At 41.1% G+C, this 212,715-nt stretch carries 199 protein-coding genes, 2 tRNA genes and 1 pseudogene; 107 read left to right on the top strand and 95 right to left on the bottom strand.

What is annotated here, in order from left to right; translation table 11 throughout:
- Both G5B43_RS17360 and G5B43_RS17355 read left to right on the top strand, forming a co-directional pair.
- Positions 1-1,118: TlpA family protein disulfide reductase (locus tag G5B43_RS17360; protein ID WP_410528493.1), on the top strand; the 1,118-nt coding region annotated here is incomplete at its 5' end.
- Between the two features lie 95 nt (positions 1,119-1,213).
- Positions 1,214-1,903: a response regulator transcription factor gene (locus tag G5B43_RS17355; RefSeq protein WP_206367405.1), complete on the top strand. Its 690-nt coding sequence runs from the start codon at positions 1,214-1,216 to the stop codon at positions 1,901-1,903.
- A 7-nt stretch (positions 1,904-1,910) separates the two neighbouring features.
- On the opposite strand, the gene G5B43_RS17350 is transcribed toward G5B43_RS17355, so the two are convergent.
- The 4 genes from G5B43_RS17350 to G5B43_RS17335 all read right to left on the bottom strand — a co-directional run bounded on the left by G5B43_RS17350 (position 1,911) and on the right by G5B43_RS17335 (position 6,923).
- Positions 1,911-3,719 (bottom strand): glycoside hydrolase family 15 protein, encoded by a 1,809-nt coding sequence (locus G5B43_RS17350; RefSeq protein ID WP_165296062.1) that lies wholly within the window; start codon positions 3,717-3,719, stop codon positions 1,911-1,913.
- Complete coding sequence (locus G5B43_RS17345) at positions 3,716-5,950, bottom strand: bifunctional alpha,alpha-trehalose-phosphate synthase (UDP-forming)/trehalose-phosphatase (RefSeq protein WP_165296061.1); 2,235 nt, start codon at positions 5,948-5,950, stop codon at positions 3,716-3,718. Before G5B43_RS17345 ends, G5B43_RS17350 begins: the two co-directional genes overlap by 4 nt.
- Before the next feature lie 135 nt (positions 5,951-6,085).
- Positions 6,086-6,703 (bottom strand): hypothetical protein, encoded by a 618-nt coding sequence (locus tag G5B43_RS17340; RefSeq protein ID WP_165296060.1) that lies wholly within the window; start codon positions 6,701-6,703, stop codon positions 6,086-6,088.
- 138 nt (positions 6,704-6,841) lie between these two features.
- Positions 6,842-6,923, bottom strand: a tRNA-Leu gene (locus G5B43_RS17335).
- Positions 6,924-7,138: 215 nt separating this feature from the next.
- Between G5B43_RS17335 and G5B43_RS17330 the strand changes: the two genes are divergently transcribed.
- Positions 7,139-7,615 carry a hypothetical protein gene (locus G5B43_RS17330; protein WP_165296059.1) on the top strand — a complete coding sequence of 159 codons (477 nt, stop codon included), beginning with the start codon at positions 7,139-7,141 and terminating at the stop codon, positions 7,613-7,615.
- Positions 7,616-7,716: 101 nt separating this feature from the next.
- Here G5B43_RS17330 and G5B43_RS17325 read toward each other — a convergent pair whose 3' ends face one another.
- Entirely contained in the window at positions 7,717-8,301 is a 585-nt protein-coding gene (locus G5B43_RS17325; RefSeq protein ID WP_240904905.1) for an NUDIX hydrolase, read from the bottom strand.
- A 22-nt stretch (positions 8,302-8,323) separates the two neighbouring features.
- Here G5B43_RS17325 and pyrE point away from each other — a divergent pair, with 22 nt between their 5' ends.
- From pyrE to trxB, 4 genes are all read left to right on the top strand, one after another.
- The gene (gene pyrE, locus G5B43_RS17320; protein WP_165296057.1) at positions 8,324-8,968 is read left to right on the top strand and encodes an orotate phosphoribosyltransferase; all 645 of its coding nucleotides are present in this window, start codon (positions 8,324-8,326) and stop codon (positions 8,966-8,968) included.
- Between the two features lie 18 nt (positions 8,969-8,986).
- Entirely contained in the window at positions 8,987-9,385 is a 399-nt protein-coding gene (locus G5B43_RS17315) for an SRPBCC family protein (RefSeq protein ID WP_165296056.1), read from the top strand.
- A 155-nt stretch (positions 9,386-9,540) separates the two neighbouring features.
- Positions 9,541-10,470, top strand: coding sequence for a 3'-5' exonuclease (locus G5B43_RS17310; RefSeq protein ID WP_165296055.1), 930 nt, complete (start codon positions 9,541-9,543; stop codon positions 10,468-10,470).
- A gap of 21 nt (positions 10,471-10,491) precedes the next feature.
- A complete protein-coding gene (gene trxB, locus G5B43_RS17305) occupies positions 10,492-11,460 on the top strand; it encodes a thioredoxin-disulfide reductase (protein ID WP_165296054.1) in 969 nt (322 codons plus the stop codon).
- Positions 11,461-11,494: 34 nt separating this feature from the next.
- Here trxB and G5B43_RS17300 read toward each other — a convergent pair whose 3' ends face one another.
- Positions 11,495-12,283 (bottom strand): Cof-type HAD-IIB family hydrolase, encoded by a 789-nt coding sequence (locus G5B43_RS17300; RefSeq protein WP_165296053.1) that lies wholly within the window; start codon positions 12,281-12,283, stop codon positions 11,495-11,497.
- A gap of 42 nt (positions 12,284-12,325) precedes the next feature.
- Between G5B43_RS17300 and G5B43_RS17295 the strand changes: the two genes are divergently transcribed.
- The gene (locus G5B43_RS17295; protein ID WP_165296052.1) at positions 12,326-13,510 is read left to right on the top strand and encodes a class I SAM-dependent methyltransferase; all 1,185 of its coding nucleotides are present in this window, start codon (positions 12,326-12,328) and stop codon (positions 13,508-13,510) included.
- Positions 13,511-13,519: 9 nt separating this feature from the next.
- Here the strand turns inward: G5B43_RS17295 and G5B43_RS17290 are convergent, their stop codons facing one another.
- Genes G5B43_RS17290 through G5B43_RS17280 form a run of 3 tightly spaced genes read right to left on the bottom strand, consistent with a single transcriptional unit; the run spans position 13,520 to position 18,733 of the window.
- Positions 13,520-15,604, bottom strand: a complete 2,085-nt coding sequence (locus G5B43_RS17290; protein WP_165296051.1) for a TonB-dependent receptor — start codon at positions 15,602-15,604, stop codon at positions 13,520-13,522.
- 10 nt (positions 15,605-15,614) lie between these two features.
- The gene (locus G5B43_RS17285) at positions 15,615-16,910 is read right to left on the bottom strand and encodes a BamA/TamA family outer membrane protein (protein WP_165296050.1); all 1,296 of its coding nucleotides are present in this window, start codon (positions 16,908-16,910) and stop codon (positions 15,615-15,617) included.
- Positions 16,911-16,957: 47 nt separating this feature from the next.
- On the bottom strand, positions 16,958-18,733 hold the full coding sequence (locus G5B43_RS17280; RefSeq protein ID WP_165296049.1) for an ABC transporter ATP-binding protein: 1,776 nt from the start codon (positions 18,731-18,733) through the stop codon (positions 16,958-16,960).
- Between the two features lie 86 nt (positions 18,734-18,819).
- On the opposite strand from G5B43_RS17280, the gene G5B43_RS17275 reads away from it, so the two are divergent.
- The 7 genes from G5B43_RS17275 to G5B43_RS17245 all read left to right on the top strand — a co-directional run bounded on the left by G5B43_RS17275 (position 18,820) and on the right by G5B43_RS17245 (position 24,445).
- The gene (locus tag G5B43_RS17275; RefSeq protein WP_165296048.1) at positions 18,820-19,890 is read left to right on the top strand and encodes a Leu/Phe/Val dehydrogenase; all 1,071 of its coding nucleotides are present in this window, start codon (positions 18,820-18,822) and stop codon (positions 19,888-19,890) included.
- Positions 19,891-19,949: 59 nt separating this feature from the next.
- On the top strand, positions 19,950-20,897 hold the full coding sequence (gene nusB, locus G5B43_RS17270) for a transcription antitermination factor NusB (RefSeq protein WP_165296047.1): 948 nt from the start codon (positions 19,950-19,952) through the stop codon (positions 20,895-20,897).
- Positions 20,898-20,901: 4 nt separating this feature from the next.
- Positions 20,902-21,333 carry a DUF1573 domain-containing protein gene (locus G5B43_RS17265; RefSeq protein ID WP_165296046.1) on the top strand — a complete coding sequence of 144 codons (432 nt, stop codon included), beginning with the start codon at positions 20,902-20,904 and terminating at the stop codon, positions 21,331-21,333.
- A gap of 55 nt (positions 21,334-21,388) precedes the next feature.
- Entirely contained in the window at positions 21,389-21,709 is a 321-nt protein-coding gene (yajC, locus tag G5B43_RS17260; RefSeq protein WP_148920823.1) for a preprotein translocase subunit YajC, read from the top strand.
- 238 nt (positions 21,710-21,947) lie between these two features.
- A complete protein-coding gene (locus tag G5B43_RS17255; protein ID WP_165296045.1) occupies positions 21,948-22,895 on the top strand; it encodes a YbbR-like domain-containing protein in 948 nt (315 codons plus the stop codon).
- Between the two features lie 3 nt (positions 22,896-22,898).
- Positions 22,899-23,495 carry a dephospho-CoA kinase gene (gene coaE, locus G5B43_RS17250; RefSeq protein ID WP_165296044.1) on the top strand — a complete coding sequence of 199 codons (597 nt, stop codon included), beginning with the start codon at positions 22,899-22,901 and terminating at the stop codon, positions 23,493-23,495.
- Positions 23,492-24,445: an MBL fold metallo-hydrolase gene (locus G5B43_RS17245; protein WP_165296043.1), complete on the top strand. Its 954-nt coding sequence runs from the start codon at positions 23,492-23,494 to the stop codon at positions 24,443-24,445. The genes coaE and G5B43_RS17245 overlap by 4 nt, the downstream gene beginning before the upstream one ends.
- A gap of 39 nt (positions 24,446-24,484) precedes the next feature.
- Here G5B43_RS17245 and purH read toward each other — a convergent pair whose 3' ends face one another.
- The 6 genes from purH to G5B43_RS17215 form a co-directional block, all read right to left on the bottom strand.
- Positions 24,485-26,011, bottom strand: coding sequence for a bifunctional phosphoribosylaminoimidazolecarboxamide formyltransferase/IMP cyclohydrolase (gene purH / locus G5B43_RS17240; RefSeq protein ID WP_165296042.1), 1,527 nt, complete (start codon positions 26,009-26,011; stop codon positions 24,485-24,487).
- A gap of 127 nt (positions 26,012-26,138) precedes the next feature.
- Positions 26,139-26,714 carry a phosphoribosylglycinamide formyltransferase gene (gene purN, locus G5B43_RS17235; RefSeq protein WP_165296041.1) on the bottom strand — a complete coding sequence of 192 codons (576 nt, stop codon included), beginning with the start codon at positions 26,712-26,714 and terminating at the stop codon, positions 26,139-26,141.
- A 101-nt stretch (positions 26,715-26,815) separates the two neighbouring features.
- Positions 26,816-28,261, bottom strand: coding sequence for a serine hydrolase domain-containing protein (locus G5B43_RS17230; RefSeq protein ID WP_165296040.1), 1,446 nt, complete (start codon positions 28,259-28,261; stop codon positions 26,816-26,818).
- A gap of 113 nt (positions 28,262-28,374) precedes the next feature.
- Entirely contained in the window at positions 28,375-29,112 is a 738-nt protein-coding gene (locus G5B43_RS17225; RefSeq protein ID WP_165296039.1) for a LytR/AlgR family response regulator transcription factor, read from the bottom strand.
- Positions 29,105-30,142, bottom strand: a complete 1,038-nt coding sequence (locus tag G5B43_RS17220) for a sensor histidine kinase (RefSeq protein WP_165296038.1) — start codon at positions 30,140-30,142, stop codon at positions 29,105-29,107. The genes G5B43_RS17225 and G5B43_RS17220 overlap by 8 nt, the downstream gene beginning before the upstream one ends.
- A gap of 6 nt (positions 30,143-30,148) precedes the next feature.
- The gene (locus tag G5B43_RS17215) at positions 30,149-31,030 is read right to left on the bottom strand and encodes a cell wall-active antibiotics response protein (RefSeq protein WP_165296037.1); all 882 of its coding nucleotides are present in this window, start codon (positions 31,028-31,030) and stop codon (positions 30,149-30,151) included.
- 251 nt (positions 31,031-31,281) lie between these two features.
- Between G5B43_RS17215 and G5B43_RS17210 the strand changes: the two genes are divergently transcribed.
- The 9 genes from G5B43_RS17210 to G5B43_RS17170 all read left to right on the top strand — a co-directional run bounded on the left by G5B43_RS17210 (position 31,282) and on the right by G5B43_RS17170 (position 40,766).
- Complete coding sequence (locus G5B43_RS17210) at positions 31,282-31,605, top strand: DUF3276 family protein (RefSeq protein ID WP_165296036.1); 324 nt, start codon at positions 31,282-31,284, stop codon at positions 31,603-31,605.
- Positions 31,606-31,855: 250 nt separating this feature from the next.
- A complete protein-coding gene (locus tag G5B43_RS17205; protein ID WP_165296035.1) occupies positions 31,856-33,976 on the top strand; it encodes a DPP IV N-terminal domain-containing protein in 2,121 nt (706 codons plus the stop codon).
- A 143-nt stretch (positions 33,977-34,119) separates the two neighbouring features.
- Positions 34,120-34,863, top strand: a complete 744-nt coding sequence (locus G5B43_RS17200; RefSeq protein ID WP_165296034.1) for a beta-carotene 15,15'-monooxygenase — start codon at positions 34,120-34,122, stop codon at positions 34,861-34,863.
- 8 nt (positions 34,864-34,871) lie between these two features.
- The gene (dxr, locus tag G5B43_RS17195; protein WP_165296033.1) at positions 34,872-36,026 is read left to right on the top strand and encodes a 1-deoxy-D-xylulose-5-phosphate reductoisomerase; all 1,155 of its coding nucleotides are present in this window, start codon (positions 34,872-34,874) and stop codon (positions 36,024-36,026) included.
- 20 nt (positions 36,027-36,046) lie between these two features.
- Positions 36,047-37,369 (top strand): RIP metalloprotease RseP, encoded by a 1,323-nt coding sequence (gene rseP, locus G5B43_RS17190; RefSeq protein ID WP_165296032.1) that lies wholly within the window; start codon positions 36,047-36,049, stop codon positions 37,367-37,369.
- A gap of 16 nt (positions 37,370-37,385) precedes the next feature.
- Complete coding sequence (locus tag G5B43_RS17185) at positions 37,386-37,589, top strand: YwbE family protein (protein WP_165296031.1); 204 nt, start codon at positions 37,386-37,388, stop codon at positions 37,587-37,589.
- 218 nt (positions 37,590-37,807) lie between these two features.
- Positions 37,808-38,908: a glutamine-hydrolyzing carbamoyl-phosphate synthase small subunit gene (carA, locus tag G5B43_RS17180; protein WP_165296030.1), complete on the top strand. Its 1,101-nt coding sequence runs from the start codon at positions 37,808-37,810 to the stop codon at positions 38,906-38,908.
- A gap of 106 nt (positions 38,909-39,014) precedes the next feature.
- Entirely contained in the window at positions 39,015-40,310 is a 1,296-nt protein-coding gene (gene eno, locus G5B43_RS17175; RefSeq protein WP_165296029.1) for a phosphopyruvate hydratase, read from the top strand.
- Positions 40,311-40,466: 156 nt separating this feature from the next.
- Complete coding sequence (locus tag G5B43_RS17170; protein ID WP_165296028.1) at positions 40,467-40,766, top strand: FtsB family cell division protein; 300 nt, start codon at positions 40,467-40,469, stop codon at positions 40,764-40,766.
- 9 nt (positions 40,767-40,775) lie between these two features.
- Here G5B43_RS17170 and G5B43_RS17165 read toward each other — a convergent pair whose 3' ends face one another.
- The 4 genes from G5B43_RS17165 to G5B43_RS17150 form a co-directional block, all read right to left on the bottom strand.
- Positions 40,776-41,597: an AMP nucleosidase gene (locus G5B43_RS17165; RefSeq protein ID WP_165296027.1), complete on the bottom strand. Its 822-nt coding sequence runs from the start codon at positions 41,595-41,597 to the stop codon at positions 40,776-40,778.
- 107 nt (positions 41,598-41,704) lie between these two features.
- Positions 41,705-42,955, bottom strand: coding sequence for an ATP-dependent Clp protease ATP-binding subunit ClpX (gene clpX / locus G5B43_RS17160; RefSeq protein WP_165296026.1), 1,251 nt, complete (start codon positions 42,953-42,955; stop codon positions 41,705-41,707).
- A gap of 10 nt (positions 42,956-42,965) precedes the next feature.
- On the bottom strand, positions 42,966-43,664 hold the full coding sequence (gene clpP / locus G5B43_RS17155) for an ATP-dependent Clp endopeptidase proteolytic subunit ClpP (RefSeq protein ID WP_165296025.1): 699 nt from the start codon (positions 43,662-43,664) through the stop codon (positions 42,966-42,968).
- A gap of 57 nt (positions 43,665-43,721) precedes the next feature.
- Positions 43,722-44,189: a type I restriction enzyme HsdR N-terminal domain-containing protein gene (locus G5B43_RS17150; protein WP_165296024.1), complete on the bottom strand. Its 468-nt coding sequence runs from the start codon at positions 44,187-44,189 to the stop codon at positions 43,722-43,724.
- Between the two features lie 39 nt (positions 44,190-44,228).
- Between G5B43_RS17150 and holA the strand changes: the two genes are divergently transcribed.
- Positions 44,229-45,239, top strand: coding sequence for a DNA polymerase III subunit delta (gene holA, locus G5B43_RS17145; protein WP_165296023.1), 1,011 nt, complete (start codon positions 44,229-44,231; stop codon positions 45,237-45,239).
- Here holA and G5B43_RS17140 read toward each other — a convergent pair.
- Genes G5B43_RS17140 through G5B43_RS17130 form a run of 3 tightly spaced genes read right to left on the bottom strand, consistent with a single transcriptional unit; the run spans position 45,223 to position 48,452 of the window.
- Positions 45,223-46,488, bottom strand: a complete 1,266-nt coding sequence (locus G5B43_RS17140; protein WP_165296022.1) for an AI-2E family transporter — start codon at positions 46,486-46,488, stop codon at positions 45,223-45,225. The genes holA and G5B43_RS17140 overlap by 17 nt on opposite strands.
- A gap of 31 nt (positions 46,489-46,519) precedes the next feature.
- On the bottom strand, positions 46,520-47,704 hold the full coding sequence (locus G5B43_RS17135; RefSeq protein ID WP_165296021.1) for an MFS transporter: 1,185 nt from the start codon (positions 47,702-47,704) through the stop codon (positions 46,520-46,522).
- Entirely contained in the window at positions 47,697-48,452 is a 756-nt protein-coding gene (locus G5B43_RS17130; RefSeq protein WP_165296020.1) for a TrmH family RNA methyltransferase, read from the bottom strand. The genes G5B43_RS17135 and G5B43_RS17130 overlap by 8 nt, the downstream gene beginning before the upstream one ends.
- 6 nt (positions 48,453-48,458) lie before the next feature.
- On the opposite strand from G5B43_RS17130, the gene G5B43_RS17125 reads away from it, so the two are divergent.
- Positions 48,459-50,810: a BamA/TamA family outer membrane protein gene (locus G5B43_RS17125; RefSeq protein ID WP_165296019.1), complete on the top strand. Its 2,352-nt coding sequence runs from the start codon at positions 48,459-48,461 to the stop codon at positions 50,808-50,810.
- Here the strand turns inward: G5B43_RS17125 and G5B43_RS17120 are convergent.
- Positions 50,807-51,340: a hypothetical protein gene (locus G5B43_RS17120; RefSeq protein ID WP_165296018.1), complete on the bottom strand. Its 534-nt coding sequence runs from the start codon at positions 51,338-51,340 to the stop codon at positions 50,807-50,809. The two genes, G5B43_RS17125 and G5B43_RS17120, sit on opposite strands and share 4 nt — an antisense overlap.
- Before the next feature lie 75 nt (positions 51,341-51,415).
- On the opposite strand from G5B43_RS17120, the gene G5B43_RS17115 reads away from it, so the two are divergent.
- Entirely contained in the window at positions 51,416-51,676 is a 261-nt protein-coding gene (locus G5B43_RS17115; protein WP_165296017.1) for a hypothetical protein, read from the top strand.
- 60 nt (positions 51,677-51,736) lie between these two features.
- Here G5B43_RS17115 and G5B43_RS17110 read toward each other — a convergent pair whose 3' ends face one another.
- The 3 genes from G5B43_RS17110 to G5B43_RS17100 all read right to left on the bottom strand — a co-directional run bounded on the left by G5B43_RS17110 (position 51,737) and on the right by G5B43_RS17100 (position 54,589).
- On the bottom strand, positions 51,737-52,153 hold the full coding sequence (locus G5B43_RS17110) for a hypothetical protein (RefSeq protein WP_165296016.1): 417 nt from the start codon (positions 52,151-52,153) through the stop codon (positions 51,737-51,739).
- Between the two features lie 98 nt (positions 52,154-52,251).
- Positions 52,252-53,919 (bottom strand): M28 family metallopeptidase, encoded by a 1,668-nt coding sequence (locus G5B43_RS17105; protein WP_240904904.1) that lies wholly within the window; start codon positions 53,917-53,919, stop codon positions 52,252-52,254.
- A 37-nt stretch (positions 53,920-53,956) separates the two neighbouring features.
- Positions 53,957-54,589 (bottom strand): SprT-like domain-containing protein, encoded by a 633-nt coding sequence (locus tag G5B43_RS17100; RefSeq protein ID WP_165296015.1) that lies wholly within the window; start codon positions 54,587-54,589, stop codon positions 53,957-53,959.
- Between the two features lie 587 nt (positions 54,590-55,176).
- Here G5B43_RS17100 and recN point away from each other — a divergent pair.
- Positions 55,177-56,838 carry a DNA repair protein RecN gene (recN, locus tag G5B43_RS17095; RefSeq protein ID WP_165296014.1) on the top strand — a complete coding sequence of 554 codons (1,662 nt, stop codon included), beginning with the start codon at positions 55,177-55,179 and terminating at the stop codon, positions 56,836-56,838.
- Positions 56,839-57,089: 251 nt separating this feature from the next.
- The gene (locus G5B43_RS17090; RefSeq protein ID WP_206367404.1) at positions 57,090-59,726 is read left to right on the top strand and encodes a TonB-dependent receptor; all 2,637 of its coding nucleotides are present in this window, start codon (positions 57,090-57,092) and stop codon (positions 59,724-59,726) included.
- A 264-nt stretch (positions 59,727-59,990) separates the two neighbouring features.
- On the opposite strand, the gene G5B43_RS17085 is transcribed toward G5B43_RS17090, so the two are convergent.
- The 3 genes from G5B43_RS17085 to G5B43_RS17075 all read right to left on the bottom strand — a co-directional run bounded on the left by G5B43_RS17085 (position 59,991) and on the right by G5B43_RS17075 (position 62,365).
- Positions 59,991-60,944 (bottom strand): bifunctional metallophosphatase/5'-nucleotidase, encoded by a 954-nt coding sequence (locus G5B43_RS17085; RefSeq protein ID WP_165296013.1) that lies wholly within the window; start codon positions 60,942-60,944, stop codon positions 59,991-59,993.
- Positions 60,919-61,671 (bottom strand): 5'-nucleotidase C-terminal domain-containing protein, encoded by a 753-nt coding sequence (locus G5B43_RS17080; RefSeq protein ID WP_165296012.1) that lies wholly within the window; start codon positions 61,669-61,671, stop codon positions 60,919-60,921. Before G5B43_RS17080 ends, G5B43_RS17085 begins: the two co-directional genes overlap by 26 nt.
- A 133-nt stretch (positions 61,672-61,804) precedes the next feature.
- Positions 61,805-62,365, bottom strand: a complete 561-nt coding sequence (locus tag G5B43_RS17075) for a type 1 glutamine amidotransferase domain-containing protein (protein ID WP_165296011.1) — start codon at positions 62,363-62,365, stop codon at positions 61,805-61,807.
- Positions 62,366-62,623: 258 nt separating this feature from the next.
- On the opposite strand from G5B43_RS17075, the gene G5B43_RS17070 reads away from it, so the two are divergent.
- A complete protein-coding gene (locus tag G5B43_RS17070; protein WP_165296010.1) occupies positions 62,624-64,150 on the top strand; it encodes an FAD-dependent oxidoreductase in 1,527 nt (508 codons plus the stop codon).
- Positions 64,151-64,154: 4 nt separating this feature from the next.
- Here the strand turns inward: G5B43_RS17070 and G5B43_RS17065 are convergent, their stop codons facing one another.
- From G5B43_RS17065 to G5B43_RS17045, 5 genes are all read right to left on the bottom strand, one after another.
- Entirely contained in the window at positions 64,155-65,222 is a 1,068-nt protein-coding gene (locus tag G5B43_RS17065) for an AI-2E family transporter (RefSeq protein WP_165296009.1), read from the bottom strand.
- Between the two features lie 47 nt (positions 65,223-65,269).
- Positions 65,270-65,875: a hypothetical protein gene (locus tag G5B43_RS17060; protein WP_165296008.1), complete on the bottom strand. Its 606-nt coding sequence runs from the start codon at positions 65,873-65,875 to the stop codon at positions 65,270-65,272.
- Positions 65,876-65,898: 23 nt separating this feature from the next.
- The gene (locus G5B43_RS17055; protein WP_165296007.1) at positions 65,899-66,261 is read right to left on the bottom strand and encodes a hypothetical protein; all 363 of its coding nucleotides are present in this window, start codon (positions 66,259-66,261) and stop codon (positions 65,899-65,901) included.
- 106 nt (positions 66,262-66,367) lie between these two features.
- A complete protein-coding gene (locus G5B43_RS17050; RefSeq protein ID WP_165296006.1) occupies positions 66,368-66,622 on the bottom strand; it encodes a SemiSWEET transporter in 255 nt (84 codons plus the stop codon).
- A 367-nt stretch (positions 66,623-66,989) separates the two neighbouring features.
- Positions 66,990-67,889, bottom strand: a complete 900-nt coding sequence (locus tag G5B43_RS17045) for a diacylglycerol/lipid kinase family protein (RefSeq protein WP_165296005.1) — start codon at positions 67,887-67,889, stop codon at positions 66,990-66,992.
- Between the two features lie 72 nt (positions 67,890-67,961).
- Here G5B43_RS17045 and surE point away from each other — a divergent pair, with 72 nt between their 5' ends.
- Both surE and G5B43_RS17035 read left to right on the top strand, forming a co-directional pair.
- Positions 67,962-68,687, top strand: coding sequence for a 5'/3'-nucleotidase SurE (gene surE, locus G5B43_RS17040; RefSeq protein WP_165296004.1), 726 nt, complete (start codon positions 67,962-67,964; stop codon positions 68,685-68,687).
- 146 nt (positions 68,688-68,833) lie between these two features.
- Entirely contained in the window at positions 68,834-69,859 is a 1,026-nt protein-coding gene (locus G5B43_RS17035) for an aldo/keto reductase (protein WP_165296003.1), read from the top strand.
- A gap of 77 nt (positions 69,860-69,936) precedes the next feature.
- Here G5B43_RS17035 and G5B43_RS17030 read toward each other — a convergent pair whose 3' ends face one another.
- Positions 69,937-70,116: a spore protein gene (locus G5B43_RS17030; RefSeq protein WP_165296002.1), complete on the bottom strand. Its 180-nt coding sequence runs from the start codon at positions 70,114-70,116 to the stop codon at positions 69,937-69,939.
- Positions 70,117-70,144: 28 nt separating this feature from the next.
- A tRNA-Cys gene (locus G5B43_RS17025) sits at positions 70,145-70,215 on the bottom strand.
- A 195-nt stretch (positions 70,216-70,410) separates the two neighbouring features.
- Between G5B43_RS17025 and G5B43_RS17020 the strand changes: the two genes are divergently transcribed.
- Positions 70,411-71,037: a porin family protein gene (locus G5B43_RS17020; protein WP_165296001.1), complete on the top strand. Its 627-nt coding sequence runs from the start codon at positions 70,411-70,413 to the stop codon at positions 71,035-71,037.
- A gap of 69 nt (positions 71,038-71,106) precedes the next feature.
- Here G5B43_RS17020 and rpsJ read toward each other — a convergent pair whose 3' ends face one another.
- The 5 genes from rpsJ to G5B43_RS16995 form a co-directional block, all read right to left on the bottom strand.
- On the bottom strand, positions 71,107-71,412 hold the full coding sequence (rpsJ, locus tag G5B43_RS17015; RefSeq protein ID WP_002993539.1) for a 30S ribosomal protein S10: 306 nt from the start codon (positions 71,410-71,412) through the stop codon (positions 71,107-71,109).
- Positions 71,413-71,476: 64 nt separating this feature from the next.
- Entirely contained in the window at positions 71,477-73,600 is a 2,124-nt protein-coding gene (fusA, locus tag G5B43_RS17010; RefSeq protein ID WP_165296000.1) for an elongation factor G, read from the bottom strand.
- 103 nt (positions 73,601-73,703) lie between these two features.
- A complete protein-coding gene (rpsG, locus tag G5B43_RS17005; RefSeq protein ID WP_165295999.1) occupies positions 73,704-74,171 on the bottom strand; it encodes a 30S ribosomal protein S7 in 468 nt (155 codons plus the stop codon).
- Between the two features lie 19 nt (positions 74,172-74,190).
- On the bottom strand, positions 74,191-74,598 hold the full coding sequence (rpsL, locus tag G5B43_RS17000; RefSeq protein ID WP_130140989.1) for a 30S ribosomal protein S12: 408 nt from the start codon (positions 74,596-74,598) through the stop codon (positions 74,191-74,193).
- Positions 74,599-75,013: 415 nt separating this feature from the next.
- Positions 75,014-75,613: a nitroreductase family protein gene (locus G5B43_RS16995; protein WP_165295998.1), complete on the bottom strand. Its 600-nt coding sequence runs from the start codon at positions 75,611-75,613 to the stop codon at positions 75,014-75,016.
- 114 nt (positions 75,614-75,727) lie between these two features.
- Here G5B43_RS16995 and G5B43_RS16990 point away from each other — a divergent pair, with 114 nt between their 5' ends.
- Positions 75,728-76,207 carry a GNAT family N-acetyltransferase gene (locus G5B43_RS16990; RefSeq protein ID WP_165295997.1) on the top strand — a complete coding sequence of 160 codons (480 nt, stop codon included), beginning with the start codon at positions 75,728-75,730 and terminating at the stop codon, positions 76,205-76,207.
- 52 nt (positions 76,208-76,259) lie between these two features.
- Here G5B43_RS16990 and rnr read toward each other — a convergent pair whose 3' ends face one another.
- The 3 genes from rnr to fsa all read right to left on the bottom strand — a co-directional run bounded on the left by rnr (position 76,260) and on the right by fsa (position 80,285).
- The gene (gene rnr / locus G5B43_RS16985) at positions 76,260-78,389 is read right to left on the bottom strand and encodes a ribonuclease R (protein WP_165295996.1); all 2,130 of its coding nucleotides are present in this window, start codon (positions 78,387-78,389) and stop codon (positions 76,260-76,262) included.
- A gap of 525 nt (positions 78,390-78,914) precedes the next feature.
- Positions 78,915-79,361, bottom strand: coding sequence for a Fur family transcriptional regulator (locus tag G5B43_RS16980; RefSeq protein WP_165295995.1), 447 nt, complete (start codon positions 79,359-79,361; stop codon positions 78,915-78,917).
- Positions 79,362-79,625: 264 nt separating this feature from the next.
- Entirely contained in the window at positions 79,626-80,285 is a 660-nt protein-coding gene (gene fsa, locus G5B43_RS16975) for a fructose-6-phosphate aldolase (RefSeq protein WP_165295994.1), read from the bottom strand.
- A 120-nt stretch (positions 80,286-80,405) separates the two neighbouring features.
- Here fsa and G5B43_RS16970 point away from each other — a divergent pair, with 120 nt between their 5' ends.
- Positions 80,406-81,629: an MFS transporter gene (locus tag G5B43_RS16970; RefSeq protein WP_165295993.1), complete on the top strand. Its 1,224-nt coding sequence runs from the start codon at positions 80,406-80,408 to the stop codon at positions 81,627-81,629.
- 7 nt (positions 81,630-81,636) lie between these two features.
- Here the strand turns inward: G5B43_RS16970 and G5B43_RS16965 are convergent, their stop codons facing one another.
- The 5 genes from G5B43_RS16965 to G5B43_RS16945 all read right to left on the bottom strand — a co-directional run bounded on the left by G5B43_RS16965 (position 81,637) and on the right by G5B43_RS16945 (position 92,167).
- Positions 81,637-82,893, bottom strand: coding sequence for an acyloxyacyl hydrolase (locus G5B43_RS16965; RefSeq protein WP_165295992.1), 1,257 nt, complete (start codon positions 82,891-82,893; stop codon positions 81,637-81,639).
- Positions 82,894-82,901: 8 nt separating this feature from the next.
- Positions 82,902-83,363 carry a retropepsin-like aspartic protease gene (locus G5B43_RS16960; protein WP_240904903.1) on the bottom strand — a complete coding sequence of 154 codons (462 nt, stop codon included), beginning with the start codon at positions 83,361-83,363 and terminating at the stop codon, positions 82,902-82,904.
- Between the two features lie 118 nt (positions 83,364-83,481).
- Positions 83,482-84,420, bottom strand: coding sequence for a malate dehydrogenase (locus tag G5B43_RS16955; RefSeq protein WP_165295991.1), 939 nt, complete (start codon positions 84,418-84,420; stop codon positions 83,482-83,484).
- A 165-nt stretch (positions 84,421-84,585) separates the two neighbouring features.
- Positions 84,586-86,913: a BamA/TamA family outer membrane protein gene (locus G5B43_RS16950; protein WP_165295990.1), complete on the bottom strand. Its 2,328-nt coding sequence runs from the start codon at positions 86,911-86,913 to the stop codon at positions 84,586-84,588.
- A complete protein-coding gene (locus tag G5B43_RS16945) occupies positions 86,882-92,167 on the bottom strand; it encodes a translocation/assembly module TamB domain-containing protein (RefSeq protein ID WP_240904902.1) in 5,286 nt (1,761 codons plus the stop codon). Before G5B43_RS16945 ends, G5B43_RS16950 begins: the two co-directional genes overlap by 32 nt.
- A 361-nt stretch (positions 92,168-92,528) precedes the next feature.
- Here G5B43_RS16945 and G5B43_RS16940 point away from each other — a divergent pair, with 361 nt between their 5' ends.
- The 3 genes from G5B43_RS16940 to G5B43_RS16930 all read left to right on the top strand — a co-directional run bounded on the left by G5B43_RS16940 (position 92,529) and on the right by G5B43_RS16930 (position 95,004).
- Positions 92,529-93,200: a response regulator transcription factor gene (locus G5B43_RS16940; protein ID WP_165295988.1), complete on the top strand. Its 672-nt coding sequence runs from the start codon at positions 92,529-92,531 to the stop codon at positions 93,198-93,200.
- A gap of 4 nt (positions 93,201-93,204) precedes the next feature.
- Positions 93,205-94,488, top strand: a complete 1,284-nt coding sequence (locus G5B43_RS16935; RefSeq protein WP_165295987.1) for a sensor histidine kinase — start codon at positions 93,205-93,207, stop codon at positions 94,486-94,488.
- A gap of 72 nt (positions 94,489-94,560) precedes the next feature.
- On the top strand, positions 94,561-95,004 hold the full coding sequence (locus G5B43_RS16930; RefSeq protein ID WP_165295986.1) for a PepSY-like domain-containing protein: 444 nt from the start codon (positions 94,561-94,563) through the stop codon (positions 95,002-95,004).
- Between the two features lie 6 nt (positions 95,005-95,010).
- Here G5B43_RS16930 and G5B43_RS16925 read toward each other — a convergent pair whose 3' ends face one another.
- From G5B43_RS16925 to G5B43_RS16910, 4 genes are all read right to left on the bottom strand, one after another.
- A complete protein-coding gene (locus G5B43_RS16925) occupies positions 95,011-95,208 on the bottom strand; it encodes a YqaE/Pmp3 family membrane protein (protein ID WP_165295985.1) in 198 nt (65 codons plus the stop codon).
- 805 nt (positions 95,209-96,013) lie between these two features.
- Entirely contained in the window at positions 96,014-96,766 is a 753-nt protein-coding gene (locus G5B43_RS16920; protein ID WP_165295984.1) for an isocitrate lyase/phosphoenolpyruvate mutase family protein, read from the bottom strand.
- A gap of 51 nt (positions 96,767-96,817) precedes the next feature.
- Positions 96,818-97,234, bottom strand: a complete 417-nt coding sequence (locus G5B43_RS16915; RefSeq protein WP_240904901.1) for a DUF6157 family protein — start codon at positions 97,232-97,234, stop codon at positions 96,818-96,820.
- 16 nt (positions 97,235-97,250) lie between these two features.
- Complete coding sequence (locus G5B43_RS16910; RefSeq protein ID WP_165295983.1) at positions 97,251-99,869, bottom strand: valine--tRNA ligase; 2,619 nt, start codon at positions 99,867-99,869, stop codon at positions 97,251-97,253.
- A gap of 149 nt (positions 99,870-100,018) precedes the next feature.
- Here G5B43_RS16910 and G5B43_RS16905 point away from each other — a divergent pair, with 149 nt between their 5' ends.
- A complete protein-coding gene (locus G5B43_RS16905; RefSeq protein ID WP_165295982.1) occupies positions 100,019-101,950 on the top strand; it encodes an LTA synthase family protein in 1,932 nt (643 codons plus the stop codon).
- 7 nt (positions 101,951-101,957) lie between these two features.
- On the opposite strand, the gene G5B43_RS16900 is transcribed toward G5B43_RS16905, so the two are convergent.
- From G5B43_RS16900 to G5B43_RS16885, 4 genes are all read right to left on the bottom strand, one after another.
- Positions 101,958-102,968 (bottom strand): hypothetical protein, encoded by a 1,011-nt coding sequence (locus tag G5B43_RS16900; protein ID WP_165295981.1) that lies wholly within the window; start codon positions 102,966-102,968, stop codon positions 101,958-101,960.
- A gap of 93 nt (positions 102,969-103,061) precedes the next feature.
- Positions 103,062-104,300: a 2-oxoglutarate dehydrogenase complex dihydrolipoyllysine-residue succinyltransferase gene (odhB, locus tag G5B43_RS16895; RefSeq protein WP_165295980.1), complete on the bottom strand. Its 1,239-nt coding sequence runs from the start codon at positions 104,298-104,300 to the stop codon at positions 103,062-103,064.
- Between the two features lie 45 nt (positions 104,301-104,345).
- Complete coding sequence (locus G5B43_RS16890; RefSeq protein WP_165295979.1) at positions 104,346-107,075, bottom strand: 2-oxoglutarate dehydrogenase E1 component; 2,730 nt, start codon at positions 107,073-107,075, stop codon at positions 104,346-104,348.
- 126 nt (positions 107,076-107,201) lie between these two features.
- On the bottom strand, positions 107,202-108,437 hold the full coding sequence (locus G5B43_RS16885) for a deoxyribodipyrimidine photo-lyase (RefSeq protein ID WP_165295978.1): 1,236 nt from the start codon (positions 108,435-108,437) through the stop codon (positions 107,202-107,204).
- A gap of 210 nt (positions 108,438-108,647) precedes the next feature.
- On the opposite strand from G5B43_RS16885, the gene G5B43_RS16880 reads away from it, so the two are divergent.
- The 3 genes from G5B43_RS16880 to asnB all read left to right on the top strand — a co-directional run bounded on the left by G5B43_RS16880 (position 108,648) and on the right by asnB (position 113,262).
- Positions 108,648-109,505, top strand: a complete 858-nt coding sequence (locus G5B43_RS16880) for a hypothetical protein (protein WP_165295977.1) — start codon at positions 108,648-108,650, stop codon at positions 109,503-109,505.
- 68 nt (positions 109,506-109,573) lie between these two features.
- Positions 109,574-111,412, top strand: coding sequence for a UbiD family decarboxylase (locus G5B43_RS16875; RefSeq protein ID WP_165295976.1), 1,839 nt, complete (start codon positions 109,574-109,576; stop codon positions 111,410-111,412).
- 158 nt (positions 111,413-111,570) lie between these two features.
- Positions 111,571-113,262, top strand: a complete 1,692-nt coding sequence (gene asnB, locus G5B43_RS16870) for an asparagine synthase B (protein ID WP_165295975.1) — start codon at positions 111,571-111,573, stop codon at positions 113,260-113,262.
- A gap of 51 nt (positions 113,263-113,313) precedes the next feature.
- On the opposite strand, the gene G5B43_RS16865 is transcribed toward asnB, so the two are convergent.
- The gene (locus G5B43_RS16865; protein ID WP_165295974.1) at positions 113,314-114,048 is read right to left on the bottom strand and encodes a DUF1080 domain-containing protein; all 735 of its coding nucleotides are present in this window, start codon (positions 114,046-114,048) and stop codon (positions 113,314-113,316) included.
- Positions 114,049-114,141: 93 nt separating this feature from the next.
- Here G5B43_RS16865 and G5B43_RS16860 point away from each other — a divergent pair, with 93 nt between their 5' ends.
- The 4 genes from G5B43_RS16860 (at position 114,142) to G5B43_RS16845 (ending at position 117,235) form a co-directional block, all read left to right on the top strand.
- A complete protein-coding gene (locus G5B43_RS16860) occupies positions 114,142-114,507 on the top strand; it encodes a dihydroneopterin aldolase (protein WP_165295973.1) in 366 nt (121 codons plus the stop codon).
- 147 nt (positions 114,508-114,654) lie between these two features.
- Positions 114,655-115,098, top strand: coding sequence for an Hsp20/alpha crystallin family protein (locus tag G5B43_RS16855; protein ID WP_165295972.1), 444 nt, complete (start codon positions 114,655-114,657; stop codon positions 115,096-115,098).
- 382 nt (positions 115,099-115,480) lie between these two features.
- A complete protein-coding gene (locus G5B43_RS16850; RefSeq protein WP_165295971.1) occupies positions 115,481-116,704 on the top strand; it encodes an MFS transporter in 1,224 nt (407 codons plus the stop codon).
- A gap of 111 nt (positions 116,705-116,815) precedes the next feature.
- Positions 116,816-117,235, top strand: coding sequence for a DUF2721 domain-containing protein (locus tag G5B43_RS16845; protein WP_165295970.1), 420 nt, complete (start codon positions 116,816-116,818; stop codon positions 117,233-117,235).
- Between the two features lie 16 nt (positions 117,236-117,251).
- On the opposite strand, the gene G5B43_RS16840 is transcribed toward G5B43_RS16845, so the two are convergent.
- The 4 genes from G5B43_RS16840 to treY all read right to left on the bottom strand — a co-directional run bounded on the left by G5B43_RS16840 (position 117,252) and on the right by treY (position 125,904).
- Positions 117,252-117,770 (bottom strand): DUF421 domain-containing protein, encoded by a 519-nt coding sequence (locus G5B43_RS16840; protein WP_165295969.1) that lies wholly within the window; start codon positions 117,768-117,770, stop codon positions 117,252-117,254.
- Between the two features lie 15 nt (positions 117,771-117,785).
- Positions 117,786-119,630: a malto-oligosyltrehalose trehalohydrolase gene (gene treZ, locus G5B43_RS16835; RefSeq protein ID WP_165295968.1), complete on the bottom strand. Its 1,845-nt coding sequence runs from the start codon at positions 119,628-119,630 to the stop codon at positions 117,786-117,788.
- A 30-nt stretch (positions 119,631-119,660) separates the two neighbouring features.
- Positions 119,661-121,778: a glycogen debranching protein GlgX gene (gene glgX, locus G5B43_RS16830; protein ID WP_165295967.1), complete on the bottom strand. Its 2,118-nt coding sequence runs from the start codon at positions 121,776-121,778 to the stop codon at positions 119,661-119,663.
- 85 nt (positions 121,779-121,863) lie between these two features.
- Positions 121,864-125,904 carry a malto-oligosyltrehalose synthase gene (gene treY / locus G5B43_RS16825; RefSeq protein WP_165295966.1) on the bottom strand — a complete coding sequence of 1,347 codons (4,041 nt, stop codon included), beginning with the start codon at positions 125,902-125,904 and terminating at the stop codon, positions 121,864-121,866.
- Positions 125,905-126,311: 407 nt separating this feature from the next.
- Between treY and G5B43_RS16820 the strand changes: the two genes are divergently transcribed.
- From G5B43_RS16820 to G5B43_RS16810, 3 genes are read left to right on the top strand one after another with little or no spacing between them, the layout of a single operon-like run.
- On the top strand, positions 126,312-126,794 hold the full coding sequence (locus tag G5B43_RS16820) for an adenylyltransferase/cytidyltransferase family protein (RefSeq protein ID WP_240904900.1): 483 nt from the start codon (positions 126,312-126,314) through the stop codon (positions 126,792-126,794).
- Between the two features lie 48 nt (positions 126,795-126,842).
- On the top strand, positions 126,843-127,280 hold the full coding sequence (locus G5B43_RS16815; RefSeq protein ID WP_165295965.1) for an adenylyltransferase/cytidyltransferase family protein: 438 nt from the start codon (positions 126,843-126,845) through the stop codon (positions 127,278-127,280).
- 43 nt (positions 127,281-127,323) lie between these two features.
- Positions 127,324-128,211, top strand: a complete 888-nt coding sequence (locus tag G5B43_RS16810) for a copper resistance protein NlpE (protein ID WP_165295964.1) — start codon at positions 127,324-127,326, stop codon at positions 128,209-128,211.
- 46 nt (positions 128,212-128,257) lie between these two features.
- Here the strand turns inward: G5B43_RS16810 and G5B43_RS16805 are convergent, their stop codons facing one another.
- Positions 128,258-128,674: a hypothetical protein gene (locus G5B43_RS16805; protein WP_165295963.1), complete on the bottom strand. Its 417-nt coding sequence runs from the start codon at positions 128,672-128,674 to the stop codon at positions 128,258-128,260.
- A gap of 276 nt (positions 128,675-128,950) precedes the next feature.
- Here G5B43_RS16805 and G5B43_RS16800 point away from each other — a divergent pair, with 276 nt between their 5' ends.
- From G5B43_RS16800 to G5B43_RS16770, 7 genes are all read left to right on the top strand, one after another.
- A complete protein-coding gene (locus G5B43_RS16800; protein WP_165295962.1) occupies positions 128,951-129,307 on the top strand; it encodes a PleD family two-component system response regulator in 357 nt (118 codons plus the stop codon).
- A 143-nt stretch (positions 129,308-129,450) separates the two neighbouring features.
- Complete coding sequence (locus G5B43_RS16795; RefSeq protein WP_165295961.1) at positions 129,451-131,070, top strand: PAS domain S-box protein; 1,620 nt, start codon at positions 129,451-129,453, stop codon at positions 131,068-131,070.
- Between the two features lie 62 nt (positions 131,071-131,132).
- Entirely contained in the window at positions 131,133-132,254 is a 1,122-nt protein-coding gene (locus tag G5B43_RS16790) for a vWA domain-containing protein (protein WP_165295960.1), read from the top strand.
- 67 nt (positions 132,255-132,321) lie between these two features.
- Positions 132,322-133,785, top strand: coding sequence for a sigma 54-interacting transcriptional regulator (locus G5B43_RS16785; protein ID WP_165295959.1), 1,464 nt, complete (start codon positions 132,322-132,324; stop codon positions 133,783-133,785).
- Positions 133,786-133,798: 13 nt separating this feature from the next.
- Positions 133,799-135,007 (top strand): hypothetical protein, encoded by a 1,209-nt coding sequence (locus G5B43_RS16780; protein ID WP_165295958.1) that lies wholly within the window; start codon positions 133,799-133,801, stop codon positions 135,005-135,007.
- A gap of 9 nt (positions 135,008-135,016) precedes the next feature.
- The gene (locus G5B43_RS16775) at positions 135,017-135,886 is read left to right on the top strand and encodes a helix-turn-helix domain-containing protein (RefSeq protein WP_165295957.1); all 870 of its coding nucleotides are present in this window, start codon (positions 135,017-135,019) and stop codon (positions 135,884-135,886) included.
- Positions 135,887-136,029: 143 nt separating this feature from the next.
- Positions 136,030-137,532 carry an acyl-CoA dehydrogenase family protein gene (locus G5B43_RS16770; protein WP_165295956.1) on the top strand — a complete coding sequence of 501 codons (1,503 nt, stop codon included), beginning with the start codon at positions 136,030-136,032 and terminating at the stop codon, positions 137,530-137,532.
- Position 137,533: 1 nt separating this feature from the next.
- Here G5B43_RS16770 and G5B43_RS16765 read toward each other — a convergent pair whose 3' ends face one another.
- On the bottom strand, positions 137,534-137,983 hold the full coding sequence (locus G5B43_RS16765; RefSeq protein WP_240904899.1) for a GNAT family N-acetyltransferase: 450 nt from the start codon (positions 137,981-137,983) through the stop codon (positions 137,534-137,536).
- Between the two features lie 134 nt (positions 137,984-138,117).
- On the opposite strand from G5B43_RS16765, the gene G5B43_RS16760 reads away from it, so the two are divergent.
- The 5 genes from G5B43_RS16760 (at position 138,118) to G5B43_RS16740 (ending at position 142,048) form a co-directional block, all read left to right on the top strand.
- Positions 138,118-138,825, top strand: a complete 708-nt coding sequence (locus tag G5B43_RS16760) for a response regulator transcription factor (protein WP_165295955.1) — start codon at positions 138,118-138,120, stop codon at positions 138,823-138,825.
- Complete coding sequence (locus G5B43_RS16755) at positions 138,826-140,181, top strand: sensor histidine kinase (protein WP_165295954.1); 1,356 nt, start codon at positions 138,826-138,828, stop codon at positions 140,179-140,181.
- Positions 140,182-140,315: 134 nt separating this feature from the next.
- Complete coding sequence (locus G5B43_RS16750; RefSeq protein ID WP_165295953.1) at positions 140,316-140,828, top strand: hypothetical protein; 513 nt, start codon at positions 140,316-140,318, stop codon at positions 140,826-140,828.
- Complete coding sequence (locus tag G5B43_RS16745) at positions 140,821-141,309, top strand: hypothetical protein (RefSeq protein ID WP_165295952.1); 489 nt, start codon at positions 140,821-140,823, stop codon at positions 141,307-141,309. Before G5B43_RS16750 ends, G5B43_RS16745 begins: the two co-directional genes overlap by 8 nt.
- Entirely contained in the window at positions 141,293-142,048 is a 756-nt protein-coding gene (locus G5B43_RS16740) for a YoaK family protein (protein ID WP_165295951.1), read from the top strand. The genes G5B43_RS16745 and G5B43_RS16740 overlap by 17 nt, the downstream gene beginning before the upstream one ends.
- Before the next feature lie 24 nt (positions 142,049-142,072).
- On the opposite strand, the gene G5B43_RS16735 is transcribed toward G5B43_RS16740, so the two are convergent.
- Complete coding sequence (locus G5B43_RS16735) at positions 142,073-142,687, bottom strand: MCP four helix bundle domain-containing protein (protein ID WP_165295950.1); 615 nt, start codon at positions 142,685-142,687, stop codon at positions 142,073-142,075.
- A 304-nt stretch (positions 142,688-142,991) separates the two neighbouring features.
- Between G5B43_RS16735 and G5B43_RS16730 the strand changes: the two genes are divergently transcribed.
- Positions 142,992-143,555 carry an AAA family ATPase gene (locus G5B43_RS16730; RefSeq protein ID WP_165295949.1) on the top strand — a complete coding sequence of 188 codons (564 nt, stop codon included), beginning with the start codon at positions 142,992-142,994 and terminating at the stop codon, positions 143,553-143,555.
- A gap of 249 nt (positions 143,556-143,804) precedes the next feature.
- Positions 143,805-144,836 (top strand): L-glyceraldehyde 3-phosphate reductase, encoded by a 1,032-nt coding sequence (gene mgrA, locus G5B43_RS16725; RefSeq protein WP_165295948.1) that lies wholly within the window; start codon positions 143,805-143,807, stop codon positions 144,834-144,836.
- Between the two features lie 42 nt (positions 144,837-144,878).
- On the opposite strand, the gene G5B43_RS16720 is transcribed toward mgrA, so the two are convergent.
- The 3 genes from G5B43_RS16720 to G5B43_RS16710 all read right to left on the bottom strand — a co-directional run bounded on the left by G5B43_RS16720 (position 144,879) and on the right by G5B43_RS16710 (position 148,547).
- Positions 144,879-146,402, bottom strand: coding sequence for an FAD/NAD(P)-binding protein (locus G5B43_RS16720; protein WP_165295947.1), 1,524 nt, complete (start codon positions 146,400-146,402; stop codon positions 144,879-144,881).
- A 95-nt stretch (positions 146,403-146,497) separates the two neighbouring features.
- Positions 146,498-146,770, bottom strand: a complete 273-nt coding sequence (locus G5B43_RS16715) for a hypothetical protein (protein ID WP_165295946.1) — start codon at positions 146,768-146,770, stop codon at positions 146,498-146,500.
- A 166-nt stretch (positions 146,771-146,936) separates the two neighbouring features.
- Entirely contained in the window at positions 146,937-148,547 is a 1,611-nt protein-coding gene (locus G5B43_RS16710; RefSeq protein ID WP_165295945.1) for a family 43 glycosylhydrolase, read from the bottom strand.
- Between the two features lie 239 nt (positions 148,548-148,786).
- Here G5B43_RS16710 and G5B43_RS16705 point away from each other — a divergent pair, with 239 nt between their 5' ends.
- The 11 genes from G5B43_RS16705 to G5B43_RS16655 all read left to right on the top strand — a co-directional run bounded on the left by G5B43_RS16705 (position 148,787) and on the right by G5B43_RS16655 (position 164,233).
- Positions 148,787-149,665: an AraC family transcriptional regulator gene (locus tag G5B43_RS16705; protein ID WP_165295944.1), complete on the top strand. Its 879-nt coding sequence runs from the start codon at positions 148,787-148,789 to the stop codon at positions 149,663-149,665.
- Positions 149,666-149,888: 223 nt separating this feature from the next.
- Positions 149,889-152,951 carry a SusC/RagA family TonB-linked outer membrane protein gene (locus G5B43_RS16700; protein WP_165295943.1) on the top strand — a complete coding sequence of 1,021 codons (3,063 nt, stop codon included), beginning with the start codon at positions 149,889-149,891 and terminating at the stop codon, positions 152,949-152,951.
- 18 nt (positions 152,952-152,969) lie between these two features.
- Entirely contained in the window at positions 152,970-154,502 is a 1,533-nt protein-coding gene (locus tag G5B43_RS16695; RefSeq protein WP_165295942.1) for a RagB/SusD family nutrient uptake outer membrane protein, read from the top strand.
- Between the two features lie 11 nt (positions 154,503-154,513).
- The gene (locus G5B43_RS16690; protein ID WP_165295941.1) at positions 154,514-155,455 is read left to right on the top strand and encodes a hypothetical protein; all 942 of its coding nucleotides are present in this window, start codon (positions 154,514-154,516) and stop codon (positions 155,453-155,455) included.
- A gap of 10 nt (positions 155,456-155,465) precedes the next feature.
- Positions 155,466-156,656 carry a glycoside hydrolase family 26 protein gene (locus G5B43_RS16685; protein WP_206367403.1) on the top strand — a complete coding sequence of 397 codons (1,191 nt, stop codon included), beginning with the start codon at positions 155,466-155,468 and terminating at the stop codon, positions 156,654-156,656.
- A 25-nt stretch (positions 156,657-156,681) separates the two neighbouring features.
- Positions 156,682-157,755 carry a glycoside hydrolase family 26 protein gene (locus G5B43_RS16680; RefSeq protein WP_206367402.1) on the top strand — a complete coding sequence of 358 codons (1,074 nt, stop codon included), beginning with the start codon at positions 156,682-156,684 and terminating at the stop codon, positions 157,753-157,755.
- 7 nt (positions 157,756-157,762) lie between these two features.
- The gene (locus G5B43_RS16675; protein WP_165295940.1) at positions 157,763-159,247 is read left to right on the top strand and encodes a glycoside hydrolase family 30 protein; all 1,485 of its coding nucleotides are present in this window, start codon (positions 157,763-157,765) and stop codon (positions 159,245-159,247) included.
- 10 nt (positions 159,248-159,257) lie between these two features.
- Entirely contained in the window at positions 159,258-160,412 is a 1,155-nt protein-coding gene (locus G5B43_RS16670; RefSeq protein ID WP_165295939.1) for an esterase, read from the top strand.
- A gap of 50 nt (positions 160,413-160,462) precedes the next feature.
- The gene (locus G5B43_RS16665; protein WP_165295938.1) at positions 160,463-161,632 is read left to right on the top strand and encodes a glycosidase; all 1,170 of its coding nucleotides are present in this window, start codon (positions 160,463-160,465) and stop codon (positions 161,630-161,632) included.
- Between the two features lie 23 nt (positions 161,633-161,655).
- Positions 161,656-163,059: an MFS transporter gene (locus G5B43_RS16660; protein ID WP_165295937.1), complete on the top strand. Its 1,404-nt coding sequence runs from the start codon at positions 161,656-161,658 to the stop codon at positions 163,057-163,059.
- Between the two features lie 19 nt (positions 163,060-163,078).
- Positions 163,079-164,233, top strand: a complete 1,155-nt coding sequence (locus tag G5B43_RS16655; protein WP_165295936.1) for an AGE family epimerase/isomerase — start codon at positions 163,079-163,081, stop codon at positions 164,231-164,233.
- 144 nt (positions 164,234-164,377) lie between these two features.
- Here G5B43_RS16655 and G5B43_RS16650 read toward each other — a convergent pair whose 3' ends face one another.
- The gene (locus tag G5B43_RS16650; RefSeq protein WP_165295935.1) at positions 164,378-165,058 is read right to left on the bottom strand and encodes a YceI family protein; all 681 of its coding nucleotides are present in this window, start codon (positions 165,056-165,058) and stop codon (positions 164,378-164,380) included.
- Positions 165,059-165,199: 141 nt separating this feature from the next.
- Here G5B43_RS16650 and G5B43_RS16645 point away from each other — a divergent pair, with 141 nt between their 5' ends.
- Positions 165,200-165,565 carry a winged helix-turn-helix transcriptional regulator gene (locus G5B43_RS16645; RefSeq protein ID WP_165295934.1) on the top strand — a complete coding sequence of 122 codons (366 nt, stop codon included), beginning with the start codon at positions 165,200-165,202 and terminating at the stop codon, positions 165,563-165,565.
- A 16-nt stretch (positions 165,566-165,581) separates the two neighbouring features.
- Here the strand turns inward: G5B43_RS16645 and G5B43_RS16640 are convergent, their stop codons facing one another.
- From G5B43_RS16640 to G5B43_RS16620, 5 genes are all read right to left on the bottom strand, one after another.
- Entirely contained in the window at positions 165,582-166,112 is a 531-nt protein-coding gene (locus G5B43_RS16640) for a GNAT family N-acetyltransferase (RefSeq protein ID WP_165295933.1), read from the bottom strand.
- 195 nt (positions 166,113-166,307) lie between these two features.
- Positions 166,308-167,516, bottom strand: a complete 1,209-nt coding sequence (locus tag G5B43_RS16635; RefSeq protein ID WP_165295932.1) for a purple acid phosphatase family protein — start codon at positions 167,514-167,516, stop codon at positions 166,308-166,310.
- A gap of 89 nt (positions 167,517-167,605) precedes the next feature.
- Complete coding sequence (locus G5B43_RS16630; protein ID WP_165295931.1) at positions 167,606-170,650, bottom strand: TonB-dependent receptor; 3,045 nt, start codon at positions 170,648-170,650, stop codon at positions 167,606-167,608.
- A 72-nt stretch (positions 170,651-170,722) separates the two neighbouring features.
- Positions 170,723-171,622 (bottom strand): FecR family protein, encoded by a 900-nt coding sequence (locus tag G5B43_RS16625; RefSeq protein ID WP_165295930.1) that lies wholly within the window; start codon positions 171,620-171,622, stop codon positions 170,723-170,725.
- A 106-nt stretch (positions 171,623-171,728) separates the two neighbouring features.
- Positions 171,729-172,247, bottom strand: a complete 519-nt coding sequence (locus G5B43_RS16620) for an RNA polymerase sigma factor (RefSeq protein ID WP_165295929.1) — start codon at positions 172,245-172,247, stop codon at positions 171,729-171,731.
- A 420-nt stretch (positions 172,248-172,667) separates the two neighbouring features.
- On the opposite strand from G5B43_RS16620, the gene mph reads away from it, so the two are divergent.
- Together mph and G5B43_RS16610 are read left to right on the top strand one after the other, a co-directional pair.
- Entirely contained in the window at positions 172,668-173,552 is an 885-nt protein-coding gene (gene mph, locus G5B43_RS16615) for an Mph(E)/Mph(G) family macrolide 2'-phosphotransferase (RefSeq protein WP_165295928.1), read from the top strand.
- A gap of 29 nt (positions 173,553-173,581) precedes the next feature.
- Positions 173,582-174,154: a YdeI/OmpD-associated family protein gene (locus tag G5B43_RS16610; RefSeq protein ID WP_165295927.1), complete on the top strand. Its 573-nt coding sequence runs from the start codon at positions 173,582-173,584 to the stop codon at positions 174,152-174,154.
- 59 nt (positions 174,155-174,213) lie between these two features.
- Here the strand turns inward: G5B43_RS16610 and G5B43_RS16605 are convergent, their stop codons facing one another.
- Positions 174,214-175,203, bottom strand: a complete 990-nt coding sequence (locus tag G5B43_RS16605) for an aldo/keto reductase (protein WP_165295926.1) — start codon at positions 175,201-175,203, stop codon at positions 174,214-174,216.
- A 111-nt stretch (positions 175,204-175,314) separates the two neighbouring features.
- The gene (locus tag G5B43_RS16600) at positions 175,315-175,482 is read right to left on the bottom strand and encodes a hypothetical protein (protein ID WP_240904898.1); all 168 of its coding nucleotides are present in this window, start codon (positions 175,480-175,482) and stop codon (positions 175,315-175,317) included.
- A 132-nt stretch (positions 175,483-175,614) separates the two neighbouring features.
- Between G5B43_RS16600 and G5B43_RS16595 the strand changes: the two genes are divergently transcribed.
- The 9 genes from G5B43_RS16595 (at position 175,615) to G5B43_RS16555 (ending at position 183,891) form a co-directional block, all read left to right on the top strand.
- Entirely contained in the window at positions 175,615-176,277 is a 663-nt protein-coding gene (locus tag G5B43_RS16595) for a MarR family winged helix-turn-helix transcriptional regulator (protein ID WP_165295925.1), read from the top strand.
- The gene (locus G5B43_RS16590; RefSeq protein ID WP_165295924.1) at positions 176,274-177,746 is read left to right on the top strand and encodes a phytoene desaturase family protein; all 1,473 of its coding nucleotides are present in this window, start codon (positions 176,274-176,276) and stop codon (positions 177,744-177,746) included. Before G5B43_RS16595 ends, G5B43_RS16590 begins: the two co-directional genes overlap by 4 nt.
- Before the next feature lie 5 nt (positions 177,747-177,751).
- The gene (locus G5B43_RS16585; RefSeq protein WP_165295923.1) at positions 177,752-178,588 is read left to right on the top strand and encodes a phytoene/squalene synthase family protein; all 837 of its coding nucleotides are present in this window, start codon (positions 177,752-177,754) and stop codon (positions 178,586-178,588) included.
- Positions 178,588-179,043: a hypothetical protein gene (locus G5B43_RS16580; protein WP_165295922.1), complete on the top strand. Its 456-nt coding sequence runs from the start codon at positions 178,588-178,590 to the stop codon at positions 179,041-179,043. Before G5B43_RS16585 ends, G5B43_RS16580 begins: the two co-directional genes overlap by 1 nt.
- Before the next feature lie 53 nt (positions 179,044-179,096).
- Complete coding sequence (locus tag G5B43_RS16575; protein WP_165295921.1) at positions 179,097-179,555, top strand: sterol desaturase family protein; 459 nt, start codon at positions 179,097-179,099, stop codon at positions 179,553-179,555.
- The gene (locus G5B43_RS16570; protein ID WP_165295920.1) at positions 179,552-180,277 is read left to right on the top strand and encodes a lycopene cyclase domain-containing protein; all 726 of its coding nucleotides are present in this window, start codon (positions 179,552-179,554) and stop codon (positions 180,275-180,277) included. The genes G5B43_RS16575 and G5B43_RS16570 overlap by 4 nt, the downstream gene beginning before the upstream one ends.
- Positions 180,278-180,311: 34 nt before the next feature.
- Entirely contained in the window at positions 180,312-181,616 is a 1,305-nt protein-coding gene (locus G5B43_RS16565; protein WP_165295919.1) for a cryptochrome/photolyase family protein, read from the top strand.
- Between the two features lie 2 nt (positions 181,617-181,618).
- Positions 181,619-182,137, top strand: a complete 519-nt coding sequence (gene idi / locus G5B43_RS16560) for an isopentenyl-diphosphate Delta-isomerase (RefSeq protein ID WP_165295918.1) — start codon at positions 181,619-181,621, stop codon at positions 182,135-182,137.
- Positions 182,138-182,253: 116 nt separating this feature from the next.
- Complete coding sequence (locus G5B43_RS16555; RefSeq protein ID WP_165295917.1) at positions 182,254-183,891, top strand: ABC-F family ATP-binding cassette domain-containing protein; 1,638 nt, start codon at positions 182,254-182,256, stop codon at positions 183,889-183,891.
- Positions 183,892-183,908: 17 nt separating this feature from the next.
- On the opposite strand, the gene G5B43_RS16550 is transcribed toward G5B43_RS16555, so the two are convergent.
- Entirely contained in the window at positions 183,909-185,468 is a 1,560-nt protein-coding gene (locus tag G5B43_RS16550; protein ID WP_165295916.1) for a protein adenylyltransferase SelO, read from the bottom strand.
- 242 nt (positions 185,469-185,710) lie between these two features.
- Here G5B43_RS16550 and G5B43_RS16545 point away from each other — a divergent pair, with 242 nt between their 5' ends.
- From G5B43_RS16545 to G5B43_RS16510, 8 genes are all read left to right on the top strand, one after another.
- On the top strand, positions 185,711-186,076 hold the full coding sequence (locus G5B43_RS16545) for a nuclear transport factor 2 family protein (protein WP_165295915.1): 366 nt from the start codon (positions 185,711-185,713) through the stop codon (positions 186,074-186,076).
- Between the two features lie 17 nt (positions 186,077-186,093).
- A complete protein-coding gene (locus G5B43_RS16540) occupies positions 186,094-186,942 on the top strand; it encodes a sigma-70 family RNA polymerase sigma factor (RefSeq protein WP_165295914.1) in 849 nt (282 codons plus the stop codon).
- Positions 186,943-186,978: 36 nt separating this feature from the next.
- The gene (locus G5B43_RS16535; RefSeq protein WP_165295913.1) at positions 186,979-187,557 is read left to right on the top strand and encodes an FMN-dependent NADH-azoreductase; all 579 of its coding nucleotides are present in this window, start codon (positions 186,979-186,981) and stop codon (positions 187,555-187,557) included.
- A gap of 5 nt (positions 187,558-187,562) precedes the next feature.
- Positions 187,563-187,919 (top strand): nuclear transport factor 2 family protein, encoded by a 357-nt coding sequence (locus G5B43_RS16530; protein WP_165295912.1) that lies wholly within the window; start codon positions 187,563-187,565, stop codon positions 187,917-187,919.
- 126 nt (positions 187,920-188,045) lie between these two features.
- Positions 188,046-188,579 carry a dihydrofolate reductase family protein gene (locus G5B43_RS16525; protein WP_165295911.1) on the top strand — a complete coding sequence of 178 codons (534 nt, stop codon included), beginning with the start codon at positions 188,046-188,048 and terminating at the stop codon, positions 188,577-188,579.
- A gap of 111 nt (positions 188,580-188,690) precedes the next feature.
- The gene (locus G5B43_RS16520; RefSeq protein WP_165295910.1) at positions 188,691-189,056 is read left to right on the top strand and encodes a VOC family protein; all 366 of its coding nucleotides are present in this window, start codon (positions 188,691-188,693) and stop codon (positions 189,054-189,056) included.
- 148 nt (positions 189,057-189,204) lie between these two features.
- A complete protein-coding gene (locus tag G5B43_RS16515; protein WP_165295909.1) occupies positions 189,205-190,293 on the top strand; it encodes a hypothetical protein in 1,089 nt (362 codons plus the stop codon).
- Between the two features lie 187 nt (positions 190,294-190,480).
- Entirely contained in the window at positions 190,481-190,834 is a 354-nt protein-coding gene (locus G5B43_RS16510) for an NAD(P)-dependent oxidoreductase (RefSeq protein ID WP_165295908.1), read from the top strand.
- An 89-nt stretch (positions 190,835-190,923) separates the two neighbouring features.
- Here G5B43_RS16510 and G5B43_RS16505 read toward each other — a convergent pair whose 3' ends face one another.
- The 3 genes from G5B43_RS16505 to G5B43_RS16495 all read right to left on the bottom strand — a co-directional run bounded on the left by G5B43_RS16505 (position 190,924) and on the right by G5B43_RS16495 (position 193,036).
- Positions 190,924-191,373 carry a hypothetical protein gene (locus tag G5B43_RS16505; RefSeq protein ID WP_165295907.1) on the bottom strand — a complete coding sequence of 150 codons (450 nt, stop codon included), beginning with the start codon at positions 191,371-191,373 and terminating at the stop codon, positions 190,924-190,926.
- Positions 191,374-191,428: 55 nt separating this feature from the next.
- Complete coding sequence (locus tag G5B43_RS16500) at positions 191,429-191,992, bottom strand: Crp/Fnr family transcriptional regulator (RefSeq protein WP_165295906.1); 564 nt, start codon at positions 191,990-191,992, stop codon at positions 191,429-191,431.
- Positions 191,993-192,322: 330 nt separating this feature from the next.
- The gene (locus G5B43_RS16495; protein ID WP_165295905.1) at positions 192,323-193,036 is read right to left on the bottom strand and encodes a formylglycine-generating enzyme family protein; all 714 of its coding nucleotides are present in this window, start codon (positions 193,034-193,036) and stop codon (positions 192,323-192,325) included.
- A gap of 113 nt (positions 193,037-193,149) precedes the next feature.
- Here G5B43_RS16495 and pxpB point away from each other — a divergent pair, with 113 nt between their 5' ends.
- From pxpB to G5B43_RS16475, 4 genes are read left to right on the top strand one after another with little or no spacing between them, the layout of a single operon-like run.
- Positions 193,150-193,848: a 5-oxoprolinase subunit PxpB gene (gene pxpB / locus G5B43_RS16490; protein ID WP_206367401.1), complete on the top strand. Its 699-nt coding sequence runs from the start codon at positions 193,150-193,152 to the stop codon at positions 193,846-193,848.
- Positions 193,838-194,797 (top strand): biotin-dependent carboxyltransferase family protein, encoded by a 960-nt coding sequence (locus G5B43_RS16485; RefSeq protein WP_165295904.1) that lies wholly within the window; start codon positions 193,838-193,840, stop codon positions 194,795-194,797. The genes pxpB and G5B43_RS16485 overlap by 11 nt, the downstream gene beginning before the upstream one ends.
- Positions 194,787-195,539 (top strand): 5-oxoprolinase subunit PxpA, encoded by a 753-nt coding sequence (locus G5B43_RS16480; RefSeq protein WP_165295903.1) that lies wholly within the window; start codon positions 194,787-194,789, stop codon positions 195,537-195,539. The genes G5B43_RS16485 and G5B43_RS16480 overlap by 11 nt, the downstream gene beginning before the upstream one ends.
- Before the next feature lies 1 nt (position 195,540).
- Complete coding sequence (locus tag G5B43_RS16475) at positions 195,541-196,716, top strand: NRAMP family divalent metal transporter (protein WP_165295902.1); 1,176 nt, start codon at positions 195,541-195,543, stop codon at positions 196,714-196,716.
- A 129-nt stretch (positions 196,717-196,845) separates the two neighbouring features.
- Here the strand turns inward: G5B43_RS16475 and G5B43_RS16470 are convergent, their stop codons facing one another.
- The 4 genes from G5B43_RS16470 to G5B43_RS16455 form a co-directional block, all read right to left on the bottom strand.
- On the bottom strand, positions 196,846-197,088 hold the full coding sequence (locus G5B43_RS16470) for a hypothetical protein (protein ID WP_165295901.1): 243 nt from the start codon (positions 197,086-197,088) through the stop codon (positions 196,846-196,848).
- 342 nt (positions 197,089-197,430) lie between these two features.
- Positions 197,431-197,715, bottom strand: coding sequence for a peroxiredoxin family protein (locus G5B43_RS16465; RefSeq protein ID WP_165296063.1), 285 nt, complete (start codon positions 197,713-197,715; stop codon positions 197,431-197,433).
- A gap of 216 nt (positions 197,716-197,931) precedes the next feature.
- The gene (locus G5B43_RS16460; protein WP_165295900.1) at positions 197,932-198,495 is read right to left on the bottom strand and encodes an NADPH-dependent FMN reductase; all 564 of its coding nucleotides are present in this window, start codon (positions 198,493-198,495) and stop codon (positions 197,932-197,934) included.
- 151 nt (positions 198,496-198,646) lie between these two features.
- Entirely contained in the window at positions 198,647-199,057 is a 411-nt protein-coding gene (locus tag G5B43_RS16455; RefSeq protein ID WP_165295899.1) for an SgcJ/EcaC family oxidoreductase, read from the bottom strand.
- Positions 199,058-199,221: 164 nt separating this feature from the next.
- On the opposite strand from G5B43_RS16455, the gene G5B43_RS16450 reads away from it, so the two are divergent.
- Positions 199,222-199,827: a Crp/Fnr family transcriptional regulator gene (locus G5B43_RS16450; RefSeq protein WP_165295898.1), complete on the top strand. Its 606-nt coding sequence runs from the start codon at positions 199,222-199,224 to the stop codon at positions 199,825-199,827.
- A gap of 25 nt (positions 199,828-199,852) precedes the next feature.
- Here G5B43_RS16450 and G5B43_RS19710 read toward each other — a convergent pair.
- The 5 genes and pseudogenes from G5B43_RS19710 to G5B43_RS16430 all read right to left on the bottom strand — a co-directional run.
- Positions 199,853-200,185 (bottom strand): annotated as a pseudogene (locus G5B43_RS19710) (GNAT family N-acetyltransferase); the annotation flags it as partial.
- Between the two features lie 27 nt (positions 200,186-200,212).
- Positions 200,213-200,803 (bottom strand): ORF6N domain-containing protein, encoded by a 591-nt coding sequence (locus tag G5B43_RS16445; RefSeq protein WP_165295897.1) that lies wholly within the window; start codon positions 200,801-200,803, stop codon positions 200,213-200,215.
- 323 nt (positions 200,804-201,126) lie between these two features.
- Positions 201,127-201,624, bottom strand: a complete 498-nt coding sequence (locus G5B43_RS16440; protein ID WP_165295896.1) for a hypothetical protein — start codon at positions 201,622-201,624, stop codon at positions 201,127-201,129.
- Positions 201,621-201,842 carry a hypothetical protein gene (locus tag G5B43_RS16435; protein ID WP_165295895.1) on the bottom strand — a complete coding sequence of 74 codons (222 nt, stop codon included), beginning with the start codon at positions 201,840-201,842 and terminating at the stop codon, positions 201,621-201,623. Before G5B43_RS16435 ends, G5B43_RS16440 begins: the two co-directional genes overlap by 4 nt.
- Positions 201,843-201,888: 46 nt before the next feature.
- Positions 201,889-203,169 (bottom strand): MutS-related protein, encoded by a 1,281-nt coding sequence (locus tag G5B43_RS16430; protein WP_165295894.1) that lies wholly within the window; start codon positions 203,167-203,169, stop codon positions 201,889-201,891.
- 583 nt (positions 203,170-203,752) lie between these two features.
- Between G5B43_RS16430 and G5B43_RS16425 the strand changes: the two genes are divergently transcribed.
- Both G5B43_RS16425 and G5B43_RS16420 read left to right on the top strand, forming a co-directional pair.
- Positions 203,753-204,331 carry a zeta toxin family protein gene (locus G5B43_RS16425; protein ID WP_165295893.1) on the top strand — a complete coding sequence of 193 codons (579 nt, stop codon included), beginning with the start codon at positions 203,753-203,755 and terminating at the stop codon, positions 204,329-204,331.
- Entirely contained in the window at positions 204,306-204,509 is a 204-nt protein-coding gene (locus G5B43_RS16420) for a hypothetical protein (protein WP_165294464.1), read from the top strand. The genes G5B43_RS16425 and G5B43_RS16420 overlap by 26 nt, the downstream gene beginning before the upstream one ends.
- Before the next feature lie 270 nt (positions 204,510-204,779).
- On the opposite strand, the gene G5B43_RS16415 is transcribed toward G5B43_RS16420, so the two are convergent.
- Complete coding sequence (locus tag G5B43_RS16415; protein ID WP_165295892.1) at positions 204,780-205,124, bottom strand: prolyl oligopeptidase family serine peptidase; 345 nt, start codon at positions 205,122-205,124, stop codon at positions 204,780-204,782.
- 205 nt (positions 205,125-205,329) lie between these two features.
- Between G5B43_RS16415 and G5B43_RS16410 the strand changes: the two genes are divergently transcribed.
- Positions 205,330-206,184: a universal stress protein gene (locus G5B43_RS16410; protein WP_165295891.1), complete on the top strand. Its 855-nt coding sequence runs from the start codon at positions 205,330-205,332 to the stop codon at positions 206,182-206,184.
- A gap of 295 nt (positions 206,185-206,479) precedes the next feature.
- Here the strand turns inward: G5B43_RS16410 and G5B43_RS16405 are convergent, their stop codons facing one another.
- The 3 genes from G5B43_RS16405 to G5B43_RS19290 form a co-directional block, all read right to left on the bottom strand.
- Positions 206,480-206,674, bottom strand: a complete 195-nt coding sequence (locus tag G5B43_RS16405) for a cold-shock protein (RefSeq protein ID WP_165295890.1) — start codon at positions 206,672-206,674, stop codon at positions 206,480-206,482.
- Positions 206,675-206,705: 31 nt separating this feature from the next.
- On the bottom strand, positions 206,706-207,815 hold the full coding sequence (locus G5B43_RS16400; RefSeq protein ID WP_165295889.1) for a DEAD/DEAH box helicase: 1,110 nt from the start codon (positions 207,813-207,815) through the stop codon (positions 206,706-206,708).
- Between the two features lie 293 nt (positions 207,816-208,108).
- On the bottom strand, positions 208,109-208,306 hold the full coding sequence (locus G5B43_RS19290; protein ID WP_206367399.1) for a fatty acid desaturase: 198 nt from the start codon (positions 208,304-208,306) through the stop codon (positions 208,109-208,111).
- A gap of 67 nt (positions 208,307-208,373) precedes the next feature.
- Here G5B43_RS19290 and G5B43_RS16390 point away from each other — a divergent pair, with 67 nt between their 5' ends.
- A complete protein-coding gene (locus G5B43_RS16390; protein WP_165295888.1) occupies positions 208,374-209,396 on the top strand; it encodes an LLM class flavin-dependent oxidoreductase in 1,023 nt (340 codons plus the stop codon).
- Here the strand turns inward: G5B43_RS16390 and G5B43_RS16385 are convergent.
- On the bottom strand, positions 209,382-209,525 hold the full coding sequence (locus G5B43_RS16385; protein ID WP_165295887.1) for a hypothetical protein: 144 nt from the start codon (positions 209,523-209,525) through the stop codon (positions 209,382-209,384). The genes G5B43_RS16390 and G5B43_RS16385 overlap by 15 nt on opposite strands.
- A 166-nt stretch (positions 209,526-209,691) precedes the next feature.
- Between G5B43_RS16385 and G5B43_RS16380 the strand changes: the two genes are divergently transcribed.
- Genes G5B43_RS16380 through G5B43_RS16365 form a run of 4 tightly spaced genes read left to right on the top strand, consistent with a single transcriptional unit; the run spans position 209,692 to position 212,098 of the window.
- Complete coding sequence (locus G5B43_RS16380; protein ID WP_165295886.1) at positions 209,692-210,111, top strand: MarR family winged helix-turn-helix transcriptional regulator; 420 nt, start codon at positions 209,692-209,694, stop codon at positions 210,109-210,111.
- A 10-nt stretch (positions 210,112-210,121) separates the two neighbouring features.
- On the top strand, positions 210,122-210,544 hold the full coding sequence (locus G5B43_RS16375; RefSeq protein WP_105715840.1) for an organic hydroperoxide resistance protein: 423 nt from the start codon (positions 210,122-210,124) through the stop codon (positions 210,542-210,544).
- An 18-nt stretch (positions 210,545-210,562) separates the two neighbouring features.
- Positions 210,563-211,459 (top strand): 3-hydroxyacyl-CoA dehydrogenase, encoded by an 897-nt coding sequence (locus G5B43_RS16370; RefSeq protein WP_165295885.1) that lies wholly within the window; start codon positions 210,563-210,565, stop codon positions 211,457-211,459.
- A gap of 6 nt (positions 211,460-211,465) precedes the next feature.
- A complete protein-coding gene (locus G5B43_RS16365; RefSeq protein WP_165295884.1) occupies positions 211,466-212,098 on the top strand; it encodes an NAD(P)H-dependent oxidoreductase in 633 nt (210 codons plus the stop codon).
- A gap of 119 nt (positions 212,099-212,217) precedes the next feature.
- Here G5B43_RS16365 and G5B43_RS16360 read toward each other — a convergent pair whose 3' ends face one another.
- On the bottom strand, positions 212,218-212,499 hold the full coding sequence (locus G5B43_RS16360; protein ID WP_240904897.1) for a HipA domain-containing protein: 282 nt from the start codon (positions 212,497-212,499) through the stop codon (positions 212,218-212,220).
- Positions 212,500-212,715 lie beyond the last annotated feature (216 nt).

Below are 212,715 nucleotides of genomic sequence, written 5' to 3'. Positions count from 1 at the left end.
GAAGTAGTGCAAAAAAAATAAAAATGATGAAAACGATTGGTTTACTTGGGTTGTTGATCGCATTATGCTGGGGATGTTCGAACAACGATGTGATCCATGTATCTGGGCATGTTGATAATCCCGGAAATGTAAAGGTCGTTGCCTTTTACGAAGGTGATAGAAAACTGGATTCCGTGTACCTTGCGGATGGGAATGAATTTAAATTTGAACGTCAGGCTACACAGCCTCGCTTACTCTCTATTGCGATAGGAAACAATAAATATCCTGTTATTTTGACGCCTGGTGAACCCTTAAAATTTGTAGCAGATATGCATAATCCTGAGGATTATCAAATAGAAGGTTCCGAATTGAGTTCGGCGCTAAAGGAGTTTGCTCCTTATCAACGACGTAAAGAATTTGTACAAGATTCCTTACAAGGTGCGTTTGCGAAGGCGACTTTAAATAAATCGGCCGAGGAAATTGAAAGCCTACGCTTTGATTATCTAACGGAATTTAAATCGAAATTGTCGACGTATACACAACAGGCTGTAGCATTTGCGAAGCAAAATAAAAATCTTGCTGGCTTTTATGCTATGAGCACTTTAGATCCGGAGGTTGCTGAAGCGGAGATTATCGCATATGCGGATGAAATCGAAGATAGATTTACAGATAATCGGTATGTCTCTCAATTTAAGGAGGAAGCTAGAAAATTAAAACGATTGGCCGTGGGGCAGCCGGCGCCAGAAATTGAATCATTTACCCCAAATAATAAAACGGTGAAACTTTCTGATTTTAGGGGAAAATACGTGCTGGTAGATTTTTGGGCATCTTGGTGTGCACCATGTAGACAGGAGAATCCCAATATTGTAAAACAGTATCATACGTTTAAAGACCGAGGGTTTACCGTATTGGGCGTATCGTTGGATAATAATCCCGGTAGCTGGATGCGTGCGATCGATGCAGATAATTTGACGTGGACTCAGGTTGCTGATCTGCAGGCATGGAGTTCTGATTTGGTCATAAACTACCGAATCAAAGCGATTCCCGCATCTTATTTAATAGATCCTGAAGGAAAGATACTAGCTAAAAATTTAAGAGGAAAGGCCTTAGAAGAGTTTTTGCTGCAAACTTTAAATTAAGAAGATATTGAACCACTGTTAAGTAGTTAACAATTTGATAACATATTATTAACTTTGTTTTACCATTTAGTACATAATTTAGCAAAAAAACAATAATGAATGTCAATCAAAAAATACTAGTGGTAGATGACGAGCGAGATATTGTCGACCTAATATCCTATAGTCTGACGAAAGAAGGTTATCAAGTTTATCAAGCATATAATGGTAAGGAAGCGATAGAAGTAGCAAAGCAAGTTACTCCGGATCTAATCATTTTGGACGTCATGATGCCAGAAATGGATGGTATTGAGGCATGCCGGTTAATGCGTTCTATGCCGGAGTTCAAGCAGACATTCATGGTTTTTCTCACTGCCAGAAGCGAAGAATATTCTGAAATAGCTGGCTTTAATGTCGGAGCAGACGACTACATCGCTAAGCCCATTAAACCGCGCGCGTTAATGAGTCGCATCAATGCTATATTGCGACGTAACAATACTGAGTCAGGAATTGACCAAGCAGATAAATTAGAAATTTTGGATCTGGTGATCGACAGGGATTCCTTTTTAGTATACCGCGATGATGAAAAAATCGTTTTAGCAAAGAAAGAATTTGAATTGCTCTATCTTTTGGCTTCCAAGCCTAACAAGGTGTTTACGAGGGAACAGATATTAAAAGCCATTTGGGAAGATTCTGTCGTGGTCACCAATAGAACCATCGACGTGCACATCCGTAAACTTCGCGAAAAAATCGGAGATCATTACGTCTCGACAGTGAAAGGGGTAGGATATAAGTTTGAGGTGGCTTAGTCACCTCTTACTCATATAAACTATCGAAGAAAGTAGGCTTGTCCAATTTTACCGAAATACGATAAGCGGCATTTATTAAACCTACGTGACTGTAGGCTTGCGGGAAATTACCCCATTGCGAACCGTCGTCTTCATGGACATCTTCACTGAAAAGCATAAGATGGTTCGCGAAGGATAGCAGTTGCTTAAATACTTCTTGTGCTTCCTCTAAGCGGCCAACACAGGCTAACGCCTCTACATACCAGAATGCACATACTAGAAACGTCGATTTCGGTTTTCCAAAGTCGTCCTTGTGCAAATAGCGATAAAACAAACCGTGTTTGCCTTTTAATTCCTGTTCCAGTTGTTCCAGATGTTTCTTTGCTTTCTCTGATGAGGGATCTAAATAATTCATCATAATAAGTTGTAGCGTAGAGGCGTCCAGACTTTCGCTTTCGGTAGCATTCGTATACACATTTCTCTCTGTATCGTAACAACTTTCTATATGTTTTTCCGCTTGTTCGCGGATGGTATTTGCTTGTTGCTCAATGTCTTGAAAACCATATTGTTTGGCGATTTTAAGCGCTGCCGTAGCACCTGCCCATTGGAATAAGTTTGAATAACAATGCCGATTCTGGAAATTCCTGAATTCCCATATTCCCGCATCTTTCTCGTCGATGGTCTGTGCCATTTTTTGAAGAATAAGAGATGTCCATGATTTTGCGGCGTGCAAATTCTGATGGCGAAAGCGATGGTCTGAAAACAAGGGAAGTAACGCGATAAGTGCTTGTCCGTATACGTCATTCTGAATGTGTTCCGAAGCTTGATTGCCGACACGGATAGGTTTATTCCCTAAATAGCCTTCTAGATAGGGAATGGTATACTCTTCTAAGTCTGACTGTCCCATAATACCATAGAGCGGTTGCAACCTGCCCGTATCATTCTGGGTAATATTGGCGATATACGATGCATATTTCTCCATTTCCTCAAACTGCCCTAAGTGGCTAAGTGCGGTTAGTACATAGTAGCTATCACGCAACCAACAAAATCTATAGTCCCAATTACGTCCAGATCCGGGGTACTCTGGCAGACTTGTGGTACTTGCGGCGATGATAGCTCCAGTATCTTCATATTGATGGAGCTTGAGCGTGAGAGCTGAACGTATGACTTCTTTCTGATAAAAGGCAGGTATCGATGCATTCTTCACCCATTTATGCCAATATTCCTTCGTACGTAGGAGAAAATCCTCCGCGGTACGTGCTATAGGGGCCTCAAACGGGCTTCCATATGTCATTATTAAATAGATCGGTTGGCTTAAGACATGAGCGTTGTCGTCAAAGAAATGGCTAACTGGCATATTGGTCGCAAGACGCATCTTAATGTGCTCCATCTCAAATTGTACGTGGTTACTACCCCGGTATCTATGAAAGGGCTTACTCCCATACTCGTAGGTAGGCTCACATATCACGCGTATTTTGGGGTTACCCCGCATCGGAGTAATTTTCCGAATAAGGGTTAGCGGCTTATAATAACGTTCATATTGTTCGAATCGAGGAGCGAAATCGGTGACTTGATAAACGCCATCTTTTGTTTGTATTTCGGTACATAAAATATTAGTATTCTCCAGATAGAATTGCTTGCTGTTTATTGTCTGTTCGGTTGGTACAACGCGGAATGTCCCCCCAAGTTTTTTATCCAGCAAGCCGCCAAATACAAAAGAGTCTTGGAAGGAAGGCCAACATAACCAGTTAACATTGGTGTCCTTTTCGATATGTGCGATATAGGCGCAGTTGCCTATAATGCCGGAGTTATATCTGTGTCTTGTCGTTTGGTTCATATATGTATCGTTTGACCGGAGTTATTGTTTTTTTGTTCTGATTCGATTTTTTCTACAAAATAATGGACGAGTTTAACTGCTTCTTCCTGACTTTCTACATAAAACTGCGCTTCTGATTTTTTATTGCCTACTTTTACCGTAAAAGCCCCGGTGGGAAGTTCGATGAACATATCTTCGTCCGTCACATCGTCACCGATAGCGAAAATAAAATCAGGGTCATAGGCATTAACAATTTCCAAGGCAGCCATACCTTTGTTTACTTCACCATTTTTCACCTCGATTACCTTGTCACCTTGAAGTAGCTGTAATCCGTGATGTGGAATTAGGTAACGCAACGAATCGACCAGTTCTTGTGAACGCAGTTGTCCCAGTCCTTGTTGTGCTTTTCTATAATGCCATGCAAGGGAGTATGTTTTCTCTTCGATGGATGCGCCCGCAGTAATGTTGGCAAACTTAATCATGATATGTTTTACCGGGATTTTCCATCGGGTTGAAAGCTGGGATCGAGGTATCCATTTGTATGCTGGATAATTCGTCCATGCGCCATGTTCGGCTACCAGATAATAATCTTTGTCACCGAACCAACGCTCCAATGTTTCCCGCGGACGTCCGCTGATGATGACGATTTGATTTGCATCATCCGACTGTAATTTCTCTAAAATACTGTATAATCCAGTTGTGGGAACGGCTGCGTCGGCATCTTTATGGAAACCGATTAATGTACCGTCGTAATCTAGAAAAAATAGGCGTTTTTTACTATTCTGGTAGGCATCGAAAATCGTTTCCCTGACTTCATCACGTACCTTTCGCGACATCTCATTTCGCTGGATAATTTTAATTTCGCGCAATCGATTAAAAAAGAGCTTGACCCAATGGTTAATGTTGAATTTCCTAACAATTTCGATGCTGTCATCCATCCGCTTCCGTTGTTCTCCTTTAGGCATTTGCAAAGCTTGTGCAATGGCATTGCTAATTTCGTCGATAGCGTTCGGATTGATTTGAATGGCGTCTACTAGTTCTTTAGAAGCTCCTGCCAATTCGCTTAAGATTAACACACCTAGACTATTTTCTTTACTGGCAATATATTCTTTACAAACCAGATTCATGCCGTCTCGAAGCGAAGTGACCAAGCATATATCAGCAGCGGTGTAAAGCGCGGACAACTCTTCGACTGGATACGCGTTATAATAATAAGCAATGGGTGTCCATTCGTTTGTACCGTATACAGCATTGATATGGCCAGCCATCCTATCTATTTCATCTCGAAGCCGCTTATATTGCGGAACGGTATCTCTGGAAGGTACGACCAACATATATAGAACAACCCGGTTATGGTATTCCGGCCAGTTGATCAGAAAGTTTTCAAAAGCATGCAACCGTTCCAATATACCTTTGCTATAATCCAGTCTGTCAATAGAGAGAATGATTTTACGGTTTTGATATTGTTCTTTTATGGATCTTGCTCGGACTTGGACTTCTGGGCTTTCCGCGAGCGAGCTGAACTTGTTATAGTCTATGCCCATTGGATAAACTTCTACATAGACACTCCGGTCACCCACTTGTAAGGAGTTGTTTTTTATTGTAAGACCTATAATATGCGTACAGGCATTTAGGAAGTGCTGTGTGTCATTATAAGTGTGGAAGGCGATCAGGTCAGCACCCAACACCCCTTCCAATAATTCATTCCGCCACGGGATACATCGAAATATTTCGTCGGGAGGGAAGGGAATATGCTGAAAATAACCAATGGATATTTTTTCATCGTCCTGTCGGATCAATTTTGGAAGCAACATTAGTTGGTAATCATGGATCCATATTTCATCTTTCGCGTCCAGCTGCTGTGCCCATATCGTATCACAAAATGCCTGATTTACCTCTTTGTAATATTGCCAGTTTTCTTGCTTATATATAGCGTAAGACAATCGATGGTGGAAGATAGGCCATAACACTTCGTTTGAAAACCCTTCATAATATCCTTCTATTTGTTCTGATGTGAGAAAAACAGGAATAAGATTTAATTCTTTTAGTTTTTCTTTGATGATTTCCTTTTCTTCTTCGGAATCAGGTGTGTATCCTGGCCATCCGATCCATATATTATTGTCTTTTTTGTAAATGGAGCCTAGTCCCGTCGCTAGGCCTCCTTCGCTGGGGATAAATTTAAGCTCTTCTTCATGTTTTTCAATGCGTACGGGTAATCGATTTGATATAATTATTGTCCTTTTTTTATACATGTAGATGTTTTTATTAAAAAATAATAATACTAGGGAAAACTTCTAAAAAGCCAATAAGAAGTCGTAAGAATAACGGTTGGAAGGGGGAATTGTTTTGGGAAATTTTTATATTGTCGACAATATAGAAGGATGTGTTTATAATCTTTCTATTTCCTTACGTATATTTTCTCTGGCCTGATGTTCATACTTGTCCTGAAAGAAATCAGTCTTAAATATCTCTTTTAAATGAAGCAAATGTGTCAGTACCTTTTTTCTTCCCTGCTTGTAAACGGCGTCGGGATAAATAGCATATTCTTTTCGTATTTGGTTACTGTAGATCAGGTATTTTCTCCAAGATTTCCCTAATACACATAGATCTGCATCGAGTAAGAAATTGGTGTCTGTGTCATCGGACTTCTCATGTGTTTTCGTCGCCATGATCTGTTCCGATATAAGATGGATTTTTTCAGCTGGGACACACAGCCTTTTAAGTTGTTTTTGAGCGCTGTCAGCACTTTTTTCTTCATTATCTACCGCTGTAGGATTGTAGATGATATCGTGATAGAAAACGGATAAAAGCAGCGAATCTCTATCTTGAATTTCATGTTTTACGGGATCGAGCACAAGAATCATCTCTTCCAGATGATGTGCATTATGGTAGAATCTCCCCTTTGCAGTATAACATTCTTCAAGCGCTTTCCAACAACCCTCTATTAGCTGATCATTGTTTGTATATTTAGATGCGATACCGTGAAATTTCTGCTTTAATTGCACATGATTTCTTTTTGTTTAAAGGTACAAAATATAGACTATAATGCAGACATTATTCTTAATGCTTTTCGTTACTTGTCGGTTGCTGTGTATGTATTAACGTAAGAGATCCCTTCTACATACATAGAAGGGATCTCTTAGTACCCAGCGCCGGAGTCGAACCGGCACATCCGAAGATATTGGTGTTTGAGACCAACGCGTCTACCAATTCCGCCAGCTGGGCGTGCTGTGTCCTTGTTTGACTTTGCAAATATAGGAGATGTTTTAGGTTTTCCAAAAAATATTTTTACTGTTTTTACAAACTGACTGATTTTAACTTGTTTATTTTTTTGTGTAGAGTTTGACTGTTAACATTATTTAACGGCTTTGTATTAAACGTTTGCTATGTTTCGGAATCTACTACTTTAAAGAAACAGAAGTATAACTAAAATAAATATTATGAAAAAGACATTATCGTTAGCCGCACTATTTGTCGGAATTGGTTTAGCCACATTCGCGCAGGAGCAGAAAGATACAGAGCGTTCCTTTAAGAGAGAGCGTAAACATCCCCGGACAGAGAGAAAAATAGCAAATCGCACGCCTGAAGAGATTGCAAAGGTAAAAACGGAGCAATTAGATAAGCGTTTGAAATTTACGGATGCGCAGCGCACCGAAGTATATAGTGTTCAATTGGAACAAGCAAAACAAGCAGTTGCCCATCGGGATGAGATGAAAAAACTGCAAAGCAAATGGCGCGAAGAAATGAAAGATTCTCAGAAAAAAATGGGAGAGATATTGACGCCAGAGCAACAACAACGATTGAAAGAAAGCTATGCGCACCGTCGTAAGGGAAAATTTAGAGGAACAAAAGGCGAATTTAGAAAAAGAGGAATGATAGAAAAACAAACGCCTGATACAGAAAATAAGGAAGGCTAATATCGTAGATGTTTTTATGTAGTTTAGTTTTGTGTTAGCGAACTAGGGGGACAATTGTCCCCCTAGTTTTTATTTTTATGCAGAGGCAAAGCCTGCGCCCTTCATACGCTCTTCAAAATTTGAGCAATAAGCGGATAAGTGTTTTCCAATACGGTATCGAAATCTTTCTTTCCAATCCATTTCGCCTCTGTAATATCTTCCTCAGTTTGTGGAATCAACTTCGGCGACTTATTTACGCCCATTTCGTACCAGTTGGTTTGTTTCAATACAAAATTTCCACGCATCATGTAGATATGATAGGTTGTTTGGAGCTTTGGGCCGAGGTAATTGATACGAATCCCACATTCTTCCTCTACCTCGCGAACAGCCGTCTCTTTCATCTTTTCGTTGTTCTCTACTTTGCCTTTGGGTAGATCCCACTTTCCCAATCGATGTATAAACAAATATTCACCTTCACCATTTTTGACCAATCCTCCAGCAGCTTTGATAATTTCAGGCTTTTGCGAGATCGATTTGAAAACTTTCTCTACATCACGGTGTATATATAAATAGGTAATACCCTTCGTTGCTTTCTGTTTGGATGCTTGAAAAAGTTTTTCAAGATCAATGTCTTGTAAACCAATTGTTTGAATATTGGACAGTTTCTTTGGAAGAAAATCAGCCAAAATAAGCTGAGATTCGTTCATATAAATTTTATAAATTTGTGCCATGAATAATTTAAATGAGGTTGAACAAAAAATTGCTGAATCCTTATTGCAAATTAAAGCAATAAAATTACAACCTAAAAACCCTTTTGTTTGGGCGTCAGGTTGGAAATCTCCAATTTATTGTGATAATCGTATCGCATTATCACATCCGGCAATCCGAACTTATATTCGCCAACAACTATCTCAGTTGATTCAAGAAGAGTTTGGAACCGTAGAAATGATATCGGGTGTAGCAACGGCGGGAATACCTCAAGGTGTGTTGGTTGCCCAAGACCTAGGTTTACCCTTTACGTATGTTCGTAGTAGTGCGAAAGACCATGGCCGTCAGAACCTTATCGAAGGAGAAGTTGTTAGCGGGCAGCGCGTGGTCGTCGTAGAAGATTTGATTTCTACAGGAAAAAGCAGTTTATTAGCAGTGGAAGCGTTGCGGGAAGCAGGATGTAATGTAGTAGGGTTGGTTTCCATTTTTACTTATGGATTTGACGAAGCGGTAAAAAATTTTACAGATGCAAAATGTCCTTTCTTTAGCTTATGTAACTACGATGCATTAATTAAGGTAGCTGTTGACAACGGCTATATTTTGGAATCTGATGTGACATTGTTGGAACAGTGGCGTAAAGATCCGTCTATTTGGACAGGACAATAAAATATAGAAAAGAAGCGCATGACGATCATTCAAAACAATGTTGATATTCATAAACCCATAGAAGCGGTTTATGCGTTTTTGGCTGACATGAACAACCATGAGCAGCTTATGCCCGACAATATCCACAATTGGTCGTCAACGGAGGACGAGGCTCGTTTTACGATCAAGAATATGGCAAAACTTGCCTTGAAAATCAGCCAGCGGATAGTGAATAAGGAAATCGTTTGTCTACCTATTGAAGAAGCGCCTTTTGCACTCACTTTACGCTGGAAACTAGAAGACAAAGGTATAGACACCACAAATGCAACGTTTGTGATTGAGGCTGAACTTAATATGATGATGAAGATGATGGCTTCTAGCCCCCTTCAAAAACTAGCCGATCATCAAGTAAATACGTTGAAAAATATATTGGGATAAAACAGTCATTAATCTTATAAAAGGCAAATCCCCGGCGAAAGCTGGGGATTTTTTGATTTACCGTGATAATTCTGTCATTAATCGGGTAGATGTTTAACAAGACCAAAGAGTTTTGTACATTTGTTGTAAGAGAGTTTATAATCAATCGCTATCAGATGGAATTACAATTAAAACGCCCCTTGGCCTTTTTTGATTTGGAAACTACGGGTGTAAATATTGCCGTGGATCGTATCGTTGAGTTATCCATATTAAAAATATCACCAGGAGGCAAAGAGGAGGTATTGACGATTAAGGTTAACCCCGAAATGCCAATACCTGCTGAGTCTTCGATGTTTCACGGGATCTATGATGAAGATGTGAAAGATCTCCCACCGTTTAGAGAACGAGCGGAGGAAATTAAAAACTTCATAGAAGACGCTGATCTAGCGGGCTATAACTCTAATAAATTCGATGTACCGATGTTGATGGAGGAGTTTTTGCGCGCAGGAGTGGATTTTTCGTTAGAAGGAAGGGCTTTTGTCGACGTGCAGAATATTTTCCATCAAATGGAACAACGAACCTTGAAAGCTGCTTACAAGTTTTATTGTGATACACCTTTGGAGAATGCACATACTGCGGAAGCTGATGTACGTGCTACATACGAGGTACTAAAAGCTCAGTTATCAAAATACGAAGGGGCAATTTTTGAGGATAAACATGGGAATGTGACGACACCTGTAGTGAATGATGTAGAAGCTTTACATCGATTTACCAATTTGAGCAATCCGGTTGACTTTGCCGGCCGCTTAGTCTATGATGAGGACGGCGACCCCTGCATCAATTTTGGTAAACACAAAGGTAGAAAAGTTGTTCATGTGTTTGATGTAGAACCCAGTTATTATGCTTGGATGCAACAAGGTGATTTTCCTCTATATACGAAGAAGGTGTTGGAAAAGTTATGGAATGCGCACCGACATAAAAAGAAAGAACAACAGCAAAATAATAGAGTGGAGGTAAACAAGGACCGTCCACATAAGGAACAGGTTCCTGCTAGACCCATTACAGAAGACATGCTCAAACAGCTTCAGGGAAAATTTGGGAAATAAGTTTTGAACAATGAAAATAAAATGACAAATACAGAAGGAATAGAACACTTACAGTGTTTGATTATTGGATCCGGGCCTGCGGGTTATACCGCGGCTATTTATGCAGCTAGAGCTGATTTAAAACCCGTAATATATACAGGTATTGTTCCTGGAGGACAATTGACACAAACAACCGAAGTAGATAATTTTCCAGGATACCCCCAAGGTATCACAGGACCCGTTTTAATGGAGGATCTAAAGGCGCAGGCTGAACGTTTCGGAACAGAGGTACGTTTTGGTTATGCGACGAAAGTTGAATTTTCCAAAGATGGAGGAACACACCGGGTAGAGATTGACGGTTCAACTTGGGTGTCGGCGGAAACGGTTATTATTGCCACGGGTGCGACCGCGAAATGGTTAGGGTTGCCTTCGGAAGAGAAATATAATGGATTTGGCGTCTCTGCTTGTGCAGTCTGCGATGGTTTCTTTTTCAAAGGTCAAGATGTCGCGATTGTAGGTGCTGGAGATACTGCAGCGGAAGAGGCAACATACTTAGCCAAGTTGTGTAGGAAAGTATATATGTTAGTGCGTCGAGATGAATTTAGGGCATCCAAAGCGATGGTACATCGCGTAATGAATACGCCCAATATCGAGATCATATACAATACCGAGGCAGAGGAGATATTAGGAAACGAAACGGGTGTTACCGGTGTTCGTGTCATCAATAATCAAACACAGGAAGTGAAACATCTAGACATTACAGGATTCTTTGTAGCCATTGGACATAAGCCAAATACAGAGCTATTTAAGGATGTCCTTGATATGGATGAGACTGGGTATCTGATTACAAAACCGGACAGTACCGCGACCAATATACCGGGTGTCTTTGCCAGTGGAGATGTGCAAGATCATGTATATCGCCAAGCGATTACTGCAGCCGGTACAGGCTGTATGGCCGCATTAGAAGCCGAACGCTATTTGGCAGCAAAAGAAAATTTTGTAGAAGAATAATGCATTTGGGGCGCAAATAGCGCCCCAAACGATATCATATCACCTTAAAGTAATGTAAGGCATTCCAGATACCGTCGTTGTCTACATCTGTTGTAATGTAATCTGCAATTTCCTTCACTTCCGGATTAGCATTCCCCATAGCAACGCCAATCGACACGTGCTTTAGCATGGTAATATCATTTCCGCCGTCTCCAAAGGCCATGGTCTGCGTGATATCTATACCGAAATGCTTACAGAAAATATCTATTCCTACTTGTTTGCTCTGTCCTTTAGGATTCACATCGGCAAAAAGAGGCGTCCATCTGGAGGCTACCGAATTAGGCATAACATTTTGCATAAAGTCTTCCTCTTCTTCCGGTCCAAGGAATATATTGGTTTGCAAAATACTGGCCGGATCAACTTTGTTCATGTCTACCAAAGGCGGAACAGGAAGATTTAAGTGCGCATACATTCCCGCTATTTCCGGTGTTACATCATAAATAGTAATTTCTTTCTCGGACATCAGGGAAAAACTCAACGGACGTTCTTTGATGTAGTCCAGGACGGCTTTTATATCATTTGGGTGTATAGCTTGTTTAAAAAGTACATCGCTTTCTTGGGTTACGCAATAACCGCCGTTAAAGGTGATAAACCCATCGAAATCCAGAAACTTAACATGATCGATGCTATTAATGGAACGGCCGGTCGATAAAATGACTTTAATTCCCTGTCTTTGCAATTGTTCAATTGCCTTTTGGGTAGAGACAGGAACTTGGTGTGTCTTGAAACTTAGAAGCGTACCGTCTATATCGAAAAAGACAGCTTTGATTTTAGGATATTGCATAGTACAAAGGTACAATTTCTTTATATTCTCTATCTTTGCGTTATGGATAATTATGCCAGCTTTTTTGATAAAATTCGAGAATCTCTTCAACGCGAGGAGTTTATTAAAATTTCCTTAGGAGACTATAATGGAACAGAGCTATATTTAAAAAATGTATATATCAAACCAGTTATTATAAAGCGAGAAAAGAAACTATCATTTGTTTTTCGTTATAAAACACAAGACATTACTCAAAACTTTGAAATAGAGACGGCTATCATGGAGATACAAGGGCTTTTAAAAGTCGAAGGATTTCGGGTGGCAACTTTATTTACAGAAACGGTAAACCTTTTATGTCAATTTACTAAAAAAGGAGTATGGTCTCTTAGGCAAGAGAATCCAACAGCTAAGAAACCTGTTGTCCTTACGCACGATAAACAAAAAGAACGAAAGTTAGATAGCGCTGACAAGGTTTATTTACAAGAGCTAAAGCTGACGGATGCCGCAGGGAATGTGTATAAAAACGCGCAAGATAAATGGAAACAAATTAACCATTATATAGAAATACTAAGTTCTATATTGCAGCGCCTGCCGCCTAGAGAGACATTAAATGTAGTCGATATGGGCGCTGGGAAAGGTTATTTGACATTTGCTTTATACGATTACTTAGTACATACGCTTCAAAAGAGGACTTCTTTGATAGGGGTTGAATATCGTAAAGATCTAGTGGAGTTATGTAATCAGATTGCCGCCAAAACAAATTTCAAAGATTTGCTTTTTATACGAAGTGCAATAGAAGACTATCAACCCCAAAATGATTTAGATATTTTAATTGCTTTACATGCTTGTGATACGGCTACGGATGATGCTATAGCTAAAGGTATTAGGCACGATGCAGATCTGATTGTGGTTGCACCATGTTGTCATAAACAAATCCGTCGGGAGATGGAAAAGTCCAAAGTGAAAAATGAAGTTGACTTTTTGGTGAAACATGGAATTTTTATGGAGCGTCAGGCTGAAATGGTTACCGATGGGTTAAGGGCGTTGATTATGGAGTATTTTGGTTATCAAACCAAAGTCTTTCAATTTGTATCGGATGCCCACACACCAAAAAATGTACTGATAGTGGGTGAGAAAAAAATTGTCGAGACTCGAAAACAGCAGGAGATTCTGGAAAAAATAAAATCCACGAAGGCATATTTCGGTATTGGCCATCATCATCTGGAAACATTATTGGAGATGGAATAAAAAGTGATTTTATAAAGTCACTTTCATCCCGCCGTAATAATTCCGAGTAGGCGCGGGGTTGAAAAATCGATTGCCAAAAGCATTAATATCGTTTCCTAGACTGTATCTTTCATTTAACAGATTGTCGACACCGACGAAGAATTGTAACTGCTGCTTGTTTTTTAATCGCCAGTTCCATATTCCTTTAGCTTGTATCAAATGGAATTTTTCTGAAAATACACTATTGGCGTCATTCAACGGCATGGCGGACGTAAAATTATGGGAAATATTTAACCCGAATTGCTTGGGGAAAACCATAATTAACGTGTTTGTCCATACCCAGTCTGGTACCGCTGTGACCTTATTACGAGAAAAATCATTGTCGTCTACACGGTATTTCCCGAAACGGTAATGGCTATAGGAAGCACTGGTATGTAGATTTAGAACCTGAATAAATCTGTCCGTTTGCGGTGCCAGTATATATGCCCAAACAGCGGCTTCGATACCTTTCTGTTTCATTTCGCCCGAATTGATAAAATATTCCGCACCGTTTTCCCGCAATTGTCGAACAATGCCATTTTGCATATAGTAGTGATAAAAACTAAGATCAGCGATAAATCGTCTACTTTTTGTTTCCAAACGCGCGCCGATTTCATAACTAGTGCCTTTTTCCGGACCCAGTTCAGTATTGATGATATTGTCTGAAGACCGAACCTCCGCGACGGTTGGCGGAGAATATCCTTTGGAAATAGAGCTTCGAAACGCTAACCTATCCGTTAGGAGATAGGAAGTCGCTATCCTTGGCATCCATATACTCCCAAAATTGATAATCCCGTTTGGATTTATTATCTCTGGATAGTGTTGACGATACGTTATTTTCGACTGGTTTAACCCGAGTGAACCTTCCATAGTCCATCGTTGATGTAGTTTTGCCATGACCCTGTAGAAGAAGCTACTTTGTACATTGTCTAAGTCATCTTTTGCCTGCGGCGAGGTGGAGATTCCCCCTTCATTATTGTAGTTGTCAATTTTATTCCATCCTTTTTGTCCTTCAAAACCAAGCTGCATTTGCCATTGAAAATGCTGCATATCTTCGTTTCTGTACGAGAAATACGTGCGGAGGCCGAGATTATTCTCCGTTCGATATTCGTAATTGGTAATAAACGGATTTTCGAAATCCGTATTCGAACCAAATATGCTGACGGTGTGTGATAACTTATTATTCAGTTGTGCGTGGTGTGCAATCCCACCATAAAACGTTTTGTTATAAATTCCGGCTTGTTGTTCTTTAGCTCCTGGATTTGAACCAACCGCCGGACGGGACATACGTGGATTTTCATCCATTTGCGCTTGTGTCAGGCCGCCGGGCGTACGGTAACCCAAGTCACTATACAGAGCAAAAAAACGAATTTCGTTTTTGGGCGAGTATTTCCAACGATGAGCCGTTTGGAATGTTTTCTTATTCAATGCCGTATTATCACGGTATCCATCCGATCGCGTAAACGACTGATCGAAAGAGAAACTGTAATTATCTGTTACTTTACGCTGCACAGAAAGCTGTTCTTGAAACAAGCCAAATGATCCGCCACTTAATAAGACAGAGCTACGATTTTTGCGCACGTCGAAACCGTTCGGGGCTATATTAATAACACCGCCGGAATTAGCACCATATAAAGAACCATCAGGGCCCTTAATAATATGTATAGCATCTATACCCGCTGGGTCGAGAAGGTTTAGATACGTATTACCTCCCGCGTCGGTCAGTGGAAAATCATCTACATATATTTTTGTATTTCGAATCCCAAAAGCGGATCGGATAAGACTTCCGCGCATCGCCAGACGATAGCTTCCTGGCGAACGTTCTTCCATCCGCACACCTGCTACGGTATTGAGGGCCGGAAGTAAAGTTGTAGTCTGTTGTGCTTCTAGAAGTCCTGAGTTTATTGTTTGTGCTGCTGCTGTTAGTTCCAGAATAGGTTGCTTGCTAAAATAAGCATGGATATCGACGGGGTTAATTTCTTGCTGAGCCAATACGCTGTCGGTTGTTTGGCTCCAGACAGCAAAAGGAATGTATAATATGATCGTAAAAAGAAAAAACCTAAATTTCAAAAGCATGTGTATTTAATTAAAAGGCTTCGTTCAATCCGAGGAATAAACCGTGTTGTCCAAACCGCCCAAACGCATAATCAATACATAGATTGGTTCGCGTAGCTTTATTAAACAACACGCGTAGCCCCGTACCCCCAGCTGGCTGCCATTGCTGAAAAAGCTTTGTGCCCAAACGGTCATTAGCGGTTTGTACGTTTGCGAAGACAACTCCGCTTAAGAACTGATTGCGCAATATAGGAAACCGATATTCTAGTTCTGAATAGAAAAAAGAATTTCCCTTGAAATAGCCGTTGGTGTAGCCACGCCCTGTACGCGCAAATGGATCTTTGCCTGTGCCGGGAAGGTCGAGATAGGCCTGATTGCCGCCGACGTTATACGATCCCCAGTGCCAAAATGCCAATACGTGATTCGGACGGTTGCTTGATAGTTGCCAGTATTTTCTAAAATCGGTTTGCAGCTGGTAGGCGTTTTGGGCACTCGCGATCCATTTTTGGCTCATTCGCAAAACGACATCAGCGTAAATGCCCTTATAAGCGCTGTTCGGATTATCACGCGTCATATATTGCCAATTGAACATCAATCCGTTATTGTTATATTTCTCCGCATTATACCCTGTTAGGTTGCTATATACCTCTAAAGGAGTAACCTCATGATTGCCTAGCGTATATATATTACGTTTTAGTTCAAAAAATACTCCTGCACCAATAAACATATTTGGCGATAGCTTTTTATAAATTCTTTCATTAAGACCATACACCATAAATTGGTTGACAAAGCGCGTACGGTCAGGATTATTGAGCGTTTTTTCTTCTGGGATATCAGTTTGTACTACATTCCCCATACCCATACCATAATCCAGTCCCACACTTTTAGCAATAATAACTCCCCCCTTTAAATTCCATTTATTTTTAGGCGTATAAATATCATGCATTATGTAACCGTAGATAATACCTCGCGTAGTATAGCTTAACGCAGTGGCGAACGTAGACATCGTGGTATGCTGCGGGTCACCGGTATAGACACCGCCGACAACTTTCGCTCCAATTTGAAAGCCAATGCTGGGGTTATAATTGATATTCGGAAGAATAGAAATTCCAGAACGTCTTTTCGAAATCCGGGCTGTTGTATCATGGCGGACGAATCTCACAATATCCTTTATTCCGTCACTAATATCATAAAGGTGATCAAAATTTCGTGTAACGGTATCCTTGGTTTCTGCTGTAGTAATGGTGTCTTTTAGGAGAACTTGTTGCGCAAATAGCCACGGACAACAGATCATAAGGTAGAATAGGAAGCCCCATTGTTTATACATCTCACAAAAATAAAAATATTTCCTCTACTTTTTTGATATATAGGTTTTTATTCCGCTTCCAAAAGTTGTTTTTCATGTAACTCGAAATACTCTCCCTCCAAAGTCATTAATTCGTCGTGCGTACCTTGCTCGATGATTCGGCCATTGTCCAGGACGAGGATATGATCTGCATTTTTTATAGTAGATATGCGATGTGCAATGAAAATAGTCGTTTTATTCTGCATAATACGACTAAGATTATAGAGTATTTCTTCTTCCGTTTTTGTATCAACAGCCGAAAGGCAATCATCGAAAATGAGTATCTGTGGATCTTTAACGAGTGCACGTGCGATAGAAACCCGTTGTTTCTGACCACCGGATAGTGTAAGACCCCGTTCGCCGATAGAGGTCTGAAAGCCGTTGTCGAAATTCATGATGTTATCATAGACGGCTGCATCTTTTGCTGCTTGCTCCACCTTATTCATTTCTAGAGTATCCAGACCAAAAGCAATATTATTTGCTATTGTATCCGAAAAGAGGAATACCTGCTGTGGCACAAAGCCAATCTGGGAACGTAAGGTGTCTATTTTTATTTTTTGTAACGGTGTGCCGTCATAATAAATACAGCCTTGATCAGCGTCGTACATGCGCAATAGCAGATTCGCTAATGTCGATTTACCCGAACCCGTTTTCCCGATAATAGCGAGCGTTTGTCCACGTTTTATAGTGAACGATAGATTTTCTATGGCTTTGATTCCTGTTTCGGGATAGGTGAATGAAAGGTTTTCTACCGTTATATCACCTTGAAGTATGGGCTCTTTATCACCGTCTTTGATATTGGATGTCGTTTTAAGAAATTCATTGATTCGTTTTTGCGATGCAGCAGCCCGCTGGAACAAAGAGGTCACCCATGCCAACGACATGGCAGGGAAAGTAAGCTGATTGACATATAGGATAAACTCTGCTATGTTTCCGGCGGTAATGGTTCCGTTTTTTACTTCAATACCGCCAACATACACCGTGATAATCGTGCTGAATCCAATGAGGAAAATAATCAACGGAAAGAAAATGGCTTGTATGCGTACAAGGTCGAGCGAAACTTTATTGTATAGATTGCTTTCGTCCTTAAATACGTCCATTTTTTGCGTTTCACGTGTGTAAGTTTTAATAACACGTATTCCAGAGAACGTTTCCTGCACAAAGGAAGAAAGTACGGATAATTGTCGCTGTATCCTTTCGCTTCGCTGGTTAATAATCTTATTGATGAATAGAATAAGCACCGATAGGATAGGAATCGGCAACAAAGAATAAGTAGCAAGCTTTGGATTTACGTTATACATGGCGTAGATAACCATGATAGAAAGCACCACCGTATTGATCGCGTACATAATAGCTGGCCCTAGATAATTTCTCACTTGATTAACATCTTCGGTGGCACGGTTCATCATATCACCAGTATTGTTTCTTCTAAAAAAAGAAAAATCAAGTTCCTGGTAATGATTGTAAATCTCATTTTTAAGATCATACTCGATATGGCGGGATGTGAGGATGATCGTTTGGCGCATAAAAAATAGGAAAATACCCCGCAATAAGGAGAGAGCTAGAACAACGAAACCGAAAAAAAGCAGACTGCTGCCGAATACCTGATATACCAAGTTTTGTCGGTCAAAACCATCATATAACCTATAAAGGTCGATATTTTCCTTAACGAGGTCAAACGCTTCCCGGATAACGACAGCCGGTAGAATACCAAAGTAGTTGGATACAACGACAAATAAAACACCAGGAATAAGTTTCCAGCGATATTTATAAAAGTACTTATTAAGATAAGCCAACTCGTTCATTGGGAACAAATGTAAGGCTAAAATTTGAAAAAATATTCCCTACTTTTGCAGAAGCAAAAAGAATATATAGGCATTTAAGAAATGTTATGGAAGTAAATAATTCTTCTGTTTTCGATAAGATGGCGATTTCTGGTCATCAGAATTTATTTTTCTGCCAAGATAAGATGGTGGGACTGCAAGCGATTGTTGCTATTCATGATACGACGCTAGGGCCGGCAATCGGTGGTGTTCGCATGCTGCCATATGAATCTTTAACAGAGGCTATTGACGATGCGCTACGTTTATCCGAAGCGATTACTTACAAAGCTTCTCTTGCAGGTCTTAATCTAGGAGGGGGCAGTGCAATTATTATAGGTAATCATCGAACAGATAAAACAGAGGCTTTGATGCGTCGGTTCGGGAAGTTCATAGAAGGACTCAATGGGAACTTTATTGCTTCGACTGATATTGGAACGACACAGAAGGACCTAGAGCACTTGTTGTCTGAAACGGACTACGTAGCTGGTTTGCCTGCTTCCTTAAATGGAGGGGGAGATACAACCCTTTTCGCGGCGCGAGGAGTGTTTTATGGAATCAAGGCAGCTATTAAAGAACTATATGGTGATGATGGATTAGCTGGGCGCAAGATTGCGGTTCAAGGTGTTGGTAGTGTCGGAGAGCAATTAGTGGCTATGTTGCGTGCGGAAAATGCGCGTGTTTACGTATCGGATATGACGGAGGAACGCAAGATGAAGATCGCGGCGAAATATAAAGCGGAACCGATTACCTACTCCACTAGCTTCGAACTAGATGCTGATGTATATGCACCATGTGCTTTGGGCGGGACGGTGAATCCGGAAACCGTACCACGTATGCGTTGCCGCATTATTGCCGGGTCAGCAAACAACCAATTAAAGGAAGAAGAAGAAACGAATAGACTGCTTAAGAAGCGAAACATCTTATATACCCCTGATTTTTTAATTAACGCAGGGGCATTGATTAGTTGCTATTCCGAGTTAGAGGGATACGGCAATGACCGTACAGAAGCATTAATTAAAAATATTTACAACGCGACTCGTGATGTCATCCAAAAATCTGTTGAAGACAATATTACTACATACGAAGCTGCTAAACAATTAGCAGAAAAGCGTATATTTGACATCAAGAAAATTAAATAGGTGGATTTAGGAAGTATAATACGTTCTTATTTATATACAATCGTTCTTTAAATTAAATTATGCTTAATAGAAGGCACCTGAGGGTGAAAGTTATGCAGACGCTGTATGCGTTTAGTTTATCACAAGATAAACAAGTGAAAGATTTCGAGAAAATACTGTTAACCAGTGTTGACGAAGTTAACCAGATGTATATTTGGACACTGAATCTACTTGATGAAGTAGCTGAATACGTACTAATTGATGCAGAGGGAAGAGCCAATAAGTTTTTGCCGACCGAAACGGATAAGATCTATACGACAAAATTGAATAGCAATAGTTTTATAGAATCACTAAGGCAAAATAGAACCTATCTGGAAAATGTAAAGAGATACAAGGTTTCCTGGACGTTCGATCCCGAAATAGTACGTTCTATCTTTGCGCAATTGAAAGATTCACCTGAATATATGGCTTATCTGCAGCAGGAAGATAGGTCTATTGCTGCGGAGAAAGATATTATCAAGTTTATCTTCAAGAGAATCATTTTGAAATCGCCCGAAATTGAACAGGTTTTCGAAGCGAAGTTTATCAATTGGCCTGTCGACAGGGAAGTGTTACAGGCTATGGTGGCTAAAACGTTTAAAAATTTCAGTAGCGAAAATCCGACACAAAACAAATTGGCGGATTTAACACCTAACTGGGAAGAGGACGGAGAGTTTATCGTGGAACTCTTAAAGCAAACTATCCGTTACGGTGATGAATATCAGAAATTAATTTCTGTTAAGACGAAGAACTGGGAAGCCGATCGTATAGCATTGGTCGATACGCTATTGATGCGTATGGCAATTTGTGAGTTAATTAACTTTCCAACAATTCCGGTAAAGGTTACAATTAATGAATATATAGAGCTTTCAAAAGCATTTAGTACGTCTAAAAGCAATACATTTATCAACGGTATCTTGGATAAGATACTTGCCGAGTTGGCACAACAAGGACGTATTCAAAAAACAGGTAGAGGACTAAAAGATTAACAATATGAATATACTGAAATCATTTTTTGTTTGTGCTGTATTAGCGACCTTGATGTCCTGCGGAAATTCAGGGAACAAAGAGGAGCAATCGATAGATACGTTAACGAATGAAGCAGCTAAAGGAGGTCAAATTGAATTTGCTGAGTCAGTTTTTGATTTTGGACAGGTGAAAGAAGGTGAAATTGTGGAGCACGAGTATACATACACCAATACTGGAACAGCCCCCGTAATCCTATCACAAGTTTCTGCATCGTGCGGTTGTACAACGCCGTCATACACGCAAACTCCTGTTCTTCCTGGAAAATCTGGCAAAGTAAAAGTCAGTTTTGATAGTAATGGGCAAGTAGGTAAACAGCAAAAAATTGTGACGATTGTTTCCAACGCTGACAATCGTGTCACCACCATTCAATTGAAAGGTGAGGTTTTATCGAAATAAGAGCGTATTGCTTTTAATAGATAATTTAACATGTAACTTTTAATTTATATATAATATGATAACTACGTTATTACAAGCAGCACCCGGAGGCGGTGGATTGATGAGTTTCTTACCGATGATTCTGATTGTTGTGGTATTCTATTTCTTTATGATTAGACCGCAGATGAAGAAACAAAAAGACCATAAAAAATATATTGAAGAATTGGGTGTAAACTCAAAGATTGTGACAACAGCGGGAATTCACGGACGTATTGTGGAGGTTAGCGAGACGACTTTCCTAGTAGATGTGGGGTCTGGTGTGAAAATCCGTTTTGATAAATCTGCTGTTGCTTTAGATGCTTCCAGAGCTGCTAACGGTGAAACCGTAAAGAAATAAAATCAGTTTCTACGACATTAAAAAAGAGAGCGTTTCAGCGAAACACTCTCTTTTTTTATAGTACTAATCTAATATTGCTTATACAATCCCATCCTTGAGCTCTATTGTCACATCCGGATATTTGAAGTTTGCACAAATTTGTTTTTTGCACGAACTTTATTTCAAATATCCGAAGTGACGCTTTTTTGTATCCTTTTTTCTAAAAAAAGGATAATTAAAAATCACTATTTTTGTGGTTATGGCACAACCTCGCATTACGAAGACAAAACGCCGAAAAATCGCCATATTTTTGCGATGTTTGGGAATTTCCTTTATCGCGTGGTTGTTGTTTGCCGTTTCCACGGAGCAGACATTTCGTATCGACGCAGGTATTTCCTATGTGAATATTCCGGAGAACAAGGCATTTCATCCATTGCAATCAGATACGGTTGGTATCCGGATGAGAATGAGTGGTTGGAAGATGTTCATGAAAAGACTTCGACCTGATACACCACACATTCAAGTCGATTTAAGTGGATTAAGAACGAGGAATTATATTGTTTTTGCGAATCAATTGGGATACATCAATCGGCAGTTTCCAGTAGATAACCAGGTGATTGGTGTGATACCAGATACCTTGTATTTTGATTTTTCTAAGCAGACACAAAGAAAGGTACCTGTCCGCCCGTTATATAATATACAATTTAAGAAGCAATATGGCATTATCGGTGATACACGGGCAAATCCCGAATATGTGACGGTAACGGGACCACTAGAAGATGTTGCGAATATCGATTATTTGGAAACTGACACCATTCGAGGTACCGAGATAGCAACAGATGTGCGCACCATTGCCTATTTAAATAAACATCAAAAAAACAACATAACGATCTATCCTACATTTTCGGAGATCACCATTCCGGTAGGAGAAATTACGGAAAAAGTGATCGAGCTACCGCTAAAGGTGGAGAATGCTTCGAGGTATACATCCGTTCGAACCTTGCCGAGCAAGATTAAAGTTACTTTTTTGGTATCGTTGAAAGATTATAATAAATGGTCCTCCCGAGATTTTGAGGCTGTGGTAGATATGGAAAATTGGGAAAAGAATAAAGTCCAGAATTTGCCGGTGATCCTAACAAAAGTGCCCGAACATTGTCATGTTGTTAGTATAGAACCACAGAATGTTGATTTTTTTGTTAGACGATAGATTATGGGGTTGAAGATTGGTATTACAGGAGGTATAGGTTCAGGAAAGAGCTACGTAGCGAAAGTTTTCAAAGCGCTCGGCGTGCCCTTTTATGATGCGGATAAAGAGGCCAAAGAATTGATGAATACCAATCCAGCTATCAAGAGCGCATTGATATTGGAATTTGGAAAAGAAGTTTATGATATTGACGGGCATCTGGATCGTGCTTATCTGGCTTCAAAGGTGTTCCGAGATAAAGAAAAACTGAATAAACTGAACGCCATTGTACACCCTATCGTGATTCAACATGGAGAAGATTGGGCACTTTCGCAAACCTTTCCGTATTCATTGAAAGAAGCAGCACTACTTTTTGAAAGCGGTTCATATAAAAAGCTCGATTACACTATCTTGGTGATAGCACCAACAGATATTCGTATTGCTCGTGTTATGCAACGGGATATAATAAGTAGAGAAGAAGTATTGGATCGCATAAACAAACAACTGCCAGACGAAGAAAAGCAAAAACTCACGGATTTTACTATAGTAAATGATGGATTGACTCCTTTACTTCCGCAGATATTATCCCTACACAGGCAATTTCTAGAAGGGCGAAAAGCATGAATGAAATTTTCGAGGATTTTTTGATAAAAGATGATATCGGCTATTATTGTCGGTATGGTGATTTTTATATTGATGCGATGTGCCCCGTAGTGAAAAATATCATATCGCATGCGCACGGTGACCATGCTACCAATGGGCATAAAATGATGTATGCCACGGCTGCTACATTTGCATTCATGAAAAATAAGTTCCCAAAAATGACGGAAAATAATCTTGAAGTGATAACATTCGGGCGTACTTTTGCACTGGGAAATGTAAATATTACCTTTTTCCCCGCAGGACATATATTAGGCTCTGCCCAGGTATTGATGGAGTATCAAGGTGTAAAGTATCTATATACGGGCGATTACAAATTACAGGAAGATGCTACCTGTGAACGAATTGTATTGACACAGGCTGATATCCTGATCACCGAATCGACCTTTGCTAATCCCGCCGTCTCACATCCGGACGTGGAAAAGGAAATCTTAAAGTTGAAAGATAGACCAAGCAACATTATGTTGGGGTGTTATACTTTAGGCAAAGCACAGCGACTAACAGCATTGATAAATGACTTACTTCCAGAACGAGAGGTATTGGTGCATCATAAAATGTATCCTGTTCATAAATTATATAACCAGTTAGGATACAAGTCTCTTCGGTATACTTTATACAACCGTAAAGCGATGAAAGAGGGGAGTACCAACAAAATTTATTTGGTTCCACCACTTACATTCAACAGTTATTTTAAGGCAAAAAATGTATTGAGAGCATTTGCTTCAGGTTGGGAGCGCTTACAAAGACAAAATGATATTGAAATCTATATTTCTGATCACGTAGATTGGAACGATATCTTATATTTCATTGACAATGTACAGCCTAAACAGGTATGGACAATCCATGGGGATGGAAGATATTTAAAAAAACATTTCGACGGAAAGCTTATTGTTCGCGATATATTATCGGCTTAATAAAAGGCAGTGCAACAACCAATGCACCGCCCCTAATATTTAGTGTTTAAAATGTCTTACACCGGTGATGACCATCGCCACACCCTTTTCATTGGCCATATCAATAGATAGTTGATCTTTAATAGAACCACCCGGTTGCAATACAGCGGCTACACCTGCATCACCTGCTATTTCTACACAATCAGGGAATGGGAAAAAAGCATCAGAAGCCATTACACTTCCTTTAATATCAAAACCAAAAGATTGTGCTTTTTCAATAGCCTGTTTTAACGCATCGACGCGTGATGTTTGCCCAACGCCAGAAGCAACCAAGGTATTGTTCTTGGCAAAAACAATCGTATTCGATTTGGTATGCTTTACAATCTTATTTGCGAAATACAGATCATTTAATTGCGCTGTTGTTGGTTGAACTTCAGTGACCGTTGTCATCTCTTCAGGGCCCTCTACCGTATGATCCTTATCCTGTACGATAACGCCATTCAATAACGTTTTGAACTGCTCTTTAGGTAGCTGAACATCCTTGCGTTTTAAAATGATACGGTTTTTCTTTGCCGTTAACACATGTAAAGCACCCTCTGTATAAGATGGGGCGATAAGTACTTCAAAGAAAAGGTTATTGATTTCGTTTGCAGTTTCCTGATCAATTTCCCCATTGGTAATCAATACACCTCCAAATGCCGATACAGGGTCACATGCCAGTGCATCTATCCACGCTTGTTTAATGGTAGAACGCGAAGCCACACCGCAAGCGTTTGTATGTTTTAGAATGGCAAACGTAGGATCGTTAAACTCATCAATGATAGCAACGGCTGCGTCTACATCTACCAAATTGTTGTAAGAAAGCTCTTTCCCGTTTAACTTGTCGAACATAGCCTCCAAGTTACCGAAGAAAGTTCCTTTTTGATGTGGATTTTCACCGTATCGCAGTGCCTGCGCCTGTTGCACCGACTGCTTGAAAACAGAAAGCGGACCTTCTTGATTAAAATAGTTAAAAATTGCGGTGTCGTAGTGAGAGGACGTATTAAACGCGCGTTTTGCAAATTCTTTACGCTGTTCCAATGTCGTTTGTCCATCTTGTGTAGCCAACATACCTTCAAGCTCCTGGTAATCGCTTTTGGAGGAGATAATCACCACATCGTTAAAATTTTTAGCAGCGGCACGGATCAAAGAGATACCGCCAATATCGATCTTTTCGATAATATCTTGTTCGGGAGCACCCGAAGCTACGGTTTCTTCGAATGGGTATAAATCCACAATAACAAGGTCAATTTCAGGAATTTCGTATTGTGCCAATTGTTCCTGATCACCTGCTAAAGGCCGACGTGCCAATATACCTCCAAATATTTTCGGGTGTAACGTTTTTACACGACCACCGAGAATAGAAGGGTAGCTGGTCAAATCTTCGACTGCGACAACGTCGACGCCCTGTTCACGGATAAATGCTTCCGTACCACCTGTAGAGTAAAAAGTGACTCCGTATTTATTTAGTAGTTTAATCAGGGGGGCTAAGTTGTCTTTGTAATATACCGACACCAAAGCATTTTTAATTTTAACAGGATGATTCATATGTAATTTTTTATCTTTTAAGGCCATATGGAATACCCAAACTATATGTATTCGCGTTTGTTTAAATTAAACATGGGTATTTCATTGCCCTATTTTTTGGAGTGACAAAGATAAGAATTTATTGGGCTTAATTATATTTCTTTAATAAATTCTCAATGATTTTCGGGAAATATTGATGCTCCAATTGCTGTCCTTTAAACTTGATGACGTCCAACGTATCGTCCGGTTCAATCTTGAATTTCGCTTGGTGAATAATCTCTCCTTCGTCGAATTTTTCGTTAACAAAATGGATGGTGATGCCGTGTTCTTCGTCTCCAGCTTCAAGAACAGTTTTATGTACCCTATCACCGTACATGCCTTTGCCACCATATTTAGGCAGTAAGGCTGGATGGATATTGATGATTTTATTTGGAAATGCTTTTAGAAGATTTTCTGGAACCAACCATAAAAAACCGGCTAAAACAATGATATCTATTTCTAAACGTTTTAAAATATCGATGATTTCATTTGTTTCATAGAACGTTCTCTTGTCAAAGATATGAGACGGAATTTCGAAGTTATCGGCGCGTTGTAGAACATAGGCCTCAGGATTATTGCTCAACACCAAAGCTACTTCGGCCAGATTGGAGTACTTAAAATGCTCCATAATTTTCTGTGCATTTGAACCCGAGCCGGAAGCAAAAATAGCAATGCGTTTTTTCACGATAATGTGTCTTTTTATGTGTTAAAGTTGATTTTTACCCAAATTTAGGTAATTTTCTGGATACTTTCGAGTGTGAATTTACCTTTATGATGGGCTTTAACCTACTCTGCTAACAATTTCTCCATAATTTCCCTACTGATTGGAAGTACACTTTCGGAAGCATTGGATAAAATGACCACTGCTGTTTTTGTGTCTGGAGAAAGCCCGACAAACGAGCTGCTACCCGCTGTTCCTCCGGTGTGGTGGAAGTATATAATTCCATCCTCCATCATACTTATACGCCAGGCTAGCCCAATGTCCAGATTTTCCGGTGTGAAAAAAGTAAATTGTCTCGTTAAGGCCATTGCTTTCTGCAATTCGTTTTCCGGCATTTTAAATTGCTCCACCGCAAATAGCATAAGATCTCTTATGTTGGATTTTAGGCCGCCGGCCCCTATCAAGGCTTCCCAATTCCATAATGGTGTTGTATTTCCTTCTTTATCTAATCCAGGAGAAATTATCTGTTGTTTTTTTGCATCCGGCTTGTCGGTTGTATGGTTAAGTTGTAAAGGTTTCAAAATCGTTTCCTCTAAACACTGGATGTAGTTTTTTTTGCAGACAATAGCGATTAGTTCGCTCAACAAGCCATAGCCTAGGTTGCTATACTCATACTCTTCGCCCGGCTCACGCGACGCTTTGTAATTTTTCAGAAAGCTGAAAAGTGCTTTTTGGTCATAAGTAGCAAATGGATCTTTCTCATTGTATCCAGCTACGCGGTTCCAGTTATCTCCCATACGAGGAAGCCCTGAAGTATGGTTAGCTAAGGTTTTGAACGTAATTCCTTTTAATGCCGGATTAGAAGAAACTGAATCGGGTAAAAAGGACATTATAGAGTCATCCAACCGAATAACATCCTTTGTGACGAGATCAGCAAGTAATGTCGCAGTAAAAACTTTAGTTATTGATCCAATTTCATATAACGTGTTTTCTGTGGGAAGCGTATTGTTTCCCTTCTCCGTCTCACCGTACAAAAATGTTGTGTATTTGTTTTTGTGAAAAACGGCTATTGACAAAGATTGTGTGTTCCCTTTTCTGATATAGGTATTAGCTACGGAATCTATATAGTAGTCTAACCGAGTTTCGGTTGCGACCTGACTGATCACCTCTTCTTTTTCCGGTTTTTCAACTTTTTTGGTACTATTGTCAGTAGCAGTAAAAGCTAATGTCGTATAACGAAACGTACTATCTACAGCTAATTTGGCGAGCAGTTGACGTTCTGCTGTAAAAGATACTCGATAAGTAGCAGTCTGGCCTTTAAAATCTTCCACTTCCACATCTATTATTCTACCTAGTTGATAAAGATTTTGTAACATAAAGGCGAGTTGGTCTTTACTAACCTGCTCCCTAAAAGCTTCAGAGGCTAAGTTGTAGATAGAATCTGTCATCTGTGTGTTGATGAAAAACTCTATTTTATTGAAAACGGCCCGATTGGCTTCTTCTGTCTTTGTTTGTCCCAGTCCCGTCAGCGCAGTGCACGTCAACAATAAGAAAAATAATATACGAATCATGCCCCAAAATTACAGAAATATCCCTTTCATAGGAAGCACAAATCCGTTTGAAGATTAAACGGATATTTCAGATGGTCTAACGAAAGACAAATATGTATGTCTGAAGCTGATATTTATAAACCAATTATTTGCTTCAAACGAGCATATCCCGATTTACTGATATTGATTTTTTCGCCTGTTAGCAAAGTAGCGATGTAACTTTCTTTTTCCATAGGCTCAATTTTTGCAAGTTGATCTACTTTCGCGATAAATGAGCGGTGTACTCGCACAAACTGTTTTGGATCTAGCTGCTTTTCAAAGGAACTCATCGTTTTGTTTTTCAGAAACATACCGTCTTTCGTATGAATTTTTACATAGTCGTCGTAAGCTTCCAGAAAAATAACCTGTTGTACAGGAATAATCTTAATTTGTGAACCGTTTTTAACTACAATCCGCTCTAATGTTTCATCCTCTCGCGCAGCTTCTACTTTTGCTGAAGTTTCTCTTGGAGTATTGCTATGGTGATTGTTCCTGAATTTTGTTAACGCCTGTTCGAAGCGATCCTTGTTAATGGGTTTTAGAAGATAGTCTATGGCATTTTTCTCAAAAGCTTTAATAGCAAATTCGTCAAACGCTGTTGTAAAGATGACGTTTGGCATTTCATCGAGGATCTCTAACATCTCAAATCCGGTCAGCTTTGGCATTTGAATATCTAAAAAAATGAGATCAGGACGCATTTGTTGAATCATTTTTGCTCCCTCAAACCCATCTCCACATTCGGCAACTATTTCGACATCGTTATGTTGTTGCAAATATTGGGAGATAACCATGCGGGCTAACGGTTCGTCGTCTATAATGATAATCTTAATCATATTGCGGAATTTTTAAGGTTGATATAAATGTATTTTCATGAATAGAAGTCTCTAGTAAATCTGTACGGCTATATAGCAAGAATAATCGACGTTGGATACTGGAAAGCCCAAAGCCTGTGCCTTTTCTGCTCTCAAACTGATCAGAATCGAATGGATTGGTAATTGTAATATACAACATGTAGTTTTCGATCCGGATGTCAATTGTGATTTCTACTTTACCTATTACGTTGTACAAACCGAATTTAATGGCATTTTCCAGTAGCGGTTGGATGATCATCGAAGGGACTTTAGCTTGACTTGCCTCTTCTTGTAAATAGAAAGTTGTCGTTAGCCGATGTCCGAAACGTACTTTTTCGATATCAAGGTAGAGCCTTAAATGCGCGATTTCGTCAGCGAGTGGAATTAACTGTTTATCATCTTTCCGCATCGTTCCACGAAGAAAATCAGAGAGTTGAAACGTCATATTGCGCGCCTCATCTGGCTTAATGCCGATAAGCGCAATGATCGAGTTCAGGCTATTAAATAGAAAGTGAGGTTGAAGTTGCTGTCGTAGGTTATACAATTCAGCATCCCTTAAGATGCGCTCAGATTCCTCTTTTCTCTTTTTATTTTCCTCATATTCTTCTTGAATGTTCCAAACAACGTTAATAATCGTCACGCACAATAACAATAGGAAATTAATGATGAAGCGATATGGTAAAATCTGGTAGAAACGTGTAAGCGAAAAGCCATCAAAAAATTGGTTTAGGAAAAAAATAGACAATCCAATGCTCACAACAGTCAATACCAGGCAGATTAATATTATCTTCACATATTGGTTCTTGCGTGGTAAATAAAACTGAAGGGTGCTGTAAATAAGATAACAACAAATGGTTATGGAAAGCGCACCAATGATAGGTTCATACGGTGTAACCGCTTTCGGACTAAAGTCCCACCACAATAGGAAATAAGAAACAGCAAAGTATAAAATACAGATGGTCCATGCTGTAACATGAATTAAGCGATTTTTTGTCGTTAGTTTAAACGTCATGCTACGTTAGCTATTTTTTATCGTGATGTTTCCAAAGATAGATGTACCGGTAATATACAGACATTTGTTTTGATCTTTTACGTTTGTCAATATCACGCGTCGGTCGTCGTTCTCACTCAAGATGCAAGATGCAGTCGTCGCTACCACCCAATGTGGCGGAACAATAATTTTGGTGCTTCCGAATAGTTGAAACACATCTAAAGCTACTGGTTGCTGTATATCAGCTTGTAATAAATTGATTTCAGTACTACCAAAGAGATTGGTCATCGTGCCACCGAGAAAATTTTTTGAAAAAATGATCTTTTTCGCATAACCAAATATCGATTCGACTTTTATATAATTCTCACCTTCATAGGTATACGTTCGTTTTTTTTGTGGTTCATTACCATGATATGTATCGCCAGGCTCTTCAAAAGAAGACTTATACGCATCGACGGTTTCATTCGTGACATCCACTCGTTTATCCCAGTCAAATTCATCTTTGCCTGTGTCTTTGCCTGACGGTGTATGCGGAGGTACAGGTGGGGTGGGTTGATTACGGTTCCGTGCGATAAAATAGATGCCAATGATGATAGCCATGATAGGAAAGATGGTACCCCAGAAAGGAACATCTAGAAACCTTTTGAGAAAGAAAAGCCCACCAATAGCAATCAAAATGACTGAAGATTTCTTTTCAAATTTAGAATTAACGCCAATCACTATCCCGATGATGATCAAAATCATTTCCCAACCAAAGATATTCCTAGGAAACGGAAAACCTAAGTCCAAATTACGTATTAGGAGAGCCGCGCCCAGAAATACGATCGCAAACCCAACGATATTTGCACTTTTGTTGTTACCGCGAGGGGGAATAGGAGGTGGTGTTTTATGATCTCTTTCTCTTTCCATTACTACTTGTATTTATGTTTGATTCAAAAGTAAGGCAATACTTAATAATTCGTTAGCCAAAATAGGCAATACAATGCACTTTTTCGGTAAACGCCGCACTTTTTTCGGTGAAACCTTTTTGCTCTCTTTATCCCTGTTGGTGTTCGTATGTCCAATTATAAACGTTTTTTTTAATTTAATTTGGAAACATGAAATTAATTATTATATATTTATAGCGAAAAAGGATTTAAACTTAAATACTTACAATACTAATGGGAGATTTTGAAAACAAAGAGCGTGAAGAGGTATTTTCAAAAAAGGTGAGAGCGGGAAAACGTACTTATTTTTTTGATGTAAAAGCAACTCGTTCTAACGATTATTATGTGACCATCACGGAAAGCAAAAAGCGTTTTGAAGATGGACAATTTATTAAGCACAAGATTTTCTTGTACAAAGAAGATTTTGAGAAATTTGCTGAAGGGTTGACAGAGGTTGTGGATTACATCAAGGCTAACCAAGAAGTTGTTGAAAAACGCTACGAACCGAATCAAGAAGACTCAGCCGAATATGCGCAGAAAGATAACTATTCTTTCTAACGCATTCCAGCGTAAAAACATACAGAGCCACTATGAAGTGGCTTTTTTATTAGACGATATGCTCAAATGCATTATTCCATCCTTAACTTTTTTGGTCGCATCCGGATATTTTACAACTGTACAAATTTATTTTTAGTACTACCCCAAATGTAAAATATCCGCAGCGACGAGGTTTTTGATTCTTTTTTACGGGAAAAAAAGAACACAATATTATATTATTGTTAATTTCGTGGCTTTATCAGCATCCATTATGAATAAGATTTTAGTAAAATCAATTATAGGGCTTCTATTTGTTACCCAGTTACAGGCTCAGAAGAAAACGTTGAGCTTTGCCCAAGCATGGGGGCAGGAAACTTCGGTCACGAAACCGATCAACCGATATGTTGGTTGGGCGGATAACGAACATTATATCGAGCATGATGTTACCGATGACAAACTTTATCAAGTGCATGTAAGAACAGGTAAACGCCTATCTTATACGCCGCCAGTTAAGTCAGATACAGATGTGTTTATGAAGGATAAAGATATCTATATCCGTTATGGAAATGATCCGGAGAGACGTTTAACACAATCATCAGATGTAGAAGAGAAAAATCCTACATTGTCGCCAGATGGACAATATGTAGCATTTACAAGAGATAACGATTTATTTAGTGTAAAGATAGACGATGGAAGTGAAGTTCGTTACACGTCAGATGGTACAGATGTTATCTACAACGGTTGGTCGTCGTGGGTATACTATGAAGAAATTTTGGGTCGTTCAACAAATTATAAAGCATTTTGGTGGTCGCCAGATAGTAAGCAATTGGCTTTTATGCGTTTTGATGACACGCAGGTACCTATGTTTCCGATTTACGTTTCTAAAGGGCAGCACGGATATTTGGAAGAGACGCGCTATCCGAAGGCAGGAGACCCCAATCCTGAAGTAAAAATAGGTTTTGTGAAAGTAGAGGGATCGCCGGTGGTCTGGGCAGACTTTAATGAGAAAGACGACCAATATTTTGGAGAGCCTTATTGGAGTTTTGATAGTCAATCTATTATGGTACAGTGGATGAATCGTGATCAGACCAATCTGAAATTCTATTCCGTGAATCCAACCGATGGTAATAAAAGCGAGATATACGATGAAGAACAACCTACTTGGATTAACCTTGATCATAGTGAGCGTATAACCTATTTAGCCGACAATAAGCATTACATTTTGAAATCTGACCGTACTGGATGGGCCCATTATTATCTTTATACATTGGATGGTAAATTGGTTAATCCATTGACGTCAGGCGACTGGCAGGTAACATCGTTGGAATTTGTAGACGAGAAAAACAAAGTGGTGTATTTTACTGCACGTAAGGAAAATTCTGCTACTGTGGACTTGTATCGTGTAGATTATTCCGGAAAAGGGCTGAAACGCTTGACATTCGGTGATTATACACATCAAGTGAAAGTGTCTCCGGATGGAAAATATTTTATAACGAACTATTCCAATATTTCTACTCCCAATAAAATCGCACTGGTTGATAATAAGGGTAAACTAGTGAAAGAATTGGCTGACAGCAAGTCAAGTGATTTTGAAAGTTACCATATCGGAAAAACGGAATATTTTACTATCCCCTCGGAGGATGGAAAGTTTGATTTACCTATTATCATAACGTATCCTGTAGATTTTGATGAAACTAAAGTCTATCCGGTAATTATGAGCATTTATGGTGGTCCGGATGCCGGTACCGTGCGAAATACGTGGAAAGGTATGTCAAACCAATATTGGGCAAAAGAAGGGGTGGTTCAGGTTACTGCCGATCATCGCGCATCGGGGCATTTTGGTAAACAAGGAGTAGCTTGGATGCATAGAAATCTCGGTAAGTGGGAAATGATAGACTATACTACTGTAGCAAAGTGGCTGAAAGGAAAACCTTGGGTGGCTGACAATAAACTATTGATTACAGGACATAGCTATGGCGGTTATATGACCTGTTTAGCATTGACAAAAGGCGCTGACTATTTTGATTATGGTATTGCAGGCGCACCGGTGACAAGCTGGGAGCTTTACGATACCCATTATACGGAAAGGTGGATGGATACCCCCCAGGATAACGCTGAAGGCTACAAAGCGGGATCTATCTTAACGTATGTGGATAATTATAAAGGCGGTTTACGTATTATGCATGGCGATTTGGATGACAATGTTCATTTACAAAATACGATGCAGCTGGTCGATGCACTGACTGATAAGGCTGTTCCGTTTGAGTTAATGATTTATCCTGGTAGTCGACATGGGTTTGCACGTTCGAAATCGATGTATGATTTTAAAGAGCGGGTGCGCTTTTATTATCAGTATCTATTAGAGAAACCAGTACCGGAAGAATTTAAATAAACATGACTTGCAAATGTTGGAGATAATGATAAAAAAATGTTTCACTCTTGGGGGTTAGGGGGAATAATCTGATATTTGCATAATTATTTTTCAGCATGTTACAATATTTGAAGCAAAGCACGTTTAAAGCGAACGATGTTTTTATGAAAGCAATAAGTATTTTGAAAAGCCATTACTTTTCGATTGCCGGGCTTTGCTTTTTATTATTTGTAACCTCTAATCTATCGTCTTATTTGGCTTTTCTCTTGGCAGAATCTAATGGCGATATCGTAAACGGTTTGATGTGTTTTGTCTTTGTGACATTGTTTTTCGGAACGCAATTGGTGTTGATAAAAAGAGCTTTGTTACTTGCGCAAGGCGTTGAACATGCAGATATTAAGGACTATATTCCATCAGCAAAACAGTTTGTGAATTTTCTAATGGGCTTCATACTATATTCTTTCCTATTGGGAATAGTCTACCTGCTTTCTTCTTTGCTGAGTTTCCCTCTGCTGTATCTAGGAGCGGATATGGAAACATTGAGTATGGAAGTTAATCCGTTTCTTACAGGTTTGATTATGATGTTTGTGTTGCTTCGGATTACTTTTTTTCCATTTTTTATCGTTGATAAAAAATATAGCCTTTTCCGCGCTTTTAGATTGAGTATAGCATTAACAAAGGGCAACGTTATCAATTTGTTTTTACTGATGCTGGTGGTGGGGACAGCTTATATACTTCAGGTGTCGTTTGAGTATTTAGGTTACTTTATTGTAGCCAAAATCTTTAGTGTGATCAACACCTTCGTGATCATACCATCGGTCAGTTTAGTTATGGCAACGGCCTATCACAATATGATGAAAGATTATAAGGGAGGTGATGATCCGCAATTATTAAAAAATATAATTTAAACCGCATTTTGAAGAAGAAAAATATTGCCATATTGGGTTCTACGGGAAGTGTAGGTACACAAGCCCTAGAGGTAATAAGGGCATTTCCGGAATTGTTTGGAGTTTCGGTGTTGACTGCGAGTGCAAATGCTGATCTGTTGATTGCCCAAGCTCAAGAATTTAAGCCGAAAGCCGCAGTGATCGTCTGTGAGGATAAATATGCGCAGGTGAAAAATGCGTTGGAAAGCTTGGGAATAACCGTACTCTCCGGAGAAAAAGGTTTGGAGGAAGTCGTGCAATACGATGAAATCGATATGGTTCTCAATGCCATTGTGGGGTCAGCAGGTCTACGACCTACCGTTAAAGCGGTTGAACGAAAAAAGGATATTGCGTTGGCAAACAAAGAAACGCTGGTGGTAGCCGGTGCGCTAGTGATGGATTTGGTTCGTCAATATGACGTAGCAATGTTGCCCGTGGATTCCGAGCATTCTGCTATATTTCAATGTTTGGTAGGAGAGCACGCCAATCCGTTGGAAAAAATATATCTAACAGCATCTGGTGGACCATTTCGAGGAAAGGACCGTGATTTTTTGACTTCCGTTACGAAACAGCAGGCATTGAAGCATCCTAATTGGGTGATGGGTGCTAAGATAACAATCGATTCTGCATCCCTCATGAATAAAGGGTTGGAAGTTATTGAAGCAAAATGGCTTTTCGATTTGGATGTCAAGCAGATTGACGTCATTGTGCATCCCCAATCTATTATCCATTCGGTGGTGCAGTTTCAGGACGGCTCTATGAAAGCACAGATGGGATTACCGGATATGAAGTTGCCGATTCAAAATGCGTTGACATATCCAAGTCGTCAGCCGAATTCGCTCGAACGTTTTGATTTTATGAATTACGCTTCTTTGACTTTCGAAGAGGTGGATAAAGATACTTTTCGTAATTTGGAACTCGCGTATCAATCTTTAAGAGATGGGGGTGATCGCCCCTGTGTATTGAACGCTGCGAATGAAGTTGCTGTTGCGGCGTTCTTGGCAGATGAAATTTCATTTTTAGGAATGAGTGATTTGATTGAAGCGACAATGTGTCAGCAAAAAATGGTCGAAAATCCTTCTTTGGAGGATTTACTGGCGATAGACAGGGAAACGCGTATTGTGGCACGAAGTTTAGTGAAATAAGAGAACGAATAATTTAATAAATGGGAACATTGATAATGATTGGACAGGTAATTTTAGGCCTGTCGATTTTGATAATATTGCATGAACTGGGACACTTTCTGGCAGCGAGAGCATTCGGTATTAAAGTGGAAAAATTTTACCTTTTCTTTGATGCATGGGGTGTCAAGCTTTTTAAGTTTAACTACAAAGGTTGTGAATATGGGATTGGTTGGCTACCATTAGGTGGATATGTGAAGATTGCAGGTATGATCGATGAATCCATGGATACCGAGCAAATGAAACAGGAGCCGCAGCCATGGGAATTTCGCTCCAAACCTGCATGGCAACGCCTTATTGTGATGCTGGGGGGAATTATTGTCAATGTTATTGTGGGGATTGTTGTCTTTTGGATGTTGGCTTTTAGCTACGGAGATAGCGATGTCGACAATACTAAACTGGCCTATGGAGTGGTTCCGGGTGTTATCGGTAAGGAGGTCGGTATCCAGGCAGGAGATAAGATCCTAATGGTAAATGGTAAGCCCGCAGTAGCTTTCTACGCGGATGTGCTGGGTGCTGAAGTGATGTTGGGCGATGCAGTGCTGACCATAGAAAGACAAGGCCAACAACAAGAAATTCATATACCTTCCGATATACTGAACAAAGTGGCCGACCATAAAAATAAGGGGCTTGTATTTGCAGAACCTCGGCTTACAGCGAAAATTGGCAGAATACAGGAAGGTTCGGAAGCGGAACGTATGCAGTTTCAAGTTGGAGACAGTATTCTGGCAGTAAATGGTATATCAACCCCGTTTTTTGACCAATTTTCTGAGGAGGTTAAAAAATATGCTAATAAAGCGATAAACGTCAGCATTATAAGAGACGGACAAGAAATGAGTTTGGCGGGCCAGCTAGACTCTACTGCGACCGTCGGTGTAGGACCGACAATGGAAGATCTACCCGTTACAGCGCGTACATATGGTTTGATGGAATCTTTACCTATCGGCACGAAACGTGCCTTTGAAGTCATTACTGTTAACATTAAAGGCTTTGGCAAAATTTTTAAGGGTGATGTGCGAGCAGATAAAGCCTTGTCGGGACCTGTGGGAATAGCCAAAATGTTCGGTACAGAAGTGAATTGGCTTAGGTTTTGGAGCTTAGTGGGAATGTTGTCGATGGCTTTGGCCTTTATGAATCTCTTGCCAATACCTGCCTTGGATGGCGGACATGTACTATTCCTGCTGGTAGAAATGATTCAAGGTAAACCGTTGAGTGATAACTTCCTCGAGAAGGCGCAAATGGTTGGTTTCTTTATATTGATAGCACTTATGCTATTTACACTCGGAAATGATATTATAAAGTGGTAATGGAGAGTTATATATAATGGACGGAAAAACGAGAGCAAATATAAAACCTGGGATGCTGGTGAATATTGTATTGAAAAAGGATCAACGTACAGGTATATTGACAGAGGGTATTGTAAAGGACTTACTTACTTCGGCACCTTTTCATCATAGAGGTATCAAGGTGAGATTGCAAGATGGCCAGATAGGTCGTGTACAGGAGATATTGGAGGAGGACGAATGATGTCCTCTTTTTTAATTTTACGTTTTATTTTTCACATTTTATTTTTTACCTTTGTCTCCCGTGAAAAATGAGGTAACATATCTCGTCATAATATCGCAAGGCTTCGGTGGTAACATGGAAACCTATCATATTTGAATTTATTTTAGCCCGTTTGGGCTTTTTTTATATCCATAAGGGAAAGAACGATTACAGAAATAATTTAACAGAGAAATAAGAGAATGACCAACTACAGTAAACTACCAGCCATTTTGGTGCTTGAAGATGGAACGGTTTATCACGGCAAGGCTGCGGGAAAAATCGGTACAACGACAGGCGAGATCTGTTTTAATACAGGGACGACCGGTTATCAGGAAATCTTTACAGATCCATCTTACTACGGGCAAATCATGGTAACGACCAACGCGCATATTGGTAATTACGGAATTGATGGGGACGATACAGAGTCTGAAAAAATTCAGATCGCTGGTTTGGTCTGTAAAAATTATAACATTAATTACAGCCGTCAAATGGCCGACAAATCTATTCAAACCTATTTCGAAGAAGAAAACTTAGTTGGTATCTCCGATATTGACACGCGTTCATTGGTACGCCATATACGAAATAAAGGTGCGATGAACGCCATTATATCTTCCGAAACACTTGCTGTAGAGGAATTGAAGTCTCAATTAGCGGAAGTGCCTTCTATGGAGGGATTGGAGCTGTCTTCTGTCGTATCAACCAAAGAACCTTATTTCTACGGAGAAGAAAGTGCGCCTACTCGAATAGCCGTTTTGGATTTGGGGATCAAAAAGAACATACTACGCAACTTTGATGCACGTCAAGTTTATGCGAAAATATTTCCAGCCAAAACCACATTTAAAGAAATGGAGGAATGGAATCCTGATGGTTATTTTATATCTAATGGGCCCGGTGATCCAGCAGCAATAGACTATGCGATAGAAACTATCAAACAGATAGTAGCGGCAGATAAGCCCATGTTTGGTATATGCCTAGGCCATCAGATGCTAGCGCTGGCACACGGAATCCGTACAGAAAAAATGCATAATGGACACCGCGGTATAAACCATCCAGTGAAGAATATAATCGCCAATCGTTGTGAAATTACCTCTCAAAATCATGGTTTTAGCGTTGTAGCAGAAGATCTGGAGAAGTCAGATAAAGTGGAAGTGACCCATATCAACCTCAACGATAATTCAATTGAAGGAATCCGGTTAAAAGGAAAAAAAGCATTCTCGGTACAATACCACCCTGAATCATCTCCAGGTCCGCACGACTCACGTTATCTATTTGATGATTTCATTGCCATGGTTAAGGCGTGATATAAAATAGAAATGCATATATTTGATTATGCCAACGATAAATGCTATCTTAGTGTTGATTATACACTAAGATTGGGAAATAGACTAATATAAGACAATAAAAAAAATGAGTTTAATAATTGATGTTCATGCGCGTCAAATTCTTGATTCGCGCGGAAACCCGACAGTTGAAGTAGATGTAACTACACAAAATGGTTTTGTTGGTCGTGCAGCCGTACCGTCTGGCGCTTCTACAGGCGTACACGAAGCAGTTGAATTGCGTGACGGCGACAAAACCAGGTATCTGGGTAAAGGTGTTTTGAAAGCGGTAGAAAATGTAAATACAAAAATCGCCGAAGCACTTAAAGGTGTTGATGTATTCGAACAGAATACCATTGACAAAATTATGATTGACTTAGATGGTTTGGAGAATAAAGGTAGCTTGGGTGCCAATGCGATACTTGGTGTGTCGTTAGCGGTTGCTAAAGCAGCTGCTCAAGAGTCTCACCAACCATTATATCGCTATATTGGAGGTGTCAACGCAAATACATTGCCTATTCCGATGATGAATATCGTTAATGGTGGGTCACACTCGGATGCACCTATTGCTTTTCAGGAATTTATGGTTATGCCTGTTGGCGCACCTTCTTTTTCAGAGGCCTTACGCTGGGGAACAGAAGTTTTTCATAGCCTAAAGAAAATTTTACATGACCGTAATCTATCTACCGCAGTAGGAGATGAAGGTGGTTTCGCCCCAACATTTGAAGGTACAGAAGATGCTATTGAAACCATTTTAAAGGCTATTGAAACAGCAGGTTATAAACCGGGTACTGATATTTGTTTGGCGTTGGATTGTGCTTCTTCGGAATTTTATGTAAATGGTAAATACGACTATACGAAATTTGAAGGTGCGAACGGAGCAGTTCGTACTTCAGAGGAGCAAGCCGCGTATTTAGAAGAATTAACTCAGAAATATCCAATTATCTCTATCGAGGATGGTATGCAAGAAGACGACTGGGCAGGTTGGAAATTGTTAACAGAAAAAATTGGTGACCGTGTACAATTGGTAGGTGACGATTTATTTGTAACGAATACAAAGCGCTTGCAGCAAGGTATCGATAACCATACTGCAAACTCTATTTTGGTTAAAGTAAACCAGATTGGTTCGTTGACAGAAACGATTAACGCTGTTTCGTTGGCACAGAACTCTGGGTATACATCTGTAATGTCCCACCGTTCAGGGGAAACAGAAGACTCGACGATTGCTGATCTGGCTGTCGCATTAAACTGCGGACAGATCAAAACAGGGTCGGCATCACGTTCTGACCGTATGGCAAAATATAATCAATTATTGCGCATCGAAGAAGAATTAGGGGGTAATGCACGTTTTATCGGCAAAAGCTTCCAATACGCGATTAAATAAGGCGTTTTGAAAATTTAATACCAAAAAAAGGAGGCGTCATGCTTCCTTTTCTATTTTATTTATAACATACGGGTAAAATCTACTTATGCGATCTAAAAAAAGGACTTTGTGAAAAAATATATTATCTTTATCAAAGAATTTTAACTTTGCCTCTTTATGGAACGTTTTCTAGCATTGATTCAGAACAAATACCTTATTGCAGGTGTCGCATTTTTTATTTGGATGTGCTTTTTCGATAGATACGATTTCAGTACCCAATTCTCCTATCAACAAGAAAAAAATAAACTGAAAAACGAAAAGCAATTTTATGAATCGGAAATTACGAGGATTGAGAAAGCGATAAAAGATGTCCAATATAATCCCAGTGAAATTCAACGTATAGCGAGAGAACGTTATAAAATGAAAAAGGATAACGAAGATATTTACGTCATCCAAGAAATCGAATCTGCTGAGTAGTGTTATTATTTAAAACTTCAAATGTTTGACGGTTAACCCATTGTTTATAAGTTGCTTTAGCGCATCTATACCTATTTTTAAATGGGTTTCCACATATTTTGCTGTTACCGTTAAGTCGCTTTCCGCAGTTTTAACACCATCGGGTACCATAGGTTGATCTGAGACTAATAGGAGAGCCCCAGTTGGGATTTTATTAGCAAAACCGACACTAAATATCGTTGCGGTCTCCATGTCAACAGCCATGGCACGTATACTTTTTAAGTATTTTTTAAACCTTTTGTCGTGCTCCCATACCCGTCTGTTGGTCGTGTACACGGTTCCCGTCCAATAATCCAGTGAATAATCACGAATGGTTGTTGAAATTGCTTTTTGCAAGGCGAAGGCGGGAAGGGATGGGACTTCAGGGGGGAAATAGTCGTTGGATGTACCCTCGCCTCGTACAGCGGCGATGGGCAAGATGAGTTCGCCAACTGGAATTTTCCTTTTTAAACCGCCGGTCTTTCCAAGAAACAACACGGCTTTCGGAGCTATGGCAGATAAAAGATCCATGACAGTAGCGGCCATTGGGCTTCCCATACCAAAATTGATCATGGTTATACCGCTAGCTGTACAAGCCTGCATCGCTTTATCCTCACCATAAATAGGTGCGTTGTCATGCATCTCGGAAAACATCTTGACATATTTCGAAAAGTTTGTCAACAGTACATACGGCTCAAATTCCTCTAGTGGACATCCTGTATAACGGGGTAACCAATTTGTAACGATATCTTCTTTCGTGCCTAGTCCCGGTGTGACCGGTGTCTCCACCGTTTTCTTCTTTTTTTTTGTCATAAGCGCCTTTCGATTGATAAAACAACGCTTTTAAAAATCAGTCCAAGTTTCAAATGCGTTATATAATATACAAAAAATCCCTCGATATGTTGAGGGATTTTCTTGCTTTATGCAACGTGCAGTTTTTTTATGTCTGATTTTGCAAACTTCTGCTTCGCGTAATCGAGTGTGATATGCAAGACTTTTGAGTCGTCCTCCTCTTTACTTGTTGGCAATTCAAACATCGCATCCAGCATGATCGCTTCGCAAATACTGCGCAGACCTCGAGCACCCAGCTTGAATTCCCAGGCCTTATCTACAATAAAATCATAGACATCTTTATCGAACACTAATTCAATATCTTCATATTGAAATAACTTCACATACTGCTTGATCAAGGAGTTTTTAGGTTCGGTTAAGATACTTAATAATGTCTCCTTATCTAGTGGATTCAAATACGTCAATACAGGCAATCGACCAATTAATTCTGGAATGAGCCCGAAGTTCTTCAGATCTAATGGAGTAATATATTTATAGAGATTGTTAAGATCCACATCTTGTTCTTCCTCTTTCATTTTATAGCCAACTGTTTGTGTGCGCAAACGGTTGGCTATCTTCTTCTGGATTCCATCAAAAGCTCCACCACAAAGGAAAAGAATATTACTCGTATTAACGGAAATCATTTTCTGGTCTGGATGTTTACGACCTCCTTGGGGAGGAACGTTGACGTTAGTACCCTCTAAAATTTTCAATAGTGCCTGTTGAACACCTTCTCCAGATACATCCCTTGTAATGGATGGATTGTCACTCTTACGGGCAATTTTGTCAATCTCGTCGATATAGATGATACCTCTTTCAGCTGCTGCAACATCATAGTCTGCCGCCTGCAACAAGCGGGTCAAAATACTTTCGACATCTTCCCCAACATAACCTGCTTCGGTCAAAACTGTGGCGTCAACAATACAAAAAGGAACATTCAATATTTTCGCGACTGTTTTTGCGAGCAATGTTTTTCCAGTTCCAGTTTCTCCTACGATAATGAGGTTTGATTTTTCGATTTCAATCTCATCTTTATTCACTTTTTGGTTCAGCCGTTTGTAGTGGTTGTACACAGCAACGGAAATTACTTTTTTCGCATCATCCTGTCCGATCACATATTGGTCAAGGTGTTGCTTTATTTCTGTCGGACGAACTAACTTTAGAGCTGTTTGCAAAGATTTGCTTTTCCGTTGTTTCAATTCTTCGGCCAAAATTTCACCAGCCTGCGTCACACAGCGATCACAAATATGAGCTCCATCACCCGCAATAAGCATCTGTGCATCATTTTTACTGATACCACAAAAGGAGCAACGGACGTCTCTATTATTAATCTTACTCATTGATTAATTGTTATTTAACTTCTTTTTTGGGTAATAATACCTCATCAATCATACCAAACTCTTTCGCTTCTGCTGCTTTCATCCAATAGTCACGATCAGATGACTTTTCTACCCACTCGTAAGATTGGCCGGAATGTTCAGAAATGATGGTGTATAATTCTTCTTTTAACTTTAGCATTTCGCGTAGATTGATTTCCATATCGGCAGCAACACCTTGTGCTCCGCCAGACGGTTGGTGAATCATCACACGAGCGTGTTTTAGCGCAGCGCGCTTACCCTTGGCACCAGCAACCAATAATACAGCTCCCATGGATGCCGCCATTCCGGTACAGATAGTAGCTACGTCAGGTGCAATGTATTGCATGGTGTCATAGATACCCAATCCGGCATATACGCTACCACCCGGCGAGTTGATATAAATCTGAATATCACGCTGAGCGTCTGTAGACTGTAAAAATAATAACTGTGCCTGTACAATATTGGCTACCTGATCATTGATAGCGTCACCTAAGAAGATAATGCGGTCCATCATCAAGCGTGAAAACACGTCCATTTGCGCGACGTTTAACTGACGTTCCTCAATAATATAAGGTGTGAGATTTGTCGGTATGTTGCTTTGTACACGGGAAATAAAACCATCTACATGTTGGCTTCCTATACGATGATGCTTGATAGCATATTTTCTAAATTCGTTTTTATCTATATTCATACGATTCTGTTTTTCTTTTTCCAAAAGACTAATATAAAATTATAATTTCAATATGCTCTACAAATTTAGAACCGAATTGTAATTTGGCAGTTCGGGTAAAAACTCAAACCTATTTTCTTCGAAATGTATTTTACAATAATAATGCTGTATACCATTGCTGACGACGAGTAAAGGTATTTTATGGATACTGTTGTAGTTGGCGATCTGATGAAATACCTTTTCGGTAATTTTGACAGTAGGCGACTTAAACTCTGCCAAAAGTATTTTTTCTCCATTATTGTTAAAAACCAATAGGTCGCTCCGTTTTTGCAATGTATTCAATTTCAGTCCTCCTTCGATATGCATCAACGATTTCGGATAGCCCTTGTGGTTGTGAAGATAATGTACCCAATGTTGCCTTACCCATTCTTCCGGTGTAAGTACCAGATTCTTTTTGCGGAGTTCGTCAAAAATAAAAATCTTGTCAAGCTTTTGTGTTATTTTGGAAGAACAAGGAGGTAAATTCAACGGTATCGGCTCAAACATATACAAAAATAGAAATTTAAAATCGTATTTTCGCAAGGTATGAACGCAAATACAACCCTCACCGATATCAAAAAAAGAAAATTCAGCCCGGTGTATCTTCTTCATGGCGAGGAGTCCTATTATATCGACTTGCTAAGTGAAGCATTGGAAGAGCAAGTGTTAACCGATGCCCAAAAAGGTTTTGACCAAACCATATTATATGGGAAAGATACGAGTATTGTGCATGTGGTAAACGCAGCAAAGCGCTATCCGATGATGAGTGACCACCAGTTGATTATTATAAAGGAGGCACAGGATCTGAAGTGGAAAACGGAAGAGGACCTATTGTTAAAATACCTTGAGAATCTGACCCCTACGACAATATTGGTGTTTGCATACAAACATGGTAAATTCGATAAGCGTAAGAAAATTTATAAAGCCTTTGAAAAAGCTGGAGTTGTTGTCGAGTCCGCTAAACTGTATGAGAATAAAATAGGAGAGTGGGTTACAGAACAGTTTCGGGTTGCCCAGCGCCAAATTCACCCACAAGCAGCCGCCATGATGGCGGAATATCTGGGAACCGATCTCTCCAAGATAGCCAATGAAATCAATAAGCTGATCTTAAATGTCTCCAAAGAGCAGGAGATTCAGCCGCTACATATTGAACAAAATATTGGTATAAGTAAAGATTTTAATGTATTCGAATTGCAATCTGCGCTCGCGAAAAGAAACACCGCGAAAGCGATGCAAATTGTTAATTATTTTGTGGCGAACCCTAAATCGAATCCATTGCCCGTCGTTATCGGGAATTTGGGTAATTACTTCACGAAAATCTTAAAATATCATTATCTGCCCGACAAATCACCGCAAGTTGCCTCGAAGCAATTAGGTGTGCACGCCTTTTTTCTAAAAGAATATGAAATTGCGGCACGAAATTTCAATCGAAAAAAGACGTTTGAGGTCATCCATCATTTGAGTGTTTATGATCTAAAAACCAAAGGCTTAGATGTGGGGCCCTTTACCGACAATGGAGAAATTATCCGTGAGCTCGTGTTTAAGATTTTGAATTAGCGTCAACATCATCATCATCGTCCTTCGGTAGCTCTTCCGATTCATGAACTTCTTTGTATTTCATTGTGACCGTCTCCGGGACGGTCTCGGTGTCGACTTCCATTTCGACTTCAACTTTTTTGGAACTCTTGGGTTTTCTGACAACACCCCATTTCATCAGCAAAACCTGAGTTGAATTTCGTTTTAGATGTTCCTTCTCGGGCTCGCCTATTAAGAAGCCAAACGCTTCCATAGAAGGGATAGCGTCGAAAAGAACTTTAATGGTCGCTGTTAACGGCAGTGCGAGAATCAGCCCCGAAAGGCCGAATAACATACCGCCTAATAATATGGCTATAATTGCCATCAGGGGGTTAATGCTAACTTTGCTGCCTACGATATTTGGCGTGATAATATTTCCTTCCAAAAACTGTACGACCTGGAACCACGCGACGACGCCGACAGCATACCAAGCGCTGTCTTTTACGGCTAGCGCAAATAGAGCAGGTAAAATGGAACCGATGGCAATCCCGATATAAGGGAGGAGCATCAATAACGAAGCTAGCGTGCCAAAAAACCAAGCATATTCGATGCCCATAGCCATTAAGCCGACAGTATTCAGCACGGCAACAATTCCCATTACCGTTATCAGGCCTAAAAGATAACTTTGTACAACATCATATATCTTATTCAGTGTAGTGTCCACTTTCGTATGCGGAACACTTTTAAAGGCCCTAAAAAAGAACTCCCGAAAGAAATCGCGATAGTATAACAAGAAAAAACTAAACAGCGGTACCAAAATAACGCCGGCGACCATATTTCCAATGGAACCGAACGTTGCTGTTATGACACTGCCTGCATTAGAAGCCAGTTTATTGCCTTGATCCCGTAATTGATCCATTATCTCCGTACGTTCGATACCAAAACTCTGCTCCACCCAAGCCTGTGCGCGTTCCAATACGGAAATAACTTTGGCTGTTATAGCTGACGCATCTTTACCGATAATGATACTTTGGTGTACGATAAACCAGCCAAGCGCCCAAATGATCGCGATGGCGATAAGCACGGAAAGTATCGCAGCGAATGCTTTTCCTAAACGTAGACGCTCCAGAAAGCGAGCGAGTGGAAACAACGAAATCGATATAAGAATAGAAAACAACAAGGGAACAAGAACACTTTGCGTAACGTACATAAAAGCCAGCAAAAGTGCCATAGCCATGAAACTCGATGCTAAGTCAAGTGAGTAGGGGTATTTTTTTGAATTGTTGTCCATGTTAAGGCTTCTTAATTGTAAATGAAAACGATTAACGGTTTCTTTTGTTTTCTATATCCCAGTAGAGGACATAAAAAAATGCTAAAAATATGATAACGCTATTGAGTATAAAGATAAGAGGAATTTTGCTAATCTCATCATGATAAACATATCCTGCTAAAAGTGCACCCCCACCAATACCAATTTCTAAGGCGATATACATGGTCGCCATCGCTTTTCCTCTATGCTGCGGTAAACTGAGGTCTATGGTCCAAGCGTTGACAGCTGGAGAAAGGATACCACTGCCTATCCCGTACACAACAGCACCCAAAATCAATCCCTCTATGGTGTTGCCCAACCCTAAGAGCAACAACGAAATAGAGATAATGACAATTCCCACATACATGACGCGTATCCGACCATACCGATCCGATACTTTTCCGGATATAAAACGGATGCTAATCGAAGCTAACGTATAAGCGGTGAAAAATAAACCTTTGTTGCCAATACCTAAATGGTCGCTCCAATCGGGTATCAATGTGAGAATAACGCCGTATCCGGAATAGGACAGCAGTGTCACGATACCGGCTGGAATGGCGCGCCATTCAATGATTTCCCCTCTATTGATCCGAAGCATGCTTAAAGAGAATTTTCGTTTGTCAGCCAGTGTTTCTCCCATACGTATCACAATGAGAATCGAAAGCAACGCAAAGGCCGATGAACAGTAAAACATAAAGTCCATACCATACTCTTTGGCGATGTAACTACCAATAGCAGGCCCAATGGCACTGCCGACGGCAAATGCAAGGCCATGCATGCCCAACGCTTCGCCCCAGCGGTTTTGTGGAATGATATCGGCGATATAAGCGGCCGTTGCAGTTGGCTTGAACCCTGTCGAAAAACCGTGGATAAGCCGAAGAAAGAAGAAACCGGCTATGGAAGTAAGAATAGGATAGAGAAAGCCGCAGACAAAACATACAATCGAACCGATCGCCATGACGGGTACGCGTCCCCAACGGTCTGTTAGCTTACCGCTGAAAGGGCGGGATATACCGGCTGTCAATGTGAAAAGCGCAATAATCAATCCCTTGTGTTCGGCTCCCCCCATCTGGCTAAGGTGGTTCGGCAATTCGGGAATAATCATATTGAAGCTCGCACAAAATAGCAGCGAACTAAGACATAATAAAATAAAAGGTAATGTGTATATCGACTTGGTGTCGTCCGCCTGCTTATCCATTCTCCAATTTTTGTCTTGCGATTTCAGAACAGAAAATCGTGGAAGCAACGGCTACATTAAGTGATTCTGCATGTCCAATACGTGGAATGGTGATCGGATGATCTACCTTCTCTACAATGTCATCGTTGATGCCATTTCCTTCGTTACCCATGATGATAAGTCCAGCATTTCCAAAGTCGGTTTTATAAATGGATTTTCCGTCGAGCAATGCACCAAAAGTAGGCATTTCGGATTGATCAATGAAGTTTGCCAACGGTGTATAATAAATTTTAACACGAGCCAGCGAACCCATCGTTGCCTGTACAACTTTAGGGTTAAAAGCATCTACGGTTCCAACAGAGCAAATAATGTGGTTTATGCCGAACCACTCTGCTGTTCGGATAATGGTTCCTAGGTTTCCTGGATCCTGTATATCGTCTAAAAGCAAATTGTGCTGTTGCCTTAAAAGAGCCCAGTCAAAGCTTTCAATCGTTGGAAGATGAACGAGTGCCAATACTCCCTGAGGATTGGTCAAACCGGATATTTTTTGAAATTCGGACAGAGTAACCTCTATACATTTTAATTTTTGCGGTAAATTCCCCATTTTTGTTCGAGCTTCCGCCGTGGTATATAAGCTGTGAACTTGGTAATCAGAAGATAGAAATTCGAGCACTGACTTCACACCTTCGACGATAAAAAGTCCATGTTGTTTGCGAAACTTTTTATGTTGCAATGACGTAATTAAACTAATTTGCGCTTTTGATAACATTGCTTAATGATTAAGAAGTACAGTTTTTTTGTTTGTGCAAGTATAATGCTTTTGTTGCTATTTTTTGCATCCTGTCGTTCGGCAAGGTACTTAGAAGAAGGACAAGCATTAGTGACGGACGTCGATATTACAGGGGTTTCCCCGGATATAAAAGAAAATGCAACAGCTTATATATCGAATGAAATTAAGCCAAACTCGAGGCTAAATCTCACGATATACAATTTGTTCAATACGCGGAAAGGGCGTTATAAAGAGGAAAACAGGCGAAATGTCGGGGAGCCTCCCCATGTGCTCGATTCATCCTTGGTTGAACTGTCTGCACAACAAATTAATCGATATCTCCAAACAAAAGGGTATTTTAATGCGTTTGTAACACCTCAGATCGAAGTGAGAAAGAAGAAAGCACGTATTGATTTTCACGTTGAATTGGGACAACCTTTTCTGTTTGGAGATATCCGCTATCGTGCCGACGATCCTGTAATTGAGGAGATGTATGCACGAGAAGTAAGACCGAAATCACCTGCTAAAACGGGAAAGCAGTTCGACAGTGCAGATTTACTGGATGAACGGGAGAAACTCTATGAAAAATTGAAAGAACGCGGATACTACGATTACCTTCGACAATATATGCGGGTAGGTATTGATACGAATGTGGTGGCGAAGCAAGCTGACCTCCACGTGGAGATACAAGATCCCACGGATAGTACGCAGCATATTATTTATCATATTGATAGTGTATTTGTGAAGGTCATATTGCCTTACGGGCAGACCAGTACACGGAATCCTCGTTCGACTGTAGACACTAGCCTGCGTATTACCTATAACGATGAAACGGGACGATTTCGGCTAAAGCCTTTATCCAGGTATATGTATTTACGGTCGGGTATGCGCTATGATTTCAAAAAGGAAAATCAATCTTACGACCGCCTTTATGAGATGAATGGCTTTAGGAATGTCAAGATCAATCATCAAAAAATAGGGAATGGTCGTTTGAATACATTTTATGAACTGACGCCTCGTCCGGTTATGGCAAACCAAGTAGAAGGGGAGTTTACGTTTAGTTCGGGTATGAGTGGTTTTAATATCGGAAATACCTTTTCCCATCGTAATGTATTCGGTGGGGCGGAACAATTGGAAGTAAAGATGCGGTATGGGGTGTTGTTTGACCCTCGCTTGGAAGGGAACTTAGCGGATAAGATTTTTAATAATGATTTTCAAGTGGGCGTCAATCTTATTATCCCACGTTTGATGACACCCTTTGAAAATTCCAGCACGGGAAGCTATGGCCTGCCACGAACTACCTTTTCCAGTACGTTGCAATTTTTTCAACAGGATCAAACCTATTCCAATAGATATTTTACTAATTCTCTAAATTATATATGGTATACGAGCCCCCGTTCACAACATAGTTTAACCCCCGTTTCTGTGGAGTATCGCGTGGGAAAACTAGACGATGCCTTTCAACGGCAATTGGAAGATGAAGGGTATTTATTATACGTCAGAAGTAATAATCGGGAGTATTTTGGTTTAAGTGCACAATATAATTATACCTACAACGCTGCGAAACTATTAACTAGGGAGAATTTCAGTTATTTCCGTGTTGGACTGGAAAGTAGTGGAAATGTATTAGGCGTATTAAGCGACGTGTTAAAGTTGCAGACATCGTCAGAAGGCGAACGCTTGTTATTTGGCGTACCTTACTTACAGTTTGCCAAAACAGAAATCGATTACAGATGGTACCGCCATTTGGGAGGCAATAAACAATTTGTGTTACGATTCAGCGGTGGAGTTGCTGTTCCGTATGGCAACAATTCCAGGTTGTTGATATTTGAAAAAAGCTTCTTCGGTGGCGGTATGAATGGAATTCGAGCTTGGCAAGCACGTACGTTAGGCCCAGGTAATTATAATCGGGCAGATCTACCGGAACGTTTACGGCTGAATTTGCGTAATCTGGATCAATTGGGCGAGCTTAAATTAGAAGCAAACGCAGAATACCGTTTTAGAATGTTGAATAATTTTTTAGGTGCGAAGTTGAATGGAGCTACATTTCTTGATGCCGGAAATATCTGGTTATTAAGAGATAATGAAATAACGACCAACGGTACATTTAAAGCAAATGAATTTCTTTCGCAGATTGCTCTCGGTACGGGGTTTGGCATTCGGCTGGACATGGACTATTTTATTATCCGTTTAGATGCGGGGTTAAAATTAAAAGATCCGCAATTTGCAAAAAGAGAACAGTGGGTGATAAAAGAATTCTTTAATAGTCGCGAATTCAAACAGAACTATTATGAAACACACCGTCCCGACCGTTATAATTTTATCCAATACAATTTTAGTGTGGGATTACCTTTTTAGATCAAATTCTTCAACGCATCCAGTATACTTTCCATGATCGTGGAAAAATCCAATCCTTTAGCAAAGTGGAAATAGGCGTATACGATGGCTATGATGACGAGGGTCACGATAAATCGTCTAAATAGATAAGCTATCAGTAGGATGGCCAGCGGAATAAGTAATAGCAACAAACCGTTAATTTTAAATGGCTTCAGTTCCTTGTCTTTCTTATGGATGTAGTATAGCTTGCTTACTGTATTTTCCTGATTTTTGTGTTTGAAGAAAACAAATGTAGAGGATTCTACTGGCTGTTGTACAACTGCAACTCCATCGTGAAATTGGAGGTTTTGTTGAAAACCATTTAGATTAAAAACAAACGTCCCGTTGATTCTTTCTAAAGGTTGTTCGGTACTGTCAAGAGCGATAATGGCAAGCTTGCTGTTTTGGGTCAGATTCTCTTTGACGATAAAATTATCAATGCGTTGGGGTTGGGCCTGGGCGTGTGCAACAGACAAAAGAACGAAAACCAGTATGCGAATGATTTGCTTCACGTTAGATTAAAATCTCCGCTGCAATAATAAGAAAAAAGTAATATATTTGTGGAAATAAAAAAGATATAGACTGATATGGAAAATACTGTGTCTCAAAGACCCGCAAAAAAGACAGACAATAACGCAAACCGTACAGAATATTATGTACAGTTAACAGTTGCAATTGTCATTGGTTTGGTAGGTGTATTCATCCGGTTCGTGCCTGATGTTTTGCCTTCATTAGACCAGATGACTTTTGTATTTTCTCTGATAGCAAACATATTGATGATTGTGGCATCGATCATTGCATTTAAAGTGGTATTCGATATTTTGGGATTTGGAAAGAACAAAAACTAAGTTTCCTTTTTTAAAGATAAAAAACAAAGCCCGGACATTTTCGTCCGGGCTTTTGTTTTATTATGCTAAAAGCGACCAGGTACTCCAGGGAATACGGGATAAAAATACAATTAACCCAATAGTGTACATAATGAACACTGTCCTATTGGCGGCATAATCCTCGGTTGCTCTTTTTGCTTTTGCATAACCGATAGTAACCAGTACAATCCCAATAAGCATCATCAGCGGATGCTCTAAAAAATATAATCTGGATAAGCTGTTGCTCATGTTTTCTCCGGAAAAACTCTGTATCCCGAGAGGGGAAACGAAATAGATAACTAACCCTACAATAAGCTGCAGGTGTGCACTGATTAGTCCAATCAATGCTATTTTGCGGTTGTATGGGTTTGCCTTGAAATAATTGACTGCTGTAATTACAATGGCAATTACCAATGCCAGCAATAGTACAATAGCCAGCGTCGAATGTAGATGTTTCATTCCTGTTAACATGTTTGTTTGTATTTAATTATTCTCTCTCGTAATTATTTTCGATGAGCTCGTAAGCTCGGTTAACTTATCACTCATCCGTTCATCACTTATAATACTTTTAGACGTTTATCGCCCAATTCTTTGAATTCTGACTTGGCTTTAAAATTAGGGAATGTGCTTTCCATACTCATGGTATAGCCGATATCAAAAAATAGGCGTACATCTTCAATAATGCCGCCAAAATCCCAGTTTTCATCGACTTCGTCCGCTACCGTATGGTATCTTCCCGCAAGCGCTTCTCTTTTACGTTCAATATCAGCGTTATCAGTCGAAACAAGTTCGCTGCCGGCACCCATGAAAAGCCCCGGAACGCCTGCTTTGACAAAGTTAAAATGGTCGGAACGGTAGAAACCACCAGAAGTTGGATCGCTTTCTCCTTTCATCACACGGCCAAATTTGGCGGCTGATTTTTCTACGTAATCCTCGATTTCCGTTTGTCCGATGCCGACGACAGAAACGTCTTTCGTTGCCCCTAATGCACTGAAAGCGTCCATATTGAGGTTGGCAACCGTTTTATTCAACGGATAAATAGGATGTTGCGCGTAATAGGCTGATCCCAGTAATCCTTCCTCTTCTGCTGTTACCGCTAGAAAAACAATTGAACGTTCAGGTTTTGCTTGCGCTGCCTGAAAAGCCTTCGCTATTTCAAACAACGCTGCTACGCCAGCTGCGTTGTCAATCGCACCATTATAAATAGCATCGCCGTCGACAGGCTCACCCACACCCAAATGGTCCCAATGTGCCGTATATATAATCACTTCGTCTGGTCTCTTTGAACCTTCCAGCTTCGCAATAACATTATTGGAAGTTGACTTTCTAAATGTATTACGGATGCCAACTGACGTAGTGACATTTAATGGTACAGCCTTAAAACCTGGCTTCTTAGCTTCTTCCATAAGATTTGGTGAGACTCCAGCCAGCTGGAAAAGCTTTTTTGATGTTTCGTTGGAAATCCATCCTTCAAACGCGGCGAATGAAGCGCCGTCGTCTTCTGATATCAATTCGAGTTGCGGTCCAGACCATCCTGATCGCACGACGTTCCAACCGTAACTTGCCGCCTCGGTTTCGTGAATCAGAAGGATACCGGTCGCACCCTGCCGTGCGGCTTCCTCGTATTTATATTTCCAACGACCATAATAGGTCATCGTATCTGCTTTAAATAAGCTTTTGTCATATCTGCCCGGATCGCTTACCATGGCTACTACTGTTTTACCCTTAACATCCAGACCTTCATAATCATTCCAGCCAAACTCGGGAGCGACAATGCCGAACCCTACGAAAACCAATTCTGATTCGGATATATCGATATCGTCTTGTAGACGTCGGCTTCCAATAACATAATCATCGAGATGGTTCGCCGAAACAGTGCCCGATTCACCTTTGAACGTTAGCACTTTATTTTTAGGTTCCGAGGCAATTTCCACTAAAGGTACTTCTTGAAAAAAAGATTTACCGTTGCCAGGTTGTAACCCTAAATCTTTAAACTGCTGCTCGATATATTGTACGGTCAGCGTATCTCCCTTCGTAAATGGCTTCCGACCTAGAAATTCATCAGAGGAGAGTTTAACCACATGTGCTCTATAGGTATCCTCTGTGATGGCAGATAAAGCTGCAGAATCAAGCCCATCGGTATTATGACTGTCTTGTGTACCCTCTTGACAAGAGAATAATATACTCGCAAGAGCTGGAATCAATAGTAAGTTTGGTTTCATCATATATATTGAAAGATTATGCGTGTTTAAAAATACGAGATTATTTTTTAATACCAGCTGCTTCCTTGATTAAAATGACCTCCGCGATAGGGTGAATGAGGTAAGTGCGATCTGTACTGAGCTCTATACACTTATATCGTTTTCTAAGTTTTTCTAGTTTTTGGAATACGCGCCCGTTTTCTAGCGCAAATATACTATTTGTCGGAATGGATTCTATGGTACACTGTTCTGTTACGTTTTCGTCGTATTTTCTTAATGCACGATATAAATGTACATCTGTACAGCTGGAAGCCGCCGGATTTTCCATGTATTGAAGAATAGCATATCGAACATCGGGGGGGAAAATACCTAATCGGAGAAAAGGAGCCATCAGCTGTTTGTAGTGGCCTTTCCATTCCATACCATGTGGTTTCACCCGATGTTTATACTGTTGCCACGTTTGTAAATGTGCAAATTCGTGTATGGTCGTAATAAGGAAAGCATAGGGGTTGAGGTCATGATTGACCGAGATCTTATGTGGAGCACCTCGGAAAGGTGCGGTGTAGTCGCCGAGTTTTGTTCTGCGACGGCGCGCAATCCTAAATTGGCATCCCGTGTCGTTAATCCATGCCGAGATAATCGGAGCGGCGGCCTCGGGCATATATTGACTGAGTTGTTGAGAAAAATCTGGCATGTGTTGCAAACATATTGATTTTTTTATAAAAACGTTATTTCTTCTTTCGTTGCTAGGTTGATGCGGCCGTGATTGTCTAAAAAAATTGAAGGTTTTCTTTATGCAACTTTTTTTAGAAAAAAGTTACACAAACCGAACGGAGTGAGTTCATGAACACCAAAGTAAACACTAGTTCATAAAAAGCGTCGCTGCGGATATTTTACATTTGGGATAGTACTAAGGATGAATGTGTGCAGTTGTAAAACATCCGGAGGCGACCTTGAAGGTAAGGAATGGATCATGCAATAGCGTGATCAAAAACGGTCATAAATGACAACGATTAGGCGGTGTAAAACGGCCTTGTGTTTTTCTGCGTCCATTTTTATGAAGACTATTCCGTATAGAACAGAATGTTGTCTGAACGAAGTGAGTTCCATTCTGTTCAGGAATAGACAAGTAAAAATAGCAGAAACACACTCAGCCTTGATTTTTTGCTTCGTTTTTTATCAAGAAAAAATGAAGAGAAAAAACCTTCGTTTTACATCACAAAATTCATGTTATAGAAACAAATAACAAATCATTATCTTTGATAGCAGGAATCAGAAGCCATGCTAAATAGACTTTTTATCAGGAATTACGCATTAATTGAAAACCTAGATATACAATTTGATGCTGGGTTGAACATTATTACGGGAGAAACAGGAGCAGGTAAATCCATTATGATGGGTGCATTAGGGCTCATATTGGGCAACCGTGTGGAAGGAAAGCATTTCTTTCGGGAAGACCAAAAATGTGTGATAGAAGGCTTTTTCAAGATAGATGCTTACGGTTTGCGAGAGTTTTTTCAAGAAAATGAATTGGAATACGACGAGGAAACCATTATCCGTCGCGAGATAGCTGTTGACGGTAAGTCGCGCGCGTTTGTAAATGATTCACCCGTAACCCTGAATATCCTAAAGCTGTTAGGCGAACAGTTGATCGATATCCATTCACAGCATGCTACGTTGCAATTGAACACCGAACGTTTTCAGTTGATGATATTGGATAGTGTGGCAAAGAACCAAGAGATTCTACAAGAGTATAAACAAAGCCTATCGCTATATAAACAACAACAGGAATTCTTGAACCACCTACGGGAAGATATTGCCAGTGCGAACGCGGCGCTGGACTTTAACCAGTTTCAGTTTGATGAATTGGATCAAGCGCATTTAGAAGAAGGTGAGCAGGAAAAGCTCGAAGCAGAACTCAGCCAATTGGAAAATGCAGAGGAGATAAAAAGAGGCCTATTGGGGGCGAGCCATTTGTTAAGTGAAAGTGAACAATCGGCTACTTTTTCTTTAAAAGAGTCGTTGCAACAACTCCAATCTGTGGAGCGCTTCATGCCATCAATGGAGGAGTTAACGAAGCGTTTGCAAAGTGCATGGATTGAAGTGAAAGATATAGCAGACGAGGTCAGTGCCAAGGAACAAGACGTGTTTATGGATGAAGGCCGGCTAGTAAAGGTTAATGAGCGATTGAGCCTATTATATAGCTTGCAAAAAAAGCATCGGGTAGATTCCCTTTCGGAACTTCTTATGCTGCGAGATGAGCTGGAGCAAAAGATTTTGGTGGTGGCTAATCAAGGTGAACAATTGGCTGCTTTAGAGCAGGAAGTAGCCAAATGTTTGCATGCGTTAGAACAGGCTGGGAAACGATTACATGATGCTCGACAACAAGCGATCAAACAGGTAGAGCACTATGTACAAGCGGTGTTAGCAGAGGTAGGGATGCCGAATGCCCACCTAAAAATAGAGCTTTCTTTATTAGAGATTGATAAATATAAAACAACCGGTGCGGATGATGTCCGATTTCTTTTTTCTGCGAATAAAGGGCAACCGCTGCAATCTATACACCGTGTCGCATCCGGAGGGGAACTCTCCCGAGTCATGCTCGCGGTCAAATCGCTCGTGGCCCAAACGTCTGCATTGCCGACCATTATATTTGATGAAATCGATACAGGTATTTCAGGTGAAGTGGCGTTAAAAGTAGGGGAAATTATGGAACGTTTGGCTGGAAATATGCAAGTACTTGCTATTACGCACTTGCCTCAGATAGCGTCAAAAGGCCGAGCCCATTTCAAGGTGTTTAAGCAAGATGAGGGCGATAAAACCAAAACTGATATTTCATTGTTGGCGAAGCAGGACCGCGTCTTGGAAGTCGCGCAAATGCTCAGCGGTGCAAATCCGGGTGCATCAGCTTTGCAACATGCAAAAGAGCTTATCGAGCGATAGATTTCGTTAATAGATTGCACCGCAATAAATCAGCATGCCCGTGTTGGTTAGCGTTTTCTCCAAATGTTACATTGCCCGGCTTGATGAGATGTTGAATCAGAATATAATTTATGTTATTGTTAAACGAATAATTGATAGGTGTATTTCATATATTCCGTATTAAGTTTGTGTTAAGTGCTGAAAGTGTTCCTTTTATATATATAACTTTGCACTGTTAATTTTTAAAACAAGCAACAAACTAAAAGTTGATTATGAAAACAATCTCTACTAGATTATCAGTGATTTTCATGCTAGTATTCCTTTGTCATGCTGTTTCTGCACAAACGGTATTAAGGGGAGTCGTTACAGATGGTAAGGAGCCAATTATTGGTGCTTCTATCGCCATTCAAGGTACAACAGTTGGTACCTCTACAGATAGCAATGGCGCTTTCTCCTTAAACTCTCCTGTCGACGCAGGCACCCTCGTGATTCGGTTTCTCGGTTTTCTGCCCGCTGAAGTTAATTTTCCCGGAGGTGCGACTGATTTGGGAACAATAGTTATGAATGTAGATAATTCCCAGAATCTGGGAGAAGTCGTTGTTGTAGGCAGGGGAGTAATTGACATTGCTGATCGGAAAACCCCGATTGCTGCGTCTACTATTACACCGTTAGAAATCCAAGAAAAAGGTGTAGGGAATGTTGAGTTTCCGGAGATCATGAAAAATACACCTTCTGTTTATGTTGCCGACCAGGCGGGTGGTTTTGGTGATTCCAAAATGTACGTACGTGGATTTGATCAATCAAATACAGCCTTCCTGTTGAATGGACAACCTATTAACGGAATGGAAGACGGAAACATGTACTGGTCGAACTGGGCCGGGATGACCGACATTGCCAGTTTTATCCAAATTCAAAGAGGCTTAGGTTCTTCTAAATTGGCTATTTCGTCTGTTGGCGGTACCGTCAATATCGTAACGAAGGCAACAGAAATGCAAAAAGGAGGATATGTTAGAATGACGACAGGTAATGACGGTTATGCCAAAGCGACGATTGGTTATAATACCGGCTTACAGGGGAAATGGGGGGCATCGTTCATGCTTGACGGCTGGAGAGGTGATCGAAAATATGCTGTTGGAACAGCTGGCGCAGGACAAAACTATTTCGTTTCTGTTGGTTTTAAGCCAAATGATAATCATATTTTTAATTTCATGATTTTAGGTTCGCCACAATGGCATGACCAAAACTTTTCCAAACCGTTGGTATCATCCTATAGTAATAACGGTGTTTTATCCACTCCCGGATACGACATTACCGGTGTAAGAGGAAACTATAACTATGGATGGTTTAATGGTGAAGGATTATCGCAGCGAACAAATTTTTATCATAAACCTGTTTCCAATTTAAACTGGGATTGGAAAATCAACGAAAAATCTTCGTTGTCAACGGTATTATATGCCTCGTTGGGTAAAGGAGGAGGAACTGGTGTGTTAGGTAATGGACCTGGTTTTATCGATGGAGGTTATTCCGCGGAGAATGGCTTTACAAACTGGGATGTATTAGCGCAAGCTAATGCGGGTTTACCTAATGGTCTTTCAGAGGGATATAACGGTAGCGTTTTACGAGCTTCTGTAAACAACCATTTGTGGTATGGTATGGTTGCAAATTACAACTTTGACACACAAAAGTATTGGTCGTTTAATGTCGGTACAGATCTACGGTTTTATACCGGAGATCACTACCAGCAACTTGTTAATCTTTTAGGAGCAAATGGACGAATTGAAAATAATGAAAATAGAGCCGAAGGACATATTGTTTCCAAAACTTTTTCTGCCAATCCGTGGTCTGCATTATTCAATTCAGCGAAGGTTGATGAGCGCGTAGGTTATGATAATGCGGAGAATATTAATTATCAAGGACTATTTGGGCAGGCAGAGTTCAGTAAAGATGGTTTTAGTGCTTTTATACAGGGGTCTATATCTAATCAGGCTTACCAAAAAATCGACCGCTGGAACTACGCCGAAGGTGAAGCGAAATCTGACTTTGAGAAAAAGTTCGGCTATAATTTAAAGGGGGGAGCATCTTATACAGTTGCTGACAACCATACATTCTTTGTGAATTTAGGGAAATATTCCCGTCAACCGTATTTAGATAATATATTCGTGTCCAATAGCGTGGATTTGGCTGATCCGGCAGTAGATAACGAGGAAATTTTCGGTTTAGAGGGCGGATACAAGTTTTCGACTTCTTTGGTAAATGTTAACATTAATGGTTATTATACTAAGTGGGAAAACCGCTTTACCTCCTACCAGACGAGAACGGACGAATTTCCTGGAATTAATGAAGTGTCCTACTTATTCACGGGGGTGGGGCAGCTACATAAAGGGCTAGAACTCGATTTCGACGCAAGAATTCTTCCAGAACTAACTTTACGGGGATATGGTTCAATTGGCGACTGGAAATATGACGGAAAATCTCCTTATCGCGTTCGAGACAACGATTCATATGATATAATTTTTGAAGACACGGAAGGACAGGATCTTACAGGTGTTCGGGTTGGTAACGCAGCACAAACCAGTTTGGGCTTAGGAGCGAAGTATTATATCTTACCCCACTTTTCCGTTGACGCAGATTTTAACCATTACTCCAGACTTTATGGCAACGTAGATATCGATGATGTTATTGAATCTTCTTTGAATAACGAAGTATACCAAGCAGAAAAATTGGATAATTACAATATCGTAGACTTTGGCTTAAGTTACACCTTTAAATTAAATAATGGGCAGCATATTAAGTTTAGAGGGAATATCAAAAATCTTCTTAATGAAGAATATTTCTCCAGAAAAGACGGATATGGTTATTTCTATGGCCTTGGTACAACTTGGAACGCAGGGTTGACATATAACTTCTAGTCCGTTATGACTAAAGAGGTTTTGAGCAGAGCCGCGATTTTTGCGGCTCTGCTTTTATTATACTACCCGTACAATAACTATTTCGGTAACCAAACGATCACAAAAATATACAGCTTTTTTTCAGAACATGAAGCTGGTCTGCCATGCGACGTACCTGTCTTTCAAAAACACGTCAAAAAACTTTTCAAGTACTCCTAAAAATTTGGCGCGTTTCTATACCTTTTGCATGTTTGTTCTGCTATTAGTTGTATCAGGTTTTCTCTTTTATACCAATTGGCTTTCGTTCATGTCGACGGTATAATGTAGCGCCATTATATTTTTCGCGCCGGTAGCTTGATTGAAAACAACGTCGAGACGTCCTAACCGTATGCCTGCAAACCCCATTTGGTTTATCCATACCTCTTTGCCATCCAGATCGGATACGCGGGTCGGTTCATTCAAAAAGGTATGTGTATGTCCGCCTAGGATAATATCCAAGTGACGAGAGCGAGCAGCGAGTTTTAGATCATCAATCTTATCGTCGTTATATTTGTATCCCAGATGAGAAAGACAAATGACCAAATCACATTTTTTATTTTCTTTGAGCATTTTGGCGATGCGGTTTACAACCGGAACAGGATCGAGGTAGGTCATGCCTTTGTGATTATTGGGATCCACCAGCCCCGTTACGTCAATGCCTACACCGGTGAGACCAATGCGAATCCCTCCTTTTTCGATGATGATATATTCTTTTGTATGACCCGCTAGCGGAGTTCCTGAAAAATCATAATTTGCGGTCAGAAAAGGAAAGTTGGCGTAATGGAGTTGTTCGGCGAGGCTCTCCATTCCGTTGTCAAATTCATGATTGCCAAATGTGCCTGCTTCATAACCTAATTTAGACATTAATTCCAACTCTAGCTTTCCGCCAAACATATTGAAATAGGGGGTGCCTTGGAACATATCTCCCGAATCGACCAACAACACATTTTTTTCCGTTCGCCGAATCTTGTCAATAAGTGTGCTTCGCCTTGCCACCCCACCTAAACCTTGATTCCGCGAACCGTCCATCGGGAAAGGGTCAATTCGGCTATGTACATCGTTGGTGTGGAGAATCGTCAAACGTTTGGTTTTAGAAGCGGTTACTGCTTGTATTGGAAAAGCCCCGAATGTCGCCATCGCTCCTAGCGTCAGCGACTGCCTAATGAAGCTTCTTCTATTTAGTGATTTGAACTCTTCCATCTAATTGTGCTTGAACGTGCTTTCCTTGTTTTGTTATAGCTGAAACATATTCCATCAACGTTTCGCGAAGAAGTTGAGTATAATCCTCGCGAGCGATAGGTTTATCAAAAAATGTTACATAATCCCCGCCATTTGCTAGATAATCATAGGTCACGAGTTTATATTGGGCATCGGGGTTAATCGGTTTGCCCTGTAACAAAAACTCCTTTACCTGTCCATTTTCGATGACAAGCTGAATGCCACCTACGGGCTGACCACCTGCTTTTGCCATATAATCTGCCAAACGTAGCATATCTGTTCCACTTAACGTTAAAATTGATACGGCATTTTCAAAAGGCATAACTTCAAATATATTGCCTACCGTTATATTTCCCACATTAAAATCTGCCCGAATCCCATCTTTAGTAGCAAAACTCGCCTGTACCGCTGGATCCAATTGTTTCCCTTTCCACAATAGCGCGTCAGCAAAGAAATTGCCCATTAAGCTCTCCGGCGCATTACGGTTGCGTGTGACGTGATTGTCGGCATAGCCCACCACGCGATTCATCTCCGCTTCCAGTTTTGCTTTGTAGGGTGCGTAATAGTTAACAATGCTGCTGTCAGCAACGATCGAAGCATTAACGGGATAATATTGGCCCTTATCTACTTGGTGATGAAGTTGTGTTTTACAAGAAAATAGTAATAGCGCAACAGAAAACAAAGGGTACCACCTTACAGCACGTTTCATATGTAGAATTTTAATCATGTCGAGCTCATCACTTGAAATTTTTAGTAAAGCTAAAGATTAAAAACAAAAAGAAGAACATTTGATGTTCTCCTTTTTGTTGTGTTTTCATTAAAAAATAGTTGCTTGAGCAGCATTAAACATGTTGTCCGGTATGTTTTCCTTCTGCGTATTCTTCTACAATTTTCCGATTAAAAGCAGGAAGATCGTCTGGTGTACGGCTAGTTACCAATCCCTGGTCTGTCACTACTTGCGTATCTTCCCAACGTGCTTTTGCATTGATCAAATCTTTTTTGATGGCTGCTACTGACGTTAGTTTACGGCCTTCCACAACTTCTGCATCGATCAATACTTGAGGTCCGTGGCAGATAGCAGCGACTGGTTTGCCGGCCGCAAAGAAATCACGTACGAAAGAGAGTGCTCTTTCATTGGTACGCAATTTATCTGGATTGATTACACCTCCTGGAATCAGTAATCCATCATAGTCATCGACTCTTGCTTGACTTATTGGCATGTCAACTGGATATTCATCGTCCCAATCATCACCTTTTTTCGAGCGCACAACTTTTTCTCGTGGAGAAACGATATCCACCTGTGCACCTTCATTTTTCAATGCTTCTTTCGGACTTGTTAACTCAATTTGCTCAAAACCATCTTCCGTCAATATGGCTATTCTTTTTCCATTTAATTTTCCCATAACACTTACCTTTTTAAATTTTTTATCTAGAACATTCTTTAATCAAAGAACAACCGAAGAATTATCTAGTTCTGAGAAATTTAAAATACTGACACTGTCATTATTTGCGGACTTTAATGGGAGCATCGTATTTTAATTTTATAAAAACGAAAAATACGTGGGACAACGTAATTGTACCTATTTGTAACGCTTTAGAAACAAGGAAGCCCTTTTGTGCATTCTATTTAAAGGGAATAGATAAAAAACAGACGGAATAATATGCAAAGAGACGGAATAAACAGAAGCATTTGGCAAGAGGTAGCTGCGCCGGAACTATCTGCGCCTCGCGATCAAGAGCATGTCGAAGTAATTATTGTCGGCGCGGGTATCACCGGGCTTACAGCAGCCTTAAAGCTGCGGGAGGCTGGTAAAAGCTGTGTCGTTATGGAAGCAAATACGATTGGGTTTGGTACCACAGGTGGCACATCGGCACATATAAATACGGTACTTGATACACCTTACACCGATATTGTGGAGCAACACGGCTTGGAAGAGGCGCGAACAGTGTTGACATCCACACGGAAAGCGATATCGATCATCAAGGAAAATAAAGACCGATATAAAATTGACTGTGACTTTGTGCCCTGTTTGGGGTTTATGTATGCTGAAAATGAGGAACAGAAGAAAGCACTTACCGAAATAAGAGATGCATTGGAACAAATAGGGGTTCCCTGTTCTGAAGTGGATGAAATTCCCGTTCCAGCTTCCTTTATTTATGCCATCGAATTCGATGAACAGGCGCGATTCCACCCTACTAAATACCTCGCTGGACTCGCCAACGCTTACAACAGTTTAGGAGGACAAATCAGGGAAGGAACGATCGTGCAACACGTGAAGGAGGAAGACGGTGTGTTATTGGTTAAAACTGCTGACGACCTTGTTTTTACTTCCGATTATGTGCTGTATGCCACACATACCCCGCCGGGCATACAATTGATGAATTTTCGCTTAACGCCCTACAGAAGTTATATACAGGTATGGGAGTTAATGCGCCCGATAGATTTTCCGGAAGCATTGGTGTACGATATGCAGGAGCCGTTCCATTATTTCCGAACGGTAGAACACGAAGATAAATCCTATCTTTTAGTCGGCGGTCAGGACCATAAAACAGCTCATCACGATAACCAAGAAAAGAATTTCCTAGAATTGGAAGCTCATATTCGAAGTCTCTATACCGTCAACAAAAAGGTTTACGAATGGTCATCCCAATATTATGAGAGTCAAGATAGCTTGCCATTTATCGGTTATTATCCAGGTAAAAAACATCACCGGGAGTTGCTGTCCACAGGTTATGGGGGGAACGGAATGATTTTCGGGACGCTTGGCGGCTCTATGATGGCAGATCTGGTATTGCATGGGACGACAGATTTTCAAGAGATCTATTCACCTAGTCGTATAGGACCGCTTTCGTCAATACGCGATCTACTTGTCGAAAACTATGATGTAGCAAAACACTTTGTAAAAGATCGCTTCTTTTTGGAAGAGATAAACGAGCTAGCAGGATTGAGCCGTGGCGAAGGAAAGATATTAAATTATCAAGGGAAAAGGATAGGACTGTTCAAAGATGAGCAGGGGGCGTTGTTTGCTATCGATCCCGTATGTCGCCACGCAGGGTGCATTGTAAAATGGAATAACACGGAGCGAAGCTGGGATTGTGCATGCCATGGAGCGCGGTATGCTCCAGACGGAAGCTTGCTGAATGGGCCTTCTGTCGCGCCGCTAAAAGTATGGCAACTGGAAAAGTAGCCCATTACTTCTTCCGCTTCCAGAATGATTTTTTAGCTTTTTTATCGCTGCCTATTAAATAACCATAAGGTTGCAATCGGGGGATGCGGTCGCATATAATCTTAATCATACCCGTAACCGGAATGGCAAGTATCATGCCCGGAATGCCCCAAACTGCTTCTGCCGCCACTAAGCTGAATATAGTAAACAACGGATTGATATTAACCTCATTTCCTACGATAAGAGGCTCCAGCAGATACGTTTGAACAAATTGGACAAAGCCATATATTAATATAACGCCTAAGATCATATTGGTTTCACCGCCTTGTGCCGTTACGCCTACGATCGTTATTGCAGTCCCGGTTAGGTTTCCTATGAAAGGAACGAGTTCTAATAATCCGCATATCACCGCAAAAAATAATGCGTTTTCGACGCCAATGGCTGTAAACCCGAATCCATAAAGAATCCATAACACAACGATCATTTTGGCAAGCCCCGTCATATAATTCGCTGCCACCTGGCTTGCCGATTCAGCGATTTCCATGGTTTTCTTTTGATCTCCGGATGGCGCTATTTTAAGTAAAAATTTTTTTAATCGAGAGCGGTAAAAGAGTAAGAGGTACGTATACACCATCACTAAGATGAAATCCACAAGCAAACCAAAAAAGCCCGATGCCAGCTGTTTGACTGTGGAACCGTCTGTAGGTTGGCTTTTCATTTGCTCTTCCGCTATGGCTTGCTGTTTGGCCTGATCGATATCCAATCGATCCTGTATCCAGTGTTGTACACTGGAAAGTATCTGCGACAGGTTTTGCTTCAACGAGCTGATTTGTTCGGCAAAATTTTGCAACTGCCAACTCAAAAGGAAACCAATTCCTACAAGGCATACCATTAGAGCACTGACCGCGATCAATGCCGTTGCCCAGCGAGGTACCCTCCTTTTTTCCATCCATACCGAAGGTGCGACAAAGAGCATGGATAAAATGCAGGCGATGGCCAGTGGAGCCAATACGCCTTTGCCGTAATATAAGATAACAACAATTAAAACGAGGGTGAAGGTTATTTGTAAAACTTTAGAAATTGATTTGCCCATGCTGTTTTTGTGAAGGTCCTTTATTTTTTAGTTGGTCATAGTGTGCATTAGTAGTTTTCAACGTCGCCAAGCCCTTCAACTAATGCCTTCCACTGTGGAAATGATGCACCCATTTTTGCTCCCAAACCCACCATAAAATTGCGTAAATTGTCCAGTATGGATGCATTGTCGGTATTGATGATTTCATTACGTCCTGCGTAGTGCAGATAAATATGATCGCCTTTTTGTTCAACAAGAAAAGAAGAAGTCGCTAGTTGCTTGAAAAAGTGAGCTGTATCTGTATTATCTTGCGTTGGGTCGGCACAAGGTCTTAGAGTCAAAACGATGCTAGCACCATCGGTATCAGCCGTTTCCGCGATATCTTCTACTTGTACCCAATCGTACCCTTTGGCGGAGGGAAGCCCTGGGCCGGGAATATCGATCCGGATGTAGTCTCCTTTTTGAACCAAGCGTTCCATCGTACGACCGAAGGCATCTTTGATAGTAAATGTGGCGGAGGGCGCTTTGGTAATCTCGTTCCAACGATTAACATCCAGTAATCTGCTCTTTATGCGCTCAAAAAATCTTGTAGCCTCTTCTTGGGAAGACAAATTGACGGACTTGAAACAGTCTAGGGATTTACCCTCTACCTGTTCTGGAATTTTCTTTTTCATAATACATTTCTTAAAAAGTCAGTTTATAGCCCATCCGTGATATCCTCATTATCTTCTAGATTGCTGATATCCAGATTTTCCTCTTCTGAATCAGTTGGCGTATCAGATTCTTCTGTTTTTTCTTGATTTTCCTCGGTTTGTTTACCTTCATCTTCTAGATGTTTGATATCCTCTTGGAGAGGTTCTGCGTCTACTATGTCAGAATCTCCTAGATCGTCCGTAGGGTTCTCGCGATATACATCATCTGCACCTCCTATAATAGGATCTTTATTAATTTCCTGACCGTCAGTGTCTCCGAATTCCTCATCTCTGCGACCCGGACTATTGGTAATCATCGCTATCACAACACAAGCTGATTTTTTCAAGTTTATTTTATGATTTTTCATCTGTTTAATTTTTTTATCGCTACGTCACCTTATCTTATTATTAAACAGTCGATTTACCTTTATGTTTAAGAAGATTAACACGTGATTTTTGTTTATGTGGGATCTACTACTGCTCCCTAAAGAAAAAATAGCAAACTAATAAGGTTGCATTGACGAGCACAGAAAATAAGTTCGAAAGGATAATAGGCCATTCATCTAACATGAAACCGTAAATGACCCACAACGATACACCTGTTAATAGGATAGCAATCATATAGGGAGAAAGATTCTCCACATCTTTTTCCTTTAAAACCTTTAGTAGTTGTGGCACCATGGAAATAGAGGTAAATATGCCAGCTGTAATCCCTATAATTGTTTCCATATTTTTTATTAGAGTACGCAAAATCAATCGAAATTGTTTTGCAAAGCTGATTCACAAAAAATCCTAAGGCGGGGAACCTCAGGATTTTTAACTAACTAACCAATTATAAACCTAAATTATGAAGTATTATTATAATATCAATTTCTATGCCTCTGATATATACACCGGGCATTTTAACACCTCTTAACATATTTGTGAGCGATAGTCTTTATACAATTGACAGATCTTTGACATATTCAGTTTTTTATCATTTCCGACCTGCCAACATTGCGTATATTATGACAAGAATATAGTCAATTTGTACTATTTGTCAGTGCTGCCCAACCCATCCGTAAAACTATCGTGTTATTGGAACACACAGCATGGTCTACATAATGAGATCAAGTATATGTTCATCCACTTGTATAGTAAGGGAACCATTGGATATGGATAGGCATTTGTCGTCGATATGGATATTCTTATTAGTCGATTGTATCTTGAACTTTTTTGCCCGAAGCGTTTGAAAATCAAAAGATGTTTCTTCCTGATCGATAATTTTTTTAACATGCAACGCGAATGCATTCCGTTCTTCTTCGGTAATCATCACTAAATCTAAATAGCCGTCGTCTATCTGCGCGGCGGGAGCCAACACAAGATTGGGGCCTATGGACGGAATATTCATAACCTCCAATAATAGATACCTACCTTCATAAGCTTTTTCATCGACGTGAATTATGTAATCATACGCCTCTGCGGTTAATATAATCTGATGCAGTTTTTCCAAAGCTAATTGCAATTGCTCTTCTGTCGTCTCTAAATGACTGACGTCTATCTTATCCATTGTTTGGACGAGTGTTGGAAATAGACCATACCCGACGCCTTCTAGAAAAAAATCAAAACTGCTATCGTACGCGAGCATACCGACATCAAATCGCTGGCGTTTGCCATATTTCCAGGTACCTACGTGATCTTCAAAACTTGCTTCTTTGTCTAGGAATAATGTCTTGGACAGATTGTTTGCAGTACCCATCGGGAGAAGTGCCATTATTATTCTTTTGTCGTTAACGCCTCTTTGGACAAGCGCTTTGACGACTTTTCGGACGGTACCATCGCCACCAGCCACGACAACAAAATCTGCTTCATTGAGTTGGTGTTTCCAGCTGTCGTTGTCTTTAATAGAAAAGTAAGTACATCGATACCCTTCTTTCTCGATAGCTTCGATCAGATCAGTTTTAAAATGGTCGGCGTCGCCTGCATTGGGGTTGTGTAATAGGATTACCTGCTTCATATCTACTGTTTAATAGGAGAACAATTTGGTGGGATCAATTGTTGTTAGATTAAGAAAAAAATAAAAAGTGTTATGAGAATTTTAGTGACAAATGATGATGGTATATATAGCCCAGGTATTGCAGCCCTGGCAAAAGTAGCGAAGAATTTTGGAGAAGTGAGGGTCGTCGCACCAGATGTGGAACAATCTTCTATGGGACATGCGGTAACACATTCAAGACCATTGGGCTACAAAAAATCACCTATTGAATTTCCTGATATAGAAGCTCACCGCGTAAACGGGACACCTGCCGACTGTGTAGCGATGGGAATGCACTTATGGAAGAATGTGGATGTGGTTTTATCGGGGATTAATATGGGGCCTAATTTAGGGAATTCCATGTGGCATTCAGGGACTTTAGCGGCGGCCAAACAGGCGGTACTGTTTGGTGTGAGGGGAATAGCCTTGAGCACACCCGTCGGAAAGGATGAACCTGATTTTGAACATTTAGAGACGTATGTGTCGAAGACGCTCGAACTCTTGTTGAAAAATAATGAACTCGCATTATATAATGTCAATTTTCCGCCTGAACCTACTGATATTGTATGGACGAGACAGTCAGTGCGGTTGTATGATGGAACTATCGTTCCTGGAACCGATCCGCTAGGTAGAAAGCACTATTGGTTTACAGTGACGCCATTGGATCCGGCAGAAGAAGGAACCGACCGCTGGGCGATAGAAAATAATATGGTTTCGATTACACCTTTACGTTTGGATTTAACAGATGAAAGGATACTTAGGGAGAAATCTAATTTTTAATTGTATGTTTCACTTTTATATGGTATACAATTAAACTGTATATAAAAACGAATTACTCATGATAGTTTTTTATTTTATGATATTCGTGAATGCGGCGCATTTTATTTAGGTTTGTATCCATTCATTCGCGTTGGAAAAGGATATAAATGCAAAACAACAATAAACATCTAAATTTAAATCGTCAATTGCCTCCCATAGTATTCGGAACAAGTGGACTGGGAAATCTATATGTGGAATTGCCCTTCAAAGAAAAATTGGCGATTGTGAGGGAATGTATAAAATACGCTCCGGGGAAAGCGGTATTCGATACAGCTGGAAAGTACGGTGCTGGCCTCTCTCTGGAATCGATAGGAAAGAGCCTAAGCCAATTGAACGTTGAACCGTCTGAGGTACTGATTAGTAATAAACTCGGTTGGTATCAAGTTCCTCTGACAACAGAAGAACCGACATTTGAATCGGGTGTATGGAAAGGGTTGAAGAATGACGCGGTGCAGAAAATAAGCTATGATGGCATCTTAGCGTGTTTTCATCAAGGTAATGCATTATTGGGTGATTACACGGCACATTTAGTTTCAGTTCATGATCCAGATGAATATTTAGCCAATGCAAAAAGTCTGGAAGAGGGGGAAGAGCTTTATCGGGACATTCTAGATGCCTATCGCGCGCTTGCAGAATTGAAGGCCGAAGGAAAAGTTTTGGGTATAGGTGTGGGGGCAAAAAATTGGAAAGTTATCCAGCGTATAGCAAATGATGTTGCACTAGATTGGGTGATGATAGCGAATAGCTTAACGGTATATAATCATCCAAAAGAGCTTATTGATTTTATAGGAGAATTGGAAAAAAGAGGTGTTGTTGTCATCAACTCCGCTGTATTTAATGGGGGATTTTTAGTAGGAAGCGATTATTATAATTATCAACTTATTGATAAGGATACCGTAGAGGGAAAAGCATTATATGCTTGGCGAGATAAATTCTGGACACTTTGTGCTCGGTTTGATATATTGCCTGCTGAAGCTTGTTTTAATTTTGGATTTAATATCCCTGGTGTTTGTAGTGTAGCATTGAATACCACGAAATCTGAAAAAGTTCGTCATAACGCCGCTATGGCTACAAAAGACATTCCGACTGTTTTTTGGAATGCAATGCGAGAAGAAGGACTTATATTATTATAGATAATAAATAGTTCAGACAAATAAAAAGGAGAACTCTAGTGCGTTCTCCCTGTACTTTATGATCGTTAAAACGATTATTATTTTGCTTCTGCGGCTAACTTATCCAAAATCTCATTGTTTTTTGTGATTTGGCTATTTTTAGGCATTTTGCTTCTTGAGCCTAGCTCAACATTACGACCTAACTTCAAAAACTGTACTTCCATACGTGAAGTAGTTTTATTTCTTCTATCTTTTCTTTTTAAACGTGTAACTCCCATGGTTCAATTTTTTTTGTCTTTAAAAACGAGGTCGGAAGCGGATTCGAACCGCTGTAGGAGGTTTTGCAGACCTCAGCCTAGCCACTCGGCCATCCGACCCTTTCCCCCTCAAGGGAATGCAAAAATAAAATTTACTTTTCATATATCCAATAAATTGAAAATTAAAAATCTAAAATCAATAAATAGCCAGGGTAAGTTGTTGTTATTGAGTGTGATATCATCTGAAGGTTATTGGAATTATTTTTTGGTCTGAATATTGTATATAGCTACATGTAAAAACAAATGTAAAAGAGTATGAAAAAGATTTTACTTTCATTAGGAGCGGCCTTTTTATTGGCTGCGGGCGCACAAGCCCAAACATCTTGGGGCTTAAAAGCCGGTGTAAACTTAGGTAAATATAGTAACTTTGGTGATGATCAAAAGAACAACACATCATTCCATGTTACTGGTTTTGCAGATGTACCAGTAGCTGCCAATTTTTCCATCCAGCCGGGAGTTTCTTTGCAAGGCAAGGGCACTAGATTTTACGAAAATTATGATGGTATCACTGATGCTGAGTTCTCTCGAAATGTGATGTCAATAGAAGTTCCTGTAAATGCCGTATACTGGATTCCGGCAGGAACAGGTAGCGTATTCTTGGGAGCGGGTCCCTATATCGGATTCAATGTCAGTGGAAAAGAAAAGTTAAAAGGAAGCCTAGGTGATTATAGTGGTGAGACGGAGTGGGATTTGAATTTCTCCGGAGATAATAAAGATATGAATGTTATCGATGCCGGTGCAAATTTTATGGTAGGGTATAAGCTCTATAATGGCTTGCTTCTCAATGCAGGATATAACCTTGGTCTGACGCAATTAGTGCCAAATGCAGATAATAATGTGTCAAATCGAGTTTGGTCCTTTGGAGTCGGTTTCCAGTTTTAAGAAGAAAGGGATTAGAAAACAAAATAGGCTGCCCAAACGGGCAGCCTATTTTGTTGTTTTTGAAATCTATCACACCTTGATTTCTACTTCAACACCTGAAGGTAATTCAAGTTTCATCAATGCATCAACAGTTTTAGAGTTGGACGAGTAAATATCCAATAGTCTTTTGTAAGCACACAATTGGAATTGCTCACGTGCTTTTTTGTTAACGTGTGGTGAACGTAAAACCGTATAGATTTTTTTCTCTGTAGGTAATGGAATAGGACCACTCACTACTGCGCCTGTAGGCTTTACTGTTTTTACGATTTTCTCAGCCGATTTGTCGACCAAGTTGTAATCGTAAGATTTCAATTTAATTCTGATTCTTTGGCTCATTTTTATTTGTTTAAATATGACTGCTGATTAGAGCTATTCACAACCAGCAGTCGGTAAATTATTATTAATCTTCGATCGCTTTGATCTTACCTTTAGATTTCGCGATTACATCGTCTTGTACGTTACGAGGAGCTTCTGCGTAGTGATCAAACTCCATCGTAGAAGTTGCACGTCCAGAAGTAATCGTACGCAATTGCGTTACATAACCGAACATCTCGGAAAGAGGCACGTGTGCTTTGATAACCTGCGCCCCGCCGCGTGTATCCAAACCTTGCATTTGCCCACGACGACGGTTCAAATCACCCATAACATCACCCATGTTTTCTTCCGGAGTCAATACTTCTACCTTCATGATAGGCTCCATCAATACAGGAGAACATTTAGGTAACGCATTACGGTATGCCATTTTAGCTGCCAATTCGAATGATAAAGAATCCGAGTCGACCGCGTGGAATGAACCATCGATCAAACGAACCTTCATGCCTGAAAGTGGATAACCTGCCAATACACCATTGCTCATAGATACTTCAAAACCTTTTTGTACCGAAGGAATGTATTCTTTTGGAATAGCACCACCCACGATTTCGTTTACGAATTGAAGAGGGGATTTTGATAAATCGTAGTCCTCATCTGCAGGAGAAACAACTACTTTGATGTCGGCAAATTTACCACGACCACCGGATTGTTTTTTGTATACTTCGCGGTGTTCAGTAGTTCCATTGATAGACTCTTTGTAAGCTACCTGTGGGGCACCTTGGTTAACTTCAACTTTAAACTCACGTTTTAAACGGTCGATCAAAATATCCAAGTGAAGCTCACCCATACCGGAGATAACCGTCTGACCAGTTTCTTCATCCGATTTTACAACGAACGTAGGGTCTTCTTCAGCGAGTTTACCTAAAGCAATACCCAATTTATCTACGTCAGCTTGTGTTTTAGGCTCGATCGCTAAACCAATAACTGGCTCAGGGAATACCATAGATTCTAGAACGATAGGGTTCTTTTCATCACAAAGGGTATCACCTGTTTTGATATCTTTAAAACCAACTACGGCACCGATATCACCCGCACCGATACGTTCGATTGGGTTTTGTTTGTTGGCGTGCATTTGAAAGATACGTGAGATACGTTCTCTGTTACCTGAACGCGTATTTAAAACATAAGAGCCGGCTTCCAATACGCCCGAATATGCACGGATAAAGCATAGACGACCAACAAATGGGTCAGTAGCAATCTTGAATCCTAACGCTGCGAAAGGCTCGGATTCAGATGGTTTACGCTCAATTTCATTTTCGTTACGTGGATCTGTACCTTTAACAGCTTCGATATCTAATGGAGAAGGCAATAGTTCCATTACCAAATCAAGCATGGTCTGTACACCTTTGTTTTTAAAAGATGAACCACATACCATAGGAACGATAGCGTTATCCAATACGGCTTTACGCAAAGCGTCAAGGATTTCCCTCTCCGTTAATGAATTCGGATCATCGAAGAATTTCTCCATCAATGATTCGTCGTAAGAAGCCACAGCTTCCAATAATTTCTCACGGTATTCAGCAACTTCGTCAGCCATATCGTCTGGGATAGGTACTTCTGTAAAGGTCATCCCTTTATCTTCCTTATTCCATACCATACCACGGTTATTGATCAAGTCGACTACACCTTCGAAATCATCTTCTGCACCGATAGGCAATTGTAATGCAACTGCCTCGGAGCCCAACATTTCTTTTACTTGTTTTACAACTTTCAAGAAATCAGCACCTGAACGGTCCATTTTGTTAACGAAACCAATACGTGGCACTTTGTATCCATCAGCCAAACGCCAGTTTGTTTCTGATTGAGGCTCAACACCATCGACTGCAGAAAACAGGAATACCAATCCATCCAATACACGCAAAGAACGGTTTACCTCTACGGTAAAGTCTACGTGGCCAGGCGTATCGATAACGTTTACTTGATACTTCTTGTTGCGATAGTTCCAGAACACAGTAACAGCAGCAGAAGTGATCGTGATTCCACGTTCTTGCTCTTGTGCCATCCAGTCTGTTGTAGCAGAACCTTCGTGGGTTTCCCCCAATTTGTGGTTAACACCAGAGTAGAATAGGATACGCTCTGTTGTTGTTGTTTTACCGGCATCAATGTGAGCGGCGATACCGATGTTTCTTACTAAACTTAAATCTTTTGCCATTTTGTTTTTAAATGAAATTACACAAATCGAAAAAGGATTACACAGATTTCAAGTATATCCATCTGTGTAATCCTTTTATATCTGTGTAATCAATTTCATGATATTAGAATCTGAAGTGTGAGAACGCTTTGTTTGCTTCCGCCATTTTGTGCGTATCTTCTTTCTTCTTTACAGCCGCACCTTCGCCTTTAGCAGCGGAGATGATTTCTCCTGCTAATTTTTCACGCATGGTTTTTTCACCGCGTCTACGAGAGTAGGAGATCAACCACTTCATACCCAAAGCGATTTTACGTTCTGGACGTACTTCCATAGGAACTTGGAAGTTGGCACCACCCACACGACGAGATTTAACCTCTACTGAAGGCATTACGTTATTCAAAGCTTTTTTCCAAGTCTCTAAGCCGTTCTCCTGTGTCTTTTGCTCAACTATTTCTACAGCATCGTAAAAGATGGAATACGCGATAGATTTCTTACCGTCTACCATCATGTTGTTTACGAAACGTGTTACCTGAACATCATTAAACTTTGGATCAGGTAAAATGATTCTTTTTTTTGGTTTTGATTTTCTCATTTTCTTTCCCTCCGTTTAATTATTTTTTACCTTTTGCTGGAGCTGCAGCTTGTCCTGGTTTAGGACGCTTAGTTCCATATTTAGAACGACGTTGGTTACGACCATTAACCCCAGAAGTATCCAATGCACCACGGATGATGTGGTAACGAACACCTGGTAAGTCTTTAACACGACCGCCACGGATTAACACGATAGAGTGCTCTTGTAAGTTGTGTCCTTCACCAGGGATGTAGGCGTTCACCTCTTTACCATTGGTAAGACGTACACGAGCGACTTTACGCATTGCTGAGTTTGGTTTTTTAGGGGTAGTAGTGTATACACGCGTACACACACCTCTTCGCTGTGGACATGAGTCCAACGCCGGAGACTTACTCTTGTCTTCCAGAGCTACTCTACCTTTTCTAACTAATTGCTGAATAGTAGGCATTTACCTGTTTTTGTTTTTAATTTGTTTAAAATTAATTTTTAAGTCTGCAAAGATAGTGATTCTGTTTTGAATAATAAATAGTTGATATATAAAATTTTAGTGTGTAGGTCTTAGCTGGGACCAATAGAGGTATCATTATAAGTCCGAGAGGAGCAAACAAGAGGGAGACTGGCCGCTGATTGGTTTTTCACCAAGAAAAGCGGCAATTTCTCTGTACGTTTATAGCGGTTGTGCGGGACAAGATGAGTTGTTAAAAGCTTTCCGACATCAATCAAGATGTGTTGAAAGAACTGGCCAATTCTACAATTGAGTTCCTTCAGCCTAAATATGAGTGTCTTCCTGTGCCTTCGCAATATAGGGGCTAGATCCTATATAAAAGTTGTGCATCTTGGGCGAAAAAGCGTATTATGTTTGATTAGATATCTTCTATTATCTCGTCTAGTGGTCTGCGAAATTTCGGCTTGAGAGCCGGTTGGTTAAAATCCGCGACATTCCTACGGCCTATCACAGCTGCAAACAGTGCTGTATATCCATCATATTTCAATATTTTGTTGTACTCATCCGTTTGAATGCCTTCCATGGGTGTCGAATCAATACCCATGCTGGCGCAAGCGGCGAGGAAAAAACCTAACGAAAGGTAAACTTGATGTTGCATCCAATTTTTTATACCTGCTTCACCTAGTGGTTTTACATGTTGATTATAATAATTTATAGCGCCTTCGGGTAATTTACGCAAGTTTTCGTTTTCAAATTTCTCTACGTTATCGATCACATTGAATACGACCAAATGGCTTGCTTGATTAATTTTTTCCAGATTGTGATACGACACTGTCGCTAATTCGCTTTTGACTTTTGTATTTGCAATAATTGTGAATTTCCATGGTTGACTGTTGATCGAGGAGGGACTTAGTTGTAAGATTTCCTTTAACTGCTGAATCGTATCTTCCAATATTTTTTCGTCTGGATTATATTTTTTTGTGCTATATCTGTTTTTGGCAATATCTAAAAAATGCATACGTCGAAACATTATTGTTTGTTATTTTCGGCAAAGCTAATTATTTTGTCGTTTGGGTGTAGAAAACAAATGTTCGAGTAATGTAATTTCAAATATATACATATAACGTTATTTATGCTACAGTTTCAAAAATACACATGGGAAGATTTTCAGGATTATTGTTCTCTAGTCGCGGACGATCACGTCATGAAATACATTACTGGAAAGGGGATGTCGGAAGAACGAGCAAGAGAAAAGTTTACATCCATCATGCAGATTAATGAAGAAGATGATTTGCTGGGCTACTTTAAAGTTATAGATCATGATATCGGACTGATTGGGGATTGTAAGTTGGTAAGATACAAACGCGATCGTTCCGCGTTAGAAATAGGGTATCTTTTGAAACAGGTATTTTGGAAAAAAGGTTTCGGATCGGGGGTCTGTAAGGCCCTTTTAGAGCGCGCAGCGGAGATAGCACCTGATGATGATATTATCGGGATTGTAGATCCCGATAATATTGCATCATGCCGATTGTTAGAAAAATTTGGATTCAAAAGTTATTTTGTAGGAGAGGAACATGGTGTTCCTACACAAAAACTTGTTCTTCGCAGATAATCGGTAGAAATATATAGCTGAAAGTTTGCCCGATTATGGCTGAAGTTATTTCCTACGATACCAACGTAAAATCAATCTGCCTCTTTTCCAGATCGACCTTCTTTACTTTGATCTGTACTTCATCCCCCAGTTGATATTTCTTTTTTTTCCGTTGGCCAATAATCGCATAGTTTTTTTCGTCAAGTGTGTAGAAATCATCAGTGATGTCGCGTAGGCGTACCATACCTTCACATTTATTTTCTTGGATTTCCACATACATGCCCCACTCAGTGACACCTGATACAATTCCCGTGTATTCTATGCCGATCTGGTCTTCCAGAAATTCAGCCTGTTTATATTTAATAGAAGCACGTTCCGCCTCGGCGGCCCTTTTCTCCATTTGGGAGGAGTGCTCTGCCAGTTTTTCGTAATGCTCTGCATTGATTTTCTTTCCGCCATCCAGATAAAATTGCAACAAGCGATGTACCATTACGTCCGGATAACGACGGATAGGGGAGGTGAAATGCGTATAGTAATCGAAAGCGAGCCCATAGTGGCTAGTACTTTTGGTTGTATAAATAGCTTTTGCCATCGATCGGATGGCTAGTGTAGTTAACATGTTTTGCTCCTTCGTGCCTTCGATCTTTGTCAAGAGTGTATTCAGTGACCGTGCAGCCTCTTTATCTGTTTTAATAGTGAGCTTGTGTCCAAACCGTAAAGCAAACTGGGAAAAAGTAGTCAACGTTTCCAAGTTGGGCGTATCATGGAATCGATAGACAAACGTTAGCTTATTTTTACCTCTACCTTGCTTGCCGATATATTCTGCAACTTTTCGGTTGGCAAGAAGCATGAAGTCCTCGATAAGCTTATGCGCGTCTTTCCGCACTTTAGTATAGACACCCAAGGGTTTCCCTTTTTCATCAAGATGGAATTTAACCTCTTCACTTTCGAAGCTGATAGCGCCATTTTTAAACTTCCGCTCCCGCAAAATATAGGCAAGTTCATTTAGTTTGAGTATTTCCGGTGCATGATCTCCTTGTTTTGTTTCAATAACTTCCTGTGCTTCCTCATAGCTAAAACGGCGATTGGAGTTGATAACGGTGCGTCCAAACCATTGGTTTAAAACGTTTGCCTTGTCGTCCATTTCAAACACGGCGGAAAAACAGAGCTTGTCTTCATGTGGACGCAAGGAACACACACCATTTGATAAACGTTCGGGAAGCATAGGGATAACACGGTCTACCAGATATACGGACGTACCCCGTTCAAAAGCTTCCTTATCTAATAGCGAATCTGGCTGTACGTAGTGAGAAACATCGGCTATATGTACGCCTACTTCGTAATTTCCGTTATCCAGTGTTTGGAAAGAAATAGCGTCGTCAAAGTCCTTTGCATCAAAAGGATCTATAGTGAATGTAAGCACGTCACGGAAATCACGCCTTTTCTTTATTTCATTAGAAGGCAATAGCTCTGGAATCGCGTTTGCCTCTGCTTCGACTTTGGATGGAAATGCTAGCGGAAAACCAAAGTCAGCGAGAATCGCGTTCATTTCCGTGTCATTCTCTCCTTTTTTACCTAGAATAGTTTTAACCTTTCCGATCGGATTCTTGGCGTTCTTTGGCCACTCGACAATCGAGATGACAACTTTTTCTCCATGCTGGGCACCGTTTAGATTGTCTAGTGGGACGAATATATCATGGATCATCTTTCTGTCGTCAGGTAAGAAAAAAGCATACGATTTGGAAATGTCTATAGTTCCTGTAAAATCGGTTTTTGCCCGTTGGATAATTTCGACCACTTCTCCTTCTCGCTTCCGGCCTTTTCGACGTTCGTATACATGCACTTTTACAATATCGTTGTGAAGAGCTTGTCGCAGTTTTCGAGGCGCGATATGAACATCATTTTCCAGTTCATCATCTGGGATGACATATGCCGAGCCATCGGCTGTCATGTCGACCTTTCCCTGGATGTAAACATTCAATTGATGCAACTTAAATTTGCCGCGTTCCACTTGCAGGAATTTGCCGGATTTAGATTCATCAGAAAGAATCTCTGCAATTGCGCTTTTTGAGTCAATATCACTAAGGTTGAGTTTTGCGGCTACCTGTTTATAGTTGAGTGGTGTGTTGTTTGATTTTTCAAATATATCGACGATGAGATGTGTCAGTACGTCTTTGTAAGCGTTCTCTTTTTTTTGTTTCATGTGTCTAAAATTATTACTCAATTCCAGTTCTCTCATTGTCGAATCTAAGTAGGAGATTCAACAGGAGGGGCGGATATATGTAAGCTCCAGATGGAACGGTATCGTTGTCTCATTTATATAACTAAGATACATAAAAATTGTTCTCGATGTTTGCTCAAAAAATAACCTGTTCTCAATTTAATTAGTAATGTTTTTTTATTATTTACTTTACCTTTTTTAATATATTGATAATGTGCATGATAAAATATTTTATGCTAAAAATTGTTTAATTTTCGGATTGCTTTTTGAGAAATGAAGCCAATTTCGTGTCTAAACGTTGGTTTCTTTATGAAGATAGTAAAATTATTTTTGTGCATCATAACATTTGTTTACTTGTTTTAATATATTTATAATAAGTATATTATGTGTTATATAGTAAAATTTTATTGTGTTTTTTTAAATTGTTTTTTTAGTATTTTTTGTTTAAAAAAATGCTTTCCGGTTAGGGAAAGCATTTCATTTAATAACGTGCTTTAGAGAGGATATTTAGTTTTCTTTTTGGCAATTTGCACATAATCCGACGGCGTTTATCGCGAGAGAATGAAGTGCAAAATGAGGAGGTAAAGTGATCTTCGGAAGGGATACCTCGTCGAGACAATATACACTATTGCATACCGAACAAATGAAATGAACGTGTTGGTCGTGGTGATGGTTCTCCGTACAGTTTGACGTGCACATGGCATAGGTTGCTGTACCATTCAAATCGAATATTTTATGTACAATTCCCTTCTCTTCGAAGCTCGATAGAATACGGTATAAAGTTACCCTGTCAATGTCTTTTCCTATAATTTTTTCTAAATCAGGTTGGGATATTGCTGCTTCTTTTTGCGTTATTTCATTCAAAACACGCAATCTTGGGGAGGTTACTTTTAATCCATTTTCACGAAGAAGCTCGGTGAAGTCTTTGTTTTTTTCTGTCTTTTCATTCGCCATGATAAGTGTAAAGTTACGTTTTTTTTTAAAATGACGCTGTGTGTGGGTCGCCAAATAAAAGTTTGGGTTTTCCTTTTTTCCATTTTACAAAAAAGAAGTCCGAAGGATCAAAATCCGTTCCTGTTTAATGATTCTTTTTCAGCCTACAAAATAAGCCCAATGCACGTAAGATGGTACCCAGTCAAAGGCCGGCTTGGTCATTTGCATTAAAAAGCCCCTCCGAATGATATTCGAAGAGGCTTTGAAACCGTAAACGGTATCTTTTTATTTTCCTGCTGCTTTCGCGTGGTCGGCTAGGAATTGTGCCAATCCGCTATCTGTTAGCGGATGTTTTAATAGCGATAAAATAGCGGATAAAGGACCGGTCATCACATCTGCTCCAATTTTCGCACATCCTAATATATGTGCGCTATGACGTACAGATGCGGCTAAGATTTGTGTTGTAAAACCGTAATTATCGTAAATTAAACGGATTTCTTCAATTAATGCTAGACCATCTACGGATATATCGTCCAGCCGGCCGATAAATGGCGAAACATAAGTAGCTCCCGCTTTGGCAGCCAATAAAGCTTGGCCGGCAGAAAATACTAGTGTACAATTCGTTTTGATACCTTTTTGGCTGAAGTATTTAATAGCTTTAATACCATCTTTGATCATTGGAACCTTCACTACAATTTTTGGATTCAAGGCAGCTAATGCTTCACCTTCTTTAACCATATTGTCAAAATCCGTGGAGATAACTTCTGCACTGACATCCCCATCTACGATATCGCAGATGGCTTTATAGTGATTAATTACATTTTCTTCTCCACTGATACCTTCTTTTGCCATGAGGCTAGGATTCGTGGTTACGCCGTCTAACACGCCTAGATCTTGCGCTTCTTTGATCTGAGCAAGGTTTGCGGTATCGATAAAAAACTTCATGTTTAATAGATTGTTTATAGTGATTTAAAATATTTAAAACATAATATACGTATGTATGTTACAAAAGTAATTATATTATCTCAATCTGATTGCGTTTAATCAAAACATTTTTTGCCGTTCATGGATATATTTAGATCGCTTTCTTATCCTAATTTTCGATTACATGTCATTGGCCAAGCCATATCACTTTTAGGTACTTGGATGCAGCGAATCGCTATCAGTTGGATGGTCTACGAAATGACAAACTCTGTTTTTTGGTTGGGTTTTGTACAATTTATTGCTCTGCTTCCTTCACTGATTCTTTCTCCGTTTGTCGGTTCATTTGTTGATAAGCATAGGAAATACAAATTGGTATTTCTTACCCAAATAGGATTAATGATACAAGCAGGTGTATTGACCTTGGTCGTGGGATTGCAGCTGCAAACTGTTTTTATCTTGTCTATGTTAGGTTTTTTACAAGGCGTCATCAGCGCTTTTGATGTGCTTGGCCGCCAATCATTGATGATATCGCTCGTAGATAATAAAAGGGATTTGCCCAATGCCATCGCCTTAAACTCTTCCATCTTCAATGCGGCGAGGATGGTAGGGCCTGCCATTGGCGGTATTCTGTTGACCAATTATGGGGAATTTGTTTGCTTCGGCATCAACTTTATTAGTTTTGTCCCCGTTATTATATGTCTACTACTGATGCGTGTGACAGAAGATCCATCGAAACTGATAAAGGAAAGCAACTGGCGGGCACTTATAGAAGGGTTTAGCTATTTACGGCGTTCCCCACATATTGCTTCGTTGATTGTCGTATTGGTCTTTTCGAGTTTATTCGTTATTCCCTATACGTCTCTATTGCCGGCAGTGGCAAAAGATCTTTTTTCGGGAGACGAATCAACATTCTCTTGGTTTGAAAGTGCAGCAGGTTTTGGTGCAATGATCGGTGCTATCAATATGGCCAGGTTGAAGACGGGGGAAAATCTCCGGTATCGTGTTTTATTTTCCGCTTTTTTAATGGGGGCAGCGCTTTGTTTATTAGCATTTGCGCGTCTTCTGCCATTAGCTTTGGCATTCACCATGATGGTGGCGTTTGCCATGATGATGCAAAATTCTTCCATTAACACGTATATCCAGACGCATGCTGTTCCCAGCTACCGTGCTCGTGTAATAGGTTATTATGTAATGGCTTTCCAAGGTGTTGCTCCCATCGGAACGTTATTGGTAGGAGCAATGGCTGAATATCTTGGAATTAAGAGTACACTATATACAATGGGCGCAGCAGGTATCGCAATAGCGTTAAGCTTTTATACGTATCTACGGCTACATATTCATCGACGATTGTTTAAAAAAATATAAAATATTATCAATATAACAACGACGGTGCTTTGTTTTTAAATCGATAACCCAGACCTAACATGAGATAATTTGGTTCGTGGAAATCCTTTAAATTATAACCGATGTGTAAGAATGAATTTCTAGTAGTTGCTATTTTAAGAGCAAATGTTTGATAAGTACCCCGCAGGTCTCCACCTTTATGAAGTACGTTACCACCTAGACCGATACCAATAGTAAAAATAGGCATGATATATTCGGCTCTTGCCGATAATCCGAATGCCAGCTGTCTATCTATCGAGGGTTTAAAAAACTTTTCTTCGGAAGTGGCAGAGAAGTAATTCTTGGTGTAAACATTTGCGCTGCCATCATATACAACATCAATAGAAGCGCCTGCCCGAAACCTATAGCTAAAATTGTATATCGGACCAAAATACATTCCCAAAACCGGATATTGATGTGGCGAAGGTACAGGTTGCCCCATAACTTCGACACCTTTTCGTCGCCATGAGCCGAAAAAAACTAGATCATAGTTGATATGTTTAGGATATTGTGTGAGCAAAGAATCGGGAATTCCAGCAGGCGTTGCGATGCGTTCTTTTTTTCGGAAGTCATATAAAACACCAATTTTTAGTCCAAGCATGTTGAGGCCCGCATTAGGGAAATTGGTGTTGCCATTTGAAAAATGAGTGAAATCGATACCAGTTGTCAATCCCATATGTTTCGTTAATATCCATCTCAAATACAGGCCGGCGTTTAGATAGGCATTGGTCTTGGAACCGATGGCAACATTATAAGGGTTGTACTCAAAATTATGTGGTTTCCAGCCGGTCGATAAGCCAAAATTCCATTCGTAATCTAGTGCCAAGTCTGTATTGAGTTGTGTGATATTGGAACGCTGAAAAAAATACATCGCTTTAGGAGATCCCAATTCTCGTCGGTTGCCGAAACTATAGAAAGACACACCGATTCCTTGATAGGTATGGGCATAAATTTGGTCGCCCAGAGATCCATTTGGGAATCGAAAGGCGTATTTGATGTGACCCGATAATGCGTTTTGAATAGGTTTTCGTTGTTGATTAACTCCCGCATAAAATGGTACATTAGGTAATACATAGCCCGGACGAATTTCTATCCCCAAGTGATGTGCAAATCGTCCTGCGCCATTTAGTTTATGTGCGGTATCAACCGAAAGTGTATCCCGAAGTAATGTGTCAAACGGGAAAGCGACGAGAGGACCGCAGAATAATAATAAATGGAAAAATATTGATTTTAAACTCAAAAACATATCCCATCTCAACTTACTTTACGATTCCTTAAGGTCAAAAGTTGTTTTCTATAATCAATCCGAGCAGCATACGATACCAAGATGTCTCCACCCAATACACCGATTACAGGGGGTAAGTTCATCTGCTGATAGGCATAATTTACGGCACTCAAGTCGAGTACTGCCGTTATAAATTTCGTTATTTTCCAGTTGCCTATCTCGAAAGTTGGTAGCTCTAGAATAAAACTTTCCATAGAATTCGTACCTAATCCCGTCGAGATGATATTGGTATTTTCAATTTTTTCTTCCGGAATACCCGACTGTAGGAGTGTGGTTTTGTCAAGTACGGTTTTTGATGCGCCGGTATCTAGCACCATTTTAAAAGGTTGATCAAATAAGCGAACATCAATCAATACATGGTAACCATCGCCCTGTAGTTCCAATATTTCTAACGGAATTTTTTGCATGGGTGTAAACCTAAATAAATTCATTTTTATATGCAATTTAATTGCGCATAATATAAAATGAATTTATTTCGCTCTCCTCTGCCATCAAGGGCTATTTTATAAGAGGAAATATATAAAAATAAAACCCATGCAAAAAAGTGTGTTAAATGATATTGCTATCTTTCAATACTTGGTTCATGTTTCGTACGGCATTTGCACTGTTTTTAAACAATGTTTTCTCGTCTTCCGATAGTTCCAGTGGAACAATGCGATCCCAACCTTTTTTGTTTATAATGACAGGTACGCCGATATTGATATCTTCTTCGCCATATTCTCCCTCAAGGAATACAGAAGCGGTAAATAGTCTGTTTTGGTCACGTACAATACTTTCTACCATAGCTGCTGCTGCTGCCCCTGGCGCATACCAGGCTGAAGTACCGATCAATGCGGTTAACGTAGCTCCACCTACCATTGTTTTTTTGACGATATCGTCTTGCTCTTCCTGTGTTAGGAAACTACGCACAGGAATGCTGTTCCACGTAGCGTGGTGTATCAATGGAATCATCGTAGTATCACCATGCCCACCTATTACGATAGCATTTAAATCGTTTGCTGACGCTTGTAGCTTTTGGGAAATTTGGTATTTGAAACGTGCAGAATCCAGTGCACCACCCATGCCTATAATCCTGTTTTTAGGAAGACCACTTGATTTTAATGCAAGATACGACATGGTATCCATTGGGTTGGACACGATAAGGATAATAATATCGGGGGAATGTTTTATTAAATTTTCTACAACCGATTTGACGATACCCGCATTCGTGCCTATGAGTTCTTCACGTGTCATCCCCGGTTTTCTAGGGATACCGGAAGTAATGACCGCTACCGCCGAACCCGCCGTCTGTGTATAATCATTGGTGACCCCTTTTATGGTAGAATCAAATCCCAAAAGCGCAGCTGTCTGCATCATATCTTGCGCCTTACCTTCCGCAACACCTTCTTTGATATCCAATAATACAACTTCTTCTGCGATGTTCCGCCGTACAAGATTATCCGCTGTAGTCGAGCCCACAGCTCCTGCTCCAATAACTGTTATTTTCATCTGCATGTTTGTTTTTAGATTGTGACGAAGCTATCAGATTTATTCATCCTTCGATGTAGTCTGAATAAATCGTGATGGTTTCGTCTGCATATTTTTTTCTCCTTTGTTGCTGGTGGAATTGATGTGTAGATAAATGTACGGAAAAGAGAGCAAAAATAAAAGAAATTAGAATGGATAACCGATGGCTAAATTAAACACAACGTTTTCGCGTCTCCATTGCCTGTCTCTAAAATCAATGTATTTGAATACCCAACGATCTCCCGGATCCCGATACGGTACACGTACGGGTATAGCGAAATCTGTCCGGACAATCAAGAAATCCAGATCAAGACGTAGTCCCAGACCTGCACCTACGGCTAGTTCTTTGTAAAAATCTTTGGACAATTTTCCGCCAGGTTTGTTCTCGTCTTCACGCTGTAGCCATATATTCCCTGCATCGATGAACGCAGCCCAATGTAACATGCCGGCTATCTGCGCTCGGTATTCCGTGTTAAGCTCCAATTTGAAATCACCGGTCTGGTCGGCAAAGAAATTGTTTTCACCTAGGTTTTCAGGATAAGCTGATCCGGGCCCAACTGCTCTAGCGCGATAAGCACGTAGTCCATTGGGACCGCCGGAGAAAAATTGTTTTAAATAGGGGAGGGAGCGGGAATTTCCATACGAATGACTCATACCCACCATTATCCTGGAGGCAAGTTGGGAATTAGCTGTCAATTTCATATAGTGACGAAAATCAGCTTCCGCTTTGACAAATTGTGCGTATGGTGTTCCAAAAATTTCTTTTGCGCCCTCGTCATAATTTGCTCCTTGAATTAATCCTAATATATTGCCAGAAGTATTTAAGCCCGCTTTTGCATAAAAGGTATGTTTACGTTCTGCGTCCATCGAGTTCGTATATGTATAATTATAGTTAGGGCCAAAAGAAAATTGAGGGTCAACAATATGACGTAGAGTCGGAACAGTATCCATTTGTGCCCGATAGTCGTCCGAAATATTACGCGGTTGCACATAGATAATTTCAGCTAGGGCTAAGTCGTGCTGTTTCTGTTCATTTTCTTTCCAGTTATAACCATAATTAATAGACAGTGAATTGAGCGTGTATGCATTTCTCCGATTTAAAAACTCATAACCTACTTTTGTATATGTTTTAGGTATATACCGTCGCGCAGGAGCCCATTTATAGGGCGATAATAAACGTGGCCACACCACGCCTACTTCTGCTCCATAACGTATGTAACTGGAGTTCAGGTTGACACTGCCGCCTGTCTGGGTTTCGTAGCCGCCGAACAAGGTCAAATTTAATGTTTCGAAACCCTTAAATGCGTTACGCAATGTCCAATTAATATTTGCTTCTGTACCGTTGTAAACAGACGCCGTTTTCCCTAGTACCTCAAAACGAATCGTTTTGCGTTGCATAGGCGTGAGGTGATAGTAAACATCCAAGGTATTCGCAGAGTCCGGGCTATCGACGAATGTGTTTTTTACAAACTTAAATGCATTCAAATTTACCAAATGACTGATCGTTAGGTTGTGATCCCACCGGTTGTACATCTGTCCAGTATTAAAAAAAATATGGTTAGCCAGTACCTTCTTTCGGTATGTGTTTTCCGGATCGATGATATAATACCTATCGTCAAATAACTGGGCACGTCGAGGGCGTCTTAATTGGAGTCCTCCCGAAGTTTGCTCGTAATTGGGGTAGATATAAACATTTCCTATCTTTTGTGGCTGTCGAGCTTTTTGCGGCGTTTCCGGTTTCAGGGTGACATACATATCGACTTCGTGACTTCCTTTGCTGCTATCGACTTCTAGCAAGATGTTATCCGGAGAAAAGTAATAATAACCCTTGTTTTTCAGGTCGTTGTCAATGCGATCCCGCTCATTTAGGATAACATCAAGGTTATAATTGCTCTTTGGCTTTAACAATGTGTGTTGCTTGGTGCTTAAAATATCCCTACCAAGCTGTTTAGTCGAATCCACTTCAAAGTCGATCTTTGCAATGCGGTAGATACTGCCGGGAAATGCGTCATAGGTCACTTCTGCAAATTTACCATCTATTGTCGTATCGGAAGTGACATAAGCGTTGAAGAAACCAAGATTCTCCATCCGGCTGCGTAGAAGTGTTTCGTTATATTCACGGTTTACATCGCTAAGAAGAACTGGCTCTTCGCCCTGTTTTTTTAACCACCTTTTGATAAAGCTATTGGTCGAATCCGGCCCGCCACCCATATTATAGAGTCCGAGTTTATAACGGACACCTAAGATTTTTTTATTAGGCTTGGGACGTAGCATGTCCTCGAGATGAGCTTCAAATGCCTCTTTCCTATCTGTGGGTATACTATCTTGATGAATCGCCACATGCCCTTTATTATAGAGCTTTTCGTCTTCTGCAAGATATTTCGTAGGATTACAGCTTGCTGCAAAAATTAGCGAAATCATACCTGCCACAATAATATGTCGGTTAGTTTTCATGTGGCCCCCTTTCTTCTTCATCGTCTCTGACGGTATCTGGTGTCCCATCTACGTTTGTATTCGTTGAATCTTTGTGTTCACGTTCTGTTTCTTTTTCTTCCTGTTCGTCTAGCTCTTCCCTGCGAATAACGCGTTGTGTAGAATCTGTCCGTGCATCAGTCGTTGAACTGTCTGTGTGGTTTTCTTGACGTTTTAACTGTTCGTCTTTTTGACGTTCCTCGAAACGTTTACGAAATTCGGGGCTGTTTTTCATCAGGCTATCCCGGATGACTATGCGGACGCTGTCTCGATACACCGAGTCAGATTCCATGCGCTCCACATCGAAACGGCGACGGAACCCCTTGCTATCGGTATTATAATATTGCTCCAATGCCCGCGAACTCATAAACAATTCCTTGAATTTATCATAACTCATCGTGATAATGAAACCAATACCCGTTTCGACGAATTGTCCCTGTAGTGTCGCTTGATATTGATTTTTTCGGTATACACGTGCGAAGTAACGCCCATCTTTCGAAAGTTGATAATCTAAGGAAATATCACCGGCTATATTGGATGCTTTTTCGCCCGGACGCGTATTCCCTTCCACTTCAAAGTTAGAACCGATCGTAATCTTTAAGCGATCATCAAATAGCATTTTGGAGACCCCGACATTTAGGTCTGTTCGTGTTTGGGCATTTCCAGATAGATAATCTTCTTCTGATTGCAAGTTGAAGTCTAGTTCCACACCTTTAATTAGATCGGAAGCCAGGTTGTTTAGCTGACTCGTTAAAAATGAACTAACCGTACTGCGCGCCATACCTTCGGCTCCGCCACCACCTGAAAGACTTTCAAATGGGTTGGCCGACATAAACCGACCCAGTGCAATCAATGAGAACACCTGTTTGTTTAGTTCGGCGGGATCTTCGCGTATGCTCGCCAATGCGATATTTACTTTACTTACGACATCTTGTGAAACAATGGCGTTATTTTCATCTAAATCAATGTCAAAATTGATTTCTGGTTTGAAAAGCTCTCCTGTTAGGATAAGTTTTACGTCAAAAGGAATACGTTGTTTATACAGATTTTGACTCTCTGCTCCAATTTGAGATTGTACTAATTCCAGTGTAGCAAAACGATTCCTGTAGATAGCCGTAATATCCAAACGTGCATCGAGTGGATCACCGTTCCACGTGATAGTACTTCCTTTTTGGAAGATAAATGGCCTAGAAATAGGACCTAATGAAAATGTATAGTCCCCTTTTTCTACGGTATACGTTCCCGACATCGTAATCTTATCGCTGGCATCGATAGTCGCATTTAGTTCCGCTACTCCTTGTATGTTAAGTGCATCCTTTGTCCCTTCGTCCAATATCACTTTAAACTTCGCCTCTCGGTCGGTGGAGAGATTGAGAGCGATATCCATTCCGGATAGTTGGCTTGCGGTGGTCATGGAGTCAAGTCTAGCAAAGATATTCCTTGCTGCGGTATCGCTACGGTTCACAAACTTAACTACACCATCTCTCTGTGCAACACCCGGGTCGTCATTAGGTACGACAAATACAAAGTCGGTATTCTCATTGACCATAATACTACCATCGACGCGTGGCTGATCCAAATTACCTCGGATACGAAGATTAGATGTCAGATACAGCTTCCCGAAGAATAAATCGTTGTCTTCTCTTGTAGAATTGACCGCAGCGAAATCGTTCATGTTCAGATTTAAATTGAAGTCAAAATCGGTATAGGTAGTCGTGGCTATAGAACCGTTTAACAAGGTAGAGTTACCACGCAAGTCTTTGATCTCAAATTTTCTGAATTGTATACCCTTATCATTGAAATGTATCGTCTGATTGTCCATAAGGAAATCGGCGTTCAACATGGCGACATTCAGCCTGCTGTTTTGGAATGTGAGTCCACCATTGATTTTCGGTGCATCTACCGTGCCGGATATTTTCAAGTCACCAGTTAAGTCTCCTGCACAATCCTCCAGATAACCTAAACTAAATGCCTGAATGGTCGTCATCTTCATGGGTTTCAGAGAGAGGGTAGCACTCAACGTAGCAGGTCCATCAGGCGGACTGATGAAATCACCTAACAACTGTACATCATTACCGTTACCTTCAATTTTCACATCGGCAGAGAACGTGTTCTCCTTTATGTTATCGACTTTGACCAAAATATTTCCTACGGTATCCTTTCCGAAATAAAATCTATCGATGGTTAAGTCAGAAATAAATACGGGATTACTCTCCAGTCGAGATATGGTAGCTGTACCGTTGACACCACCCCCGATATTTAACATCTCCGATTCTAGCATCTGTGTAAAGGTCTCAATTCTAAAGTTGTTAAACGTAACATCAATAGGCGCATTTAGAGCAGAATCTTGGGATTGAATAAGAAGTTCCTGTCCATTATTCGTTAAGTGGAAGTTCTGGGCGTACACACCGCTCTCTCCAAAACTAATCGTATTCGTAGTATCGATGTTCCAATCTTCATAGTTTAATTTCAGTCCATCTTCATTCAAGCTGAAAATAAAATTATTCTCAGCAGCTCGTAGTTTCGCACCTAAATGATATTGCTCTTTATCATCTTCATCTTTTATCCAGAGCCCCAAATCGATATTATTTTCTACGATGCTACCACTCATCACGGTGTTATTCAATTCTATATTTCCCATTTCGATTTTGTGGATAAGCGCGGAATAATATAGTGTGCTGTCGAATGTTGTCAGGTCAAAACCAACGTCTTCTATCGACGTGCCCTCGTACACAATTTTTGGTGCAATGAGTTTAGCCATAAAATTTTGGGTAGCGCTATTAAATGTACCATCCAATGTGATATCACGCATTTCTTCCAAGCTAGGGAGGAAATTGCGGATAAAACGAGAGTGATTGAGTGTGGCACTAAATTCAAACTGTTGCGGATCATACGATGTAGTGTCCTTCGGTACGTTACCCGGATTGTAATATATCTGTATAATATCCTGTATGGCAGGGGGTAATGCCGTGAGTTGATATTTCCCCACCATATGGGCGCGGAGAAATTCTGATCTTAGGATCAACGTGTTTCTATTGGTATCCGCGGTTGCTTCCAAAGATATACTGTCTAATGTATAACGCGCGTCATTATAGGCAATAGAAGAGTTGGCGACAACGATCGAGCCATTCAGAAAATCAGGATCGGCGGTTTCAAAGTCGGCAATAATCTTTCCATGATATCGAAAATCATCCTCCATAAGCTTGAGATTTTGAAGATTTACGCTGTCGATCATAAGTGTCGCGCGTACTTTTGGATACATGTTGCGCATGTCGGCAGCAAAATCCATATGGAATTGTATGTTCGGATCAGGGCTATTCAGTGTACCCGCGATATCCCCGTCTTTGGCATCCACTTGCAATTGTATATCATGATAGGTGTACCCCATTGCGTCCAGATGGTTTAAACGACCATCTACCGACGCATTCATGTGTTTGGGATCTAATCCGGTTCCGACTACATTCGCTTCCGCAGATATAATTCCTAAAACAGAATCTTGATTTAAGATGTTTCCGATATTCAGATCGTCGATCGATACGTAAGCGTTGTAAGTGGTATCTGTCCCCATTTGCACGTTGCCATTCACTGTAGCGTTTCCTTTTTCCGTAACGAGGCTCATGTTGGCATCGAAACCGGCCATTCCTCCTTTGAATGTGCCCGACAGACTTACGGCGTTAGGAAGTTGTAAACTATCTGGCATCATGGATTTAGCGACTAAACGTTCTATATCCGCTCTGCCCGTCGTAAACTTTTTCAAATTCAAATCGATGTGGAGCTTGTCTGTATCGGGAAGTCCCTTAATAACAGCACTCGCTATCAAATGCGTACGATCTAGCGTTTTGAACTCCATGTTCGGAATAGTAAGATCATTCATCCGTCCTTTTACGCTTCCATTGATATAAAAGGAGCGCGCTAAGAGCGGTTTCATAACTTCCATCGTATCCAGATCCGGTACGAAATAGCGGATGTCGCTCATGTCCAGCGTGGACTGTTTGATACTGGCTTCTACCAGAACCTGGCTGGGGTTTTCTGTTAAAGCGTCCAGCGAAGGATAAGACAACTTAATATAATCCCGAATAGTAGTTTTTGGTGTCTGTGCGATAAAATTGCGGATTTCCACCCCTGTATTATGGTATACAAAATCTGCTTGCAGCTTTTTGATAGCAAACCCTGAATGGTCCGCCATGACTAAGTTTTTCAACGATCCGGAAATAGAATCGGTGGAGTAATATAGATCCTCTAATTCGCCAAGAAAGTCGCTGATTTTAATATTGAAATAATCAAAACCTTCCATGCGCGGCTGATTTTCATCTCTAAACCAAACATTAGTTTTATTGATCGCTAAGCGATCCGCCGAAACTATCCAATTTACCGAACTGCTGTCTGCAGAAGCTGTGGTATCGGCGCCTACGGTAGCGGTAGACGCTGTTTTTCCCATGAATACTTGTGCATCGGTTTCACCTAACGTAACATCACCTAAGCGGGCAATCTCTTTATTCAGGTCAAGTTCTTTGATATCCGCTGCCAATTTCTTGATTTCAAAATGGGTATCCATTGCGGAAGACGAATCCTGATAAGCTACAAAGATGTTGCTTAAGTCCATTTTTTTTATCTCGAGATCTGGGAGTAAGGAAGATTCCTCGACAGATGCATCTTTAATACCGAAATCTTCTGCCGACGGAGCTTCTGCTTCGGATGTCGGTGCCCACTGTTTAATCAGTGCCGTTAGCCCGTCCAATTTGATCTTTGGCATCGAAAATGCCATATTGTTAGATAGATCGAACTTTTTGACTTTTGTATCAAAGTGCTCTAGTCTTATATCGGCGCTGGTTCCGATAACTTTATCATTGTAAACAAAATGAATCCGTTCAAACAACACATCATTGATATCGAAAACGAGTGCTGAGGTAGTATCAGCATCTACAGTGCTTTCCTCTTCGGAAACAAAGGCTTCAACGATATAATCAAAGTTAAAGCTGCTATCGGGGAGTGTTCTGTTTATTTTTGCGGTAATGCCTTTTAGTTCTAGTTGTTGTACCTCAACGGTATTTTTCAATAGTTTGAACATATTGATGTCTACCAATAATTTTTCTCCAGCAATCAATGTATCTTGGGATTGGTCTTCAAAATAGACGTTCTCCAATACCAATTTTTTAGGAAACGTGATGTTGATGTATCCAATATCGACCGGTGTTCCGATCTTGTTTTCCAAATAATTCGTAACCTTGCCGACCACGTAGTTTTGAACCGCTGGCATTCGTATAAGTAAAATAATCAATAGCAGTAAGGCAATGATACTGCCGATAATCCACAATATTGTTTTTAAAGCTATTCGTCCGAATCGATTCAAGGTGATTTTCTGTTAAATTTGTACGCGACTTTTATTTGCAATCCTCTTTACCAACAAACGTAAAAAGAACAGAAATGTTTATTTCTAATTCTATTATTTACCGATATAAAGCGACGAACAAAGATAAGATTTGCGAACTATTAGCAATAGTAGAGTTTTAAAAAAACGTCGAATAATGAAATTAAAAAATCTAATTAATAGGTGATTATATCGAAAATTTCCAAAATCTTTCCTAATTATGTCACTAATGTTGTAGTTTAGTTTAATTATGAAGGTACTGATTGTTGAAGATGAAGCGGATCTTTGTGATGTGATGAAATCATTTCTTGAAGGCGAAAAATATATCGTAGAGACCGCCAGTGATTATGCCAGTGGCCTGGCTAAATTAGCTAATTATGATTACGACTGCGTACTGCTCGACATCATGCTACCCGGCGGGACAGGTATGCAATTGTTGTCCGAGCTAAGAAAATTTGGAAAGGTCGATTCGGTCATTATCGTTTCAGCCAAGGACTCCGTGGAGGATAAGGTTGAAGGATTGGAATTGGGAGCAGACGATTATTTAGCGAAACCTTTTCATCTTGCGGAGTTGCTTGCTCGTATCAAAACAATTATCCGCCGGAAAAGTCACCATGGTGAACAAGCTATTCAATTTAAAGATGTGAAATTGTTTCCGGAAGAACGTAAGGTTCTTGTTGGAACAGACGAGGTACAATTAAACCGAAAAGAATATGACTTGTTATACTATTTTATGATACGTCCTGAAAAACTGGTCACGAAGACATCGCTTGCAGAAGCTGTCTGGGGCGATGATGCCGACCAATCGGATAACCTTGATTTTATCTATTCACAAATAAAGAATTTACGACGAAAGCTTAAAAGCCATCAAGCAGAAGTGGATTTTCAAGCAGTCTATGGTGTAGGCTATAAATTGGTATAATACGATGCAGGTCTCTCTCAAGAATTATACTTTGCGTTATTTGAGCATCGCTTTCCTGATTATTATCACAATTTGGGCAGCGTTGTTTTACGCTTTTATCCTGGAAGAGGTGTACGACAATGTGGATGACGGGCTAAAAAACCAGAAGATATTGATTCTAAGAGAGGTTTATGAGCATCCAGAACTTCTGGAAACAAATAAATACGGCATTAACCAATTTCGAATTACACCCGTTGGTGATGAAGATGATTTTTCGGAGGAAAATTATCTAGACAATGAGTTTTTCTATATGCCCTATGACGATGAGATGGAGCCCTATCGGGTATTACGAACAGGGTTTTATGCACCCGATCAAAAACCGTATCATTTGGAAATTCGTACATCCACGGTTGAAGAAGACGATTTAATCCTGAACCTAACCACGGCACTTATTGTATTGTACTTAGTTCTGGTATTGGGTGTATATTTAATTAATGAACTGGTTCTTCGCCGAGCTTGGCGTCCGTTTCGAATTATTTTGGAGAATTTGAATCTCTATCGCTTCGGAAAAAAGGAGGATTTACAGCCTGTGTCCACGAATATTGTCGAATTTAACCAATTAGATGAAGAGATTAATCGGATGTGGAAGCGAAATGAAGAGGTATTTGATGAACAAAAACGTTTTATTGAAAATGCTGCACATGAATTACAAACGCCTTTAGCTGTTACAATTAATAAACTGGAAATGTTGATGGAAGACGAATCGCTTACGGAAAGCCAACTGACACAATTGGCTAATTCGAAATCATCCTTGCGCCGGCTTGTAAATTTAAACAAAGCATTGTTAATGCTGTCGAGAATTGAAAATAAACAATATAAGGACGTTAAACGGATTAGCTTAAATCATATAATAGAAGAGATTAGTAGCGATTTTCAAGATTTTTTATCGTTTAAAGATATAACATTGGAAATAGAAACACATGGAAATTTTGATGTATCGATGAACAAAGATTTGGCGGTTGTGCTGATCTCTAATTTGTTCCGAAATGCTATACGGTATAATATTAAAGGAGGAAAGATAATCGTAAATATACGTCAAAACCATCTCTTGGTAGCGAATACAGGCAATCAAGTTATACTAAACCGAGAGAAGATTTTTAACCGTTTTCATAAAGGCACGCAAGATAGCCAGTCAAATGGACTTGGGCTCGCCATCGTGAAGTCTATTGTCGATACTTATCCTGAACTATCTATCGATTATCGATTCGAGAAAAATATGCATGTTTTTTCTTTGGAAAAAATAAGATAAAAAACCTTCCTTCGTTCCCAAATCTTTCCCAAATCAAATAGAATTTTTGTAATACTAAAAGAAGGTATTAAAATGAAAACGCTATTAAAAATAACCGGAATAGCATTGTTGCTATTTGCTGTAACAAGCGCTTCTGCACAGGATAAAGTTATATCGTTTGCGAAGCTACCGGCTAAAGCACAAACATTCGTGAAAAAGCATTTTTCAGAAAAAAATGTGGTTACAGTTAAGATGGATACAGAGTATCTTATTAAAAAAGAATACGAAGTGATCTTAAAAAATGGTTCAAAAATTGAATTTGACAATGATGGAGAATGGGAAAAGGTAGAGATGAAAGAGACAGCTGTGCCCGCTCAACTCGTGCCAGCTACAATTTCCCAATACATCCATAAAAGTTTTCCGAATACGTTCGTGAAAGAAGTGAAGAGGGGAAAAAACGGTTATCAGGTGGAGATTTCGAACGGACTTGATTTGGAGTTCTCAAAACAAGGCGAGTTTATAAGGGTTGATGATTAAAGATAATTAAGAACGCTGCATCCGTCTTTCCAATTGGCGGATGCGGTTCTTGTTTTTCTCGTCGACACGGGAGGCTACTGCCCATATTGCCGCAGGTAACCAACCGATCAATGTAAACTGCAAGAAAAGACAGATAAAGCCAATTAATATTTTTCCTCTCAAAAAGAATGATAACCAAGGGAATAGGACTGCGATCAATATCATAGCGTTGTTGTTTTAATGTTTTGTAAATTTACTTATTTTTAAGCACTCCAAAGATAGACCGTTTACCCATACCGATCCAGATACAATAGGCGTGCCCAATGCATTTCTCGGTAAATACAGTGTAGCAATCGGTAAAAAGATGTGAAAAATTAACACGATGAAGAAACTTTTATCGAGAATGATTGTTCTAGAGAAGAGCATGAATTTTACAATGAAAAAAGAGGGGTAAAACATCAAATGATTTAAATAATGGAAAGGGATTTTGACGCGCCTCAAGGAAGCCATGAAAGTATACCACAGGGAATGATACCAAATGAATCATTTCTGATGTTTATGGTAGGTTTTATTTTGTTTGTTTTTAAACTTTGTAAACCTTAGTACGCTATAGAGGCAACTAGCTAGCTCAAGGAAAGAAATTGATATCGTCCATGTGGATTGGCGTAGACTTGCATGCTTTTGCAAGTCTATTTTTATATCCGCTCCGGTATATGCAATATTAGACCAGTACCGAGGATTCGTACCTGAAGTTGGTTGTTCTGAAAGATATGCTCGTTTGCTTCTGCAAGCGCCCAGATCGGACTTTTACTCGTAGCCAACTCGTCATAGAATTTTGCAATCTTTCTGATCCTTCAGACGGAAGCAGGTTACTCGAAGCTGTATTGCAGGCAGAAAGAACAACTAATGGCGATTTGATATGATAATAACGGAGTTGATCGGCGGATATCGACTGATGAAGTTGTTGGATAGTATAAAAAAAACAGGAGATTCTACACCTCCTGTTTTATAGTTTGACCATGAATCCCACTTACGATTTTGGAAGTCTAGGGTCATTTACAAAATACTGAAATACATCTATATTCTTCTCCACTAACCATTCATAGATTTTTGCTCCATGACTTAACCGTTTTACACCCCATTGATGCAACGTGGTTAAGTCGGGTAGGGTGTCTGTTAAGAAAACATTGAGTGGAAGCTGGGTAGAAGAAACAATTTTCTGAATATCTTCTTTTGTTTCCACGAGGGGAATAAAGAGCCCGTCGGCACCAGCTTTCTCATATAGGGACAATCGGGTGATAGATTCTTCCAATGGTTGTGTATGTTCGGTTGTGTACGTATCAGCGCGAGCATTGATAAACATTTGGGGTGTATTGGCTTTGATCGCTTTGATTTTATTTGCCAACAATAGCGCATCCTGTAGCTTTCGTTCACCGTCAATGACCTTACCATCTTCCAGATTAATCCCTACTACACCGAGGTCGGCCAGTTGCTGAACATGTTTGGCAACGGTATCGGGATCATCGGAATACCCCGCTTCGAAGTCCACCGATACGGGAATATCAACGGCTTTCACAATACGTTCCACCATAAACAAGATTTCGTCTACCGATATCTGTTCGCCGTCTTCGTAGCCTAAAAGATTTGCAATAGCATGGCTGGAACTTCCTAGTGCTTTAAAGCCTGCATCTTGTGCTACTTTTGCGCTTTGTGCATCCCACACATTTCCTAGTACCAATATCTGATTTTCTTGATGAAGCTGTTTAAATGTAGTATATGACATAATCCTAATCCTATGTTTTACTAAAAGAACAGCAGAAAATGGGTTTGGTTTTTATTTACTGGATTTCATGGCTTTAACAAGTTTTAAATGCTTGTCGGTAATAAAATTTTTGTATTCGGATGTTTCCATACCATAAATAGCTATTTTACCTTGGTCATCACAATGTATACCAAAACCATATGTCTTGGTTAGGGGGGAAGCGCGGAAGCAAGGTTGCCCTTTGGAAAAGAATTGTTTCCGCGCCTGTTCATATTCTGCTTTGGTTAAATCGTTCCTATCCGCAAATACCTGGAACAGTACATCATCGGATGTGAATTTGTAGGGATTTTTCGCCAATATTTCATATTGCATTTCCGCAATTGTCTTTTTATTTTCCCTAGATGGCGGTATCGTTCCACAAGTTGCCTTCGTATCTTCCGCTACGGTAATGAAGGTGTCGATGTAGTTTGTTGTATGGGTTTTCATCATTATAAAGATAATACTACTACTCCAATCCCATTAAACTTTCTTCCAAAATCTTAATCTTTGTTTCGGCATCTGCTTTTTTATTGCGTTCGTTCTCCACGATTTCCGGTTTGGCATTCTGTACAAAACGCTCGTTTGATAATTTTTTGTCTACAGAAACTAAGAACCCTTGGAGATAAGCGATTTCCTTTGTAATTCGTTCACGTTCCGCTTCTACATCGATATTTCCCGTATCCAATTTGACATAACACTCGCTTTTTCCGGCGAGAAAGCTCAATGCACCCGTCACCTTTTCCTGTACAAAGGTGAGTTCCGAGATATTGGCTAATTTGATGATGCTATCTTGGTATTTTGTGAAATCTATCTCCGTAGCATTAATGGCTAGCGGAAGCGACGTTTTAGGCGACATCCCCTTGGAGTTTCGCACATTGCGTACCTCCGAAATGATTTGCTGTACCATGGTAAATTCCTTAATGATTTGTTCATCATAAGCTCGTACAGTGGGATATTGGGCCACGATAACACAATCTTTGGTGTCGCGTGAACCAAATAATTCATCATGCCACAGCTCTTCCGTCAAAAACGGCATGAACGGATGAGCTAATGTTAAAACTTTTTGGAAAAATTCTTTGACCGTTTCCAGTGTTTCTTTCTCGATAGGCGCTTGATAAGCCGGCTTTACTAACTCCAAATACCAAGCACAGAAGTCATCCCAAATCAACTTATAGGTTGTCATTAAGGCATCAGAAAGACGGTAGTTCGCAAAATGTTCATCTATTTCGGCCACCGCTTGGTTAAATCGGTTTTGAAACCATTGTGCGGCTGTTTTTTGCGCTGCGGTTGCTGGAGTATTAGTGCTTTCCCAACCTTTTACCAAACGGAAGGCATTCCAGATTTTGTTAGCAAAATTTCGACCTTGTTCGCAGTAAGCCACGTCAAACATGAGATCATTACCTGCAGGAGAGGAGAGAAGCATCCCTACACGTACCCCGTCGGTGCCATATTGTTCCATGAGCTCAATAGGGTCGGGTGAATTGCCCAGTGATTTAGACATTTTTCTTCCTAATTTATCACGAACAATCCCGGTAAGATATACATTACGGAACGGTGGTTTCTGTGTATAGTCATGTCCCATGATGATCATACGTGCCACCCAGAAAAATAGAATCTCCGGTGCGGTTACCAAATCATTGGTTGGATAATAATAGTTGAAATCTTCGTTTTCCGGATGGCGTACACCATCAAATACAGACATTGGCCATAAGGCTGATGAAAACCAGGTATCTAAAACATCATCCTCTTGACGGATACCGTTTACGGATTTGCCTTGTGCTTCCAATTCTTGCAGCGCTTCAGTCTCTGTCTTCGCAACTACCCATTCATTATTTTCATTGTACCAAGCGGGGATACGTTGACCCCACCACAATTGACGGGAAATACACCAGTCTTTTACATTTTCCATCCAGTGCTTGTATGAAGCAAAGAATTTTTCCGGAATCAGCTTTATTGTTCCATTTTCAACGTATTCCAAAGCCGGCTTCGCTAACGCATCCATTTTGCAAAACCATTGCATAGAGAGTTTTGGTTCTATAGCAGCATCCGTACGCTCCGAGAAACCAACCTGTGATTTGTAGTCTTCGATTTTCTCTATCTGACCGGCTTCTTCCAGCATTTTAACGACTTTCTTGCGGGCGATAAAGCGGTCCTCGCCAACGAGTATCTGTGCTTTTTCATTCAGTGTTCCATCATCGTTCAAAATATCGATAACCGGCAGATTATGCTTTTGTCCTAATTCATAGTCGTTCAAATCGTGAGCAGGTGTAACTTTTAGACAGCCCGTACCAAATTCCATTTCCACGTATTCGTCTTGGATAACAGGGATTTCACGATCGACTAACGGAACAAGGATGGTTTTTCCTTGGAGATGCTGGTAGCGTTCGTCGTTAGGGTTGATACAAATAGCGGTATCCGCCATGATCGTTTCGGGGCGAGTGGTCGCAATAATGATATGGTCTTTGCTATCTTGGACTTTATAACGAATGTAATATAATTTCTGATTAACTTCTTTACGGATCACCTCTTCGTCCGAAAGTGCAGTTTTTCCCTGCGGATCCCAATTGACCATCCGCACCCCACGATAGATATAACCGTCTTTGTAAAATTTAATAAACGTATCGATAACCGCTTCGGATAAATCTGGATCCATTGTAAATTTCGTGCGTTCCCAATCACAAGACGCCCCCAACTTTTCCAATTGCTTCAAAATGATACCACCGTATTTGTCCTTCCATTGCCAAGCTTGTTTTAAAAAATCCTCACGTGTCAACGATTTTTTGTCGATACCTTGTTCTTTAAGCATAGCAACCACTTTTGCTTCCGTAGCAATCGAAGCGTGATCTGTTCCTGGTACCCAACAGGCATTTTTGCCTTGCATACGCGCACGACGAATCAGTACATCTTGAATAGTGTTATTCAGCATGTGTCCCATATGCAGCACACCGGTAACATTCGGTGGCGGCATCACAATGGTATACGGTTCACGTTCATCAGGTGTCGAACGGAAAAAGTTATTCTCCATCCAATAAGAGTACCATTTTTCTTCCGCTTCTTTTGGGTTATAAGTTTTTGCTATGCTCATTATCGTAAATCGTTCAAAAATCGAAATGCAAAAATACAGAATTAGCCGCAATTGTGCGAATGCGTTGATTTGCATTATTATTGTGTAAATTTGTAGTTAATTTTATGTTAATTTGCGGCTGCCGTTAGTTTTCTTTTTTTTATTTACGAATGAAATATAGGTCTTATAATTTAGTGAATACCTTCTGGTTATTAACTATTCAATTTCTCCTGTTGTTACTTTTATATGCCCTATTGCGTATAGGCTTTTACGTTTATAATAGCTCGTTATTTCCCAATGTGGCTACAGATGATTTTCTTTTGATGCTGTGGGGTGGGATAAAATTTGATGTGGTTGCTTTACTATATTTAAATATTCTCTATATTTTAATGCAGGCCATACCATTCGCATTCAAATATGCACGTCCTTATCAAAGAATAGCGCATTGGATCTTTATCGTTACCAATAGTTTCGGCGTTGCACTCAATGTGATTGATTATGCGTATTATCCGTTTACCTTAAAAAGAACAACAGGAACGGTATTCCGTCAATTTGCGAACGAAGAGAATCTTAGTAAATTGGCTTTTGATTTCGTGTGGGGATATTGGTGGCTGGTGTTGTTTTTTATTGTTTTGGTTTTTGTAGTGAGGGCCATAGCCCGTATAGTTATTATGTACCGTCCTCAGAAACTTTCTTTCCCATTTTATACAGCTCATACTGCGTTATTTCTATTAGTCGCTTTTCTATTTATCGGGGGAGTACGTGGGGGATGGGCACACAGCACCCGTCCGATCACATTGAGCAATGCGGGCGACTATGTACACAATCCCGAAGAAATGAATATTGTGCTAAATACGCCTTTTAGTATCTTAAAGACGCTAAAAGCTGTTCAGTTTAAAGAAGTTCATTTTTATACCGAAGAAGAACTGCAGAAAGTTTATCCTGTTATTCATCAACCCAATGATACCGCCGATTTTAAGAAAATGAATGTGGTGGTTTTGATTTTAGAGAGTTTTGCAAAAGAACATATCGGTGCATTGAATAAAGATATACAAGGAGGGAGTTACAAAGGATACACCCCTTTTTTGGATTCGTTGATTGGAGAATCCTATACGTTTTCCAGATCCTTTGCGAATGGTAGAAAATCCATTGATGCGTTGCCATCGGTTGTTACAGGCATCCCATCGATAGGTGAACCTTTTGTCTTATCTATATATTCTGGAAATAAAACGACGAGCATGGCGAAGCTGCTGGGTAATGAGGGATATGAAACGGCTTTTTTTCACGGAGCTCCCAATGGAAGTATGGGTTTTTCGGCGTATATGCAACTCGCCGGAATTCAACATTATTTTGGTAAGAACGAGTATAATAATGACAAGGATTTCGATGGGATATGGGGTATTTGGGATGAACCTTTCATGCAGTTTATGGCGAAAGAGCTGAACAATCTCCAACAGCCTTTTTTTGCTGGCTTTTTTTCTTTATCGTCTCACCACCCCTTTAAAGTACCTGTTCAATACGAAGGAAAATTTCCCAAAGGTCCTCTTCCGGTGCAAGAACCTGTGGGTTATACGGATTACGCTTTACGACAGTTTTTTAAGACAGCCTCAAAGATGGCCTGGTTTAACAATACGCTATTTGTTATTTGCGCCGACCATGCGACCGTAAGCCATTTGCCTGAATACAAGACATCTGCCAATAGCGTAGCTATTCCGATTATCTTCTATCAACCGAGCGATGATAATCTGCAGGGCGTTTCAGATAAATTGGTACAGCAAATCGATATTATGCCTACGGTAATGAATTATCTCGGGTATAATAAGCCCTATTTTTCTTTTGGTTTTGATGCTTTTTCCAGTGATAGAAATAATTTCTTAGTCAATAACATCAGTGGTACCTATTGTTTCTTTCAAGATGATTATTTTATGACGCACGATGGAGAACAGCCCCTTTCCTTATTCAACTTGCGAGAAGACCGCCTGGAGCAGCATGATCTGTTGTCAAAGAAGCCAGAAGTTGCGGATAGCTTGGAACGGAGCTTAAAAGCTTTTATCCAGCAATACAACAACCGTATGATCCATAACGATTTGATAGCGCCATAAAGAGATATTAAAACAATACTTTTCCGAACCGGTACCGTAAGGTAAATGCTTGTTGGTTACTGAGTTGATCCGGTGCGAAATGGAATGAGGCCGTAAACCTCCCTTCCAGACTTCCCTTTCTGAAAGGTGTCCAGCCCAAATCAAGACGGTTGTACGTATCCCGCTGATAAAAGGAATCGCCGTTGGGAAGATTTTGGGCATCACCAAGGTATAAGGCGTTGCCTATGAAAAACCGTTTATATCCGATGTAAATGTTGGAAATAAAACCTCTTGCTACACGGAGGTCATACTCGTTGCGTACACGGTCGAAGCCAATGGCCATACCAACATCTACAGTCAGCGAGTCCAAAAATGTCTTACGGCTTAAATCAGCACCCATACGCAGCATGACGATACCATTATCCTGTATATTATCTTCAAGCTCTTCATTGCTTGTTTTTGCGTTATGGTAGAGTAGAGCATCGTCGATTAGATAGAAGCTACCGAAAGTATATTTTCCCGAAAGACCAACTACAAAACGTTCCCGATGATGATAGCTTTGTTTACTCAGCCAATCGATATAGATCGCCTGTTTCATATATTGGTTGCGGAAAGCAAAATACATACCTTCTATATTCGGACGATCATACATAAATGTATCGGCTAATACGATTCTGGGCACGTCAGCCAATCGCTCATGGCGGGGCATGTGTCCTAATGCAAAATCAATATTTTTATTGCGAAAATTGTAGTAAGCAATAGGGGAGATACGCTTCTTATTTTCACTATGTATGCCGAAATCCTGATTGTAATGAAGTCCACCATAGATGCGGTGGTTACTGTCTAGCGCAAAATAAAGTTTAGGGGATAAAATGGCGTCAAAGAAAGTTTTATCTTCTGTATAGACTGATTTATATTCTCTATTATCAGCATATCCAAAGAAATCAACTTCTAAACCGATTTGTTGCTGTGCTTTGGATGTCGAGGTAACGCCGAAGCAAGTGACGGCAATAGCTAAAACGAGTATATATTCTTTCATGAGTAATAGTTGTCCATAGCAAAAGCGTGTTTTCAGAAAAAAGGTCGTCTCTCTATAGAAGAAGACGACCTTTTAGAGTGTATAGGTATCTATTTATACTTCTAATAATAACCTTGCTGGATCTTCCAGTAATTGCTTCACACGAACGAGAAAGCTAACGGATTCGCGGCCATCAATAGTTCGGTGATCATAAGATAACGCGATATACATCATTGGACGGATAACCACCTGCCCGTTTTCAGCTACTGGACGTTGCACGATATTATGCATGCCCAAAATAGCCGATTGAGGAGCGTTGATGATCGGTGTAGACATCATGGAACCAAACACACCACCGTTGGTGATGGTAAATGTTCCACCTGTCATTTCCTCAATAGTCAATTTGTTATCACGTGCTTTTGTTGCGAGATTAATAACTTCTTTTTCAATTTGATACAGGCTCATGGATTCCGCGTTGCGGATAACTGGAACCACCAAACCCTTCGGAGCAGATACGGCGATAGAAATATCAGCGAAATCTGAGTAGACGATTTCGTTTTCTTCGATGCGTGCATTCACCGCAGGCCATTCCTTCAACGCCATGGTTACAGCTTTCGTAAAGAATGACATGAAACCTAGACCAACACCATGTTTTTCTTTAAAGGCGTCTTTGTATTTCGCACGAAGATCCATGATAGGCTGCATGTTTACCTCGTTAAAAGTAGTTAACATCGCCGTTTCATTCTTCACGCTTACCAAACGTTTCGCGATTGTTTTACGGAGCGACGTCATCTTTTCCCGACGTTCGTTGCGTGAGCCCGCAGCAGCAACAGGAGTAGATGCAGCTGGAGCAGCGGCAGGTTTGCTTTCTGCTTTAGGAGCTGCAGGTTTTGCTTGTGCTTTCTCTGCGTCCTCTTTGGTAATACGACCATCTTTGCCGGTGCCTTTGATGGTCGACGGGTCGATTCCTTTTTCTCTTAATATTTTCGCCGCAGCCGGAGATGCTGTTCCCGCAGCATAAGAATCTGAGCTTTCAGTTTCCTCTTTTGCCGGCGCAGTTGTCTCTTCTTTTGCAGCAGGAGCCTCTTCTTGTTTATCTGTACCTCCAGCCGGAGCATCCCCATCTTCGATGGTACATACGACCGCACCAATTTCTAAAGTGTCACCCTCCTGTGCAATAATTTTAAGGATCCCTGCCTTTTCTGCAGGTAATTCAAAAGTCGCTTTGTCGGATTCCAATTCAGCGATGTTTTCGTCCATTTCAACGTAATCGCCATCTTGTTTTAGCCATTGTGCCAAGGTCACTTCTGTGATCGATTCTCCTACGGCAGGTACTTTGATTTCTAAGCTCATATTGTTTTTCTCTATTATATCAACAAGGATAATTGTTGATATGTTTTATATTTCGAATGCTTTATTAATTATCTCTGCTTGTTGTGCCAAATGACGTTTCATATATCCCGTAGCAGGCGATCCGCTTTCCGGGCGTGCTATAACGCGCAGGTTCAGCGATGAACCACTAAGTTTACGACAGTAGAAAGGCCATGCCCCCATGTTTTCATTCTCTTCCTGTACCCATACGAACTCTGCTTTCGCATATTTCTTGCGAAGTGCTTCCAGTTGATCGTATGCAATAGGGAATAGTTGCTCTACACGTACCAGCGCGACATCTTTACGCTTATCAGCTTCTTGTTTCTCGACCAGATCGTAATAAATCTTGCCCGAACATAACACGACACGCTTAACAGATTTTGCTGTTACATTTGTATCGTCCAGTATCTCTTGGAAACCCTTTTGCGTAAAATCAGCAAGGGAAGAAACCGCTTTAGGATGACGTAAAAGGCTCTTCGGCGTTGCTACGACCAAGGGTTTACGGAACTCTCGGTGAAGCTGGCGGCGTAGTATATGGAAGAAGTTGGCCGGTGTAGTACAATTCGCCACGATAATATTGTCATTCGCACTCAATTCCAGATAACGTTCTATACGGCATGAAGAGTGCTCTGGCCCTTGTCCTTCCATCCCATGAGGAAGGAGCATAACAAGCCCGTTGGAGCGTTTCCATTTTGTTTCTCCCGAGGAGATATATTGGTCAAATACGATTTGTGCACCGTTGGCGAAGTCACCAAATTGAGCTTCCCAAATCGTCAATGAATTGGGATTAACCGACGCATAGCCATATTCAAATGCTAATACCGCGTATTCTGAAAGCAGCGAATTGTAGATACTAAACTTATCCCCCCCTTTTAATTTGCTAAGTGGGGTGTACGTTTCGTCCGAATCCTCCAATGTAACTACCGCGTGGCGGTGCGAGAATGTACCGCGTTGCACATCTTGTCCGGAGATACGGACACGATAATCTTCGTTCAATAAGGTGGCGTAAGCCATTAGCTCACCCATTGCCCAATCGTATTTGTCCGTTTCGATCATTTTTAATCGATCCTCATATACTTTGGTAATCTTTCGGAAGAATTTCTTGCCCTTTGGTAGGGTATTCATTTCCTTTGCCAGTTCTAAGAACAACGTTTTAGTAACTTTAGTGATTACGGGTTTGCCAATATCCGATTGTTTCGCCGGACGAAGACCTTTCCATGCCCCTGCAAACATCGGACGTTCATCACTGATCTCCTCTACCGTTTTCGCCGCATCTAAACGATCCTGTAAAATCGCACGGAAATCTTTTTCTAGCGTTTTTGCGTACGCAGCATCGATAGAACCTTGTTTAATCAATTTGTCCACGTATATTGCCAAGGTGTTCGGATGCTTTTCAATGAGTTTATATAGTGAAGGTTGTGTGAACTTCGGTTCATCTGCTTCGTTATGTCCATATCTTCTATAGCCTAACAAATCGATAAACACATCCGTTTTATATTTCTGACGATACTCTACTGCCAAATTAATCGCATATACTAATGCTTCTACGTCATCCCCATTGACATGGAAAACAGGAGATAATGTTACTTTTGCGATGTCTGTACAGTAGGTAGAAGACCGTCCATCTTTATAGTTTGTCGTGAAACCAACCTGGTTGTTAATCACGATATGGATGGTGCCGCCAGTTTTATACCCATCCAATTTTGACATCTGTATGGTTTCAAATACAATGCCCTGTGCAGCTACGGCTGCATCGCCATGAATAAGGATCGGCGCAATTTTAGAAGAATCGCCGGCATATTTCATGTCAATTTTGGAACGAACCATACCTTCTGCCACACCATCTACGGTTTCCAGATGTGATGGATTTGGTGCGAGGCTAAGGTGAATATTTTTGCCTTCTTGGCTGGTAATATCAGAAGAAAAACCTAAGTGGTATTTCACGTCGCCACCAAACTGCGTTTCTGGGTCAGCTTCATACATTTTTCCTTCAAATTCAGAAAATATAGTTTTATAGGCTTTGCCCATAATATTGGACAACACATTCAGACGGCCGCGGTGTGCCATGCCAATAACAAATTCTTCTATTCCGAGAGAGGATCCTTTTTGAATAACAGAGTCCAGTGCTGGAATCAAAGATTCTCCACCTTCTAACGAAAATCTCTTTTGTCCCAAAAACTTAGTGCCCAAAAAGCTCTCGAAAATGACGGCTTCATTTAACTTCTTTAAAATACGCTTTTTGGTTTCTATCGGGAAGTTGGGTATATTTCTATCCGCTTCCATCCGGTCTTGCAAAAACTTGATTTTTTCGGGATGGCGAATATAACGAAACTCTGCGCCAATAGAACGACAGTAGGTCTCCTCGATAAATTGACGGATATCACGGAGTTTTGCAGGACCGAGACCAATTTCTACACCGGCATTGAAAACCGTATCCATATCCGAATCAGATAACCCAAACGTTTCCAGCTCCTTGCCAGGGAAATACTTGCGGCGCTCACGAACAGGATTGGTTTCGGTGAACAAGTGTCCACGGTCACGATAACCGTGAATCATGTTTAATACTTTGATTTCTTTAATCGTGTGTTCGGGAGTTTGTTCGGCAGTAGTTTCTCCTCCATAGGTTTGTCCGAAATCGAATCCTTCAAAAAACTTTTGCCAGCTGGCGTCTATTGAACTTGGGTCTTCCTTGTATGCTTGATATAACGAGTCAATATATCCTGAATCCGCGTTACTCAAATATGTTAATTTATCCATGAGGAAATCTTACGTATAAAAATTTTGTCCAAAGTTAATAATTATTACATATTATATCACGGATAAATGTAATAAAAAACAAGTTTGAAAAGCAGGTATCCGCCAGTAACCAGGCAAGTTATCGTTTCATTTTTTATTACGGTAGTTTTTCTTCAGTAACTCTTCCCAGGATATTTTTAAATTGTCTTTTTGACTCGTGCCGGAGCCGGCAAAGTGAAGCCAATAACCGTACGTCGTTGCAGGCGCATAGTCTAATAAATATTCTTCAAAAAAACTTGCTCCGGTTAAATGGTCGACATGCCACTCTTGCAGCATATAGGCAGCCAAGATTTCCCTGTACTCATAAGGTAGGTTTCCTGTCGTCTGCAGTTCTCGGATAAGTTCACGGATAGCAGGGGGATAGTTGCCATCTGCTATGCGTTCTTTTAAAGTAATTCCGGAAGTCACTCTTGTACTTTTTTTCGAATCGCTTGGTTTAAAAAAAATATTTGGATATTTTTTTAACATAAATCGGAAATAATCCCGCCATAAAAGGCGAGTTAATAATCGGTCATATTTCTTCTTATTTGAAGGAAGGTAATGCGCTTTAATTTTATGGTAGTAAAAAGCCGGTGAAATTGCTCCAGTTGCAATATAAGGGGATATGAGGTTATAGTCGTTTATATTATTGTAATCTGTCGCGAGTGTAATTTCAATCATTTCCAGCGCTTTTTCCTCTCCTCCGTGTAAAGGAACTCCCACGTCGTCCAACGATGCTATGACTTCTGATGAAAAGCCTAATGCTTCCAATGTGGGGATGTGCGTTGTTTCCAGATGTGGATGAGTCGTGATACGGGTGACGGCCGGCAGGACAGGCCGTACGAAGCTCTCTTTTTCTACTTTTTTCTTGAACGAATTGAAAGGGTCAGGAATGTCTCTAATAGGGATGGGCAAATCTTCCTTATGATAGAGCGTATGCCCAATAAAATGCTTTAAATTAATTTTTTCTTTCCAAAGTGCCTCTTCCACACGTTCTGATATGCTCGTTTCTCGCTGGGCAACCTCCCGGTGATGATACACTTCAGTTACTTCGTATTTGGCACAAAGCGTACCTATGATGTCTTCAGGTTGTGCATGAAAAACCAACAAGTCAGCACCCATTTCTTGTAGAGTCACCTTGAAATGGGCAACAGAGTCCAAAAGAAACTTAGCTCGGATAACACCCGTATTCTGAAAACCTGAATCGTTTGTTCTGAAATAGCGTGGATCAAAAAAATAAACGGGTATGACAATATCACCCTTTTGTACGGCCTCATGTAAAATTTCATTATCATGAACACGCAGATCATTCCTAAACCATACTAAAATTACCTTTTTTGTCATACAAGAAAATGCAAAGCGGAAATGTTAACGATTGACACAAATATAGGGTAAAATACGATGCCATTTAGGTGTATGAGGTCTTTTTACAAAGGGGAGACAAATAAAGTCGCAAAAAAGTAGAACTCATTTTTTGTAACAAATGGAATTTGCTGCGAACATTCATAGTTCTATTGTGTTATGAAATCAGATAATTATATAACTGAATTTTTTATGGATATATTGATAAGCGGACTCAATAATTACGTAGGGCGGCGATGTACCAGCCTGATGGCCGATGAGGACTTTCGCTTGTTCGCTATCACGAGAAATAGAAAGCTGTTCGAAGAGCGTATGGCTGACCCGATACGTGCCAGGATATTTGAGATAGATTTGTTGAAGGGTGATGCCGACGGTAATATTGGACTCCCGTACCTAGATGCATCTTATTACTTTACCCAAGTTCCTGCATTGGATGACATGGTCAATGTAAGAGTGGAATTGTTGTGCTTGCGTAATTTTATCCGCTTGATAAAACGTCTAAATTGTGATAGGCTGGTTTATGTGGCTCGAATAATGGACAAACGGTGTTTACAACCCATCCTAGACTTGTTAGAAGAATTTAATATGGATTATACGGTGGTTTTGAAAAATATCGTCGTGGGTGAAGATTGCTTAATCTATGATATTTATAAGCAGGTGTCTGGTTATAAGATGGTGTTTTATTCCAGACAATATGGTGGCGGGCGATTCCAGCCTATCGGGATACATGATTTTATACGGTGGTTAAAGGCGATTTTGGATGTTCCTGCCTTTCACCACAATGTGCTGGAAATAGGAGGAGGGGATGTAATTTCGACTGTTGATTTTTATCGTCTTTACCGTAGGTTAAAATTGAAACTGAAATCACAATGGATGATATCCTTGCCGAATTGGTTGTTTAGATTGATATATCAACGAAAGATCAGCGACAATACGGAGGCAGCAGAATTTTTACGGCTTATACAGGTTGATGGAGTCGTTGATAACAGTTGGCGAGCCAATTTGCCTTTTACATTTACCCCATTGAAAGAAATTCTTTTGGCAGAGTAATATTCCTTAACCATTGCCTGTTTTCGGGTTATTCTGTTATTTTTGTTGTTCACTATATTGAGCATGGAATGGGATACAACAGTTTAGCAGCATGTGTCGCTGATTTGGAGCAACACGGGCATTTGGTGCGCATCAAAGAAGAGGTCGACCCATATTTAGAAATGGCAGCTATCCACATGCGGGTATTTGATGCAGAAGGACCGGCACTTTTTTTCGAAAATATTAAAGGTTCTGAGTTTCCTGCTGTCTCCAACCTCTTTGGGACATTGGATCGTTCTAAATTTATGTTTCGTGATACTTTAGACCACGTGAAAAAATTAGTCGACGTGAAGATGAACCCCATGTCCGTATTGAAAAATCCTTTTTCTTACATTGGCTCATCTATGGTTGCACTTGGTGCACTTCCATGGAAGAAGAAAAGCGGAGCCCCTATTTTGTACGGGCAGACGCAAATTTCTGCATTACCGCAAGTGATCAATTGGCCGATGGATGGTGGCGCGTTTGTGACGATGCCTCAGGTTTATACTGAAGATGTTTCGCGTCCGGGTATTATGCAAGCTAATCTAGGAATGTATCGCATACAGTTATCTGGAAACGAATATATACCCGATAAAGAAATTGGTCTTCACTATCAACTACACCGCGGGATCGGCGTACATCAAACGAGAGCAAATCAGCTTGGTATGCCCTTAAAGGTCAGTGTTTTTGTTGGAGGGCCGCCTTCGCATCCGCTCTCGGCAGTGATGCCGTTGCCCGAAGGTCTCTCGGAGATGATTTTTGCGGGAGCATTGGGTAACCGACGGTTTCGTTATTTTTATGACGATGAGGGATTTTGTATTTCGGCAGATGCAGATTTCGTTATCACCGGCACGGTATACCCCAATGAAAACAAGCCTGAGGGCCCGTTCGGTGATCATATAGGCTATTATAGCTTGACACACCCATTTCCTTTAATGAAAGTGCATAAAGTTTATCATCGTCAAAATCCCATCTGGTCATTTACGGTCGTCGGAAGACCACCGCAGGAAGATACAAGTTTTGGTGCGCTGATTCATGAAATCACAGGCAACGCTATTCCGCAACAAATAAATGGTTTGCACGCTGTCCATGCAGTTGATCCGGCAGGTGTGCACCCATTGCTGTTTGCGATAGGAAGCGAACGGTATACACCTTATCAAACCGTGGAACGCCCGCAAGAGGTCTTGACGATTGCCAATCAGATATTGGGAACGAACCAGCTTAGTTTAGCGAAATATCTTTTCATTGGCGCTCATGAAGATAACCCGCAGTTGGATATTCATGATATCCCGAGATTTTTTATGCATATTTTAGAGCGCATTGACCTAACTCGCGATTTGCACTTTCTAACGAATACGACCATGGATACGTTAGATTATTCCGGTGATGGACTGAACGCCGGTTCAAAGGTCACGTTTGCAGCGGTAGGAAGGAAAAAACGAGAGCTGTGTAAAGAAATGCCGACGTCCTTAAATCTTCCTGGTCCATTTAATCAGGCTAAAATGCCGCTACCGGGTGTTATTGTGCTGGACGGACAGTCTTTTACCACATATACTGACGAGGAAGGAACTATTAGTGCATGGTGCAAAGAAGCGCAATCCCAGGATTGGAACGGTATCCAATTGATTGTATTGGCAGACGATGCAGCTTTTACGGCAGATACGATTAATAATTTCGTTTGGGTAACCTTTACCCGCAGCAATCCTGCTTATGATATCTATGGCATAGATAGTTTTACCTCCTTTAAACATTGGGGGTGCAAGGGACCTCTCATTATCGACGCGCGTAGCAAACCTCACCACGCCCCGGATTTAATCAAAGACGATGCCGTGGAACGGAGGGTCGATCGTTTGGGTGCAAAAGGTGGTTCTTTACATGGAGTTATTTAATGAAGTCTTTGTTTTTATGATATTTTGATAAGCAAACTGTTGTTTTTTTGTTTTATTTTCAATAAAAATCAAATAATATTATGAATTTAATTTTTTAATATGTTTCTTTGTGTCATTATGCAAATGAAAGCTAGTAAACAGTATTAAAATTTAAATTTATGTGTGGAATTGTCGGTGCTTTTAAATTAAAGCCATTCTCCTCAGAGAAGTTAAGGCCGCAGGTATTGGAAATGTCAAAACGTATTCGTCACCGCGGACCAGATTGGTCGGGCATCTTTACCAGCGAGAAAGCTATTTTGGCGCATGAGCGTCTAGCTATCGTGGATCCTATATCGGGAAGTCAGCCGTTATTCAGTCCGGATGGAAACGTTGTTCTTGCCGTGAATGGTGAAATCTATAATCATCAACAACTTCGAAATACACTACCTAATTACGAATTTACCACACAGTCGGATTCGGAAGTTATTTTGGCATTATATCTGGCGAAAGGTGCTTCGTTTATAGAGGACTTGAATGGTATATTTGGCTTTGCGTTATACGATGCGCGCGATAACTCTTTTTTGATTGCGCGTGATCATATGGGTATCATCCCCTTATATTATGGTAAAGACGAAAGTGGACAGCTTTTCGTTGCTTCCGAATTAAAATCGTTGGAAGGCTTCTGTGTAGAGATAGCACAATTTCCTCCGGGACATTACCTGTACAGTAAGGAGGGAAGCGAACCCAAGAAGTGGTACGTGCGTGATTGGGAGTCTTACGATGCCGTGAAAGATAACGAAACGGATGTGGCAAAATTGCGTCAAGCACTAGAAGAAGCGGTACAACGCCAGTTAATGTCAGACGTTCCCTATGGCGTATTACTATCTGGCGGGCTGGATTCTTCTGTTATCGCTGCCATCACAAAGAAATTTGCTTCTACACGTATCGAAACCGGTGGGAAAGAAGCCGCTTGGTATCCGCAATTGCATTCTTTTGCAGTAGGATTAAAAGGTGCACCTGATTTGATTGCGGCAAAGAAGGCCGCTGACCATATCGGTACGATCCATCATGAAATTAATTTTACGATTCAAGAAGGTTTGGATGCTATCCGTGACGTGATTTACCATCTAGAAACTTATGATGTAACGACCGTACGCGCATCAACACCGATGTATCTTTTGTCACGTGTGATCAAATCTATGGGTATCAAAATGGTATTGTCTGGTGAAGGCTCGGATGAATTATTTGGTGGATATCTCTACTTTCATAAAGCGCCTAATGCGCAGGAATTTCACGAAGAGACCGTTCGCAAATTAGGAAAACTATACCTGTATGATTGTCTTCGAGCGAACAAATCGTTGGCAGCATGGGGTGTTGAGGGGCGTGTACCTTTTCTGGATAAGGAATTTATGGATGTCGCTATGACGATCAATCCGGCAGATAAGATGATTAAAGACGGAAGGATGGAAAAGTGGGTAGTGAGAAAAGCATTTGAAGACTATCTACCGGAAAGCATAGCCTGGCGACAAAAGGAGCAGTTTTCTGACGGTGTAGGATACAGCTGGATAGATACACTAAAAGAGTTGGCAGAAAACAAGGTTTCGGATGTTGAATTTGAGACAGCAGTAACTCGTTTTCCGGTCAACACACCTAAGAATAAAGAAGAATTTTTATATCGATCCATTTTTGAATCCCATTTTCCTTCGGAAGCTGCGGCTAAAACGGTGCCGTCTGTGAAGTCTGTTGCTTGTAGCACACCAGAGGCGCTAGCTTGGGATGCTTCTTTCCAGAACATGAACGATCCATCGGGTAGGGCAGTTGCCCATGTGCATAACGATAGTTATGAAAAAACAGCTCACACAGCCGTTTAACATTATTTATGGATCTTTTATAAGTAAAGGCACTGCATGCAGCGCCTTTACTTATAGGGGCCTAATCCAGATATTACGGAAATTCACTAAATCGCCGTGGTCCTGCAATATAACAGGCCCCGCACCATGTGCTTGCATTTTTGGTAAACCTATATATTCTGTAGTGCCCTCGATTTGAGTATTGTTCTGTATCAATACGCCGTTATGTAACACCGTAACACTACCTTTGCTGATCACCATGCCATCTTTATTAAATCGCGGTGCTTTATAAACGATGTCGTAACGGTGCCATTTGTCTTCTGCGGCCCTTACTTCTACTAGCGGAGGCCTTTGTTTGTAGATGCTTCCGGCCTGGCCGTTGACGTAGGTTGGATTGTTATCGTTATCCAATATCTGTACTTCATATAGACCTTGAAGGAATATGCCGCTATTTCCACGTCCTTGGCCTTTGCCTTTTATCGTTTCCGGACTTTTCCATTCCACATGAAGTTGGAAATCCTCAAATACTTGTTTGGTCTGGATGTCACCTGTCTTCGGTTTAACAGTGAGTATGCCGTTTGCCACCGTCCAGGCAGCCGGTTGTCTGGGTTCGTTGCGACTTACCCATTGTTCAAGGTTTGTCCCGTCGAAGAGAACGATCGCATCGCTGGGCATTTGGTTTTTAAGCGTGATAATAGGAGGCTTCGGGGAATAAAATTCTGTGTCTTCCGGTTTGAATTTTGTCTGCGCCATACTGCTTATAGATAATGCCAAAAATAATAATGTGCTTCCCAATTGAGTCTTCATTTGAATAATGTTTTTTGTTGCTTTTGGTTACAGCAATAATATGTATTAATTTCTACATTTACATCTCGGTTTTATTTTTTTATATGTTTGTATATGGGATCAGTCATACAAGAAGTAGCATTACATAAGGTGCGTTTTTTTTCACCTATTGGTTATTATGAAGAAGAACGTATTCTGGGAAATGAATTTTTTGTGGATGTGTCTGTCTATTTTCCTTTCCGTAATCCCGATGCGGAAGAATTAACGAATACCGTTAATTACGAAGAACTTTACCACCTCACGTGTGCGGTCATGAAAAAAGAGCGGAAACTACTTGAGTCTGCAGCAGAAGAGCTGCTTTCCGGTATACAGGCGCGTTATAGTTTTCTCGATGAAGTACGGGTTTCTATTCGTAAAACAACGCCACCATTTGGACACGATGAAGTGCAAACAGTCGTTTCGCTACATTATAGAACATAAAAAACAATTTTAATGACATTTTGTCTTTATTAATTAGTGTGGTGTGACATAATGTCTTATATTTTGGGTTTTGTTATTTCGGTACAAACTTTGATTAATATCAAGCGTAACAAACAAAGAAAAATTAAAAAATTAGGAGGACATAAAATGGCATTAATCAAATTTCCGAACAGAACCGTCAATTCAGATGTAGTTAACCCTTATGTTAACAGTTTTTTTGACAATATTTTTAACGATTCGTTTATTTCGGATCGTTTGGTGACCCGCGTTCCCGCGGTGAATATTGCGGAAACCGATAAGGCTTTCAAAATTGAGTTGGCAGCCCCCGGACTACAAAAATCAGATTTCAAGATCAACGTAGATAAAAATCTGATTACCATTTCTGCGGAGAAAAAAGAAGAAACAGAAGTGGAAGAAAAATTGTACAGTAAAAAAGAGTTCAATTATACATCTTTTACACGCTCTTTTTCACTGCCGGAGTCTGTAAACTACAATGACATCGAAGCAGAATATGTAGATGGTGTACTGCAAGTAACAGTTGGTAAGAAAGAAGATGCTATTGTGGCAAAAAGACTTATCGAAGTAAAATAATTGTAAGTAGTGTGGTGTTGTTTTAAGGTGAGAAGAAAGCCCCTGCAGATTTTTGCAGGGGCTTTTGTTTTTTAATAAAAAGTAGTTTCTTTTTTTTACCTTTGCCTTATCCTGAAACTTGCGTGAGCTACGCTTCAAAAAAAGGGAGCCGAAAATGAAATCAGCTCATGTGCGCTTCTTGACCTTTTAAAACGATGTTCTAATGAAAATAACTTCTCTATATAGGATATTAATTGTACGCGACAGAATAGCGTAAACGCTAGGTATCCACAGTGCCTAGATATCCATTAAATAAGCCATTTCGCGCTTATTTTATTCATATATACATTTTATTGTTTGGTTACAAAACGTTCGAAAGATTACGTTTTACATAGAAAAGTTTATGCACGAAAAAGAGAATTGGAAAAAGAAATTCCTCATTATATGGATTGGGCAGTTTATATCATTGATTACGAGCTCAGCCGTGAATTTCGCGATTATTATATGGTTAAGTATTGAACATGGATCTGCCGAGGTGCTCGCGTATGGTGCTATCGCAGGAATGTTACCTGCTGCGGTTATTGGTCCGTTTGCTGGGATATATATTGACCGGTGGAACCGAAAGAAAACCATGATGTTTGCCGATGGCTTCGTAGCGCTGTGCACATTGGTGATGTCGATTAGTTTTTATCTTGGGTACGAAAGTCTTATTCTAATATATGCTATGCTCGCGCTGCGTTCGGTAGGATCGGCCTTCCATATGCCCGCTATGCAAGCGTCCATTCCGATGATTGCACCCGAGAGCGAGTTGTTACGCATCGCTGGTATTAACCAGATGATACAGTCAATTTCTGCAATAGCAGGTCCTGCTTTGGGAGCACTGGCGATCACATTGTTGTCTATTGGTAATGTTTTGTTGCTGGATATTGTTGGTGCCGTGGTAGCTATCACCGCACTGCTATTTGTCTATATTCCCAACCCTGACATACCCGAAAAGGCAAAAGCCAGCTTCGCACAAGCTTGGAACGATCTAAAATTAGGCTTTAGGGCTATTTTAGATAACAGAGGATTAACATGGCTGTTTATTTATACTTCGGTTGGTACCTTTTGTATTATGCCTGTAGCTGTTTTGTTTCCATTGTTAACCTTACAATACTTTGGTGGAGGCAAATGGGAAATGAGTATAGTAGAAATGGTGTGGGGAATTGGTATGCTGGTAGGCGGGGCGCTATTGGGAATTTTTAAACCCACCATACGAAAAGTAGTGATGATTAATATAATGAACATCGTACTTGGTCTAACGCTGTCTTTATCCGGTATTATCCCGCCCAACACCTTTTGGATCTTGGTCGGTTTAACGACTATTGGTGGCGTGGCGGCAACAATCTATAACGCAAGCTTCATGACGGTATTGCAAGAAGAGGTACGCCCGGAAGTTATGGGACGTGTTTTCTCTCTCTATTTCAGTATGGCTATTATTCCTACTGTCATTGGTTTACTTGGAACCGGATGGGCGGCAGATTTCTTCGGGGTGAATAATATCTTCATCGTGCTCGGCGGAATTATAGCCCTCATTGGTGTTTTATCATTTTTTAACCGCTTTATTATGGGTTTAGGGAAAAAATAGCTAATCCAAATTTTGCCGAAAAGACTTACAGATCGATATGGATTTTAAACAAGAGCTTTATATCTTTGATACATATTTGTTCTTCAGTGTAAAAAGATTACCGTTCAGCTCATGATAACATACAACACGGCAGCTTTACTCTTTCCGGCTATCAGCTTAATTATGTTGGCATATACAAATCGGTTTCTTGCCTTGGCTGCTTTAGTGCGAAGCCTGCATGCCAAATATCTTGAGCATAATAAAAAAGGTGTGTTGCAAGGTCAGATTGGAAATCTTCGTTACCGGCTTAAATTATTACGACATATGCAAGGCATGGGCGTATTAAGCTTTATAAGCTGCATTTTGTGTATGTATGGTATCTACCTAGACAATGTATTGGTGGCTGAGATCGCTTTTGCAATGAGTCTTTTGTTTTTCACCGTGTCATTAGGTATTTCTTTTGTAGAAATTCAATTGAGCAACAAAGCCCTAGAACTCGAATTGAGTGATATGGATTCCGGAAAGAAAGCCGATAGAAATCAAGGAGAATAAGCACTTAATATCAACATTATACGCCAGGATTTAAATCCGTTAATGACGTAGGTTCCTCGCCGGATCCTTTTTTTATAACGCTAAATGTGCCGTTTATCTCCATAATTACTGCACGGACTTCGCTCAGCTGTTCCAAGCGGTAGCTTCGGATCTCCGCGAGTACTTCTTCCTTAGTGATTCTTTCCTTTTCTAAGGCTTCTTTAATGAATTCCCCATTATAAAAAAGGATAGTAGGGGTGGAGTTAATCTTTTTTTCGATTGTTTGCGAGCGTTGTGCCAAATAAGCTATCAGATATTGTAAAGATACTATGATCAATACAGCAACCGTGCCATCTAGTACAGGGACGTTGTTAAGCAACATAGACGATAACGTTGAACCGAGTGTTATGGTGACTACAAAGTCAAATGCATTCATTTTAGCCAATGTTCTTTTCCCCATAATTCGGATAACCGCCAAAATTGCAAAATACGACACAACGGTTGCAATAATGATTCTTAATAGGTTTTTGCCGTCGCTAAAAAACACGTCTTCCATATCAATTATTTTTAGTTAGGATGATTGTGTACTGTTTTCGTCTAAATCTGCACCTTGCATTATAATACCTGTTTGAGCAGGGATATGCACGACGCCATCAGTCAACACCGTTGGACAAACGGCGCCCCATCTGTTGTCGGCTGTATCCAAGACTTTTTCCCACGTTTTATCTTCTGGAATGGCAAAGTGTTGTGCCGACGATGAAAAGTTGAGCATACCAATAAGCGTTTCTCCTGCGTGCTCAAAATGTAGGATCAGTATGCCTTTCTGCGGATCGCAACTTACACGAAGATCTTCCCTTTTTAGATTCCGAAGTACCGTATGGGACTTTCGTAAGGTAATTAGATCTTGATAATAGTGCAACATACGTTGATGCAACGGCTTATCTTTTTCGTCCCAATCCAGCACACTGTCATCGAAGGTTTTTACATCCTGCGGGTCGGGAACTTCTCCATCGCCGTGAAAATCAGTAAATTCTTCGCTGCGCCCTTTCCGGACAGCCGCGATCAAATCGGGGTCACTATGGCTTACAAAATAAAGAAAAGGCTTTTTTGAAGCCCATTCTTCGCCCATAAACAACAACGGAATAAATGGAGATACCATAACCGCCATAGCCATCAAACGCTGTAAATCCGGCGTGAACAAAATACTGCTGCGTTCACCGAGCATGCGGTTACCGACCTGATCATGATTCTGTGAAAAAGCAACGAATTTGTCTCCGGGAATACCTTCAGCACTGCTGCCAAAAAACTTTTGACGATGCGTAGAATATTGTCCTGTAAACACATAAGCCTGTTCATAAGCTTTTGCTAAATCTGCTACACCATTAAATTCTTTGAAGTATCCTTTTTTTTCTTCACCAGCAGCGACACGCAAGGCGTGATGGAACTCATCAAGCCATTGTGCATCCATAGCAAAGCCATTCTGCCCCAATGGTTCTAAGAAACGTTTATCGTTGAGATCACATTCCGCTATCAGATAATGTGTCCGTCCGGTTTCACGCATTAAAACATCGGTCGTACGTCTGATATCCTGAAGTATATGAGAGGGACTGAAATCTTTTATCGCGTGGACGGCATCCAAACGAAGTGCATCGATATGAAAATCCTCGAACCACATCCGGGCATTTTCACAGACGAAATCACGTATCCCGTGATTCCAAGAATCATCGTAATTTACAGCTTTTCCCCAAGGTGTATGGTATTTTTCCGTAAGATATGGGCCATATTTCTCTAGGTAATTGCCTTCCGGACCAAAATGGTTATATACAACGTCTAGAATTACGGCGATCTCCTCTCGATGGCAAGCGTCTACCAGCCGCTGCAAACCCCGGGCGCCTCCATACGAGTGTTGTACAGCAAATAAAAAGGTTCCGTCATATCCCCAATTTCTTTCGCCGGGGAATTGCGCAACCGGCATAATTTCTATAGCCGTTATACCTAAGTTTTTAAGATAAGGCAAGCGTTCGACGACGCCATTAAAATCGTGCGTTGGCGAAAATGTACCTATATGAAGTTCGTAAATAATGAAATCACGTAAAGACGGACATTGATAATTTTGATCGGTCCAATCGAACCGGAGATCAACAACAGCCGATGGTTCATGTACGCCTTCCGGTTGGGAGCGGGACGCGGGATCGGGAAATGCTTCCCCGTCGACAATAAAATGATACTGCTGTTCAGCTGCTATGCGCGTGCTTTCCGCATACCAATAGCCATGAACTTGCGGTGTCAAAAGGATATCTACATCAGGTTGATAGGTACGGCATATCACGTTTCTGGCTTTTGGTGCCCAAACTCTTATTTGTACTTTATCGTCTACAATTGTTACACCCAGCGGTGCTATTCTTTTACTGTCCATATGCTCGTATTGCGATTCAATCGTGAAAAGTTAGGTCGACATGAGAACGATGATGGAACGTTCCGGTACAGTGATAGAAGTATCAGCGGCATAGGTGTTATGCGTATCGACAGTTTCTAGGTTGGTGTCTATAACCGCTGCCCACTCTTTACCGTATTTTGCGCCCGGCAGTTTATAATTTACATCTTCCCAATAAGCATTAAACATGACATAAAAACTGTTGTCTACGATTTTAGATCCGTCGTCGGTCAGGGAACGTATGCCATTTCCGTTTAAGTAAACAGCTAACGATCGGGCAAAGTCATTCTGCCAATGTTCTTCTTCCATCTCGCGTCCCTCAGGATTAAACCAGGCTATATCTTCCAGGCCTATGCCTTTTATAGGAATCCCTTGGAACCATTTTCGTCTGCAGAACGTCGGATGTTCTTTCCGGAAAGCAATCAATTGGCTGGTAAAATTCATCAGGTTTTCATCCCTATCTTCCCAATCGAGCCATGATATATCATTGTCTTGGCAGTACGCATTGTTATTTCCTTGTTGCGAGCGCCCCAATTCGTCACCCGCCACAAGCATCGGGACGCCCTGTGAAAGGAGCAACGTCGTCAGGAGATTTCTTTTCTGTTTTGTACGTAGGCTGTTAATTTCTTGATCTTCAGTGGGTCCTTCAGCACCGCAATTCCACGAACGATTATGACTATCACCGTCTTTGTTGTACTCACCATTTGCTTCATTATGCTTCTCGTTATAGGAAACAAGATCATGCAAGGTGAAGCCGTCGTGTGCTGTGATGAAGTTGATACTGGCGGTGGGCCTCCGATTATCATCCTGGTAGAGATCAGATGATCCCATTAACCTATCTGCAAACTCACCGAGCATACTATCTGCGCCCCGCCAATAATCTCGCATACAATCACGGTATTTCCCATTCCATTCCGCCCAACCAGGGGGGAATTCGCCCACTTGGTAGCCGCCTTCGCCGATATCCCACGGCTCGGCAATCAGTTTTACCTGCGAAATAATCGGATCTTGGTGAATGACGTCAAAGAATGAACTCAGTTTGTTTACGTCGTAAAGCTCACGAGCGAGGGCAGAAGCGAGGTCAAATCGAAAGCCGTCAATATGCATCTCTTGAATCCAGTAGCGCAAGCTATCCATAATTAAACGGAGAACATTTGGCAGTCGTGCGTTAAGCGTATTTCCCGTACCCGTAAAGTCCATATAATAGCGCGGGTCCTCGGTTAGACGATAGTAGGAGGCATTATCAATGCCGCGGAAGGAAAGTGTCGGTCCCATCTCGTTGCCTTCGCCCGTATGGTTATACACCACATCTAATATGACCTCTATTCCGGCGCGATGGAGTTCTTTTACCATATTTTTGAACTCAACAACCTGTTCACCTTGGCTGCCGGTAGATCCGTAGCGAATATCCGGAGCGAAGAACCCGATAGTATTATAGCCCCAATAGTTTGTTAATCCTTTTTCTTCAAGATGTCTGTCGGTAATAAAATGATGTATGGGCAGAAGTTCTATTGCGGTTACGCCAAGCGATTGGAGGTAAGAAATGGTTACAGGATGAGCCAACGCAGCGTAAGTGCCTCTTACCTCTTCCGGTATTTCCGGGTGTCGCGCCGTAAAGCCCTTCACATGCGCCTCGTAAATAATACTACGGTGCATCGGGATTCGCAGCGGTTTATCTCCTTCCCAGTCAAATGATCCGTCGATCACGACGCCTTTAGGAACATAGGCCGCACTATCTTTTTTACTAAAGCTTAAATCCGCGTCCGGGTGCCCCACGTCATAACCAAATAAGGCGTCGTCCCAGCGTAACGTACCTGCTATCGCTTTGGCGTATGGGTCGATTAGAAGCTTGTTCGGATTAAAGCGATGTCCTTTTGCAGGTTCGTAAGGACCATGCACCCGATATCCATATAGCTGCCCGGGGCCGATGTCAGGAATATAGACATGCCATATCTGATGCGTCCGTTCTTTGATGGTGATTTTCAAAGACTCCGTTTTGTCTGTTTCATTTTCGAAAAGACAGAGTTCCACGCCTTCTGCATTTTCAGCATGAATTGCAAAGTTCACACCGCTGCCATCATAGGTGGCACCTAACGGGTAGGGTGACCCGACAAGTATTTTTGTGTCCATTTTTTTCATCTTTATAATTAGTTTCTTTCATGGCTGATGAAAACTCGCGTAATCTCCATTTTGCCTGTAGTTTTAATACTATGCGTCATATCCGATCGTATAATTCCATATAGTGACGTAATTTTGTTTTAACATGCTCACCAAAAGCATCGTGTGGTGCCCGCCACTGCCAGTTTCCGCTTGTGCTCGCTGGGTTATTCATACGGTGTGTTCCCGGAAGGGATAAAATATCTTGCAAGGGTACGATGACCGTATCTGCTACCGAGGCATACGCCATCTTCAGCATGATATCGGCAATGTTTATTTGGTCGGCAGCAATAGATGTATATTGTGAAAGCCTTTCCTTAGCCGCATCGTCAATCTCTTCGTTAAACCAGCCCAAAATAGTATTGTTGTCGTGTGTTCCCGTATAGGCGAAGAAATTTCGAGTATAATGGTGTGGAATATGAGGTGACGACGCCATATTGTCGCCAAATGCAAATTGCAGAACCTTAGTTCCAGGAAGTTGGAAAGCGTCCCGCAGTTCATAGACCGCGTCGTCGATGTCGCCCAGATCTTCTACAATAAAGGGGAGTTTGCCCAATTCAGCTCTTGCCCGCGTGAAAAAATCTTTTCCCGGGCCGGGTCTCCACTGGCCATTTTGTGCCGTCTTGTCTTGGACAGAAACCTCCCAATATGCCGCGAACGCCCTAAAATGATCAAGCCGGACCATATCAAAAAGCTTGCAATTACGGGCCAATCTTAACATCCACCATGTATAGTTATCCCGTTCAAGTGCCTGCCAGTTATATACCGGCATACCCCAGAGCTGGCCTTCCGCATTGAAGTAATCCGGTGGCACCCCGGCTACCGATTGGAGACTTCCGTCCGACGCTAACGAAAATAAGTGTGGATGTGCCCAAACATCCGCCGAGTCGTAACCCACGTACATGGGTACATCACCTAAGATCCGGACGCCACATTCTTCGCAATACGTTTTCAGTTTTTTCCACTGCCTAAAGAAAGTGTACTGCGTCCATTTTTCTTCGAGAAGTTGCTTATGATGTTCAGCTTCAAATTGGGCTAGTGCTTGTGGATGACGCGATTTAAACCGCTCCGGCCAAGCATACCACGGAGCGTCCGAGAAGGTGTCGTGCAAAACAACAAATAAGGCGTAATCATCCAGCCAATAGCCTTCTTCCGCACAAAAAGTTTTAAAATTCGGGTCGTTGGCAGGATCCGCCCGTTCAAAGGCGATGTGTAGCCCCGCTCTTTTTATAGACTCGACCTTTGCGAAATCAAGCGGCATACCTCTATCATCCATAGTAGCTATTTCCAGTTCTTCTTGCGTTAACAAACCTTCATCTGCTAATGCCTCCAAGCTTATTAATAAGGGGTTGCCAGCCATGGCACTCCGGGTGCTATAGGGAGAATGGCATTGGGGTTGAGAGGTGGGGCCTAGGGGTAGTATTTGCCACCAACGTTGTCCGCTAGATTCCAAGAATTGAACGAAATCATATGCGCCTGGGCCGAGATCGCCGATACCAGAACGTGAAGGCAGCGAAGTAATATGTAGTAACACGCCCGCGCTCCTGGGATTCGGTGGTTTGCTATAACGAATAACAGCCAGCGGATAATCCTTAAATACAGACGAAATTGCTAACGTTGTACCCTCGTCTTCGATCGGGGATAACAGGTGACGCCATTGCACCGGTTTGCTGTTTGGTAAAACAACGGTCGTGTCTTGCCAATCGAAACCCTGTACTACGCGGTTTCGTAGTTCCTCAATGGCTGCCAGATGGAGAGGTACAACAACTACCAACCACTCGTCTTTATGGTTTCGGGCAAAAGCTAAGATATGCTCGTGGTATTTTCCTTTTACCTCTAACGGGACGTATTCGCCTTTTGTAAAAATCGAGCTGTATTTATTGCGGATAGCGAGCAGAGTTTTCATTAACCAAAGCTTGATCTTGCCGTTATACCGCTCTTTCCAAAGTATCGGCAGAACATTATCGTTGGCTAACTCGTCGATTTCCTGTAGATATTGCTGCCGGATAGCATAATCAACTCGTCGTCTGTTGTCTGGATCCACAAAACTCAAATCCCAGAGTTCCGTCCCTTGATATATGTCCGGTACGCCCGGGCAGGTGAGTTTTAATAACAACTGCGCTAGCGAATTCATGATGCCGAAATCTACCATACCTTTTAAATAAGTATGGAAAACCGGGTAGAAAGGACGTTCCTTATCTAATAGAAATTGAGCAAAACGCTGGGTACGCTGCTCATAGCGTTCGTCCGGGTCTGCCCACGCCGAATGCTCTTTCCCTTCTCGTAAGTACTTTGTCAGGTAATTTAAAAACCGGTCCTCGAAGCCATCGTCCGAGCAGCCAGGCATCGGGTAAGAACCAAAAATCGCTTGATAGATAGCGTAAATATCGTTAGCATGTGGTAGATCTCCCTCGTAATGTTCTTTAACGATTTTTTGCCAGGTATTAAGCTGTTCTATCCAGGCTTCGGGCCAGGCCGTCAGTACCAACAGACGAGCCCTTGCATCCTCGCCCCGTTTGGTGTCGTGCGTTGCTGTGGCGTTGAGTGTAGAAGGCCAATGCATTTGTCGTTTCTGCATCGCATCATGGAACGTGGCCACGCTAACACCAAAATTTGCAGGATGATCACCAACTTCGTTATGGCCAATGAATCGATTGTAGGTATACATGAGTGTGTCCTCGACACCCTTAGCCATTACGGGACCTGTAAATTGCATACAACGTTGGAAGAAAACCATTGCGTTTTTGCGATAGGCGTGGTCTGGCTCGTACTGCGCCCGCTTCATGACATCTCGTAGCCTTTCCGTTCCTTGAACATTATCCGGTTCTTTCTGCAGTATCGCATCGAAAATAGCTGCTATCGTTTCATAAGCTTCCACCGGGAATGGGAAGCTCTCCTCGTAAAGGCGGTATATCGGAAAATATACCAAGAACGCCTCGATACCCGATCGAAGTTCCTCTCTAGCGATAAGAGGGTTACCAAGATCAAGCCCCAGATCCAAAAATAATTGACATAAGTTATCAATTTCTCCCTGCATGTGTTGAGCTAGAATAGCTCTTTTCTTCTCTATCTGCGATTCTGCAATGGAGATACACTTCCCGATAAACCCATCGTAAAATTCGGTAAGAAGTTTCTCGTTGCCGTTGTCTGTACAAACATTATTACACAGCGCTAAAAAATCGTAGCCTGTGGTACCTTGGATGGACCAGTTGAGCGGAAGGTTCTCCCCTTGTTCTAAAATCTTTTCTGCAACGATATAGGTGTCCGTCCCGCACATGTTTCGCAGATCTCTTAAATATTTAGTTGGATTGTGAAGCCCATCGATATGATCGATCCGAAGGCCATCCACAATTTTTTTAGCAAGGAGCTCTCTCACAAATTGATGTACGCCTTTGAACACATCCTCATCCTGTACATTCAAACAAATCAACCCATTGATGGTAAAGAAACGTCGATAATTTATGCGCTGATCTGTTTCGGTCCAGTGACAAAGTTGATAATGTTGTCTGGATAATATATCTAATATTTTTTCCTTATCGTCATTGATGTTTGCTAGGCATTGGTTGATTTCGTCATAACAAGTAGGGGTAATTGGAAGTTGCCAATCAAAATAAGTAAAATAGAACCGTTGATTGTCAAGCACGACCTTAATTTCATCCGATTGCACGGTATCAATGAGACCCTTGCCTAGAATAGGGACCATTAGCTTGCCTTTTTTAAATAATACACCGTGGTGTGCCGTGTCGAAATAGGTACTATACGGAGATAAATCCCCATATTCCAACACGTCCATAAGCCACCGGTTTTCGTGATGAAATGCCATGTGATTGGGAACGATGTCCTGCAGCCACTTAATACCAAGTCGGGTGAGCTGTGTTTTGAGGTCTATCAGTTGATCTAAAGTCCCTATTTCGGGGTTGGTATTGTTCGGATCGGTTCCATCATAGCCGTGCACACTACCCGGTGTAGCTTGGAAGATAGGAGAAGCATAAACCGTGTCAACACCCAAGTTATGCAGATAGTCCACGATCTGTCCGAGATGCTGAAAAGTGAACTTGTCGTTAAACTGGATACGGTACGTGCCGCGTGGTATGTCCATTATCGTTTCGCTAAAAATAAAATTATCCTGAAATAAAGAAGACACTGTAATTCGCTCCTATGTACACAGAACGTCGAAGAGGAGGATTTTGTTCTTACTTTTTTGCCGTTATCTTCATCTCGTTCCGGAAAGTAAACGTTTGGTCATAAAAAAATAAAAATAAAAATTTTCAAAACGAGAATATCGCTACAGTGTTCTCTATATACCTATGTGAGACCGAGATGTGAATAATAACCGGACAATATTATTTACATAAAGTTTTCATCGGCCCTTAAAAGGAAGTTGAATAGATGTAATTGAAACTAAAAACAAAAATAATTTACCATGAAACCGTCATGATTTATTCAGATCACACAGTGATCCAGTAAATCTGATAGCTTCATCACCTTTAAAATAAAAAAAATACTATGATGAAAATAGGAATAACTTTTTCTGCCTTTGATTTATTACATGCAGGACACATTAAAATGCTTGAAGACGCTAAAGAACAGTGTGACTTTCTTATCTGCGGTGTGCAGACTGATCCCACATTAGACCGTCCGGAAAAAAATAAACCTACGCAAACCGTGTTTGAGCGGTACATGCAATTGCGAGGTTGTAAACACGTCGATAAAATCATTCCATATGCTACGGAACAGGATTTGGAAGATATACTTCGTTCCTATAAAATCCACGTACGTATTTTGGGGGACGAGTACAAGGACAAGAATTTTACGGGACGGAAGTACTGTGAAGAAAAAGGTATCGAGCTTTATTTTAATCGTAGGGAGAATCGGTTCTCTAGTTCGTCGTTACGCAAAATTATAGCAGAAAAGCAGCATGAGGAATCGGTTTCGATTGTTCATCTGAAAGAAAACATCGAGTTGCCATTACATCGGCTAAATGCATAAGGCGCTGGAGTAGCGTAGAGAAAGTAATAAAACGTTAACAGAAAAAATATGAAGGTAGGAATTATTTTTGGCGAATTTGATCTTTTACATCTAGGTCATCTCGTCATGTTGGAGGAGGCAAAGCGGCACTGCGACCATCTAATTGTTGGGTTGAAAACCGATACCCAGGAGCGAGATGAAAGCAGTTCGCATCCGGCACAAACCGTCGTAGAGCGTTTCATTAAACTGGAAGGTTGTCGATACGTAGATGAAATCATCCCATATGGTTCGGACGAAGAACTAATGGATATGTTGCAGTCCCTTCCAATCGATATCCGGTTTGTAGAAGGTATGCCATCCCATTTTCCGGGAAAAGATTATTGTTTACAAGAGGGGATCGAATTATATTATACAAAACGTAAGCATCGGTTTACAAGTGATAGGCTACGAAAGGTGGTGACGGAGAAAGAACTTACGAAAGAGCAGCTGGTTAAAACAATTAACTAGTTGGTCTGTAATTAAGAATACTAAAATTTTTAAATACAGAGATATGAACAGGATAACAGTAGGCATCGTAAGCAATAATAGGCGGTTGCGGGTTGCATATAGATTATTGTTGGAGCAGGAGGGTACTTCCAATATAACGATTTTATGGGATACGTTGTTGAGTGAGGACGTGAAGACGTGTCAAACACAATACGGTCAGCCGGACATTCTCCTGGTTGATTACGAAGGAGCGCACAACCAGTCGCCGTTTGGTTTAGAAGATTTAAAACTTATTTTTCCCGAAAGTAGTTTTTTGCTGATCTGCGACGATTGCGAAAAAAGCCGGGACAGGGAGCGGGGCGTGACGCTGCGGCAATTTCTTGTTTCTAAATATTGTTCTGTACAAACATTATTATCTGCTATTTCAAAGGCAGTGCTGATGGTCATGTTATCAAAAAAACAGTTAAGAACAGGGATAGCCTATCTTCTTTTCCTATGTTTTCTGTTCACCTCCTGCGTTGACTTATCGGAATCTCGAGATAATGGTCAGGAGGGTGCTACAGGTACGCCTACAGAACAACAGGGACAGGCAGGGAATTCTGCTGCACAAAATGATGAGTCCACAACGGATGTGTCCGTAAATCCATCTGAGTTTGAAGGTACTTATGAAGCTACGCTTCCTTGTGAGGATTGCGAGAGTATCCATCAGACCATCGTTATCAACAACGACCAAACGTTTCGAATGCGCAGTGAATATCTGGGGAAAAACGAAAAACTAGAAGATAACGGCCGTTATAAATTGATTGAAAATGCATCGATTATCCATCTTAGAGGTACGGACACTGATTTAAAGTTGCAAATAGGAGAGGATAAGCTCTTCCAATTAGACAAAGACGACGAGATAATCGAGGGTAAAGATGCACACCGATACGTTTATACTAAAAAAGAGTGACGTTTTTACTCCAAGTTATTAATTGCGGAAATCAGTTTTAATCCTACTAATCGTCACAACCAACAGGTGTGTATATCAAGGTGTAATCTGCATCATCATCAGTCTCCTGTACACCGGTATTGGTATTAACCTTTAGTGGCTTTTGGGCTAATTGATTGGGCGAAAACTTAAACGCTACCTCTATCGAATCTTCCATGCCTTCTTGCATATAGCGCCATATTGCCGTAATTTCGTCGCCGGCGATGGTTCCAACTAACACGCCTTTACGACTGTCTTTCTCTTTCGGTATCCAATTCATTTCGCCTTCCAGCTTATCGGCGCCTATCGTGAATCTAACCGTCGTTGTGTCCTGTTGGTCAGTGCCGTCCGTTCGAATAAAACAATAGGATGTTTCGTCGCCTTTCCGGTTCCCGCTACCCATACACGAAACTAGTGCGATAGCACATAATATAAAATATTTCATCTGTATCTGGTTTTGTTCATAGTACTTACAATAGTAGTGCCGAAAAATTGCTTATTTCGTCGTTTACGCCGATACACCACATGTTAGTTAACGTTGACAGCGCGTGGAAAAGATACGTGCTCTTCAAGATTAATACGCGTCTTGATATATTGGTACAACTATTTAGAATTTTCGTTCGTTCACTTGCCAGAGTTTTTAGAATCGAGTTAAGTTTGGCAATTGTCGACTGCTGATTTCCTAGATATTGGTTAAACAATTGCCGTTAACAAAAGAGTAATGTACAAGAAGAAAGTTTTTATTTGTGATGACGATAGTGGGATTTTAGAGGTATTAAAATTGATATTAGAGTCTGCCGATGCAGAAATAATTGCGGAACAACGTAGTGCACATGCATTTGAAAGAATAATCAGGGAAAAACCTGATATCTTGATTGTGGATCTGTGGATGCCTGAAGTCAGTGGACATCAGTTGATGCGTGAAGCGCGTAATAATGATGACCTGCAAGATATGTATATTATATGCATATCCGCTAGCTACGACGGCGAGGAAATTGCTAAGGACGCAGGAGCTGATGTGTTTCTCCCCAAACCATTCGATATGGAAGCGATATTATCATTGGTTCAAGATAGCTAGCGGTATGGCTAGCAAATGATTAAGATGTTTCAAAACCTATTGGTCGAAGAACCCAGGGACTAAACCTTCCTCAATTCGACAATATGGAGGGATGGAGAGAAGCCTGTGTAAAACTTTTCAGGTCGCAACCTTGTTTTATATTCATGGAAGGAGATAAAGAATCCATAGGAAGATCGCGCGAGATTGAGGAACAAAACCGATACCTTCGGAACAAGGTGGCCGGCTGGACGAGTTTTATAAAAGCAAGACTAAAGCATACGGAATGTGTCACCGAAGATACGGCAGTAACAGAGCATCATAAAAAAGAGAAAAGCGATCAATTTACACTTTTAGAAAAAAGTTCAGAACGGCTGAGACTGGCCGTAACCGCCGCCAAGCTCGGTATTTGGGACTGGAAATTCGACGAAAAATGTATTCACCTTTGCGAGGACGCTAAAAGAACGCTAGGTGTTAAGGAGAACCGTTTTTACATAGGAGATATCTTGGAGCGTTGTTCTCCTGAAGATATTACAGATTTAGAACAGCTGGTGCAGCAATGCAGTAACAATGAGAACCATCACCGTTTTGAGTTTGAATGTGCCATCCGGAATGTCGATGATAACCAGCAGAGGCATATAAAATTTTATGGGGCGATTTACTTCGACGCATATCAGACACCTTATCGGGCGGTAGGTACAGTCGCGGACATTACTGACACAAAAGGAGAGGAAGAAAAAGGAGCACAGTTAGCAGCCATCGTGAAGACCTCTTACGATGCCATTATCAGTAAGTCGTTGCATGGCGATGTGATGACTTGGAACACAGCGGCCGAACACATGTTCGGATACACGGCAGAGGAAATGATCGGAAATTCTATAATAAAAATAATTCCCGAAGATAGGCTGGACGAGGAAAACTATATCTTAAACAAGCTACGAAAAGGAGAAACTGTAGAGCATTTTGAAACCAGACGCCTTACAAGTAGCGGTAATTTGCTAGATGTATCGTTAACCGTCTCTCCTATACGGAATAAAAGAGGAGATATTATAGGCATATCCAAGATTGTTCGAGACATCACCGACAAAAAACAAGAAGAACGTCGTAAAAACGATTTTATATCGATAGTAAGCCATGAACTTAAAACGCCGTTAACTTCGATTCTTTTGTACGCACAAGTGACGGCCAAAAACTTCAGAAATAGTCGCACAGTCGCATTAAAAACGGTGGAAAAAATCGAGGTACAAACAAAAAAGTTGATCGCGATGATAGGCGACTTTTTAAGCCTAACACAGTTAGAAGAAGGAAAGATCCATCTCCGTATGGATACATTCGAACTCTCTACACTGATAAACGAGATTGTGGAGGATGCTGCTTTACTCGATGTCCGGCACACTATAAAAGTGATAGGCGATCCGTTTGTAAAAGTCAAAGCCGATCGCGACAAAATTGGACAAGTATTGAGCAATTTAGTCAGTAACGCTACAAAATACTCACCGGCCGGTGGCGAGGTAATAGTGGGATTTGAAAGGAACAACGGAAAGCTAAAGCTTTTTGTCCAAGATCAAGGAATCGGTATCAGTAAGGCTGAGCAGCGGAAATTATTCCAGCGCTTCTACAGGGCGAATGATGAGGCTAGTAAAAATATATCCGGATTTGGGATCGGTCTTTTTCTCGTTTCCAAAATCCTCCAAGAACACGGCTCGACGATTCATGTCGAAAGCGAAAAAGAAAGAGGTTCTACATTTTTCTTTTTTATGGATGAATTTCAGGGTGACAACATTTGATAAGTTTCATATTCTTACTTTTTAAAGACGTGACAACGATAATTATATCGTAAATTTATGGTATGAAGAAAGCGGAGAGAAACAAAGGTTTTGTGTTTAGGCAATACGAGGAACCCTTTCAGACGCCTTTTGATAAGTTATTTGATATTTTCAAGGAGCTTATCACCCATACTTCCGGTGATTTTGACGAAGCCATCGACTGGTTGCGGGAACTGGATAAAGAGTTCAAATTGACCACCCCAGAATATACCATAGATGATTTTGTGGAGGATTTGAAGAACAAGGGATATATTGTAGAACGTATCGGTTTCGGTGGGAAAGCGGGTGCCGGCCTCACTTCGAAGATGGAAAAAGCCCTCCGACAGAATGCATTGGATCAGATTTTTGGCAAGATGCGCAAAGGTAAGTCTGGGAATCATAAAACCAGTTACCAAGGGCGTAGTGATGAGAATACCGGAGATTTTCGGGACTATCAATACGGGGATAGTTTAGAAAAAATATCCATGACTGAGAGTTTGAAAAATGCGCAGATCAATCATGGAATAGGGGATTTCAGTCTGTCGGAGAATGATCTAGTTGTAGAGGATACGCAGTTCAAATCACAGATGAGTACGGTGCTGATGATTGATATCAGCCACAGTATGATTTTATATGGGGAAGACCGTATTACGCCGGCAAAGAAAGTAGCCATGGCTTTATCAGAGCTTATCCTTACGCGCTATCCTAAAGATTCACTAGATGTTATTGTCTTTGGCAACGACGCCTGGCCTATTGCGATCAAAGATTTGCCGTATCTGCAAGTCGGTCCATTCCATACCAACACCGTCGCCGGCGTACAGCTAGCTATGGATTTACTCAGGCGGAAGAGACATGCCAATAAACAAATATTTATGATTACGGATGGTAAACCCAGCTGCTTGAATATGCCCGACGGTACGTACTATAAGAATCCCATGGGCTTGGATCCTTTCATTACCAACAAATGCTACAGCGTGGCGGCACAGGCGCGAAAGCTGGGGATACCTATCACTACATTTATGATTACCGCTGATCCTTACTTGCAGGAGTTTGTTGATGAATTTACTGCGTCGAACCGGGGTAAAGCCTACTATACCGGATTGGGAGACCTAGGTGAAATGATTTTCGAAGATTATGAAGAAAATCGCAAAAAGAGAATCCGGTAAACATTGGTTTAAGGACATTTAGAATAACGATTTTTCGCGCGCTCGTGCGCGTCTTTAAAAAGAAGATATGGATTACACGAATATTAGAACTTTTGGAGAGTTAAAAAACGCAGGTTATACACCGAAAACGATAAAAGAAGAACTACGTCAGAATCTGGTAGCGAAGATACGTCAGGGCGAAACTGTTTTTGAAGGCGTTCACGGCTATGAAGATACTGTTATCCCAGAATTGGAACGGGCTATTCTTTCCAAACACAATATTAATTTGCTGGGACTGCGTGGTCAGGCGAAGACCCGATTGGCGAGGCTAATGGTCAATTTGTTGGATGAATATATCCCCGTTGTGGATGGATCGGAAATCAACGATGATCCACATCATCCCATATCGCGCTATGCTGTTGAATTGCTGCGTGAAAAAGGGGATGATACACCCATTGGCTGGCTTCATAGGAGCGAGCGTTTCGCGGAGAAGCTGGCGACCCCGGATGTAACCGTAGCCGACCTGATCGGTGATGTTGACCCTATCAAAGCGGCAAATCTGCGGCTGAGCTATGCCGACGATCGCGTGATCCATTTTGGAATGATACCTCGGGCCAACCGCTCCATATTTGTAATCAACGAGCTTCCAGATCTGCAAGCCAGAATTCAAGTGGCGCTCTTCAATATATTGCAAGAAGGCGATATACAAATACGAGGATTCAAATTACGCCTGCCTTTGGATGTACAGTTTGTATTTACAGCCAATCCGGAGGACTACACCAATCGGGGAAGTATCGTAACCCCATTGAAAGACCGCATAGGATCGCAGATTTTGACACATTACCCTACGTCGGTAGCGGTGGCCAAAACAATTACGGCACAGGAAGCGGATCTGGAAGCTGGACAAAAAGAACAGATCTATGTACCAGAATTAGCGCGTGAAATCTTGGAGCAGATCAGTTTCGAAGCCCGGAATAGCGAATATATCGATACGAAAAGTGGCGTCAGTGCGCGCATGAGCATCACAGCATTTCAGAACCTGCTGAGTACAGCAGAACTGCGTATGTTGCGAAATGGAGAAGCGTCGACGACGGTTCGGTTCAGCGATTTTATGGGTATCGTGCCGGCCATTACCGGAAAAGTCGAGTTAGTGTACGAAGGTGAGCAGGAGGGAGCGGCGTTGGTAGCCGTACAGCTGATTGAAGGTGCCATAAAGACGTTGTTTTCCACATTATTCCCGAAGATAGAGAAACTTGAAAAGGAAAACGAACGATATCCATACGATGAAATTGTACGGTGGTTTTCGGATTCGGATGGTATCGAATTGCCGGATGAACTCACGGATGCAGATTATCGGCAGGCATTGGATCAGGCGGAACCTATTCGTAAATTGATACAGCAATACCAACCAGAGACAAAACCGGAAGATATATATTTTCTGAGTGAATTCGTGCTCTGGGGATTGACTTTATACAATAAACTAAGTAAATATAGGGTAGGCAGTGGACTCCAGTTTCAAGATAATTTTCAAGGATACCTTAGAAATATCTAGCTAATATATCGATATGTTAAGTAGGCAAACAATAGCGACTTTACTTTTTCTATTGATTGGGGGCACATCTTTTTCTCAAATTTATGATCGCAAGCTTGAAAACCACAGAGAAAAAAATAAAGAAGCTTTTTTTCGATTTTTTCCGGAAATAACGGATAAATTATCCGATTCAACGCTAACAACAGAACAGCAGTATGACTTGTTCGCTCCCATTCTGGATGTCGCAGACAAAACAACCCGCGCAACAAAGGAACTACGTAAAAAATATTTGCAGGAAATTCCACCGCCGCCGAAAGGTTTACTGGGTATACCTTTCGACAGCGTGCAGAACCGTGATTTGATAACGATGCTAAGCAATCCGAAATTTACAACGGTTACGTTATCGCAATGCTATAAACCTGTCGAAATTGGCAACTTGATACATGGTTTAATACAGCCGGGTATTTATCAAGCTACTGGAATTGGGATGACCGAAGCGAGTATTCCCTATACATTTGGTCAGCAAGTTTTTGCAACGAAACTAAAAGATGACAAATGGCAAATCTGGGCTGTCAATAGAGCCTATGCGTTACGGTTCGATTTGGATCTCGGTACGATGATAGTTAGCGATTTGTTGTATACTGTGCCAAATACGCCGGAATACCTGCAACTTCAACTTCCTTTTATCCCTTATACGCAACGTTTTGAGATAGATGCACTCTATCAAGATATCAACAAGGTTCGGTGGAACACATATTCGGTTACCCTCTTACGCGAAGCATATGCACATTCGTGGCAAGATACCGTCAATCTACGCCTAAACGCATTTTACAGAGAACATCAGATACGTTTTTCCAGCGTACGAAAAGGAATATTGAAAAACCTAGCAGAAGGTATTACGCTGGGCGGAGGCTGGGAAGAATTTATAGATTTATCCATTGACGAAAAAGAACAGTTAAAGGAAGTCTTACAAACGAGTATTATCAGACCGGATGAAGCCGCTCATTATCTGTTTTCAGTTACCAACAGCATTTTCTCTTTCAACGAAGATATCAATGAAATCGGAAAAAATGCGATATGCGGTTTCCGACATTATGTATGCGGTGCAGATAATGATAATGAAGAGACGTATACTATTCAATCAAAGGGTTACTCTATAGCGTTTGAATACAAGTGGAATATCAGAACTAGCGATTTTTCGATGATTAAGATTTTTCGAAAGAAGACGTCTGAGGAATTATGAGCAAAAGTCATGGAAAAGAATCAAATAAACGCAGACGAATTTGTCTCCAAATTCATGGAGAGCAGCGTAAATCATCTAACCTACATCCAAACCCCGATTAAAATATTTTCACTAAAAGATATTGCACCTTATCTAAAAATACCCATTCCTCCTATTTTCTTCGGCTATAACCTGCTAATTTATATTACGGAGGGATATTTTACACAACAAATTGAGTCCACCACATTTACAGTGCAGGCTCCAGCGGTGCTGATCTGTAACTACGGACATATATCCGCTATTCACTCAGTTGATAAATCGGCACAGGGCTACTGCGTTTTGATTAAAGAACAGGCCATGACATCACTATTTCGAGAGCAGGAAATCCTGAATATTTTTACGATTTCTCCTTTACTTAATCTCACGGTCTCTGATAGTTTGGAACTGGACACGTTGCTTGGCCTGTTATATAAGGAAATCTATCATTCGTCGCCTTACAAAGAACTGTATGAAAGTATTTTCAAAACGGTCATTTTGAAGGTAATAAAATTGTCTGAAGCAAATAGATCGTTGGAACGGCGACAAGAGATTGCTATCGCTTTCAAACAGTTAGTACATCTTCATTTTAAGAAATATAAAGTGGTTGATTTTTATGCAGACCGCCTTGCCGTGTCGGTTAATTATCTGAATCGATGCGTCTCCTCCGTATTTAAAAAATCCTCAAAAGAACTCATTTTGGAGGTCACGATTATTTATAGTCAGCTTTTGTTATTGGAAACCAACAAAAGCGTAGCAACCATAGCCTATGAGTTAGATTTTGCTGACCCGTCCTATTTTGCACGTCTTTTCAAAAAGATTATGGGTATGTCACCCTCCGATTACAGGAGAAGTGTCAAGTGATTTAAAATGTCTGTATGCACGTTTTGTCCTATATATTGTCCCAGTACTGACAGTCTTATTTTTTTTAACTGCTTAGTTTTGTTTCAACGTTGCTGCGGTTTATCTACAACCACAGCGACGGACATTAAAAAAATAGGATGGACATGAATGCAGTAAGAGAACAAATAGACTTTAGTACGTATATCAGTGCTTTCAGGAAACACTTGAAGCATTTGTTTCGGGAGGAATTTGATTACAATGCGATGAGCCTTCATCGCGATTTTCCGGCTGATTTTCTTTCGGAGATCATGAAAAAAAAGCCGTTGGCCGTTGCAATTCCTACAGCTCATGGCGGAAGAGGCGTTTCGGTCAAAGAATGTCTATCCGTTCTTTCAGCGGCCTCTTATGAATCTTTAGCGCTTTCGCTAATGTTCGGGATCAACATCGCTTTATTTCTTGAGCCATTAGCAAAATATGGAAACTATTCCGTCCAGGAGCGTGTGTTTAAGCAGTTTATTGAAAACAATGCTATGGGCGGATTGATGATTACGGAAAAAGCATATGGAAGCGATGCGCTGAACATGAAAACGGCGTATCGACAAGTTGATAATACTTACTATATCAAAGGGCAAAAGCATTGGCAGGGCCTGAGCGGTGCAGCCGACTTTTGGCTTGTAACCGCCCGCGCGGTTAACGCAAGTGGTGACCTCGCTAGGGACATCGATTTCTTTGTTACGGATAATAATATGCCCGAGCAGCATATTCCAATGGTACATCGCTATAATAACCTAGGGTTATACGCTATTCCCTATGGTATTAATGAAGTCGATATTGTGGTGCCTGCGGAACAGAAGTTGGTGGCAGAAAGTACAGGGATCAAATTGATGCTAGATATGCTCCACCGCAGCAGGTTACAATTTCCTGGCATGGGAATGGGATTCATTAAAAGACTTTTAGACGAATCATTGCAACACTGCCAGACAAGAATAGTAGGTGGTGTTCCTTTGTTAAACCTTGACTCCGTAAAACACCAGATTACCAAAATTCAAGCCGCCTACACCATCTGTTCAGGCATGTGTGCATTTAGTGTGGGGCAAAGTGGCATTGAACACAATCTGGCAGCCCTTAGTATCGAAGCAAATACGTTAAAGGCTTTGGTAACCGACCTGATGCAGGAATCGGCACAGGTTAGCCTGCAATTAGCGGGAGCCAACGGATTTCGGTTAGACCACGTAGCGGGTAGAGCGATCGTCGATAGCCGGCCATTTCAGGTTTTCGAAGGCTCCAATGAAATGTTGTATGCACAGATTGCAGAGGGTATACTTAAACTGATGCGTAAAGTAAAAGAGGACAACGTATTAGGCTTTTTAACCACCTACAACCGCACGAATATAAGCGTGGACTTCTTTCGGACTTATCTGGACTTCCGTATTCATGGCGTAATGAAACAGCGTGATTTGGTAACGCTCGGTAGTATGATCGCTCGTGTTATCAGTTTCCAATTTGTCCTCATGTTGGACGGATTTAATACGCAATTGGTTGAAATTACGCGCCAATATATCTGTAGAGATTTAGCCGCGTCCCATGGACATTTACATTCGAAAAACGATGTCAATCCGGTGTTGGATTACGAAACCCACTCAGATTGGACTGCTTTTCTCGTATAGGCTAAATGCGGACCATTTCGATATGAGGTATTCCGTCTTCGTCATAAGGTGCTCCCGTTTCTATAAAGCCGAGCGCGGTATAAAATTTTTTTAAATAGGTTTGGGCTCCTATACGGATAGCGGAACTTTCGAAAAGCTCCGTACAAGCCGCGATGGAATTTTCCATAAGTTGTTTTCCTAAACTTAATCCCCTGAAATCGGGATGGATCACAACCCTTCCTATAGAGGGCTCGACATAGGATATACCCGGCGGGAGAAGTCTGGTATATCCAGCCAGACGGTCGTTTACAAAGCACATCAGGTGATAACTATCTTGATCTTTGTCATCAATATCCTGGTAGGCACAACGCTGTTCTACCACAAAAACCTCGCTTCGCAGCTTCAGTATCTGATAAAGTTCCGTCGTATTTAATTCTGTAAATGCTTTAATAAAATATTCAATTCTCATCATGATTGTGTATAGATTGTAGTCTATTGTAGTATATTAGCATACCGTAACAAATAAACAAAGGTTGAATCGAAGATATGCATTATCCTCCGTAAGAATAAAAACTTTTAAGCTTGAAAATTTTAACTTAGCGCATTATGACAGGAAAAATAATATTGCTTATCGAAGACGAGAAAAATGTCGCCGATGTCATTATTCAAGGTTTGGAAGAAGATGGGGCTTCCGTTTTGCACGCTACCAATTATGAACGCGCGCTTCAACTACTGCAAACAAATAAGATAGATTTAGTAATTCTTGATGTTCTGCTCCCTGAAACAAATGGATTGGATATTTGTAAAAATTTTCGGAACCTGGGATATATCAACCTGCCGATTCTGATGGTCACTGCTCTCGGTGGTCCTGAAAATGTTGTATTGGGTTTAGACAGTGGAGCAGATGACTACCTGTCCAAACCTTTTAAGTTAATAGAACTCAAGGCACGGGTACGCACATTGATACGTCGAAATCACGAGATAGCAAAACAGTCGCAAGTCAACGAGAAACACCGTTATATTTATAAACTGATCGAAATCGATGATTATAAAAAGGTAGCTTATGTTGATGGGCAAGAGCTCAACTTAACGGCTACCGAATATCGCTTACTCCTATTATTTATCCAGTCGCCTCAAAAAGTTTTTCAGCGAAGTGAGCTGCTGGATAAAATATGGGGCATCAACTTCGACATTGGATCTAATGTTGTCGATGTATATGTAAACTATTTACGTAAAAAGATAGAAAAAGTCTCCCCGGTTAAAGCTATTCACACCGTCATTGGAATGGGCTATGTACTAAAGATAGAAGATTAGATGAGAAGTTATAACAAAACATTATATGCACTGATCGCCATTCTAATTATTTATACGGTGTCTTTCGGCGCATTTATCATGTATTCGATTACCAATTTCGCTTTTTCTGATTTCTATAAGCGATTGGATTTTCGGCGCGACTTAGCTACCGAACGAATGCTAAATGGGAAGTCAAATCAAAAAGATTGGTCATTAAGGCACCTCGAAGAGTTACACAACCAACACGAATTTATCGTCGAATTTGACGAAAAAGCAAATATAATTCACAACAGCGGATTCAATGTCGCTTTATGGGAGAGAGTAGATAAACAAGGAGAAGCCAATTTCAAAGAAGGAAATACGTTTTATTCGACTAAACTTTACCAGCAGGCTGGAAAAAATTATATTGTTGGTGTCTCAGCAGAGAATTATTTCTATAACCACCATCTGCGCTATCTACAAAATTTGCTGATTATCGCGCTTTTGTTAGGCGTGCTGTTTGTTGTTGTTGTTTCTTTGTTAGTGAAGCGTTCGTTTATTAAACCTATCCATGGACTGATCGATGAGGTAAAAAAAATTGGTTCTGAAAATTTATATCTCCGTCTCAGTGAAGTAAAATACAAAGGCGTATTGCGTAAGCTTGCAGATACATTTAACAGGATGCTTAATCGCGTGGAGACATCTTTTGAAACGCAAAAAAATTTTATTAGCAATGCTTCGCATGAACTGAATACCCCCTTAACGTCCATCATCGGCATTGCCGATCTTGCACTGTCCAAAGATCGAACAGTTGAACAGTATAAAGAGGCGATGCAGAAGATCGTCGATGCCGCGGGCAATCTCGAGAAAAAGACCAGTGCATTATTATTGCTTGCCCGAACAGGCTACGAGAGAAACAATAAGCTTAATTTTAAACCCGTTCGTATCGACCAAATCATTATGGACGCGGAAATGACGGTCAAAGCCATCAATGAGCGATTCCATATAAAAACAGATTTCAGTATGCTTCCCGATGATAGCATGAAGCTCAAGGTGAACGGATTGGCACCGCTACTGCAGCTAGCTATTTCCAATGTTGTTTCCAATGCCTGCAAATATTCGTCTAACCATACGGCCTACGTAGCGTTGGGCGCGTTTGAAAATGGCGTTCTCATTCTGATTAAGGACGAGGGTATTGGCATTCCAGAAAAGGAAATATCGTATATCTACGATCCATATTTCAGGGCTTCTAATACACAACATGTTTCTGGGTATGGTATTGGACTGCCTTTAGCACGGAATATTATCAAGATGCATGACGGCGAACTATCGATTACGTCAACCTTAGGACAAGGCACAACTGTGCGGATAGAATTGCCCACTTTTACCCCGATTTAATGCCTTTTTAATCTCACGATTTTCTTTTAATCTCATTTTAATTTCCGCTTGAAAAGTTTAATGGAATTCTAATTGGTGTTTCATGCGGTTGCTATGTGGCTGACTTACATTTGTATCCAAACAATACGAAGTCAATGATACAACGCGTGCTTATCCCAACAGATTTTACCGTCAACTCCCTGCGAATCGTTCTGGAGTATCTAGAAAGCAGTGATCATCAGCAAGTCGAGCTAGTACTTGCTTGTGGGTATAATCTAGGTGAATCCATTGGTATGCTATTGGGATTCACATTGGACGATCATCTCGCCGAAATGCAAAAGGAAGATTTTCTCAAAGGCTGTGAGATCATAAGGTCTCGATTTGAGGATAAAATAGTAGAGATGTATTCCGATTTGATGATTTCAAAAAATAAACGCTATGTACGCAATTACTTAAAGGGCCGTCAACTTACGCAGATTGTGTTACCTGACGCATTCGAATTTAAGTATCTAGGGAACTGTTTTGATATCGTCGAGCTGATGAATACGATGGAACCGGCTAATGTTCCAAAAATCGTAACGGTTAATATGGGGGAAGAAAAATTACAGGCACAGGATACGTTGGACAGCTTTTTCTTTCGAAAAGAATGGAGGTTTAACTATGAATAGAGATGTGTTAGTGAAATTAAACTACCTGTTGCTTGCCATATTGCTGATTGGCGCATCCTTAGTTATTAGACACGCTGAAAGCCCCGAACGTCTAATCGCGGGAGATTGGGTCGAAACCGATTGGCGACTGGAGAAAGACAACGCGAGTCCAGTTGAAGAATTACAGGTACAATCGGGGTTAAAGAAGGAGATTCTGCGGAATGTAGAAGATTTACATCTAGGCATTTGGAGATTTGAAAAGGATGGCAGTTTGAAATCCCCATCCTCTGCGAAAAGTGATTCTATAGAATGGTTTATCAAAGGTCGCGGCCACGTTTTAGAACTACGTAGAGACGGAAGAACGATCGAAAGTTTTCAAATTCAACAAATCAACGACCGCAAGTTAGTTTTGCATTTAAATTTTGATTTGCAAGTCAAAGGTATTATAGAAATTGTTTTGGAAAGAAAGGAATACTCAAACCAGTATGCTGAGAAAATATAGTAACCATAGAACACAATCCGACAACGTAAAATTGGGCGCGTTGACGGCCTTTTCAGCCGGGATGGTCAATGTCACGTCCGTGACCGTTTTTTTTGCTTTTACATCTAATATAACCGGATACTACGCCGTACTCGCACAAGAGGTTAGTAAAGGGAATTGGTATCAGGGAGCGGTCGTATTGCTATGGATAACCTTGTTTTTTCTAGGGAGTTTCCTTTCAAATCTGGTGATTATTCAAGGCAAGGGGCGGTGGAGTCAATATATATCGCATGCGATTCCTGTTATTCTGGAGCTGTTAAGTATTCTGTTTGTTGGGATTTATTTGGAATTTTTTTACCAAAACTCCTTAAAAGAAACAGAAATTCTTGTAGGAGCCTTACTATTCGCTATGGGATTGCAAAATGGCCTAACGGCGAGTATATCCAATTCGGTTGTGAAAACGACGCATCTTACAGGGCTCACGACTGACCTCGCTATTTTGGTCTCGATGTTCAGTAAACGTGAAAACAGACATAATCAAGGTTTGGTGAACAAATTCCACCTGCTTCTTTCTATTATGATGAGTTACGTGGCTGGGGGATTGTTTGGCGGCATTGGCTATCTGTACTTTCAAAACGGCGTCTTCTATCTAACATGTGTTATTTTAATGGTCATCGCATTTTATGATTTTTATAAAATAGGAAGGGTAAAGCGTCTATTCGAAAGAAGAAAAAGAGAGGTTCTTGTTCAAGATTCGTAAAAAGCGAGGTGTCTATCTTAACCGTTAATTCATATGTTCATGTTTCGGCTTCTTGGCGCCTATTATAGTCTTTGATGCAAACACAAGCATTTGGAGGATGATCGCGATGATGATGAGAATAGCTAGCTCCAAGTACGATAATATGTTGGAAAAATTAGTCATGCTAAGTACATCATCTAGTTGATTTTTTCCTTCCTCCACTTGTATCGAGGATAGTGTCTGTAATGTTTCTTCGGCTTGGCGCGCGGCCATTAGTGCTGCGGGAGAGTTACCGATTTTATTGTTTACGGATATCGCCTGACACAGCTGTTTAAAAGTCTCGAAATTCGCTTTTTCCGTTTCGGTAAGTATCGTCTTTTCATATAATTCATTTACCGCGGCAACGTCTGCGAGGTGTCGGTTTATGTGCGAATCCATACCCCTTTCCTTTTCCAAGACGGTGATGATGCCCTCCATTTGTTTTGATAATCGCAGGATGTACTGTGCGACAACCAATCGGTCTTCGTAAATAGAAGTAACTGCGGCGCTTATCCGCGTAGCGATCCGTTGTTCACGCATATTGGTTAACATGACTAGCCCAATCACACTGAACAACAATATAGCCGCCGTCATTTTCTGTTTAATCGCAAATGTCCACATAACCCTCAGTTTAGAGATTCCACCTCTTCGGTTTATAAAGTAAGCAATTTAAGGAATTATTTGCTGTTCCTTTGCTTTTTTACAAAAAATATTGAGCCGATGTACCCCGTTGATTCACCTGTAATCTTGAAGTTCGATAGACTACCGTCTCAACCTGTCAACGCAGTTAGATGCTGTTACGGCCAGACGGAGATTATTTTGTATATTTGCTATTACTTCCGTGCTCGCACGTCGATGAACCAAGGTAGCACCCCTACGCTTTAAACGAGACTTCGAGATTTATCAATGTTCAACATAATACAAAATGACAAAAAGCAATTTTTATATAATTAGTGGTGGCCCGGGCGTCGGGAAAACAACCCTTATCCATGCGCTTAGACAAACAGGCTTTCTAACCGTAGAAGAAGAAGCCAGAAGAATTATTAAAGAACAGGAGGCCATCGGCGGTGATGGTGTGCCGTGGAAGAGCAAAGCATTATATGCTCAATTGATGCTCGATGCATCTGTAAGAGCGTACGGGGAAATCAAAAGCACGAATTTTCAGGAACCCGTATATTTTGACCGCGGCATTTTGGATGCGGTTTGTTATATGCATATGGAAAACATACCCGTAACTAAGGAGACGGTCGATATAGTCTATAAATGCGTATACAATAGGGATGTCTTTATTCTTCCACCTTGGCAGGCGATTTACAAAACCGATAACGAACGAAAACAATCTTGGAAGGAAGCTTTATTTACCTTCGACAAAATGAAAGAGACTTATCGGGAATACGGTTACAATGTCATCGAGGTACCGAAAGTGTCCGTACTAGAGAGACAGCAATTTATCATAAACCAAACAAAGACCGGTTCGCATCGACCTTAATGCGAAAAATGCCGGTGAAACCAAAGAAATCAATACGCATTTGCAAACTTTTTAAATTCATCTATCAAAACTTTTTCTATCCATTCTATCTCATCCATAAATAGAGATTGTTTCCTTTTTCCGAAGTACAACGTATTTTCAATGGGTCGATTACCGCTTAGTTCTTAAATCGGGTTTTCGCCTCCGAGGTTTAAGTTTATATACTTATATTAGTAGGCAATAACAGATAAAAAACAAAAAAAGCAGCCTATGCGTTATACTCCGAACTCAGATAGATACCAGCAAATGGTCTATAACAAATGCGGTAATAGCGGTTTAAAACTTCCAGCAGTATCGCTAGGGCTATGGCACAATTTCGGTGACGACAAGCCTCACCATCTCAAGCAGCAGATTTGCCGGACGGCATTTGATCTCGGTGTTACCCACTTCGATCTTGCGAACAATTACGGCCCCCCACCGGGATCGGCAGAATTAGCATTCGGTAGGATATTAAAAGAGGATTTTGCCGGTCTACGGGATGAACTTGTCATTTCAACGAAGGCTGGCTATGATATGTGGCCAGGCCCCTATGGTGAATGGGGCAGTAAGAAATATCTCATAGCGAGTTGCGATCAGAGCCTCAAGCGAATGGGACTCGAATACGTCGATATATTCTATTCCCACCGCTTTGATCCTGATACGCCCTTGGAAGAAACCATGCAAGCACTCGATCAGATTGTTCGATCCGGAAAAGCACTATATGTAGGGCTTTCTTCCTACAATAGTCGGCGTACAAGAGAAGCTGTTGCTATACTTAATGAGCTTGGGACACCATGTCTTATACATCAACCAAGCTATTCCATGCTCAATCGTTGGATTGAAGAAGATGGTCTGATCGACACGTTGGACGAGTTGGGGGTAGGATCCATCGTGTTTTCGCCACTTGCCCAAGGAATGCTCACCACCAAGTATCTCACAGATGTACCACAAGATAGCCGCGCCAGTCAAGGCAAATCTTTAAACCCAAATTTTCTCAGCAAAGAAAATCTAGAAAAGATAAGTGCATTGCATCATATCGCTGAAGGGCGTGGTCAAACCCTTGCACAGATGGCGATCGCTTGGGTTCTGAAGAAAAAGCAAATTACATCCGCCCTTATTGGCGCAAGTCGACCAGAACAAGTTGTCGATTGCGTAGGTGCGTTAAATAATCTAGACTTTAACGAAGCCGAACTCATCGAGATAGATCGTTTTGCGACCGATAGTGGGTTGAATATTTGGGCAAGATCGGCAGAGCTGGACTAGGTAGCTAGCTCGTCTACTGGAACACTCCGCAGCGTACATACCTTAACGGATGTGCTTTAGAAGATCCCCAGTCAGTAAGTCGGCTTGCTCCACATTAAACCATAGGGAGTTGATATCCAGTTGTAATCCGGCGAGTTGATGGCCTATTACATAGAGGGGCGAAGGTCGTTTTCGGCTGGAAGTTTCCACACGTAGCGTATCCAAATCAGCTAAGATACCGCCGATAGGATGCTCCTCGATGTACCCTTTTTTAAGAAGATTAGGAAGTAGAGGTTGGTCAATCAGTTTCTGTACGGCTACGGTTGGTCCCGAGGCATTAATCACGAAGTCTGCTTCCTTTTCTATTCCGTCGGCGGTCTTTAGTAAGAACCGATCATTTTTCCAAGAAATGTCATCAGTATTGCCGATAACCGTGAGTTGGCCAGACCGTAAAACTTCGCCAATTTTTATGCCGTTTTCAATCGGTATGGCGTGTCTGTTGATGTCAAAGTGAGGCTTCATCCAACGCAAGAAAAGCTCCTTTTGGTCTACCGGAAGCAATCTCCATAGGGCATACGTTTCATCACGTAGTGAGTAAAGAATATTTTGTAACAAACATGATTCGCCAGTTGCCAGCCGAATATCCTGATCAAGTAACGCCAAAGGATCCTTTCCGGTACGTTCTTCTGCGGCCCAGTCAATAGGTTGAGCTAAGTAGCTCTCTGCTTCAGACCGAAACATGCGGATTAAATCCGTTAGGCGTAACGGCTTTCGTTTCTCGCGGATCGATTTACGCACGTTAGCCAGGGTGAACACTTTCCGCTCATATGATACTTGCACTGGCGGTTGTACCCGAGGCAGCAGGCCACTTAACGAGAAAAACGTGATTGGTCCCGTGTGTCCATTATCTATCAACGTAATCAGGGCATCGATGGCCGTCAGGCTACTGCCTACGATACTGACGCGCGCCTGCTTATTGGTTATGGTAGAAAGAATACGACTGGACGGCCAAGGTGAATCAAAAAAACGTGGATGCTTGTGTAATTTATGAAAAGTGCTTGACGCCGGATTTCCCGTCGCAAGAATCGCATAATCCACCGTGTATTTTTCGCCCTTTTCCGTTATTATAGCCAGCGTATTGTTTCTTTTTATCGTCGCATCGACGACCTCACTTCGGCAAAGGTGCACCACAATGCCATGTGCTCCGGCTATGGCACAATACTCCTCCAATATGGTTCGTACATACCGTCCAAAAAGCATGCGTGGTGGATAAGCATCAGGATGTATGCTCACCTGGGGAAAATCCCGAGCAATCATGTCCCGGTTTTGATGCATCCATTGGACGAAATGCAGCCTTTCATGGGGGAAAATCCCCATGAGCCCAGCCTTCGTGTTCAGAAGATGCCCTTCCTGACCCGTGCCGAACGCTAACCCTTCCCCGAAGGTGTCCCGTTTTTCGAATAGCCTGATCTCCAATGGCGAATCCTTGCCCTCCACGATATATTTTAAGATAATCTGTAAAAAGCACGCCGTTCCACTTGCACCAGACCCTACAATAGCAATCGTTTTTTTGCGTATATTGCTCATATCCCTTTTTAATCTTTCCCGTTTAAAATGCTGCTGTGCCAATCCTATATCGGCTTGTGCACGGTAAACTGAGCCATCATTCCTCCCCGGCGGTATTAGCCAACCAAATACGGTAACGCAAAAACGATAATTATCGTCACTAACACCGCAAACATATATGGATAGAAATATTCCCGACTCTTGGTTAGCAACTTGGAAACAAGGATTAACAGCGATACCGCGACAAAGATGAACACAAAAAAAGAGAAAATTTCCCCTATTCCGCCCATCACTTTAGCCAATATACTCCCCGGAAAGAAAATATGGATAAGATGGTAAAACAACAATAACGCCGAAACGATGATATTGCTCCAAATAAGGGGCATCATAATGTTCCGGTTTGAAAATCGCCTGGGCTGACCTGTTGATATTTCGTTATCTTTCATACTAATCACAGTTTAAAGTATAACACGTAAACCAATAGTGTTGTTTTGCACACAGGAGTACAATGCCACAGCCAAGGCAGACATAGTATTGTTTTTCAATAGCAGGAACTTAATTTTTAATCAGTGATATATCGTCTACATAGCAAAATGCGCCGGCGTTTCCTTCAGCCACGAACCCAATGTCAACACGTCCGTTTCTAACGGGTATCTTTTCGATTTTAATTGTAGTCCAAGTTTCATTCGACCTAGATATTGGTTTCTTCACGATATGACTATCACTTTCAGCATACATCTCCAAGCGGGGAAACCCATTACTGTTTTTAATTTTTGCCGTTAAGGTATAGTATCCGTCTTCCAATTCGATGTAGGGGCCGGATTCGACCGTTTGCATGATTTTGCGTTTAAAATTAACGACATCACTAATCTGGAGGCTTTTTTCGCCGATCACGGCTTGTCGATCCTGCCGTGTGTTAAAATAGTTTAGGCTGGGAGACGTGGAGTCGCTGACAGATAGCTTCGTACCCTCGACGATCGTTGTAGCCCATCCCAGCAGTTGTTCCTGTACGGGTTTGACCGGGCTCGGGATCCTGCGGCGGTCGGCCTCGAAGCTCCCATTTTTTATATAATTATTCCCCTTGCCCACCGTCCACTCGCCAGTGGTCGGATTCAGGTTCCATGCGCTGAGCGAATTGAAATACGGGGTGTCGCCATCGAACGACAGGGGACACCATTGGTTGTAACCGAGGCCATTGCCGGCAAAATTAGCCCATCGGTCACCGCAATAAATCACGGTCTCCTGCTTGCTCCCTTTGACTTTGACAAAAAAACCGGTCTGGGTCACATGTGCGTAGTCCGCTTCTGATCCGCGTAAGACCAACATCTCATTAGTAGGCGTATAAGGGCCCCTAATATCGTCGGCCACGAGATAATAGGCATAGGAGGAATCCCAGCCGTAAAGATTGGACGCGAACAGATAATATTTACCATTATACTTAAACATACAGTTTCCTTCACGACCGGCGCCTTTGTAAACTTGCGTGCAGTCTAACAAGCCAACTTTTCCGTCTTTCACACCTATTTCCGAAATATAAATCTTATGACGCCCCTTTCCATAGGAATAAACCAGATAAGAGGTGCCGGTATCTTCATCCGTAAACACCGTTTGATCCCCCGTATTGGATGTTCCGATCATATCTTCCATATTGATACGTTGGTGCCATGTAAAGGGACCGTTAGGGCTGTCTGCAACTGTTACCAATACCTCGGTATTGTGCTGAATAAATAGCGTATATTTGTTGATTTCTGGGATGTAGGCTACACCTAAACGCCCCGCCCACCGGGTATGCTGATGGTTGTCCATTTCATCTCGCGTAAGGACGTCTCCTTTTGATTCCCAGTTTTTCAGGTCGGTAGAAGTGTAACAGGTTACAGAAACAAAATTGTCGCGTGGCGGGGTAACCGATGGGTCATTACGATATAATGCTGATTCTCTGTATTGCGCACCATACCAGTAATATTTCTCGATCCCGCTTTCAGGATCTTTAAACCTAAATATACCGCCGCCCTGACTGTAGATAGGATGTTCATCTTTCGTATCCCAAAATACATCGTTTGTAATAGGTAGGAATCCTTTGGAAGCAGTGTCGGTCTGGCTTTTAACAGTTTTGAGTATAAGTAATAACAAGACCGAGATAAATAATGTTTTGATCAATGTGCGCATGCAATTAGATTTACTGAAGGTTTACCGATGCCTAAAATAGCACATTGAATTTCAGCGGGCAACATGCGCCATCCTGTATCTTTTTGGAGAGATCTATCCCAGGCCGCACATAAAGTCATATTTCGGAAAATGGATGATCTCTCCATTCCTTCTCCAGATTAAGGTGAGATGAATTGAATTATTTGCGTTATGAATTTCCGTTTTTACTTTTTATTTTCGATGATTGTATTCCTGATAGTATGAACCATAACGCGATCAAAGAAGTAACGCCTTTACGGGAAACAGAATGTTTTACCGTATTCCATAGAGAAAAGGAAAAGTTTGATTTTCCCTATCATTACCATGAGGAATATGAATTAAACATGATCCTGCACGCCAAGGGAGCGCGGCGCATAGTGGGGGACAGGATGGAAGAAATTGATGATTTTGAACTGGTGCTTACCGGTCCCAACCTTCCCCACGGCTGGTTTAACCATCGTTGTGCTGCAAAGAAAATTGTAGAAGTCACTGTACAATGGAACCAAGATCTTTTTAGTGAACATTTTCTGAATAAAAACCAATTGAATTTCATCAAGCGAATGTTTGAAACTAGCCGCTTTGGCATTAAGTTTTCGAAGGATACAGTCGAAAAAGTTGCTCCTGAAATCCTCACACTCCATAAAACGATAGGTTTCGACTCCGTTATTAAGTTTATGCTGATTTTACGGGAGTTGTCAGTCAGCAACGATACCAAGACACTGGTAGAAGGAGATATGTTGCTGGACAAAAGCCTAAATTATCGGAGCAGAAGACTTGACGCAGCTTTTGCGTTTATGAACAAGAATTATAGCACTTTACTCACACTCAAGGAAGTCGCTGATCAGGTGAATATGTCTGAAGTTTCATTTTCCCGATTTATTAAGAAAAGGACGGGGAAAACCTTTATTGATAACCTCAACGAAATCAGGCTAGGGCATGCTACACGCATGTTGATAGAAACCAGCAATACGGTAGCTGAAATATGTTACTTATGTGGTTTTAATAACATATCCAATTTTAACAGAGCTTTTAAACGAAAAAAAAATTGTACCCCCTCCGAATACCGCGTAAACTTTAGCGGTAGCCGTATTTTTATATAAACAGTTAAAATAATATATATCTTTTTGTGGGCTACATGAATTTAAAATAGCCTTTTTACTATTTTTAGTATAATAATTGGCTAAAATAGTATTGCTTTCAATAGCTTGCTTTGGAATATCTTTGTCTAAAGCTTGGGGCTAACCAATTTGGAATCCGGCTTACCGATCGAGACGGATTACAAGTAGCCTAAATAAGTAATGTATAAATCTAAATGTTAATACAATGAGAAAAAGTTTACTAAGAACCTGCGCTATTTTTTGGAGTGTGCTTTTTGCGGTCCAGCTCGCGTTCGCCCAAAACCGTATGGTGTCTGGTGTAGTAAGAGACAACGAAGGGCACCCACTCCCGGGCGTCACGGTCAAATCAGGAGCTTACACTGCCACCACAAATGACGAGGGTACTTATGAAATCACTGTTTCTGACCAGGGAAATGTATTGTCTTTCAGTTCTTTAGGGTTGCAATCACAACAGATTTCCGTCAATAATCGGTCTACCATAGATGCGGTGCTCCTGAGTACATCGCTAGATCTAGACGATGTCGTCGTAGTGGGGTATGGAGGCGTGAAAAAGAGTGACTTAACCGGCGCTGTTGCGACATTAAAAGGGAGCGATTTAAACAAGACGCCCGCTTCGTCAGTGGACCAGTTGCTGCAAGGTAAGATTCCTGGTGTACAGGTAGCCATATCAAGTGGACAACCTGGTGCTGGAGCGACAGTTCGAATCCGAGGAAACAGTTCCTTAAGTGGTTCAAATGCGCCTTTAGTAGTTGTCGATGGCTTTCCTTGGGGGGACGCGGGAGATCTAAAGCAAATCAATCCGGAGGATATTGAATCGATTGAGGTGTTGAAAGATGCGTCATCGGCAGCAATTTACGGTTCACGAGGTGCCAATGGTGTCATCATGGTGACAACGAAGAAAGCACGTGCGGGTACGCCGCGGATATCGTTGAACACCTTAAATACGGTGTCTACGCTATCCGTAAAGCCGGATCTTTGGCGTGATGGTATCGAAGAAGCTGTTTATGCCAATGAGGCGGCACTTAATGGTGGCACCCCACTTAGCCAGTTGCCGTATCTTGGAGAAGTGCGGAGTGGTGTGTATTTTCCGTCCATCGCCGAACTCCGTGGCCTCGATCCCAATAAGCCACAATGGGCCACAAATACCGACTGGGTAGATCTGGTATACCGCAATCCTTTTTCACAAAACTATACGCTGGGTATAGATGGCGGTGCAGAGAATACCAAATATTCGATGTCGGGTAATTATTATAAAGAAGAAGGGCTCGCCATAAAAAACGCGTACGACAAATATACAGGACGGCTGAACCTAGATCAGAAATTGACGAATGCAATCTCTGCTGGAACAAATATTATATTAACCTATACAAATAATACAGGTCAGAACTTGAGCGCCGGCCGTTCAAGAATATTTCCGGTATATGACGAAAATGGAAATTACTTCCGTACATCGGCTATGGATTTCGGTAACCCTATCGCCATAGCAAATGAGGTACTCAATAAGTCGAAGACGATAGATGTGCTAGGAACTGTATTCGTTTCCGCAAAGCTCACCGATTGGTTGCAGTTCAGAACGCAGCTTAGCACGAAATATGGGAATTCGATCGGTGATGTGTATGAGCCAGCAAATGTTACATTTCGAGGGTACGAGAATACCGGGTATGGCGCAATTAACAACTATAATAACAATGAATTGGTCAACGAGAATTATTTGACTATAGATAAGACATTCAACGATGCCCATCGTTTGAATGTTGTGGGTGGGTTCTCGCTCCAAAATTCACGGACGCGCACGAGCAATCTGATGGGGATGAACTTCGTGAACGACAACTTGCAGAACGAAAATCTAAACAGCGCGAAAACGAAGGTACTCAATAATGGCCTGTCGGCGTCTACCTTACATTCCTGGTTCGGTAGGGCGAATTATGCTTTGTTGGATAAGTATTTATTTACGGTTACGGGGCGTGCAGATGGATCGACAAAATTCGGTGAAAATAACAAATGGGCTTTCTTTCCCTCGGCTGCCGTGGCGTGGAAATTAAATGAGGAATCCTTTATCAAAGATCTGAACGCATTCTCCGAACTGAAATTACGTGCCAGCTATGGTCTGACGGGTAATCAAGGTATTTCACCTTATCAAACCTTGGATAGATTTGGCTCGGAACGCTATTACGTTGGCGCACAGAATGGTTTTATGACAGGCTTTGGCCCGGGATTGGCAGGAGCAAACAATGAGCAGGGGTTAACCATTGTCGGCGGTTTAGGAAACAAAAGCTTGCGATGGGAGACGACGACTTCTTACGATTTGGGGTTAGACATTGGTTTTATGAACCAACGCTTTACGTTAACCCTAGATTATTATGATAAGCATACAAAAGATTTATTACGCACACGTACCATCTCGCCTTCATCAGGTTTTGACCAACAATGGGTCAATGATGGAGAAATCAGTAACCGTGGCTTTGAGTTGGGATTTAATGCAGGTATTATTCAACGGGAGGAATTAAGCTGGTCTATAGGCGGTAACTTCGCATTGAATAGAAATAAAGTAGTCGCCATGGGCGAAAGCGACCGTGTTGTGACCGGATCGTTGATCGAAATGGTACGTCAAAATGTGAATCACTTTATTATCGGACAGCCGATGTATGCCTTTTACGGTTATCGCTCCGACGGTATTATCCAATCGTTAGAAGAGGGGATAGAAGCCGGACTTACAGGAGCAGAAGCGATCCCGGGTGAGATCAAGTATGTTGATATTGCTGGTGCGGATGGTAACCCCGACGGTACGATCGATCCGACATATGATCGCGTCGTTATAGGCGATCCGACCCCGAATTTTATCTATAGTTTTAATACCTCAGTTTCCTATAAGCGTTTCGACCTAAATGCGCAGTTTTATGGCGTGTATGGTAATGATGTGTTTGATTTGCAGAAGATGACGCCTAGTAGGCAAGTGCAACGCTGGACGCCGGATAATCCAAGCAATCTCTATCCACGTGCAAATAACACAAGAGGGTATAAAGCATCTGATTTCTTTGTAGAAGATGGATCATTCCTACGTCTTCAGAATGTAACACTGGGTTATAACCTTAGACCCGGCATCATTAAAGGGATTAGCAATATCCGGTTGTATGCATCGGGAAATAATTTGTTGACGATTACGAAATTCAATAAAGGATTTGATCCGGAGGTAGGTTTAGACGGGATAAATTGGGGTAATTACCCACGCCCCCGAGCCTACTCTTTTGGCGTATCAGTAGGCTTTTAACCTAAATTTCAATAAGACATGAAAATGAATAAAATTATAGCTGGCATTTGCCTAGCGGGCATAGCAAGTAGCACTTTTCTGTCGTGCTCGAAATTGACAGAAGAACCCTATGGTATCGTGAATTCGAATTCATTCTATAAAACCGCAGATGATGCCTTATCAGGTCTGATATATGCCTATGCGATATTGCCCGAAGTAGGATATTACTCGCGAGGTTATTACATCATTACAGAGCTGCCGACGGAAAACCTCACGGCAAAATCAGACGCTGGGCAGGCAAACTTCGAACTAGAGCAGTTGCGCACCACGTCGACGAATTCCGACCTTGATAACCTCTGGACCTATATGTACCGGGGAATTGCAAGAGCCAATGCCGTCATTACAAATGTACCGAACGTTCCGAATATGCCGGATGCAGATCGCAATCAAATTATCGGTGAGGGGTATTTCCTGCGTGCGTTGCATAATTTTAACCTGGTTCGTTTATTTGGTGAAGTGCCTCTTCGTTTGGAGCCTTTGGTCGAAGCAGAACAGATACCGGTGGCAAAGTCCAGCATTTCCGATGTCTACGATGTCATTATTGCCGATTTGAAAAGGGGCGAAGAACTGATGTCTGCGGCGAAAAATTTTGAAGGTCGCGCAAATCGAGTTGCAGCACAGGCCTTATTGTCAAAAGTGTATTTGCATTTGGCCTCCGCTAAGGCTTCGGGCTCGGTTGGTTATGATTTCGTTGCCAATAGTGATGAGATGTATAATGAGGCACTGCGTTATGCAGGTAAAGTAATTAACGATCAACAGGTGTTTAATTTTACCGATGTCCTCCCGGATATATGGAATACGGAAGTGTATAAAAATGCGGCGGTTTCGGAGCATATCTTCGACGCAGCAGTAGACCGTTCCGGTGAACGGGAAGGTAACTATTCCAAATTACCCAATATGTTTCTGCCAGATCCGGGCTTTGTCATGACGATTCCGTATAACCCAAGTGATCCGAATACGGAGACGATCAATATAGGCCGAGGATGGAATCACTTCCAGATGGAGGCGCATCATTATAACAGTTATAATGCGAGTGATAAACGAAAAACAGACCTGATTGTTTCGGAAGTAATTAACCCCGACGGCAACGTTATCCAGTTTGGAATAAACGATTTTTCACGTCCGTTTACCCGAAAGTTTATAGATCCTTTACGGGATGCAGACAAGATGAGTACTAACTCGCCGGTAATTCGTTATTCGGATATCTTACTGGTGTATGCCGAATCTGCTGGCCCCACTACCGAAGCCTATGCTGCCGTGAATAAGATCCGCAACCGTGCGGGCTTAGGGCCATTGACTCCGAATCTTTCGCCCGCTGCATTTAGAGAGGCCATTGTTGAGGAGCGCGCATTTGAATTGGCTTTTGAAGGAAATAGGCTATTCGACCTTCGTCGTACGAATAGTATGGAGAAGGTACTGGTGGAGAAGTATGGGAAAAGCATCACATCCGGCGCTTATTTCTTTCCTATCCCACAACGTGAAATTGACTCAAATCCTTTAATACAACCTTAAGTATGTTAACCATGAAATCGAAAACAATAAAAATAAAAGCAACACTGACAGTTCTAGTATTGCTTGGGCTTTTTATGGGATGTCAGAAAGATCCTTATGATGGTGTTAAAAGCAACGAAAAGTCTATCGAGAACTTTACAATGGGCGAGGGGTTCACCCAGATTGGAGCAGCGGTGGTAGACCGCACAGCGGGAAAGGTGAAGGTAAAGGTATTGGTGGAAGAGCATACAGATTTTTCTAACGTGCGTCCGATTATCCAGCAATCATACCGAGCTTCGGTTTCTCCGAATTCGGGAGAACAGGTTAATTTTTTGACAAACGACTATAAGTTTAAATATCAAGTAACCGCAGAAACGGGAGAAACGAGGGAATGGGAGATCGAAGTGGAGCCATTTGAGGAAACCATCACCGGAACATACGATATCACAGATTTAGTCGTATATGGCGGAACGGGTCCTGAATATGGAGGTGGTGCCGTACTGTCATTAACGAGCAAGCCTTGGATTTGGTCGGCTACGAATGGCCCTCAAGTAGAGCTGGATAATAAGTTAACCTTTACCCTGACCGGTGTAACGCCTACTGGTAGAACAACAGGGGATTTTATAAATGATGCTGGAGCTGATGGTCATTATGCGGATTTTACCTATATCCTTGATCCGCGGACCGACGTGAATCACTTTTATCGGAAATTGCCGAAAGGTGAAGGAACATGGGAACGGGATTACACAACGGATGTACTTACATTGATCTTCGCGGATGGAACACGTGTGAACTGCTCTTTCTTAGGTGCTACGACGGAGAATTTAGGTAATAATTTGACCAAGACGATACAGCATAATGCTTTTGCTTTCGCCTTAAATGGGACAGATGATTGGGACGCCATTTACTCGGATTACGACAAATTTGTTAAAAAGCCGAGAAGATATTGGATTGAAGTAAAAAAACAAAACTAAATAGCAGGTTATGAACAAGAGTACGATTTTAAGTTTTGCCTTTCTGCTGATGGTTACCATAGGGTGCGGAAAATCGAAAGACGATATCATCGATGATGACAAGGGCAACGATGAGGCAGTGTCATTGAGCTTATTTGATAAAAGTGCTACGTCAGAGACGAAAGCGCTTTATTCGCAGCTCTGGCGAATACAGAGCAAAGGTTTTATGTTTGGGCACCATGATGCGTTGATTTATGGTCGCGAATGGATGAACGAACCGGGTCGGTCAGACGTATACGAAATAGTGGAAGACTATCCGGCTGTATTCAGCGTGGACTTTGCTGAAGTGATGGATGACCGCAGAGCGACATCTACGTTGAATGCCGCACGGAAAAGGACAATTTTGGAAGCACGCAAGCGTGGCGAGGTGATTACGGCAGTATGCCACCTGAATAATCCCCTTACAGGAGGGGATTCGTGGGACAACTCATCCGACGATGTGGCCAAACAGATTCTACAGGAAGGTAGCGCCACAAACGTGAAATTTAAGCAATGGCTGGATAACTTAGCCGAATTTGCCTTGTCGCTTAAAGATGAGCAGGGAAAACTGATTCCAATTATTTACAGACCTTTTCACGAACACACGCAGCAATGGTCTTGGTGGGGAAGCAAGTGTACAACAAATGATGAATTTATTCAACTATGGAAATTCACCTTAAACTATCTAAAGGAGGTGAAAGGGGTGCACAACTTCATTTATGCGATTTCCCCGCAACGGGATAACGTAGGTGGCCGGGCGGAGCTGTTATTCCGCTGGCCGGGAGACGACTTTGTGGATTTTATTGGAATGGATTGCTATCATGGCACCAACACACAGGCTTTTCAATCTAATCTTAGGGCACTACAGGATTTGTCAAAAGAAAAGCTCAAACCCTGTGGTGTAACAGAAGTAGGAATTGAAGGTATACGAAATGGAGGCGCTCCGCACACAGAATATTGGACAAAGGAAATACTGACGCCGTTGATTGGTAAACAGGTGAGCATGGTGGTGATGTGGCGGAATGCGTACGACCCCTTGAAGGAAGGTTTCCACTTTTATGGACCGTGGAAAGGGCATAGTTCGACGGAAGATTTCAAGGTGCTTTATCGAAGCTCGGTGAGTTTATTCTCCAAAGATTTGCCCAATATGTATGTGTTAGCGGATAATGTGACGGTTAATTAACGAATTTTTAAACTAAAATATATGCATGGTGAAAGGAAAACCATATTATCAAGGATTGGTCGCAGCGGCCTTAATAAGTCTTTCGGCTTGTGGTGGCGGTAATGGATCGACCGCAAAACAAGGTGATTCGACAATAATGCAAACGGTGGATTCCAACTCGGTTACGATCGAGGTAGAGAAAACCCGTATACTGAAATTACTATCCGACATTAAATCAAACTATGTGCTCGGTGGTATCCACAATCGGGAACCAAACAGTAATCCCGCGCAATGGACCGATGCCGTACAGAAGGTGGTGGGTGATTACCCTGCGTTGTGGAGCGGAGATTTCTTATTCCAGAAGGAGAACATTGAACACCGCGAAACCATGATTAACGAAGCAATCAAACAGTTTAAAAACGGTGCAATAGTCAATATCATGTGGCACGCCTGTAATCCTGCAAACGGGCAACCCTGCGCCTGGGATGACGGAAAAGGGGTGTTGAGCACATTGACGGATACACAGTGGGAAGAGCTTTTTAACGAAGGAACAACCATCCATACGCAATTCATTACAATGATGGAGGAAGTAGCGGTCCATCTTCAGCGATTGAAAGATAATAAAGTGGTCGTCCTGTTCAGACCATTTCACGAAATGAACCAGGGTAAATTCTGGTGGGGCGGCCGACAGGGTGAAGAGGGTACTGTTAAACTTTACCGCTGGGTACATGATTACATGGTAAAAGAGAAGGGACTGGACAACTTATTATGGGTGTGGAATATTCAGGATTTTCCATCCTTGGACAAGGACGCGGATCTATACAATCCGGGGGATCAATACTGGGATATCGTCTCCCTGGATGTATACGATGATGGCTCTGGATTTTCGAACGAAAAATATGAGACCATCAAACGGGTTGCCAACGGAAAACCGATGGGCATAGGCGAATGTCAAAAACTACCCTCCGTGGCTGTATTGCAGGAGCAAAAGGATTGGATTTTCTTTATGGGCTGGTCTGAGCTCGTATTTGAGCACAATAGCATCGAAACCATCAAAGACGTGTATGGTTCTGATCGGGTACTGCTATTGAAAGAACTTAATAGTACAATATTTAAATAGTGATCGTATGAAAATAAGGAATATACCACTTTTGCTCTACTTGATAACTTTTGTATGGATGTCCTCCAGTTTTGCGCAGCAGCCTGGCGTAAGAAGTTGGATTTCTAAAGCCGACGGTTCGGCACTACTGGAAGTGCAGCCTATTCAGCTCTTCGGGAAAAACGATGGAAGACATTTTCCGATTGTAGTAGACGGACGACAGACGTTTCAGGAGATTGATGGCTTCGGCTTTGCATTGACGGGTGGAAGCGCAGAGTTGCTTCATAAAATGCATCCATCTTCGCGTTCTGCTTTATTGAAAGAGTTATTTGACAAAGGAACGAATGATGTTTCGATCAGTTACCTACGCTTAAGTATCGGCGCTTCGGACCTCAATCGATTTGTGTATTCCTATAACGATTTAAGAGATGGCGAGACGGATATAGATCTGAAAAAATTTAGCTTAGGACATGATTACGATGATATCATTCCCGTACTAAAGGAAATTTTAGCCATTAATCCGACATTAAAAATAATGGCTTCTCCCTGGTCGGCACCGACATGGATGAAAACCAACGGAAAGGTGCAAGGAGGTTCGCTAAAATCAGAATACTATGCGGTATATGCAAAATATCTATTGCGTTATGTGCAAGAAATGGAAAACGAAGGGATTGTGATCGACGCGATTACAGTACAAAATGAGCCGTTGAATTCAAGAAATACGCCTAGTATGCCTATTACGGTGCCAGAGATGCGTATATTTTTGCGCGATCACCTTGGGCCTCTTTTTGACAAAAACGCACCGGAAACAAAAATTGTACTTTTTGATCATAACTGCGACCGGCCGGATTATCCCTTAGCCTTATTAAATGATATGGAGCTGGACGGATATGTGGATGGTTCAGGGTTTCATCATTACGGTGGCGATATAAGTACCATGTCCCTTGTTCATCAGGCACGACCGGATAAGAATATTTATTTTACAGAGCAGATGGTCATTCAGAACAGTGATGTGCCGATCATGAATATGGCCTATCAAGTAGAACGTTTGGTGATAGGAACCATGCGCAATTGGAGTAAGAACCTTATTTTATGGAATCTTGCTGCAGATCCCAATAATGACCCACATACCGATAATGGGGGCTGTTCTATCTGTCAAGGTGCCCTTACACTGGATGGCGACGTAGTCTCCAAAAATGTAGCCTTCCATGTTATAGCGCAAGCTTCCAAATTTGTGCCTCCGGGTTCCGTGCGCATACAGTCGAATGGTCCATTTGATGCGGTCGTCAATTTAACGACAGATGAGGAAAATGCTGAAATTACAAGGGCGACTTCCATCGCACAGGGTAACGTATTGCCGAATGTGGCATTTAAGACACCTGAGGGGAAGATTGTACTCATTGTTGCGAATAATTCTTTTACTGACCGGAGTGTAAAGATTCAATACCAGGGTCGGTTTGTTAACCTTCCTTTAGCTGCCGGAGCTATTGCAACCTATGTATGGCCTATTTAATACGTACGATATGATGTCTATAAAAATAATACTAACTGGTTTTCTGTTGATGTTCTCCCTGTTCGCTGCCAACGCGCAAGCTATCGGCGGAAGCAATTTCAGCACGGACGGATGGTGGAGACCGAATACAACCACGTTTTCTCCGCAGGTGGATAAGAATGGAATTGTAACGTTTCGTCTTAAAGCTCCTCATGCTAAGGTCGTTTTGGTCGAACTAGGCGATTGGGATATTCAGGAATGGAGAATGACGAAGGATGAGACCGGAGTTTGGTCTGTCGCCGTAGACTCTCTGTATCCCGGTATATATCAATATAGTTTTAAAGTGGATGGACTCAAGGTGTTGGATATAGAAAACCCTCGGGTCAAGCATGGTACCTCTCTATACGGAAATATTCTCGAGGTAAGAGGAGAATCCCCTCTTTTCGATCAGGCACAGGATGTATCACATGGCGAGGTACGTATACTGCGCTATCGTGCAACAACACTACAAAGGAGTAAAACGGTATATGTGTATGTGCCACCCGGATACGAAGAAGACGGGCAAGCGTTTCCTGTTTTGTACCTACGGCACGGCGGTGGAGACGATGAAGGGAGTTGGACACGCGACGGACGTGTGCCAGATGTGCTGGACAATCTCCTTGCGCAGCATAAAGCGAAACCGATGTTGGTGGTCATGACCAACGGGCATACAGACGGGTCGTGGGCAGGAGGTAGTTCAAAAGAAGGAATGGAGATCTTGGAAGATGAACTGCTCCATGATGTGATCCCGCTGGTGGAGGAACGGTTTCATGTAATGAAGTCCAAAGAAGGAAGGGCTATTGCCGGCTTGTCGATGGGCGGCGGACAGGCTTTCGTTATCGGACTGCGAAATATGGATAAGTTTAACTACATCGGTCAGTTCAGCTCGGGGCTGCTAAGTGACGAAAAATTAAAACTTACAGATTACATACCAGATTGGGAGCGTAAAAAAAGAGAAATAAATGAGAAGGTTAAGATCTTGTGGACAAGTTGCGGAACCAAAGATCCACGCTACCAAGGTCATCTGATCTTTTTGAAAACCTTGGCCAAACAGGGGATAACCTACCAAAGTGACGAAGCGCCGGCCGGACACGAATGGGTATTTTGGCGAGAACAATTCGCAAAATTTACCACGCACCTATTTTAAAACGAGAAAAGAAAAATCACATAGACTATATAAATACATTGGGAATAGAAATGAGTAGCAAATTTGAAAACCGGTTGGCCGCCGTAAAGGAAGCTTATGAGCAGTTATTAAATAAAAAGAATGAAGCCGTTTTGCCTGGCAATGGTATCTACGAGCGGTATATCAATCCGGTGGTGACGGCAGATCATACCCCCTTACACTGGCGCTTTGATCTCGACGAAACAACTAATCCGTACTTGATGGAGCGTTTCGGCATTAATGGCACGTTCAATGCCGGTGCCATCAAGTGGCAGGGAAAGTATATTTTGGTGGTGAGGGTAGAAGGTAATGATAGAAAATCGTTCTTTGCCGTTGCAGAAAGCCCAAATGGGATTGACGGTTTTAGATTTTGGGACTATCCCATTGTTATTCCTGAAACAGAGAATCCAGATACGAACGTATACGATATGCGTCTTACCCAACATGAGGATGGTTGGATTTACGGTGTTTTTTGTACCGAACGCAAAGACCCTAACGCTGCACCGGGCGATTTATCGTCCGCCGTCGCCGCTGCCGGAATCGTACGTACAAAAGATTTAAAAATATGGGAACGCTTGCCCAACCTGCAATCTAAAAGCCAGCAGCGTAATGTGGTCTTGCATCCGGAATTTGTAGGCGGGAAATATGCACTCTATACTCGTCCGCAAGATGGTTTCATCGATGCGGGAAGTGGAGGGGGAATCGGCTGGACAGTAGTGGATAGTATGGAAAAAGCTGTGGTATTGGAGGAAAAAATTGTCAATCCACGTGCCTATCATACCATTAAAGAACTAAAAAATGGTCAGGGCCCTGCGCCGATAAAGACGGAAAAAGGCTGGTTACATCTGGCGCATGGTGTCCGTGCTTGCGCGGCAGGACTTCGTTATGTCCTGTATTTGTTTTTGACCGACCTTCACCAGCCTGACAAATTGATTGCTGAACCGGCTGGACATTTGATGGCTCCGCAAGGGGAGGAGCGTGTAGGAGATGTCTCGAACGTACTGTTTACAAATGGGTGGATAGCCGACGAGGATGGTACAGTCTACATTTATTATGCATCAAGCGATACACGAATGCACGTAGCCGTATCCTCCATTGACAGGCTCCTGGACTATTGCTTAAACACCGCGGAGGACGGGCTTCGTTCTGCTACTTCGGTCGGTACATTGTCCCGTATTATTACAAAAAATTTAAATCGTTAATTTAGACGTCAGATAAACCCATCATGGAATTGAAATCAGATAACGTCACCCTTCGGGAAAAAGTCGGTTATGGTTTAGGAGATGCCGCATCTTCTATGTTCTGGAAGCTATTTGGCATGTACTTAATGTTTTTCTATACCGATATCTTCGGCATGGAGGCAAAAGCAGTAGGTACCATGTTTCTGATCACGCGGGTCTGGGATTCTTTATTTGATCCGATTGTCGGTGCTTTCGCCGACCGCACACGGACAAAATGGGGCAAATTCAGACCGTATATTTTATACGTTGCGATTCCTTTTGGCGTGATCGGGGCGTTCACGTTTTTGACGCCTGCACTGGACGGGGTAGGGAAAATAGTATATGCGTATGTTACCTATTCGTTAATGATGATGGTATACTCGGCGATTAACGTCCCTTATGCTTCATTATTGGGCGTCATGAGCCCATCCCCAAAGGTTCGCAATGTACTGGCGACATTCAGGATGACTTTTGCGTATATTGGAAGTTTTGTGACGTTATTATTGTTCAATCCGTTGGTAAACTATTTTAGCAGAAACAGTCAAAACATGACCGATCAGCAGCACGGATGGTTTATGGCCGCCACAGTCATTGCTGTTTTTTCGGTCTTGCTATTTTTGTTGTGTTTCTATTGGACAAAAGAGCGGGTAGTACCGATAGCCTCGACGAGTTCAACGCTTAAACAGGATATTCGTGACCTATTACACAACAGACCTTGGTGGATTCTGTTGGGAGCGGGAGTGGCTGCGTTGGTATTCAATTCCATAAGGGACGGGGCGACACTTTATTACTTTAAATATTATGTAGGAGAAGATCAATTTGGTAATGTAGTATTCTTTCATATACCTTTCGTATTGAGCGGGCTGTATCTTGCGTTAGGACAGTCCGCTAATATCCTGGGGGTTATTGCGGCAGCGCCGTTAAGTAATAAGATCGGAAAAAAAAATACCTATATGGGAGCGATGTTAATTGCTACAGCAGCGAGCATCTCTTTTTATTGGTTAGAACGTGATCAGCTGTTGATGATTTTCGTACTTCAGGTTTTGATAAGCATTTGTGCCGGGGCGATTTTTCCATTATTGTGGTCCATGTATGCCGACTGTGCAGACTATTCGGAATTGCGGACGGGAAACCGCGCTACCGGTTTGATCTTTAGTTCGTCGTCGATGAGCCAAAAATTAGGCTGGGCTTTTGGTACCGCTGTGACAGGATGGCTGTTGGGGTACTACGGTTTTCAGGCTAATCAGGCACAAAGTGCAGAGACGTTGTCGGGCATACGCATGTTCCTTAGCTTTTTTCCCGCAATCGGTACCGTCTTATCCGTTTTGTTTATCAGTTTCTATCCATTGAGTGAAAAGAAGATGCTCGATATCACAACAGAATTGGAAAAAAGAAGGACCTCAAATTAATACGAAATAACATACAGTGATGAACGGATTTAGAAAGGAACTAGAGCATAATATCCTACGTTTTTGGGAAGAAAAGATGGTGGACGAGGAGCATGGTGGTTTTTACGGGAGGATTGATGGAAAAAACCGACTGTTGCCTGGCGCGAATAAGGGTGCAGTAATGAATACAAGGGTGCTTTGGACCTTCTCGGCAGCTTATCGCGTGTTAAATGAAAAGCGATACCGCGACATGGCCAAACGTGCCTTCCAGTATATCAAAAATCATTTTGTGGATCCGCTATATGGTGGCATATTTTGGGAAGTGGATCACTTGGGAAAGCCGGTAAATACAAAAAAACAAACTTACGCACAGGGTTTTGCCCTCTATGCTTTTTCAGAATACTATAGAGCGACAGGCGAACAGGAAGCATTGGATTTCGCGATCTCCCTGTTTCATACCATAGAGACCTGTAAGGACGAAAAATTGGGCGGATATTGGGAAGCTTTCACGGAAGATTGGCAACCTATAGCCGATATGCGGTTAAGTGAAAAGGACGAGAATGAGGCAAAGACCATGAATACCCATTTGCATGTTCTGGAAGCGTATACTAGCTTAATTCGCGTGTGGCGGGACGAAGGTATACTGGCAGCCCAGCAAGATTTAGTACGTGTATTTTTGGACCACGTCTTTAATCCCGAAACAGGCCACCTCAAGTTGTTCTTTGATGTGGAATGGAATACCAAAGGCACCGTGGTTTCATATGGGCACGATATTGAAGCTGCTTGGCTATTATGGGAAGCGGTAACGGTACTGGGTGATGTGAAACTCCAAGACGAGGTTCGCCTGGTCGTCCGAAAAATAGCGGAAGCAGCTGCTGAAGGGATACTACGGGACGGAAGCATGGCGTATGAATTAAAAAACGGCCACTTGGACCAAGAGAGACACTGGTGGGTACAGGCCGAAGCGGTAGTGGGTTATCAATATATGGCGAAGATATTTAACGACGATGCTTTCAAACGGAAAGCGGAGGCACTGTGGAGCTATATTCAACAGTATATCGTGGATAAGGAAAATGGGGAATGGTATTGGAGCCGTTTGGAAAACGGATTGGTTAGCGACGGAGAAGACAAGGCCGGCTTTTGGAAGTGTCCATATCATAATGGTAGGATGTGTTTGGAAATGATCGAGTTTTAAATCGCATATTGCTATAGATTTACAAGTAGAAGTTATCCATAAATTCGAATAGAAACAAAAAGGCAGGCATCTGTAACGTGCCTGCCTATCTACCTTCACATAGATGGATTTTTGTCTCGGATCTATTATAGCGAAGAGCTATTTTTATTTTTTAGCGGTTATATCGAATTCCAAGTCAACCTCCTGTGAAATCATCCAGTCTTTAGGATCACCGTCTGTTCCGTAAGTAAGACCCCAGTCCTGTCTATTGATGCTGAATTTTGATTGTACGTTCACGCTGTTTTCTTGGATGGATACCTTAGCCGGGAAAGATACATTTACCGTTTTTTCCTTAATGGTTAGATTACCGCTAATAATGTTTGTCGCATCCGCTAGTACACTTTTGTCCTTTGCAGGATCAAAAGGCCTTACAGATGTGATGTCTAACTTTGCTGTAGGATATTTTTCAACTTCGAAAAAATCCTCGTTTTTCAAATGTCCATCTAAATCTGCAGCTGTCTTTCCGCCTGTTTTCGCAACATCCACAGCATTTTCATCCGTACGCAAAGAATTCATATCGATCGTAAATTTACCACTCGCAATTGTATCATTTTCCAGCGTCAGGCTTCCTTCGCTATCCAATGTTCCAAATCGTGGATCGAAACCACCTTTGTGGTATGCTTTCCATTTTATGGAGCTGTTCGCAGGATCAAGATGAAATACCGTACCTCTCTCCGTCGCAACCTCTTGAGCTGTTGATGTCTGTACTTTGTCTGCGTTGGAATTACCTCCACAAGCCGCTAATGCTAACGCGGCAACGATTGTTAAAGCTGATAATTTTTTCATTTTTTATTTAACTGTTATGTTTAAATAGCGCTGCAAAGGTAATATAAGGTCGGTTTAAAAAATGCATTAGTTACCAATTGGAAACTAGTTTCCAATTGGTAACTAATCTTCATTTGTTTATTTTTGAAAAAAAACTCCAGTATGATAAAGAGGAAAGCGGTTAAGAAATCGTTAGAATGTAAGGTTAGAATAACGGCGATAACAGACACGATGCAAGTCTTATCTGGTAAATGGAAAATCCATATCCTTGGCACGCTTTTGCAAGGTGGAAGAATGCGGTTTATGGATCTTCTACGAGAGATCGATGGCATTGCAGCCAAAATGCTTTCTAAAGAACTGCAAGATTTAGAAATGAACCAGCTTATAACGAGGACAGTCGTCGATACAAAACCGATAACCGTTGAATACGAAGTCACGGAATATGGAAAAACGATGGAACCGATCATCGACGAGATCGCAAATTGGGGTGTTTTCTATAGGAATAGGTTGCATGGCAAGGCCGAGTAAAGATCCATCGATTTGTTCACCCATAAAATTCCTCTTTAGAAATTTCATAAACAAAATTTAACCGCGGTGCCTCACCGAAATACGTTACTTCCTGTTCTGCAATTTTCTGCGCACCAATGCGGCTAATGGCAATTTGTGAACGGATATTTTCTGTACCTATATAAAACTTAACTTTGGAGACAAACTGAAAAATGTAATCCAACATCATGGTTTTTACCGATTGGTTGATTCCCTTGCCCCAATAATCTATAGCATAAAATGTGTAGCCAATAAACAGGCTGTCTTGTTGTTTGTCGTAATCATAAAACCGCGTGCTTCCAATGATGTTTCCTGTAGCTTTGTCTACAATTTTAAACGCCCCTTTACTTTGGATTGCTCCGTCAAAGAACATGCTGAATACATCCTTCCTCCAGCGGTTCTTATTGGGATGTTGTTCCCATATTTTGGGGTCGGAAGCGGTGGTATACAACGCTTCAAAATCGCCTTCCTGTAAAGGATAAAGGACAATTTTTTCGTTTTCTAATGTCGGTTGAATATCGAATTCCATAGTTCTATTATGTTCCAGCCTGGTGCGAAAAAGAAGCCCGTCTTCAGCTCAGATAATGGCGTCGACCAGATACTCCTTAGCCCGTTAGCCTTATAAAAATAAAAAATGAATAGATGAAAAGCAATATCGTTGTCCCTTTTCATTTAACAACCACTTAATCCGTTATGTTACAATCGCCTTTTCTTCTTTCTAGCGTCATTTCTTCAACTCAAACTGGTCGTAGAGTGTACCATCTGCAGTATAGGCCTTATACTGCAATGTATTTCCTTTGATATCGATAACCTGATACAATTGCATGTGTTCCGCAGATTTCGCTATCCATTCTTTTTGTGGATCGACCTGATACATCTTTGGTCCAGCTACGGATACGATGTAAACCGGTTTCTTTTCTTTATTTGATGGCACCGCACTTCGGGCATAGGTATGATCATGTCCTTGCAATAGCAGATGAACGCCGTATCTCTCAAAGAGAGGTCTAAACAAATCGGCGAACTGATAGTTATCCCGCGACTTGGCCGTTGAATAAACGGGATGGTGACACATGACCACTGTCCATTTCGCGGTGCTGCTCTTCAATATTTGCTCTAGCCATTGCGCCTGTGCATTACGGTAGGTACTGTCCAACATGATCATCTGTGTGTTGAGTGCGATGATGCGAAGAGGTCCATAGTCTACATAGTAGTTGGATTCTTCCAATCCTGCGACACCGTTTTCAGGTAACCTGAACTGCTGCTGCCAGTGCGGATCGAGTGTGAGCACTTTTTGTTCATCACGAAAGTACTCGTGGTTACCCGGTACCATTAACTGCGGATAGCTGCTGTTTATGCCTGTACCGGCATAAAACCATTCGCCCCATTCGTTGTCCGAATTGCTGCGGTTGATTAGATCCCCCGCATGCAATATAAAGTCGGCCTTAGGACAAGTCTGTATAGCTTTGCGATATACACGTGTCCAGCGTGAACGCAGATCATTCTGCGCGTCGCCCAAATAGATAAAAGATACGTTATCGGTTTGCCGAGCTGTTCGGAATTGAAACCATTCGCTCCACGCGCCGTCTTTGCCTACGCGGTAGTTGTAGATACGGTCGGGTTGTAATCGCTCAAATTGTACACTATGATACATCGAGCGGTTATTCTCACGATCGGTGAATAGCTTGCTTTCAGCTTGATATATCTGAACGACACTGTCGGCGAATTCAGGACTATTGTTCTCTAAACGTAACTGGGCGATCTGTCCGCTTCCTTGGATGACATTCGTACGCCAATTGACCGCTTGGTTATGCGCAGCGTCGTTGGTCAGATTGAGGATGACGCGATCTGGCTGGTTCTCCGCAACATAGCTCTGACTCTGGGCTACCGAAATTAAAGTTAGGCCTAACGCAAGTGTGGTGATCAGTTTTTTCATATATGTATATTTGTTGTAGCTATTTAAATTTGTTGAGAAAACAAAGCAAAGGGTGTCCGAAGACCCCCTTTTTAAATACTTTTAAATTATTATTTAATCGTGTATTTGACACCGATATTACCCCAGCGTGCATAGTATTTATAATCGTTTGGACGTCCGTCTCCGAAGTCAAATCGTACCTGTGAATTCGTGATATTGCTCAAACCGACGAATACGGTGAAATTCTTGTTGATCTTTTGTGAAGCAGAAAAGTCAAGTTGTGTACGGCCTTTTTCCATTAAGTCATTGGCTTCCTCCTCTGCCAGTTCACTGATGAAAGTCTCATAAAAATTGAGTGCGAGACGCCCAGAGAAACCATATTTCTCGTACGAAAGAGCAAAGTTACCTACACTTGGGCGCATCTCGGGTAGCGCTACTCTACGTACGGATTCCACCCCTGGAACCTCAAACGATGATTTAACATAAGTGTAGTTGGCAAATACACCGAATCCATTCGCAAAACCCGGCAGGAACGTGAACTGCTGTTGCCAGGCGATTTCTAAACCGTATACATCTGCTGCAGCTCCATTGACAGTCTGCGTAATTGCATAACCATCATAGGTTCCACCGGATTGGGTATAAATGGATTCGTAGATATAATCGTTGATTTTTTTGTAGAACACACCGCCAGACAGTAGGCCAATAGGGTTTAAGTAATGCTCGAACAATAAGTCGACGTTGGTCGATGTACTCTGATCAAGCTGTGGATTTCCTTTCTTCATCCTTTTGCGACGTACCTCAATCTCTTCCCAAGGAACAAGGTCATAGTAGGAAGGACGTGATAATGTGCGTGTAAGTGCACCCCGGATATTGGTCTGCTCCGTCAGTTTGTACTTTAGATTCAAGCTCGGGAAGAATCCAGCGAAGGCAGCCTCGGTATCTACCGGCTGCGTAGATTGGTAATTGCCCTGATCATCGAAGGAGACAATATTGCCCGTATACTGAAATCCTGTGCGCTCATAACGCATACCCAATACAGTCTCTAGTTTTCCTGTAGTTAGTTTGCCCATAAAATAACCAGCAGATAGATTTTCACTTCCTTCGTAAGAATCTGGATCGGTATTTTGGCGGATGTAGTTATCGTTGGGTTGAAAGAGATCCATGTTACGCTGATAATATTGCTCCATGAGGTATCCATTGGCGATGGCCCCAGAAAGGTTGTATTTGCCTCCAAAATACGAAGTACGGTTATAGTCCGATGTGAAATCATCCATAGTCAATGAGCCGGTTTTTAACCGGTACTGGAAATAGTTACGTGTGTGCGCGTCCTCTTTGTAACGGAAACGTGCACCTGCTTTAAGATCTAACGTGTGTCCACCCTCTAACGAAAGCGAGCGTTTAATATTGCCGGACAACTGTATATCCCGGTCGTGTGCAAACTGGTGACGGCGGTTGTAGCTGTTCGCCGTGTATTTTGCGGGATCGTTGTGGTCTGTCCCGGCGAATAAAAACTGAGGTGCACTAGGATCGGTATTGTCGATCGCTGCACTAAGGCCCCCTTGCTGGAAGTATCCGTCGTAGTAGAGCGGTTGGTCATAGCGTCCTTTGGCGTACGTTGCATCGGCATCCACCTCATAGTTGCTGAAGGCTGTCTTGCCGCCTAGCGAGAACGTGATGATATCCCTGTTGTAATCGCGAGGTGTTCCCGAAGAGCCGATACTGATATCGGCAGCTTGACCGATATTGCTGTATTCACCGATATTGTAGGATTTGGTTCCTCTGGTCTGTAGTTCGAAATATTTATTGTATGAGCTACGTGCGTAAAGCTTGGTCGCATTGGTTGGGTAATAGTTCAGCTCGAACTGTAAGCCTGTGTTTTTACGCTCCAGATCGCTGCCCTCCAACTCGAGGTTAGACATCAATAGATGCTCGCTACCGTCGATCTCGTAAGTGTCATAGTCTACCTGTACGCGATCCTCGCCGCGATAGGTCTGGCTGTAATTGACATCGGCAAGAAACCCCCATTTTTCGTAACGTTTGCCTAAAACGGCGCCTAAATTGTAATTTGCTTTAGACAGCAACTGATTGTAGCCTCCACCGACGTTTACCCGGAAGAGTTCCTCGCCTGCTTTTGGTGTTTTAGAAACGATGTTTACCGAGCCAGCTGTTGCATCAGCATCCATATCCGGCGTAAAAGTCTTGTTGACTTCAATGGCTTCGACTGTTGACGAAAGGATACCGTTAAGATCGATCTCGCGGCTATTGGTCTGTGTGGACGGTAGCCGAGTACCGTTTAAGGTCACCGATCCCATATTTTGGCTGAGACCGCGCATCACAACATTGCGCGGTAATCCGTAGCTATAATCCATCGCTATACCGGGTACGCGTTGTAGTGCCTCGGCTACGGTTGCATCCGGAAAGCGTTCGATCTGCTCCTGTGATAGTACATAACGTACATTGTCGGCATTTTTCATGTTGCTCAATGCTAATGCTTCGCCGCGACGAATTCCATTGATGGTGATACCCTCTAGATTATTGTCTTTCGGTTCCAGCAGAATATTGATTGGGATTCCTCCGTTAGGATAAGTGAGTTCTACAATCTGGTTTTGGTAACCGATGTAAGAGACGAGTATCTCGATTGTCCCTGGTTTCAGCCCTTGTAGGATAAAGTAGCCATTGGCATCCGTCATGGTCTTACGGTTATCTGAAAGCTTGACAAGTGTGGAATGCGGCAATACGCGGCCTGATGTAGCATCTTTGACATACCCGGCAATGATATTATTTTGTGCCGAATTTTCAGCGACAGGCTTGGGTGCGGGTACCACTACAATGTTGTTTTGAACGATACGGTAGCTAAGCCCGTTGTCAGCCAATAGTTGACTCAGTACATCATTTGCCGTTGTGGTGGATTGCTTGGGAGTATTGGCATTTTTACCCCGCACAAGGTTCTTGTCATAGGAAATGGGAATATGCAATTGTTTTTCAAGCTGATCCAATCCTTTCTCCAGATCTCCCTTACTTCCAGCCCAGTAAATCTGTTTGTCGTGTAGCATTTTAGATGTCTGTCCCACGGCAGGAACAAGTGGCAGGATACTGACATTGAAGACCGTAGCAGCAAATAATAAATTGCGAACCGTCTTAACCTTTTTTTTCATACTTTTGATTTTAAATTAAATGTAAATTGGATTTGGAGTGTCGGCGACTTTGGCGAGAGACTGACACTCTTTTTATTTTATGATAATTGTTTGCCCGTTGATGACGGTACGTCGTGCGCTGATCGTACCGATCAGTGCTGCAATATCCGTTATCGGTGTCTGCGGTTTCAACGTAATCTTGTATCGTACCTGTGTTGCTTTACCGCTGAGATGTATCAGGGAAATACCGTAGTAATCCGCGAGACATCGGCGTAAGGTCGCAAAATCCACGCCGTCCAGGGTCAAAGCACCAGTCTGCATATTGAGATTCACATCGCTCAATTTATTGATTTCCCATTTTTTAATAGCTTCGTGGTACACGATCCTTTCGTTGGGAGCAAGGAAGTGCTGCTCGTCGTCGATTCGGATACTGACCTTTCCCTCTTCGAGAAAGACACTGTGCTCTCCGCCGTCTGTCGGACTGTTAACTGAAAATCGAGTGCCTAATACCGTTGTCTCCAAGTGTTTGCTGCGCACGATGAAAGGTTTTTCTTTACTTTTTTTGACCTCAAAAAAAGCATTTCCCTCCAGCATAACGTGGCGGTCTACACGGTTGTAATCGGCACCAATCTGTAAGGTGCTGTGGGGCCGGAGTATGACTATTGTGCTATCTACCAAGCATATTCTCTTAGTACTATTCATGCTGCTGAATACTTGTACCACAGATTTTTCGTTGGTCACTTTGTTGCGCAGTGATACACTACTCCAGATACCGCCGCCAGTTAGCATCACGGCACCTATCCATATGGCTGCCGACCGCCACATACGGATACGTCGTTTACGTTTTTCAAGATGGTTGGTGTAACTGTTAAGTACGCGTTCATATAGACGTTGTTCCAATAGACGTTCGGCTTGATTATCGAGAGAGGGAGCTCCCCCTATAGTGCTTTCCGCTGCTTTTGTATCTGATGACGTATGCTTTGGTGCTTTCATGTGAAGTATACGAACACCCTTCTAGCAAATCCCGGCCGTTTTTTCGATTTAATTATAAAAAAATATTACGTTTATATAAACTTAACAGATGCGTTCTTTTTCGATCCTAACGAAGGAATTTTTCAATAGCAGATCGTAGTTTCTGATTGGCCAAAGAGAGCTGATTGCGAACGGTCTTGTCCGAGATGAGTAACTTTTGCGCAATCTCTGTCGTACTGTATCCCTCCTTGGTATTGAGCTGTATCACACGACGCATCTGATCGGGTAACCGATTGACCTGCAGTTCCAAAAAATCGTCAAGCTCCCGTTTGACGGTGACCTCCAGAGCCTTGTTGTCTTGCTGGCCATACCAGGCGAGTACGTCTTGTTCGAGAGCCAGATGGAGTTTGTTCTTGCGGAAATGGTCGGTAATCCGATTGCGGAGAGCCGTGTAAAGGTAGCCTTTGATCGTGTCTAAGCGATTTTCTAAGTCTTGGGATTTTAGTAATTTGAGAAATACATCGTGAATTAGATCCTCAGCAAGAGCATGATCCTTTACTTTTTTCAATGCAAAGTAGTAGAGCTCTTTCCAGTACAACTTGTATATATGGTTGAAGCAGTCAATTTTAGGATCGGAGTGATGCATTTTTTCTGTTATTGATTTCTAGAAACTCTTGTTACCCCCTTCGGAGCACCAGCGTTAAAAGACATGACAAATCTAGGTATGTAGTGTTAACTGAATATTAATATAGAGAGAATATTTAGCGGTCACAATCCTTGGAAATGATGAAGCAAACCGGTTTCATTGCGGTAGCTGATAGGAAGATGTTTAACTTTGGCACACACGTGATTTTTTTTGTTGAACTAAATCGAATTTTTATTTTTGCCATATGTTATACACTAAAGACCATACAATTGCAAAACCTTGGGCTATTTAACTCCATGGAGTTGTAGCATATCCGCCTTTTTAAAAACTTTTCATCAATCTTTCTGGGAAAGTATTCAGCTAATGAATAGCATTGAATTTTTCTCAAAAAGCTATTTTACGAACGATTAATTTATTAAGATGACTACCAAAGACATTCAAAATCTTACTCAAGCCCATGGGCTTACGATAACTGACGATATAAAATTCAATGATATGGGTATAGATTTTAGAGTCGGTATCGTATCAGATATCGACGGACAGCAATGGGTACTTCGAATTCCCAGACGGAATAATATGGCAGATCAAATCAAAGGAGAAAGAGAAATATTGAATTTGGTCAAGAAGCACCTTTCGGTTGAGGTTCCAGACTGGAGAATTGCAAACCATGATTTAGTAGCCTATCCGCTACTTAAGGATAAGCCGGCGTTGACCTATGACGGCGTCACCTATGAAGTTACCTGGAATATGGATAAGGATAGTCCTAATTATGTTCCTTCCTTGGCAAAAGTACTTGTGGAGCTTCATCATATTCCAGCGTCTGAGGTCAGCGTAAAGAATCTAAAGATAAAGACCACTACAGATTTGAAAAAGGAAATAGAAAATCAGCTAAGATTGGTTAAATCGGAAATTGGTATTTCGGAAGAATTGGAAGCTAGATATAAAACTTGGTTGAATAATGATTCCCTTTGGCCTAAGTTCACAAAGTTTATCCATGCTGATCTTTATGCTGGTCATATTTTGACCGATAACAACAATGAAGTTTCAGGAATTATCGATTGGACCACTGCGCACGTCGGCGATCCCGCAATGGATTTTGCTGGCCATCTCAATGTATTTGGAGAAGAAAGCCTGAAACAATTGATTGAAGAATATGAGAAGCAAGGCGGACAGATTTGGGATAGAATTTTCGAACAAACCGTAGAAAGAGCCGCTGCCGCTGCCTTAGCCTATGGATTTTTCGCGGTGGAAACCAAGAGTGATCTTCATATCCAAGGTGCTAAAAAAATGTTAGGAGTTGGGTAAAAATTAGAAGCTACGATGGTAACGTAACTATGAACGAAACAGAAATATTTTATCCGACAAGCCAAGCGGAGTGGCGACAATGGTTGGAAACAAATCATTTATCGAAACAATCTGTGTGGCTTGTTTTTTATGCTAAGTCGTCAGGCAAACCGTCTATTAGCTGGAGCGAGGCCGTTGATGTGGCGCTTTGTTTTGGTTGGATTGACAGCAAGAAAATTAAAATAGACAATGAGACAGCACACCAGTTTTTCAGTAAACGAAAACCACAAAGTACCTGGAGTAAAATCAACAAAGAAAAAGTAGGGAAACTCATTGAGGAGGGGTTAATGACACAAAGGGGGTTTGATGTTATTGAAGCCGCCAAACAAAACGGTTGGTGGACAATTTTGGACGAAGTAGAAGAATTGATAATCCCGAACGATTTAGAGAAAGCGTTCAAAAAATACAAAGGTTCAAAAGACTATTTTTTGAGTTTGAGCAAAACGGTCCGGAAAATGATGCTGACCTCGCTCGTTCTTGCAAAAAAAACCGAAACTCGGCAAAAACGCATAGACGAAATTGCCGAACTCGCCGGGCAGAAAAAGAAACCAAAACAATTTTGAAGAGTTTCGAAAGCTAAAAAGGTAAAGAATAAACATCATTTAAGATGGCATGCCCACCGTTATGCCGGAGTCTGGGCTTTGTCGTATATAAGACCTTCCGATTTCAGCTCTTTCCAGAAATCAACCGGAATTTCCGATCTCCAGGATTTCACATTGCTTTTAACTTGATCGGTTGAACTCGCACCGGGAATAATAGCCACAAATTCCTCGCATGCCAGTACAAAATGTATGGCTGCGGTAATCATGTCGGTATCATATTTCTTAGTGATTTCCTCGATTTTATCCCGTTTTTCGGTCATTCCTTTCGGGATGACGTCCTTGTAATTGTAGCGGTCTCTACCAGCAACAAATCCGGAATTATAACCCGCTCCGGAAACCAGTTTTACACCTGCTTTTTTAACCGCGGGAAGGAGACGGTCCACCGCGTCTTCATGTTCTAATATGGAGTATTGTGTAGCCGACAGACAGATGTCAGGATCGGCAGATTCTATACAATCTAGGATCGGTTCGATCTTATTCACACCCATTCCCCAAGCTTTAATCACCCCTTCATCACGGAGTTCTGATAACACTTTAAAAGCGCCTCCTTTGGCTTGTTTCATATAATAATCATAGCGATCGCCCACCTGATCCTCCGATAAATCGTGAATGTAAACAATGTCAATATAATCGAGTCGAGTGCGTTCTAGACTGTCTTCAATAGACTTTTTTACCGCGTCGGCTGTGTACATATGTTTGAAATCGAAATGCAGCGGGTTTTTCCACATCGTTGGTGGCACATCCGATTCGGGAACCTCTGTAAACAAACGGCCGACTTTGGTAGAGAAAACAAAATCTTCGCGGTTTTTGTCCTTCAGAAATTCACCAAACCTTCTTTCACTTTTCGTGAGTCCATACCATGGCGAAGTATCGTAATGGCGGATACCCAGACCCCAAGCTTCCTGCAAAATTTTCTGTGACTGATCGTCGGTAATATCTTCGAATGCCGTCCCGATCGGTACTCCACCGAGACCTAGTTCGTGTTCCTTTTTTAAAACTATACCGCTCATTTTTTATATTTTTTTAATTTACTGTTGATCCGCATTTTTGTTTATCAGAATAACAATAAACATTTGGAACTGTTTAAAAATTCGATAAAAGTCCAGTAAAGTAACCTTGAATTAGGACAGTGGTATGTTAGGGGTGGGATAATGACGGACGATACCTTCTGTTATCAGCTCCATATTAAATGACGCATCCAGGGTCTTCTGTTGACCCGTTTCCAGCTTAGAAAACCGGTCCACATCATTATCAAACCGTTCCTCAATTTCTTTTATCCTAGATTTCAAACCAGTGATCTATAAAACGCCATTTCATTATTTCCCGTTTGTTGTTTCTGATAAATTACACTATCATAAAAAAAGTTTATAAACAAACTATATTAAGTATAATTAGTATATTTGTGAACCAAGTGATTATATATGAATTATAATTTGATTAAAGATGTACTTGATTTGGTCGCGGAATTTGAAAACAAAAACGCCGGTTCGAATAAGTCGGCAGTTACCATCGATGATTTCAAAAAGTGGATTATTATAAATTATAATGCGGAGAACTTGACTGCCGAGCCCAATTGGGAGGGCAAAGAGAGTGGTCGAAGCCCCGAAAGTGTCATAAATACGCTAATTGTGCATATGAATCGCTACGCCAAAAGCTATTCAAAGTCGGCAATTTTCCGCTCCGATTTTTCTTCGCAGGAAGATTTTATTTACCTCATCAATCTAAAAGCCTTTGGCGAGATGACCAAAATGGACTTGATAAAAAAGAACGTCCACGAAAAACCTGTCGGAATGCAGATTATCAATCGCTTAATTTCAAAAGGATGGGTAAACCAAGCAGCTTCGGAAATCGACAAAAGAAGTAAAGTTTTGAAAATTACTGACAAAGGTATCCAGGTTTTAGATAAGCAGATGGGTAAAATCAGAAAAGCAACTAAAATTGTTACAGGAGATTTAACCAAAAATGAAAAAATGGAACTGATCCGCTTGCTCGATAAGCTCAATAACTTTCATAAGCCGATTTATGACAAAAACATACAACCCGAATTTTTGTTGGAAAAAGCTTTAAATAATACAAACTTATGAAAAAGAAAATAGCTGTTATCGGTTCGGGTTTTTCGGGTTTATCGGCTGCTGCATATCTGGCCAAAGCAGGAAACGATGTGCACGTTTTTGAAAAACACGACCAGCCAGGCGGCCGAGCAAGGCAATTTACTACCGAACAAGGTTACGTGTTTGATATGGGGCCAAGCTGGTATTGGATGCCTGATATTATGGAGAGTTTCTTTGCGGATTTCGGTTGCAAAACGGCTGATTTCTTTGAGTTGGTATCTTTAAATCCACAGTTTGAGATGATTTTTTCTGATGAGAAAATTGATGTGCCTGAAAGTTTAGCAGAATTAAAAACCGTCTTTGAAAAAATCGAAAAAGGTGCAGCATCGCAATTGGAAAAATTTATGCAATCGGCAAAATTTAAGTATGAAATCGGCATGAAGGATTTTGTGAATAAGCCTTGCCATAACTGGGCGGAATTTATTTCTCTCAAAATAGCGAAAAGTGCCTTAAAGTTAGATTTGCTGACCAGTTTCAAAACGTATGTTGCCCGATATTTTAAAAGTGAAAAGTTAAGAACGCTGATGGAATTTCCCGTGATTTTCTTGGGGGCCTCTCCCAAAAATATTCCGGCATTGTACAGCCTCATGAACTACGGAGGGTATGCTTTGGGAACGCATTATCCATTGGGCGGTTTCTATCAATTGGTGCTGGCTATGAAAAGCGTAGCCGAAAAGCAAGGTGCAAATTTTCATTTTAATAAAACCGTCGAACGTATTAATACACAAAACGACAAGGTGAAATATTTGATTATCAATGGCGAAAACTATGAATTTGATGCCGTGATTGCTTCTTCGGATTATCAGCATACCGAGACACTTTTAGATGCAGCGTATAGAAATTATAAGGACGACTATTGGAAGAAAAAAACATTTGCACCATCGAGCCTGATTTTCTATTTGGGTATCAATGAAATCATTCCCAACCTGAAACACCATACACTTTTCTTTGAGAATGAATTGGACGGACATATTGACTGTATCTATAAAGAAAAAAAGTGGCCCGAAAAACCTTTGTTTTACGTTTGTTGTTCTTCAAAAACTGATGGTAGTGTTGCTCCTAAAGGAAAAGAAAATTTGTTTTTGCTGATGCCTTTGGCTATCGGAGTAAACGATGAGGAATGTATTAGAGAAAAGTACTTAACAGAAATGCTTTCAAGAATCGAAAAGTACACAGGCATAAGCGATTTACAGTCTAAGATTGAATATAAAAGAAGTTATTGCGTCAGCGATTTTATGACTGATTACAATGCTTATGGAGGCAATGCTTACGGATTGGCAAATACGCTTGGTCAAACAGCGGTTTTGAAACCTAAAATCAGCAATAAAAAACTGAAAAACTTATTTTACACAGGTCAGCTGACGGTTCCGGGACCTGGCGTTCCTCCGTCAATCATATCGGGAAAAATTGTCGCCAACGAAATTATCAAAATAAAAAACTGAGTAATATGAAACAGCTATTTGACGAACTTTCCTACTCGGTAAGTAAGATGACCACCCAAAAATACAGCACAAGTTTTTCTTTGGGTATTTTGGCTCTAAATCCCGCTATTCGTACGGCTATCTATGCAATTTACGGATATGTGCGACTGGCAGACGAAATCGTGGACAGCTTTCACGATTATGATAAAAGCAAACTGCTGAATCGTTTGAAAATTGAAACTGAAAACGCTTTATCAGAAAAAATTTCTCTAAATCCTATTTTACAGTCCTTTCAGGAAACGGTGCATAAATACGCTATTCACAAAAGTCTGATTGACCAGTTTTTGCACAGTATGGAAATGGATTTACAACCGGTAGATTACAATTGTGAATTGTACAAAGAATATATTTTCGGTTCGGCAGAAGTCGTTGGCTTAATGTGTTTACAGGTTTTTACCAATGGAAATAAAGAGAAATACGATGAACTGAAACCTTATGCAATGAAGCTGGGTTCGGCTTTTCAGAAAATCAATTTTTTGAGAGATTTGAAAGATGATTATCGGATTTTGGGACGCACTTATTTTCCAAATATAGATATGAATGTATTTGACAATGCTGTGAAATGCGAAATTGAAACAGAAATTGAAAAAGAATTTAAAGAAGCTCTAGTCGGTATAAAAAAGCTCCCAAGTTCTTCAACCTTTGGGGTGTATCTGGCTTATAAATATTATTGGGCTTTATTTCAAAAAATAAAACGAAAATCATCAATGGAGATACTGAATAGTAGGGTACGTATTCCCAATTCCGAAAAAGCATATGTAGCGTTCAAAAGTTATGTGAGGTATAAAACAGCTTTTTTATAATGAAAATTTTTACGCTGATTATACCCGCTTTATTTTTTCTGACAAGTTTTCAAGTTAGCATTTTAGATAAAGTAAGAGCAAATTACGATACGTTTTTATCGGATAAAGCATTGTGCCAAAAAACGATATCCGAACTAGAAAAAGCAAAAGACAATTCGGTAACGCATTTAGGATATTTGGGCGGCTTGCAAACCATTAGGGCAAACCACGTTTTTAGTCCGATTAGCAAACTGAATACATTCAATAAAGGAAAGAACAACATAGAACAAGCTATTAAAAAAGATCCTAATAATGCTGAGCTGAGGTTTATTCGGCTTTCGGTGCAGAAAAACGCGCCCTTTTTTTTAGGCTATAAATCAAATATAAAGGAGGATACTGAATTGATTAAGAAAAATCGCAGTCAAATTAAATCAGATATTCTGAAAAACAATATCGAAGCGCTTTTAAGAGACTAAAAAATGAAATATCAATTTATACAGAGAACAACAATTTTAAAAATAATTTCGGTATGAACGTATTAATCATATTGCTCACATTTATATCGATGGAAGGAGCAACTTGGATTATCCACAAATATGTGATGCATGGCTTTCTGTGGTTTCTGCACAAAGATCACCACGACCACAGCAATGAGGGTATTTTTGAAAAGAACGATTATTTCTTTGTGATATTTGCCGTGCCAACGATTGCCTTGATGTATTTCGGTTCATTAAAGGAGTTTAATTATTTATTCTTTATCGGCTTGGGCATTATGCTGTATGGAATGGCCTATTTTTTTGTACACGATATTTTTATTCATCAACGACTTAGGTATTTCACAAACAGCAAAAACCCTTATTTCTTGGCACTGCGAAGGGCCCATAAGCAACATCACAAGCATACGGGCAAAGAAGATGGCGAATGTTTCGGATTTCTGTATGTGCCTTTCAAATATTTCAGAATGTTTTTTAAACCTATTAAAAAATGAATGCATACACTTACGTATCGATATTATTCTTCACGGTCATCATTTGTTTCGTCGCATCTTTTGACAAGCGTATACGGTTTAACCGCTATTTTACAGCATTTCTGAAATCGGCTATTTTGGTGGCCATTCCGTTCGTTGCTTGGGATATCTGGTTTACGGCAAGGGGAGTCTGGTGGTTTAATACCGATTATACGCTTGGAATAGTCATCGCCGGATTACCACTAGAAGAATGGCTGTTTTTCATCTGCATTCCCTTTTCCTGCGTGTTTACTTATTTCTGTTTTGAAAAATTTTTCAAGTTGGATTGGCTTTCGGGGATGAATAACTTGATTGTCTTTGTGAGCGTAATTGTGTGTTCGGTGATGGCTCTACTTCATCACGATAAAATATATACACTGGTAACAGCAATAGCCACGATATTCACCTTAATCTATCTGCATTTTATTGTCCGTGCACACTGGATTGGCAAGGCATCACTTGTTTTTACGGTGTTGATGCTAGGTTTCTTCCCGGTAAACGGAGTATTGACAGGGACCGGATTGGAAACGCCTATCGTGAATTACAACCCGAATTGTTTTCTTGGCATACGAATGCTCACGATACCCGTAGAAGATGCTGTATATGGCTATACACAATTTCTTTTAGTACTGTATTTTTTTAAACGATTTAATAAACATTCTTTCGATGAAAATAAAGAACGCAAAGGCAGCCAAGGAACCTGATGTGGACAAATATTGAAAAGACAATCCAATTTGAATGAAAAGTAAAGTTTCCATTTTTTGGTTTCGCAGAGATTTGCGTTTAGAAGACAATGCAGGTTTATCTCATGCTTTAGCTTCGGAATGTCCTGTTTTGCCAATTTTTATTTTCGATACGAATATTTTGAAAAACGTTGAGGATAAGAAAGACCGAAGAGTGGATTACATTCATCAGGCACTCTCAAAAATAAATACAGAACTAAGATCGTCAAATACAAGGCTGAATACATTCTACGGGAATCCGACAGATATTTTCAATATGCTTTCTGAAAAATATGCTGTTCAATCCATTTTTTGTAATCGGGATTACGAACCCCAAGCCATTAAAAGAGATACTGAAATTTATCATTTTTTCAAAGAACAGAACATTCCTTTCAGCGCATTCAAAGACCAAGCAGTTTTTGATAAAAATGACTTGCTGAAAAATGACGGAACGCCTTATACGGTTTATACGCCGTATTCCAAAAAATGGAAAGAACGATTAACAGAAGACCATTGTAAGCCATATCAGATGGATTTTACAAATTTTCTGAAGCAGGATTTTAAAGAGATTCATTCGTTAAAAGAAATTGGATTTGAAAAAACGGATATGAATTTTGAAACGCCCAAATTGGATGCTTCGATAATCGATGAATACGGCAAATATCGTGATTATCCCGCATTGCGAGGAACTACCCAGCTAGGTATTGCTTTGCGTTTTGGCACAGTTAGCATTCGTAAATGTGTTGCTTTTGCTTTGGAGCATAATCAAATTTGGTTGAGCGAGCTAATATGGCGTGAGTTTTTTATGCAGATATTGTATCATTTCCCCAAAGTGGTCAATCAAGCCTTCAAAGCTAAATATGACGCAATCCAGTGGCGAAATGATGAGGAGGAATTTGAACAATGGTGTGCGGGAAAAACGGGCTATCCGATCGTCGATGCAGGAATGCGGCAACTGAACGAGACAGGCTATATGCACAATCGTGTTCGGATGATTACAGCGAGCTTTTTGTGCAAACATTTATTGATAGACTGGCGATGGGGGGAGGCTTATTTTGCTCAAAAACTCAATGATTACGATTTGTCAGCCAATAACGGAAACTGGCAATGGGCGGCAGGCTCGGGTTGCGACGCCGCCCCGTATTTCCGGGTTTTTAATCCGACTACACAAACCGAAAAATTTGATAAAGATTTAACATACATCAAAAATTGGATTCCTGAATTTGGTGCAGAAAACTATCCCAAACCTATTGTTGAACATACGTTCGCACGGGAAAGAGCTTTGAAAGTATATAAAGATGCAGTAAAAGAAAATACGTAAATATGGAAAGAAATAAAGTCGTCCTTGTAGATATAGAAGATAATGCCATCGGAGAGATGGAAAAGCTGCTTGCTCATCAGCGAGGAGAGCTCCATAGGGCATTTTCGGTGTTTATTTTTAATGATGAGGGAGCGTTGCTATTGCAAAAAAGAGCTGCCAACAAATATCATGGTGGTGGTTTGTGGACTAATACCTGTTGTTCACATCCGCAATGGAGCGAAGATATAACGATGAGTGCCATGGATCGGTTGTATTATGAAATGGGCATAAAATGTGACTTGAAACTCATTTATTCCTTTATATACAATGAACCAGTTGAAAACAATTTAATCGAGCACGAGCTGGATTATGTTTTTATAGGGCAAACGAACCAAAATCCGGTTTTAAATAAAGATGAAGCATCGGATTATAAATGGATGAATACCGTTGAAATTCTATCGGATATAAATGAGAATCCATCGCATTATACCGTGTGGTTTAAGCAGGCTTTTCCGGAATTACTTTCAAAAATTGAACTCTGAAAAAGATTCTTATAGCTGGGATCAACGAACGTGCGTATGCGAAATTTTAGAGTTTTTTATATCCAAGCGCCGTTATATTGCTGTATCTTTGCGGCTGTTTTTAATAGACGCATATCGTGATAGACGTAAATAATATCTCCGTATCCTTTGGCGGAACAACCCTTTTCAGTGATGTATCGTTTTCCATCAATGAAAATGACAAGATAGCCCTGATGGGAAAGAATGGTGCAGGAAAATCCACCTTACTAAAGATCATTGCCGGCGTAGGAAAACCCACTACTGGCCATATCAGCGGACCGAAGGAAGCGGTGATCGCTTACCTTCCTCAACACCTGTTGACGGAGGATAATATGACGGTTTTTGAGGAAACCTCTAAAGCTTTTGATGAAGTTTACCGGATGCGTGACGAACTTGAAGCGCTCAACGAACAACTGACTATCCGTACCGATTATGACTCGGACGAGTACATGAAGTTAATCGAGCAGGTTTCCGAGCTAAGCGAAAAGTTCTATTCCATCGAAGAGACCAACTATGATGCAGAAGTTGAAAAAGTATTAAAAGGCTTGGGTTTTGAGCGGCGAGATTTTAGCCGTCAGACAGCTGAGTTTTCAGGTGGTTGGCGTATGCGTATAGAACTCGCCAAAATTCTGTTGAAAAAGCCCGATTTAATACTTCTTGATGAGCCTACCAACCACATGGATATAGAAAGTATTGAGTGGCTAGAGGATTTTCTAGTCAATTCGGCCAAAGCTGTTATTGTTATCTCCCATGACCGTGCATTTGTTGATAACATCACGAATCGTACGATCGAGGTAACGATGGGCCGTATCTACGACTATAAAGCAACATACTCTCACTACTTACAGTTGCGTCAAGAACGACGCCAGCACCAGCTGAAGGCTTACGAAGAACAACAACGTTTTATTGCCGATACGCAAGAATTTATAGATCGTTTTAAAGGTACTTATTCCAAAACATTGCAGGTGCAGTCCCGTGTTAAGATGTTGGAAAAACTGGATATCATCGAAGTGGACGAGGTAGATACCTCCGCGCTACGACTAAAATTCCCGCCATCACCCCGTTCGGGACAATATCCTGTCATCGTTGAAGAACTTACTAAAGCCTATGGAGAACATGTCGTGTTCGAAAAAGCCTCGATGGTTATCGAACGTGGAGAGAAAGTAGCTTTCGTGGGTAGAAATGGAGAGGGTAAATCAACCATGATTAAAGCGATCATGGGTGAAATTGATTACGAAGGCGTTCTAAAAGTGGGGCATAATGCCCAAATCGGGTATTTTGCACAAAATCAGGCCTCGTTGCTGGATGAAGAGCTTACCGTGTTCGAAACTATCGACCAAATCGCTGTAGGGGACGTACGTGTCAAAATTAAAGATCTTCTGGGTGCATTCATGTTTAGCGGCGACGATACTACTAAAAAGGTGAAAGTACTTTCGGGAGGAGAAAAAACACGTCTGGCGATGATCAAGCTATTGTTAGAGCCTGTAAATGTGCTCATCCTTGATGAACCTACCAATCACTTGGACATGAAAACCAAAGATATCATCAAAGATGCCCTACAGGAATTTGATGGCACGCTGATTTTGGTGTCGCACGATAGAGACTTCCTCGATGGATTGGCAACGAAAGTTTTCGAGTTTGGCAACAAGCGCGTAAGAGAGCACTTCGAAGATATCAAGGGCTTCTTGGAATATAAGAAAATGAGTAACCTTAATGATATAGAAAGGGTGGGGTAGCCATGTTCCCCCGGCTGTTATGAGCTACAGGACAACATCGAGCAGCCAGCCTGTTGTGTGGCCCAATCCGGGCGCATCCCAAAGAATTCATCGTGGCTTTTTGAATACGGATCTTTAAGAGCCTGCTGTAATTTTAAAAAGAGGTGGTTTTCGCCTCTTTGTAATTCTTCTATGGCCATATGAAGCAGGTAATTCCTTAAAATAAACCTAGGATTGGCTTTTCGCATTCGCAGTAAGCTGTCCTCCCTTGTGCAGGTGTTCACTTTTAAGCGAGCTTGGTAGCTCGTCATGAGCGAGTAGAGTTTCGTGATGTCCGTTGGCTCAGGATCGCCGTAGAGACTGCTCTTAAAGAAGTTAAGCATGTCTTGCTGTGAGTTCAGTTCGCTGGGTAGGTCTATTAGCAGCTGATAAAACATTGTCATGTCCGGCTGGACAGTTGCAAGTACGTTCTCAAATTCGGCCAATAACCTTACATCATCCTCGTTGTTTATGCCGTCCATACCCAGCTTGTTTGCCATCATTGCGTAGTACTTACTCCAATAAAAGTCTTCATATCTTCTCAGTTGGCTTTCTAATTTGCTCGTGTCGGAAATCAGCGGTACTAAAGCATTCGCCAGGCGGCTTAGATTCCAGTAAGCTATATTCGCTTGCTTACCGAAAGCATATCGTTTGCCGGGTAAGTCGGTGGTATTCGGTGTAAAATCCGGGTCGTAGTTGTCCAGAAAAGAATATGGCCCATAGTCAATCGTCAGACCAAGAACAGACATATTGTCGGTGTTCATCACCCCATGTACAAAACCTACCCGCAGCCACTCAACGATCATCGTTGCTGTACGTTCCACGACTTCTCCAAACCAGCGGAATATCTTGTCATCCCCTTCAATATGCGGATAGAAGCGTTCAATCGTCCAGTTCACCAGTTGCGTGAGGTTATCGATCTCGTTCCTAGCCGCAAGCATCTCAAAGTTACCGAAACGTAAAAAGCTTGGTGCTGTACGCATCACAATGGCGCCAGGCTCATCCGCAGCGCGCCCATCGTAAAACATATCGCGCGTCACCATGTCGCCCGTGGTTACAAGCGCTAATGCCCGTGTAGTAGGAATACCCAGGTAATGCATCGCTTCACTCATCAGGTATTCGCGTACCGACGAGCGTAAAACTGCCCTGCCGTCAGCTCTCCGCGAATACGCGGTGGGGCCTGCACCCTTTAACTGCAGCTCCCAAATATTTCCATGCGTGTTCTCCCATTCGCCCAGCGTGATCGCCCGGCCATCACCAAGCTGGCCTGCCCAGTTGCCAAATTGGTGGCCCGCATAGCAGGCTGCGTAAGGATACATCGTCGGCGTGATCAGATTGCCACCTAGAATTTGTATGTCGTCTGGATTAGGTTTCGCGATGTCTAAGCTATCTGCCAGCTCGTCGGACCAGGCCACAAGTTCGGGTTTTCGTACAGCGGTAGGCACTGCCTTGCTGTATAAAACTCCTGGCGTTTGACGAGGGTGCAGATCACCACTATCATCCCCTGAGAAAGTATCCACAAAAGTCCTTTTGAATCGCTTAGCGCTTAAATTTTCCATATTTTACTGCGTTAACTAATCACACCCAAAGGTACGCCATTTATTGACACGGCGCTCCCAGCAATTGCACTTATAAAGTCAAGAAATAAATCCGTGATGAAATCATTACGATGTGCCACGGGGAAAACCTTATTTGTTGTCACGTTTAAAGAATTTCATTTGTCGTATATTGTAACCATTTGCCAACGTAGCTAAAAATGCTTGCAGCTTTTAAACATAGTGAAAACAAATAATTATAGAAAATGGTAACAAAAAATGAAATTTTAAGCCTTGAGAATAAGCTTTATGAGGCAATGAAAAATAGAAATACAGAAGTTCTCGACAACCTATTGCATGCTGATTTACTTTTTGTAATTCCCAACGGTCAGGTTATAACTAAAGAAATGGATTTGCAAACCTATCGCGAGGGCAATCTAAAATTAAACGAAATCATTCCCAGCGTAGAAGAACTGAACATCATAGATGACTTGGCTATCATAACTTTGCAGATGGAGTTAAAAGGAAGTTACAATAATGAATTTTTTGAAGCTAACTATAGATATATCCGTTTCTGGAAAAAGTTTCCCGAAGGTATAAAAGTAGTTGGTGGAAGCGGAATTGCTATTTAACCAAGAATTCAAAACTAATGCAGGAACATTATAATAAACTCCTGACCTATGCCTACAACATCGTTGGTTCTTACGAAGATGCCCGGGATGTAGTACAGGATGTGCTGGAAAAATACATTACATTGGATAAATCAAACATCCGTCACGAATCAAACTTCTTAATTAAAAGTACGGTTAATCATGCTATCAATTTTAAAACCCGGCAAAGTAAAAAGGAAGTTTTTGGTGAGTGGCTGCCCGAACCTGTTTCGTTTGAAAATGCCGATACAAAACTTATTAGAGACGAAACTGCAAGCTATACTATGCTCGTTCTATTTGAGCATCTGTCTCCAAAAGAAAGAGCTGTTTTTATACTGAAGGAAGCGTTTAATTATTCGCATGCAGAAATAGCCGAACTGCTTGAGATAAACACGGAAAATTCCCGACAGCTATTAAGTAGGGCAAACAAACAGTTAAAGGGAGGCAAATTCTCACCACATAATCCGTATTCCGGGATTCATATCGAAATATTAGAGAAATATCAAGTAGCATTGGCCGAAGCTAATATTCAAGAATTAGAGCATTTACTAGTTAGCGACATAAAGCTGAATGCAGATGGCGGAACTAAAGTTCAGGTAATTAAAGGAACAGAAATGGGAAAAACTGCTACGGCAACATTATTGGTTTATGTACAGCAACAATTTTTACTCGACAAAGAATTTACTTTTCAATTCTTTAATCATCAACCCGCAATCTGCTTCTGGGACAATGACAAATTACATAATTGTCAGATTCTTCAATTGAATAATAGTGGTCTGATCCAGGAAATTTATTCTATTGTTGACCCGGAGAAACTAAAAAATCTTATCAGGCTGTCACATCTTTAACGCCCGATGTGTCTTCTCTATAAAAAGAAAAAATAGATGAAGACACTATTGAGAATTGATAGCAGCTTGCGTTTGAAAAACTCTTATAGCCGAAGAGCAGGAGATCGTTTTGTGCAGGAATGGAAACTACTGAATCCAGATGGTAAAATCAAAAGCCGGGAGGTAGGTACGGACTTTATCCCGCACCTTGACCAGGCATTATTTGAAGAATTTCATACTGTTCAAAACCCGTCGGAGAAATTAAAACTGTCTGATGAATTAATTGCAGAGCTATTTGAATGTGATGAAATCCTTATTACGGTTCCTATGTACAACTTTGGGATGCCTTCATCACTGAAAGCGTATTTCGACCTTGTGGTGCGAACAGGTAAAACCTTTCGATACGAAGATAAATCCATCGGGTTACTGAAAAATAAAAAGACATACATTCTATCATCAATGGGCGATGTCAAGACGGACACCTTGAGTCTTGTGGAAATGCATCTGAAACAGATTTTAAACTATATAGGGATCAGGGATATTTTTTATTATTCGCTAGATGGCACCGCTGATGAAAGCTATGTGAGACAACAACTTAACAATCAAACTACATCATTTAATAACATGTTTAAATAAATACTATGCAACAGGTAAAAACAGCCATAGCGGCATTTGTGAAAGCCGGTGATAACCGTGACACAGCAGTTTTGGAACAAATTTTACATTCCGATTTTCAGAATATCCAAGACGGATTTTTTGATGAGGAAGGGATTTTTGTATTCTCGAAAGCAGACTATATCGAACTCATCCGTAGAGAGAAGTTTGGAGGAAGTCCGAGAAGCATAGACTTCCACTCTATCCAACAAACCGGCAATATCGCGGCTGTACAGGTAAAATTAGAAAGCCAATACTTAATTTTTTATTCATTGATAGTTTGTGTGCATGATAATGGACACTGGAAAATAATAAACAACACACCTACGATAAAAGCCGTGTAGCCATCTTAGCAACGAAATCAGACGGAATACCGAACTTTCACCATCATTGCTTTAATTTGTCGCATTTTTACAAAGTGCGAGTACTTGTTTAAGCGTAAATTTGCTACATATTAAAATTCAACACAAATGCGAAAACTATCACTTTTCATAGCCATGAGTTTAGATGGCTATATAGCCAAGCCAAATGACGATTTAAGCTTTTTGAAACTTGTAGAAAAAGAAGGAGAAGATTATGGTTATACGGAATTTACGTCTCAGATTGATACCATAATTATCGGAAGAAGAACCTATGATTATGTCGTAAAGGAAATTGGAGCATCTCACTACGACAATGGACAAAGAGATATTTACGTCATAACAAGAACTGAAAGACCACAAGTAGGTAGAACGGTTTTCTATACAAGAAGCCTAACCGAACTGGTTGATCGTTTAAAATCTGAAACGGGTAAGCATATCTATTGCGATGGTGGTGCAGAAGTAATCCATGAGCTATTAAAGGACGATTTAATAGACGAGTTCATAATTTCGGTTATCCCCGTTTTGTTAGGTAGTGGAACAAGACTCTTTAAAGACGGAAGACCTGAGCAAATACTGGAATTCATTAAAGCAAAAACATTTGAAACGGGATTGATGCAGCTACATTACAAACGAAAAAAGTAACATTCCATGGGTGATATGATCTTTTTTCAACCTTCTATCTATGTACTTTTCGTTAAATTTGAATTTTTTGGTGCTTAGTATAGGAATAGGCAAGAATTAAAAATAAAAAAAATGTTAGGACTTAGAACGACAATTTATAAAGTTGGAGACATCCAGAAAGCAACTGAATGGTATTCAAAGGCATTTGAGACAAACCCTTATTTCAACGAGCCCTATTATGTAGGTTTTAACATTAAAGGGTATGAATTAGGACTCCAACCAGAAGATAACCCAACTTTAGAGAAAAGTGAAAGTGTGGTTTCCTATTGGGGAGTAGAAAACATACAAGAAGCTTTTGAACGGTTGGTTGAACTAGGAGCGACTGAGCATGAAAAACCAACTAATGTGGGCGGAGAATTAATGACTGCAACCGTTAAAGACCCATTTGGGAATGTTATCGGTTTAATTTACAATCCCTACTTTCATTTAAACGACTGACAAATGTCAAAAGTCGATTTGAAGTTCGAACGTAGATACTTTGTATACGATAGTTTTTCTTTGTCTAACAAATTACATTATACCTTTGCTGATATACACAACCGACTTTTTGAAACATAAACCCGTCGGTTTATAAAAATGTTAGAAAATGGGTAGGAGATTTGTTTTTACACTGTATTGTATACTTGCTGTCGCTATTGTCTTTCAGTCCTGTAAGAAAGATGGTGATGACGATAACAAAGAAGTGGAAGAGCGCAAGATCGTAGACTGGGGAGATGTCTATTTTATCGGTTTTTCCTCGGAAAACAATACAGGAATACCTAGCTATTATAGAAATAATAAACCGTTTCCTCTGGAACTCGGCACAGGTGTGCAGGTTAATCCCGCGGACATTACAGTTGCATCAGGCAATGTATATGTTATCGGTACCGAAAATGGAGGTCAATCTGGTTCCGATCATGTAACAAAAGCGCTATTATGGAAGAACGGCAAAAGGTTGGAGCTGCGTACTCCCGAAACTAAATACGAAGAAGCAACCGCTGTATTCGTTAGTGGGGAAGATGTTTATGTGGCGGGTTCGTATGTCCCTGCAGACGGTGGTAAAAGGATAGGCGTTGTTTGGAAAAATGGCGACGCCTTTGTGGTCACCGATGGCAAAGAATCTACTACTTTTGCGGACCTTTTCGTGTCGGGAGATGATGTGTATACCGCCGGTCATGAAAATATACAAGGAGGGATTATATCCAAATATTGGAAAAACGGAGACGCGGTTATATTGTCCTCCGAGGACGTTACTACCTACGCCAAAAGTATAGCGGTTGATGGAGCGGATATTTATGTATTGGGGTATGTAGATAACTTATCGACAGCAGGTAGAAGCCTTACATTATGGAAAAATGGGAAAGCAAATAGGCTGATTAGTGGCCGGTCTGTGATTAGAGGAGGAAAAGTAGTCATTGAAAATGGAGATGTTTATGCCTGTGGCTATGAGCAGGTAGGAAGTAAATACGAGCCGAGGTTATTTAAAGACGGTGTGGAGCAACCTTTGGATGATTCCAATAATGGACATACGTATGCTTTCGATCTTGAGGTAAGTGGAGGTAATGCACTTGTATTGGGAAATATGGAGTCCGACGGAGGTCGGAAATCCATACTGTGGGTAAATGGGGAAACAGTTAATCTCCATGGATTGGAAGACGAGGTTGCCACAATAGCATTCGATATAGTACCATTTTAGGGATATCCACTATACTAACACGAGGTAGTCTCAAGAGGCCTATATCATAACGATGTTTATACCGGCGATGTATCGAACGTAGAAGAGGTCAAACGTGCAGTGAAAATCACGACGCGATTCTTTGTGCATTAGGGATGGAAGAGCTGGTAAAATACGGACGCTAGGGATATTAAATATCATCTAAGCCATGAACAGTGCTGCGATCAGGAAGCTGATATGTTTATCAACGCTTGGCGTAGGCGAAAGCTATGGGAATCTCATTTTTATCTGGAAGCATATCATGTTTGGTATGCTACTCAAAAGAGCGTTTAACGACCACAAATTGCAGGAAGAGTATATATGCAACAGTAACTTGGATTATACGATAGTAAGACCAAGCGCATTGACAGGTGGCGCCATAACCGACGGATATAAAATAGGTTTTGATGAAAAATATAAAAAACTTAACCTTAAAATATCGCGAGCTGATGTTGAAGACTTTATGCTCCGTCAGCTGCATAGTGACAACTATTTAAACAAAGCGGTGAGTATATCCAACTAATTCATTAATTAGTGACCGTTCGGCTAATCAGCGTAGCGTACAATAATCTTGGGCAGAAGAGGGTTTGTGTATTCATTACCGATTAAATATTATTTGATCACTGATAGATATGTCCAGCATATCAGCAAGAGCTGGAACGGAACCCGAAACCACAAGTAATCTACACCTGCACCGTCATATTCCCCTGTTTCATAGTTAAGATGTTCAACTGCAGCAAAGATATTGGCAGGAAGAACGGCTACAAAAAAGATAACCAGTAGTACGCCCGTTATATAGCGTAACGGTGGTATGAATATGCAAAAGGCCGCTATAATTTCGATAAACGCTGTAGCATAAATTATTTGCGTGCTAAACGGTATAAAATGGGGCAACATTTTTGACATGCCTTCCGTATACAAAAAATGCCCCAAAGCGGTGAACAGGAGCATAACCGACAGCGCAATTTTTCCAGATAATTTATAGTCGAGCTCTGATTTCCAAAGCTTGATCACGCAGACGGATATAAACCAGACGCCGATCAACACAAATAATGGTTTCATTTTTTTCTTGCAAATTTAACACTTGATCCAGACGCAATCGATGAACATATGTTAACTAAATAGTCTTTCTGATCCTGCTCAGGGATTGTGGTCGTATTCCGATATAAGATGCCAGATACTTTTGTGGAATATATTTGAGAAGGTGAGGCTGTTCTGATAGAAGGTCCATATATCTTTTCTTGGCTGTATCTTCTAGCAAGGAGCGTTCTCGTTTCATCTTTTTGACGTATAGATCTTCGGCTACTTTTCTTCCAATGCGGTCACCAATTGATGTGTTAGCATATACAAATTCCAGATCTTTGTAGGAAATCCGATGCAATACGCAATCGGTAATGCACTCGATGTTGTAATGTGAACCCGTCTGGGTGAGAAAGGAATCGTATGCGCTGAAAAACGTATTCTCAAAAGCAAAGGCAAACGTGAAATCGTAATCGACCTTCGGTATATTAAAACGAATGATACCCTTTTCCAGAAAGGATAGAAACCGTTCTTTCTTGCCTTGCTCAAGAATAACAGATTTTTTAGGAAAGGCGGCCCGTTCAAGTTTTGACGAAAAAATTTCCCAGTCGAGGTCATCTATTGTAACAAATTCACCAAAAAATTGTCTGATTTTTTCCATCGGGATAAATGCTTCTTTAGCAATTTCATAAACAAAATTTAACCGCCGCGCTTCACCTCTTTTCAAGAAGCTCTAACAATTACTTATGCGGGTAAATTTAAAAAAACAACGTAATAAAACCAGATTTCTGGTAATATGTTGCATATCTTTCAAAATCAGCAGCAACTTTTGTAAAACCACTCTTTGAGACGACCATACCTTTGCGGTACTCATCAACGATCCGAACGAGGTGTTCGAGGTAGCATGCGTTTTGCTCGTGACGCGGTAGGATAGGTTAGGGGTATCCCCTGTAAAAAAATACGAATGCGATTGATCGCTTTAGAATATTAGTTAATTTGATCCTGTTATATTGCCCTCGATCCCATTTTTTGCTATTCTAAAACCTAGATCATCAATTTTGAAGCTTTTCGGATGGCTTCTTCGCCTGGTTGTGGACATCACGCTTCTTGCGTGGTCACACCAACCACCGCCTCTGAAAATACGATAAGAACCATAAACTTCCGTATCATACAAATCTGAACACCATTCCCATACATTGCCCAACATATCGTAAAGGCCCCAAGCATTAGGTTCTTTACCTCCTACATCATGTGTCGTATGCTGTGCATTATCTTTATACCAAGCCACTGCGTCTAATTCGCCATATCTAATACCGGTAGTTCCAGCTTTACAGGCATACTCCCATTCCGCCTCAGTGGGTAAGCGGAATCCGTTAGCTGTTGAGTCAAAACGAATGTGGTCACAATCTTCGCTAAACGAATAACAGCGATCGAAACCCAGTTTTTGAGACAATGTGTTACAAAAAACAGCCGTATCTTTCCAACTTACATTTTCCACAGGCCGACGTGCTCCTTTAAATGTGCTGGGATTCTCGCCCATAACCTGAAAATACAAATCTTGTGTAACCGTAAATTTTGAGATTAAAAATGAATGCAGATGAACCGTCCACAGCTGTTTCGTTCTGTCATCCCTCAAATCTATCTTACCTTTAGAAATTTCTATCATTTGTTCATCGATAGCCTTCTTGAGTAGTGTTACGTCCATTTATGCTAAAGTTATAATTTAATTTCGGTTTTATCTTAATATATACTTCACCAAATCGCTGTTGCCATATTTTTCCGAGTCTTCATTCGTTACTTTTTCTTACCTTGTCCTTCATGATGAATAACCCGGAAAGTGTATCTTACTACCCTTTGGGCGATGCGGCAGTCGTTGCCGTATTTAGCGAAACTATTTCGGAACAGGTCAATCATAGGATCCGAATCGTCGGCGCAGCGTTGGACAAACTGGAAAATCCCGCTATTTTGGAGTACGTGCCTGCCTTTACAACCATTACGGTGTATTATAATCCGATATCCATAGATTTTGCGGAAGTTGTCGAACAAATGCAGCGCATTGTAGCCGCCTTACCTGCAGAAATACATTTCAGTTTCGCCGATAAAGTTATCCCCGTCTGGTACGAGGGTCCAGATATCGACGAAGTCGCGGACTATACAGGACTGAGTAAGCAGGAAGTCGTCCGGCTCCATAGTGAAAACGAATATATCGTGTATATGATTGGATTTGCGCCGGGTTTCGCATACCTTGGCGGTATGGACAGTCGCCTATCCACCCCCCGCAAACCAACGCCACGCCTCAAAATCGAACCCGGATCAGTAGGGATTGCCGGTGCGCAGACCGGAATCTATCCGATCGAAACCCCAGGCGGCTGGCAAATTATTGGAAAAACACCGGTACGTTTATTTGACACCAGCAAAGAGATTCCGTCATTTCTCGCCGCGGGAGACCGCCTGCGATTTGATCCGATTAGCGAAGCAGAATACCTGCGTATGAAAGGAGCTGATTATGGGGATTAGTGTCATCAAGCCCGGAATGTTGACGACCGTACAAGATCTAGGGCGCTTTGGATTCCAAAAATATGGTATGATAACGAGTGGTGCGATGGATAAGCTGGCATTTCGACTGGGTAATCTCCTTTTGGGCAATCAAGAGAACACTCCTGCATTAGAGTGCACATCAATTGGACCTAGTTTGCTTTTTCAGGAACAGCAGCTTATCTGTGTCACCGGGGCAGATCTCTCCCCAGCAATCGATCAGCAACCTATTCCTATGTGGAAGCCTGTCGTCGTGCCAGCAGGTGCACAGCTCACCTTTGGTAAGCCCAAAAAAGGTTGGCGATCATACCTCTGTTTTTACGGTGGACTCGATGTGCCAAAAGTACTTGGGAGCGCTTCTACCTATCTTCGTGGCGCTATAGGTGGGTGGCAAGGGCGTGCTTTGCAAAAAGGCGATCAACTATCTTTTTGTACAGCCTGGTCGCAGGAAAGTTCATCATTCAAGTGGCGTATGGCATCTTCCTATTATCCAGATCTTGACAACAACGTGATTCGTGTTATAACCGGGCCGCACCACCCGCTATTCGATAGCGATAGCCAGCAACGATTCACTGCCGAAGTGTTTACGATCGGCAGCAATTCCGATCGAATGGGCTACCGCCTAGAATCAGCAAACTTGTACCTGCGTGAGAAAAAAGAACTTCTCTCTTCGGCCACCACCTTTGGGACGATACAGGTGCCACCTGACGGGCAACCCATTGTCTTGATGGCTGATCATCCCACGACGGGCGGTTATCCCATTATAGCGCAGGTAGCGACTGTCGATCTACCGCAGATGGCACAGTTGCCACCCGGTGCAAAAATTCAGTTTGCATTAATCACGGTCAAGAAGGCACAATCCCTATGGAGAGACCAGGAAGATGAACTCCATAAATTGAAATTATCTTTAGCATTAAAATATGGCGAGTAGTAAAATGATTGATCTTAATTGTGACCTTGGCGAGAGCTTTGGGCCATGGAGCATGGGCAATGATGAAGCGATATTACCTTTTGTAACTTCGGCAAATATAGCGTGCGGTTTTCATGCAGGTGATCCATCTACCATGATGAAAACTGTTGCACTGGTCGCCAGCCACGATGTACATATTGGTGCGCATCCTGGATTTAAGGATATGGAAGGTTTCGGTCGTCGTCAAATGGCTCTGACGCCTGTGGAAGTATACGACCTGATGCTCTACCAGATCGGTGCGCTTTATGCCTGTACTAAAGCACAGGGCGTATCGTTACACCATGTCAAGCCACATGGCGCACTGTACAATATGGCGGCACAAGATAACAACCTAGCCAAGGCGATTGCCGATGCGGTCTATGCATTTGATCCGAACTTGGTTCTGTACGGCCTATCCGGAAGTGCACTTATTACGGAAGGCGAACAGCGTGGGCTAACCGTGTATAGCGAGGTATTCGCGGATCGTATCTATCAAGCAGATGGTATGCTGACACCCCGAACGATGGCCAATGCCGTCATAACGGATCACGACCAAGCATTTGCACAGGCCTTATTGATGGCTACAGAAGGAAAAGTGATCACTGCGGACGGCGTCAACATCCCCATTAAAGCAGATACGATTTGTATGCATGGTGACAATGAATCCGCTATTGCGATAGCCAGGAAAGTGCATCACACCTTAAAATTATCGCGTACACCATAGCATGAATACAAAGAGAAATACCACCTCTGCATTGATCGCGGCAGCGATGCTAATGGCGATATCAGCCGTCGGACCAGGTTTTTTGACGCAGACTACCGTCTTTACCAAATCATTGGGGGCCAGCTTTGGATTCGTTATCCTCCTATCTATCTTTATTGATATTGGCGTTCAACTCAATATCTGGAGGGTACTAACGGTATCCGGACAGCGCGCACAAGATGTAGCCAATCGTGTTCTTCCTGGCTTGGGTACGATTTTGTCATGTCTCATTGTTATTGGAGGTTTAGCATTTAGCATTGGCAATGTCGCTGGAGCGGGGCTTGGTTTAGAGGCATTGATTGGCCTCGATGTTACCACAGGTTCGGTGCTTGCAGCCGGTATTGCCGTTGCCGTTTTTGCCAATCGTCAAGCAGGGCAAGTCATGGATCGTTTCACGCAATTGATGGGATTTGTCATGATCCTCGCCATTATCTACATTGCCTTTGTCAGTAAGCCACCTATGGCTGAAGCTGCTCTCCGCACGATAGTACCATCTGCGATCGATTTTATGGCTATTGTGACCTTAGTAGGTGGTACTGTGGGAGGTTATATCACCTTTGCAGGCGGTCACAGGCTTATCGACGCTGGTGTGGTGGGGAAGGAGTCCTTACCCGAGGTGAATAAAAGTGCCGTCATGGGGATATCGGTTGCATCGACGATACGAATATTTCTTTTCTTGGCCTCACTGGGCATTATCAGCCAAGGTATGGCTATTGACGATAGTAATCCCACGGGATCCGTATTCCAATTAGCTGCCGGTGCGTTTGGTTACCGCTTGTTTGGCTTGGTCATGTTTGCGGCAGCCGTTACCTCGGTGATCGGTTCTGCCTATACGTCTGTGTCCTTTGTCAAATCGTTCAGCCCATTCATTCAACGGAACGAGAATTGGATCATTATTACTTTTATTATCATCTCCACATGTGTTTTCGTGGTGGTCGGCAAGCCTGTCAATCTATTGATCATGGCAGGTGCGGTAAATGGCATCATTTTACCGATATCACTGGGTGTTATGTTGATCGCTGCGTACAAGAAAGATATTGTCGGATCCTACAAGCAGCCCCTCTTATTAACTTGCATTGGTATTGTTATCGTTGTTGCCATGACGTGGATGAGCGTACGAATCCTACTGGGGGGATGATGTGGCTTAAGTTATACTTTTGTTTGAGATAACAATCATTTTTAAAACAACTTGTGTTGCTTCTCACAAATGGTGCGTACAGTTGCGCGCCGACGTCGCATTTTCGTGCGGGTTCTACCGCGTGTGTTTTTAATCTCCATCAGAATCCTTCCTGTAATCAATTAGCTCAAACTTCACTACATCGCCCTGCTTGATGGTTATTTTGGTTCCGGAAGGTGTGTATTTTCCTGTCATACATGCTTCTTCAGCACCTAGTGGCTCCATATCTAAGTTCACGTCGTCGTGCTTTTCAAGCAGTTCCAACAAATCTCTGCGTAGGTTATCGAAGTACTCGTTAACCAGTTTTAGGTTTTTGTCTTTTGTTTCGTCCATGGTTTAAATATAACTAAAAACGGAAATATCTAAGCGAATTTCAATCTCAGCCACCAAATGGTTGCCAAAGGCAAATTAAACCGACCCATTATTGTTGCTGTATCGAGTAATCTAACCCTGGAATAGCTATGGAGGGTATTATCAAATACTTTCAAGCCATTTGAAATTGCACCAAGATAATAATAAAGACGAGCTCAGCGAAAAGCAGGTATGTATACTAAGATTCAAGTGCTAAGAACTATAACACAATTGCTATCAGGTACTCCCAACAACATTAATACACCTGTTTGGTAAATACCATTGGTGCATACTTCGTATGAGCAATGCAATCACTCTTTTCAGTTATTGTTGTGGCGTCAAAAATAACTTTTCTAGTTCTCTATTTAAAAACTCTCCTTTTAGATCTTTCGCGATGACTACTCCTTCCGGATCAATTAAAAAGTTAGCTGGAATAGACGTTATACCGTATTTAAGATGCACGTCACCTTTATGTCCCTGTAAATCTGATACCTGTGTCCATGTGATACCGTCTTTTTCTATGGCTTCCTTCCATTTGTTTTTGTCTGTATCTATGGATACACTCAAAATAGCGAAGCCTCTATCCCGATAGTGCTGATAGGCGTTGATTGGCTCTTCTTTTTGATTCTTTCGCTAATAGTTTTTCCTTTTTCTGTATTTTTTAGAAGAATCTTCCATTTTGTACATATACATAGCCTCAACAGCACTGTACATAGGCAATATGTACAATGACATAAACCAGTAAAGCATGGTAGCTGACGGCCATATCACACAACATAATCTACAACGCAACGAACATACGTAACTTGTTCCGGTACAAAACATTTAATGCTTAGTGCGAATACTCTTAAGTGCTTGTGCCCACAATAACACCAGTTCCAACATCTCATTAAGAGACCGTATCTGAAACGGCCTTGGAGCTATCGACTCAAAATTTCTAAAATCATCATATAGAGATAAAGAGGTCTGAGGCCTAACATGTGCTATCTGTACTTCGCTCAATATCAACCGTAGGTGTTCAATTGCCCTCAAGCCGCCTGTTGCACCATAGCTTACAAAGCCCGCGGATTTATTATTCCACTCGCTATATAAAAAGTCGATCGCATTCTTAAGAACGCCCGTGATACTATGATTATATTCTGGCGTTACAAACACGAAACCATCGAAATCAGCAACCTTTTGCGACCATATCTTGGTATGTTCTTGTCGGTATTCTCCTAAAGTGGGTGGGAGAGGTTCATCGAACATCGGGAGGTTGTAATCTGCAATATCTACCAGTTCGAAGATTGCATCTGATCGCATTTTTGCGAAACTATAAACCCATTCTGCCACTTTTTGGTTTATCCGCGTCGGGCGGGTGCTGCCCGTTATTATAGCAATTTTTAGCATGTCCGTTTTTTAAGATAGGCAGTTCGTTATCAACTTGCTAGCATTGCGGCTCATTAATAAAAGGTCAAAACCTTCCGGTAAGAATCTCGAAGCAATAGCTTTTCCCAGGCGTTCACCCGCTCCAATGATCAATATTACTTTTTTGTGCATGTTATCTCAGGTTTTCCGATGTCCGTGTATTCTGTGTTGATCGAATCAACCATACGCCGTTTTCTTTCAACAGCAACATTGTCAATATCCCGGTACGTAGCTCGGTATGCAGATTGTCGATTTTAAAATTCTCCCACTTCCATGCGGCGTAAACGATAGCAATGCCATCGCGGATTAAACTAATATCCAGAACGTCGAGATGATATTTCATGTTCTGATTTTGCGTCGACAAAATTTGATGAGCTTTATCATGTTGCTTTATATTTTCTGCATTGGTGGCGTACATTACACCAGACCACGTAATGAACTTTGTGTCTTTGGTAAATAACTTTCCCCAGTTTTCTATGTCATGGTTATTCCAATAAGTGACATATTTGCTAAATAATTCCTTAATCAATTTTTCCTGTTCCATAACGATATCATGTTATTCATCTCCTACAAAGATATCTGACCAATATGCTGTAACATGTGATCATAATCACAATCCTTTTGCTAGCAATTCGATAAAAAGGTTGACAAAAAGCTTATCTTTATCGGATCAGAATTTAATAGCACCTTAATCAAGCAATGACGGATATGGATGATTCTAAAGTGTTAGATGATTTTTATCAAAAGTTGTCCGAGAAGTTTCCGTACGTTACCTCCCGGAGCTGGGAAAAGTTGCGGGAGATATCTGTGGTAAAATATCTTGAAAAGGACGATATCTTTCTTAGGCATGGAGAACGCTTGCATTTCGGAATATTTGTCGTTACCGGATGGCTAAAACTTTACTATCTGGATGAAAAAGGGGACGAGCGAATATCTGCCTTTTGTGAAAGTCTTGAATATATCGACAATTGGAACTCGATTCATCAACAGCAGGCATTGCCGTATTCTGTAAGCGCAATAACTTCAAGCACCATTATATTGTACCCACTTGAAAAGATGGTGAAGACATTCAGCAACGAGCCAGATCTACTTCAATTATGTGTAGACCTTTCTCAAGAAATGATCAGAAAAAAACAGGAGCATTACGAGATACTCACCCTTCGATCTCCAGAAGAACGATATCTTCATTTGTTGGAATCCAAAAAGAACTGGTTACAGGAAATTTCGTTAACCAATCTTGCCAAATTTCTGCATGTGAGTAGAGAGGCGTTAAGCCGGGCGAGAAATCAGGTCTCTTTAAAAAGATTAGATTGACACATCGGCCCCAAAAAAATATCGAGCTCATCTGTGTGATTGCCACCTTATTCATTTGCATATGGAAATCTTTGTATATCTGCTGCATCTTATCCATAATCAGGTGTCCAATAACTTTTCCCTGATAGTAGGGGAGGACTAGTAAATGCGAATAGTATACGACAAGATGTCCATCGGAAATTGCATTACCAAGTCCTACTAAGACGTCTCCATCCCAAGCGGTAATCAGCGAATGAGAATTTATTAGCCCTTTCAGCAGTAGATCAGGTTTCTGGGCTGCACTCCACGCATTGGCTTCGTATAATGGCAAAATTTGATCTGTGGTTATATTTCTTGTATCGTTTAAAACTATTTCCATTTGAAATTGATGGTTTCGGTAATTGCGCTAATTGTTCTTCTTGCTCCCAATATCAAACCCCTTTACCACCGTTACTCCCTTAGAAGAGGCATGGGGTGCATTTTCCTGCAAGCGATCGATGTATTCAAAAAGCAGTTCTATATTTTGGTCGTGGCCCTTTTGTTTTTTTGAAAGCTTTTCAATAGCTAATTTCATTTCTGTAAGCTCATGCTGTATACGAGAGTTGTCTGTCAGGAACTGACGCAACTTCGTGAAAACGCGCATAATCTGTATATTAATTGCTATGGCTTGTTTGCTGTTTAGTACACTCGACAACATTAATACACCATGTTCGGTAAATACCATTGGTGCATACTTCGTATGTTCGCCATGTCTTAAGGTGCCAAGTTGGCTCCTTAAGATTTCTAACTCTTGCTTCGTAAGCTCAAACATGAAATCTTCTGGAAAACGATCTATGTTTCTTCGGACTTGTCTTTTGAGCTGTTTAGTCTCGACGCCATACAATTCTGCAAGATCACTATCTAATATTACCTTTTGTCCCCTAAACTCATATATTTTGTTGGCGAGAACATCGTCCGCTATAGCTACTGCTTTTATTTCTGTTTTGGTTTTACTCATAATTTAATGGTTTCGTTCATAATTCATTATACCAATAAAGTTAACAATAAACTTTTATTGTAATGCAATAATGCTTGCGTTTTATAATTCAATAACGAGCTCATTATGATAGCCATTATAAGGTTCGTCGATGTAACCATTTGGATTGCATACAATTTTAGTATTGCCGATATTGTATTGACAAGGCGTGTGTATATGCCCATGTATCCAATAGTGTGGTTGGCAGTCCTATAAAATTAACAAACCGTTGTATTAAAAACAATTCTCCTGTTGGTTTTCACGGAGTGTAATTTTTATCTGTGTAGCCAACACCATTCTCCGTTCTATAAGAAACTGGCGACCAAACACGCGACAATAATAAAAGAAAACAGATAGTCCAGCCAAATCAACTTTCTCTTATCATCCAAATCATAGGAAGAAAATCGTTTGGCCGTAATTATCAATTCCCATGGTGTAAGTATTTTAAACAGCTGACGGAAAAACTGATAAGATAGAAGCATGACAAGTAGAGTCTTCAGCGGCGCTAAATTATTGCCGTTGACTTCTTGGAAGTCTGAATTGTCTTTTGCTATGAAATAAACGACAAATTGAATAATACCACTAATAAGCCAAAGTAAGTAGACCTTGTAATTCCTTAACTGTATGTAATATTGCATCAACAATAATGCTGGGATCATCCAGAAATAGAGCGAAATACCCTTTCTGACAGATTCAAGTGGTATGATTTCATATTTATAAGTTACCCAAAGCAATAGGGAGGCGAGGAGATGGGCACTCCATAAGACTAGATGGCTAGTTTTAATCGCATTTCGTAAGCTCATGCTGTCCGGATTCCAAATTTCACTACATCGCCCTGCTTGATGGTTATTTTGGTTCCGGAAGGTGTGTATTTTTCTGTTATACATGTTTCGTCCGCATTTAGCGGCTCCATATCTAAGTTCACGTCGTCGTGCTTTTCAAGTAGTTCCAACAAATCTGCGCGTAATTTATCGAAGTACTCGTTAACCAGTTTTAGGTTTCTTTCTTTTGTTTCGTCCATGATCTAAATATAACTAAAAATAGAAATATCTAAGCGAATTTCAATCTCAGTCGCCAGACGATTGGAAGAGCTCATAAAGTCCCTCATTTTTAAACAATATCTTACCAATCTGGACACTGGACCATCCCTCTTTCAATTGGTAACTAAATTTCGGAATCCCATCTTCCACTTTGCAGTCTAAGAAATAAGAATTAACGGCTGTTGATGCCATATCTTTTAACTCATCCATATGTGTCGATATAAAGAACACCGATTTATGGAACTGCGCAAGACCCTTTGTGGTGGCCCGCGTAATCTGTAATGCATCGTTCATATTGGTGCCTTTAAATATTTCATCAAAAATGGCGAAGGTAGGTGTGCCTTCCGACGCTTTAAGTGCAACCTCTTTGAGGTTTTTAACCTCACGTAAAAAATGGCTGTAACCCTGTCGTAAGTTGTCCGTATGATTAATATATATGCAGATGTTCTGGAAAAATGGAAATTTAGCATCTTCCGCAGGAATAGCAATGCCTAGATGGCCTAAATAAACGGATATGGCGATCGCTTTTAAGAAAGTAGATTTGCCGGCCATGTTTGGCCCCGTGATCAACACGACTTGCTTGTCTAGCGATACGCCGTTACGTATGGGCTTAGGTAATAGCGGATGGTAAACGCCCGCGATTGTAAATGCCGGATCTCCAATGCTAGGAAAGATAAAACCTCTCTTATGAATGGAGATACTTAGGGATAATAACGATTCAAATGTAAATAAACGTTTAAAAAAGTCGTTCGTTTCCGTCTCCTGCAGTTTGTTAATTTTCTTTTGAAGAGCGACTATATGAGCAATTTTAAACTTGTTTTCGCGTATAAGTGTGCTGAAAAAATCCAGTTCAAAGTTCAGGAAATATTTTGTTAAGCTCTTGATCTCGTATTTGTAGGAATCAGGGAAGGTATCGGTGTCAATAAAATTGGAGATGAGCGTGTATTGCTGTTGTAAGAATATAATAAGTTGGATATAGATACCCATAGCCGCATTACGCTTTGCTTTGTTTAACAATAGCAGTAATTTGAATCGAAAGTTTAATTTTCTGTTGTCGGGTTTCGTTAAAAGTGTATGTACATCGGCGAAGTCCCGGCTATTATAAAAATACCTCTCTAATAACTTTTTGTTGGCAAGAAAACCTTTAAGTATTTGTTGTCGATTATTTATCGCATCGATATTTTGAAGCGGGGTCAGGAGCATATCGAGTAAAGTATCCCTAGAATAGCTATGGAGAGTATTATCGAATACGTCCAAGATATCCGTTTTGATATTTAAGTCATTAACATTCGTAATATTATTTTCCATGGTGCGCTGGTTGTGCAGACATATGCATTATTCCCTTTTTAACCAAGGATAGTCAACCCCTGACAGTCGCCTCCCAAAAATATGCCTGTGGATGGTAAAACTAAACTACTATAAATATATCATTATTTGATTAATAAGTCTTCTAGATACTATGGTAGGAGAGACCCGGACTATTTCCATTTGAAATTGCACCAATAAAGATAATAATAAAGAGGGGCTCAACGAAAAGCTGTGAAAGTTTCTAACGTCTCTTCGAATGCTATTCGGCCTTTGTTTATACACTGTTCGGACTCTGTTCGCCCATTGAACGATGATTTACCGTGTGTTTACCGTATATTTAACGTGCGCAACACGGTAAATACACGGTAATTTACCGGTAGAATGCCGGTAATCTTCCGAACAACATTCGAACAAGATGCGAACAAGATGCGAACAAGGTCTTAATAAAGTCTACGCATGCGAAAAGTGTCTATGCTAAGTTTCAAGTGCAGTTTATCAATAAGGATAGAGGTTATTGATGAGTTCCATTTCATTTTATCGTTTTCTAATACTATTATGTACCTTAGTTCAACGAAAATATCTTATGCCAAATATTTATATTATTTCCGGATGTAACGGAGCAGGTAAGACAACCGCTAGCTATACGGTTTTGCCCGAAATATTGGATTGTAAAGAATTTGTCAATGCAGACAATATAGCAGCTGGTATTTCGCCATTCAATCCTGATAAGGTTGCGTTAGCTGCAGGTCGTATCATGCTCGAAAGGATAAGCGAACTAATGAAGGAGGGGGCTGATTTTGCTTTTGAAACCACCCTCTCCACCAGAAGTTATCAATCATTGGTTCAAAAAGCACAAACTATTGGTTACACCGTGACGTTATTATATTTTTGGTTAGAGTCTCCGGATTTAGCTATTCAGCGAGTAAAAAAGAGGGTTTCCATGGGAGGTCACCATATTCCTGATGAGGTTGTTGTCCGTCGGTACCATCGAGGTCTATCAAATTTATTGAATATTTATCTCCCTATATGTGAGCGATGGTTGGTACTCGACAACATGGATCTGACACCGGAAATTATTGCTCAAAAAGATGAGTTTGGAGAAGTCGTTGTAAATGACGAAATTTGGTCAAGAATATATGCAGATTATTATGGTAACGGATAAAGACAACATTTCTACCCTTCCCTTTGCTGAGCGTGTCCGACTAGGTGTGCAAAAAGCTTTGCGTAAGCTAGCCGAAGAAAGTGCGCTAAAAGGTGAAAGTTTGGTGGTAAAGATAGAAGGAGAGGTGAAAGAAGTTCCGGCAAAAGACCTTCTTGCAAATATGCCAAAGGCAAGATAAGGGCCCTTTCGAAGCCTACCTTTTTATAAACATCGATAGCTTTACCGTCCGGAGTTAACATTTGCATATGGAAATCTTTGTATATTTCTTGCATCTTATCCATGATCATGTGTCTAAACCCATCGAATTCGACGGGTTTAGAATCTGAGTTGTAGATTATTTTCCAAAAGACTGATATAGGTAACAAAACGATTGCACCGCTATGTCTTTTCCTGAAATAGCTTACCCCGAAATTGAATTTAAGTGGCTTGAACGTGGTGGACGCCAGTTTCAAATTGCTGTTTTCTTCTGCTTCAACATCCGTTTATAGATTTCTGGATTGTGTTCATAGAGATATTGGATACCATGGCCTTCACCTTTAAGTCGATGGAAGGTTATGTTTCCATTGCATTTTTGTAAGGAGTCAACTATTCTTTCCGTTTCGTGTATGGATATTTCGTCATCGGCGGTTCCGTGAAACCCAGCTAGAATTTCCACGATCCCGACAAAAATGTTGTATCCTTTCGAATATCCAAAGTAAGTCCAAGCTAATCCCATGGGAGAAAATTCGCCTAAGGGCTGCATCAATCGATCTAGACCGGGAGGAGGCATCTGGGCATGAACCAGCTTTATCATACCATAATTTATCAACATGAAAGCAATGTAATAGCGAATAAACGTTGTTAACCAACAATAGCATGTAACGTAACTTTTTCGTTTCCTATCCGCAATAGACCAAATTATAGTGCAGATTTTTTTTAGAAAAGAATGAAGACTGGACGGACTGTAACAAACTTATTTCAAGCTGCATTGTTGTATTGTTAAGCGTAAATAGACGACCATGAACAATACTTTACTGGTACTTACCGATTTTTCAGACAATGCTTGGTCTGGCATCCGCTACTCGGCATTTCTAGCTGAGCAGTTTCAGTGGAAGTTACATATTTTGCATACTTATGCCCCATCGGCCAATTTGACCTTTCAAGATCATTTTGGAGAAGCTGTAGCAGAAGTACAGCGAAAAGAAGGGGAATCGAAAATGAAAACTTTGGCAGCAAAATTAACTGATCTACACCCGGATGCCCGTGTGACCACGGCCTGTATGTTTGGCGACGTGGCTGACACAGTATTGAATTTGTTGCAGGAAAACAGCTACGTCTTTGTCGTGATGGGAACAGCTGGTGCGAGTGGACTAAAAAAACGTACTTTGGGCAGTACCACGTTAAACTTGATCAAGTGTTGTCCCATTGGGATAATAGCTGTACCAGAGCAGTTAGGACAGTCCAAAGTCGAAAAGGTGGGATTACTCACTAATTTTAAAAATAATGAACGAACCTTGTTGCAATCGTTAACCGATCGCGTGCCCGGTACGCTCGATCTGCTGTTAATGCATGTGACGGAAAAAGGTATAACTGCTGCTCCAGAGACGATCAATAGTCTTACTGCAGCATTTGCCGACAAGCTTCAGTTTAATAGCATTAAATATATTGAAAAGAATGCAGTGTATCGATTGGACTATTACATGCCTATACCCCGTGCGATCGATTGGATGATTGAGAAGGAGGGAGTAGATCTATTAGTCGTTTGTTACAATCGAAAGAGCTTTTTTACAAGATTTATGTCGCGCAATTTGCCAAAATATATAAGCAATAACCTGTTGATCCCGACATATTTTAGATCCGAGAGCTTTTTATAGTGTTGAATTTTACCATTTCCCTACTCCCGCATTGTACGGTCGCTGAATGTTTTTGTTAAAAGATTCATCATGGTATTCGCTGTCGACCTTCGTAGATAAAATATCTTGTAAAATCGTACAGTGCACGCATTTAGATGTACATATACATAAAGGTAAAGTAATAGACAAATAGTCTTGCGGATAACTACTTGACGGTATGCTTATAAGGAGGTTGTGTGATAATTTTATCGAAAGAAAAGGGGCAAAATAACTTTGCCCCATTATATCCTCTATCTTAATTTTTGAGGTATTGAATTTATCGTGCTACACGGACGTTTGTCGCATTAACACCTTTTTTTCCATTCTCTACGTCAAATGTCACCGAATCGTTTTCGCGGATGTTACTCATAAGTCCAGTTGTGTGGACAAAAATATCTGCACCGCCATCTGTGGGTGTGATAAAACCGAAACCTTTTGTTTCGTTAAAGAATTTTACTGTTCCTTCTTGCATTGTATTATTGTTTTATTGATAAATTATTCGATTATTGTGCGATCGGCACCTGAAAGCCGATCAGTTTTTGGATTTTTGCCAGCATCGGCCTCTCATCTTCACTACAGAATGAAACGGCTTTCCCTTCCTTTCCTGCCCGTCCGGTACGTCCTATACGGTGTACGTATGTTTCGGAATCTCCTGGGAGATCGTAGTTAATGACCTGTGGAAGCTCTTTAATGTCAATTCCTCTGGATGCTATATCTGTAGCTATAAGTACATTGATCTTACCATTCTTAAAGGATAGAAGGGCGTTTTCCCGAGCATTCTGTGATTTATTACCATGTATACACGCTGTCTGTACCCCGCTTTTTCCGAGTGACTTTGCCAACCGATCTGCACCATGCTTGGTGCGCATAAATATGAGAGTCTGTATGTTTTTTTCACCAAGTAGCATCTTGGTCAACCGTTTTGTCTTTTGGTTCTTGTCTATAAAGAACACAGACTGGCTCACCTTTTCAGATGTCGAAGATATGGGAGAAACACTGACCTCAACAGGTTGATCCAAGATCTCTCCGGCAAATTTTCGTATAGCCTTGGGCATGGTTGCTGAAAAAAGCAACGTCTGCTTTTGGGCAGGCATACGTTTCAATATTTTTTTGATATCGTTGACAAATCCCATATCAAGCATATTGTCTGCTTCGTCAAGAATTAACCTTCGGACTGAACCGAGGTCTACATGCCCCTGATTCATTAAGTCCAACAACCGTCCGGGAGTAGCAACAAGTATATCCACACCTTTTTGTAAACGGGATACCTGGTTAACCTGCGAAACACCGCCATAAATAACCATATGTTCGATGGGGAGATATTTACCGTAACCGGCGAAACTCTGACCAATCTGTACGGCCAATTCCCTTGTAGGAACCACGACCAATGCGCGCGGCTTTTTGCCGGTATATTGTTCTGTAGCTAATAAATGTAAAAGTGGTATTGCGAAAGCTCCTGTTTTTCCGGTTCCTGTCTGTGCACAACCTATTATATTCTTACCTTGGAGGATATATGGAATAGATTGCTTCTGTATGTCGGTAGGTGCTGTGTGCCCTAATCCGTCGATAGCTTTTAAAAGGGGAGCTATCAGCCCGATGTTTTTGAAATCCATTGTTTTCTGTTGACTGTTTATCTTATCCCTATCGTCGATCATTAGGAAATAAGAATTATACCTATTTAAGACAAGGCGTTGCTTACACATGTTGTAAGACAATTTTCGTTTTGTTAACAGAAATATATGAGAGACTTAAAAATCGGAACCTAAATGTCGCGTAGCAGATTAATGCTATATATATTATTGAAAACTTTAAAATGGCGACTGAATAAACTAAACTGAAAGCGAGGTTATAACCAAACTGGCAGAAGAATCGTAGGCAGAGCCTTGTGTTGGTTGCAAATATATAACTATATTCCCATATATGCAAATTTAATAAAGCCTGCTGAAGGAATGTTTAGAACGGGATAATGCACATGGCTTACCTTTGGGAATAGATGGTGTTCTACCTGAAAATTTAATCCGAATAATAACACAGCAAACCAATCATTGGGAAAGCCCGACAAAAAGTTTAAAGAAAGACATTGATCAAGATTGGTGTTCAGCATTTAGATTGACCACAATTACTTATCATAGATCAAGAATAAGAAGAAAGATCCGGTGTACATTTGTAGTATGAAGAATATAGGGTTTTTATCATTTGGTCATTGGGCTAATCTTCCAGCCTATGATACCAAAACAGCTAGTGACACTTTGCTTCAATCCATTGATTTAGCAGTTGCAGCTGAGGCTATTGGTGTTGATGGTGCATATTTTAGGGTACATCATTTTGCGCGTCAATTGGCTTCTCCTTTTCCATTACTTTCGGCTATAGGGGCTAAGACAAATAAAATAGAAATCGGAACTGGTGTGATCGATATGCGTTATGAGAACCCGATGTATATGGTTGAAGATGCGAGTTCTGCAGACTTAATAGCTGAGGGCAGGTTGCAACTTGGTGTCAGTAGAGGTTCTCCAGAGCAAGTAATCGATGGTTGGAAACACTTTGGTTACACATTACAAGATGGGGAAACCGACCAAGATATGGGTAGAAGAAAGGGACTAGAGTTTTACAATTTGCTGAAAGGAGAGGGGTTTGCACAACCTAACCCTAATCCCATGTTTCCTAATCCGCCTGGATTGTTAGGAATAGAACCAAATTCACGTGGTTTGAGAGATCGCATATGGTGGGGTTCTGCCTCTGATGCAACAGCAGAATGGGCAGGAGAAATCGGGATGAACCTACAAAGTTCTACATTAAAGTATGATGAAAGTGGTAAGCCATTTCATGTACAACAAGCTGAGCAAATACGGAAGTATAGAGAAGCGTATAAAAAAGCAGGACATACACGTGAACCTAGAGTTTCGGTTAGTAGATCAATTTTTGCTATCGTGAATGATCAGGATAGATATTATTTTGGTCAGCAAGCCGAAAGTGTAGATAAAGTCGGCATATTGGAAGGGACACAGAGAGCAGTTTTTGGTCGTAGCTATGCTGCTGAACCGGATCAATTGATCAAAGAATTGGCAAACGATGAAGCGATTCAAGAAGCTGACACTTTATTGTTGACGATTCCCAATACGCTAGGTGTAGACTATAATATTCACGTATTAGAGTCTATCTTGAAGTATGTAGCACCTGAATTAGGCTGGCGTTAAAATGTTTTGATTGTAGTCAATATAGCTTTTATTGTCGGTGAGCAGACTTTTAATGTTTTTCTCATCTGTGGCGGGCTCGTATACCACTTCTGCTATCTGCTCCGCTTGTGAAGAATCGGCAGTCATCATGTCCAGATCTTGGCGTATTTACCTCCCTTATATATGGTCTGCAGAATTTTATTGAATATACCGTTTATGAAACTTTAAGGCTAGAATTAAAAATACATTAATTTTACAAAATTATATTGTGCGCAATACATAATGGCTTTATCTTTGTAGAGTAAACGAGTACAAGATGGATCATTTAAAATTAGAAAATCAAGTTTGCTTCCCAATTTACACTTTGGCAAAAGAGATGGTGAACAAATATCGATCCTTGCTAGAAGATTTGGAGTTAACTTATCCACAATATTTGGTGATGCTCGTGCTTTGGGAGAAAGATGAACAATCTGTTTCGGCCATCGGAGAGAAGTTGAATCTAGACAGTGGTACACTGACCCCCCTTTTAAAGCGGTTAGAACAAAAGGAAATTGTAATGCGGAAGAGAAGTCAGGCAGATGAAAGAATGGTAGTCATTTCCCTTACAGCAGCGGGTCATCAATTAAAAACGAAAGCACAAAATGTACCTTCAGCAATGGTTGATGCAATGTCTATACCTGTAGCAGAATTAAAACTATTGAAAAATAGTATAGACAAGATATTATCAAATTTATAAAAATAGAAAAATGAAAACTTTGTATACAACACGTGTTACCGCTCAAGGAGGACGAGACGGACACATCAAAAGTGAAAATGGTGTATTGAATGTAGATGTACGTGCACCGAAAGCATTGGGCGGTAAAAGTGATGACTTTACTAATCCCGAGATGTTATTTGCAGGTGGATATGCAGCATGTTTTGATAGCGCTTTGAATTTGGTGATTAAAAAATCACGTATTCAGACAGGAGAAACTACTGTAACCGCTAAGGTAGGGATCGGGCAGTTAGATAATGGTGGTTTTGGTTTGGAGGCCGAGTTAGAGGTTAATATTCCAGGGGTCTCCATAGAAGAAGCCAACAAACTCGTAGAACAGGCGCATCAAGTTTGTCCTTATTCCAATGCGACACGCGGAAATATAGAAGTAAAATTGGTAGTAACTAACAATTAAAAGTAACATATAAATGGTATGGACTTTAAAAATGTAACAATAGCAGGGAGTGGTGTATTGGGCTATCAGATTGCTTTTCAAACAGCATTCCACAATTTTAACGTAACTGTTTATGATATTAACGATGAAGTATTAGAAAAAGCGAAAGCAAAATTTGATATTTTGAGTGAAGCTTTCAAACAAGATTTGGGTGCGACAGATGATCAGTTGCAAGCTACAAAAGCGAGATTATCGTATACGTCAGATTTAGCTGAAGCAGTTAAAGACGCAGATTTAGTGATTGAAGCTGTACCTGAAAATCCACAAATTAAGATTGAATTTTATCAAAAATTAGCAAAAGTTGCTCCGGAGAAAACCGTTTTTGCCACCAACTCGTCTACCTTATTACCGAGTCAATTTGCAGCGTATACCGGACGTCCGGAAAAATTTGTGGCCCTACACTTTGCCAATGAAATATGGAAACATAATACTGGGGAAGTAATGAAACATCCTGGTACTTCGGATGAAGTATTTGAAATTTTATTAGTATTTGCTAAACAGATCGGCATGGTGCCTTTGGCCATCCATAAAGAACAGCCAGGTTACATTGTCAATTCACTGCTAGTTCCTCTTTTGAGCGCCGGAATGGACTTGTGGATAAGAGATGTAGCAGATATTGAGACTGTCGATAAGACTTGGATGGTTGCTACAGGTGCTCCATTAGGTCCTTTTGGTATTCTGGATGTTGTGGGAATTACCACCGCTTATAATATTAATAAAATGGTGGCAGATAAAACCAAGGATCCTGTAAAACTTAAAATTGCAGATAAGCTGAAAGCAGAATTTATAGATAAAGGTAAATTGGGTGTAGAGACAGGTGAAGGGTTTTATAAATATCCAAATCCAAGCTTTAAACAAAAAGATTTTTTAAAATAAATAACAATGTCATTAATAGAAGATTTGAAATGGAGACATGCTGTCAAAGCGTATGATCCGAATAAAAAAGTAAGTCAAGAAGATATTGACAAAATAGTAGAAGCAGCTCGTTTAGCACCTACTTCTTCTGGTCTACAACCGTTTAAGGTAATCATAGTACAAGACCAGGAAGTGAAAAACAAATTGGTAAAAGGTGCGCTGAATCCAGAATGTATGCGCGATGCTTCACACATCATTATTTTTGCAGCTTGGGATAGATATACGGCAGATCGTATAGATCATGTGTATAATTTCACAACAGACGAAAGAGGATTGCCACGCGGACGATTTGATTCGTATACCGATATGCTCAAAAATATTTATCTCAACGAACCTGCTGAACGCAATTTTGCTCATACAGCACGTCAGACCTATATTGCGTTAGGCATGGCATTGGCTCAAGCAGCTGAATTACGTGTAGACACTACTCCAGCCGAAGGTTTTAATAATGCGATTATAGACGAAGTGCTAGAATTGGAAAAACAGGGTCTGAAAAGCGTTTCTTTGATGTATGTAGGTTATGCCGATGCAGAAAAAGATTGGCTTTCGACCATGAAAAAAGTACGTGTACCTAAAGAAGATTTTGTATTAACGTACTAAAATTTTGCTAATCCTTATTGGATTTTTAAAAGTGCGTTATTTCCATTGAAGTAATGCACTTTTTTGTAGTCAGTAAACTCTATAAAACGACCGATTTAGCTGATAATTTCAATAAAAAATTAATCTATTTCTGTTCGGAATGCAGACCTCATCAACTCTTGCTCAGCTCTTGAAATACCTATTTGCTTTGATATGGATTCCCATCCTTTCACAACAATCAAAACTTCGGCTATAATGCTGTTCATTTGACGATCATTCAACCTAAAATATTCACCTACACTTTTTGCTAGATCAAAATCCAAAGCATTATTGTGCATATCGATATTCAAAGCTAAACCATCTCTGTCAATAGAGGGGCTAAGATCATAAGCTGGTGACAACATCCAACCTTCATCATTCAAAATAAAACCAGTTTTCTAATACTATTATGTACCTTAGTCCAACGAAAATATCTTATGCCAAATATTTATATTATTTCTGGATGTAACGGAGCAGGTAAAACAACCGCTAGCTATACGGTTTTGCCCGAAATATTGGATTGTAAAGAATTTGTCAATGCAGACAACATAGCAGCTGGTATTTCGCCATTCAATCCTGATAAGGTTGCGTTAGCTGCA

Origin of the sequence: Sphingobacterium sp. SGR-19, from assembly GCF_011043555.1 — a bacterium.
Taxonomy (GTDB): Bacteria; Bacteroidota; Bacteroidia; order Sphingobacteriales; family Sphingobacteriaceae; genus Sphingobacterium.
This window is presented reverse-complemented; position numbering and strand designations above follow the sequence as displayed.

Excerpts from the sequence above, each read along its gene's own strand:
- G5B43_RS16530 (WP_165295912.1), top strand. The coding sequence starts at position 187,563 with ATGCAACAGGTAAAAACAGCCATAGCGGCATTTGTGAAAGCCGGTGAT.
- G5B43_RS16855 (WP_165295972.1), top strand. The coding sequence starts at position 114,655 with ATGGCATTAATCAAATTTCCGAACAGAACCGTCAATTCAGATGTAGTT.
- G5B43_RS16550 (WP_165295916.1), bottom strand. The coding sequence starts at position 185,468 with ATGGAAAATTTAAGCGCTAAGCGATTCAAAAGGACTTTTGTGGATACT.
- G5B43_RS16995 (WP_165295998.1), bottom strand. The coding sequence starts at position 75,613 with ATGCATTTTTTAGATATTGCCAAAAACAGATATAGCACAAAAAAATAT.
- G5B43_RS16665 (WP_165295938.1), top strand. The coding sequence starts at position 160,463 with ATGAGTAGCAAATTTGAAAACCGGTTGGCCGCCGTAAAGGAAGCTTAT.
- G5B43_RS16390 (WP_165295888.1), top strand. The coding sequence starts at position 208,374 with ATGAAGAATATAGGGTTTTTATCATTTGGTCATTGGGCTAATCTTCCA.
- odhB (WP_165295980.1), bottom strand. The coding sequence starts at position 104,300 with ATGAGCTTAGAAATCAAAGTACCTGCCGTAGGAGAATCGATCACAGAA.
- G5B43_RS16770 (WP_165295956.1), top strand. The coding sequence starts at position 136,030 with ATGAATGCAGTAAGAGAACAAATAGACTTTAGTACGTATATCAGTGCT.
- G5B43_RS17070 (WP_165296010.1), top strand. The coding sequence starts at position 62,624 with ATGCAAAGAGACGGAATAAACAGAAGCATTTGGCAAGAGGTAGCTGCG.
- G5B43_RS17215 (WP_165296037.1), bottom strand. The coding sequence starts at position 31,030 with ATGGAAAGAGAAAGAGATCATAAAACACCACCTCCTATTCCCCCTCGC.
- G5B43_RS17310 (WP_165296055.1), top strand. The coding sequence starts at position 9,541 with ATGGAATTACAATTAAAACGCCCCTTGGCCTTTTTTGATTTGGAAACT.
- G5B43_RS17105 (WP_240904904.1), bottom strand. The coding sequence starts at position 53,919 with ATGATGAAACCAAACTTACTATTGATTCCAGCTCTTGCGAGTATATTA.
- G5B43_RS16650 (WP_165295935.1), bottom strand. The coding sequence starts at position 165,058 with ATGAAAAAATTATCAGCTTTAACAATCGTTGCCGCGTTAGCATTAGCG.
- G5B43_RS16450 (WP_165295898.1), top strand. The coding sequence starts at position 199,222 with ATGGATGATTCTAAAGTGTTAGATGATTTTTATCAAAAGTTGTCCGAG.
- yajC (WP_148920823.1), top strand. The coding sequence starts at position 21,389 with ATGATAACTACGTTATTACAAGCAGCACCCGGAGGCGGTGGATTGATG.
- G5B43_RS17165 (WP_165296027.1), bottom strand. The coding sequence starts at position 41,597 with ATGACAAAAAAAAAGAAGAAAACGGTGGAGACACCGGTCACACCGGGA.
- G5B43_RS17285 (WP_165296050.1), bottom strand. The coding sequence starts at position 16,910 with ATGTATAAACAATGGGGCTTCCTATTCTACCTTATGATCTGTTGTCCG.
- G5B43_RS17090 (WP_206367404.1), top strand. The coding sequence starts at position 57,090 with ATGAAAACAATCTCTACTAGATTATCAGTGATTTTCATGCTAGTATTC.
- fusA (WP_165296000.1), bottom strand. The coding sequence starts at position 73,600 with ATGGCAAAAGATTTAAGTTTAGTAAGAAACATCGGTATCGCCGCTCAC.
- G5B43_RS16415 (WP_165295892.1), bottom strand. The coding sequence starts at position 205,124 with ATGATAAAGCTGGTTCATGCCCAGATGCCTCCTCCCGGTCTAGATCGA.
- G5B43_RS16630 (WP_165295931.1), bottom strand. The coding sequence starts at position 170,650 with ATGAAAAAAAAGGTTAAGACGGTTCGCAATTTATTATTTGCTGCTACG.
- G5B43_RS16745 (WP_165295952.1), top strand. The coding sequence starts at position 140,821 with ATGAATAGAGATGTGTTAGTGAAATTAAACTACCTGTTGCTTGCCATA.
- G5B43_RS16805 (WP_165295963.1), bottom strand. The coding sequence starts at position 128,674 with ATGAAATATTTTATATTATGTGCTATCGCACTAGTTTCGTGTATGGGT.
- G5B43_RS17295 (WP_165296052.1), top strand. The coding sequence starts at position 12,326 with ATGGATAATTATGCCAGCTTTTTTGATAAAATTCGAGAATCTCTTCAA.
- G5B43_RS16900 (WP_165295981.1), bottom strand. The coding sequence starts at position 102,968 with ATGAAAGAATATATACTCGTTTTAGCTATTGCCGTCACTTGCTTCGGC.
- G5B43_RS17350 (WP_165296062.1), bottom strand. The coding sequence starts at position 3,719 with ATGAACCAAACGACAAGACACAGATATAACTCCGGCATTATAGGCAAC.
- G5B43_RS16680 (WP_206367402.1), top strand. The coding sequence starts at position 156,682 with ATGGTGAAAGGAAAACCATATTATCAAGGATTGGTCGCAGCGGCCTTA.
- G5B43_RS16515 (WP_165295909.1), top strand. The coding sequence starts at position 189,205 with ATGGGTAGGAGATTTGTTTTTACACTGTATTGTATACTTGCTGTCGCT.
- G5B43_RS16915 (WP_240904901.1), bottom strand. The coding sequence starts at position 97,234 with ATGATGAAAACCCATACAACAAACTACATCGACACCTTCATTACCGTA.
- G5B43_RS16660 (WP_165295937.1), top strand. The coding sequence starts at position 161,656 with ATGGAATTGAAATCAGATAACGTCACCCTTCGGGAAAAAGTCGGTTAT.
- G5B43_RS16700 (WP_165295943.1), top strand. The coding sequence starts at position 149,889 with ATGAGAAAAAGTTTACTAAGAACCTGCGCTATTTTTTGGAGTGTGCTT.
- G5B43_RS16570 (WP_165295920.1), top strand. The coding sequence starts at position 179,552 with ATGAATGCATACACTTACGTATCGATATTATTCTTCACGGTCATCATT.
- G5B43_RS16595 (WP_165295925.1), top strand. The coding sequence starts at position 175,615 with ATGAATTATAATTTGATTAAAGATGTACTTGATTTGGTCGCGGAATTT.
- G5B43_RS16705 (WP_165295944.1), top strand. The coding sequence starts at position 148,787 with ATGAACCATAACGCGATCAAAGAAGTAACGCCTTTACGGGAAACAGAA.
- G5B43_RS17150 (WP_165296024.1), bottom strand. The coding sequence starts at position 44,189 with ATGTTTGAGCCGATACCGTTGAATTTACCTCCTTGTTCTTCCAAAATA.
- G5B43_RS16695 (WP_165295942.1), top strand. The coding sequence starts at position 152,970 with ATGAAAATGAATAAAATTATAGCTGGCATTTGCCTAGCGGGCATAGCA.
- surE (WP_165296004.1), top strand. The coding sequence starts at position 67,962 with ATGAGAATTTTAGTGACAAATGATGATGGTATATATAGCCCAGGTATT.
- G5B43_RS16685 (WP_206367403.1), top strand. The coding sequence starts at position 155,466 with ATGAACAAGAGTACGATTTTAAGTTTTGCCTTTCTGCTGATGGTTACC.
- coaE (WP_165296044.1), top strand. The coding sequence starts at position 22,899 with ATGGGGTTGAAGATTGGTATTACAGGAGGTATAGGTTCAGGAAAGAGC.
- G5B43_RS16795 (WP_165295961.1), top strand. The coding sequence starts at position 129,451 with ATGGAAGGAGATAAAGAATCCATAGGAAGATCGCGCGAGATTGAGGAA.
- G5B43_RS16840 (WP_165295969.1), bottom strand. The coding sequence starts at position 117,770 with ATGGAAGACGTGTTTTTTAGCGACGGCAAAAACCTATTAAGAATCATT.
- G5B43_RS16675 (WP_165295940.1), top strand. The coding sequence starts at position 157,763 with ATGAAAATAAGGAATATACCACTTTTGCTCTACTTGATAACTTTTGTA.
- G5B43_RS16755 (WP_165295954.1), top strand. The coding sequence starts at position 138,826 with ATGAGAAGTTATAACAAAACATTATATGCACTGATCGCCATTCTAATT.
- G5B43_RS17115 (WP_165296017.1), top strand. The coding sequence starts at position 51,416 with ATGGAAAATACTGTGTCTCAAAGACCCGCAAAAAAGACAGACAATAAC.
- recN (WP_165296014.1), top strand. The coding sequence starts at position 55,177 with ATGCTAAATAGACTTTTTATCAGGAATTACGCATTAATTGAAAACCTA.
- G5B43_RS16950 (WP_165295990.1), bottom strand. The coding sequence starts at position 86,913 with ATGAAGAAGAAAGGGGGCCACATGAAAACTAACCGACATATTATTGTG.
- G5B43_RS16845 (WP_165295970.1), top strand. The coding sequence starts at position 116,816 with ATGATAACATACAACACGGCAGCTTTACTCTTTCCGGCTATCAGCTTA.
- G5B43_RS16820 (WP_240904900.1), top strand. The coding sequence starts at position 126,312 with ATGATGAAAATAGGAATAACTTTTTCTGCCTTTGATTTATTACATGCA.
- mph (WP_165295928.1), top strand. The coding sequence starts at position 172,668 with ATGACTACCAAAGACATTCAAAATCTTACTCAAGCCCATGGGCTTACG.
- G5B43_RS16585 (WP_165295923.1), top strand. The coding sequence starts at position 177,752 with ATGAAACAGCTATTTGACGAACTTTCCTACTCGGTAAGTAAGATGACC.
- G5B43_RS17075 (WP_165296011.1), bottom strand. The coding sequence starts at position 62,365 with ATGGGAAAATTAAATGGAAAAAGAATAGCCATATTGACGGAAGATGGT.
- G5B43_RS16375 (WP_105715840.1), top strand. The coding sequence starts at position 210,122 with ATGAAAACTTTGTATACAACACGTGTTACCGCTCAAGGAGGACGAGAC.
- G5B43_RS17255 (WP_165296045.1), top strand. The coding sequence starts at position 21,948 with ATGGCACAACCTCGCATTACGAAGACAAAACGCCGAAAAATCGCCATA.
- G5B43_RS16480 (WP_165295903.1), top strand. The coding sequence starts at position 194,787 with ATGGCGAGTAGTAAAATGATTGATCTTAATTGTGACCTTGGCGAGAGC.
- G5B43_RS16965 (WP_165295992.1), bottom strand. The coding sequence starts at position 82,893 with ATGTTTTTGAGTTTAAAATCAATATTTTTCCATTTATTATTATTCTGC.
- G5B43_RS16505 (WP_165295907.1), bottom strand. The coding sequence starts at position 191,373 with ATGAAACCATTATTTGTGTTGATCGGCGTCTGGTTTATATCCGTCTGC.
- G5B43_RS17290 (WP_165296051.1), bottom strand. The coding sequence starts at position 15,604 with ATGCTTTTGAAATTTAGGTTTTTTCTTTTTACGATCATATTATACATT.
- G5B43_RS17170 (WP_165296028.1), top strand. The coding sequence starts at position 40,467 with ATGGAACGTTTTCTAGCATTGATTCAGAACAAATACCTTATTGCAGGT.
- G5B43_RS16400 (WP_165295889.1), bottom strand. The coding sequence starts at position 207,815 with ATGGATTTCAAAAACATCGGGCTGATAGCTCCCCTTTTAAAAGCTATC.
- G5B43_RS17330 (WP_165296059.1), top strand. The coding sequence starts at position 7,139 with ATGAAAAAGACATTATCGTTAGCCGCACTATTTGTCGGAATTGGTTTA.
- G5B43_RS16545 (WP_165295915.1), top strand. The coding sequence starts at position 185,711 with ATGGTAACAAAAAATGAAATTTTAAGCCTTGAGAATAAGCTTTATGAG.
- G5B43_RS17210 (WP_165296036.1), top strand. The coding sequence starts at position 31,282 with ATGGGAGATTTTGAAAACAAAGAGCGTGAAGAGGTATTTTCAAAAAAG.
- G5B43_RS16970 (WP_165295993.1), top strand. The coding sequence starts at position 80,406 with ATGGATATATTTAGATCGCTTTCTTATCCTAATTTTCGATTACATGTC.
- G5B43_RS16380 (WP_165295886.1), top strand. The coding sequence starts at position 209,692 with ATGGATCATTTAAAATTAGAAAATCAAGTTTGCTTCCCAATTTACACT.
- G5B43_RS16905 (WP_165295982.1), top strand. The coding sequence starts at position 100,019 with ATGAAATATAGGTCTTATAATTTAGTGAATACCTTCTGGTTATTAACT.
- G5B43_RS16815 (WP_165295965.1), top strand. The coding sequence starts at position 126,843 with ATGAAGGTAGGAATTATTTTTGGCGAATTTGATCTTTTACATCTAGGT.
- G5B43_RS16750 (WP_165295953.1), top strand. The coding sequence starts at position 140,316 with ATGATACAACGCGTGCTTATCCCAACAGATTTTACCGTCAACTCCCTG.
- pyrE (WP_165296057.1), top strand. The coding sequence starts at position 8,324 with ATGAATAATTTAAATGAGGTTGAACAAAAAATTGCTGAATCCTTATTG.
- carA (WP_165296030.1), top strand. The coding sequence starts at position 37,808 with ATGACCAACTACAGTAAACTACCAGCCATTTTGGTGCTTGAAGATGGA.
- G5B43_RS16645 (WP_165295934.1), top strand. The coding sequence starts at position 165,200 with ATGATAAAGAGGAAAGCGGTTAAGAAATCGTTAGAATGTAAGGTTAGA.
- G5B43_RS16925 (WP_165295985.1), bottom strand. The coding sequence starts at position 95,208 with ATGATATTGATCGCAGTCCTATTCCCTTGGTTATCATTCTTTTTGAGA.
- G5B43_RS16410 (WP_165295891.1), top strand. The coding sequence starts at position 205,330 with ATGAACAATACTTTACTGGTACTTACCGATTTTTCAGACAATGCTTGG.
- G5B43_RS16760 (WP_165295955.1), top strand. The coding sequence starts at position 138,118 with ATGACAGGAAAAATAATATTGCTTATCGAAGACGAGAAAAATGTCGCC.
- G5B43_RS16910 (WP_165295983.1), bottom strand. The coding sequence starts at position 99,869 with ATGAGCATAGCAAAAACTTATAACCCAAAAGAAGCGGAAGAAAAATGG.
- rseP (WP_165296032.1), top strand. The coding sequence starts at position 36,047 with ATGGGAACATTGATAATGATTGGACAGGTAATTTTAGGCCTGTCGATT.
- G5B43_RS17275 (WP_165296048.1), top strand. The coding sequence starts at position 18,820 with ATGGAAGTAAATAATTCTTCTGTTTTCGATAAGATGGCGATTTCTGGT.
- G5B43_RS16670 (WP_165295939.1), top strand. The coding sequence starts at position 159,258 with ATGATGTCTATAAAAATAATACTAACTGGTTTTCTGTTGATGTTCTCC.
- G5B43_RS17050 (WP_165296006.1), bottom strand. The coding sequence starts at position 66,622 with ATGGAAACAATTATAGGGATTACAGCTGGCATATTTACCTCTATTTCC.
- G5B43_RS16810 (WP_165295964.1), top strand. The coding sequence starts at position 127,324 with ATGAACAGGATAACAGTAGGCATCGTAAGCAATAATAGGCGGTTGCGG.
- G5B43_RS16940 (WP_165295988.1), top strand. The coding sequence starts at position 92,529 with ATGAAGGTACTGATTGTTGAAGATGAAGCGGATCTTTGTGATGTGATG.
- G5B43_RS16510 (WP_165295908.1), top strand. The coding sequence starts at position 190,481 with ATGAACAGTGCTGCGATCAGGAAGCTGATATGTTTATCAACGCTTGGC.
- clpP (WP_165296025.1), bottom strand. The coding sequence starts at position 43,664 with ATGAATATAGATAAAAACGAATTTAGAAAATATGCTATCAAGCATCAT.
- G5B43_RS16445 (WP_165295897.1), bottom strand. The coding sequence starts at position 200,803 with ATGAGTAAAACCAAAACAGAAATAAAAGCAGTAGCTATAGCGGACGAT.
- G5B43_RS16405 (WP_165295890.1), bottom strand. The coding sequence starts at position 206,674 with ATGCAAGAAGGAACAGTAAAATTCTTTAACGAAACAAAAGGTTTCGGT.
- G5B43_RS17200 (WP_165296034.1), top strand. The coding sequence starts at position 34,120 with ATGAAAGCAATAAGTATTTTGAAAAGCCATTACTTTTCGATTGCCGGG.
- G5B43_RS16960 (WP_240904903.1), bottom strand. The coding sequence starts at position 83,363 with ATGAATTTATTTAGGTTTACACCCATGCAAAAAATTCCGTTAGAAATA.
- G5B43_RS17020 (WP_165296001.1), top strand. The coding sequence starts at position 70,411 with ATGAAAAAGATTTTACTTTCATTAGGAGCGGCCTTTTTATTGGCTGCG.
- treY (WP_165295966.1), bottom strand. The coding sequence starts at position 125,904 with ATGGACATACCACGCGGCACGTACCGTATCCAGTTTAACGACAAGTTC.
- G5B43_RS17345 (WP_165296061.1), bottom strand. The coding sequence starts at position 5,950 with ATGTATAAAAAAAGGACAATAATTATATCAAATCGATTACCCGTACGC.
- G5B43_RS16485 (WP_165295904.1), top strand. The coding sequence starts at position 193,838 with ATGGGGATTAGTGTCATCAAGCCCGGAATGTTGACGACCGTACAAGAT.
- G5B43_RS16500 (WP_165295906.1), bottom strand. The coding sequence starts at position 191,992 with ATGGAAAAAATCAGACAATTTTTTGGTGAATTTGTTACAATAGATGAC.
- G5B43_RS16865 (WP_165295974.1), bottom strand. The coding sequence starts at position 114,048 with ATGAAGACTCAATTGGGAAGCACATTATTATTTTTGGCATTATCTATA.
- clpX (WP_165296026.1), bottom strand. The coding sequence starts at position 42,955 with ATGAGTAAGATTAATAATAGAGACGTCCGTTGCTCCTTTTGTGGTATC.
- eno (WP_165296029.1), top strand. The coding sequence starts at position 39,015 with ATGAGTTTAATAATTGATGTTCATGCGCGTCAAATTCTTGATTCGCGC.
- G5B43_RS16740 (WP_165295951.1), top strand. The coding sequence starts at position 141,293 with ATGCTGAGAAAATATAGTAACCATAGAACACAATCCGACAACGTAAAA.
- G5B43_RS16430 (WP_165295894.1), bottom strand. The coding sequence starts at position 203,169 with ATGGAAAATAATATTACGAATGTTAATGACTTAAATATCAAAACGGAT.
- G5B43_RS17085 (WP_165296013.1), bottom strand. The coding sequence starts at position 60,944 with ATGGAAGAGTTCAAATCACTAAATAGAAGAAGCTTCATTAGGCAGTCG.
- G5B43_RS16625 (WP_165295930.1), bottom strand. The coding sequence starts at position 171,622 with ATGAAAGCACCAAAGCATACGTCATCAGATACAAAAGCAGCGGAAAGC.
- G5B43_RS16920 (WP_165295984.1), bottom strand. The coding sequence starts at position 96,766 with ATGTCATATACTACATTTAAACAGCTTCATCAAGAAAATCAGATATTG.
- G5B43_RS17030 (WP_165296002.1), bottom strand. The coding sequence starts at position 70,116 with ATGGGAGTTACACGTTTAAAAAGAAAAGATAGAAGAAATAAAACTACT.
- G5B43_RS16715 (WP_165295946.1), bottom strand. The coding sequence starts at position 146,770 with ATGATGCCCCTTATTTGGAGCAATATCATCGTTTCGGCGTTATTGTTG.
- G5B43_RS16735 (WP_165295950.1), bottom strand. The coding sequence starts at position 142,687 with ATGTGGACATTTGCGATTAAACAGAAAATGACGGCGGCTATATTGTTG.
- G5B43_RS17060 (WP_165296008.1), bottom strand. The coding sequence starts at position 65,875 with ATGAAAAAGAAAATTCCAGAACAGGTAGAGGGTAAATCCCTAGACTGT.
- G5B43_RS17035 (WP_165296003.1), top strand. The coding sequence starts at position 68,834 with ATGCAAAACAACAATAAACATCTAAATTTAAATCGTCAATTGCCTCCC.
- G5B43_RS16690 (WP_165295941.1), top strand. The coding sequence starts at position 154,514 with ATGAAATCGAAAACAATAAAAATAAAAGCAACACTGACAGTTCTAGTA.
- treZ (WP_165295968.1), bottom strand. The coding sequence starts at position 119,630 with ATGGACAGTAAAAGAATAGCACCGCTGGGTGTAACAATTGTAGACGAT.
- G5B43_RS16520 (WP_165295910.1), top strand. The coding sequence starts at position 188,691 with ATGTTAGGACTTAGAACGACAATTTATAAAGTTGGAGACATCCAGAAA.
- G5B43_RS17315 (WP_165296056.1), top strand. The coding sequence starts at position 8,987 with ATGACGATCATTCAAAACAATGTTGATATTCATAAACCCATAGAAGCG.
- G5B43_RS16930 (WP_165295986.1), top strand. The coding sequence starts at position 94,561 with ATGAAAACGCTATTAAAAATAACCGGAATAGCATTGTTGCTATTTGCT.
- G5B43_RS17080 (WP_165296012.1), bottom strand. The coding sequence starts at position 61,671 with ATGAAACGTGCTGTAAGGTGGTACCCTTTGTTTTCTGTTGCGCTATTA.
- G5B43_RS17325 (WP_240904905.1), bottom strand. The coding sequence starts at position 8,301 with ATGAACGAATCTCAGCTTATTTTGGCTGATTTTCTTCCAAAGAAACTG.
- G5B43_RS17055 (WP_165296007.1), bottom strand. The coding sequence starts at position 66,261 with ATGAAAAATCATAAAATAAACTTGAAAAAATCAGCTTGTGTTGTGATA.
- G5B43_RS16420 (WP_165294464.1), top strand. The coding sequence starts at position 204,306 with ATGCAGATTATTATGGTAACGGATAAAGACAACATTTCTACCCTTCCC.
- holA (WP_165296023.1), top strand. The coding sequence starts at position 44,229 with ATGAACGCAAATACAACCCTCACCGATATCAAAAAAAGAAAATTCAGC.
- G5B43_RS16880 (WP_165295977.1), top strand. The coding sequence starts at position 108,648 with ATGGATATATTGATAAGCGGACTCAATAATTACGTAGGGCGGCGATGT.
- nusB (WP_165296047.1), top strand. The coding sequence starts at position 19,950 with ATGCTTAATAGAAGGCACCTGAGGGTGAAAGTTATGCAGACGCTGTAT.
- G5B43_RS16935 (WP_165295987.1), top strand. The coding sequence starts at position 93,205 with ATGCAGGTCTCTCTCAAGAATTATACTTTGCGTTATTTGAGCATCGCT.
- G5B43_RS16635 (WP_165295932.1), bottom strand. The coding sequence starts at position 167,516 with ATGAAAAAACTGATCACCACACTTGCGTTAGGCCTAACTTTAATTTCG.
- G5B43_RS17125 (WP_165296019.1), top strand. The coding sequence starts at position 48,459 with ATGATTAAGAAGTACAGTTTTTTTGTTTGTGCAAGTATAATGCTTTTG.
- G5B43_RS16875 (WP_165295976.1), top strand. The coding sequence starts at position 109,574 with ATGGGATACAACAGTTTAGCAGCATGTGTCGCTGATTTGGAGCAACAC.
- G5B43_RS16800 (WP_165295962.1), top strand. The coding sequence starts at position 128,951 with ATGTACAAGAAGAAAGTTTTTATTTGTGATGACGATAGTGGGATTTTA.
- G5B43_RS17280 (WP_165296049.1), bottom strand. The coding sequence starts at position 18,733 with ATGAACGAGTTGGCTTATCTTAATAAGTACTTTTATAAATATCGCTGG.
- G5B43_RS16780 (WP_165295958.1), top strand. The coding sequence starts at position 133,799 with ATGTTAAGTAGGCAAACAATAGCGACTTTACTTTTTCTATTGATTGGG.
- G5B43_RS16655 (WP_165295936.1), top strand. The coding sequence starts at position 163,079 with ATGAACGGATTTAGAAAGGAACTAGAGCATAATATCCTACGTTTTTGG.
- G5B43_RS16790 (WP_165295960.1), top strand. The coding sequence starts at position 131,133 with ATGAAGAAAGCGGAGAGAAACAAAGGTTTTGTGTTTAGGCAATACGAG.
- G5B43_RS16955 (WP_165295991.1), bottom strand. The coding sequence starts at position 84,420 with ATGAAAATAACAGTTATTGGAGCAGGAGCTGTGGGCTCGACTACAGCG.
- rnr (WP_165295996.1), bottom strand. The coding sequence starts at position 78,389 with ATGAAACAAAAAAAAGAGAACGCTTACAAAGACGTACTGACACATCTC.
- G5B43_RS16525 (WP_165295911.1), top strand. The coding sequence starts at position 188,046 with ATGCGAAAACTATCACTTTTCATAGCCATGAGTTTAGATGGCTATATA.
- G5B43_RS16365 (WP_165295884.1), top strand. The coding sequence starts at position 211,466 with ATGTCATTAATAGAAGATTTGAAATGGAGACATGCTGTCAAAGCGTAT.
- G5B43_RS16605 (WP_165295926.1), bottom strand. The coding sequence starts at position 175,203 with ATGAGCGGTATAGTTTTAAAAAAGGAACACGAACTAGGTCTCGGTGGA.
- G5B43_RS16540 (WP_165295914.1), top strand. The coding sequence starts at position 186,094 with ATGCAGGAACATTATAATAAACTCCTGACCTATGCCTACAACATCGTT.
- G5B43_RS16890 (WP_165295979.1), bottom strand. The coding sequence starts at position 107,075 with ATGGATAAATTAACATATTTGAGTAACGCGGATTCAGGATATATTGAC.
- G5B43_RS16385 (WP_165295887.1), bottom strand. The coding sequence starts at position 209,525 with ATGATGACTGCCGATTCTTCACAAGCGGAGCAGATAGCAGAAGTGGTA.
- G5B43_RS16990 (WP_165295997.1), top strand. The coding sequence starts at position 75,728 with ATGCTACAGTTTCAAAAATACACATGGGAAGATTTTCAGGATTATTGT.
- G5B43_RS16945 (WP_240904902.1), bottom strand. The coding sequence starts at position 92,167 with ATGCCAGCGGTTCAAAACTACGTGGTCGGCAAGGTTACGAATTATTTG.
- G5B43_RS16425 (WP_165295893.1), top strand. The coding sequence starts at position 203,753 with ATGCCAAATATTTATATTATTTCCGGATGTAACGGAGCAGGTAAGACA.
- G5B43_RS19290 (WP_206367399.1), bottom strand. The coding sequence starts at position 208,306 with ATGCTGAACACCAATCTTGATCAATGTCTTTCTTTAAACTTTTTGTCG.
- G5B43_RS17185 (WP_165296031.1), top strand. The coding sequence starts at position 37,386 with ATGGACGGAAAAACGAGAGCAAATATAAAACCTGGGATGCTGGTGAAT.
- glgX (WP_165295967.1), bottom strand. The coding sequence starts at position 121,778 with ATGGACACAAAAATACTTGTCGGGTCACCCTACCCGTTAGGTGCCACC.
- G5B43_RS16980 (WP_165295995.1), bottom strand. The coding sequence starts at position 79,361 with ATGGCGAATGAAAAGACAGAAAAAAACAAAGACTTCACCGAGCTTCTT.
- rpsJ (WP_002993539.1), bottom strand. The coding sequence starts at position 71,412 with ATGAGCCAAAGAATCAGAATTAAATTGAAATCTTACGATTACAACTTG.
- G5B43_RS17135 (WP_165296021.1), bottom strand. The coding sequence starts at position 47,704 with ATGGATAAGCAGGCGGACGACACCAAGTCGATATACACATTACCTTTT.
- fsa (WP_165295994.1), bottom strand. The coding sequence starts at position 80,285 with ATGAAGTTTTTTATCGATACCGCAAACCTTGCTCAGATCAAAGAAGCG.
- G5B43_RS16455 (WP_165295899.1), bottom strand. The coding sequence starts at position 199,057 with ATGGAACAGGAAAAATTGATTAAGGAATTATTTAGCAAATATGTCACT.
- G5B43_RS16785 (WP_165295959.1), top strand. The coding sequence starts at position 132,322 with ATGGATTACACGAATATTAGAACTTTTGGAGAGTTAAAAAACGCAGGT.
- G5B43_RS16475 (WP_165295902.1), top strand. The coding sequence starts at position 195,541 with ATGAATACAAAGAGAAATACCACCTCTGCATTGATCGCGGCAGCGATG.
- G5B43_RS16590 (WP_165295924.1), top strand. The coding sequence starts at position 176,274 with ATGAAAAAGAAAATAGCTGTTATCGGTTCGGGTTTTTCGGGTTTATCG.
- G5B43_RS17230 (WP_165296040.1), bottom strand. The coding sequence starts at position 28,261 with ATGATTCGTATATTATTTTTCTTATTGTTGACGTGCACTGCGCTGACG.
- G5B43_RS17245 (WP_165296043.1), top strand. The coding sequence starts at position 23,492 with ATGAATGAAATTTTCGAGGATTTTTTGATAAAAGATGATATCGGCTAT.
- mgrA (WP_165295948.1), top strand. The coding sequence starts at position 143,805 with ATGCGTTATACTCCGAACTCAGATAGATACCAGCAAATGGTCTATAAC.
- G5B43_RS17045 (WP_165296005.1), bottom strand. The coding sequence starts at position 67,889 with ATGAAGCAGGTAATCCTATTACACAACCCCAATGCAGGCGACGCCGAC.
- G5B43_RS16575 (WP_165295921.1), top strand. The coding sequence starts at position 179,097 with ATGAACGTATTAATCATATTGCTCACATTTATATCGATGGAAGGAGCA.
- G5B43_RS16580 (WP_165295922.1), top strand. The coding sequence starts at position 178,588 with ATGAAAATTTTTACGCTGATTATACCCGCTTTATTTTTTCTGACAAGT.
- G5B43_RS17355 (WP_206367405.1), top strand. The coding sequence starts at position 1,214 with ATGAATGTCAATCAAAAAATACTAGTGGTAGATGACGAGCGAGATATT.
- rpsL (WP_130140989.1), bottom strand. The coding sequence starts at position 74,598 with ATGCCTACTATTCAGCAATTAGTTAGAAAAGGTAGAGTAGCTCTGGAA.
- rpsG (WP_165295999.1), bottom strand. The coding sequence starts at position 74,171 with ATGAGAAAATCAAAACCAAAAAAAAGAATCATTTTACCTGATCCAAAG.
- G5B43_RS16860 (WP_165295973.1), top strand. The coding sequence starts at position 114,142 with ATGGGATCAGTCATACAAGAAGTAGCATTACATAAGGTGCGTTTTTTT.
- G5B43_RS17220 (WP_165296038.1), bottom strand. The coding sequence starts at position 30,142 with ATGACGTTTAAACTAACGACAAAAAATCGCTTAATTCATGTTACAGCA.
- G5B43_RS16440 (WP_165295896.1), bottom strand. The coding sequence starts at position 201,624 with ATGAGCTTACGAAATGCGATTAAAACTAGCCATCTAGTCTTATGGAGT.
- G5B43_RS16850 (WP_165295971.1), top strand. The coding sequence starts at position 115,481 with ATGCACGAAAAAGAGAATTGGAAAAAGAAATTCCTCATTATATGGATT.
- G5B43_RS16610 (WP_165295927.1), top strand. The coding sequence starts at position 173,582 with ATGAACGAAACAGAAATATTTTATCCGACAAGCCAAGCGGAGTGGCGA.
- G5B43_RS17110 (WP_165296016.1), bottom strand. The coding sequence starts at position 52,153 with ATGAAACATCTACATTCGACGCTGGCTATTGTACTATTGCTGGCATTG.
- G5B43_RS16620 (WP_165295929.1), bottom strand. The coding sequence starts at position 172,247 with ATGCATCACTCCGATCCTAAAATTGACTGCTTCAACCATATATACAAG.
- G5B43_RS16765 (WP_240904899.1), bottom strand. The coding sequence starts at position 137,983 with ATGATGAGAATTGAATATTTTATTAAAGCATTTACAGAATTAAATACG.
- G5B43_RS16565 (WP_165295919.1), top strand. The coding sequence starts at position 180,312 with ATGAAAAGTAAAGTTTCCATTTTTTGGTTTCGCAGAGATTTGCGTTTA.
- G5B43_RS17205 (WP_165296035.1), top strand. The coding sequence starts at position 31,856 with ATGAATAAGATTTTAGTAAAATCAATTATAGGGCTTCTATTTGTTACC.
- G5B43_RS16495 (WP_165295905.1), bottom strand. The coding sequence starts at position 193,036 with ATGGACGTAACACTACTCAAGAAGGCTATCGATGAACAAATGATAGAA.
- G5B43_RS17140 (WP_165296022.1), bottom strand. The coding sequence starts at position 46,488 with ATGGACAACAATTCAAAAAAATACCCCTACTCACTTGACTTAGCATCG.
- pxpB (WP_206367401.1), top strand. The coding sequence starts at position 193,150 with ATGATGAATAACCCGGAAAGTGTATCTTACTACCCTTTGGGCGATGCG.
- G5B43_RS16720 (WP_165295947.1), bottom strand. The coding sequence starts at position 146,402 with ATGAGCAATATACGCAAAAAAACGATTGCTATTGTAGGGTCTGGTGCA.
- G5B43_RS17065 (WP_165296009.1), bottom strand. The coding sequence starts at position 65,222 with ATGGGCAAATCAATTTCTAAAGTTTTACAAATAACCTTCACCCTCGTT.
- G5B43_RS16730 (WP_165295949.1), top strand. The coding sequence starts at position 142,992 with ATGACAAAAAGCAATTTTTATATAATTAGTGGTGGCCCGGGCGTCGGG.
- G5B43_RS17300 (WP_165296053.1), bottom strand. The coding sequence starts at position 12,283 with ATGCAATATCCTAAAATCAAAGCTGTCTTTTTCGATATAGACGGTACG.
- G5B43_RS17265 (WP_165296046.1), top strand. The coding sequence starts at position 20,902 with ATGAATATACTGAAATCATTTTTTGTTTGTGCTGTATTAGCGACCTTG.
- asnB (WP_165295975.1), top strand. The coding sequence starts at position 111,571 with ATGTGTGGAATTGTCGGTGCTTTTAAATTAAAGCCATTCTCCTCAGAG.
- G5B43_RS16710 (WP_165295945.1), bottom strand. The coding sequence starts at position 148,547 with ATGCGCACATTGATCAAAACATTATTTATCTCGGTCTTGTTATTACTT.
- G5B43_RS16370 (WP_165295885.1), top strand. The coding sequence starts at position 210,563 with ATGGACTTTAAAAATGTAACAATAGCAGGGAGTGGTGTATTGGGCTAT.
- G5B43_RS16460 (WP_165295900.1), bottom strand. The coding sequence starts at position 198,495 with ATGCTAAAAATTGCTATAATAACGGGCAGCACCCGCCCGACGCGGATA.
- G5B43_RS16775 (WP_165295957.1), top strand. The coding sequence starts at position 135,017 with ATGGAAAAGAATCAAATAAACGCAGACGAATTTGTCTCCAAATTCATG.
- G5B43_RS17130 (WP_165296020.1), bottom strand. The coding sequence starts at position 48,452 with ATGTTATCAAAAGCGCAAATTAGTTTAATTACGTCATTGCAACATAAA.
- G5B43_RS16435 (WP_165295895.1), bottom strand. The coding sequence starts at position 201,842 with ATGGACGAAACAAAAGAAAGAAACCTAAAACTGGTTAACGAGTACTTC.
- idi (WP_165295918.1), top strand. The coding sequence starts at position 181,619 with ATGGAAAGAAATAAAGTCGTCCTTGTAGATATAGAAGATAATGCCATC.
- trxB (WP_165296054.1), top strand. The coding sequence starts at position 10,492 with ATGACAAATACAGAAGGAATAGAACACTTACAGTGTTTGATTATTGGA.
- G5B43_RS16885 (WP_165295978.1), bottom strand. The coding sequence starts at position 108,437 with ATGACAAAAAAGGTAATTTTAGTATGGTTTAGGAATGATCTGCGTGTT.
- G5B43_RS16640 (WP_165295933.1), bottom strand. The coding sequence starts at position 166,112 with ATGGAATTCGATATTCAACCGACATTAGAAAACGAAAAAATTGTCCTT.
- G5B43_RS17225 (WP_165296039.1), bottom strand. The coding sequence starts at position 29,112 with ATGATTAAGATTATCATTATAGACGACGAACCGTTAGCCCGCATGGTT.
- purH (WP_165296042.1), bottom strand. The coding sequence starts at position 26,011 with ATGAATCATCCTGTTAAAATTAAAAATGCTTTGGTGTCGGTATATTAC.
- G5B43_RS16535 (WP_165295913.1), top strand. The coding sequence starts at position 186,979 with ATGAAGACACTATTGAGAATTGATAGCAGCTTGCGTTTGAAAAACTCT.
- G5B43_RS17100 (WP_165296015.1), bottom strand. The coding sequence starts at position 54,589 with ATGCCAGATTTTTCTCAACAACTCAGTCAATATATGCCCGAGGCCGCC.
- G5B43_RS16470 (WP_165295901.1), bottom strand. The coding sequence starts at position 197,088 with ATGGACGAAACAAAAGACAAAAACCTAAAACTGGTTAACGAGTACTTC.